Genomic DNA, 227,424 nt, shown 5'->3' on the forward strand with positions numbered 1-227,424 from the left:
GCGAAATTCCTTGTCGGGTAAGTTCCGACCTGCACGAATGGTGTAACCATGGCCATGCTGTCTCCACCCGAGACTCAGTGAAATCGAATTCGCCGTGAAGATGCGGTGTACCCGCGGCTAGACGGAAAGACCCCGTGAACCTTTACTACAGCTTGGCACTGAACATTGAACCTACATGTGTAGGATAGGTGGGAGGCTTTGAAGGCGTGACGCCAGTTGCGCTGGAGCCGTCCTTGAAATACCACCCTTGTATGTTTGATGTTCTAACGCAGGGCCCTGAATCGGGCTCGCGGACAGTGCCTGGTGGGTAGTTTGACTGGGGCGGTCTCCTCCCAAAGAGTAACGGAGGAGCACGAAGGTTGGCTAATCCTGGTCGGACATCAGGAGGTTAGTGCAATGGCATAAGCCAGCTTAACTGCGAGACGGACAGGTCGAGCAGGTACGAAAGTAGGTCATAGTGATCCGGTGGTTCTGAATGGAAGGGCCATCGCTCAACGGATAAAAGGTACTCCGGGGATAACAGGCTGATACCGCCCAAGAGTTCATATCGACGGCGGTGTTTGGCACCTCGATGTCGGCTCATCACATCCTGGGGCTGAAGTCGGTCCCAAGGGTATGGCTGTTCGCCATTTAAAGTGGTACGCGAGCTGGGTTCAGAACGTCGTGAGACAGTTCGGTCCCTATCTGCCGTGGGCGTTGGATGATTGAAGGGAGTTGCTCCTAGTACGAGAGGACCGGAGTGAACGAACCTCTGGTGTTCGGGTTGTCACGCCAGTGGCACTGCCCGGTAGCTAAGTTCGGAATCGATAACCGCTGAAAGCATCTAAGCGGGAAGCGAGCCCTGAGATGAGTCATCCCTGACCCCTTGAGGGTCCTAAAGGGCCGTTGGAGACCACAACGTTGATAGGTGGGGTGTGTAAGCGCAGTGATGTGTTGAGCTAACCCATACTAATTACCCGTGAGGCTTAACCATACAACACCCAAGAAGTGTTCTAAGGCTTGTAGCAAATAGAACGAACTACTCAAATTCAGTGATAGTGACAAGCCAAGCGCAACATCACTACTCACGTCAGCTTTCTAGATTAAGAATTTGCCTGGCGGCCATAGCGCCGTGGAACCACCTGATCCCATGCCGAACTCAGAAGTGAAACGCGGTAGCGCCGATGGTAGTGTGGCATTCGCCATGCGAGAGTAGGACACTGCCAGGCACCCAATTAAACGGTGATGTGAAATCACATGACCGGCTGCGAGGATGACACCTCAGAAGAAGCAGCAAAGATTTAGCGAAAGCTAACCGAATGCGGAGCGGTAGTTCAGTCGGTTAGAATACCGGCCTGTCACGCCGGGGGTCGCGGGTTCGAGTCCCGTCCGCTCCGCCACTAATTTGAAGGCCTTCCCTGATGGGAAGGCCTTTTTGCTATGGGCTGTTTTTGCCAATTGACCCCGATGGTTGCACACCGGAACCAACACAAAGCCCGGCTTCATGACCGGGTTTTGGTATTTTTAGCCTGCTGGTGAGCTGCCGACATCCCACCACGATGCCAATACCTTCCCCTATTGGCGTTCTTGCTACTGTTTCCACCTCTGTATCGCAGCACATCCCATCTTGGCGATATTGTTCCGCTGCGAGCTGATAGAGCTTGAGGATTAAATCAGGTCATCTTGCAACGGTACGTCATCGCTTCCGCTTGTTTGTTTAATTCCCGTGTTTGTTTATGGATTTATTCCATTAAAACAGTCTCTTATCAAGAACGAGCTGTTTTGTAGCAGGAATACCACACGGGATAAATGATAATCATTATTGTTTGAATGATCCGGTCGGGGTCGTTACAATGCGGGCTGATTAATAAAGTGCTTTTCAAATGAGCCTTTTCTAGCACTGCGTCTGGCCGGATGCCAGGGCGTTGTAATGAGTGAAGTAAGGGAATACGTCACCTTCCTACTAATAATGTTCAGGCTAAAACATGACAATTTTGAAACCGAACAAGCTTGCCTTGCTGATCTGCTCCCTTCTTACGACCCAGGCCTATGCTGCCGAACAAGAGGTGATGGTCGTCACCGCTTCCGGCTTCCAGCAGAAGATTGAAGACTCAGCTGCCTCCATCTCTGTGATTACCCGTGAGCAGCTGGAAAAGCGGGCCTATCGCGATGTGACCGATGCCCTGAAGGATGTGCCCGGTGTTGTGGTGACCGGCGGTGGCAGCAGCAGTGATATCAGCATTCGCGGTATGGGGTCGAAATACACTCTGATGCTTGTTGATGGCAAGAAGGTGGATAGCCGTGGCACTCGCCCGAACAGCGATGGTCCGGGTATCGAGCAGGGCTGGTTGCCGCCACTGCAGGCGATTGAGCGCATTGAGGTCGTCCGTGGCCCCATGTCATCCCGTTATGGTTCCGATGCCATGGGGGGCGTGATTAACGTGATTACCCGCAAGACCACCGGTCTGGCTTGGCAGGGCTCGGTTCATGCTGATTCTACCTTCCAGGAGAACAAGGATGCTGGCAACAGTTTCCAGACCGATGCCTATACCGCAGGTTCACTGATCGATGGCGTGTTGGGGCTGCGTTTCAATGGTCAGCTCGCACATCGTGGTGAAGACAAATTTATCCAGGGTTTTGCCGAGCAGGAGACTCGCAGTGGCACGGCCGTGCTCAGCTTCAAGCCTGATGATCATAACCGCTTCGATCTGGAAGCCAGTCGTAGTCTGCAGGATCGGGATCGCACGGTCGGCAATTCGCTGGCTGCTAAGGCGAAAGATAGCCTTAACCGATACGAGCGCACCAACTATGCGCTGACCCATGATGGCCAGTATGATTTCGGCTCTTCCAGCAGCTATCTGCAGCAGGAGACCAACACCAACCCCGGCCGCAAGATGGAGCTCACCAACACCATCGCCGACACCCATACCCAGTTTATTCTGGGTGATCACTACCTGAGTGTCGGTGGTCAGTATCGCTATGAGGATCTGCACGATCAGGGCAATACCCTGAAAGTGGCCAACCCTGCCGAGCAGCTGACCCGCTGGAGCTGGGCGATGTTTGTCGAGGATGAGTGGTCACTCACTGACAGCTTTGCCCTGACCGGTGGCGCACGCATGGATCGGGATCAGAACTACGGTTCTCACTGGAGCCCTCGCCTCTACGGAGTTTGGCATCTGGATGACAGTTGGACCTTGAAAGGAGGCGTCTCGACCGGTTACCGCTCTCCTGACTTGCGGATGTCAGCGGCCAACTGGGGTCAGGTCACCGGTGGTGGTAGCCTGGATGGCATGCTGGTCGGTAACCCTGATCTCAAACCCGAGACCAGCGTGAGTGAAGAGATCGGCCTGCTGTGGAATGGTCATCAGGGCTTCAACGCCGGAGTGACCCTGTTCAACACCGACTTCAAGAACAAGATCTCCGAAGTGCGTCGTTGCACCAGCAAGAGCGATCCCGCCTGTACCCTCAATGGTCACAGCTATGACTTCATCAGTGATCGGGTCAACGTCGACAAGGCGAACATGCGCGGTGTCGAGGGGATGATGGATTGGGCCATCAATGAGGATTGGTCGGTCAGCTCCAGCTACACCTTTACCCAGTCCGAGCAGAAGAGTGGTCCACTGGCGGGTCATGCCCTCAACCAGATGCCCCGTCACATGTTCAACGGCAGTGTTGACTGGCAAACCACCGAGGATCTCAGCCTCTGGTCACGGGTCAACTTCCGTGGCGAGACCTCCGAATACCTGAGCCGGGTCAAGATGGCGGAGGGGACTCCTTCCTACACCTTCTTTGACATGGGCCTGGTCTACAAAGCCAACAAGCATCTGGATCTGACCGCCGGGGTCTACAACCTGTTCGACAAGACGGTGGATTACAGCAGCTATGGCACTGTGCTGGATGGTCGCCGCTATAACCTGGGCGTGACTTACAACTTCTAATAGGGAACCTGTCATGCGGCCGCCATCTTCCGATGGCGGCCGTTTTTATTGCACGTCTGTCAGGGGGCTATGCCTGATAGGGGGCTGCTTGCCAGGTATTGCGCCCCAGTCCCTTGGCCTGATACATGAGGGCGTCAGCCTGCCGCAATAGATGGTCAGCATCTGCTTCTCTGTTTGCTGCTACCCAGACTGCACCTGTGCTGATGGATAGTGTCACTACACTATTGTTGGTGTACAGGGTTTGTTGATTGCACTCCTGACAGAGGCGTTTGGCCCACTGCTCTGTCTCGGCCAGTGTGGCCAGCGGCAGCAGCAGGCAAAACTCCTCGCCGCCGATGCGAGCCAGCAGAGCCTCTTCGGGCAACAGGTTGGTCACAGTCGTGGCCAGCTTTTCCAGCAACAGATCCCCGATGCCATGACCAAAGCGGTCATTGGTCTCCTTGAAGTGATCCACATCGAACAGCAACAGAGCACAGGGCTCCCCGCTTGCCAGTCGTTGCTCCATGGCGGGCATGAATGCCCGTCGGTTGAGCAGGCCGGTCAGGGGGTCGGTACTGGCCAGTTTCTCCAGTCTGGCGTTGGCGCGGCTCAGCTCGGCGGTGCGGCTGGCGACGGCGCGGCGCAGTTGCACTATGTAGGCCACCATGATCAACACCCCGGCAAGCAGTAGCCAGGGACCGAGATGGATGGGGTAGACGGTTTCGACATGCATCCATTTGCGGATGATCCGCTCCCGATCGCTCTCTTTGAGCTTGGCGAAGCCCTCTTCCAGCCGGTGTAACAGGGCAAGGTCGCCCTTTCTCACTGCAAAGCGGATCTGGTCGGTATAGAGGTGGCGAACCGGAATAAAGCGGGTGGGATCGTCGGAGGTATAGATGTAGAAGTTGGCGACCTGCAGATCGGCGATAAAGGCTTTTATGTCGCCCCGAAAGGCCGCCGCCAGCAGGGTGTCATTGTCATTGAAGGTCTGCAGTCTGGTGCCGGGGAAGTAGCGTCTGGCGTAATACTCCTCGTAGCCACCGGCAACCACTCCGACCGTTTCATGGAGCAGGTAGTAATGTACATCGGTGCCGCGCAATTCGCTCGAGAAGAAGAGCTGGGAGTCGAGCTGGGCGAGAGGCCGGCCATAGTCGAACAGCTTGTCCCGCTCCGGTGACCAGAGCAGTCCGGCGTGAACATCCGCTTTCCCCTCATGGAGCAGGTCGAGGGAGCCTTGCCAGTCGACCAGCCTGAACTCGATCTTCTGGCCGGTCACCCGGGCATATTCACGCCATAAATCGATCAGCAGGCCATCCGGCTGGCCCGACTCATTGATATAGGAGAAGGGCTGCCAGGCTTTGGAGTTGGTAATGATGATCGGCTCTTCCGGGGCTTTGGCCCATGCAGGCAGGGCAAGGGCGAGCAGCAGGAGCCCCCACCCGATACTGACTATGACTCCTGTCCTGGAAGAGGCCATCCTTGCTCCAATCCGTTGCCGTATACCGTCCCGTGGTCACCGATTATCACCGTCTTTCTGCTCGAAGAACAAGCGCTCAAATGATGAAGTTTGCATGATGCAAACGGCGACATGACAAGGCTGGCGGATAGAGTGACTACTTACAGCGGCAGGCTGATCCGCGCCTCCAGTCCCCCCTGTGGCCGATTGAGCAGGGTCAGCTCGCCGCCGTGCTGATGGACCAGGGTGCGGGCGATGGAGAGGCCCAGCCCGACACTGCCCGACTCGGTGTTGCGCGCTTCATCGAGCCGCACGAAGGGTTTGAACACATCCTCGAGCCGCGCCGGATCGATCCCCGGTCCGTTGTCGCAGACCCGGATCAACAGCTCCTCCTTGCGCCGCTCCAGCGACACTTCGGCGCTGCCGGCATATTTGATGGCGTTGCCGATCAGGTTCTGCAGCACCCGGCGCAGGGTGTTGGCCCGACAGGCGTAGACCTCTTTGCCCTCCGCCAGACAGGTGACCGGCTGGCCGGTATCGGCATAGTCATCGCACAGGCTGACCAGCAGGCTGACCAGATCCAGCTCGCGGGTAGCCTCCTGCTGCCCCTCCTCGCGAGCAAAGCTGAGGGTCGCGGCCAGCATCTGCTCCATCTGTTGCAGGGTCTGCTGGATCCGCTCCTTGTCCTCGCCATCGGCCAGAAACTCGGTGCGCAGCCGCAGGCTGGTGATGGGGGTACGCAGATCGTGGGAGATGGCCGCCAGCATCCGGGTTCTGTCCTGCACGAAGCGGTCGAGCCGGGTGTGCATCCGGTTGAAGGCCTGAATCGATTCGCGGATCTCGGTCGGCCCCTCCTCTTTCAAGGGCTCGATATCCTCGCCCCGTCCGAGCCGCTCCGCATTGCCTGCCAGCTGCTTGAGCGGGCGGGTGGCGCGGCGAAACAGCAGCACCATCAGCCCGATCACCAGACTGGCGACCAGCATCAGGTTGAGGGTGGTCTGCCACGACCAGCTGCCTGCCTCCTTGTCGACCAGCGAGCTGAACTGCAGCCAGCCCCCCTGCGGTAGTTCGATGGAGCCATAGAGCCGCATATCCCGCGGTGGGGGCGGTCCCTTGCGATCCCGCATCATGCGAGCATGATGTTCCCACGCCTTGCTGCGCTGAGTATCCTCTTTCAGCTCGGCACTGATCTCGACGGTGAGGCCGGGGGGGTAGTTGAGGCGCGAGCGCACCAGCTGCTCGAAGCGGGGGCTGCGGTTATCCGGTTGCAGCGGTTCGTCGGAGAGGCGCAGCAGCAGGGTCTCGCTGCGGCTCGCCTTGAGGATCTCGTCATAGAGGGACGGGGGGAGAGGGAAAGCAGCCTGACCACAGAGATGATCCGCTGCATGGCGTTGCGGCTGTTGACGAAGCCGAGCGCCTCCTCCCGATCCGTGCGGTAGATCTGGATACTGAGCAGCTGGATCAGGATCAACCCCGCCAGCGCCACCAGAATGATTTGGCCGGTCAGCCCCTTGGGCCACATCCGTGCCCACAGTCGTCGCAAGGTGCCCACTGCTTAAACCTGCGTCACGTCGGCGGAGAACATATAACCACCACCCCAGATGGTCTTGATCAGCTCCGGATTCTTGGGATCCCGCTCCAGCTTGCGGCGCAGGCGGCTCACCAGAGTATCGATGGCGCGATCGAAGGCTACCGCCTCGCGGCCACGGGCCAGATCCAGCAGTTGATCCCGGCTCAGCACTCGCTGCGGGCGTTCGAGAAACACCTTGAGCAGATCGAACTCGGCGGTGGAGAGGCTCAGGCCCACCCCATCCTCATCGACCAGCTCCCGGCGATTGACGTCGAGCAGCCAGCGATCGAAGCGCAGATCCCGGGTCAGGGTCTCGGCGGCGGGTTGGGTCTCGGCCTGGGTGCGGCGCATCACCGCCTTGATGCGCGCCAGCAGCTCGCGCGGATTGAAAGGCTTGGCCAGATAGTCGTCGGCCCCCATCTCCAATCCGATGATGCGGTCGGTCTCTTCCCCCATGGCAGTGAGCATGATGATGGGCAGGTTCGATTTGACCCGCAGCTCGCGGCAGAGGGTCAGACCATCTTCACCCGGCATCATCAGATCCAGCACCAGCAGGTCGAACTCCCGCTCTTCCAGCAGTCGCTTCATCTCCTTGCCATCCCGGGCGCAGCTGACCCGCAGGCCGTGCTGTTCCAGAAAGCGCTTCAACAGATCGCGGATCTCGCTGTGGTCGTCGACCACCAGAATGTGGGTGCTGCCCTGATTCATGAATACCTCCCCTGCTTGGCGTTGGCACGAGTATACGAAAATCCGCCCGGCGGTTTGTGTCAAAGTGTGCCAGATCCGCACGATGCCACACTCTGCTACAAAAAAGGGCGATGCTGGCAAAGTTCAGACACCGACAGGGTGTTTACTTGAGGGCAAGGCAAGAGCGCCGAACCAGAATCATCCCTACAGGAGATAGACCATGAAAAAGCTGACCAAAACCCTGCTGACCGCCACCCTGATCCTTGGCCTGCCGCTGGGCGCCTATGCAGCCAGTGAAGCAGCCCCCACTGGCCAGTCCGGTGCCATGGTGGATTGCCCGATGGACGGTGGTGGCATGATGGGTGGCAAACACCACGGTGGTCGCCACGACAAGATGGCCCGCATGCAGAACATGACCCCGGAGCAGATCCAGGCCAACCTGCAGCAACGTTATGACCGCATTGAAGATCCGGCAAAGAAGGCGGAGTTCATCAAGAAGCTCAACGAGCGTGCCGCCGGTATGACCAAGCACGCCGAAGCGATGAAGCAGTTCGCCGAAGCGAACCAGTAACAGCGACTGCTGTTATCAACCCAAGGGTGGCCGAGGCCACCCTTTTTGCGTTTACTACGTTGAGCAGCAGATTGGTTGAACGCTGGTGATTGCCAATAAAAGAGGGGAGCCTGATGCTCCCCCCTCTTGCTATCTGTGTCGGTGCGAGTGTGCAGCCCACTCCACCGGACGAGCGAACTTAGCCCTGAGCCTTGTCGGTCAGCTCTACTTTCTTGACGGTTTCGCCTTCGAACTTGATGACCACGTTTTTCTTGGCGGCGTCGGTATCTTTCAGCAGGGTTGTGGTTGTCTCTGCCAGCAGCGGAGAGGCCTTCTTCAGGGCATCCAGGTCATAGGTCCATACTTCCAGACCGGATTCAGTCTTGGTGGTGGCAGGAGCGCCCAGCTTCTCTTTAATAGCCTGCTTGTTGGAGCCGCCTTCCTTGATATCCAGTGCCTTCTTGATGGCTTCGTTGGATGCACTGTCCATGGCACCGGATACGGCAGTGCTGGCCGCATCCTTGACACTGCTGGTGACGCTGTCGGTCAGCGAATCCATCAGGCCGGCATTGGCAAACAGGGGCAGGGTGGTGAGGGCAACCAGCAAACTCTTTTTCATTTTCTACAGCTTCCATGGGTTCAATGAGGCGGCTATGAAATCAGCAAAGATATTGGGCGTCAAGTGAGGCATGCAATTAACATTTCTGTTAACTGGATCTCATTTCTCACCAGCCGCAAACAGTTTTGGTATTTCCCGCACCAGCCAGCTTTTGGCCTTGCCCATGGTGTCTCGCCGCCAGGCCAGCACGACCTGGATCTGATGGCGATATTCGGGGCTGATCACCTTGAGCCGACCTGCTTTGATGTCCTCCTCAATCCAGCTCTGTGGCATGGTGCCGACCCCGATCCCTGCCAACAGGGCATCCCGTTTCTCCGTCATGGTGCTGACAGTGAGGCGCGGCTGCTTGTCCAGCAGGCGGTAGGTGAGAACCGGTTTGCGCAGGGCTGTGTCGGCCACCGCGATGGCGCGGTAGCGGCGCAGGGTCTCGTCGGCCAAGGGTTCGGGCTCCTGATGCAGCGGATGATCGGGATGGGCGACGTAGAGCATCACCTCGTCCTTGATCACCTGATGCTTGATGCCGGTCATCATGATGTCCGGATTGATGGAGGAGATAAGCAGGTCGGCGCGGCCATCTTCCAGACACTCCCAGCTACCCGCCAGCACCTCGGCCCGCAGTCGCAGTCGGGTATCGGTCTGCTCGGCCAGCTTCTCCACCAAGGGGTAGAGGGCCTGCACCGGGACCAGCGCATCGACGGCGACTGTGATGTCGGTCTCCCAGCCACGGGCCAGCGCCCGGGTCTCGCCTACCAGATGCTCGGCTGCCTCCAGCAGCACCCGGCCGCGCTCCAGCAGCATGCGTCCGGCCGGGGTGAACTTGGTGCGGTGGCCGCTGCGGTCAAACAGCATGGCATCCAGTTCGTCTTCCAGCTTCTGCACCGTATAGCTCAATGCCGAGGGCACCTTGCCCAGCTCGTCGGCCGCCGCCGCAAAGCTGCCGCGGCGGTCGATGGCGTCCAGCACCCGGATTGCCTCCAGGGTCAGCGCCCGCTCCTTGTTCGATTCCTTGGCCATTCCTTACCTTCAATTTTTTTGAATATGTTTGCCAGTTTATCTCGCTAACAAGTTAGGTCATGTCACTTTAATATTCAATCAACGCTTAGGCAGGAACGTCGAGCGGCCAAATATGCGGGTAGTTCCGCACTGTGACACACCAAATCGGTCTGTCTGATGTCGGTGAAAGAACAACACACTATTTGAATAACCTCTTGCATGGATGCATTGATTCTGGCCGAAAAGGCCTTGGCAATGACATATAAAACAAGAGAGTGAATGAACATGAAAAACGTAATCAAGATGCTGGCCGTTGCAGGCCTGATGACCACAGGTTTCGCCCAAGCTTCCGTACCGGCTGACTTCAATGCCATGCCCGGTGTGCTGTTTGTGAACTGGAACGCCACTGCCGCAATGGATGGCAAAGCCAATCCGATGCTGGAAGTGCGTGACGAGTCTGGCGATCTGCTGGCATCAGTCCACGCCAATCTGACAGGCACCCAGCAGGTGCGGATCCCGAGCCGCACCCAGGGCAACCTGACCGTCAGCCTGGCTGACCAGAGCAGCGAATACCGTATTCCGTTCGGTATCGGTAGCGGCAAACAGCGTTAATCAACCGTCTCGGTAGGTGAGGAACAGACCATGATGCAATTGAGAGCCGCAGAAGCGCGGGGCAAGGCCAACTTTGGCTGGCTGGACGCGCGCCACAGTTTCTCCTTCGGTCACTACTATGACCCGGAGTGGATGGGGCACTCGGTGCTGCGGGTGATCAATCAGGATCTGGTTGCGCCGGGTGGCGGATTCGCCACCCATCCTCACGCCAATATGGAGATCCTCACCTGCGTGCTGCAAGGCACCATAGAGCACAAGGACAGCCTCGGCCATGCCGAGCAGATCCCGGCAGGGGATTTCCAGCTGATGAGCGCAGGCAGCGGGATCCGCCACAGCGAGTACAACCCCTCGCAGACGGATCCTCTCTCCCTGTTGCAGATCTGGATCGAGCCGAACGAGTTCGGCACGCCACCCGGATATCAGCAGAAGAAGATCGAGTCCAGACCGGGCATGACGCTGGTGGCGTCACCGGATGGTGAGGCAGGATCGCTGCGGATCCGCCAACAGGCCCGCGTATGGCGGCTGGAACTGGCCCCGGGCGAGACGCTCGAATGGGCACTGGCTGGCCGACACGGTTACCTGCAGATGATTTCAGGGGAGTTGACCGCAAACGGTCTGGCTGCCCGACCCGGCGACGGGGTACTCAGTCGTGATGAATACCGGTGGGAGCTGGTTGCGACCAGTGCCAGCCAAGCTCTGTTATTTGACCTACCCTGAAGCAGTCAGCGGTGATGTGACACAAACGAGGAATATGAAATGGACAAGATGAAAGATGTAGCGCTGCTGGCGGGTCGTGTACTGCTGGCGCTGATGTTCGTAATGGCGGGCTGGAGCAAGATCGGCGGTTACGCAGGTACTCAAGGCTATATGGAAGCGATGGGGGTGCCGGGCTTTATCCTGCCGCTGGTGATCCTGCTTGAGCTGGGTGGTGGCCTCGCCATCATGCTGGGCCTCTTTACCCGCAGCCTGTCGGTGCTGATGGCCGGTTTCACCCTGATGGCCGCCTTTATTTTCCACTACCAGCCTGCCGAACAGATGCAGATGCTGATGTTTATGAAGAACGTCTCCGTCGCCGGTGGTTTCCTGGCGCTGGCGGCAGCCGGAGCAGGGGCTTTCAGTGTGGATGCCCGTCTCGGCAAAAACTGGTAACAGCCAGTCAGTTTGAGTTTTCCAATGCCTTTTGGCCGGTGCCCTGCACCGGCTTTTTTCTGTCTGCGTTTTCCGGGTCGGTGAGGCAGCGGCACAAATCTGCGGCCCCCCTCATGGTTCAACGGTTTGCCCGCCTGCAGGCCACAAGTGCCTTTTGCATCTTATCCCCCGATCCCCGACAATTCCCTCTCTTGTGAAGTGACGGAAATGGCTCGCCTTTTCCCTCGCCCCCTCTCATCCACAGGCGGGAATTGCTCATGTTTACCCTCTACCACTCCAATCAGCTGGATCTGCTCAAAGAGCTGCTGGTGAGCCGCATCCGGCAGGCCCCTCTCTCTCACCCCTTCGATCGGGAGCAGATCCTTGTGCAGAGTCCGGGCATGGCCCAGTGGCTCAAGCTGGAGCTGGCCAAGGCTTTCGGCATCGCCGCCAATATCGACTTTCCGCTGCCCGCCAGCTTTATCTGGGAGATGTTCACCCGGGTGCTGGCAGATGTGCCGCGCCAGAGCCCCTACAACAAGGGCTCCATGAGCTGGCAGCTGATGACCATTCTGCCTGCCTTGCTGGATCGCTCCGTCTTTGCCCCGCTCGCCGCCTATCTGGGCGGTGGAGAGGACGAGGAGCCCGCCAGGGATCCCGAGCAGGTTCGGTTGTGGCAGCTCTGCCAGAAGGTTGCGGATCTCTTTGACCAGTATCTGGTCTACCGGCCGGACTGGATCGCCCGTTGGGAAGAGGGGGAAGGATTGAGTCAGGAGCTGGCCGGGGTGAGCGGCCAGGATTGGCAGCCCGAGCTGTGGCGCGAGCTGGTGGCCCGCACGCTGGCGCTCTCTCCGAGCGGCTACCACCGCGCCAACCTCTACGAGGAGTTTATCCACGAGCTGGAGCGCACCGCCGATCTGCCGGGCAAGCTGCCGCAGCGGGTCTTCGTGTTCGGCATCTCGGCGCTGCCGCCGCGCTATGTGGAGGCGCTGCTGGCCCTCGGCAGTCGGCCGGAGGTGGAGGTGCACCTGTTCGTCACCAACCCCTGCCGCTACTACTGGGGAGATCTGCTGGATCGCAAGACGCTGGCTCGGCTGGAGAACAAGCTCAAACCCGGCACCGATATCGAGACGTTGCAGGGCCCCGCCAACCCGCTGCTCGCCTCCATGGGCAAGCTGGGGCGCGACTACCTGCACCAGCTGATGGAGCTGGAGGTGCCGCAAATCGAGGCTTTCGTCGATATCGACGAGGTGGATGGCAAAGGCAATATCAAGCTGCTGCATGCCATCCAGAAGGATGTGCTGGAGCTGGCCGAGCGAGGCGCCGGTCAGTTCGATCTCGACAGCAGTCACCACAAGAGCCCGATCGATCCGGCGGATGGATCCTTGCAGATCCACGCCTGCCACGGCCCGATGCGCGAACTCGAGGTGCTGCACGATCGGCTGCTGGCGCTGTTCGAGCAGGACCCGACCCTCACCCCGAAAGATGTGGTGGTGATGATGCCGGATGTAAACAGCTACGGCCCCTACATTCAGGCGGTGTTTGGCGCGCGGGGCCAGATCCCGTTTGCGGTATCGGATCGGGCGGCGAGTCAGGAGAGCCCGCTGCTGCAAAGCTTCCTCGCCCTGCTCAGGCTGCCCAACGCCCGTTTCGGGGCAGGGGAGCTGCTCGCCATTCTCGAGGTGCCCGCCGTGCTGCGCCGCTTCGAGCTGGATGACGACGAGTTCAACCAGCTGCGGGTCTGGGTGCAGGAGACCGGCATCCGCTGGGGGCTGGATGACGGTTACCCCGTCCGTTTCGATCTTCCGCCCATGTCCGGCAACAGCTGGCTGTTCGGTCTGCGCCGCATGCTGCTCGGCTTTGCCATGGGGGATGGCGAGCCGGTGGCGGGCATTCTGCCCTATGCCGATATCGAGGGTCAGCAGGGGCTGGCACTCGGCAAGCTAGCCTGGTTCGTCGATTCGCTGGCCGAGTTTTTGCCCCGCCTGCAACAGGCGCAGCCGCTGGCCGAGTGGAACGCCTGCCTGCTGGCGCTGCTGGAGCGCTTCTATTTGGCCGACGAGGATGAAGAGCGTCAGCTTCAGCTTATTCGCTGCCTGCTGGCCGAGTGGCAGACCCGGCTCGGCGAAGCCCGTTTCGAGCAGCCCATTACCGCCGACCTGCTGCAGGATTACCTCGGCAGCGTGCTGAGGGAGTCCCGCTCCAGCCAGCGCTTCCTCGCCGGTCAGGTCAACTTCTGCACCCTGATGCCGATGCGCTCCATCCCCTTCAAGCAGGTCTGTCTGCTCGGCATGAACGACGGCGTCTACCCGCGCACCCTGGCCCCCATGGGGTTCGATCTGATGGCGGTAGCGTCGCGGCGTGGGGATCGCTCCCGTCGCGATGATGACCGCTACCTCTTCCTTGAGGCGCTGCTCAGCGCCCAGCAGGGGCTCTACATCAGCTATCAGGGCTTCAGCGCGCAGGACAACAGCGACAAGGTGCCGTCGGTGCTGCTGGCGGAGCTGATCGACTATGTGCGGCAGGGCTTTGTGCTGGCGGGGGATGAGGATCTTGACGACGAAACCTCCGGCAAGCGGCTGCTCAACCACCTGATGGTGGCGCACCCGCTCACCCCCTACAGTCGCGACTACTTCTACCCGGAGCCGGGTTCGCGCCTCTTTACCTATGCCGCCGACTGGCTGCCTGCGCTCAATCCGGTGCGCGGCGCGGCCAACTTCCAGAGCGGCGAGCTGCCTTTGCCTCCCGAATGGGGCAAGGAGCAGGGGCTGGAGCTGGCAGAGCTGCTGCGCTTCTATCGCCAGCCCACCAAATATTTCCTCAACCGTCGCCTCAAGGTGTGGTTTGAGCTGAACGAGGCCAACATCGAGGACAGCGAGCCGTTCGAGCTGGATGGCCTGCAACATTATCAGCTGAAAGATCTGCTGCTCGATGCCCATCTGGCGGAAGGTGAAAGTACCGAGCGTCGCGAGCGGTTGCAGCTCACCGGCCTGCTGCCGCAAGGGTGGTTCGGCAGCCTGCTGCTGGACGATCTGGACGCCGAGATGGGCAAGCTGGCGGATCGGCTGCGGCCATGGGTTGCTGCCAATGAGTCAGAAAAGCAGGCGGTGGAGATCGATATCTCCCTCACTCAGGGCCAACTGCAAGGGTGGATCGACACTCAGAAGGGGCGCTTGCTGGTGGTCAAGCCCGGCAGCTTCAACGGCAAGGATCTGCTGCTGGGCTGGATCCAGCACCTCTGCCTCTCATTGAGCGGCGCCCCCGGCGACACTCTGCTGTTCGATGCCAAACAGAGTCTGCGCCTGCCTGTACTCGCTGCCGACGAGGCGCGGCCCAAGCTGGCGGCGCTGGTGGCGTGCTGGGCACAGGGGATGAAGCGGCCGCTGCCGTTCTTCCCCAACACCGTCTGGGATTGGCTCAAGGCGATCGAGAAGGATCCCGACAAGCCGGAGGCGGCCGACAAGGCGGCCCTCACCCGTTTCAACGGCGGCTGGATGATCAATGGGGAGGGGCAAGACGTTTACGTCGCCCGCTGCTTCCCCGAACTCGATGACGAGGTGCTGGGTCAGTTGCAGGCGCTGGCCCGCGAACACCTGACCCCGCTGCTCAAGACCCTGGAGGAGCTGAAATAATGGCTAACCCGCTCAATACCCTGCGTTTTCCCCTCCATGGTGAACGACTGATCGAGGCCTCCGCCGGTACCGGCAAGACCTACACCATCGCTGGTCTCTACCTGCGCCTGCTGCTGGGCCACGGCCCGCTCATCGAAGAGGGGGCCGATTCTGGTCAGCCGAGCGCCCATGAACGGCCGCTCTCGGTGACCGAGATCCTGGTGGTGACCTTTACCGAAGCGGCCACCGCCGAGCTGCGCGGGCGGATCCGCGGTCGCATCCACGAGGCGCGGCTCGCTTTTATGCGCGGCCATAGCAGTGACACCCTGCTGGCCCAACTGCTGGCAGAGGTGGAGGATCACGAATTGGCAGCCCGCCGCCTGCTGGCTGCCGAGCGGCAGATGGACGAGGCGGCGGTCTTTACCATCCACGGCTTCTGCCAGCGGATGCTGAAACAGAACGCCTTCGAGTCGGGCGCCCTCTTTGAAACCGAATTTCTCACCGACGACAGCCAGCTCAGACTGCAGGCGGTGAGCGACTACTGGCGCGCCGAGTTCTATCCGGTGGATAAAGCCCTCGCCAGCGCGGTGCGCGCGCTCTGGCCGAGCCCCGCCGCCCTGCTGCGGGAGATGGGCAGCTGGCTCGACAACAGCGAGCTTGAGATCCACCCCGCGTTGGGGGATGAGACCCTCGCCGCTCGCCATCAGGCGGCCATGAGTCGCATCGCGGCAGTGAAAAGCGAATGGCTGGCGCAGACGGACGAGATCCGCCGCCAGACCGACGGCCAGATCAGCCGCTACACCGGCAAGAACTACGAAGGGTGGCTTGCCAAGATAGCTGACTGGGCACAGGACGAAGGCAGTGGCTACGCCATTCCCAAGGAGCTGGAGCGCTTCGGCCAGACGGTGCTGGAGGAGAACCTCAAGAAGGGGGGCGCCGTGCCGACCCTGCCGCTGTTCAGTCAGATAGACGAGCTTCTGGCCAGCCGCCCCGGTATTCGGGATCTGATCCTGCAACGGGCGGCCAAAGTAGTGCGCAGCCGGATGCAGGCCAGCAAGCGGCAGGCTCATCAGCTCTCGTTCGATGACATGCTCAAAGATCTCGACGGGGCGCTCGGTTCCGGCCTTGGCGAGCGGCTCTGCGAGCGCATTCGCGCCACCTACCGGGTGGCGATGATCGACGAATTTCAGGATACCGACCCCCAGCAGTACCGCATCTTCCATCGGCTTTACGGCGGTCACACAGATACGGCGCTATTGATGATCGGTGACCCCAAGCAGGCCATCTATGGCTTTCGCGGCGCCGACATCTTTACCTACATTCAGGCGCGGCGAAATGTGAGCGCCCACTACACCCTCGGGCGCAACTGGCGCTCCAGCAGTGCGCTGGTGGGGGCGGTCAACGGCCTGTTCGAGCGGGCCAAGGATCCCTTTATCTACGAGGCGGATATCCCCTTCCTGCCGGTGGAGGCGCAGGGCAAGAACAAGGCGCTGCTGCTCGATGGCGAAGCCGCTCCAGTGCTCCACTGCTGGCAGCTGACCGGCCAGCCCACCTTCAACAAGGGGGAGTACCAGAGCAAGATGGCGCGCGCCACCGCCGCCGAGATCCACCGCCTGCTGACCCTGGCCCGCGAGGGCAAGGCGCTGATCGGTGATCAGGCGGTGAAGGCCGGAGATATCGCCGTGCTGGTGCGCACTGGCGCCGAGGGCAAGCTGGTGCAGCAGGAGCTGGCGCGCCTCGCCATCGCCTCCGTCTATCTGTCGAACCGCGAGAGCGTGCTGGAGCAGACGGAGGCGCGGGAGATTTTGCTGATCCTGCACGCCTGCCAGAACCCGAGCGAAGAGCGCAGCCTGCGGGCCGCGCTGGCGACCGGGCTGTTTGATCTCGACGCCAAGGCGCTCGATGGGCTGGCCAGCGACGAGCGGGCGTGGGAGAGCGCGGTGCAGGAGTTTATGGAGTACCGCAAGATCTGGCATCGCCGCGGCGTGCTGGCGATGCTGCGGGCCCTGCTGCACCGGCGCAATCTCGCCTCTTCGCTTTTGGCGAGCCCCTATGGCGAGCGGCGGCTGACCAACTTCCTCCATCTTGGCGAGCTGCTGCAACAGGTGAGCAGCGAGCTGGACGGGGAGTATGCCCTGCTGCGCTGGCTGGGGGAGGCGGTGAGTCGCCCCAACGGGCAAGATGCTGAGCAGGTACTGCGCCTCGAATCCGAGCGCAAGCTGGTGCAGATCGTCACCATCCACAAATCCAAGGGGCTGGAGTACCCGCTGGTCTTCCTGCCGTTCATTTGCAGCCACCGCGCCGCCGACACCCCCCTGTTCCACGAAACGGGGGAGGCGGGCAATCGCACCGTGCTCGATCTCACCGGTGCCGAGGCGTCCCTGGCCGAGGCCGACAAGGAGCGCCTCGCCGAAGACTTGCGCCTGCTCTACGTGGCCCTGACCCGGGGGGTCTATGCCACCTGGCTCGGGCTGGCGCCGGTGCGCTCCGGGGCGGGCAAGTCGGAGAAGACCGACCTGCACCATACCGCCATCGGCTACCTGCTGCAAAAGGGCGAAGAGGGGGATGCGCAGACGCTGGCGACCGCCCTGACCGAGCTGGCGCAGGCGCTGCCCGGGGTGGCCGTCGGTGAGCCCTCGCTCACCCGTCCGGCCCCGCTGCCGCCAGAGGAGGAGCAGCTGGGCGAGCCGCAGGTGCGCCACTTTACCGGCTCCCTTGAGCGGGACTGGTGGATCAGCTCCTACTCCGGGCTGGCTGCGCAGGGGCACGGTCACAGCAAGGGGGTCTTGGCCAATCCTGGCTTCGATGACGAGGTGGTGACCGAGGCGGCCACTCTGGCGGCAGAACAACCGGAGGAGACTCCCCAGCCCTCCATCTTTACCTTCCCGAAAGGGGCGCGCCCCGGCACCCTGCTGCACAGCCTGTTCGAGACCATCGACTTTCAAAGCGCCGCGGGCGAGCCGTTGGCGGAGCACATTGCCGCGCTGTTGGCGCAGGATGGCTTCGACGAGAGCTGGGCCCCGGTGCTGCAACAGCAGGTGGAGGCGGTGCTGGATACCCCGCTCGATACCGGCTTTGGTGAGCTGGTGCGGCTGCGGGATCTGGCGCCCGAGCGCAAGCAGGTGGAGCTGGAGTTCTTCCTGCCCATGGGGCGGGTGACGGCACCGGCGCTGACCGCGCTCTGCCAGCAGCACGACCCGCTGTCGCGGGGCAACAAGCCGCTCAGCTTTGCCACCGTGCAGGGGATGCTCAAGGGCTTCATCGACCTGGTGTTCGAGTGGCAGGGGCGCTGGTATCTGCTCGACTACAAATCGAACCACCTTGGCATGAGCCCCGCCGATTACGGCCGCCCGGCCCTGGAGCGGGCCATGGTCGAGCATCGCTACGATCTGCAATACCAGCTCTATTCGCTGGCCCTGCATCGGCTGCTCGCCTTGCGGCTGCCGGGCTACGATTTCGACCGGCATTTTGGCGGGGTCTTCTATCTGTTCCTGCGCGGCATGCCGCAGGGGGGCATTTTCCATACCCGCCCGAGCCGTGAACTGGTGCTGGGGCTGGATGAGTTGTTTAGAAATGGTGATCGCTCCGGCGGGGTGTCATCAGCAGAATTAAACGAGGTAGAGGCATGAGCGGCACCATGATCAGCACCGCAGCCAGCGCAATGATGGTTGAACGGCTCAAAACACTGGCGCTGGCTGGCCGCATCCGCCAGCTGGATCTGCAATTTGCCCGGCTGGTGGCCGACCTTGGCGGCAGCCCCGAGCTGGTGCTGGGGGCGGCGCTCACCTGCTTCGAACTGGGGCGTGGCCATGTCTGTCTGCCGCTGGAGATGTTCGCTGCCGGATCCCTGCGCCCGTTCGGGCTGGATCCCCAGCAGAGCCGGGATCTGCTGCTGGATCTGGCGGATCCTGCCCGCTGGCCCGCCCTGTTTGCAGAGAGTCCCTTGGTTGGTACCGAACAGGATGAGGGGCTCGCCCCGCGCTGGCCGCTGCGGCTGTGGCACGGTCGGCTCTATCTCACCCGTTACCACGATTTTGAACTGGGGGTGGCCCGCCATCTGCGTACCCTGAGCGAGCGCGCCGAATGGCCGGAGATAGCCCCGGCCCTGTCGCGGCTGTTTGCTCGCGACTACGGGCTGGTGTTCGCGGCGCTGCTCAAAGCCCGCCTCGCCACCGACTTCTCGGCTCGCCACTTTATCGAAAAGTATCTGGATCTGGTGTTCCCCAATGAAGTGGATTGGCTCGCCATCGAGGGGCTGCTGGCCAGCGCCCAGGCTGCGAGCGATCTGGGCAAGCTGGATGCGCTGGTGCCCGAGGCGCTCTGCTGCAACGGCCAGAAGCTGGCGGCGGCCACCGCGGCGGCGCGCCCCTTTGCGGTGATCTCCGGCGGCCCCGGCACCGGCAAGACCACGACTGTGGCCAAACTGCTCGCCATTCTGGTGGAGACCGGTCTGCAGGCGGGCAAGGCGCCGGCGATCCGGCTGGTGGCCCCCACCGGCAAGGCGGCGGCGCGCCTGACCGAGAGTATCGGTTCTGCCCTGCAGGCTCTTGATCTGCCCCCCGAGTGGGTGGAAGCGATCCCCACCGAGGCGGGCACCCTGCACCGGCTGCTCGGGGTCATTCCGGGGCGCAGTCAGTTCCGCCACCATGCGGGCAACCCGCTGCACCTCGACCTGCTGGTGGTGGATGAGGCCTCCATGGTCGACCTGCCGATGATGGCGCGGCTGCTCGATGCGTTGCCAAGCCACGCCCGCCTGATCCTGCTTGGCGACAAGGATCAGCTCGCCTCGGTGGAGGCGGGGGCCGTGCTCGGCGATATCTGCAGCTTTATCGAACAGGGCATCAGTCCGGCGCAGGCGGATTGGCTCTCCCGCCAGACCGGCTACCGCTTGCAGGGTACGCCCGTGGGGGCGCCGGTGCGCGACAGCCTCTGTTTGCTGGCCAAAAGCTGGCGTTTTGATCAGCATTCGGGCATCGGCCAGCTGGCGCGCGCCTGCAACAGCGGCGATGCCGCGGCGGTGGAAGCTGTCTGGGGCATGGGCTTTGCCGATATCAGCCTGCACCCCTGGGCGGGGGAGGCCTACGACGCCCTGATTGCCCAGGGGGGGGCCGGTTACGGCAGCTATCTGAAGGCAGCCCGCGCGGGGGAATCGCCCGCCGCCGTGTTCAAGGCATTCAACAGCTTCCAGATCCTCTGCGCCCTGCGCGATGGCCCGTTCGGGGTACTGGGACTTAACGAGCGGCTGGAACTGGCCCTGTCACGGGCTGGCCTGATTGCCCGCGATGGCGACTGGTATGCCGGTCGCCCGGTGATGGTGGTGCGCAACGACCACGGGGTCGGCCTCTACAACGGTGATATGGGGCTCTGCCTGCCCGATGAAACCGGGCGGCTCAAGGTATGGTTCGAGCAGCCGGATGGCACATTGCGGGCGCTGTTGCCCAGTCGGCTGCCGCCCCACGAGACGGTCTACGCCATGACCATCCACAAATCCCAGGGGTCGGAGTTTGCCCATACCGTGCTGGTGCTGCCCGACAGCCCCAGCCCGCTGCTGACCCGCGAGCTGGTCTATACCGGCATCACCCGCGCCAAGGCGAAACTCGATCTCTACGGCGATCGCGCCCTGCTGGCACAAGCGGTGCGGAAAAAGACCGAGCGTTATTCCGGATTGGCGGAGAGGTTGGGGGAGTGAGCAATTGGACGGCGGTAAAGGGAGTTGCCGCCGTCAACGTATATTTTTAGGAGTGGAAAATTATTGCTCATTCATCTCTTTGAGCAGTCGCCCCCAAAGAGGTTTTAATTGCTTTTTAATCGCATTAGAACCCATTATATTTGCCGCTTTATGGCCATATGTGATGAAATTTCGCTTGCTTAAATGCGAGTAACGCTCATAAATTTTCTTCTTAAATAGTGGTGTTTTCGCTACACCATTTTCCTCTTCAATAAGGTTGGCTTTTTGATGCGTCTTTTTAGCTAACCTAACCCCAGCTTTCATTCTGCCCGAAAACCTAGCTAGTGCCGCCGATCTAAGTAACTTTCTTTCACCATCAAAAATAAAGCCTAAGTACTGTAGTGGCTTGTCACATTTTTGAACCCCACGGCATGTATGGAAAGTTCTAATCTCAGTTTTTTTATCATTTATTTCTATTTTTAGCTCGGAGATACTTTTTGTTACCAGAGAGATTAATTCACGGGTTTTATCACTGTCGATGATAAAAAGCATATCATCACAGTAACGATAGTATTCTCCTGAAATAGATGTCACTATGTCTTTTATTTTCTTGTCGAAATCTAGCATGTATATATTAGACAGAAGCGCACTTATAGATGTTCCTTGTGGTATGCCTCTTCCAGTCGAGTTGGTTTCTATTAACCCAAGACCTCGAACTTTCTCTCTGAATGTTTTTATATTGCAAAGCCTTAATCCTGCAGCTTTGGGGTTGTTTCTCGATATTTTAAGTGCTGTATACAATAGGTCTCTATTGACCACAGATGATTTAGTTAGAGACCTGTATATATTAAAATGATCATTTGGTAATGATTGTTCTTGGAGTAATTTGCACCACATTGATTTGAGTATTTCATGATCTAAATTATCAAAGAAACCAGAGATATCCATCGCGATTGCGGTGCAATCACCATGAGCCTTTATTTTTTCAAAGGCAATGTTAGCAAAATCAATATTACTTTTCCCAAGAGATCTGAAAGCAAGTACAGATTCTTCTAATTGCGATTCAGAGAGAGCTTTTTCATATAAATCAGAGAGTAACCATGCATAGTAAGAGTAAATGTGAGAGTCGATATGTGATGCGTATGAGATTGGTCTTGTTTTTATTTTCTTTTGAACATTACCATCTTTGTCTATTGATATTTTAAGGCTTTGTATATTGTACTTGATTAGAGGAAAAAAAGCATGTTGGGCAACATTAAGGGGAGATTTAACAATTTGACATGCTTTCCGTAATTTTACTGGAGAATCAAAATGTAAGTAGCCACGACTCCGAAACCATTGATTTTCTGAGTTCATCATATTGAGCCTTAAATTGCAAAACCCGGAAAGGTAAAGGACTGTGGCCATCCGATTCCCAATCCGGGCTTAACAAACGTACTTAAATACGCATTCACAACATCATATATGATTATATGATGTCGGCCACGAATGTCAGATATGATATATGATACCATCATCGCAGGAGTGTTCGACGTGAGTCTACTAGCCATCTGCGGCCATGCAAGTCGTCTGCTAGCCAGTGTACTGGTGAGCGTTCTACTTGACAGCTTGTGATACACCTTACTTCCTAAATAAGTAAGCGAAGACATAATAAATTATGGTGAGAAAAAACTCAATAATTTCTTGGTTGAATCTTCGCCTGCTAAGCCAAATGTTTACCATGAAATATTATTTTCCTTCCCCTCATCCCCAGCCCTTCTCCCGCAAGGGGAGAAGGGAGGTTTGGCCCCGTGGTTATAACGTGATTGCTAACACCATATCTCCGATGCTGCTTTATCCCCTCTCCCTCTGGGAGAGGGCTAGGGTGAGGGGCGCAGGTTGGCACAATGCCAACCTGCGCCCGCTTCGTGAAATCCGGTAGGGTGCAATAAACGAAGTGAATTGCACCGCTGCTATTTATCTGCCAAAAGGTGTAATCCGCTGCGCTTATTACACCCTACATCCAACCCACACACGACAGGATGTCATTGCTTGAAACTTGAATTTAACACCATCGATCTGGATCGGGATTACGAGCTCTGTGTGCAGGCGCGCAGGGATGCCTATTTTTGCAGCTTTCATACCCATGATGGTTTTGCCGACTTTATCGACGGCTATCGGGAGCGGATCCGCGAAAGGCTGGGGCAAGCGCAATGGCACTACCTTCATGTCTGGGCGGGTGAACAACGGGTGGGCCAGCTGGAGTTTCGCAGCTTTTCCGATGAGCCCGAGACAGGCTATGTGCAGCTGATTTATCTGTTCCCCGAATATCGTGGCACCGGTTTGGCTGCCGTGTTGCAGGCCTATATTCGTCAGCAGTTGCTGGGGGCGGGTTGTAAATGGGCGATGCTCTCCGTGAGTCGTACCAATGTGCGGGCCTTGAATCATTACCGGCGCTTCGGCTGGATATTTCTGCGCCCCAATCCGAAACATCAGGAGACGGATTTTTATCGGCTGACTCTGGCCGAGTGACCTCTGTGGGGCCTCTGGGTATCCCCTCATTTATTCCCATCCCCCAAATGACTGAATCGTGAGTTAAATCCGGTAAATGGGGCGCGCTTGAGCCACACTTATGGCCACCCTGATTCAGCCTGCGCCGTGAGTGGCCGATAACCGGGGAAACGGTGGTGCGGTGGAGTTCTGGCTGACAGATCTGTTGCAATATGCCAAGGTAGCGCCTCACGACAACAGCGCGATTCCCCGTGGTGGCGCGGGGCGGAAGAACAAGGATAACTGCTATGGTGCAGGACAGTGACACGATCAGGATCTCGGATGTCAGCGAGGCCGTGGTGCATGGCATTCTGGAGGTGACCAGCGATGGCATCTGGGATTGGCATGCCAATACCGGTTTTGTCTATCGCAACCCGGGCTGGTACCGGATGCTGGGTTACGAGCCTCACTCCCTCGGCAATACCGTCTTCACCTGGGAGAACGTGATCCACCCCGACGATCTGGCGGCGGTGATGGCGAAGTTCGATCTCTGTCTGAGCGGTAGCGCCCATGAGTATCGTGCCGAGTACCGTTGTCGCTGCCGGGATGGCCGTTACCTCTGGATTGAGGATTGCGGCCGCATCATTGAGCGCAATCCCAATGGCTCTGTGGCGCGGATGATTGGCGCCCATCGCGATATCCACGCCAGCAAGTTGTTGCTGGAGCAGCTGGAGCGGCGCAATCAGTCGTTGGAGCAGCAGGTTGCTGAGCGCACCGCCGAGCTGGTGCGACTCAACGAGGCGCTGCAACAGAAAGCCGAGGAGAACCGCCTGTTGGCAGAGACCGATGCCCTGACCGGCGCCGCCAGCCGCTATCGGCTGGAGTGGGCGTTGCAGCTGGAGTGCGAGCGGGCGCGCCGCTTCCATCAGCCGTTTACGGTGATCGCCATGGATGTGGACAACTTCAAGCAGATCAACGACAGCTATGGCCACAACGCCGGGGATCAGACCCTGATCAACATAGTGGCACTGGTGCGCCGCCATATCCGCGAGATCGATCTGCTGGCCCGCTGGGGCGGTGACGAGTTTATGGTGTTGCTGCCCAACACCGGCCGCGAGGATGCGCTGGTGGTGGCGAGCAAGTTTCAGGCATTGATGGCGAGCGAGCCCATCTGCCCACACGCCCCCGCTACCATGAGCTTCGGGTTGGCGGAGTATCAGCAGGATGAGCAGAAAGAGAGCCTGATGGTACGTGCCGATCGGGCGCTCTATCAGGCCAAGCAGCTGGGTAAAGACCAGATCTGCTAACGCGGGGTACGGAAAAAGAGCAGTAAAAAGGGCCGCAGGTTTGAAACCTGCGGCCCTTTTGCATTGTTACTGACGCGGCGCGACTTAGAAGTGGTAGCGCAGACCCAGCTTGAAGGTATCCAGAGAGTAGTGCTCGTCACCCAGGCTCAGGGCGTCGAACTGGCGCTCGTAACCGATACCGGCAGAGAAGTGGTCGTTGAAGGCGTAGTCCAGACCTACTTCCAGATTGGGGTGTACCTTGCTCTTGGTTGCGCTCTTGCTTACCTGACCGCTGAAACCGAGGATGGTGGCGTTGCCGACAACTTCCACTTCGGTGCGGGTGTAGGCGATGCCCGGTTTGGCATAGGCGCTGAAGCCCCAGGCCAGCGGCTGGCTCAGCTTGGCTGCCAGGCTGATGCTGCGGGTTTCGATGGTGGTGTCGGCAAAGCCGGTTGCAATCGGGGAGGTTACCCAGGTCAGCTGATCCATCTGCTGGGCGTGCAAGCCACCTTCAACCGCCAGCCAGGGTTTGAAGCTGTAACCCACGATCAGGCTGCCGCCGTCGAGCTGGTCGTCGATCACTTTGGCGTCATAGGCGTCTTTGGCCGCACCATCGAGATCCATCTTGGAGGTAGTCAGATCCAGACCTGCATACCAGCCTTCGGCATGGGCGCCGCCATTCATGGCCAGAGCAAGCAGGGAGAAAGCGGCAATTTTATTAAACTTGTTCATGGATAAATAACCTTGTGTTGCGTGAACTGCGTGTGATTTATATTGCTCAATCCATGAAGCTTTTTATATTTCCGTCATTGCTCTGCTTTCACAGAGGGGCCGCAGTATAGTCAGCACATTTCTGAATAACAAGAGAGTGATTTCCGCATTCTTCTAAATATGACTGGCGGCCATCAGGGTCATTTTGTTTAATAAATGGTGTTATTAGAGTTTTAGCTTTATTGAGGTTTAAATAATTAACTGGTGAGGCAAATGACAGGCTGTGAGTTCGGGTTTGATTCTATGTGATTGATTTGTATCGGCATTAAATTTTCATTCGAGCGTAGCCGTGATGAGTTGTCTAAAAATTGGCATCTCAGATGTCACTGATTGGCATCAGGTTCTTTTCGATGATTTTTTGAACGAATCACAAGGTGAAACCGTGAGAAAAAAATCTATCTTTTTGCCTGTTTTTTGCTCTTTTTGAGGTTTGGGATTGTTCCCATTGAGGGTTTTGGTGGTCTTTTGAGGCTGTTTTTACGTGGGCCATGTTGCCCATCAGATACGCGAATGGGCGCTTGTGGGTGGCTTTTCTCTTTACCCGGTAGCAGTTGTTGGGGTGGGCATGAGGCGCGATAAGCAGATATGGGGCGTGCGGCCTGATTAATTTTGTCTGCTTATATACACAAGCCATTTAAAAGATAGGTTTTTGGAGTTTTAAATAACTTTATTATATTCGTTTTTATATTTAATGAAGCTTTCCAACCAAGCCATTTAAATATATTGAATGGCAATAACACGGTATTGATGGCCGTTTAGGATACCTTGCCAGAACGGTCGTGGTGGCTGGCGCATCAGTGGGCGGCTGGTGGCCTGTGACACTTCCCCTTGCCGGGGCCCTTGACCTGACCTGCGAATTCAGGGAAAAGAAAAGGGCGGTGCTATCAGCGCCGCCCAATGCCAGGAAAGAGAAAAAACCTTACGGTTTAAAAGATAAAAATTTGGAAGCAAACAATCGATTTCTCAACCAGGAAGGGTCTTGAATTCGATACGTTTCGATTATGCGCGATGTTCTATGCAGCACTAGCAAAATGTTTGCGGGTTGAAAGATATGCACTGTCTGGTGTCAGATTTTGCGACCTCATCGTTCAACTGGTCTGTCCTGATGGGCGTTATAGGCGATTTTTTCTCTAGGCTGTTTTTTCGGTGTCAATATCTGAGCCTTGAAGGTAAAAACAGGTCAGAAGCTGACTCGGCATAACCATGCAATGAAAGTGCGATAACAAGGAAGAGTGGCATGACCTACAGCCAGACCCTGGCCAACAATATTCTCGACACCCTGAAGAAGACCCTGACCGACAAGGGGATCCGTTATCAGACCCTGGCAGAAGCCATGGGTGTCTCCATCGCGACCGTGAAACGGATGATGAACAAGCCCTCCCTGCCGTTCGATACTCTGCTGGAGATCTGCCATCTGGTGGGGCTCTCGTTCGAGGAGTTGCTGGATCGCACTCAGGACGCCCAGAGCCGCCGCGCCGTCTTCACTCAGGAGCAGGATGAGGCGTTTCACAACGAGCCGGGGCTCTACGCCTTTCTCGCCAATATCTTCTGGCGCGACAAGACGCTGATCGATCTCAAGCGGGAGTACGGCCTGACCGATGCCTCCTGCTACCTCTATCTGCGCAAGCTGGAGAAGCTCGGCATTTTGCAGCTTGGTATCGACAACAGTTACCACTTCCTGATCAGCGAGCGGATCAGCTTCGAGCAGCACAGCCGTTTCGCCCGCCAGCAGGCACGGCAGGCAATGTCGGTGCTGGGGGAGTATCTGGTGGAGAACATGCACAAGTCGAACAACTATATGGCGCTCTGCCAGCTGCACCTCAACGAGGGGGAGGCGATGGCGCTGATCGACCGGATGAAGGAGTACTGGCATCAGGAGATCAAGCTCAACCGCCCCGCCATCGGCCAGCAGGAGCACGCCAAGACCTACACCATGTCGCTGCAACTGGCCGACTGCGGCTATCAGAGCTTTGACGACATGATCCCCAATATCGACAACTGATCCCGGCGGATCCTGCGGGATCCGTGTCTGCTCGTGAGTCTGAGCGTGGTTACTCTGCCAGTTGCATGGGCTGCGCTGTGGCGATGATGGGTTGCAGCGCCCGGGTATCGAGACAGATACGAATGGCATCCGGCCGCCAGTGCTCGATATCGCAATCCACCAGACCGCCTCGCTCGTCGTAGTTGACCCGCACCAGCCGCAGCACCGCGCTCCCCTCCGCCAGATTGAGGGCGCGGGCGATGGCGCCGCGCGCCGCCGAGGGGGTGATCTCGAGACTCGCCCCACCCTGGCCTATGCCATAGCGCTGCTGATAGAGCTCGGTGAGGGAACTGGCCAGCGGCGCGCTGGCGATATCGGGAAAGCGGCTCGCCAGCAGGTGGTGGCTGACATGCAGCACAGGGCGGCCGTCGATTAGTCGCTGGCGGCGGATCTCATAAAGTGGAGTGAAGGGTTCCAGCCCCATCCAGCGACACAGTTCGCTGCTGGCAAGCTCGCTGCCGTGGGCCAGCACCCGGGTTTCGGCGGTGCGCTGCTGTTCGCCGATCCACTGGTGAAAGTGGGTGTGGATGGCGGGATCGTAGGTGAGGCGGGGTGGCGCCACAAACCAGCCGCGCCGCTCGGCACGGTAGATAAGGCCGTCCGCTTCGAGGCTGGAGAGCGCCTCCTTGATGGTGATGCGGGTGGTGGCGAAACGCTCGCTCAGTGCCCGTTCGGCGGGCAGCTGCTGCCCGGCCCCCAATTGGCCGCTGCCGATATAGCGGCGCAGAGTCTGGCAAATCTGTTCGCACTTGGAGGAGACGCGGCCATCGGCCATGCTCTGTTCGTTCACTCTCTGCTCGCTCACTCTCTGCTCGCTCAATTTCGGCTCGGTCACACTCTTGTCCCTGTTGCTTATTCAGAAGGCGGGTGGCTGGCCAATCCCTTACTGGAATAGTCCAGCCTCACTCGGGTTCAGAGTTGTAACCGCTGTGGATGACAGCGCCATGACAGGGTGATTGTCATCAAACTGCCATTAAAGCGCCCCGCCACCGTCACAATTCCCCTCTAGCATCCCTCTCGAACCTTAACTGACCTAGTCCAGAGGGATGGGATGATGAAAAGCGTGATCGCAAGTGCACTGGCCATGGTGGCCATCAGCCAACCGTTGTTTGCCACAAATAGCTATGCAGCCGAAAATATCGCGGATCTCGAAAAGGCCGCCCGTGGCGAAGGCCAGCTCCACAGCATCGGCATGCCCGACAGCTGGGCCAACTGGAAGGATACCTGGCAGCAGCTGGGCAGCATCTACGGCATCAAGCATCAGGATACCGACATGAGCTCGGCGCAGGAGATCGCCAAGTTCGCCGCCGAGAAGGCCAACGCCACCGCCGATATCGGCGACGTGGGTGGTGCCTTCGGTCCGGTTGCGGTCAAGCAGGGGGTCACCCAGCCCTACAAACCCTCCACCTGGGCCGATATTCCCAACTGGGCCAAGGATGCGGACGGTCACTGGATGCTGGCCTATACCGGCACCATCGCCTTCCTGATCAACAAGGATCTGGTCAAGGCCGCCCCCACCAGCTGGCAATCCCTGCTGGGTGGCGACTACAAGGTGACCCTGGGTGATGTGGGTGTCGCCTCCCAGGCCAACAACGGCGTGCTGGCGGCGGCCTATGCCACCGGCGGCAGCGAGAAGAACCTCAAGCCTGCGCTGGAGCTGTTCGGCCAGCTGGCCAAGCAGGGTCGTCTGTCGCTGAATGACCCGACCATCGCCAATATCGAGAAGGGCGAAGTGGAAGTGGGTGTGCTGTGGGACTTCAACGCCCTCAACTACCGCGACCAGATTGACCCCAAGAAGTTTGAGGTAGTGATCCCGAGCGACGGCTCCGTCATCGCCGGTTACACCACCATCATCAACAAGTGGGCCAAGAACCCCAACGCCGCCAAGCTGGCGCGCGAATACATCCTCTCCGATGCCGGTCAAATCAACCTGGCCCGTGGCTATGCCCGCCCCATCCGCAGCAACGTGACCCTGCCGGATGACGTGAAGGCCAAGCTGCTGCCCGCCGAGCAGTATGCCAATGCCAAGCCGGTCAGCGACCATGCCGCCTGGGAGCAGAGCTCCAAAGCCCTGCCGCGCCAGTGGCAAGAAACCGTCATGATCAACATGCAGTAAGGGAATCCAGTGCAACACAAGGTGATAGTGGTACTTGTGGATGGTCTGGCAGCCGAGGTAGTCCACACCATGGGCTACCTCGGTGGCATGGTGGAGGCGAAGCGCGGCTTGTATACGACCCTGAGCTGTGCCCTGCCCTCCCTCTCCCGACCGCTCTACGAGTGCATCCTGACCGGCGTTCCGCCGGTAGCGAGCGGCATCACCCACAACGGGGTGAGCCGTCTCAGTCTGCATGACTCCATTTTCCATCTGGCCCGCGCCGCGGGTAAACGCACCGCAGCGGCGGCCTACCATTGGGTGAGCGAGCTTTACAACAAGAGCCCCTGGCTGGCTGCCCGTGATCGCTTTACTCATGACGAGCAGTTGCCCATCCAGCACGGCTGCTTCTACTGGGATGACAACTATCCCGACAGCCATCTGCTGATGGATGGCGAGTGGCTGCGCAGCCAGTACGATCCCGATTTTCTGCTGATCCACCCGATGGGGGTGGACGATGCGGGCCACAAGTTTGGCTTCGACTCCCGCCAGTACCGCAATCAGGCGCGCCGGATGGACAGCCTGTTGGCCGACCTGCTGCCCCAGTGGCTGGCGGAGGGGTATCAGGTGGTAGTCACCTCGGATCACGGCATGAACAACGACCTGAGCCACGGCGGCACCCTGCCGGAAGAGCGCACCGTGCCGCTCTGGCTGTTTGGCGATGCCTTCGTCGAACGCTGGCCGGATGGGGTGGCGATTGCCCAGACCCAGCTCTGCGCCCTGATGGCGGATCTGCTTGGGGTTTCCCACGACAAGCCGACAGCGCCACCGCTGCTCAAGGCCGCCTTTATGCGCGAGGTGCACTGATGATGCCTGCAACCACCGAGATCCTGGTTGATCAACCCGTGGCAACCAAGCAGAAGGTGCGCCGCCACTGGCTGCCCGCGCTGGTGCTGCTGCCGTTTATCCTGCTGATGATCCTGTTCCAGCTCGCCCCCATGGTGTGGGTGCTGGTGGGCAGTTTCCAGACCCCGGATGGCTGGGGCCTCGACTACTATCGGGAGATTTTGAGCTCCCCCTTCTACCTGCAATCGTTCGGCAACTCGCTGCGCATCGCCGGTATCGCCAGTCTGGCGGGGCTGGCTATCGGTACCCTCGGGGCAGCCGCGCTGCGCCACAGCGGCGAGCGGGTCAAGCGGGTGCTGCTGGCCTTCGTCACCATGACCGGCAACTTCAGCGGTGTGCCGCTGGCATTCGCCTTCATCATCATTCTCGGCATCAACGGTGCGGTGACCCTGCTGCTGAAATCCTGGGGCCTTATCGACGGCTTCAACCTCTACTCGGGCAGCGGCCTTATCCTCATCTACACCTACTTCCAGATCCCGCTCGCCCTGCTGCTGCTCTATCCGGCCTTCGATGCGCTGCAGGATGAGTGGCCGCAAGCGGCCGCGCTGCTCGGCGCGAGCAAGGGGCAGTATGTGTGGCACGTGGCGCTGCCGGTACTGACGCCTGCGCTGCTCGGCACCCTGATCATCCTGTTTGCCAACGCGGTGGGGGCCTATGCCTCCGCCTACGCCCTCACCACCGGCAACTTCAATCTGGTGACCATCCGGGTGGCCAGTCTGGTCTCCGGCGATATCTTCCTCGAACCCAATATGGCGGCGGCGCTGGCGGTGATCCTGATGGTGCTGCTGGGGGTGGTGACGGCCGCCAACCAGTGGCTGCTGAAAAAGAGCTATGTAAACAAGGGGCAATCCCATGCATGATTTGACGCCGCGCTGGCCCAAGTGGGTGCTGGGTGGGCTGGTCGCCACCCTGCTGCTGCCGCTGCTGGCCACGTTTCTCTACTCCATCTCCACCCGCTGGGGGGCGACCCTGCTGCCGGACGGCTTCACTCTCGACTGGTATCTCAAGCTGTGGGGCGACCCGCGCTTTCTGGCGGCCTTTGGCCGCAGCCTGCTGGTCTGCTTCGCCACCCTGCTGCTGGGGACCCTGGTACTGGTACCGACCGTGCTGGTGGTGGCCTACTACTTCCCCAAGCTGGATCCCTGGATGAACCTGCTGATCCTGCTCCCCTTCGCGGTGCCACCTGTGGTCTCGTCAGTGGGGCTGCTGCAGATCTACGCCGATGGTGTCCTGCCGATTATCGGCACGCCGTGGATCCTGATCGGCACCTGGTTCACCGTGGTGCTCCCCTTTATGTACCGGGCGCTGGCCAACAGCCTGCAAGGGGTACCGCTCAGGGATTTGATGGATGCCGCCCATCTGCTGGGGGCCAGTAGTCGGCGCGCCTTCCTGCTGGTGGTGATCCCTTGTCTGCGCAAGGGATTGCTGGCGGCGCTGTTTCTCTCCCTCTCCTTCCTGCTCGGCGAGTTCGTGTTTGCCAACATGCTGGTGGGCACCCGTTACGAGACCCTGCAGGTCTACCTCTACAACATGCGCGCCACTTCGGGCCACTTCACCAGTGCGCTGGTGATGAGCTACTTCCTGCTGACCCTGCTGCTCACCTGGGCGGCCAACAGATTTCATCGGTGAATCAACATGTTCCATCTAGAAGTGAATCAACTGCACAAATCCTATGGCGACACCAAAGTGTTCGAGGGGATTGAATTCGGCATCCGCAAGGGGGAGCTGGTGACCCTGCTCGGTCCCTCTGGCTGCGGCAAATCGACCCTGCTGCGGGCGCTGGCCGGGCTCACCCCGGTAGATGGCGGTCAGGTGCGGGTGGCCGGTGAAGATATCACCTGGCAGGAGCCCCAGAAGCGCGGCATCGGCATGGTGTTCCAGAGCTATGCGCTCTTCCCCAACATGACGGTGTGGGACAACGTTGCCTTCGGCCTCAAGATGAAACCCCAGCCGGGGCGGGATCTCGCCGCCAGCGTGCAGGAGGCGCTTGAGCTGGTGGAGCTGACCGGCTTCGAGCGCCGCTATCCGGCCGAACTCTCCGGCGGCCAGCGCCAGCGGGTGGCACTGGCCCGGGCTCTGGTGGTGCAGCCGCGGATCCTGCTGCTGGATGAGCCGCTCTCGGCGCTGGATGCCCGCATCCGCCGCAGCCTGCGCCAGCAGATCCGCGAGATCCAGCAGCGCCTTGAGCTCACCACCATCTTCGTGACCCACGATCAGGAGGAGGCGCTGACCATGTCGGATCGGATCTTCCTGATGAACAAGGGCTCCATCGTCCAGAGCGGCACGCCGGAGGAGATCTATACCCGTCCCGCCAGCGAGTTTGTAGCGAGCTTTATCGGCAACTACAACCTGCTTGGGGCAGAGCAGGGCAAGTCGCTGTTTGGCCCCCGTTTTCAGGGCAAGCTGGCGCTGCGGCCGGAGTCCATCACCCTGCTGCCCGCCGGAGCGACCAGCAGCGAGCCCAGCCTGCCCGGCATCATTCGCCAGCAACAGCTGCTCGGCAACGTGATCCGCTATCAGGTGGAGTGCGAGGCGGGGCTGTTGACGGTGGATTGCCTCAACCGCTCGGCTGGCGATCTGCTGGCCACCGGCAGTGCCGTGACCCTGGCGGTGGCCCGGGATCAACTCTGTGAGGTAGCATGAGGCCGCATTTCATTTCTATTTTCACTGCGAGGAGCGCCCATGGCACTGGCACTGTTTGATCTGGACGAGACCCTGATTGCGGGGGATTCCGCCAGCCTCTGGCTGGAGTACATGGTGGCCGAGGAGCTGGCGCCCGCCAGCATGATCGCGGAGGAGCAGGCCATGATGTCCCTCTACCATCAGGGCAAGATGGACATGCATCAGTACATGGCCTTCACCCTGCAGCCGCTGGCGGGCAAGTCGCGCCAGTGGCTGGAGCAGCAGTGCCACCACTTCGCCGAGCAGGTGCTGCGCGAGCGCCTCTACCCGGAGGGGTTGGCGCGCATCGAGTGGCACCGCCAGCGTGGTGACGAGCTGGTACTGATCTCCGCCTCCGGCGAGCATCTGGTGGCCCCCATGGCGAAGATGCTGGGGATGGATCACTGCGTCGCCATCCTGCTCGATGAGGAGGAGGGGATGCTGACCGGCCAGACCCGCGGCACCCTCAGCTTTCGCGAAGGCAAGGTGGCCCGCATCAACCAGCTCTTTGCAGGCAGGGACCATCTCTGGCAGGGGAGCTTTGGCTACAGCGATTCCCACAACGATCTGCCCATGCTGCGGGCAGTGAGCCATCCTCATGCGGTCAATCCGGCCCCCGCGCTCCGTCAGTGCGCCTCGGAGCTGGGCTGGCCGGTGTGGGAGTGGCAGCGCTGAGTCGTGCGCCACACAGGCTTAACGTGCGGCAAGGAGCACGATAAACAAAGAGAGAGGCAGGAGCCTCTCTCTTTGTTTTTGCTGACAGCGTTGTGGTTGATGTTGGCGGTGGTGGCTACCCCTCGTTGGTTTGTTGCCGGGGCTCGCCAAAGGCGGGAATGTCCTCCTCGGCACTCTGGTGAGGGGTGTGGCGCAGCGGGAAGCAGATACGGTTTTTCCCCTCCCGCTTGGCCTGATAGACCCCCTTGTCGGCCAGCTCCACCAGCTCTTTGGCCGAGAGCCCGGAGCGGCTGAAGGCCACCCCGCCGCTGATAGTGATAGTGAGATCGGGTTCGCGCCACTCCAGCTGCTCCACCCCGAGCCGGAACGCTTCCAGCAGGGAGGGGAGCATCGGCTGCTCTTCGCCGTAACGGAAGATCAGCACCAGCTCCTCGCCGCCATAGCGGCAGAACCAGCCCCACTCGTGGAACAGATTCATGCCCAGCTTGCTCACCCGCTTGAGCACCACATCCCCCGCCTGATGGCCGTGGGTATCGTTGACTCGCTTGAAATCATCCAGATCGAACATCACCACCCCGAAGGGAGCGCCACTGTTGAGCTGCTTCTGCAGGCACTCGTCGAAGAAGCGACGATTGTAGAGCCCGGTGAGCTTGTCCTGATTGGCTTGCAGCCGGATCTGGGCAAAGTCCTGGCTGGCGGCATCCATCTCTTCATAGACCTTGGCCAGCTCCAGCATGCGGCGGCCGTTGTAGGCGATACCGCCGGAGCGGCTGGCGCGGATCAGCAGGGTGATCTCCCCCAGCATGCGGCGGAAGTAACGGGACCAGAGCAGGGCCAGCAGCAGATAGAGAATGCAGGCGACGGCAATCATCAGCTGCACGTTGATGGAGACGCTGTCGATCACCTGTTGCATGCTGGCAGTCGGCTCGACGCTGAGCAGGATCCAGCGCTGCTCGGGGATGCGGTAGTAGGAGACCATCAGGCCGCTGGCATCATCGAGGAAAAAGCCCTGCGGCTGTTGCATCCGGGCCAGCCAGTCGGGGTGGGCGAGGGGTTTGAATACCCGTTCGCGATCCGGATGGGCCAGCACCAGCCCGTCATGGTTGAGCAGGAGCTGATAGCCATTACCCAGATGGTGACTCTGAGCATGCCGACTGTTTAGCCAGCTGGCGAGGGGGGTGAGCTGGGTATCCAGCGAGAGTACGCCAACCCGCTTGCCGTCAGGATCTTTAATTACCCGAGCCAGCGCCATGGTGAGAGTGCCCAAGGTGTAGTCGTAATAAGGATCAGTCCAGACAATCTGTCCGGGATGGCTGGCGGCCAGCAGATACCAGGGGCGGGTTCTGGGATCGAACTTCTCGTCGGCCTGCCAGGATGGGTGGATCAGCATCTTGCGATGCTCGGTGCCCACGTAGACGTAATCGAGCTCCATCACCTTGTGATAGGCCTGCCACTGTTGCAGGTAGCGCTCGCCGTTGCGGATCTCCGGACCGCTGAAATCCCGATAATTTACCTGCTGATAAATGAGCGTAAACTGGCGTTTGAGGGTCGCCAGATAGGGTTCTATCAGGGTATGGAAATACTGGGTGTTGCGAGCAATCAGATATTGTTGCTGCTCGTGGCGCAGGGTGCGCTCCATATGCAGGTAGTAGATGCTGCCGAGCAGCAACACAGGGATAAAGAGCAAGAGGAAGCCCAGCCGCATGCGGGTGATCAAAGACCAAGTGTTCTTGGGCTTGGCGGGGGACATGAACAGATCCTTTTCGTCTCGGGTGACACCAGCATATATGATGCTGTGCGGCTCGTCTAAAGGCAGAAAATGAGATGTTTCCGATGCTGAACCACACTCTGCTCTCAATGATTCATTATGGCAGCATAGCGGTGCTGATCCTTGCCCTCTGTGTCGAGTATCTGATCTTTCGGCGCGGCCTGAACATGCTGCGAGTGCGCCGCCTGCTGCTGGCAGATGGGGTGGCGGCGCTGGCGCTCTTCTCCATCTTTGCGACCGGGTGTCTGCTGGCCCTCGAGCATGCCAGCTCGGTGGCAGAGATCTTTGCCCATCCTTCCCACGGCCTCAAGATGGGGCTGTTTCTGCTGATTGTCGGCTCCCTCGTTTATCCCAGCCGCCTCTTCTATCGCTGGCGTCGCGCCCTGCGTCTGGGCAAGGCGCCGATGATCTCCATCCAGCAGCACTTCCGGGTGGTGTGGATCCTGCGGGGCAATCTGCTACTGATTGCCCTGTTGGCCGTGTTCACCAAGTCCTCGCTGCTGTAACACTCGCGGTGCTCAAAAGCAGTGCAAGGCAGAGCGTTGAGAGCGAGAGCGAAGACAAAGAGTGGAGACAAGAGGATAGGGAGGCGGGTATCTTGGATCAGATAACCCGTCACGCGCCGATTTAAGGAAGAATCGCCATGCGCTCCAATCTGATGTTGCTGATGGCTGCCACCATCTGGGGTATGGGCTTTGTCGCCCAGCGCCTCGGGATGGAGCACATGGGGCCCTATACCTTCAATGGCCTGCGCTTTCTGCTCGGCGCCCTCTCCCTGCTGCCGCTGCTCTGGTGGCTCAAATCCCGACAACCTGTTGCCGTCGCGGGCGACCATCGCCAACTGCTGATCGGTGGTGTGCTGGCCGGGCTGGTGCTGTTCTGTGCCGCCTCCCTGCAGCAGGTGGGGCTGCTCTATACCACCGCCGCCAAGGCCGGTTTCATCACCGGGCTCTACATCATTCTGGTGCCGGTACTGGGGCTGCTGCTGCGTCACAAGAGCGGCCTCAATACCTGGATTGGTGCCCTGATTGCTCTGACGGGCCTCTATGTGTTGAGCGTCACCGACGAGTTCACCATCGGCTTTGGCGATCTGTTGCAGGTAGTTGGCGCCCTGTTCTGGGCCGTGCATCTGCTGCTGGTGGATCACTACTCCAACCGGGTTGCTCCCATCAAGCTCGCCGGAGTGCAGTTCGTAGTCTGCGGCCTGCTCAGCCTTGCCACTGCTTTTGTTATCGAAACCCCGACTGTTAGCGGCGCCGTGGCCGGTTGGCAGGCGCTGCTCTATGCCGGGCTGGTGTCGGTCGGGGTGGGTTATACCCTGCAGGTGGTAGGGCAGCGGGGTGCTCATCCGGCCCACGCCGCCATCATCCTCAGTCTGGAGACTGTCTTCGCCGCCGTGGGTGGCGTATTGCTGCTGGGGGAGACGCTGGACGAGCGCGCCATCGCCGGTTGCGCCCTGATGTTGGCGGGAATGCTCATCTCCCAGATCCGCTTGAGGTGGTGGTGGAAGTCGCGCCGCGACAAGGTGCCCGCGACCAAGTAAACCGCAGCCCGCTGCATAACAAAAACGCCCCGACTGTCGGGGCGTTTTGCATGATGGCGACTCGGATCAGGGGCGCTGATCCAGCTCGCGCTCCAGCTCTACCGCCTTCTGACGGGCCGGATGGGTATTGAGACGTTCCCGGTAGGCTTGCAGATGCGGGAAGTGGGCCAGCTGGCCGCTTTGCGCCAGCAGATCCACCAGGAAGGAGTTCATGATGTCGGCGCCGGAGAGGCGATCCCCCACCAGATAGTGGCGATTCGCCAGTACCTCATTGAGGTAGCCCAGCACCTTGGCACACTCCGCCTTGGCGTAGTCCGGCAGGAAGCGCATCGGGCTGCCATCCTTGCGCACGAACATGTCGAGCAGCAGCGGCAGAATGCCGGAGCTTTCGGCAAAGTGGAGCCACTGCAGATATTCGGGATAGTCGGGGCTATCTGATGCCGGAGCCAGCCGCTCGGCGGCGTAGCGGGCGATCAGGTACTCGGTGATGGCGCCCGATTCCGCCAGCACCCGGCCGTCGAACTCGATGACCGGCGACTTGCCGAGGGGGTGGATGGCTTTCAGCTCGGGCGGTGCCAGAAAGGTGGTGGCATCGCGCTGATACGCCTTGATCTCATAGGGCAGGCCCAGCTCTTCGAGCAGCCAGATAATGCGTTGGGAGCGGGATTTGTTCAGGTGGTGCAGGACTATCATAACGACCTCGATTCGGTGGCAGGATGGGGTATACGAGCGGGTGAGGAGGGCGGTTCACCGGCAGTACAAAAAGAGCGGGCTGATGCCCGCTCCCTCGCTGACTGACTCAGGCCTCCAGCGCCTGATCCAGATCTGCCAGAATGTCTTCGATCGCCTCGATCCCCACCGACAGCCGGATCATCTCCGGTTTCACCCCGGCCTTGGCCTGCTCCTCCTCGCTCAACTGGCGATGTGTGGTGGAGGCCGGGTGGCAGGCCAGCGACTTGGCGTCGCCGATATTGACCAGCCGCTTGAAGATCTTCAGCGCATCGTAGAAACGCACGCCCGCCTCGTAGCCATCCTTCAGACCGAACGAGAGGATGGCCGAGGGGCGACCGGCCATGTACTTCTCTGCCAGCAAATAGTGGGGGTGACCCGGCAGACCGGCATAGCTGACCCAGGCTACCTTGGGGTGATGCTTGAGGTGGTGGGCGACCCGCAGGGCGTTGTCGACGTGGCGCTCCATGCGCAGGCTCAGGGTCTCCAGCCCTTGCAGCAGCAGGAAGGCGTTCATCGGCGCCAGCGCCGCGCCGGTATTGCGCAGCGGCACGGTACGCACCCGCCCGATAAAGGCAGCCGGGCCAAAGGCCTCGGTGTAGACCACCCCGTGGTAGGAGGGTTCGGGTTTGGTCAGCTGGGGGAAGCGCTCGGCGTGATCCGCCCAGGGGAACTTGCCCGAGTCGACGATGACGCCCCCCAGCGAGTTGCCGTGGCCGCCGACATATTTGGTCAGGCTGTGTACGACGATGTCAGCGCCGTGTTCGATGGGCTTGCAGAGTACCGGGGTGGCGACCGTGTTGTCGACGATGAGCGGCACACCACGGGCGTGGGCCGCCTTGGCCAGCGCGGCCAGATCGACGATGTTGCCCGCCGGGTTGCCGATGCTCTCGCAGTAGACCGCCTTGGTCTTGTCATCGATAAGGGCGGCGATGGCTTCGGCACTGTCATCCTTGGCGAAGCGCACCTCGACCCCGAAATTCGGCAGCATGTGGGCGAACAAGGTGTAGGTGCCACCATAGAGCTGGGGTGTGGAGACAATGTTGTCACCGGCGGCGGTCAGCGCCTGAATGGCGTAGGTGATGGCGGCGGAACCTGCCGAGACCACCAGCGCGGCAATCCCCCCTTCCAGCGCGGCCATTCGCTGCTCCAGCACATCGTTGGTGGGGTTCATGATGCGGGTGTAGATGTTGCCCGGTACCGCCAGATTGAACAGATCCGCCCCGTGCTGGGCGCTCTCGAACTCGTAGGCCACCGTCTGGTAGATGGGCACGGCGACCGCCTTGGTGGTGGGGTCGTTGGAAAAGCCGTGGTGCAGGGCCAGGGTCGCATCTTTCATCACACACTCCTTGTTGGATGTTGCTTATGGCAGTTATAGATGGATAGACGTCCAATCTATCAGGCCCGTGGCCGATGTAAACAGCAAGATCCGGCAAAGCAATGTCGCCCGCAGGGGATGCGCGTCCCGAGTGGTTGGCATGGCCCGCATTCAGAGGCGACGGCGATACTCCTTGTCATCGATCTGGTTCATATCCCACTGCATCAGGCGGTTGAGCTGCTGCATGGGATCCTCGATGAGCGCCAATGGGCGCGGCAGGATCCGCTTGAAGTAACGGCGCAGGGTCTGCTGGATCCGGTTCGGTTTGAGGGGATTGGCGTGGCTCATGATGGTGCTCCTCTGCTGTGGTTCTCACGTTCATCAGCAGTATTGAGCTAAAATGCGGAAGTAAAAACTGATGACTTACAGCAACAGGATTTCCTCTTTTATGCCGACCGGTCGCCTCTACCAGCAATTTCAACGACTCGCCCAGCTGCTTGGCTGCGACGAACGGGAGATCAGCCTCGCCGAGGTGGCGGATCTGCTCTGCTGCACCCCACGCAACGCCCGTCTGCTGCTGCGGCGGATGCAGGATCAGGGCTGGCTCAGCTGGTCGGCGGAAGCGGGGCGGGGGCGGCGCTCCCGGCTCACCTTGCTCGACAGTCAGGAGAGCCTGACCCGGCGCCGCTTGCGGGATCTGCTCAGTCAGGGCCAGCTGGCGCAGGCGGTGCGGCTGGCCGAGGATCGCCTCGATCTGCTCACCCCGCTGTTGATCGAACAACTCGGTCAGGCCACCCGCGAGGGGCGCCAGATCCTGCGGGTGCCCTACTACCGGCCGTTGCCGCAGTTGCTGCCCACCGGCCCGATGCGCCGCTCCGAAATTCACCTGAGCCGCCAGATCTTCAACGGCCTCACCCGGCGAAATGAGGAAAATGGGGAAATCGAAGGGGATCTGGCCCACCACTGGGAGTGTCTGGGCCCCTGTCACTGGCGCTTCTATCTGCGCCCGGCGGTGCGTTTTCACCACGGTCGCGAGCTGGTGGTGGAAGATGTGATGGAGAGTCTGCTGGCCCTGCGGGATCGCCCGCTGTTCGCCCATCTGGATCGGCTGGAGAGCCCCTGGCCGCGCACCCTGGATCTCTATCTCGACAGTCCGGATCCCTGGCTGCCCCACCTGCTGGCGGAGCCGGTGGCGACCATTTTGCCGCGGGAGCTCAAGGGGGAGACGGGCTTTGCCCTGCAACCTGTGGGCACCGGCCCTTACCGGGTGGCCGCCAACGATCCCCTGCATCTTTGCCTTGCGGCGTTTGACGACTACTTCGGCCTGCGCGCCCTGCTCGACGAGATCGATATCTGGATGCTGCCTGAACTGGCGGAGCGGCTGGAGACCCACCTGCAGCTGGGGCGCGACAGCCCCGAGCTCGGCACCATGCGCGGCGAATCGGAGCTGGAGTCGGGCTGCTACTTCCTGCTGCAGGACGATCGTTCCGGATCCTTGCAGGATCCCGCGCTGCGCCAGTGGCTGGGCCAACTGCTCAATCCGGTGGCCCTGATGGGGCGGGTCGCCCCCGAGTTGCAACGGGGCTGGACCAGCGCCCTCGGCCTGCTTCCTCACTGGCGCGAAGCGTTGCCCACGCCCTGGCCCACACCGGCGCAGTTGCCGACGACCTTGGTGCTTGCCTGCTTCAACCAGCATCTGGAGTTCAACGAGTGCGCCAACGCCATGAGTAGCCTGCTGGCCGAACAGGGGATCAGGCTCGAGGTGCGCACCCTCGATTACGGTCGCTGGGTGAGCGGCGAGGATGAAGACGTGGATCTCTGGCTCGGCACCCTCAACCTCGAACATGCCGGCCCCTTTGCCCCCTACGCCTGGTTGCAGGGCACCCCGTTGCTGCGCAAGGTGTGGAGCTGTCAGCATGGGTTGTGGCAGGGGTTGATGCAGTGGCGGGCCAGCGGTGAGGAGCCTGGCCCTCGCGCCCTGCTGGCAAGGGTGCAGCAGCAGAGCTGGTTTGTGCCGCTGTTCCACCACTGGCTGGAGCTGGAGAGCCGGGTCGGCGTGCACGGGGTGCGGATGACAGCGCTCGGCTGGTTCGATTTTCGCAGTGCCTGGCTGCGGCCCGAGCCGCCCCATCAGCCCGCAGAGGCGCCATAGTTCGTCCAATTTCTGTCGCGGCTGACGGGCGCTCCGTGGCCGCTTGCGTGAAAGATCCGTAAATCGGCCGCTGCTGCACAGTTTGTGTCACGCCTCTGTGCCATGCTGTTTCAGGTTATGGACAGCAGAGCAAATGAGGAAAACGATGAGCAACAATTCAGACAGTTCCGCAGGAAAATGCCCGGTCATGCACGGGGGAACCACCTCCGTCGAGACGTCCAGAATGGAGTGGTGGCCGAAGAGCCTCAACCTCGACATTCTTCACCAACACGATACCAAGACCAATCCGCTGGGGGCCGGTTTCAACTATCGGGAAGCCTTGAAGGGGCTCGATATGGCGGCCCTCAAGCAGGATGTGACCGCCCTGATGACCGACAGTCAGGAGTGGTGGCCCGCCGACTGGGGCCACTACGGCGGCCTGATGATCCGCATGGCCTGGCACTCGGCCGGGACTTACCGCATCGCCGATGGTCGCGGCGGTGGCGGCAGTGGCAACCAGCGTTTTGCCCCCCTCAACTCCTGGCCGGATAACGCCAACCTCGACAAGGCCCGTCGCCTGCTGTGGCCCATCAAGAAGAAGTACGGCAACAAGATCAGCTGGGCCGATCTGATCATTCTGGCGGGCACCGTGGCCTATGAGTCCATGGGGCTCAAGACCTTCGGCTTCGCCTTTGGCCGCGAGGATATATGGCACCCGGAGAAGGATATCTACTGGGGATCGGAGAAGGAATGGCTGGCGCCCAGCGGCAAGCCGGGTGGTCGTTACTCCGGCGAGCGGGATCTGGAAAACCCGCTGGCGGCGGTGATGATGGGGCTTATCTACGTCAACCCGGAAGGGGTGGATGGCAAGCCAGATCCACTGAAAACCGCGCAAGATATGCGAGTTACCTTCGCCCGCATGGCGATGGATGATGAAGAGACGGTGGCGCTGACCGCCGGTGGCCACACCGTCGGCAAGGCTCACGGCAACGGCGATGCCAAACAGCTCGGGCCCGAGCCGGAAGGGGCCAACCTCGAGGAGCAGGGGCTCGGCTGGATCAATCACCACAGCCGCGGCATCGGCCGCAACACTGTGACCAGCGGCATCGAAGGGGCCTGGACCACCCACCCGACCCAATGGGACAACGGCTACTTCGATCTGCTGTTCAAGTACGACTGGTGGTTGCAAAAATCTCCGGCGGGGGCCCATCAGTGGGAACCGATCAATATCGCCGAAGAGGATATGCCAGTGGATGTGGAGGACCCGTCGATCCGCTGCAAACCCATGATGACGGATGCCGACATGGCGCTCAAATTCGACCCCGAGTATCGCAAGATTGCCGAGCGCTTCCGCGATGACCCGGCGGCCTTCTCCGACGCCTTTGCCCGCGCCTGGTTCAAGCTGACCCACAGGGATATGGGGCCGAAGAGCCGCTATGTCGGCCCCTATGTGCCGACAGAAGATCTGATCTGGCAGGATCCGGTGCCAGCCGGACGTGCCGATTATGACGTGGCGGCGGTGAAGGCCAGGATCGCCGCCAGCGGCCTCTCTATCAGCGAGCGGGTCACTACCGCCTGGGATAGCGCCCGTACCTTCCGTGGCTCCGACAAGCGGGGCGGTGCCAACGGTGCCCGCATCCGGCTGGCGCCGCAGAAGGATTGGCCGGGCAACGAACCGACGAAGTTGGCAAAGGTGCTGGCGGTCTATGACAAGCTGGCGACCGAGTGTGGCGTCAGCGTCGCGGATCTCATCGTGCTGGGGGGCAACCTCGCCATCGAGCAGGCTGCCCAGGCCGCCGGGGTGACGGTGAGCGTGCCGTTTGCGCCGGGCCGGGGGGATGCCACTCAGGCTCAGACCGATGTGGCCTCGTTCGAGGTGTTGGAACCGCTGGCCGACGGCTTCCGCAACTGGTTGAAGCAGGACTATGTGGTGACGGCGGAGGAGCTGCTGCTGGATCGCGCCCATCTGATGGGGCTCACCGCCTGCGAGATGACGGCGCTGGTCGGCGGGATGCGGGTGCTCGGTACCAACCACGGCGGTACCGGGCACGGGGTCTTTACCGATCGGGTCGGGGTACTCAGCAACGACTTCTTCGTCAACCTGACCGACATGGGCTACCAGTGGCTGCCGAAAGCGAGCAATCTCTACGAGATCCGCGATCGCCGCAGCGGCGTGCTGAAGTGGACGGCCACCCGGGTGGATCTGGTGTTCGGCTCCAACTCGGTGCTGCGCGCCTATGCCGAGGTCTATGCCCAGGATGACAACAAGGAGAAGTTTGTCTGTGACTTCATCACCGCCTGGAACAAGGTGATGAATGCGGATCGCTTCGATCTGTTGGGCTAGTCCCCGAGCCGTTTGGTTATCTGCACCAGCCCCGCACACCCAAGATGTGCGGGGCTTTTTACTGCTCGTTTTTTTGCAGAGCACCAAAACTCGCCGCACTGCGACACCCGCTGGCCGTTCGCGCAGGGTCGTGGGCATCCCTGTGCTTGGGCCAGCAGTATCATGTAACATGCTGATCCGCTGGTGATGCCCGGCGGCCACCCATTGGCCACTGATGTCCCATGAACGGACAAGGACAGAAACAAAGAGACAAGGAGTCAACCCATGCTGGAAATGCAGATCCAACCCCGCTTTCAGGAGACGGATGCCCTCGGCCATATCAACAATACGGTGCCGGCGGTCTGGTTCGAATCGGCGCGGGATCCCCTGTTCCGGATCTTCTCCCCCGATCTGGATGTGCATAACTGGCATCTGATCATCGCGGGCTATACGGTGCAGTTCAAACGGGAGCTGTTCTACGGCCAGCCGGTCACCATCAAGACTGGCGTGCGCCGCATCGGCACCAGCTCCTTTACGGTCTGGCAGGAGGCCTGGCAGGGCGGCGAACTGGCCGTCACCGCCGAAACGACCCTGATCCATTTTGACTACCGGGCCCGCCAATCCCTGCCCCTGAGCGATGCTCACCGGGAAGGGCTGCGGGCCTGGCTGACAGAGAGTTAACCACGGGCCGGATGGCCCATCACAGGAGTGCTATGTACAACTCAATGCGCAACACAGCGATCGCGCTGACCCTGGGATTCTGCTCCCTCCCTTCTCTGGCCGCTTCTCTCGCCGAGCAGTTTACCCTGATGGAGAAGGGGGCCGAGAGCGCCCTCGATACCCGTCAATTCAGCCATGACGGCGTCGATATCAAGGCCTGGATCGATGGCGCCCCCGTCATCATCGCCGTGCCCATCATGAACGAGCTGGGCAAGCTGGAAGGGGAGAGCCGCTACTACTTCAAGGGCGGCAAGCTGTTCGGGGTCAAAGAGCCCGCCGCCCAGTTCGCCTTTGACGACAGCGGCAAGCTGACCCAATGGCTGGACGAGAAGGGGCAGCCCGCCGAGTTCGTCAGCAAGATGAGCATGCAGCAGCGTCAGGAGTGGCTCACCAAGCGGGCCGCCGAGCTGAGCAAGCTGTTTGTGGTGAGCGCGGCCGAACAGAAGGCGGCCAAGGGGGGCGTCAAGCTGAAGGGGGCGGATCTCGCTCACTGGCTCTGCAACGGCAAACTGATGGATCTCGCCCACGGCGACAAGGTGATCTTCGAGCAGGATAAGCTGAAGATTGGCGAGCAGGGGATCGAAGGGGAAGTCTCCCTGCGTCAGGATAAGGGGTGGCAGGAGCTGAGCCTCAAGTGCGAGGTGCAGGGCACTCAGGTGACCCGCCTCACCTGGCAGCCGTTGCCGGGTGCCAACAAGCCGCAATAAGCGCAGTAGCAAGGGGGCCCATCGCGGGCCCCCTTCTCATTCGGCTTGTGGCTCCCCCAGCTTGAGCCGGGTGAGCGCCTCGACCCGGCGCCACTGTCCGGTCTCGAACCAGCGGGCCAGCAGTTCCTGCTGCTGTTCGGCCCTGGCCTCGTTCGGTAGTTGCCTGAGCTCGGCCAGAAAACCGCTGAGTTGCTCCTCGAACCCTTGCCGGTTCTGCTCCAGCTGGTGCATCCGATCCACCGCTTCCGGCCCCCCTGTCTCCAGCAGCAGAGCCTCCCGTTTGGCCGGGTCCATCTGCGCCAGCCCTTGCAACTCCTCAAGTAGACGGCTGTTGGCCTCCGCCTCGCGAAACCAGCCCGGTTGCTCCGCCAGCCAGAGATCCAGCTCGCTGGCCAACTGCGACTTGTCGCTGTCTCTTGCTTCCGCCAGCGCCCTGCGCCGCAGTGTCAGCTGCTCCATCAGCCGATCCTCGGCAAACAGCTGGGCCTGCTCCGCTGGGGTAAAGCTCTGCTGGCGCAACTGCTCCCGCTCGTCAAACAGGATCTGCAGGCTGGCGAGGGAGATCTCGGTGGGCACCGTCAGGCTGCTCTGGGCGGAGACAAAGGTGCGATAGCGCGCCTGCAGGGCATCGGCGGCCTCCTGCTCGGGATCGTGCGGGTGGCTCTGTGCATGCTGATTGGCTTGATCTGTTGATGAGTCTGCCGTCGGTGCAGTGGGCCAGAGCAACACCCCGCCAAGCAGCAGGGTGATGGCGCAGGGCACGACGAGCAGGGTGGCGATCTTCATAGTCCCAGCTCCTTGAGGCGGTTGGCATGCTGGCGATAGAGGGTGACCGGATCGGTCTCGAACAGATGGTGGATGCCGAAGGACTGGTTCACTTCGTCCAGATGGTTCATCCGGTAGCTGGTGCCGATCACCTTGCCGAGGTGGCTGCTGCAGACCCCGACCAGTCCGTCATTGGGCTCCTTGAAGAAGGCGCCGGTCAGCGCCAGCGCAGGATCCACCGGATCCAGCAGATTGGTCAGGTTGCCGCGCCCGCTCCAGGAGAAGTAGTAGACGCCGTTGCTGGCCTGCATCGGCCCCTCGCCGCAATAGCGGCTGGGCAGCCCCTCCGGGTAGCGCTGGTTGAACTGGCTGGCCCCCTTGCTGGTGAGGGCATCGAGGGCGGCGACTGGATCTTGCGGCAGCTGGCTCCCGCCCGAGAGCAGTGAAATCATGCCGGAGAGGGCGTGGGCCGCGGCGGCAGCCAGCTTCTCGGCGGCGCTGCCGGGGGCGGCATTGGCCCGCACCAGATCGGCAATCTCTGAGCCGTAGTTGACCCCGCCGACGCTGGTGGCGGAGGCGACCAGCTCGGGGGCGACCGAAGCGACATAGCGGATGGTCGGGCCGCCATGGGAGTGGCCGATCAGGTTGACCTTCTCGGCGCCGGTGGCGGCCAGCAGCAGTTCAATCTGGGCGAGCAACTGCTCCCCCCGCTGCTCGGAGCTGGCGGTAGCAGATACCTGAGCCACGTAGACCTTGGCGCCATCCCGGCTCAGGGCTTGCGGAATGCCGTAGAAGTAATCGACCCCGAGCAGCTTGTCGAAGCCGAACAGGCCGTGCACCAGCACTATGGGGTAGCGGGTCTGGGTGTATCCGCTGGCGTGTGCCAGCATGGGCAGGGTGCAGAGCAGCACCAGAAGCCATCTCTTCATCATCAGCATCCTTGTTGATTCGTGAGGAACAGATTGTGTGGCGTACTCCATGTTCGCCGGTGCCAGTATGGTGGCTGCTGACGGGAGAGGCTGTGAGGGGGATCGCAACTCGGGATTCAAAAGGGATTCAGGGTGCGGGCGGGGAAGCTGAGCTCCCCGCCCTGCGGCTTATTGCCACTCCACCAGGTGATACTGCTTCTTGCCCCGGCGCAGCAGCAGGTAGCGACCAAACAGCCGATCATTGGCTCTCAGCTGATCATCTTGCTTGAGCACACCATTGAGGCTGATGGCGCCTGCCGCCAGCAGTTCGCGGGCGATGCGCCTGGAGTTAGCCAGACCGCAGCTGACCAGCAGGCTGACCAGATCGGTCTCGCCGCTGACGGTGCTGCTCGGCATGCCATCCTGCGCCAGCTGGGCCAGATCGCTCTCGCCGAGGCGGGCCACATCGCCGCTAAACAGCAGCTCGCTGATGCGCTGCACCGCCGCCAGCGCCGCCTTGCCGTGTACCAGCTCGGTCAGCTCGTTTGCCAACACCTGCTGGGCCTGCTTGCGCCCCTGCCGCTTTGCGTCTTCCGCCTCCAGTGCATCAATCTCGCTCAGCGGCACAAAGCTGTAGTAGCGCAGGAAGCGGTAGACATCCTCATCCGCGGTGCCGAGCCAGAACTGGTAGAAGGCGTAAGGGGAGGTGAGCGCCGGATCGAGCCAGACTGCACCACCCTCGGTCTTGCCAAACTTGGTGCCGTCTGCCTTGGTGATAAGGGGTAGAGTCATGCCGTGCACCTGCGCCTGATGGAGACGACGGGTGAGATCCATGCCGCTGGTGATATTGCCCCACTGGTCGTTGCCGCCAATCTGCAGGGTGCAACCGAGCCGCTGGTGCAGCACCGCAAAGTCGTAGGATTGCAGCAGAGCGTAGGAGAACTCGGTGAACGAGATGCCCTGATCCGGGCGAGCCAGCCGCTGGCGCACCGATTCCCGCGCCAGCATGGCGTTGACCGAGAAGTGCTTGCCGATATCCCGCAGAAAATCGAGGGCGGACATCTGCCCCATCCAGTCGCCATTGTTGACCAGTTGCGGGGCCGACAGGCCCTCATCGGCGGGCAGCAGCGCCCTGATTTGGGCCGACAGGCTGGCGACCCAACCCTGCACGGTATCAGCACTGTTGAGGCTGCGCTCGGTCGCCTTGAAGCTGGGATCGCCGATAAGGCCGGTTGCCCCGCCCACCAGTGCCACCGGGGTGTGGCCCGCCAGCTGGAAGCGGCGCAGCATCAAGAGCGGCACCAGATGACCGATATGCAGGCTGCCAGCGGTGGGATCGAACCCGCAATAGACGGTGCGCGGGGTGGCAAGATGATCGGCCAGGGCCGCCGGGTCGGAATTCTGGGCCACAAGGCCGCGCTCGGTCAGCTCATCGAGCAGGTGGGGGTTGATCATGGGTTCTCCAACAGCAGGGGGAAAAGCCGTCATCCTCGCCGTTCTGGCCGGTGGCGGATATGTCCCCTGAGGGACAGTTTTGCCACTCTCGTGCTAGCATGCAGCCATAGCGGGGAATCGCTCCCCGCCAACGGAAACGTGTCACCATGACCCAGCCATTCACCACAGATGCCTTGACCCGCAGCATGACCGAGGTGGTCGATGCCCTGCACAGCAGCGCCTTTGCGGTGGCGCTGGTGCGGCTGATCCAGCAGCAGGTGGCGTTTGATTGTGCCCTGCTGCTCGGGGTGGGGCAGCGGCCCGTCTACCTCTACGACAACCTCAATCATCAGCGGGCTCTGCTCTTTGATCGCTACCTCACCAGCCACTTCAGTCAGGATCCCTTTATGCAGGCGCTGGAACAGGGCTTGCCTGCCGGCGTCTGGACCCTGGCGCAGGTCTCCCAAGGGCGGCTCGATCCCGAATATCGCCACCACTTCTATCAGGCCACCGGCTGGCAGGAGGAGGTGGGGCTGATCATGCCAGTGCGGGATGGACTGACGCTGATGCTGTTTCTGGGGCGGCTCGACAAGCGCAGTACCCTCAGTCGTGACGAGCTGGCGAGGCTGGAGCAGCTGTTCCCGCTGGTGCATTCGCTCTGTCGTCAGCAGTGGCGGCAGAGCCAGCCGCTGCTGGCCCAGAGCACTGTGCTGCCAGATAGCGCCAGCCTCAAGAGCGCGGTGGAGCTGGCGATGGCGAGTGTTGGGGGGGATCTGCTCACCCGGCGTGAGCGGCAGGTGGCGGAGTTGCTGCTGCAGGGGCTGGATACCGAGGCGATTGCCGCAGCGCTCGGGATTGGCAGCGGCACGGTGAAGAATCACCGCAAGCATCTCTATGGCAAGTTGCGGCTCGGCTCGCGGGCCGAACTGTTCAATCTCTTTCTGAACCACCTCATTACGGCGCCGGTGGAGGCATCGCAGGCGTCATCGGCGGGAGATAGAGAGAGCCCGCCATAGGGTGGGCCGGGGTTACTCGAGGCGCGGGATGGTGGGAGTGGTTTCGGGCAGGATACTGAGCAACTGGTAGCGCTTCATCAGCTGCTTGTATTCATTCCCCTGTCTGACCTTGTCCAGCGCCTGTTGCAGGCGGGCAACCTGTTGCTTGTCTGCCCTCAGGTTGAAGGCGAAGCAGTTATCCTGCTCTTCAATAATCGCGACGGTGACAAAATCCTCGCTGGGGAAACCCAGCTCTTTGGCCTGATGGCGCAGCATCACCTCGTTGCCCGCCACCAGATCGGTGCGTGCCATGATGAGTTGGCGCACCACCTGATCCATGCGCTCCACCGACATCATATTGCCCGGGCTGATCCCGCGGTTGAGCAGCAACTGCTCCCCGACATCCGCCTGCATCACGCCGATCTGCAGCTTGGCGAGATCCGCTTTGCTGGCCACTTTGGGGGCATCCTGCTTGCGGCCGACCAGCGCGACCCTGGAGTGGCTGATGGGGCAGACCCAGAGGAAGTGGGGATCCCGCTCCTTGGTATGTGCCGTGGTAAAGAGCACGGCCTCTTGCTGCTGGGTCAGCAGATACCAGCCGCGGGCCCAGGGCAGAAAGTGGATGGGTTGCTCCGGCTCCCCCATTTCGCGCCACATCAGGCGCAGCAACTCGACCGCCAACCCCACAGGCTGACCATTTTTATCCTGGCCATTGAGCGGCATGTTCTGCTCCGAATAGTAGATAAGTGCCGGAGCCGGGAGCGCGATAAACAGGGCGAGAGAAGCGAGAGCAGGGAGCAGACGACGCATGATGCACTCCTTGTGCGGGTAGTTACCTAACAGTCTATGTGGCCTTTTCCATAACGTCATGATCCGGTAACGGGATAAAAAACAGGCCACCTTTCGGTGGCCTGTCGGTTTATTTGAGCAGGGCTTCCATCTCCGCCTCTGCCTTGGCGCGAGCCTTGGCTTCCGCCGCTCTGGCGGCATCGGCGACGCTCTCTCCGGCCGTATGGGATGCGGCACTGACGGCCTGCCGGGCTGGTTCTGCAACGGCCTTGGTTGCCTCTTGCGTCGCGGTTGCTGCGGCGCTGCTGACGGCTTGCTTGGCCGGAGCGGCAACAGCCTTGGTTGCCTCTTGCGTCGCGGTTGCTGCGGCGCTGCTGACGGCTTGCTTGGCCGGAGCGGCAACGGCCTTGGTGGCTTCTTGGGTCGCGGCCGCAGCGGCGCTACTGACGGCTTGCTTGGCAGGAGCGGCAACGGCTTTGGTGGCTTCTTGCGTCGCGGTCGCAGCGGCGCTGCTGACAGCCTGTTTGGCAGGAGTGGCAACAGCCTTGGTCGCTTCTTGCGTTGCAGTCGCAGCAGTGCTGCTCACCGCCTGCTTGGCTGGCGCAGTGACTGCGGTGGTCGCACTGCGAGTCAGGTCGGTCGCGCTCTGGGTCACCGCTTGGGCGGCCTGTCCGGTGGCTTGTCTGGCGGCCTGCCCTGTGGCGTTGGCGGCTGCGCCGCTGATAGCCTGACTTGCGCTGTTGGTCAGCGAGCCGGTGACGCCGCGGGTCACTGTGCCCAGCGCGCTGCCAAGGGAGAAGGGGGAGGTGCCACTCTGACTGGTTGCCGCACCGGTCAGGGCATTGGCCGCCGGGGTGAGCTGGCTGGTGGAAGTCTGCCAGCCCTGCATGGCGGTTGGCCAGGTCGGTGCCGTGCTCGCCAGATTTTCGCCGAAGGTCAGGGTGGTGCCATCCCCTTTTTGCAGCAATACCGACATCTGGTTGGTTTGCGAGTTCCACACCATCCCCGCCTGCTTGGCGATATCCGGCACCGGCGCATACTCGGAGACCACATAGAAAAGCGGCCCCTCCTGCTGTAACTTGTCGGCAGTCTTGAGCAACTGCATGGTGCTGTCGTAGTTGGGGCCAAGGATGGCGGTCATCCGATCCTTGATCAGGGGTTGTTCGAACAGATTGACCTCGTTCGGGTCAAAGCCGACCAGCGGCTTGAGCAGGGCCCACATCAGCTGGCTGGTGGGGCTCATCATCAGCAATGGGGCAACGCAGGCGGACAACATCAGGCTCAGGCAGGCCGCCTGAAGCAACGGCATGATACGCATTGGGATAATATCCAAATAACGATTTGATAAATAAGGTTATATTTTGTCAGGACGTGACAAATTCACCGGAAGTTTGCGCGTGGCAGCGAGAGACTGCCCGCAGGCGCTGGCAGGCTACCATATTGGTTCCACAATGCCAGCAGGCAGTATGATTGTCAGTCAAGTAAACCCAGGGGCTGGTCGACTCTTCGAGAATGCCTCCCATCGAAACAGGATCCCTCTCATGAAAAATGTACTGCTCTGCCTGCTGGTCTCCCTCTGGCTCGCCCCCGCTCTGGCCGCGTCCAAAACCACTGTGGTGGGCGAGTCTGTCAGCCCCGAGCTGGTGTTGCCGCTGGGCTCATTGCCCGAGCGGGTCTGCTGGTTTGCGGATCAGAAATATTCCGAAGGGGCCCGCATTCTGCAGGGAGATATCTGGCTGGAGTGCGGCCCGCAGAACGACCTCGAGAGCAATGGCGCGCTGGCCTGGCGCTCTCCTGCGGTGGTGTTGCCTGCCACCCGTGGTGCGAAAGCTCAGAAGACGATTTCCGTGGGTCAGTGAGGCTTTTCTTGATCCAGCTAAAGACATGGACGTGATCCCTGTCGCATAATGCAGCTCCTTTCTTCTCTTGGCTGGAACCTAAGAAATGGCTCGTCGCTCTTCCAATGCACAACGTCGTCGCAGTAGCTGGTGGTACAAACGCTTGCTGGCAAGGGAGCGGGAAGAGCGTGAAGCGCGTTCCGTCCGGGATTGATACAGCATTGAAAAACGGAGCCTCGGGCTCCGTTTTTGTTGCTGGTAATTTGCCGTCTGGTTATCTTGTCCACCCATCGCATACCTTGTTGCCCTATGCCATCGGCAACTATCCAGAGAGCTGAAACTGTGAGAGTCGACGTTGTCTCCTACAACCCCCAATGGCCAGCCAGCTTTGTAGCTGAAGAGGTTCAATTACGCAGTGTGCTGGATAACTGCTTGCTAGCTGTCCACCATATCGGCAGTACCTCTGTCGTCGGTTTGGCCGCCAAGCCCATCATCGACATCATGCTGGAGGTATCATCGCTGGAGCGGCTCGATGAGCAGAACGGTCAGCTGGAGGCGCTGGGCTATGAGGCGATGGGTGAGTGCGGGATTGCGCGCCGCCGCTATTTTCGCAAGGGGGGTGATGAGAGAACCCACCAGATCCACGCCTTCTTGCAAGGGGATGACCATGTGCATCGCCATCTGGCCTTTCGTGACTATCTAAGGGCCCATCCTGCGGTATGCCGGGAATACGCCGAGTTAAAGCAGGCGGTAGCCGCGAGCTGTCAGCACGATATCGAGCGCTACTGTGCGGGCAAGAATGCCTTTGTCAAAGAGCATGAGGCGAACGCGTTGCGGTGGCTGGCCGGGCAGGTGCCTGCTCTCTGAGCGAGCTTGCTCGCCATAGAAAACGGGGGCCATCAGGCCCCCGTTTTGTTTTTGCAGATCTTGCCTGCTTGCGGCTTAGCGCTGCAAGGCGGCCAGTGCCAGTTCGACTCGTTTGGCGTACTCGGGGTCGGCCTGCTCGAAGTGTTTGAGCTGGGCCGCGACGATGGCGTCATCCTCCACATTGATAAGGGAGCGGGCCAGGTTGGCGGCGAGCCGCGAACGCTGTCCCTCGTCCATGATGCGGAACAGGTTGCCCGGCTGGCTGTAGTAGTCGCTGTCGTAGTCACGGAAGTCATAGTGCAGGGCGGCCCCTTCCAGACTCAGCGCCGGTTCGTGCTGCTCGCTCGGCTGCTGGGTACCGAAACGGTTCGGCTGATAGTTGGGGCTGGCGCCGCCATTGCTGTCTGCCCGCATGGCACCGTCACGATGGGCACCGTGATGGAACGGGCAGCGCGGGGCGTTGACCGGCAGCAGACCGTGGTTGACGCCAAGGCGATAGCGCTGGGTGTCGCCGTAGGAGAAGAGCCGCCCTTGCAACATGCGATCCGGCGAGAAGCCGATACCGGGCACCACGTTGGCCGGGGTAAAGGCGGCCTGCTCCACATGGGCGAAGTAGTTGTCCGGGTTCTGGTTGAGCTCCAGCATGCCCACCGGGATCAGCGGGTAGTCGCTGTGCGGCCACACCTTGGTGAGGTCGAACGGGTGGATGTTGTAAGTCTGGGCGTCGGCCTCCGGCATCACCTGCACATAGACCTTCCAGCGCGGGAAGTCGCCCCGCTCGATGGCATTGAACAGATCCGCCTGACTGGTCTCCCGATCCTGACCGACGGCGGTGGCGGCCTCTTCATCGGTGTAGAAGCTGTGGCCCTGCTCGGTCTTGAAGTGGAACTTGACCCAGAAGCGCTCGTTGGCGTCGTTGATAAAGCTGAAGGTGTGGCTGCCGTAGCCGTTCATCTCCCGCAGGCTCTTGGGGATGCCGCGATCGCTGAACAGTATGGTGACCTGATGCAGGGATTCCGGATGGCGTGACCAGAAGTCCCAGGCGGCAGTGGCGCTGCGCAGGTTGGTGCGCGGATCCCGCTTCTGGGTGTGGATGAAGTCAGGGAATTTCAGCGGATCGCGGATGAAAAAGACCGGGGTGTTGTTGCCCACCAGATCCCAGTTGCCCTGCTCGGTATAGAACTTGAGGGCGAAGCCGCGCACATCGCGTTCGGCATCGGCGGCGCCCTTCTCACCGGCTACGGTGGAGAAACGCAGGAACACCGGTGTTTGCTTGCCGATGGCGCTGAACAGATCGGCCTTGCTGAACTGGCTGATGTCGTGGGTCACGGTAAAGGTGCCGTAGGCGCCCGAGCCCTTAGCGTGAACCACCCGCTCGGGAATGCGCTCGCGGTCGAAGTGGGCGAGTTTCTCCATCAACCAGATATCTTGCATCAGGATGGGGCCGCGCGGGCCGGCGGTGAGGCTGTTGTTGTTGTCGACGACGGGGGCGCCGTTGGCGCTGTGCAGGGTCTTGTCAGTCATGGCTTCTCTCCTTGTTGATATGGGGCCAGCCTACGGATCTGCGCAGTGATGGGCCAATGGGCCTTTCCTCGCCCTTTGATAGGCAAGACAAATGGGTGCAGGTGGGGGATGTGTAACCGCGCCGGATATTGCATGATGGTGGTTTCGAGAAGGAGCCTCATATGCAGATTACTATCCGTCATGCCGAACCCGCCGATGCCCCCGCCTTGCGGGATCTTTACGCCATGCCCAATGCCCAGGCGGGCACTTTGCACCTGCCCACACCTCCCCTTAGCCAGTGGCAGAAGCGGTTGGAGAGCGACAGCGTGGTGGCACTAGTGGCCGAGGTTGACGGCCTGCTGGTAGGCCAGCTCTCGCTGCTGGTTGAGTCCAATCCGAGACGCAAGCATGTGGCCTGTATCGGTATGGGGGTACGGGATGACTGGGCCGGCAAAGGGGTGGGCTCTGCCCTGATGGCCGCGGCGCTGGATCTGGCCGATAACTGGCTCAACCTGCACCGGATTGAGCTGACTGTCTATACCGACAATGAGGCCGCACAGGCGCTCTATCGCAAGTTCGGTTTCACGCAGGAGGGGTTGGCCCGTGACTATGCCTTCCGCCAGGGGCGCTATGTGGATGCACTCTATATGGCCAGAGTTGCGGGGAGCGCCAGTCGCTAACGGCATGGTCGATTATCAGGACAGATTGCGCCCGGTGATCCGGGCGCTGGAGCAGAATCCCGATCTCTCCATTGAAACGCTGGCAAGCAGTGCCTGCTTGTCTTTCTACCATTTTCACCGGGTGTTTACGGCTGTGGCGGGGGAGACGCCCGGGGAGATGTGTCGTCGTCTGCGCATCCAGCGGGCTGCTTGGCAGCTCTGCTATACCGATGCCAGTGTCACGGCCATTGCGTTGGGGGCGGGGCTCGCCAGCTCCCAGGCGTTTGCCAAGGTATTTCGCCGTTACTATGGTTGCACGCCGGGAGAGTTTCGCCGCGACAAGAGCAAGAATGGACACTTGATGAGCAAGGATGGACACGCACTTGTGCTGCCTAATCCTTATGCTGAGGGTCACTCATCAGCAAGGAGCAATACCATGAAAACCATCGAGATGGACGCCCGCACTCTGGCTTATATGCGTGTCACCGGCCCCTATGGCGAGGGGTATGGTCCCGTTTGTAGTCAGCTGCATCAGTGGGCCAGCGCCCGCGGTCTGGAAGGTGGGGAGTGGATCTTCATCTATCACGATAACCCCGAGGTGACTCCGCCAGCCCAGTGTCGCACTGACATCGGGGTGACGGTGCCTGCGGGGACGGTGGGGATGGGTGCGGTCGAGATCCAGATTATTCCCGCCGGTCGTTACGCCCAGTCCCGTTATCTTATTACCGACCGCAGTCAGTATGGCCCTCGTTGGCAGGAGCATATCGGCGACATCGTTGCTGCCGGGCTGGAGTTTGGCAATGGTCCCTGCTTCGAGCTTTATCACAGCATGAGCGATGATCCGGTGCAGGACGATGTCAGCTTTTGCTCCAGCCTCAAGGGGTAGGACGCAGCAAGACGGAAGGGATGGTACAGAACGTCGCGCAGAAACGAGAGAGCCGGACAGTGTCCGGCTCTTTTGCATCTGGCGGATAGGGCGGCGGTTAGCGCTGGAACCCCTTCTGGGCGAACTTGGGACGGGCGTTCATGATCTGCTCCACCTGCTCGTCGCTCATCTTGCCGCGCGACAGCCCCAGCACCTTGTAGGTGAGCAGCGGTCGGGCGGGCAGGGCGATCATCAGGGCGCGGATCTGGTTCTCGTCATCCTTCTCCCGGGTCGGCTTGCCGTAGGCGTAGGTGAGGACGCCGGCATCCATCAGGTTTTTGACGGCGGGTTCGGTGATCGGCAAGTTTATGACGCTTTTACGCTGCAGCACGAACTCGCGCAGCACCGCCTTCTCGTTGAAGTCGAGAAAGCCGATCATCTGGGCCAGCTGATCCTGCTGACGGCGCGCCTGCCACTCTTCGCATGCCCACTCCCAGGCGATCAGGAAGCCCTGACTGCAGAAGTAGGAGATGGCGATCAGCATGCCGACCCCCAGCCAGGCCGCATGATCCGCAGCCCACTGGCTGACGGCCCCTTTCATCAGCCCGGCTGGAAACAGCAGAATGATGCTGCAGCAGAGCAACAACCAGACCATCAGCCAGTTGAGGCGGTTCAGTTGATAGAAATGTTGGATCCACCGTTTCATTGTTCATCCTTCCCAAACTGTTGTGGATAGTGAACTACCTACAGCAATCGGTGTGCCAACAGCGCAATAGCAGTGGGGAGGAGGGGCTGGCGAGGTTACATTCCCTTACAACTTATTGAATGAGTTGTCATTAATTTGCCTTGTGAGGCGGCGGTCGAGTTGCTAAAACGTCCCCTCAGTCATTGGGGAGTAGCAACCCGCCCGCATTCCGGGCCGGGCCCATGTCAACACTCTTGGATCCTCGTATCCATGGCATGGGCGGCGATAGGCACTATCGCTCTGCAAGACCTTTGGCCTCGATATGCACGCCAGCCGGGCGAGCCATGTCGGGTCCATCGGTTATTCTGCTCGCCTGGCGGTATCTATTATGTTGATTACCCTGCTGTTATTTCTCGTCTCTGCGGTCACCATCTACCTTGCCTGCGAATACTTCGTCAACGGCATCGAGTGGATCGGTCACCACTTCAAACTCTCCCAAAACGCCACCGGCTCCCTGCTGGCGGCACTGGGTACGGCACTGCCCGAGTGCATCGTCACCCTGACCGCCCTGCTGATGGGCAACACAACCGCCCAGCAGGAGATCGGCATTGGCGCCGCCCTCGGCGGGCCGCTGGTGTTGGCCACCATCGGCTATGCAGCGGTCGGTGTTACCCTGCTGCTTTGCATGGGGCGTACCGAGCGCGCCATCGACGGCGGGGTGCAGCGCGAGATTGGTCGGGATCAGCGCTGGTTTATCGGCATCTTTCTGGTGGCGACCGCGCTGGGGCTGGTCGCCTTCACCGGCAAGAGCTCGCTGGCCCCGCTCTTCCTGCTGGTCTACCTCGTCTATGTAAGGCGCGAGCTGAAACAGAGTGACAGCCACGAAGTCGAATTGCCGGAGCCCCTCAAGCTGGCCCCAGATGCGGTGATCCCGCCCCTTGGCAAGGTACTGTTGCAGACGCTGGCTGCGCTGGTGGTGGTGGCGCTGGCGGCACAGCTGTTTGTCCATCAGCTGGAGAGCATGGGCGAACTGTTTGGCCTCTCGCCGGTGCTGGCGGCACTGCTGTTGAGTCCGGTGGCGACCGAGATGCCGGAGCTGATGAACGTGCTGATCTGGGTGCGGCAGGGCAAGAACCGGCTGGCGCTGGCCAATATCTCTGGAGCCATGATGATCCAGGGCACTATCCCCAAGGCCTTCTGTCTGCTGTTTACCCCCTGGTTGCTGGATGGCGCCATGATGGCCTCTTCGCTGGTGACGCTGCTGGCGGTGGGGGTGCTCTGGTGGGGGTTCAGAAAGGGAGTGATGACCGCCGGGCGGTTGGCGCTGGTGGGTCTGCTCTATCTCGGCTTCTGCGGCTGGCTGCTGGTGAGCTGAAACGGGCAGCGCGGATATGAAAAAGCCCCCTTGGCAGGGGGCTTTGTTGTATCGGTTGGGGCGGTGCTTACAGCGCGGCGATTTCGGCCTGCTGGGCTTCCAGCTTGGTCAGCTGAAGACGGTAATCTTCCAGCTTCTCGCGCTCTTTGGCGATGACCGCTTCCGGCGCCTTGGCGACGAAGGCTTCGTTGCCAAGCTTGCCTTCGATACGGCCGCACTCGCCCACCAGACGGGCAACCTCTTTGGCCAGACGGGCCAGCTCGGCATCCTTGTCGATGAGACCGGCCATCGGGATCATCAGCTCGGTAGCGCCGATCAGCTTCTTCACTGACAGCGGGGCGGTTTCACCGTCCGCCAGAACGCGGATGGACTCCAGACGGGCCAGCGACTTGAGGAAGGCCTCGTTGTCAGCGGCGCGCTGGGCATCCTTGGCATCGCACTGGAGCAGCACGTTGAGGGGCACGCTCGGCGCCACGTTCATCTCGGCACGGATGTTGCGGATACTGACGATGAACTCCTTCACCCACTCCTGATCCGCCATCGCGGCTTCGTCCACCTTGGCAGCGTCGAACTCCGGGAAGGCCTGAATCATGATGGTGTCGGCGTGTACACCGGCCAGCGGAGCGACCGATTTCCAGATGGTCTCGGTGATGAACGGGATGATCGGGTGTGCCAGACGCAGCAGGGTCTCGAGGACGCTGACGAGGGTGTGGCGGGCAGCGCGCTGCTCGGCCTCGGAACCCTTGGTCAGTACCGGCTTGGTCAGCTCCAGATACCAGTCACAGAACTGGTTCCAGATAAATTCGTACAGCACGCCAGCGGCGATGTCGAAGCGGTAGGTATCGAGGGCGGTACGGAAGTCACGGATGGCCACTTGCAGCTGGGACTGGATCCAGCGGTCCGCCAGACTGAACTGCATTTCGCCACCGGCAAAACCGCAATCCTGATCTTCGGTGTTCATCAGCACATAGCGGGAGGCGTTCCACAGCTTGTTGCAGAAGTTGTTGTAGCCATCCAGGCGCTTCATGTCCCAGTTGATGTCACGACCGGTAGAGGCCAGCGCTGCCAGAGTGAAGCGCAGGGCGTCGGTACCGTGGGCATCGATCCCTTCCGGGAACTGCTTGGCGGTACGCTTGGCGATCTTCTCGGCCATCTGCGGCTGCATCATGTTGCCGGTGCGCTTCTCCAGCAGATCTTCCAGCGAGATACCATCGATCATGTCGAGCGGGTCCAGCACGTTGCCCTTGGACTTGGACATCTTCTGGCCCTCTTCGTCACGGATAAGACCGGTGATGTAGACGGTCTTGAACGGGACTTGCGGCTGGCCGTTTTCGTCCTTGATGAAGTGCATGGTCATCATGATCATCCGGGCAATCCAGAAGAAGATGATGTCGAAGCCGCTCATCAGCACGTCGGTCGGGTGGAAGGTCTTGAGTGCCTCGGTGTTGTTCGGCCAGCCCAGAGTGGAGAAGGTCCACAGGGCGGAGCTGAACCAGGTGTCGAGCACGTCTTCGTCCTGACGCAGTACGGTTACGGCCGGGATGCTGTGCTTGGCGCGCACTTCGTCTTCGCTGCGGCCAACGTAGACGTTGCCGGCGTCGTCATACCATGCCGGGATGCGGTGACCCCACCACAGTTGACGGGAGACGCACCAGTCCTGAATGTCGCGCATCCAGGAGAAGTACATGTTTTCGTACTGCTTCGGCACGAACTGGATGCGGCCATCTTCTACCGCTTCGATGGCGGTCTTGGCCATCGGTGCCACGCGCACGTACCACTGGTCGGTCAGCATCGGCTCGATGGGCACGCCACCGCGATCGCCGTAAGGCTGTTGCAGCACGTGATCCTTGATCTCGTCCAGCAGACCCAGCTCTTCCAGCTTGGCCAGAATCGCTTTACGGGCAGCGAAGCGCTCCAGACCGGCGAACTCGGCCGGCAGGGCCGCGTCGTAGGCGGTGCTCGGGTTGCCGTTGGTGTCGACCACTTCGGCCTCGGCACGCACATGGGCGTCCAGGGTGAAGATGTTGATCATCGGCAGGCTGTGGCGCTTGCCCACTTCGTTATCGTTGAAGTCGTGTGCCGGGGTGATCTTCACGCAACCGGTGCCCTTCTCCATGTCGGCGTGTTCGTCGGCAACGATGGGGATCAGACGGTTCACCAGCGGCAGCAGGATGTGCTGGCCGATCAGCGCCTTGTAGCGCGGATCTTCCGGGTTTACTGCCACGGCGGTATCGCCCAGCATGGTCTCCGGGCGGGTGGTGGCGACGATCAGGTAATCTTTGCCTTCGGCAGTCTTGGCGCCGTTGGCCAGCGGATAGCGCAGGTGCCACATGTGACCCTTGATCTCGCGGTTCTCCACTTCCAGATCGGAGATGGCGGTGTTGAGTTTCGGATCCCAGTTCACCAGACGCTTGCCGCGGTACATCAGGCCATCTTCGTAAAGACGAACGAACACTTCCTGCACGGCGGCGGAGAGACCCTCATCCATGGTGAAGCGCTCGCGCTCCCAATCTACGGAGTCGCCCAGACGGCGCATCTGGCGGGTGATGGTGCCACCGGACTCTTCCTTCCACTGCCAAATCTTGTCGATGAAGGCATCACGGCCGTAATCGTGGCGAGTCTTGCCCTCTTCTGCGGCGATCTTGCGCTCAACCACCATCTGGGTGGCGATACCGGCGTGATCGGTACCTGCCTGCCACAGGGTGTTTTTGCCCTGCATGCGGTTGTAGCGGATCAGGGTATCCATCAGGGTTTGCTGGAAGGCGTGACCCATGTGCAGGCTGCCGGTGACGTTCGGCGGCGGGATCATGATGCAGAAGGAGTCTTTGCTGGTATCGCCGTGGGGCTTGAAGTAACCCTGGGCTTCCCAGTGCTGATAGAGCGCCTGTTCGATGGCGTTGTGATTAAAAGTCTTTTCCATGGTCTCGCCGTAATCTGGATGGATGGAGTCTGGTGTTGATTCTTTATGGATCAATTGGTTGCAGTCAGGGCTGCGCCGGATCCGGTGCGGCAAGGACGGGCTGATCCCTCATTTCGAGGGTATGGCCTGCCTGGCGATAGTGCTTGTAGCGCTCGCGGGCTTGCTGCTTTTGTGTTTCGTCAGTGGGGACAAAATCTACCACTTGAGCGAAGTGTCCTGCAAACAAAGGTGTCGCAGTGGCCAGATTGATGAGGCGGGCGTAGCGCCGTTTCGGTGGCTGATAGCCGATCTCCACCGGGGCCATGCCGCTTTCGCCTTGCAGCTGGTGCGGCACAAAGCGCTCCGGCGGCAGTTGCCACAACAGCTCGTCCAGACGCAGGGCCTGGGCCTCATCGTCGCAGAACAGGTAGATATGGCCCGCGCCCCACGACTCGGCCGCAAGAGTGCAGGCCAGTCGCTCGACCGCAGAGGCCTGCGCGTCATCCTGTTCGCTCATCAGGTAAAAGGTCACTTGGCTCATCAGGTTGATCCCGTTTTGCGGTGACGGACTGTTGACCGCCTCATGAGGCTGACGGGGCGTTTCCCGTCCGCAGCTCACTGATTCAAGAATGAAACAAGGAAGAGGCGGGCCTCTTCCTTGTGGTTCAGGGTAACGCCAACCCTTCCGATGCAGCCATCGGCAGGGGCCGGAGAGTTACTCTTTCTCTTCGATATCCACGCCAGCCCGGTTCAGCAGGAACTGGGTCAGCAGGGGCACCGGACGACCGGTGGAGCCTTTATCCTTGCCACTCTTCCAGGCGGTCCCTGCGATATCCAGGTGGGCCCAGTTGTACTTCTTGGTGAAGCGTGACAGGAAGGCGGCCGCGGTGATGGTACCGGCAGGACGACCGCCGATGTTGGCCATGTCGGCGAACGGGCTGTCGATCTGCTCCTGATACTCGTCGAACAGCGGCAGACGCCAGGCGCGATCACCCGCCTGCTCGGAGGCGTTGAGCAGCTCGTGGGCCAGCGGGTTGTGGTTGGCCAGCAGACCCGAGGTGTGGTGGCCCAGCGCGATGACGCAGGCACCGGTCAGGGTCGCCACGTCGATCACGGTTTCCGGATCGAAGCGGTCCACATAGGTCAGCGCATCACACAGTACCAGACGACCTTCCGCATCGGTGTTGAGCACTTCGATGGTTTGGCCGGACATGGAGGTGAGGATGTCACCCGGGCGATAGGCGTTGCCACCCGGCATGTTTTCGCAGCCTGCCAGCACGCCGATGACGTTGATCGGCAGTTGCAGCTGGGCCAGCGCATGCATGGTACCGAGCACGGAGGCGGCGCCACCCATGTCGTACTTCATCTCGTCCATGCCGTCGGCCGGCTTGATGGAGATGCCGCCGGAGTCAAAGGTCAGACCCTTGCCGACCAGCACGATGGGCTTGGCATCCGGATGACCCTTGTATTCGATGATGGCCATCATGGCTTCGTTATCGGAGCCGCGGGCCACCGCCAGGTAGGAGTTCATGCCGAGCTCGGCCATCTCCTGCTCGCCCACCACCTTGGTGGTGATGTTGTCGTAGGCATCGGCCAGACGACGGGCCTGGGAGGCCAGATAGGCCGGGTTGCAGACGTTGGGCGGCATGTTCGCCACGTCGCGGCAGACCCGCACACCCTTGGCCACGGCTAGACCGTGAGCGATGGCTTTTTCACCAATGGTCAGTTCCCGACGCGTCGGCACGTTGAATACCAGCTTGCGCAGCGGGCGACGTGGCTCGGCCTTGTTGGTCTTGAACTGATCAAAGCTGTAGAGGCCCGCCTTGGTGGTTTCCACCGCCTGGCGCACCTTCCAATAGGTATCCCGACCCTTGACGTGCAGCTCGGTGAGGAAGCAGACCGCTTCCATGGAGCCGGTTTCGTTCAGGGTGGTGATGGTCTTGTTGATGATCTGCTTGTACTGGCGTTCGTCGAGTTCCCGCTCCTTGCCGCATCCGACCAGCAGTACGCGCTCGCTGAGCACGCCCGGTACTTGATGCAGCAGCAGCATCTGGCCTGGTTTCCCTTCCAGGTCGCCACGGCGCAGCAGCGAACTGATATAGCCATCGCTGATCTTGTCCAGTTGTTCGGCAACCGGAGAGAGGCGACGAGGCTCAAATACGCCGACTACGACGCAGGCGCTCCGTTGCTTCTCTGGACTGCCACTCTTTACACTGAACTCCATGGAATCTCCTACATCCTAAAGACAAAAGGCACCTTTTATTGAATAATGCGGTGCTTGTTGGGGTATCAGAGGCGGAGCGAACAGCCACAGGCTCCGCAGTTCAAACTGGTAAAAATCCAATATACGGCCCTATTTTTCAGGCATTCGACTAAAAACACAAGTTTACTTGGGAATGACTGTGATCGTTTTCCATATTTGTTCAGGGAAACCCTGAAAACCCAGCTGGCAGTGTTATTCGTATTGCTGCTTATCTTTGTCAGCCAACAATTTATCAAGATCATCGGTGACGCCGCCGATGGCGAGGTGCCGACACGTCTGGTCTCCACCCTGCTGCTGCTCAACTTGCCCAATATGGCGCTGTTGATGCTGCCTATCAGTCTCTTTTTAGCCATTTTGTTTGCCCATGGTCGCCTCTACGCCGAAAGCGAGATGACGGTGATGCATGCGGTCGGCTTCAGCCACCGTTTCGTGATGCGCAGCGCCATGTTGCTGGCCTTGCTGACGGCGGTGGTCGCGGCGTTCAACACCGGCTGGATCGCCCCGCAGGCCAAGGAGCGCGAGTATCAGGTGATCGACGAGTTCAAGGCGGATCCGGGTATCTCCTTCCTGCAGGCGGGCCGCTTTATGGAGCTCGACAAGGGGCGTCTGGTTGCCTATATCCAGGATTTGAACGACAACGGCTCAAAACTGCAAAAGATCTTCGTGTTGCAGCGGGCGGAGGGGAACAATCCTCCCTCGGTGGTGGTGGCGACCGAAGGGGTGGTGACGGTCGATGAGAACGGTCTGCAGTGGCTGACCCTGATGGATGGCTCCCGCTACGAGGGGAACTTCTCCGGCAAGCAGTTCCAGATCTCCGATTTTCGCGAATATGGTCTGGTGATCCGCCAGCAAGAGATGGAGCGTTCCAACCGCAAGGCGGCGGCCAAGCCGACCATGGAACTGTTCGGTACCCAGGACAACGCCATGATGGCGGAATTGCAGTGGCGTATCTCGCTGCCCCTCTCCATTCCGGTGCTGACCCTGCTGGTGGTACCGCTGGCGCGGGTCAACCCCCGTCAGGGACGCTACGCCAAGCTGTTGCCGGCCATCATGCTCTATCTCTCCTACTTCCTGCTGCTCAGCGCCGCCCGTTCGGCCATTGACAGCGGTCGGCTGCCCTACTGGCCGGGGATGTTCCTGGTGCCGCTCGGTTACCTGCTGTTTATCGGCCTGCCCCTCAATCTGCAGGGCACCAGCTGGTGGAACGGGGTGAAAGGGCGCTATTTCAACAGAAAATCAGCATGATGCTGCAACATAGGAACTTCTACTGATGTTTGGCATTCTCGATAGGTATATCGGTCGGGTCATCTTTATGTCGATCCTGCTGTGTGAAATCACGCTGGTTGGTCTGGCGGCGCTCATCAAGTATGTAGAGCAGCTCAAGTCAGTCGGTGATGGCAACTACGACATGATCAACGCCCTCTACTATGTGCTGCTCTCCATGCCCAAGGAGGCGGTGCTCTTCTTCCCGCTGGCCGCGCTGCTGGGTGGCCTGATTGGTCTGGGTCAGCTGGCGACCAGCTCCGAGCTGGTGGTGATGCAGGCGGCGGGTCGTTCCAAGATCAGTATCGTGATGGCGGCGCTCAAGACGGCGATCCCGCTGATGATCATGGTGGGGCTGATGGGGGAATATGTGGCCCCCATCGCCAAGCGGATGGCCGATGACATCAAAGCGGGCGCGCTGTCCGAAGGTCGTCTGACGGTTTCCGCCTACGGGGTGTGGGCTCGCGATGGCAACAACTTCGTCAATATCAACGGGGTGCGTAACGATGGCGCCCTCACCGGCATCACCCTCTATCGCTTCACCCCCGAGCGCAAGCTGATCGACGTGGTGCAGGCGCAGGAGGGTGTGTTCGAGCGCCACCACTGGCTGCTCAAGCAGACCCAGGTTACCCGCTTCGACGACCCGGCGCAGATCCGCAGCGAACAGCATGACAAGATGGAGTGGAGTTCGGAGCTGACGCCCAAGCAGCTGGGGGTGGTGAGTATCGACCCCGAGAACCTCTCGGTCTCCGGTCTGCTCGACTACATCGGCTATCTCGATGCCAACAAGCAGGATGCCGGTCGATACAAGTTGGAGATGTGGCGCAAATTACTGTCACCGCTCTCGGTGGTGGCGATGATCCTGCTGGCCTCCTCCTTCATCTTCGGCCCGCTACGCTCGGTGAGCATGGGGGCGCGGATGCTGATGGGGATCATGACCGGCTTCGCCGTCTATGTGAGCGATCGGGTGTTTGGCCCCATCAGTCTGGTCTATGCGGTACCGCCCATTCTGGCGGCTATCGCGCCCAGCTTGCTGTTTGGCGGCATCTCCTTCTACATCCTCAGCCGCAAGCAGTAATCCGCACGGGATTATGAGGAAATGCAAAGAGGGCACCTGTTGGTGCCCTCTTTCGTTGCTGCATTGATCCGGGATTACTTGTTCAACAATTCCAGATTTGCCTCTTTGCTCAGCACGATCACTTCGCACTCGGCCCAGATATCCTGAAACGCCCGTGGGCGCTGGCGGTTGAACAGGCACATCAGGTTGCCCAGGCCAAAGGCGGCGGTAGCGAGACGGATCAGCGCCTGGGTGATGCGGATATGGCTGCCATCCTCGTTCTGAATGCGCAGCCGCCAGGCGCGCATGCCGACGGTCTGGCCAGCGCGGGTCCAGAACCAGGTGTAGAAACCACAGATGACGAAGGCGAGCCACAGGGTGTAGATCAGGCTCAGGTGGTGGCGGGTCAGCAACCAGACGGTATCTTCACCCGCCGGTACGCTGGCCATGCCGGTGACCAGCAACAGCTTGGCGACACCCATGCCGATAAAGCCAGCGATGATCAGCAGCGAAGTCACCACCAGCGCATCATAGATGAGGGCGCCGAGGCGACGCAGCAGACCCGCTGACGGGTATGGCTGAGTGGCGGGAGAGGGGGATTTTTGTTGGACTTTTTTAGGCTTGGCCATCGTTTTTATTCCATTAAGATGATGGCGGCATTCTATGTAACTGGCCCCGCATCGGCAAGGCGTTGAATAAATGAACAAACGGGAGTGTTCAATCGAAAAACACCTTGCATGGCATCGCGCCATTCGTATAATTCCTCGCAGTTGCCCGGGTGGCGAAATCGGTAGACGCAGCGGATTCAAAATCCGCCGGTGAATAACCGTGTCGGTTCGAGTCCGACCCCGGGCACCATCAAATTCATGACAAAAGGCCATCAGCAATGATGGCCTTTTGTTTTTTGGCGTTCCTGCGCTTTTGGGGCGTTACTGTTGAGCTGGCACTATTTCCCGTTACCTCTTGGTATCCCTTCTCATTTCTCGCTCTCCGTTATCTCCTTTTCTTGATGTGGCCGCTGACGGCATCACCGCCAGCGGCCTGTTTCTATTGTGGTTTTCTTCCAAACCTTGCTGCATCAGAACATGGTTGCAGCGTTACCCCAGCAGGGCAAACAGCAGGGTGCCGAGGCTGCCAGCGAGTGTCAGCGCGATGATGGCTCTGGGTGTGCCGTGCAGCTTGGTCCACATAAACAGGCTGGTGAGGGCCAGCAGTAGCAGGGCCAGGGCGGCGATATCGCCAAACAGCTGCCAGCCGAGGCCGGTGCCCATGCCGCGGTGTAGCCGGTTGAGGCTGGCGGCAAAGTTGGCTTGCTGCAGGTCGGTACGTACCAGCAGGGTACCCTCAACATAGCTGGCGGCCACGCTCTGGCTGAGGGTGACACCGCGCATCTCCCACTTGGCGGGCAGGGTGAGCGGGCCGTTCGGGGTGGGCAGGGTCTGGGCCGGGGTGATCATGGTTCGCCCATCGGCAAAGGTTTCGGGATAGCGCTGTTGCAACAGGCTTTTCAGCTGATCCGGGCTGGCGAGCGGTGCCTCCAGCACTATCTCTTCACTCGATTTATCGGTGTGGGGGCCGGGGATGGGCAACACGGCACGGTGTTGCAGCCAGAGACCGGTGATGCCGTACATCAGCATCAGGGCGAGGGTAAAAAAACCGGCCCAGGCATGGAGGCGGCGTACCCATTTGTTGTTGTGAAGGGGAACTCTTCTGCGTTTCATCGTGGTTGCTTCATAAAAAAACTGGCCAGCAGGGGCTGGCCAGTCGGGGTGGTTGTCACTGAGATCAGAAGCGGTAGGTACCGGTCAGACTCAGCTGACGGGGTGTACCCGGCATGATCTGGGTGGCACTGGTGGCGCTGACAAAGTACTCGTGATCGGTCAGGTTTTCGGCGCTCAGCTCGGCTTCCCACTGCTGCCAGCGATAACCGGCGCGCGCATCGAAGCGGGCGTAACCGGGCAGTGTGGTGGTGTTGGCGTTGTCGGCGAAGCGATCGCCCACCGCCGTTACGCCGGTTTCACCGAACCAGCCCTGCTCGCCACTCTTGTAGCCGAGGTAGATCTGGCCATTCTGGCGGGAGACGTTCATCGGGCGCTTGCCCTGCAGGTCCGCATCCGCCTTGACCTGCTCCGCATCCTGGATGGCGAAGCCGCCACGCAGGTAGAGCTCGTCGGTCAGCTCGGCGCGGGCGCTCAGCTCGATCCCCTCGGTACGCTGCAGGCCGGTGAGGATCACCTTGGTGGGATCCAGCGGATCCTTGGTGCGCTTGTTGTACATCTCCAGTCGATAGAGGGAGAGAGTGGTCGCCAGCTTGCCGTTCAGCCAGTCACTCTTCACGCCACCTTCGTAGAGGCGGGTGTGCTGGGGTTCCAGCCCGTTGTTCTTGTCACCCGGGGTGATGCCGATCAGCTCGCCGCCCACCGGAGTGAAGGTCTTGCTGTAGGAAGTGTAGAAGGCGTGATCCTCGAGGGGATTCCACACCAGACCAAGGCGCGGGCTCAGGCTGTTGACCGAGACGCTCTCCTCCTTGTTGAGGTCGTAGCGGCGACTGGTGACGGTGAAGTCGTCACGGCGCAGCCCGCCCACCAGATGCCAGTCACCCAGGCTGAGCTGATCCTGCAGATAGAGGCCATTGCCGCGCACCTTGTGTTTGGCGTCGCTGGAGAGCTTCATGGCGCCATTGTAGGTAGGCAGTGAGCCCGGGTCGTAGAGATTGCCAGACGGGATGGCGTTGGCGTTCTGGTAGAGCTTGGGTGTGCGCTCCTGCCAGTTCTGCTCGAAGCCAACCAGCAGGCGATGTTCCACCGGGCCGGTCTGGAACAGACCTTCGGCCTCGGTGTTGCTGATCAGGTTCTTCGCTTTCAGATCCTGCTGCCAGCGGGAGCGGGTCACCTGATCCCCTTTGACGCTGGTGACATAGGTGTTGTCAAACTGGCTGTCGAGGGTGGAGTAACCGAGCTGCTGGCGCAACTGCCACTGATCGTTGATATCCCAGGAGAGGCGTGAACGGGTGGATTGTGCCACGTCATCGATGAAGTCACGGCTGGTATCGCTGTAGACATACTCTCGCGGCACATCGGCCGGACGGCCATTGACCCCGGGAATGCCGCGATCCGGGGTGCGGTCATGTTCGTTGCGCTCGTACTGTACCAGCCAGTTTAGGTTGTCGCTGATCTCCCAGTTGGCGGAGGGGGCCAGCAGGGTGCGCTTGCTCTTCACGCCGTTGCGGAAGCTATCTTTGTCCTCTTGCGCCATGTTGAGGCGCAGTTGCACCTGCTCACTCGCCTCGCCATTGAGGTCGGCGGCCAGTCGCTGACTGTCAAAGCTGCCGACCCGGGCGGTGACGCTGGACTCCTGCCCTTTTTGCGGCTTTTTGCTGACCCGGTTGACGATGCCCCCCGTGCTACCGCGGCCGTAGAGCACGGCAGCCGGGCCCTTGAGCACTTCCACCCGCTCGATGTTGCCGAGATCCCGGGTGTACTGCATGTCGTCGCGGAATCCGTCGAGATAGAAGTCGTTGCTGGCGCTGAAGCCACGGATATTGACCCCGTCGAAGCGGGTATCACCGCTGGCGTTGACCCCGGGAATGCCGCTCAGGGCTTCACTCAGCGTCGGTTGGCCGAAGGCGGTCAGCTCGCTGACCTTGACGCTGTCGATGGTCTGGGGCACCAGCTTGGCTGGCGTATTGGTCCGAGTAGCGGTGGCAACTTCCTGATGCTGGGAGCGTTTGCCAACCACAGTCATGGTTTCATCGGTGGCCTGGGCAGTGAAGCCGGTGCCCAGCAGTGCCAGCGAGACCAGCGTTCTGCGAAAGTGAGGGTGCTGCATATTCAATATTGACTCTTTGGATGTCGACCTGACGGCTCGAACATATTGATTTAATTATAATTAGCCTGACCCACCAAAGCGGGATGCCAATGATATTGATTTTCATTTGTCTGGCAAGGTGAAAATGGAGGGGGGTATTGGAGGCGGGTTGTGCGGTCGGGGGAGCTCGGCTGAAAAGCAGAGCCATTGCAGCAAACCGCGCGAACGAAGCGAGGGAAAAAGGGCGTAGCGGAAGAGAAAGGGACAAAACGTGAAGAGGCATCCGGCCCGATAGGACGGGCCGGATATCGGACTCAGTGGGTGCGCAGCAGTCGGCGGGTGAGGGGCTGGGCCGCCAGCAGGCGATAGGCCAGCAGAGACGATCCCAGCAGCAGCGGCACCTTGGCGATCTCCCACAGGATGGATGCGCCCTGCGGGCCAAACACGAAGAGCCAGACTACCAGCATCATGTGCAGGCAGTAGATCCCGAGCACTTTGGGGGCCTGGCGCTCAAGCCAGCTGCCCTTGCCCCACTCGGGGTTGGCCAGCAGCAGGCCAAACAGGCCGATAGCCCAGGGAAGGGAGCCGAGCAGGAAGTCGTGGCGGGTGAGCGGCACTGCGGCAAAGTGCTGCAGCGCCCAGGCTTCACAGCCATAGAGCGTCACCCCAGCCAGCAGCAGTTGCCAGCCGGTGCGGGCATCGGGCTGCCACTGACGCTGGCGCAGCAGGGCCCCGAGCGCCACAAACAGCAGGGAGAAGAAGGGGCCGTTACGGGTGAGCAGTGGCCACTCGGCGCCCAGCAGCGGCTTGGCATAGGAGCCCCCCAGCAGCGCCAGCAGGTAGAGGCCAAGACCCAGCCAGAGGGCGAGCGCTGGTCTGCCAAGCCGGTAGCAGAGTGCCAGCAGGGTCACCGCAATGATCAGGGCTGGCAGGAACCAGAGGTGGATCATGCCGCCCACCAGCCAGCCATTGAGGGGGTCGCCGAGCTGGAATTGCCACTGCCCGCGCAGGGAGGCCAGATAGCCTTGCTGCACGGCATCCAGCGGATTGAACGGCACCAGCAGGTAGACCAGACTCCACACCAGCCAGAGTATCAGCAAGGGGTGGCAGTAGCGCCAGGCCACGGTCAGCGGCGCCTCGCGACTCAGTCTCGGTTGCAGAAAGTAACCGGCACAGAGGAAAAACAGCGGCACGGCAAAGCGGCATAACTGGTTGATGGTGCCGCTCAGCCAGAGCCAGGATCCTCTTCCCCACAGGGCGGGATTGAACGGATTGGCGAAGGGGGAGACGTGAATAGTCATCACGGCCAGAATGGCCAGTACCCGCCCGCACTCGATACTGGAAATACGCATGGTGGCTCGTCGTTACAGGGGTTGTGATGGCACGCTAAAATTCTCGCTGCTAGGTTACAACCAATTGATTCTATTAGTGTTAATCACGCTGTTGAGTAGTTACATTTTGTAACGGGATGGTGGAAGGTGTTACCTGTAACGGGAGCGGGCTCCCGTTTTTTGGGCGCGCTCATGCAGATAAAAAAAGCGAGGCGGGCGCCTCGCTTGGTTGGGGATCTCGAGCTTACTGGTGAGTCAGCATGTTGCTCTGGTTGGCGGCCAGGGTGGTTCTGCCCGAGCTCTCCAGCCAGGTTTTGATCCGCTTGGCGTCGGCGACCCGATCGTTGGTGGTCTCGGCATTGAGCAGCACCATGATCACCGGCTCGCGATTGACCTTGGTGCCCAGCACCAGACAGCGGCCCGCTTCGCGGATATAGCCGGTCTTGGAGAGGGTGAACTCCCATTGCCCTTCGCGGATCAGCCGGTTGGAGTTGAGGTAGTGCAGCTGACGCTTGTTGGTGCGCACATAACTCTGCTCGTCGGTGGAGTACTGGCGGATCAGCGGATAGGAGGCCGCTGCGGCGGCGAGTTTGGCGAGATCCTGCGCGGTGGAGACATTGCGCGGGTTGAGCCCTGTGCTGTCGGCGTAGCGGGTATTCCACATCCCCAGCATGCGGGCTTTGGCGTTCATCGCCTCGACGAAGGCACGCTGGCCGCCGGGATAGTGGCGGGCCAGCGCCGAGGCGGCGCGGTTTTCAGAGGACATCAGGGCGATATGGAGCATTTCGGCGCGGCTGAGCCTGGAACCGATGGCCAGGCGCGAGCCGGTTCCCTTGATGCGGTCGATGTCGGCATTGGTCACCGTGAGCATTTCATTCAGGCGCAGGTTGGCATCCAGCACTACCAGCGCCGTCATCAGCTTGGTGAGTGAGGCGATGGGCATTACCCGATTGCCGTTGCGCTCGGAGATCACCTCGCCGGTTCTGTGGTTGGCCACCACGAAAGCGGCCGAGCTGAGGTTGGGCACATCCCGTCGCTCGAGAAAGCCGCTGCTGCTCTTGCTGCTGGCGGAAAAGGGGTTGGCATGGGCACTGTCCATAGTGGCCGGCAGCATTACTGCGCCAAGCAACAGGGGAAGGAGGGAACGCATCATCATGATCAGCTCTACCGGACGAAATACAGGGATATCTCGCTAAGTTATATGTCGTGAACTGGCGCTTCACAATCATTCTCACCTTGATATTGATAATTTACGGCGTTGAGCGCGCTCTGACGGCGAGGAGAGCATAAAAGAGGTCTCTATAGAGTCTTTTTTTTACATTGAAACTATGGACTGGCCGTGATGGCGAGCGGAAGCCGGCGCTAAAAAAATCGGGACCAGAACGGTCCCGATAGGCATGGAGCATTGCTTGCCGTTTAGTGGATATCTTCCTGCTTGATCTTGAAGCGCATGGCGATCACCACGAACAGCAGCGGGCCAATGATGGTCCAGACGCCGGTGGAGATATCGCCGGAGATAAAGGGGGCGACCACGGTAAAGACGTTGCCGAAGGCGACCAGGATCAGGCTGATGATGGTGGCCAGCAGTACCGAGCCGGTGCTCTTGAAGAAGATCAGGTCCTTGCCCAGCGCCGGGTTGTTGCGATAGCGATACCAGGCGTAGATGAGGAACATGTAGGGCAGGGTCATGCCGACGTTGGTCATGGTGATGATCAGCTCATAGAGGGCGGCGGCCCCTTCCGGGTTGATCAGGGTAAAGATGGACTTGGCGGCAATGAACAGACAGACCACCCAGGCTTGCACCTTGAGGGCTTCAATCCGCACGCCATTCTCGTTCTCGCGCTGGAAACGCTCCGGCCAGAAGTAACTCGGGGTGCCGGTGATGAACTGGCGCAGCGGCGCGTAGGAGAGGGCGATAAAGGCACCCAGATAGCTCAGGAACATGCCAAGGCCAGCAAAGCGCATGAATACCTGTCCCAGCCACTCGCCACCAAGATGGCGCCCCAGCTCCAGCATGATGATGAAGAGGGCGGAGAGAGAGGTGATCCCCTCGGCCGGGAAGTCGCTCCAGCGCATGATGGCGCCGACCGCCAGAAAGCCGATGATGTAGCAGAGCACGATGAAGGCGCCGGAGAGGAAGATGCCGCGCTTGAGGTCACGCTCGGGATCTTCCAGCTCGTCAGCCACCCCGGCCATCGCCTCGACCCCGCCGTAGGCGAAGATGGCGAATACCATGAAGCCGAGGAAGGGGATGATGTCGTTGAATGCGGCATTGGGAGACTCCGTCAGCGATGCCTGGGTGAAGGGCTCCTGCAGAGTCATGCCGCTCACCGCGAAGGTGAAGACGCCACCGACCAGCAGCAACACGTTGAGTGCCACCACGGAGAGACCGCCGATGGCCGCCACTTTGGCGAAGCGGGCGCTCCCCAGGGTGATGAGCTTGGTGACGGTGGCAACCAGCGCGATGGCGACCACTCCCAGAATAAAGGGGCCGAAGTCGACCCCAGTGCCCAGGGTGACCGGGATGACGGTGATGTCGCGGCCAAACAGCATGAAGGAGAGGGGCACCCACATAGAGAGCGCCTTGCCAAACATCCAGATGACGTAGGAGGCGAACCACATGGTCAGACCGATAAAGGCGAATCGGGTCGAGACCGAGTGGCGCATCCAGGTAAAGATACCGCCCGCCTCTTTGCGAAAACCGGTGCCGAATTCGATCATCATCAAAATGAACGGGATGAAGAAAAACAGACCGCCGATCACGAACATCGGAATGGCGGCATATCCCATTCGGTAAAAACCGATCCCGATATTAGTGACGCCAAATACCGATGTTAATATCATCAATATAAAAGCGCCCAACTTCAGCTTTTTTGCCGACATATTAAAAACTCCCTGATGGTGCTGGATTTAAAATAATCAAAAATTAAACAGACGAAACCGGACCCATTAATAACGCGGTAGCGCCATGCCATCCTGCTGTGGCGGGCGCGATCGGGTCATCTCTGACCGGGCTGGCTTACCCGTCAGGCGGTCAATGAATGTATGGGCGGAGCGGCATGGTCTGTGCCATGCGCGATATTGGTCAGCGTTGCCGAAAATTAACTGTGAACGATTTTATCATTAATGCTGCTGGGCAGGTAAGTTTCCCGAATGAAGCTGTGGTTGAAATAAACAGACCTGCCAGTTAATTGATACGTTGCGGATGTAAACATTTACGCCCGGGCCGACACTTATTTCCATTATTCGTATTCGGCATATTTGGCGGGGTGAATTACGCCATCCTGCCTGATAAATACGCACCAATGACGACAGCGCTTATCCTCCCAGCCGGGTCAGCAGCACGCCGCCAGTGATAATGGCCGCCGCCGTCAGCCGCATGCGCCCGAGCGGCTCTTTCAGCAGCCAGACCGAGAGCAGCATGGCAAACAGCACACTGCTTTCGCGCAGAGCCGCGACCACGCCAATGGGGGCTTGGGTCATGGCCCAGATAACAATTCCGTAGGCGAGCAGTGACATGGCACCTCCTGCTATTCCCGCCATCGCATGGCGACGGATCTGGCGCCATGCGTTGCGTTTCTGGTGGACGATCAGCACCAGCAGCATCGCCAGCCCGGTACAGGCAAAGAGCCAGAGGGTGTAGCGTACCGGTTCACCCCCTGCGCGGGCGCCGGCCCCATCCGAGAGGGTATAGGTCGCCGTGAACATTGCCGTGATCAGTGCCGCCCGAACCGCTTTGCTGGCAAGGCGCTGCTGCCCGCCTCGCCAGGCCATCAGTAAGACCCCCATGATCAGCACGCAGGCGCCGACGATGCCGCCGTAACCGGGGTAGTCCCCCAGCAATATGGCACTTAACGCCATGGCGAGCAGCGGGGCACTGCCACGGGCCAGCGGATAGATCTGGCCAAAATCGCCCTGATTGTAGGCATGGCTGAGAAACAGGCAGTAACCGATATGGAGCAGGACTGAGAGGCCGAGCCAGGGCAGCTCGGCAGCAGAGGGAAGCCCCATGGGCAGCAGCGCCACGGCGGCGATAAGCCCTGAGAAGATCGCCACCAGTGATACCCCCACCAGCCGCTCTTCGCCAATTTTGACCAGCGCATTCCAGCTGGCGTGAAGCAGGGCTGCCAGCAGAACGGCAAAAAAGACGGTGGTGCTCATGGGAAAGGGCTCTCGGGAGATGGGGGTCAACAGCATACCCGCCCGGAGCCTGATTGGCCGAGATCTTTATCAAGGCTGCGGCTTTTCGGGGCTCGCCTCCTGCGTGGTGGCGTTACCCAGTTGCCCCAACACCAGTTTGGGATGGGGGTCGGTCTGCAGCGGAATATCCTGCAATTCTGTTCCCTGCTGATGGCGATGGATGATCCCGGCGGCCATCTTGCCCAGCGCCTCGTAGCTGCTGATGGTGCCAACGCTGCAGCCGTGTTCGACGAACAGCTCGGCACTGCAGATGGTAGGGATGGTGGCTGCGTTGAGCGCATTCAGCAAACGGGGGGCGATGGAGAGCAGATAGCTGTCTGCGGCCAGAAAGACGATGTCGTTTTTGGCATCCTGTTGCAGCCGCTTCAGTTCGTTGTCCAGCCGCCGTGGGTCAGGGGCCATTCGCCAGGTGACCATCTGCCACTGATAGCGTTTCGCTTCATTGAGCAGCATATCGGCCACCAGCAGGGTGTTCTGCTCACGGGGGTTGAAGGGCAGCAGCAGCCGCTTGCCGGTGGCCAGATGCTCGCTGGCGTTGGCCAGTTGCAGCGCCATCGGCACCATGTTGCTTACCCCGGCCACCATGCTGTTCTGGGCTTTGTCTTCCGAGAGAATGTCAGCCCCGACCGGATCGGAGACCACATTGAAAATCAGAGGCTTGCGGTTGGCCACCAGGCTCTTGGTCATGGTGGTGGCGGTGGTGCCAAAGGTGTAGATGTAGTCGTATTCGGCCAGTTTCGGCAGCATCTGCTGGCGCAGCATGGTTGCCAGCGCCGTACGATCCTGATCGGCGTTATAGGTGGTGATGGTGGCCTGATAGCCAAGGCGGGTCAGCTCTGCCCGAAAGCCCGCCTCGGCGGCGGTTTCACCGCGCCACAGCACCATGGCGATAGAGAGGGCGTGAGCGGGAAGAGCCAGCAGCAACAGCAGGACGAAAGGCAGCCTGACCATGATCATCTCTCCGGCGATACATCTACTGTTGAGCCTAGGCTACTTTATCCGGTCGTGAACGACGCCCAGCAAAAAGCGCGATGGCAAGCCATCGCGCTTTGGGGATCCGCAAAACCTCGATTAGAAGTCGTAGCGGGCAGCCAGCTGGAAGTCATCTTTCACATCAAAGCGACCGCTTTCTTTGCTGTCCAGATTGTTGATACGGTACTCGCCAATCACCCGCAGGTTCTTGTTGAATTTGTACTGGGCACCCAGGGTGTAGTAATCAACAGCATCAGTTTTCTGGCCACCGGTTACTTCCTGCTCCTGCTTGTTCCACAGGGCCATCAGGCCGAAGCCATTCTCGAAGTTGTAGCCCAGCGCGGCTTCCCAACCGGTGTGATCGGTGCCGGTTTTGACAAAGTCTGCACCATCAGCGTAGGTCAGTGCTGCATACAGAGCCTTGTTATCGTATTTGGCGGAGATCAACCACAGTTTGGCATCCTTGGCGTCTTTATCCTGACGCTGGCCGACGTTGTAGGCGGTACCAAGTGCCAGGTTGAAAGGGAAGGTGTAGGAAAGCGCAGCGCCATAGGCTGGGTCGCTGTTCTTGTTACCCTTGTCTTCCACTTTGCCACCATCGAACTTGTAGCTGGTGTCGAACTGGAAGCCATTGAACAGGCCTGAATACTTCAGTACGGAGCCTGCTCGGTTGGTAGCAAACGTGTCAGTACCTGCCCCGGTGGCATCAGCGCCATAACCATCGGATAGTGCCACATCAGTCCAGTCAACCAGAGTTCCCATTGCCCCTTTTTGGCGTCCGAAAGTGATATTGCCCCAATCGGCACCGACACCGGCAAAGGCCAGGCGGGTACGCAAGTTGTCTGCGTTTCCATCTTTACCCAGGGTCTTTTCGCTGTCATTGATATACATCTGCACTTCGTACTGGGCCAGTGCCTTCAGACCGCTCTGGATCTGGGTCTCGGCCTTGGCGCCGAAACGGACAAACTGGTTGGCGCCCTGTTTGTTGCTGTACTCCTTGGTAGCATTGGTGTCGTCTTTCTTGTCACCGAAGAAGTGACCCGCATAGACGCGGCCATAGAGATCCAGCATGGAGGTGTCATTTTTGTACACTTCAACGGCTTGAGCCTGGAAGGCTGCGGTGAGAGCCAGTGCCACTACAGTCAGCTTTTTCATCTTAATCCCTTGTGGTGTTGCAAGCTTTTGTTTTGAAAACGGGGTCATGCTAGGCAGCGGGGATGACAGCGGGGTGACAGTTGGATGAAGAGTCGATGGCAATTGGGTTGCAATTGGATGAATTGGCTACATTCTTGCTCGCAGCGGCTACTTTTGTGCGCAAAGGTTTGCCCTTGTGGTAGAATGCCGCCCGTTTTCGAGCTCCATAGGTTGGATATGCGATGAGACGTGAACTGGCAATCGAGTTTTCCCGAGTGACGGAAGCGGCTGCACTGGCTGGCTACAAGTGGCTCGGACGTGGTGACAAGAATATCGCTGATGGGGCGGCCGTAGCGGCCATGCGCCACATTCTCAACCAGATCGAGATCGATGGTGAGATTGTGATCGGCGAAGGTGAAATTGATGAAGCGCCGATGCTCTATATCGGCGAGAAGGTCGGTACCGGACACGGCGACGCGGTGGATATCGCGGTCGATCCCATCGAGGGTACCCGCATGACCGCCATGGGTCAGGCCAACGCGCTGGCCGTGCTGGCGGTGGGCGACAAGGGTTCTTTCCTGAAAGCGCCTGACATGTACATGGAAAAGCTGATCGTCGGGCCCAAGGCCAAAGGCGCCATCGATCTGGATCAGGCTCTCGAGCTGAACCTGAAGTCCGTGGCCAAGGCGCTGGGCAAGCCGCTCTCCCGTCTGACCGTCATTACCCTGGCCAAGCCGCGTCATGACAAGGCAATCAAGGAGATGCAGGGTCTGGGCGTGCGGGTGTTCGCCATTCCTGATGGTGACGTTGCCGCCTCCATCCTCACCTGTCTGCCCGACAGCGAAGTCGACATGCTGTATGGCATCGGCGGCGCACCGGAAGGGGTGATCTCCGCGGCGGTGATCCGCGCGCTGGATGGTGACATGCAGGCCCGTTTGGTGCCGCGTCACCGCGTCAAGGGCGACAGCCCGGAAGTGCGTGCGCTGGGCGAGCAGGAAATTGCCCGCTGCGAAGCGCTGGGCATCGATGTCAACAAGGTGCTCAAGCTGGAAGACATGGCGAAGAATGACAACGTCATCTTCTCCGCCACCGGCATCACCAAGGGGGATCTGCTGGATGGCATCACCAGCGATGGCGTGATGGCGACCACCGAGACTCTGTTGATCCGTGGTAAATCCCGCACCATTCGTCGTATCAAGTCGATCCATTATCTTGAGCGCAAAGACAGCGTGGTACGCGATATCATCCTGTGATGATGGCTCGCTGAACCGGCTGTGTTGTCTGAAGCCCGATCGCCCGTGCGGTCGGGCTTTTTGTTGTGCGCCAGCTACGTTTGTGCCGCTGCTTCGGCTATGGTGGCTCAGACCGTCCCAAAGGAGTGGAGTCTATGGAGTGTCGTAGCGGCTGCGCTGCCTGTTGCATCGCCCCCAGTATCAGCAGTGCCATTCCCGGTATGCCAGATGGCAAACCGGCTGGCGTCCCCTGTATCCAGCTCGATAGCGCCCTTGGCTGCAAGATCTTCGGTCAACCGGAGCGGCCGGCAGTGTGCGGCGGTTTTCGCCCCATGATGGATGTGTGCGGCAGCCACCGTGCCGAGGCCATCTGGCTGATCGGTGAGCTGGAGCGGCTCACCACCTGACGAGGGCAGGGCGAAGCGATAAAAAAGAGGCCGCATCATGCGGCCTCTCGCGTTTCTGTTTGCCGGGGATCAGACTCCCGCCAGTTCCAGTGCCTGACGATAGTACTCGTTGGCCTTGTTGGTAAGGCGGCGCTTGTCCATCAGCTGGCCGAGGGCGTGGTAGGCGGCGGCGCTCGGCGCCCGCTCCACCTCCTGCTCCAGCAGCTTCTGGGCATCATCCAGTTGGCCTGCCAGCAGATAGAGCTGGGCCAGTGCGGTGTCCACCTCCGGTTGCCCCTGCTGTTTTTGCAGCAGCGCCAGCAGCGGCTGGTAGCTGTCGAGTTTCAGCTTGGGCAGGCGAGTCAGCAATTGGGGTAGCGGCTGTTTGCGCAGCGCCTCCTGCCACAGGGTGGCGGCCTCGCCATCGGCACCCAGCTGGCGCAGCAGATCGCCGTAGCAGGCTAGCAGTTCCGGCTCGAGGCGTAGCTTGCGCGGCAGATCCTGCCACACCGCCTTGAGGGTTTCGAGGCTGCCGGCAGCCTGTTGCAGGCGACCACACCAAGCCTGTTGCAGCAGATCTTCTTCCTGTTTCGGGGTCAGCTTGCCCACCTTGTGCAGCGCCGGGATCAGGTCGCACAGGGCCGCCCAGTCGTGGCGGGCCAGATGCACCTGACGCAACTGGTCCAGCACCATGGGGTGGCGCGGGTTGAGGGCGTAGACCGACTCCAGCATCGCCAGCGCGGTATCGTACTGGCCCTGCTCGATCTGCAGCTGGGTCTGGGTCAGGGTGAGCGCCAGCTCGGCTTTGGGATTCTCCTCCTGCGCTTTTTGCAGGTATTGATCCCGGCGGGCGTCGTCACCACGGGCCTGCGCTGCCTTGGCGGCGCTCAGGTAGTTGAGCAGCGGAGTGTCGCTGTTGCTGGCCCCCTTGATCAGCAGCTTTTCGGCCTGACTGTAGTGCCCTTCGGCCATTGCCAGGGTGGCGGCGACGGTCTGTTGATTGGCCTTGCGGCGGCGGCGCGAGCCGTACCAGCCGAGGGTCTTGCGGCGCAGGCCGAATACCCGACCCAGCAGCCACTCGACGATCAGCAGGGCGCCGTAGAACAGCACGGCCAGGATCACCGCGCTGGTGACGGAGGATTCGATGGTGTAATTGCCAAGGGCAATCAGCACATAGCCCTTGTTACCGGAGGCTTGCGGGCCAAAGATCAGCCCTGCGACCATCACGGCAACCAGAATGATTATACGGATCATGGTGCCCTCCTCAGCTGCTGGCCAGAATGCGTTGCAGGCGTTCGGTCAGCACCTGCTCCAGCATGGCCTGGGTCTTGAACTGGGCCGGATAGTCGATCTGGATCTGCTCACCCTTGAGTTTGTCGATCTCGCCCTGCATGTAGCGGGTGGCGCTGTTGTCGGTATCGAAATACTGGGTCAGCCAGCGTTGGGCCTTGTCCAGGCTGTCTTCGTAGAGCGCCTGCTGCTCGCGATAGACGGAGAGCTGGGCCTGCAACAGCTTGGTCTTGAGGTTTTCACGCAGGAAGATCTCCTGCTGCGGCGAGAGCAGCGCCTCCACGGCGCCATCGCGGCGACGGATGGTGACGAAGTTCTCGGTGAACTTGACCCAGTTTTTCTTCAGGTTGCTCTCCCACTCGTCGGGATTGGTGCTGACCGCCTGATCCGGCTCGGTTTTGGCTTCCGGCATGCTGACGGTGGAGAGGGGCAGCAGCTCGATCTGGTCGGACAGGGCAGCCAGCTTGAGGGTCAGCCCCTCGCGGTCGATGCGCGGCATGCCCTTGAGCTTGGCGATATCCTCGGCCAGCGCCTTGCGGATCGGCATCAGGCTGGGGTCGTTGAGGGCGGCGATGCGCTCGTCAGCATTGCCGAGCAGGGTGATGGCGGAGACGAGGTCATGCTCCAGCCACAGTTTGCGGCCCGCCATCCGAACCAGATACTCGGATTCGGCCAGCATCCAGTCGTTGGGGCGCTTGTCATTCAGATCCAGTACCCGGTTCTGCAGACCCTGCATCTCCCCCTGCAGTCGCTGCTGGGTTTGATCCAGTGCGGCCAGCTGCTCGGCATCCTTGCTGCTGGTCTGGTCGATCTTGCTCAGGGCGCTCGCCAGCTGCTGCTTGAGCTGGGCCAGTTCGGCCTGCTGGGCCACGGCGTTCTTGTGACCGTGCAGATAGAGGCCGCCGGTCAGGCCAAGGGCCAGCAGGATGGCGACCCCTCCCAGTACGGCACCGGAGCGGCTCTTGCTGCCATCGACCACAGCGGTCGGCTGGGGTTTGACCTGGGATTCTTGTTGTTCTGTCATTCCATCTTCCTCAGTTCCAGTGCGGCCGTCAGGGCCTGGTTGGATGCACCTTGGGCAATCGTGATATGGATAAAGCCCGCGGAGTGGGCCATCTCGGCCACGCGCGGGCTGGGGACCACCAGCAGGCGGTCAAAAAGCCAGGGCCGCTGGCTGGTGGGAACCAGCTCCAGCAGCCGTTGCAGCAGTTCACCACTGGTAATGAGCAGGCTGTCCAGCCCCGCTGCCTGCCAGTGGTGGGTCAATCTGTCCCCGTCTAGCTCGGGGTAGTGGCGCTCATAGGCCGCACAATAGTGCACCAGAGCACCGCGTGAGGCCAGCGTGCTGGCGATGAGATCCCGCCCGCCATTGCCGCGCAGGATCACTACCCGTTTGCCTGCTACCTGCTGCAGGGCGGGCAGGGCCAGCAGTCCTTCGCTACGCGGGTCATCCGGGCAACTTGCCGTGATGTCGATGGCGGCAAACGCATCTGCGCTGGCCTGACCCACCGCAAAGTACTCAATATGTGGCCAGGTCTGACCAGTTTGCAACAGAAAATCGTGTGCAAAATGAACGGCATGGATGCTGACGGCGATAACCGCGTCAGCACTGCGCAGCAGGTCGGGCAGGAGAGGGAGTTCGCTGCCCGCCACGGTTTCCAGCAGCGGGCAGCAGAGCGGTGCATGACCGTGCTGGCGCAGCAACTGCACCAGCTCGGCGGCCTGGGCGGCCGGACGCACCACCAGCGGGGTCATGCGCGGTAGACCTCGGCCAGGATCTCGTCGGCACCGGCGGCCAGCAGGCGCTGGGCCAGTTGCTCGCCGAGGGCCTCACCATCGGCCAGCGGACCGCGGATCTCGTCACGAATCACCTGGCTGCCATCCGGGCTACCCACCAGACCGCGCAGCCAGATCTGCTCACCTTCGACCAGTGCGTAGGCACCGATAGGCACCTGACATCCCCCTTGCAGGGCGCGATTCATGGCGCGCTCGGTCAGCACCCGGGCGCGGGTCTCGGCGTGCTCCAGCGGCGCCAGCAGGGCGTGCAGTTCTACATCGTCGAGGCGGCATTCGATGCCGACAGCCCCCTGACCGTTGGCGGGCAGGCTCTGCTCCGGCTCGATAAAGGCGGTGATGCGCTGCGCCATCTCCAGTCGTTTCAGACCGGCGGCGGCGAGGATGATGGCGTCGTACTCACCGGCATCCAGTTTGGCGAGGCGAGTGTTGACGTTGCCACGCAGGTCGCGGATCACCAGATCCGGGCGGGCGGCGCGCAACTGGCACTGGCGGCGCAGGCTGGAGGTGCCGACCACGGCCCCTTGCGGCAGCTCGGCAATGGCCTTGAAACGGTTGGAAACGAAGGCATCGCGGGGATCTTCCCGCTCGCAGATGGTGTGCAGACCGAGCCCCTCGGGGAACTCCACCGGCACATCTTTCATGGAGTGAACGGCGATGTCGGCCCGTCCTTCCAGCATGGCGGTCTCCAGCTCCTTGACGAACAACCCCTTGCCACCGACCTTGGCCAGCGGGGTATCGAGGATCTTGTCACCCTGAGTGCTCATGGGCACCAGTTCGACCTGCAACTGCGGGTGCAGGGCTTCGAGCCGGTCTTTGACAAAGTTGGCCTGCCACAGGGCCAGCGGGCTCTTGCGAGTGGCAATTTTCAGGGTTCGGGCTGCCATATCAATCAGTTGTTTCATTTTTAGAAGGAAATCGATATTACCACCCTTTGCCCGGGCTTTCATGGCGGAGCCGGCAAAAGCGGGGCCAAGCTCAAAAATGCATGCTGAAAATGATTTTCATTAAGCAAGATGTGTTGATTAATTCATTGAATGTATTGGAATTTAATGATTTCCCCTGATACTTGATGTGGTCATACCAGAAATAATCTGGCGTTTAGCTGAAGGCTTGTTTACCACCGCTGTTTGCATTGTTAACATGATCACACTTTTTTGACGTATCCCCCTTTTGGTGCGTCATTTTCACTTAGGTGATAGGCAGGGCATTGCAGGAACACATCGATACGCTGGTTGCGCGTTATGACGATATTACCCGTCTCAAGACGCAACGGGCGTTAGGCCTCATGAGTCGCTATGGGCAGCAGGTATTCCAACTGCTGCCTGTCATGCTGCACTTCAATCATCCCCTGCTGCCCGGTTATGTCTCCGGTGATGTCCCTCATGGTATCTGGAGCTTCAGCGCCACTGCCGAACAGCAAGCCTTTATCGATGACCTCTGCCGCAACGCCAACTGCCAGAGCGGTCTGGCAACCCATGATCGAGCCATTCAGGGGCTCTACTCCATGGGCAGCACCTCCTCCATCGGTCAATGCTGTCACTCCGATCTCGATATCTGGGTCTGCCACGTGGCCGGTTTGTCGCAGGAGCGGCTCGATCTGCTGGAGCTGAAGTGCCAGCAACTCTCCAAGTGGGCCGAACAGCGCGGGGTCGATCTCAACTTCTTCCTGATCCCGGAAGACAAGTTCCGCCAGACCAACGATGCCCAGATGCAGGGGGAGAGCTGCGGTAGTGCCCAGCACCTGCTGCTACTCGACGAGTTCTACCGCAGTGCCATGCATATCGCGGGTAAACGCTTGGTCTGGTATCTGGTGCCCACCGAATGTGATGATCACTACGATGAGTATGTGAACGAGCTGTTCGAGAGCGGCACGCTCAAGCAGGATGACTGGCTCGATCTGGGCAGTTTCGACCGTATTCCGGCCGAAGAGTATTTCGGTTCAGCTCTGTGGCAGCTCTACAAGGGGATCGACTCCCCCTACAAGGCGGTGCTCAAGTCGGTGCTGATGGAAGCCTACTCCCACGAGTATCCCAATACCCGCCTGCTGTCGATGATTGGTCGCGACTGGTTCCAGCACAACGAGGGGATGCACTACCGGCTCGACAACTACTGTCTGATGCTGGACAAGGTGACCAACTACCTCAAGTCCATCGGCGATATGGCGCGGCTCGATCTGGTGCGCCGCTGCTTCTACCTCAAGGTGTGTGACGGTCTCAGCAATCCCAAGGATGATCACTCCCCCGAGTGGCGCCGCGAGCAGATGAGCCAGCTGGTCTCCTACTGGGGCTGGAGTCAGGACAAACTCTATCAACTCGATCATCGCCATGAGTGGAAGATCGAAGAGGTGAAGATCGCTCACGCCGAGCTGCTGGAAGCCCTGATGCAGAGCTACCGCAATCTGATCCAGTTCGCCCGCCGCAACAACATCAGCGAGTCGATCAACCCGGAAGATATCGGCATTCTGTCGCGCAAGCTCTATGCCGCTTTCGAGAGCCTGCCGGGCAAGGTGCAGCGGGTTAACCTCAAGATAGCGCCGGATCTGAGCGAGCCGGATCTCAGCTTCGTGCAGGTGCCACACGGTCGCCTCAACCGCGCCGGCTGGTATCTCTACAAACATTCGCTGGAGCCGGTGGACATCATTGGCCGTGCACCGCTCGAGTTCAACGGTTACATCAGCAAGCTGGTCTCCTGGGCCTATTTCAACGATCTGCTGACGCCCCAGTCGCGGGTGCATCTGTTCAATCAGGGGTCGGATCTGCACATCGACAATCTGCACCAGTTCTGTCGCGATCTCTCCGGTTGCTTCCCCGAGAAGTACCCGCTGGCCACCAACCTGGCCCTCAGTCGGCCGTGCGAAATTCGCCAGCTCTCCATCTTCCTCAATCTGGAGATGGACCCGACCAGCCATTGGGTCGGTCAGGTGATCGAATTTGACGCCAATACCGTGGATGTTTTTTCGTTCGGCCGCAATCAGGAGTGTCTGGTGGGCTCGGTGGATCTGGTCTACCGCAACTCCTGGAGCGAGATCCGCACCCTGCACTTCCAGGGGGATGAAGCCGTGGTCGATGCCCTCACCACCATCCTCGGCAAGATGCATCAGGATGCCGCCGCCCCCGAGATGATCGAGGTGTTCTGCTACAGCCAGCACTTCCGCTCTCTGGTGCGCTCCCGTTTCCAGACCCTGGTGGCGGAGTGTATCGACCTGCGCCTCGCCCGCGACAAACAGCAGCTGGTCAAGACCATGGCCCTTGGCCGGGAGAAGTACGGCATCTTCTTCGAGCGGCGCGGGGTCTCGGTGAAGAAGCTGGAAAACGCCATCGATTTTTACCGTCACATCTCCCACAACAAGCTGGATCACCTGCCGCTGCGGCTCGACAAGACCCACAGCCAGCATCTGCCGAGCATCGTCGATGCCTACGCCAGCGAAGGCTTGGTGCAGTTCTTCTTCGATACCCGGGATGCGGGCACCAACATCTATATCCTCGATGAGGCGAACCGGGTGGAGATCTACCAGCACTTTGCCGGCAACAAGGATGAGCTGGTGGCGGGGGTCAACCGCTTCTACACCTCCAATCATGAGCGGTTCAGCGATGATGGGCAGTTCATCAACTTCAACCTGCCGCAGTACTACGAGATAGTACAAGTGAATGGCGAGCTGGATGTGATCCCCTATCGCAGTCAGGGCACTCTGCGCGAACAGGTGCCGCCCACTCGGGAAGTGGGCTGACCCGCCAGTTGGAATCGCCATAAAAAACGGCCTGCAGATGCAGGCCGTTTGCTTTATCGGGGTAGCTCAGGCGCCGAGGCGGGCCAGCAGCCAACTGCGAATGTCGCCCAGCTGCGGACGGCAGATCTCGTGACGCATCGGGTACTCGTGCCACTCGGGGGCGAGCCCGGCAGCTTCAAGCCGGTTCTTGGCATCCCAACCGAGCGACAGGCTCACCACATCGTCGTAGATGCCGTGCATGTAGCAGATGGGCAGGGCGCGAGCAGCCTCGCTCATCTCGCCGAGCAGCTTGTCGGGGGCGGCCAGATAGGTGGACATGCAGAGCAGGCCCGCCAGCGTTGTTTGATAGCGCAGCGCGGTGAAGGAGGCAATCACCCCGCCCTGAGAGAAGCCCGCAAGCACGATGCGTTCGGGGGCAAACCCGTCGGCCACCAGCTCATCGAGCAATGCGGTAATCTGGTCGGCTGATTCACGGACATGGGACTCCACTGCCCGCTCGGCGGGATCCTCGAAGCTCCTGATGTCGTACCAGCCGCGCATCTTGTAGCCCATGTTGATGGTGATGGGGCGCTCGGGGGCATCCGGCAGCAGGTGACGCACCGGTAGCTCGGCGGGCAGATCCAGCGCATCCACCAGCGGGGCGAGACCGGCGCCGGAATCACCCAGCCCGTGTAGCCAGATCACCGCATGACGGGCGCCCTGCGGGTGCAGGTCGATCATGGGAACACCACCTCTTCGTCCGCCTGGGCGGTGCAGGATTGGCTCAGCAGCGCCTTGAGCTCGTGGCCGAAGCGGTTGTCGATCCAGGTGTCACCCTGCAGTTCGAAGTGGAAGCCGTTCTCGCGGGTGGCGACCCAAATCTGGTGCAGTGGCTCCTGCTTGTTGATGATGACCTTGGTCTTGTTCTCGAAAGAGAGGGTCAATACGCCGCCGTTGCGTTCGCAGTCGATATCCGGATACCCCTCGTCGAGCGTGTCTTCCACATATTGGAAAAAGGCGTCGGTCAGGGCGTGATACTCGTGATCCTTCATCGGTTTATCCTGTTGCTTTTAACAATGTGAGTGCGATTATAGAGGGCCAAAAATTTTTTCGCAGCGAACCATTATGATCACTCAGTTCACCAAGTGTCTGCTTGCCACTCTTCTGTCCCTCGGGTTGGCCGCGTGCGGTCTGAAGGGGCCGCTCTATATGCCGCCCCCCGAGCAGCCACAGAGCCAGAGTACACCGCAAGCAGTACCGCCTGCGACCACTGAGGCTGCCACCGAGGCCGCGCCGCACTAATGCCGCACCCATTCTAGGAAGGAACCGCCCCCTTGGATCACTTTAACTACGACGCCGCCGGCCAGCTTCAGGCCGAGCAAACCTCGCTGCAACAGCTTGCCGAGCAGTACGGTACCCCGCTTTACGTCTACTCCCGTGCGACCCTCGAGCGTCACTGGCACGCCTTCGACAAGGCTGCTGGCGATATTCCCCATCTGATCTGCTATGCGGTGAAGGCCAACTCCAATCTGGCGCTGCTCAACCTGCTGGCCCGTCTGGGCTCGGGGTTTGACATCGTCTCCGGTGGCGAGCTGTCGCGGGTGCTGGCGGCGGGTGGTGATCCGGGCAAGGTGGTCTTCTCCGGGGTAGCCAAGAGCGAAGCGGAGATGCGCCTTGCGCTGGATAAAGAGATCCTCTGCTTCAATCTGGAGTCGGAAGCCGAGCTGGAGCGCCTCAATCGGGTGGCGGGCAGCATGGGCAAGAAGGCTCGCATCTCGGTGCGGGTCAATCCGGATATCGATGCCGGTACTCACCCCTATATCTCCACTGGTCTCAAGCAGAACAAGTTCGGCATTCCCATCGAGCTGGCGCCCGCCATCTATCGCAAGGCGGCCGCGATGGAACATATCGAGATTGTCGGGGTGGATTGCCATATCGGCTCGCAACTCACTGAATTGAATCCCTTTATGGAAGCGGCTGACAAGCTGCTGCGGCTTATCGACGGTCTGGCGGCGGAAGGCATTCATATCCACCATCTGGACGTGGGCGGTGGCCTTGGGGTCAACTACGGTTCCGAGCAGCCACCGCACCCGACCGAGTATGCCGAAGCGCTGAAGCAGAAGCTGGCGGGGCGGGATCTGACCCTGCTGTTCGAACCGGGCCGCGCCATCGTCGCCAATGCCGGCGTATTGTTGACCCGGGTTGAGTATCTGAAGCCGGGCGAGACCCGCAACTTCGCGCTGATCGATGCCGGCATGAACGACATGCTGCGCCCCTCTCTCTATGGCGCCTGGATGAACATCATCGAGGTGGATAGCCGTGCCGGTCATGCTCCCGCGCTCTATGACGTGGTGGGCCCGGTGTGCGAGACCGGCGACTTCCTCGGCAAGGAGCGCACCCTGGCCATCGCCGAGGGCTCCCTGCTGGCAGTGCGTTCGGCCGGAGCCTACGGCTTTACCATGTCATCCAACTACAACACCCGTCCGCGCGCAGCCGAAGTGCTGGTGGATGGTGCCGAAGCACACCTGATCCGCGAGCGTGAGCAGTTGGCCGATCTCTGGCGCGGTGAGCACCTGCTGCCCTGATGGCGCAGGCTGGGACAATGATTTCATAAAGGTTGACGGTGAGTTTTTACAGCCCTGACAGCACAGGAATGCACGATGTGGACAGATTGTTCCAGGATGCATGGGGCTGTGGCCAATGACTTCATAGTGGTTGATGGTGAGTATTTACAGCCCTAACAGCACAGGAATGCACGATGTTGATAGATTTTTCCAAGATGCATGGCTTGGGCAACGACTTCATGGTGGTGGATGGCGTCACCCAGAAGGTATTTTTCAGCAATGACGTCATCAAGAAGCTGGCAGATCGCCACTTCGGGATCGGCTTTGACCAGCTGCTGCTGGTCGAACCGCCCTATGACCCTGAACTCGACTTTCACTATCGCATTTTCAATGCCGATGGCAGCGAGGTGGAGCAGTGCGGCAACGGTGCCCGCTGTTTTGCCCGTTTCGTGCGTCTCAAGGGGCTGATAAACCGGGATCGCATCGCGGTCAGTACCGCCCGGGGTCGCATCGTGTTGCAGCTGGAGGGGGAGAATCAGGTCACGGTCAACATGGGGGTTCCCCAGTTTGAGCCGGGCAAGATCCCGTTCCGGGCCCAGAAGGCAGAGAAAACCTATCTGCTGCGGGCCCAGGAGCATACCGTGATGTGTGGCGTGGTCTCCATGGGCAATCCCCACTGCGTCATTGAGGTGCCTTCGGTCGCCGATGCGCCGGTCGAGACGCTGGGTGCCATCATGGAGCGCCACGAGCGTTTTCCCGAGCGGGTCAACGTCGGTTTCATGGAGATGGTTAATGCCACCGAGATCAAGCTGCGTGTATTCGAGCGGGGCTGTGGCGAGACCCTGGCCTGCGGCACCGGTGCCTGTGCGGCGGCAGTAATTGGCATCAGTCAGGGCAAGCTCAAGGAGCGGGTCACCGTCAGTCTGCCGGGCGGCAAGCTGACCATCGCCTGGAAGGGGCCGGGCCAGCCGGTCTATATGACAGGCCCCGCCGAGCATGTGTTTGACGGCCAGATAGAGGTTTAGCCGATAAAGGTTCAGGTACGGGGGGCGTTGGCCCCCTTTGCCCATGATGTCGGGGCAGCGAGCCCCATTTCTCTGATGGATCAACCAATTTATGAGCGAACTCAAACGGCAGGAGCAATCGGTGGATGAAGCCACTGTGCTGGAGTACCTGGCCCGTTATCCCGAGTTTTTCCAACGCCATGCCGCCGTGCTGGACCGGATCCGCATTCCCCATGAACGCAAAGGGTCGGTCTCGCTGGTCGAGCGCCAGCTGGAGCGTCAGCGCGAGCGGATCGAACAGCTGGAGCAGGAGATCACCGAATTGATGGGGATCGCCAGCGAGAACGAGCGGATCTTCCGGGTCTATGCCGATCTCTACGGCGAGCTGTACGGCTGCCAGACCCTGTTCGAGGTGAGTGCCGTGATGGGCAAGGCCTTTGTCCAGCGGCTGCGCCTGACCGGGCTGCGACTCTGGCTCAACCCCAAGAAGTTTGCTCTGAGCGGGCCCGAGCAGCGTTTTTTGGCACAGGGCAAGCAGCTGGAATCCCTGCTGGGTCAGCGTCTGCCGGGGCAGGATTACTACTTTGGCCGCCTGAGCCAGAGCGAGAAGCAGGCGCTGTTTGGCCACGATGTGCTGGTCAACTCGGTGGCCCTGATGCGGCTCGGCGATCTCGGTGTGCTGGCCTTCGCCAGCTCGGATCCCGGCCACTTTACTCCCCACAACGACACCCTGCTGCTGGGCCAACTGGGGCGCCTGCTGCAACTGCGTCTGCCCGAGTTGATTCATGGCTAGAACACCGGCCAAGGCACCCGTCGTCGCACCGCCACTGCCCGCGGCACTGGCGGACGAGCTGGCGGCCTTTATCGAATACCTGAGGGTCGAGCGTCAGCTCAGCCCTCATACCCGCAATAACTATCAAGCCCATCTGGAGGCGATGACTGCCGAGTTGGTGGCCCTCGGGCTCACTGATTGGGGTCGGCTCGAGGCGAGTCAGGTGCGCACTCTGGTGACCCGGATGCACAAGGGGGGCCTTGCTCCTCGTTCCCTTTCCACCAAGGTCTCTGCCCTGCGCAGCTTTTGCGACTGGCAGGTGCGGCAGGGGCGGCTGACCGCCAATCCGGCCCGTGGCATCGTCACCCCCAAACAGGGGCGGCCGCTGCCGAAAAACCTCGATGTGGACGAGATGCACCAGCTGCTCAACATCACCGACGAGCAGGATCCGCTGGCGGTGCGGGATCGCGCCATCATGGAGCTGATGTACTCTTCAGGGCTGCGTCTGGCCGAGCTGGTGGGGATCAATCTGGTGGATCTGAAGCTCGACGACCGCCAGCTCAAGGTGACCGGCAAGGGCTCGCGGGAGCGGGTGCTGCCCATCGGCCGGATGGCGGTCGAGTGGCTGCAGAAGTGGCTCAAGGTGCGCCCGCTGCTGGCCGGGGATGAGAGCGAGGCGCTGTTTGTCTCCAGCCGCAAGCAGCGGCTGTCGGCCCGCTCGGTGCAGGCCCGCCTCGATGGCTGGGGCAACAAGCAGGCGCTCAACGCCCACGTCCATCCCCACAAGCTGCGCCACAGCTTCGCCACCCATATGCTGGAGTCTTCCGGCGATCTCCGGGCGGTTCAGGAGCTGCTGGGACATGCCGACCTCTCCACCACCCAGATCTATACCCACCTCGACTTCCAGCATCTGGCCAAGGTCTACGACAGCGCTCACCCAAGGGCCAAGCGTGACCCGGATGCACAGGACGATGAATAACGGGCCCTGAGCCCCGTTGCAGAGGAGAGTCCATGCACTTCTATCGCCGCTGGCAGCCGGTTGCTGCCATCTCGTTTGACCTCGATGACACCCTCTATGACAACGGCCCCGCCATCGTGCGCGCCGAGCAGTGGATGCTGAGCCATCTGCGCAGCGAATATCTGGCCACCGCCATGCTCGACAAGCCGCGCTGGCTGGAGTTAAAACGCACCGTGTTGCTGGCCAGGCCCGAGCTGCGCCACGATGTCAGTCTGGCGCGCCAGCAGACCATCCGCGCCGCTATGGTGGCGGGGGGCATGGCTGACCAGCAGGCCAGTCGTGAGGCGGAGCAGGTGTTTGCTGCGTTTCTGGCAGAGCGCTCGAAGATCGAGGTGAGCGAGTCAACCCATCATCTGCTGGCCAGATTGGCCGAACGCTATCCGCTGGTGGTCATCACCAACGGCAATCTGGATCTGGTTCAGGCAGGGCTGGATCGCTACTTCACGCTGGTCTGCAAGGCGGGGGCGGGCGCCAGAATGAAACCGGCACCGGATATGTTTGAGCAGACCCGCAGCACCCTCAAGCTGCCAGCAGAGCGGATCCTCCATGTGGGGGATCATCCCGAGACCGATGTACTGGGTGCCCGCTTGCACGGCTTTCGCGCTGCCTGGCTCAACGAGCGGCAACAACCGTGGCAACAGCTGCAACTGTTGCCGGACGTTGAGCTGACGGCACTGGAGGAGTTGGCCGAGCTGCTGCTCTGATGGCGCTGGCGGGTGGCCCGGCTTAGGCGGTAATGGCTGTCAGCGAATAGCGATATATGGCAAGGGATTACGCCCGCTATTTGCGACAAACCAGCCCGAGCAGGGTGTAGCGATCGCGCTGGTTGACGCGGCAGTAGCTGATGCCGACGGGCAGCGCCTGCTGCAGGGTGATGGCGCTGTTCTGATAGCGGCAGACCAGATAGAGGGGGCGCAGGCTGCTATCGAGCTGGCTCCAGTAGTGGATCTCGTCGCTGTCGCCATTATCCGGTTTGAGTTGTGCCAGTTCGGCAGGATCTCCGTCGAACAGGGCCAGATTATCGAGCCGGTGACTGAGGGTTTCGTCCGGTTTGCCATCGTCATGGCGGGTGAACGCCTGCCAGCCCTGCTGCGGGGTCAGCAGCTGTTGGCGAGTCTCTATGGTGGCGGGACAATCAAATTGCAGGCTGGCGGCAAGGGCCAGGGTAGTCAGTAACATGGCTGCGGTTCTCTCTTCACGTCCTCAATACGATGCCATGCTACGTCATCTTCCGCCGAACAGCTTCATCAGTTTATCAAGCAGATCAAGCTGCTGTGGTGGTTGCTTCATGGCTTCCGCCTCCCGCTCCAGCAGGGCCCGCTGCTCCTGCTGGCGGTCGCTCAGCACCCGGTAGAGGGGCTCGACCAGCGCCTCGCGCTGCATCACCAACTCCTGAAACATTGCCTGATTGATGCGATAGGTTTCGACGGTGGCCACCGCCCGCACCGTGAAGGAGCTGGGCTCGCCGGTGAGCAGGCTCAGTTCGCCAAAGAAGTCTCCTGCGTTGAGCGTACCAAGCTTCAGCTCTCGTCCCTCGACATTGACCACCATCTCGGCCTCCCCTTTGACCAGCACGAACAGCCAGCTGGAGACATCCCCTTGCTCCAGCATGATGTCGCCGCTGACGAAGGGGGCGAACTTCACCTGATCGGCCAGCTGGAGCAGCTCGTTCTCCTGCAACATGGCAAACAGCGGCAGCTTGCGCAGGGTATCGGTTCGTTCGGCGGTGTGGCGCTTGTGGCGGGCATCCAGATGCTGCTTCTCCTTGGCCATAAAGACGTTGAAGATCGGCGGGGTGAGGCGGCGATCGTTGCGGCGCAGGGCGGCATCGATCAGGCTGCGCACCATGGAGTCGGTCGGATCGTCGCGAGCCAGGTCAGTGAGCCAGTAGCGCACTGCATAGCGGGCAATCCCTCCTTCGACGTTCATCAGCAGGCAGTCCGGTTGCGGATGCTTGGCGACACAGGGGAGCTTGGTCTCCCGCAGGGATTTCTCGATCAGCGCGATGATCTGGGTCGGCAGGGTATCCAGGGTCAGATCGAACCAGACCCAGCGCCGCCACTGCAAGGGTTCGCCACGGCGGCGCCCGAGCACGGTGAAGCGCTGTTTGAGCAGGTGGCTGTTGGGGATGACGACAGTCTCCCAGTTGCGGGTCTCGATGGTGGTGGCACGCCAGTTGATCTCCACCACCCGGCCCTGGGTGGTGTCGACTTGCAGCCAGTCACCGATGGCGATGGAGTTGTCGAGCTGAATGGAGACCCCGGCCAGCAGGTTGCCAAGGGTGTCCTGCATGGCGAAGGCGATGACCGCGGTGATGACCGCCGAGGTGGTGACTATCTCCCCGAGCGCCATGCCGGAGGCGTAGAGGCGAAACAGACCCCAGCCGATATAGCCGATGGTGATGACGATATCGGCGATGATCCGCGGGATCCGCACATGGCAGAGGGGGAGCAGAAACTCGAACAGCAGGATCCCCCATATCTTGACCAGTATCAGGCCAGCCAGCAGGGTGGAGATCTCGATCAGCAATTGATGGGGCAGCGGCAGTTTGAACCAGCCCCCTTCCAGCTGGATCAGCAGGATCACCACCGCGCTAATCATCACGAAACTGAGCTCGGAGAGCAGCTCCCGTCGCTGTCCCGGACGGCGCCAGAAGTGGACCAGCATCAGGGATAGGGTGAGCAAGGTCCAGAACGGGTGTTCGCCAATCCAGATCAGCGTCGGTAGCGCGGTGAGGTTTTCGCCAGCCATAGCAGCACCTTATTGTGGTTTTATTTCCAGCATAGCTGCTGCGACGCGGGGAAATGGTGCGTTGGGGCGGCAATTTATTTATCCTGTGCAGAACCGGGCAAAGGAGTGCGATTGAGTGAAATTTTCAAAGAAAATCATCTGTTTGATGGCCCTGTTGCCATTGGCTGGCTGCGACCTGCTGGCCGAGAAGTATCGGGTCGAATTCCGGGATGGCTCCTGGCGTGAAATAGCCATTACCCCCTTCTCCAGCGAGGCACGCTGGCGCGAGGGGTGTGCCACCGGCGAGGTGCTGAGTGATATGAAGGTGCCCATCAAGCGGGGTGACACGGTCAATGGCCGCGAGCAGTTGCTGATCGGTGGCGAGAAGTTCGAGCTGGATGACAACAACCTCTACCGCAGCAACGGTATGGTGTTTGGCCATTCGCCTGACCATATCCAGCGCGGGCTCAAGGGGATGGATATCTGCCGCACCTTGCGCCCCGAGCGGGGTGGGCTGCCCAAGCTCAAGGCGCGCGGGTTTGGCGACTGAATCGATGAGGGGTTAACTCGCTGCCATCAATGCACTGCGTTGGCGGCAGGCATCGCCAAAGGCTTGAAAGATCTTGATGGAGTGGGGGTTTTCATTGGCTTTCCACTCCGGATGCCACTGCACTGCCAGCAAAAAGGGTGACAGTGCGGGAGCATGAAGTGCCTCGATCAGTCCATCTTCGGCGTGGGCCAACGGCTCCAGACCCTTCCCCAACCGGTTGATGCCCTGCCCATGCAGGGAGTTGACCGGAATCTGTTCTTCCCCCATCAGTTCGGCAAACCAGCTGCCCGGCAGCAGTTTGATCTGATGGCTCGGCCCATACTGCTCGTCGACCGGATCGTCGGCATCCTCCCGGTGATCGTCATAACCCGGCTCGTTATAGACCTTCTGATGGATGTCTCCCCCCAGCGCCACGTTGATCTCCTGCATGCCGCGGCAGATCCCGAGGATCGGCAAACCACGGGCGAGCGCCCCCTTGATGAGGGGCAGGTCGAACAAATCGCGATCCCTGTCTTGCTGTTTTTCCGGCGTGAGGTTCTCCTGGCCGTAGAGGGCCGGATCGATGTTGGAACCTGCACCACTCAGATAGACCCCATCGGCGAGATCCAGATACTGCTCCAGATCGGTGGTGCCGCAGCAGGTGGGCACCAGCAGCGGGACGCAGCCGCTTATCTCCACCAGCGGCATGATGTATTTGTGGGTCATCACCTGATAGGCGTGGCCGTTGCGGGGCTGGGCGCCCATGGTCATCAGCACGACAGGTTTACGGGTGGCGGGAGGCTGGGGATTTGGCATAGGGCACCTTGATTATCCTTGGCGTTGAAGTCTCATCCTGCGCCTTGGGCAGGCCCTTGCAAACCGTCAGGGCAAGGGCATGCCTCAAGGCATGGTCATGGGATCCCGCGTCGGGCCGGGTGACAGAATCGTTGGTCAGCCTGGGCAGCGACGGCATGGATCCTCTCTTCAGTCTGCCAAGGCCGTTCAATATGTCAAACAAAATGATGCCAAGTTGTTAACGGATTTGTCTTGAACTGCTCTGACGCTGCGATTTAACGGGGCTGTTGAGATGAGCCGTTATGGCTGGGGTAGCAAGATGGTGGATATATTAAACGCGCAGGGATGGCGGGGTATGTGGAGAGAAAAAGGCATCAATAGAAACACGCCTCCCCGAGGGGAGGCGTGTTTCGGGGATCACAGCAGGTCTTCGATCTCGCCGCGCAGATACTGGTACATCTCGCGGTAGGCGACCGGCGGCTTGTTCAGCTCCCGCTCCTTGTTGGCGGAGCGGATCAGCTGGCGCAGTTTCTGGCGATCCAGCTCGTGGAACTGGGACATCAGCTCGTTGAGGGCGCTGTCACCTTCGGTGATCAGGCGCTCGCGCCACTGCTCCAGGCGATGCAGGCGTGCATTCACGGTGGAGTGACGGTTCTTGATGATGGAGAGCGCTTCGGCAATCGGCTCGATATCGCGGCTGCGCATCAGGCGGCCGATGAACTGCAGATGGCGACGGAAGGACTCATCCTTCTTCGGCTTGAGTTTGCGACCCAGCTCGACAGCTTCTGCAAGCTCTTCATCCAACGGGATTTTTTCCAGCTCGCTGTGGCTGAGGGAGACGATCTCTTCCCCCATTTTCTGCAATGCTTCGGCATCGCGCTTGAGCTGGCTCTTGCTGGGGCCCCAGTCTTCGAACTCGTTGTCGTCTTGATATTGACTCATCGGTCTCTTGATTCCTGTCATTCACGTTTGGCGGATATGTTACCAGCTTCTCCCGCTGGGCGCAGGGGTCTGATATGCTTACCCCCCTTTCCTTCTTTCATACAGATGTGAGTTATGGATCAGCAAGACCAAATCCGCCAGGATCAAGCCCATCTCGAGGCCGTGGTTGCCGAAGCCCTGGAGATAGCCAAAGGACTGGGCGCCTCGCTGGCCGAAGTCTCCATCAGCAAGCAGACCGGGTTGTCGGTGAACACCCGGGGTTGTGAACTGGAAAGCATTGAATTCAATAAAGATGGCGCCCTCGGCATCGCCGTCTATCGCGATGGTTGCAAGGGATCTTCCTCGACCACCGATCTGAGCAAACCCGCCATTCGTGCCGCCGTTGAAGCGGCCATCGAGATTGCTCGCCACACCTCGGCCGATGATTGCGCCGGTCTGGCGGACGCCGAGCTGCTGGCCTGGGATGCCCCCGATCTGCAACTGTGCCACCAAATCGAACTGGATCCCCAGCGCGGCATCGAACTGGCCATCGAGTGCGAGCGGCTGGCGCTTGGTCGCGATGCCCGTATCAAGCACTCCGACGGTGCCGGTTTCTCCAGCCATCTTGGCATCAAGGTCTATGGCAACAGTCACGGCTTCGTCAAAGGCTACGCGGCGTCGCGCAACTCACTGAGCTGCGTGCTGATCGGCGAGCAGGATGGCGATATGCAGCGTGATTACGGCTACTCCTCCAGCCGTACCCTCGACGGGCTCTGGAGTCCGCAGCGCATTGCCGACGAAGCCGTTGAGCGTACCGTCTCCCGCCTCGGCGCCCGCAAGATCTCTACCCGTCATGCGCCTGTGCTGTTCCACCCCGATACCGCCTCCGGCCTGTGGGGCCATCTGGTGATGGCCATCAGCGGTGGCAACCTCTATCGCAAGTCGAGCTTCCTGCTCGACAAATTGGGCAAGCAGATACTGCCCGAGTGGCTCACCATTCAGGAGTTCCCCCACCTGCTGGGCGGGCTTGCCAGTACCCCGTTCGATGGGGAAGGGGTGCGGACCCGCGACATGGATATCATCCGTAACGGCGAGCTGATGAGCTGGCTGCTTACCTCCTACTCTGCCCGCAAGCTCGGGCTGACTACTACGGGTCACGCCGGTGGCATCCACAACTGGCAGGTCTCCAATACCGGCCAGGATTTTCAAGGCATGCTGAAAGAGATGGGCACCGGTCTGCTGGTGACCGAGCTGATGGGGCAGGGGGTCAATATCGTCAATGGTGACTACTCCCGCGGCGCCGCCGGCTTCTGGGTCGAGAATGGCGAGATAGCCTATCCGGTCGAGGAGATCACCATCGCCGGCAATCTGGCCGAGATGTTCAGCCATATCGTGGCGGTAGGTCGTGACGAAGATGAGCGCTCCAGTCTCAAGACCGGCTCGGTGCTGGTAGAGAATATGAAGCTGGCGGGCCACTGATCCCGGTTTCAACAGAACCGAAACCATGAAAAAGGCCCCCTCGCCAACGCGAGGGGGCCTTTTTACCGGCTAGCGATCAGTGGGCTATCAGCCCTTGATGCGCTCGATGCGGCCACCCAGACCCTGCAGCTTCTGCTCGATGTCTTCGTAGCCACGGTCGATGTGATAGATACGGTCGACGATGGTGGAGCCCTCGGCCACGAAGCCGGCCAGTACCAGACTGGCGGAGGCGCGCAGATCGGTCGCCATCACCTGGGCACCCTTGAGTTGCTCGGTGTCACGGCAGATGGCCACATTGCCCTGCAGTTCGATGTCTGCACCCATCCGTACCAGTTCGGGAACGTGCATGAAGCGGTTCTCGAAGATGGTCTCGGTGACCATGCCGGTGCCTTTGGCAACGGCGTTCAGCACGGTGAACTGTGCCTGCATGTCGGTCGGGAAGGCCGGGTAGGGGGCAGTCTTGATGGTGACCGGCTTGAGGGTGCGGCCGGTCATGTCGAGGGTGATCCAGTCTTCACCCTTCTCAATCAGGGCGCCAGCCTCTTCCAGCTTGACCAGTACCGCTTCCAGCAGGGTCGGGTCGGTCTTGCGGCAGGTGATCTTGCCGCCGGTGACCGCTGCGCCCACCAGGAAGGTACCGGTTTCGATGCGGTCAGGCTGCACGCTGTAGTTGCCGCCGTGCAGACGCTCGACACCGTCGATGGTCAGGGTATCGGTGCCCGCCCCCTGGATCTTGGCGCCCAGAGTATTGAGGAAGTTGGCCAGATCGACCACTTCCGGCTCGCGCGCGGCGTTTTCAATCACGGTGCGGCCATCAGCCAGGGTGGCGGCCATCATCAGGTTTTCGGTACCGGTCACGGAGACCATGTCCATAAGGATGTGGGCGCCTTTCAGGCGGCCATCGACACGGGCCTTGATGTAACCATCTTCGATGGTGATCTTGGCACCCATCAGCTCCAGGCCGTGGACGTGCAGGTTGACCGGACGGGCTCCGATGGCGCAGCCGCCGGGCAGGGAGACGTCGGCAGCACCGAAACGGGCAGCCAGCGGGCCCAGCGCCAGAATGGAGGCGCGCATGGTCTTCACCAGCTCGTAGGGGGCGACGTGGTTGTTCACCGCACCGGTCAGCACGGTGACGTTGCCGTTGACCTTGGTGGTCGCGCCCAGCATCTCCAGCAGCTTGATGGTGGTGCCCACATCTTTCAGACGCGGCACGTTGGAGAGGTGTACCTCTTCATCACAGAGCAGGGTCGCGAACAGGATCGGCAGCGCGGCGTTTTTGGCGCCGGAGATGGTCACTTCGCCGTTGAGAGTACAACGACCATCGATTTTGAATTTGTCCATTTTTACTTCGTTACCAAATCAGGAGGGCAATAGGAATTTACGTTCGCGTTTCCACTCAGCGTCGGTGAACGCCTTGATGGAGAGGGCGTGAATGGCGTTGCTGGCGATCTTGTCCATCAGCGGGGCATAGATGGCCTGCTGCTTCTTGACCCGGCTCATGCCGTCAAACATGTCACCGACGGCGATCACTTGGTAGTGACTACCGTCCCCTTTGACATGGACTTCGGACAATGGCAGAGCCTCAAGGAGTATCGCTTCAATTTCAGAGACTTGCATTATGCGTCCTCAGTTGTGAGCGGGGTTGACTGAAACAGCCCGGCCACCCCGTAGAGGTTGGCCAGGGTATAGAAATCACTGGAGGCGCCCACCAGTTGCGGTGTGGCGCCTCGCGCTAATACGGCTTTGGCCCATTTGACCAGCAGGGCCAGTCCGGCAGAGTCGAGGGTGGTGACGCCGCCGAGCTCGAGCTGGTCGTCCTGCCACCATTCGGCGCGGCGTTGCCACAGGTCATTGACCTGTGGCGCCTGCAGCTCACCGCTGAGAGTCATGGTTTGAGTACCAGCGGCTTGGCGTTGTGCTCGCGCAACTGGGCGATCACCGCATCAATGCCGTTCTGGCGAATGAGGCCGCCCAGCTCGCTCTGCTTGGCGGAGAGCAGGCTGATCCCCTCTGCCACCATGTCGAAGGCTTTCCACTCGCCGGTCTTGTTGTTCTTGCGCAGCTTGAACTCAAGGAAGATGTCCGGCTTGCCGGTCTCTTTCACGCTGACGTTGACGGCGGTGATATTGCCGCTGGGAGCTTTGCCCGGCTCGACCTTGACGGTCTGCTTGTCAAAATGGGCCAGCGCATCTGCGTAGGAGCTCACCATGTACTCGGTGAACACCTCGACGAAGGCATTGCGCTGCGCTTCGGTGGTCTCTTTAATCTGGTTGCCAAGCACCTTGTAGGCGGCGAAGCGGTTGTCCACATAGGGCAGCAGCTCTTCGCGGATGATCACCCGCAGGTGATCCGGATTGCTTTTCACCTGGGCCTGATCGGCTTTCAGGCGGGCAAAGGTCTGCTTGGCAGCCTGATCCACCAGCGCGTTGGGGTCGGTGGCATCGACTGCGGCCTGGGCAGACAGGGAAAAGAGCATGCTGGTCATCAGACCCAGCAGCAGGGCGATCTTCTTGAACATGGTTACTCCTTCTTGCTGTCTGATTTGCTGTCGGAGGATTGGCTGTAGAGGAACTTGCCAATCAGATCTTCCAGCACGATGGCGGATTTGGTGTCTTCAATCAGGTCGCCATCCTTGAGCATCTCGGTGCCCATCTCCTCATCGCTGAAGCCGGGGGCCAGACCGATGTACTGCTCGCCGAGCAGACCGGAGGTGAGGATGGAGAGGGAGCTGGTATCGGCAAACTCGCCAGCGCTCTTTTGCATCATCAGGGTTACTTCGGGCACCTGGGTTTTCGGGTCCAGTACGATGTCGCTGACCCGACCGACCACCACGCCGCCGACCTTGACCGGCGAACGGACTTTCAGGCCGCCGATATTATCGAAATGCGCGCGCAGGGTATAGGTTTCTCCTTCCGGTTTGAAGCTCAAACCGGCCACTTGCAGGGCCAGTGCCAGAATGGCACCGATGCCAGCCAGCATGAAGGTGCCGACCAGGAATTCTACTTTGCTGAACTTCATCTTTACCTTATCCAAACATGACTGCAGTGAGTATAAAATCCAGGCCGAGCACGGCGAGGGATGAGTGGACCACAGTTCGGGTCGTGGCCTGACTGATCCCGGCCGAGGTCGGCTTGGCATCATAGCCGTTAAAGAGCGCAATCCAGGTGACCACCAGGGCGAAAATCAGGCTCTTGATGGCGCCCTGCATGATGTCTTCATGCCAGTCGACGGAGGCCTGCATGGCAGACCAGAAGCCCCCTTCGTCCACGCCGAGCCAGTCCACACCTACCAGCTTGCCGCCGAAGATGCCGATCAGGCTGAACATAAAGGCCAGCAGCGGCATACTGATGACGCCAGCCCAGAAGCGGGGGGCAACCACCCGGCGCAGCGGGTCGACCGCCATCATCTCGAGGCTTGAAAGTTGCTCGGTGGCCTTCATCAGGCCGATTTCAGCGGTCAGGGCCGAACCGGCACGGCCGGCAAACAGCAGCGCCGTGACCACAGGGCCCAGCTCCCGCAGCAGGGAGAGGGAGACCAGCGGCCCCAGACTCTGCTCGGCGCCGAAATCCTTCAATACGTTGTAACCCTGCAGCGAGAGCACCATGCCGATGAACAGGCCGGAGACCAGAATGATGGCCACCGACTGTACGCCCACCACATACAACTGCTGGACAAGCAGCGGGAAGTGCTTGCGCGGCTCGGGTTTGCCCGCCAGCGCATGGAACAACATGATGGTGGCGCGACCGACGGAGCTGATAAACCGCACTCCGACCCGCCCCAGCTTGCTTATTTGACTTATCAACATCAGAGATCCTGTAGCAGATCGCCTGCCGGAAAATGAAACGGAACAGGACCATCGGGCAATCCTTTGAGGAACTGCTCGACTTCGGGATTGTGCTCCTCGCGCAGCTGGTCCGGCGTGCCGTGCGCCACCACCTTGCGATTGGCAATGATGTAGGCGTAATCGGCGATGCTCAGCACCTCTTTCACATCGTGGGTGACGATGACTGAGGTGATACCGAGGGCATCATTCAGCTCCTTGATCAGCTTGACCAGCACCGCCATGGTGATGGGATCCTGCCCGACAAACGGCTCGTCATACATGATGAGGTCGGGGTCAAGGGCGATGGCCCGTGCCAGCGCCGCCCGGCGCGCCATGCCGCCGGAGAGCTCGGAGGGCATCAGTTTCGCCGCGCCGCGCAAGCCCACCGCCTGCAGCTTCATCATGACGATGGTGTGGATCAGCTCCTCCGGCAGGCCGGAGTGCTCCCGTAGCGGGAAGGCCACGTTGTCGTAGACCGTCATGCCGGTAAACAGGGCGCCGCTCTGGAACAGCATGCTCATCCGTTTGCGCACTTCATAGAGGCGCGAACGGGAGAGGGTGGGGATATCTTCCCCGTCAAACAGAATGTGACCGGACTCCGGCTTGAGCTGGCCACCGATCAGCCGCAGCAGGGTGGTTTTACCGATGCCGCTCGGGCCCATGACGGCGGTCACCTTGCCACGAGGAATGGTCAGGTTGATCCCGTCATACAACAGCCGATCTCCGTGACTGAAGGTCAGATCGGAGATGGTGATCAGGTCATTGTTCAAACAATTGTCCATCCGGTGTAAATGAGGTGCGAATTTTATGGGGTAGTCTAGGTCTAAGCAACAGCAAGGAACAACTATTGAACAGGCTGCAAGCCCATTTGCACGACAGTTTTCTGTAACAAAGTGCGTCATCGAGAGCGGGACTTGCCATCCGATTCGCTTATCCGGGCAGACTTTTTTATAATCCCGCAGCTAATTTCGGCCCGGAGCTGTGTCTTTATGTCTGTAAAGCCTGAGAAAGTGTCTGAACTGTTCGATTTTCGTCGCAGTGCCCGCGCGGTGCTGGACACAGAAAAGCAAGCCATTGATGGACTCTATCAGTATCTGAACGACGCCTTCGACAAGGCGTGCGAAATGGTGCTGCGCTGCGGTGGCAAGATAGTGGTCACCGGCATGGGCAAATCGGGCCATATCGGCAGCAAGATCGCCGCCACCCTCGCCAGCACCGGCACCCCGGCCTTCTTCCTTCACCCGGGGGAAGCGAGTCACGGCGATCTGGGGATGATCTCCAGTGGCGACCTTATCATCGCCATCTCCAACTCCGGTGAGAGCGACGAAATCCTGGCTCTGCTGCCGGTACTAAAGCGCCGCGGCATTCCGCTCATCTGCATGACCGGCAATCCGGCCTCCACCATGGCCAAAGAGGCCAACGTGCATCTGTGCATCAAGGTCGAGAAAGAGGCCTGCCCGCTGGGTCTGGCACCCACTTCCAGCACCACGGCAACCTTGGTTATGGGCGATGCCCTGGCGGTCGCCCTGCTGGAAGCGCGCGGTTTTACCGCCGATGACTTCGCCCTCTCTCACCCGGGCGGGTCGCTCGGCAAGCGTCTGTTGCTGCGGGTTGGCGACCTGATGCACAGCGGTGAGCTGTTGCCCCAGGTGGGGATCGATGCCACCATCAGCCAGGCGCTGCTGGAAGTGAGCCGCAAGGGGCTCGGTATGACGGCAGTGGTCGATGGCAATGGCCTGCTGGCCGGACTCTTTACCGATGGCGACCTGCGCCGCATTCTTGACCAGCAGATCGATATCCATCACACCCCCATCAGCCGTGTGATGACGGCCAACTGTGTTACCGTAGGCCCAGAGATGATGGCTGCGGAAGCCGTCAAGCTGATGGAAACGAGAAAAATCAACGGATTACTGGTCGTGGATGAAGAGAAACGCCCGCTCGGCGCCTTCAACATGCACGACCTGCTGAAAGCCGGAGTAATTTGATGCAAAACGTACCGACCCTCTATGGTCCGGTGACGCGCAGCCAGTTCGACAAGGCGGCGCAAATCCGCCTGCTGGTGTGCGATGTGGACGGGGTGCTCTCCAACGGCCTCATCTACATGGGAAACAACGGCGAAGAGCTGAAAACCTTCTGCACCCGCGATGGTGCCGGCATGCGAGCGCTGCTCAATGCCGGGATCGAGATCGCCATCATCACCGGGCGCAACTCCCGTATCGTCAGCGATCGGATGAAAAGCCTGGGGGTGGCTCATGTGGTGCAGGGGGCTGATAAAAAGCTGCCTCACTTCGAAGCGTTGCTGGCCAAGCTGGGGCTGACCCCGGAACAGGCTGCCTATATGGGCGATGACACCATCGATCTGCCGGTGATGCAGGTCTGTGGGCTCGGCATTGCCGTGGCCGATGCCCATCCGCTGGTGCTGAGTCGTGCCGATATGGTGACCCGGTTTGGCGGTGGCATGGGCGCGGTGCGTGAGGTGTGTGACCTCATTTTGCAGGCGCAGGGCCACGACGATTATCAGCCTGAGGCCTCGGTATGAGCAGACAAACCCTGTTGTTTGCCCTGCTGTTTCTGGTCGCGCTGGTTGCTTGGCAGTTGGGCAAGGTTGAGCTGGTGCCGGAGAGCGCCGTCAAAATCGAAAACTATCAGCCGGATTTTGTCGCCAAAGATCTGGTGACCACCCGTTTTGATATCAACGGCAAGCGCACCGAGCGGCTGGAGTCGACCTACGCCGAGTATTATCAAATCCTCGAGCAGGCCACCTTCGACAAGCCGGTGGTCTACATGTATGACGATCAGGGTGCCGCCGAGTGGAAGGTGACCGCCGAAACCGGCGTGCTCAACACTGGCGACAACATCATCCTGCGGGACAAGGTGCATCTGGATGGTCTGTTGCCCACCTCTTTCATCTCCACACTGGATACCCCCTATCTGGAGCTGGATCTGGTGACACAGGATGTGCGCAGCAACCGGGAAGTGAACATTCTGGGTCGGGATTTCCAGACCCAAGGGGTTGGCCTCAAGGGCCATCTGGACCGCAAATATTTTGAGTTACTGGATCAAGGCCATGCCATCTATTTCAATGAAAAACGCTAATCTGGCCCTCGCAGCCCTGTTGTTGTGTGGTGCGGTGACCGCCAAAGAGTCCGACTTTGCCGAGAAGGTCTACGTCGATGCCGTCAAACAGGTGGCCGAGATGCAGGACAACCGCATCACCTTCGAAGAGGATGTCACCATCAATCAGGGCACCATCCGGATCAAGGCTGACAAGGTGGTAGTGACCCGTTCCGGCGAGAAAGGGGCCGAGGTGATGACTGCCTACGGCAAGCCCGCCACCTTCTTCCAGATCCTGGATAACGGCAAGCCGGTCAATGCCCACGGCAACACTATCCGCTACGAGCTGAAGAACCGGCTGGTGACCATCACCGGCAACGGTCAGCTCAAGCAGGAAGATAGCCAGGTCAATGGCGATCTGATCCGCTACGACATCGTCAAACAGAAGATGATCGCCGAGAGCAAGAGCCCGAGCCAGCGGGTCAAAACCGTATTCCTGCCTGATCAGGTAGAGAATTTCGACAAGCCCGCCGACCAGAAGAAGCAGGGAAAATAAGCCATGGCAGTGTTAAAAGCAGTGGGCCTGCAGAAGAGCTACAAGCGCCGCATGGTGGTGAGTGACGTCAGCCTTGAAGTGGGCACCGGCCAGATTGTCGGCCTGCTCGGCCCCAACGGGGCGGGCAAGACCACCTCCTTCTACATGATCGTGGGGCTGGTGCAGCGCGATGCCGGTCTCATCACTATCGACGATCAGGACATCAGCCTGCAGCCCATGCATGTGCGGGCGCGTAACGGCATCGGTTACCTGCCGCAGGAGGCCTCCATCTTCCGTCGCCTGTCGGTGTTCGACAACCTGATGGGAGTGATGCAGACCCGCAAGGGGTTGAGTCGCGAGGAGCGTGAGGACAAGGTTCAGCAACTGCTGGAAGAGTTCAACATCACCCACATTCGCGACAACCTGGGTCAGAGCCTCTCCGGCGGTGAGCGCCGTCGGGTCGAGATCGCCCGTGCGCTGGCGGCCGAGCCGCGTTTTATTCTGCTGGATGAACCCTTTGCAGGGGTTGACCCGATTTCTGTGATAGACATCAAGAAGATCATTCAGCATCTGAAAGATAGAGGCCTTGGCGTCTTGATTACCGACCACAACGTCAGAGAGACTCTGGACGTATGTGAGAAGGCTTATATCGTCAGCCATGGCAAGATGATTGCCGAGGGTGCACCGGCTGACATCCTTGCCGATGAGCAGGTCAAGCGCGTCTATTTGGGCGATCAATTCAGTCTATAGTAAGGGGGCATGCCTTCATTTCCTTTGACGAGTGCCTCGCTGAACATAAGGATATCCCGACGTAGATGAAGCCGACATTACAGTTGCGTCTCGGTCAGTCCCTGACCATGACGCCGCAATTACAACAAGCGATTCGTCTGCTCCAGCTCTCCACTCTGGAACTTCAGCAGGAAATTCAGCAAGCGCTCGAAAACAACCCTCTGCTGGAGCAGGAAGAGAGCGAGGCGCAAGAGACCAGTCCGGAAGCGCCGGTCGATGCCAGCCAGCTGGATTCCAGCGATGCCATGGCTCAGGAGCAGATGCCGGACGAGTTGCCGGTGGATACCACTTGGGACGAGGTTTACTCTGCCGGCACCGCCCAGAGCGCGGGCCCCATCCACGATGGGGAAGATAGCGTCTATCAGGGTGAAACCACCGAAAACCTGCAGGATTATCTGCTGTGGCAGATGCGGCTCACACCGTTCAGCGATGTGGATGCCGCCATCGCGCTCGCCATCATCGATGCCATCGACGAATCCGGTTATCTGACCGTTGCGCTGGAGGATATCCAGGCTGCCGTCACCAGTGATGACGTAGAGGTGGAACTCGATGAGGTCGAGGCGGTACTCAAGCGGGTTCAGCACTTCGATCCGGTCGGCATTGCTGCCCGTTCTGTGCAGGAGTGTTTGCTGATCCAGCTGGATCAGTATGACCCGCAGACCCCCTGGCTCAACGAGGCCAAGGAGGTGATCCTCGAGCACATGGAGCTGCTCGGTAACCGGGATTACCGCACCCTCGCCCGCAAGACAAAACTCAAAGAGAGCGACCTCAAGGAGGTGCTGGATCTGATCCAGCTGCTGGAGCCGCGCCCCGGCAATGGCATCATCCAGAGCGACTCCCAGTACGTGATCCCCGACGTCTCCGTGGTCAAGAAGGGCAGCAAGTGGGTGGTCGAGCTCAATCCCGACTCCGCCCCCCGCATCCGGGTCAACGAGACCTATGCCGCCATGGCCCGCAACGCTCGCAGCAGCACCGACACCCAGTTTATTCGCTCCCATTTGCAGGAAGCCAAGTGGTTCATCAAGAGCCTGGAAAGTCGCAATGACACCCTGCTGAAAGTGGCCAGTTGCATTGTCGAGCAGCAACAGGGCTTTTTCGAGTATGGTGAAGAGGCGATGAAGCCCATGGTGCTCAATGACATCGCCGAAGCGGTAGAGATGCATGAGTCGACCATCTCCCGGGTAACGACCCAGAAGTACATGCATACCCCCCGTGGTATCTTCGAATTGAAGTTTTTTTTCTCCAGCCATGTGAACACCGAAGGAGGAGGAGAGTGCTCATCGACCGCAATTCGCGCGCTCATCAAGAAGCTGGTCACGGCAGAGAATCCTGCCAAGCCGTTAAGTGATAGCAAGATCGCGGATTTGCTGGCCGAACAGGGTATTATGGTGGCGAGACGCACGATCGCTAAGTATCGCGAATCCTTGTTTATCCCACCTTCCAATCAGCGCAAACGCCTGGTTTAGGCAAACAAAAGGATGATGTTATGCAAATTAACCTGACCGGACACCATGTCGAGATCACCGAAGCTCTGCGTGATTATGTGAATAACAAATTTGCCAAACTCGAGCGTCACTTCGACCACATCAACAATGTTCATGTGGTGCTTAGCGTGGAAAAACTGAACCAGATAGCGGAAGCCAAATTGCATGTCAGCGGTGGCGAAGTGTTTGCCAACTCTGAACATGCCGATATGTATGCTGCGATAGACACCTTGCTCGACAAGCTGGACAGGCAGATCATCAAGCACAAAGATAAGTTAAATAAAAAATAACCATGCAACTTGAACACATACTGAGTCGGGACTGCACCAAGAGTGCAGTCCCTTGTACCAGCAAGAAACGCGCCCTCGAAATCATCAGCGAGCTGGCCGCCGAACGCCTTGGCACCTCCCGTCAGGCGCTGTTTGAATGCTTGCTGGCCCGCGAAAAAATGGGTAGTACCGGGATCGGTGCCGGTATTGCGATCCCCCACGGTCGCATTGACGATGAGTTCCCGCCAACCGCGATCCTGATGACCTTTGCCGACCCTATTCCTTTCGATTCCATCGACAATCAACCGGTTGACCTGCTGTTTGCCTTGCTGGTGCCGGAAAGCGAGTGCAAGCAGCATCTCAAGACCCTTTCTCTGATGGCTTCCAAGCTGGGTGACAAGGCGGTTTGCCGCCAGTTGCGTCAGGCAACCAGCGACGAAGAGCTCTATCAGATCATGACCTCGGCCTGACAGCAGGCCAAGGATGAGACACCCGTTTTGGCGTGAGGGAACAAGATGCAGTTAATCGTGGTAAGTGGACGTTCGGGCTCCGGTAAAACGGTAGCCCTGCGAGTGCTGGAAGATCTGGGTTACTACTGTGTGGACAACCTGCCGGTCAATCTGCTGCCCCAGCTGATTGTTTCGGTCGAGAGCCAGTATGACAAGCTGGCGGTCAGTATCGATGTACGCAACCTGCCGAGCGATCCGGAGAAACTGGAAAATCTGCTGGCACAGGTGCGCAATGAGGGGCGGGTAGAGTTCTCCAGCTTCTTCTTCGACGCCGACAACGGCACCCTGCTCAAGCGCTATGGCGAGAGCCGCCGTTTGCACCCCCTCTCACGCAACAAGCTGTCGCTGGATGAGGCGATTCGGGAGGAGACCCACCTGCTGGCGCCCATCTCCTCGACCGCTGACCTGCGCATCGACACCACCTCCCTCAGCATTCACGACCTGAGCGAGCTCATCAAAACCCGGGTACTCGGCAAGAAAGAGAACGAGCTGGTGCTGGTGTTCGAGTCGTTCGGCTTCAAGTACGGCATTCCCAAGGATGCCGACTTCGTGTTCGATGCCCGCTTCCTGCCTAACCCGCACTGGATCCCCGAGCTCAAGCCGTTCACCGGCAAGGATGAGCTGGTCGCCAACTACCTCTCGGCGCAGGCTGACGTGATGCTGTTTACCCAGCAGATCGAAAATATGCTGGCGACCTGGTTGCCCCATCTGGAGCGCAACAATCGCAGCTACCTCACGGTCGGCATCGGTTGCACCGGCGGTCAGCACCGCTCGGTCTTTATTGCAGAGCGGCTGGCCAGTGCATTCCGTTTGCTTGGCAAGAACGTGCAGATCCGCCACCGCACTCTCGACAAGAGTGCCTCCCAATCCTGACGGACCAATAGGACGACCCGATGACTGTTTCCGCCTCGGTTGAAGTGAAAAACAAGCTGGGTATTCATGCCAGACCAGCCATGATGCTGTTCGAGCTGGTGCAGGGTTTCGATGCCCACGTGCTGCTGCGCAATGAAGATGGTGTGGAGGCCGATGCTGACAGCATCATCGGCCTGCTGATGCTGGATTCGGCGCAAGGGCGGCAGGTGGAAGTACAGGTTGAGGGGCCTGAAGAGGTCGAGGCCTTGGCCGCCGTGGTGGAGCTGTTCACCTCCGGCTTCAACGAGGAGTAGTCACTCCTCGTTTTATGTTATGAACCGGTACGCGCCAGCGCTTTGAAGCTGGCAAAATCGCGACAAGCCAGCAGATTCCTGCTGGCTTTTTCGTTCATCAGTGCCAGAAACAGATCGTAGAGACCCATCGCCTCTTCGTAATCGGCCTTGCTGATGGCCAGCACGAAGATGAGCGTCGCGATTTCCCCGTTGCTCCAGTCGATCCCCTGTGGTGCCAGCACGGTGTAAACCAGAGTGCGGCGCGCCAGCAGACCGAGGGAGTGGGGCAGGGCGATCCCTTCTCCCAACATGGTGGATACGATCCGCTCCCGCTCCTGCAGTGAGGCTCTGAAGCCGCTCTCCACCAGATCTTCCGCCTCCAGCTGATCACAGATGCGGGCAAACAGTTCGGCCTGGGTAAGGGGTTCTGTGACCACCATGAAGTGGTCGGCATCGAAATATTTGTCGAGCATGTAGGGGCGGGTGCGGTCGATCAGCACCAGCTTGCCAAGCTGCTCCAGCTGGTATTGGGTCGGGAAGGGGGCAACGAGTACCACGGGAGCGTTTTTTTCGTTCACCTTGACGGTACTGATGACAAAGTCCTGTGCGATCTGCGCCAGACCTTCGTAATCCCGCACTGACTCCAGCGTGGTCAGCTGTAACTGGGGATACTCCCGCTTGATGCGTGCTTCCAGCACCCGGAAGGTGGCGTTGCCCGCATCGCAAAGCAATAGCGCCTGCGGGCGGCGGGTATAGCCGATGTCGTAATGGCGCTCCAGCCCGACCCCGATATGGATCACCAGATAGCCGATCTCGTGGTGGGTCAGTCGGTAGGGGGTCTGCTTGATCCACTCCGAAATGGCCGCCAGCGTGATGTCGTAGGCGAGGGGATAGTACTGCTTGATGTGATCGGCCAGCGGGTTGTGGTTGCCTATCTGGTATTTGACCCGCAGCAGCATGGCGCTGATATGGGTTTGCAGGTCGGCTCGCAGCTGTTGGTCGCCTCGCAGGTCGTAAGGGTATTGTTGATGAATGTAGGCCAGCAGATGTTCCACCAGCTGTTCGCTCTCGGCGGCCATTGCCGGGCTGAGCTGGGGAGTATCGGCAATCAGGCGCGCCTGGATCTGGATGGCGAGACCGGCGATCTCATCCTCTACGGGGGGCGTCAGGGTTGGCAATACCGCATAAATATCGCGAGATACTGCCAGCAGCGGCAGAGTCAGATCTTCGCTGGCGAAGTGGCGCAACTCGTGACCGGATGCCTGACGCAGCAGTGCAACGGCGCAGTAGATGGCGAGCTGCTGCAAGCTCTCGTCAGCGAGACGCAGCTGATGTCGGGCAAGCTGGGCATGGATGTGATTGCCCACTACCTCCATCGTCTTGCTGGGGCAAAGGTTGGGCAACAGGGTTTGCAACTGGTTGTTGTGCAGCAACTCCTGATAGAGCAGTTGGGTTAAACAGGCCCGGATCGCCGTCTCCTCCCCCTGAATGCGCATCCCCAGGCGGGGTTTGCTCTCGACGCTGAGCCTGAAGTGGCTGAGTTGCTCACGGACTTCCGCCATATCCCCTTGCAGTGCCGCCCGGCTCAGATACCAGGTATCAGCCAGCTCATCGAGCTTGATCCCCTGCTCTGCCGTCAATAGCAGGATCTGCAGGTGCAGCACCCGCTCCCGGCTGGTGCGTGGCAGGCCGCTATCCTGACCCTGGGCCGCCAGCAGAGCCTCGAACAGTCCCTGATTGTAGATTTTCAGCTGGTAGCCGCTGCCACGCTGGTGGATCAGGTGAGCGCCGTGCGTGGCAATCAGTTCGTTAAGGGTTGCCACATCGGTGCGCACCGTGCGGGTGGAGACATTGAGGCGGCGAGCCAGCTCCTCCTGTGGCAGTGGTTCGGCATGGAGCTGGATCAGCAGTTGATGGAGCCTGGGGTGGGGCAGCTTGATCATTGGGGGTATGCAAGACTCCTGTTGCGAGATAAAGGGTCGATGTTAACAAGTGGGTCATCAACAAGCCAGGCACCGGTCAGTGATTGAACCGGCGCCGTGACTGCCATCAGGCCAACAGTCGTTTCACTATGGCCAGCAGAGTGCGCACATCCTCGGGGCGAGTGTGCCCGCTCGCGCTGTCGATGATGGAGCTGTAGACGTGAGGGATCACCTTCTCGACTCCGGCGTCCAGCGCAATCCGCACTATCTCCTCGAAGTTCTCCAGATCGATGCCGCCGGTGGGCTCCAGCCAGAAGCCGTGGCGGGCACAAGCCTCGGCCACTGCCTGATATTCGTCGCGGCAGGCTAGCCCGCCCATGGGGAAGAATTTGACCGAGCTGCCACCCATATCCTTGAGCAGGGCGATGGCGGTATCGATGGGCACTATGCCATCGGGCTGCCCGGCGCTGAGTGGACCGGTGGAGATCTTCACCATGCCCGGCATGCCGGTAGGGGAGATCAGGCCGTTGACCAGCGTTTGTGATTGGCCGAGCAGCGCCCGGCTGGCGCCGACACCGGTGAACACCTGATTGACGTGCTGGGGCTGCAGCTGGCAGGCCAGCTCGGCCACCATGGCGGATTGGCGCGGATCGCCGGCGCCCAGTCCGATGGAGAGGGCGTTGTCGATAAGCTTGGCGTACTCCTTCATATCGGCAACTGCGGAGGGAATATCCGGGTAGTTTTTGGAGAGCACGCCTACCAGCACGTGGCCTTCGGCTGCGTCGTATACCTCGACGGCATTCTCTTTGGAACCTGCCAGCACGTTGAGACAGACCCGATCACGGTAGTAGTTGGGGGTAAGGGACATCAGCGATTCTCCTGAACGAGGTTGGCAATGGCGGAGTGGATTTGGTCGAGCTGGGGCACGGTGACGCTGCGCACATCGATCTCGATGTGCCCCTCGTTGGCCTTGTAGCCACGGCAGTAGATGGCAGGTGTGCCCTGTTGCAGACGGCTGACGACCTGCACAGTGGTCATGTCGATCTGCTGGTGGTCGAAGGCGATATCGGTGCGGGCGATGTCGCGCCCGGCGCTGTCCCACACCACTTTGGCGGTGACGCCGGGCAGCTGGTTGAGACGCTCGATGAAGGGGCTCATCTTGGCGACCATGGCGGCGCCGCTCTCTTTCTCTTTGGCCAGATAGCGCTCGATAGCGTGGGTCAGGCCGAGGATCCCCTCCTTGCCCACCTTCATGGCGCGACCGATGCCATTGGCCTGCTGTTTGACCCACTCCACGTACTGACGCTTGCCGAGCACCAGCCCGCTGGTGGGCCCTTCAATGGCTTTGGCACCGCTGTAGATGACCAGATCCGCTCCCTGGTTGTAGTAGAGGCGCAGATCCTCTTCGGCAGCCGCATCGACGATGAGCGGGAGCCCGTGGGTCTTGGCGACCTCGGCGGCCTCTGCCACCGACAGAATGCTCTTCTGCACGCAATGGTGGGACTTGATATAGAGGATCGCAGCGGTGTTGGCATTGATGGCGGCTGCCAGCTGGGAAGGGGAGCACTCGTTGGCGTAACCGGCTTCCACTACTTTGCCGCCACCCAGATTGACCATGGTACCGACCGGGGCGCCGAAGTTGACGTTGTGTCCCTTGGGCAGCACGATTTCGCTTGGCACGTCATGGGGGTGGGCATGCAGGTGCTCGAGGCGGTAGGGGTCGCCGCGTACGATCACGGCTGCCACTGACTGGGCGATGCCGGCGCTGGCACACGAAATGACCACTGCATCTTCCACTCCCAGCAGGCCAGCCAGGTAGGCGCCGGTCTTGTTGACCAGATCCTTGACCTCGAAGTAGTGGCCGAGGCCGAAGTTGACCGCATCGACCACCTCCTGCTCGGGGGTGGAGACGCCGAGAATGGTCATGCGCCCGGAGGCGTTGATCACCGGTTTGAGCTGATATTTCTCATAAACAGAAGGCATGGTGTGATTTCCCATAGTGAGTCAGAACCAGTTCGCCGCCGACCAGGACGGCGATAGGCTGCAGTTGTTGGTCACCGCGGCGAGACTGGGCTTCGGTATCCATAAACAGGGTCGGGCCGCTGGCGACCTCGAACAGGGTCAGATCGGCATCGGCGTCTACCTCGAGCCGCCCCTTGCCGGACAGGCGCAGGGCATCGGCCGCTTGATGGGTGACACAGGCGAGCACCTGCTCCAGCGTCATGCCGATGGCGAGAAACTTCGACATCACGTGAGCCAGACTGTAGACCGGCCCCTTGATGCGGTTCTTGCAGTAGATGTCGGAGCTGATGGTGCGGGGCAGGATCCCCTGCCGGATAGCCAGCTCCGCCACCTCGAAGCTGAAGCTGGCGCCGCCGTGGCCAATGTCGAGCAACAGGCCCCGTTTCATCGCCTCGCGCACCGCGACCCGCAGCTCGCCAGCCGGAGTCAGGATGCGGTTCGGTTTGCCGTTGAAGCAGTGGGTCAGCAGATCGCCATCCCCCAGCAGGGCGACGATCTCGTCCAGATCCGGCGGTGTGTTACCCACGTGCACCATCAGCGGCAGCTGGCCGTGGGCCTGTTGCAGGGCCTTGGCCATGCGCAGCGGTTGCAGGCCGTTCTCACCTACCACGCTACCGCTCATCCGCGCCTTGATGCCAACGATAAAGTCGGGGTGGCGGCGAATGGCTGCCGAGGCGAGATCCATATCGAGATCCCGGCTATCAGCCAGTTCGTTCTGGCGTAGCAGACCGATACGGGAGATGTTGAGCAGGGTATGCACCCGGGTCTTGCAGCCAGCAGCGATCTGCTGGAAGTCGTCCACATCGTCGGCTCCGGTGCTGCCCGCGTCGATGACGGTGGTGACGCCGGACTCTACGCCTACCTTGTCCGGCTCATCGTGATAGATGGGGGAGGCGGGGTAGCAGTGGGTGTGGCCGTCGATCCAGCCTGCGCTCACATGCACCCGGCCGCCGAGATCCAGGGTCTGCCGCGCCGCTGCCGTCTCCGGCAGGGAGCCGATGGCGGCGATTTTGCCCTCCCTGATGGCGATATCGACGAGCTGGCCATCTCCCTGGCGCCCCGCTTTGATGATGATGTCGTACATGCTGAGAACCTCTGGCGAGCCGCCCCGCAGGGCGGCTGGTACTTACACAAGGGCGACCGGGAAGAAGGTACCCAGCAGCATGGCTCCCAGGATGGCACCGCCGGTGATGGGTTTGCCCCACACGTAGAACAGCAGGGCACCCAGCAGGGAACCGATACCGATGGGGATGGAAGCGCCCATGGCAGAGAGGATGATGAGGGGGCCGAGGAAGCGGCCAGAGCTGTTGCCAGCACCCATCATCACGTCAGCACCGTAAGTGGAGTTGCTCTGGTTGATGGTGAACTTGCGCGCCAGAATGATGACGTAGCCGATGGCCAGACCAATCCCCATGCCGGTTGCCAGCGAGGCGCCGAAGTTCTCCACCGGATAGACGATGCCGGCTCCCAGCAGCAGGGCGGGAACGCCCAGTCCGACCCCGGTCTGGATGGCACCGCCGATATCCAGGATCCCCACCAGGGAGCCCTCGATGATGCGGGCGAACAGGAAGCTGGCACCGAACGCGGCTACCGCGCCGTAGGCACCCGTGTCCATGCCGGCTTTCAGCATGGCGACGAAGGCTACCTCGTTGAAGGCACCGACCCCGTACAGATAGAACATGTGGGTACCGGCAAAGACCCCGGCCGAGAGCAGGCCGACGAAGATGGGGAATGACCAGTCGGCGTACCAGAAGTTGTTTTTCAGTTTCTCATCCATGGTGTGACCCCTTATTTGCCGCTCAGCAGGTTATGGACACTTTCCAGCCACAGGGGGACACCCATATGGAAGGATTCAATCAGTTTCATGTCGAAGCCGCGGAAGAAGCCGCTCAGCACGAACAGCAGGACGATGGCCGCCATCATCACCTTGGTGACATGGTTCCAGCCGCTCTCTTCCACGCCCTTGCCGATCAGGATGCCGAGCACCAGGCCCGGTACCGCGTTGCCCATGATGAGCTGTGCCAGACCGCCGAAGATGGTGGCCCAGAAACCGGATTTCTTGCCCGCCTCGATGGCAGCGAGCCAGAAGATCACCGGCATGACGGTGTTGACCAGCAGGTTGGCGGCCGGTACCAGCACCTTGACCGCAGTGACCTGCAGGGCGGCCGGGACGGCTGCGGCCGTGCTGTTGAGGAAGGCAACCACGATGGCACCTATGATGCCGCCGGCGATGGCCATCTTTTTCGGGTCGTGCAGTGTGGTGGTGAGATCCCGATTTTTGAACAGCAGTGCCGCCGTGGCCCAGTGCGGGATGATGCGGTGATCCACATCCTGGGTGAAGGCGCCGGCCGCCACGGTCGAGGCCCAGGCGTTGAAGAAGAAGCCCAGACCAAACGAGAAGTGGGAAGCGGGATCCCCCTCGCAGGAGTTAAGTTCGCCCAGGGTGCGGAAGGCACCCATGCCCTGTACGGTCGGGGCGTGGAACATCCGCGCCGCGCCGGCCCCCACCCCGACGCCAACCAGGCCGCCAATGATGAGTGACTTGATAAAAATGATTAGAAACATCCAACGTATCCTTCTTGTGGGGTTGTGCCTGCGCAGGCATCACACCTGGGTGAATGTCACTTTGGCGACATCCAGACTGGTGACCTGAACCTTGATCTCCAGCTGGACGCGGTATTCGCAGCGCTGGCGCGGCAGGAAGAAGAACAGGAACTTCTCCACCCGGACCGACTCCTCGGCTTTGAGCACCTGTACATCGACCGGCTCAATACGCAGCAGTACCTGCTGGTTGTCCTTGAGCAGTGTGGGTTGCACCTGGCTGAGGGCGGAGGCAAACGCCTGCTGGCGGGTCGTCCCCTTGCCGTTGACGATGACCTGGGTGGTGAAGTTCTCTTTCATCAGGCGCGTCCGTGCTTCTTGGCGAAGGCTTCGACCAGCTTCTGGCCCAGCTCTTCCTTGTCCATGAAACCGAAGCCCAGCACCACGCACCCTTCGTTGATGGCGGTGACGCCCTCTTCAACAGAGCGCATGCCGTAGCGGCACTTGTAGCCGTATTTGGTCTGGGCGGTGATCGCCCCTGCGCCGCCGCTGCCGCAGAAGGAGATGCCGAGATCCGCCTGCTCCTTGTTCATCACGTCGCCGAGCTTCATGTCAGCGGCCATGCCTGGGATGATGGTCACGTTGGCTCCGGCGGCTTCCGCGCCTGCGCCCACTTTCTGACCCTTGCCGAGACGGTCTCCAATCACGAGTTTGATGGCTGTCATATCGATTTCTCCTTGAGTTACGGGTTCTGCACCGAGCTGAGTTCGTTTTCTTTGGCGACTTCAAAATGGACGGACAAGAGGTGTGCCTCCTCATAAGCAAGCTGATCCAGCCAGCTGACGACCTGTTCGGCGAGACGAAGTGAGAGGGGGGAGATCTCTTCAAACAGGCTGAGGTCAACCTCCGGCAGGGGCTCGCCGCTGTGGGAGCGCCACACCATGGCTTTGACATGGGAGGCCAGCATCTGCCGTTGCACCTCGTTGGGGATGATGCCCTGTTCGGCCAGCAGGGGATAAATGCGCGCGAGGATATGATCGGTCTGGCGCAGCAACTCCGGGCTGTTCGGGGTCAGGGTCTGGTCGTGAGTCTCTGTTTGCAATGTCTGCTCTCCAAGGCTGGCAGAAGGTATGGCGTTACCCTAAGCCTGCGCGTCGATGTGGAGGAGGCAGCGTTTTTCCGATTCGAAGCGGAAATTCCTGAGGAAATGGCCCCAAAGTGATCGTTTGGATACTGAAAAGGTAAAAAGAGTGCTTATTGAAGCTGGTTTTGTGTGATCGGTAGCGCACAAATCGGGGGGCGGGGGCAGGGCAAGCGTTGCGGGAAACTGTGAGTCATCTCACAGTAGAAACGTTGCCGAGAGGGCAGATATGGAAAAGGGCGGTTTCCCGCCCTTCTCATTAAAAGGAGTGACGCTAGCTGGCCGATGCGGCGCTCGAGCTGGCCGTTCTCTGCTGATAGCGCAGGTCTTCCTCTATAGTGACCACCACTTCCAGCGGCTTGCCGGAGCGGAACACCGAGATGGTCAGCTTGGTGCCGGGGCGGCTCTCGACAATCTTGTCCATGGCGCTGCGTACGCCACTGATGGCTTCTCCGTTGATCTTGAGCAGCACATCCCCTCGCTGCAGGCCGCCTTTGGCCGCCGGGCCGTTGGGATCCAGACTCTCCACCACCAGACCACGCAGGTCGCCGAGGTTCATCATCCGCGCGACTATGGGGTTGATCTCGACGCTGGAGATCCCGAGGTAGCCGCGGATCACCCGGCCGTTGGCGATCAGCTCATCCATGATCCGTTTGGCCAGCCGGTAGGGGATGGCGAAGCTGATGCCGTAGCTCTCCTGATTGCCGTTGAGGTGATAGGTGGCGGTGTTGATACCCACCAGATCGCCACGGCCGTTGACCAGCGCGCCACCCGAGTTGCCCTCGTTGATGGCAGCATCGGTCTGCAGCAGATCCTGACGGCCATTGCTGTCGGGCCCCATGCTGGAGAGGCCGGTACGGCCGGTCGCACTGATGATGCCCTGAGTGATAGTCTGGCCGACGTTGTAGGGGTTGCCGATGGCGAGCACCACATCTCCCACTTCTGGCAGTCGCTCGGGATCCTGCGGGATCACCGGCAGGTTGTCTGACTCGATATAGAGCACGGCGAGGTCGGTGAGCTGATCGGTACCGACCAGCTCGGCGCTGAAGACCCGGCCATCCTGCAACGCGACGATGATCTGGTCGGCATCGGCGATGACGTGGTAGTTGGTCAGCACATAGCCGCGCTGATTCATTATGACGCCGGAACCCAGCCCTTGCGGGCGCAGTTCCCCCTGATTGCCCTGATTGGGGGCAAAGCTGCGGGTGTAGATGTTGACGACGGCAGGGCCTGCCCGATGGGCGGCATAGGAGAAACTCAGTTCACGGGCATTGGTGATGATGCCGGGCAGTTGGGCACCACCGCGAAAATGGGGAAACAGCAGCAACAGCAGCGCCGCGACGGTCAATCCAAAACCGACAGACTTGCCCAAGTAACTGACTAAAGGGGGGATTTTCATGTCATTCTCATCCGTACAGGCTGCGCGCAGAGAATAACACTATCGATGGATAAAAATCACCCGCGGTGAAGGCCGCGGGTGATGGAGGGGCTGGCGAACAACTTGAGCGTTAGCGGATCACCAGATAGAGCGAGGAGTCGCCGCGCTGGATGTTGAGCGCCAGCACGTCAGGCTTGTTCTTGAGCGCCTTGGTCAGCTCGCTCAGGGTGTTGATGCGCAGGCGGTTGACCCCGATGATGATGTCACCCTTCTGCAGGCCGGAAGCGGCTGCCGGAGAGCGAGGATCAATATCGGCCACCGCGACACCGGAGACCGGGTCGGTGGTGGTGCTCAGCTTGGCCCCTTCCAGTGCCGGATGCAGCGCGCTGGCGCGTACTTCACTGTCATCGGCCTGCTTCAGGGTCACTTTGGCAGTTTGTGACTTGCCATCGCGGATCAGCCCCAGTTCGACCTGCTTGCCAGCGCCCATGGTGGCAATCTTGGCGCGCAGCTCGCCGAAGGAGCGAACCGGTTTGCCATCGATGCTGACAATGATATCGCCTGCCTTGATGCCCGCCTTGTCGGCCGCCGAATCAGGCATGACCTGATTGACGAAGGCACCATCCTTCTTGTTGTAGCCGAAGGTTTTGGCGATGTCGGAGGTAAGCTCGGTGCCGGTAATACCCAGCTGGCCGCGACGCACTTCACCGTACTTGACGATCTGCTCGGTCAGGTCCCGCACCATGTTGGAAGGGATGGCAAAGCCGATGCCGATGTTGCCGCCATTCGGGCCCAGAATCGCGGTGTTGATACCGATCAGCTCGCCACGCAGGTTGAGCAGGGCTCCTCCGGAGTTACCGGAGTTGATGGCCGCATCGGTCTGGATGAAGTTCTCCAGATTCTCGATGTTGAGGCCGCTGCGACCCAGCGCACTGACGATACCGGAGGTGACGGTCTGGCCCAGACCAAACGGGTTGCCGATGGCCAGCGCATAGTCACCTACCCGCAGCTCGTCGGAGTCGGCGAACTTGATCTGCACCAGATCCTCGGCCTTGATTTGCAGCAGGGCGATGTCGGACTGCTTGTCTTCACCGATCTTCTTGGCCGCGTACTCACGACCATCCTTCAGATTGACCTTGATCTCGTCCGCCTCGTGCACCACGTGGGCGTTGGTGATCACGTAACCCTTCTTGGCATCGACGATGACACCGGAGCCGAGCGCCTGGAATGGCTGCTCGCTCACCTGTTCATCGGGCATGTTGGGGCCGAAGAAGAACTTGAACTGTTCCGGCAGACGCTGACGGGTAATTTTTTTGCCAGAAACCGAGATATTGACCACCGCCGGGGTGACCTGTTCGAGAACAGGCGCCAGGCTTGGCATCTCCTGATTTGAACCTAACAGGGAAGGCAGTGCAGCCTGAGCAGGGGCCGCAGACATGGCGATACCGACACTGAGGGCTAGCACACTGAGTATGGAAAGAGGTTTACGCATATGAAAAACAGCTCCCAGAAAAAGTTGCATTGCAATCGTCAAGGTCAGACCACGGGACTGGCCAATTAGTTCCGCGAGGAACTAGTTTGGTTGCTTGAGCAGTCCGGAAGAGGCGCCAGCATAGTCGCGAGGCGGAACGCCCGGCTCTTCTGCCACATTGGCAGGGGCTTCTTCTACCAATGACTCGCGGAACAGCGGTTCCTGCGCCTTGGCCAGGAATTTGCTCTGCTCGGCCATGTGGCGATAGAGGGTCTGATACTGCTCGGCCAGTTGCTCCATCAGGGCGGCGCTGTCGGCGAAGTGGGTGTTGATCTGGCCCTGATAACTCTCGAGCTCCTTGTGGGCCTTCTTCAGTTCCTGTTCCAGACGGCCAGCATCGCGGCTACGCACCGAAAAACGGCCGAGAACGATACCGATAATCAAGGCCGCGACAGCCAGCAGGATCCCAGTTAACAGACTCATAGATGCTCCTTGTTACAGCTAAAACAGAGTGGGTTTATGCGGTCGTCATAACCGCCATGCCTTGATGGCACTATACCGTGCGTCCTGAGGCCGTGATACCATTTTGTCCTCGATTCAGGGACTTGGAGAGGCGCTCAAGGATGACACCGCAGCAAAAATACCAGCAGGATCTGCTGCGCCCCGGCTTTGTGGCCGACCCCGCGCAGGGGATGGCCATTAGCAGGCTGGAGCGACTGTATCAGGATTTGCTACGGCGCCCGACTCCGACCAGATCTCGAGGGCTGCTGGGTTGGCTGCAAAAGCCCAAGCCGCCGGAGCCCGTCCTCGGTATCTATATGTGGGGCGGAGTGGGCCGAGGCAAGACCTGGCTGATGGATACTTTTTTCGACAGCTTGCCGGGGACGCGCAAGATGCGCAGCCATTTCCACCGCTTCATGCACCGCATTCACGATGAGCTGCAGGGGCTGAGCGGGCAGTCCGATCCCCTCAAGCTGGTGGCCAGCAAGCTTGCCAGTGAAACAGATATCATCTGTTTCGATGAATTTTTCGTCTCCGACATCACCGATGCCATGTTGCTGGGCACGCTGTTTCAGGAGCTGTTTGGTCACGGTGTCGTGCTGGTCGCCACTTCAAATATTCCGCCGCAGGATCTTTATCGCAACGGGCTGCAGCGAGCCCGTTTTCTGCCTGCTATCGAGCTTATCGAGCGCCATTGCGAGGTACTTAACGTGGATGGCGGTATCGACTATCGCCTGCGTACGCTGGAACAAGCCGAGATTTATCACTGCCCGCTGGACTTGCAGGCAAAAGCCAATCTTGACCACTATTTTCAGCAATTAACCGGTGGGCACACGGCTTGCGAGGGGACGTTCGAGGTCAATCATCGTCAGCTGGCGTCGCTCGGGATGGGGGAAGGGGTGCTCTACATGGAGTTTGAGCAACTTTGCTGTACTCCCCGCTCCCAGAACGACTATATCGAGCTGGCCAGGCTGTTCCATACCGTTCTGCTGGCCAATGTGCAACCAATGGGCACAGGCACGGATGACGCGGCTCGCCGCTTCATTGCCATGGTCGATGAGTTCTACGAACGGCACGTCAAGCTCATCATGTCAGCGGCGGTTCCCATGACAGAACTCTACGGCGAAGGGCTGCTGAATTTCGAATTCAAACGCTGTCTTTCGCGGCTTCAGGAAATGCAATCGCACGAATACCTTGCCAGAGTGCACCTTCCTTAGTCACAATACCGCGCCTGCCAGTCGGATGGGCATCTGCGGCAGGTAGGGCCGGGCGACATTTGCTGGTTTCATGGCAGTGAAATTAGCAGGTGATATTTAAGGCAACTTCACTTATAATCGCCCGGCCCACGTTACAGCTGTCGATAAGACAGCAACACTTTAAGCTTTACTTGTATTCGAAGGGGTACAGGTAGGCCATCGTTTGTTGTTTGTGGGAGAGCCCCCATAAGCAATTGGGTCTGTAACAGGTAATTGGGTTTAACTTAATGAAAACTTTCGTTGCCAAGCCAGAAACCGTAAAACGTGACTGGTACATTGTGGACGCAGAAGGTAAAACTCTGGGTCGTATCGCAACCGAGATCGCTGCTCGTCTGCGTGGTAAGCACAAAGCTGAGTACACTCCGCACGTTGACACCGGTGATTACATCATCGTTGTAAACGCTGAGAAGGTACACGTAACCGGTAAGAAATTTACCGACAAAATGTACCACGCTCACTCCGGTTTCCCGGGTGGTATCAAGTCAATCAGCTTCGACAAGCTGATTCAGCGTAAACCGGAAATGGTAATCGAAGCAGCCGTCAAAGGCATGCTGCCGAAAGGTCCTCTGGGCCGTGCCATGTTCCGTAAACTGAAAGTTTACGCAGGCGCCGAGCATGCTCATGCTGCTCAGCAACCTCAAGTACTGGATATCTAATCGGGAACTGGCAACATGGCAGAAAATCAATACTACGGTACCGGCCGTCGCAAAAGCTCCACTGCTCGCGTATTTATCAAAGCGGGTAGCGGCAAGATCGTAATCAACCAGCGCTCCCTGGAGCAGTACTTCGGCCGTCCGACTGCCCGCATGGTAGTTCGTCAGCCGCTGGAACTGGTTGAGATGACCGAGAAACTGGATCTGTACATCACCGTTAACGGTGGTGGCATCTCCGGTCAAGCTGGTGCGATCCGCCACGGTATCACTCGTGCTCTGATGCAGTACGACGAAACCCTGCGTTCCGAACTGCGTAAAGCTGGCTTTGTTACTCGTGATGCCCGTAAGGTTGAGCGTAAGAAAGTTGGTCTGCACAAAGCTCGTAAGCGTCCGCAGTACTCCAAGCGTTAATTCGCTTTTGGTACTCACTCTTTCGAGTGTCAAAAAAGCCTGGCGGTTGCCAGGCTTTTTTTATTGGTAATATTACCGACATCAATGCTAACCACGCGTCACAAAAGACAAAAAATTGTTTCTTTATTGTTTTCATTGCTCACCGCTCTTTCTTGTCAAGTTGTTATCTTTTCTTTAAAATTTCCCCTGTTTTCTGTGGCAATTGTAAATCCAGCTTCCGCCGCTGTTGTCACGGGAAAAATGGGGAACAGGGACACTAAAGAATGTGCGGAGTCCACATGGGAGAGTTTTTGGATGAGCAATGCGCCAGTTGATACCGGTCGCCGCAGATTTCTTACCTGGTCAACGGTTGCCGTTGGTGGGGTAGGAGCTGCGTTTACCGCAGTGCCGTTTATAAAGTCATGGAATCCGAGCGCCAAGGCCAAAGCAGCCGGTGCGCCGGTTGAAGTCGATATCAGCAAGTTGGAACCGGGTCAGCTCATCCGTGTCGAGTGGCGAGGCAAGCCTGTCTGGGTGGTTAAACGCACCAAACAGACGCTGGATGCCTTGGCCGCGCATGATGACAAGCTGCGGGATCCCTCATCTGAAGAGCCGCAGCAGCCTGACTATGCCCATAATGGGTACAGATCGATCAAGCCCGAAATTTTTGTCGCGGTCGGTATTTGCACCCACTTGGGGTGTTCACCTTCCTATCTGCCTGACAGCTTTGGCGAGCAGGTGCAGGGCGTTACGTCCGGCTTCTTCTGCCCGTGTCATGGCTCCAAGTTCGACATGGCCGGCCGTGTGTTCCAGGGGGTGCCTGCACCGCTGAACCTGGTCATTCCGCCCTATCAATTCATTAATGACACCACCATCCAGGTCGGTGCCGATGGCAAGGAGGCCTGACCATGTTGAGTAAACTGATGGGCTGGATCGATTATCGATTCCCGCTCACGGCCATGTACAACGACCACATGGCCAAGTATCCGGCACCGAAGAACCTGAACTTCTGGTACTTCTTCGGCTCGCTGGCCATGCTGGTGCTGGTTAACCAGATCATCACCGGTATCTGGCTGACCATGAACTACAACCCCTCCGCGGAAGGTGCGTTTGCCTCCGTGGAGTACATCATGCGCGATGTGGAGTACGGCTGGCTGCTGCGTTACATGCACTCAACCGGTGCGTCTGCATTCTTCATCGTGGTCTACATGCACATGTTCCGCGGCATGATCTATGGCTCTTATCAGAAGCCTCGTGAACTGCTGTGGATCTTCGGCATGCTGATCTTCCTAGTGCTGATGGCGGAAGCCTTCATGGGCTACTTGCTGCCTTGGGGTCAGATGTCATTCTGGGGCGCTCAGGTCATCATCTCGCTGTTTGGCGCCATTCCGGTCATCGGTGACGATCTGACCCTGTGGATTCGCGGTGACTACGTGATCTCCGGTGCGACCCTGAACCGCTTCTTCGCGCTGCATGTCATCGCGTTGCCGCTGGTGCTGGTGATGCTGGTTGCCATGCACATTCTGGCGCTGCACGAAGTGGGGTCCAACAACCCGGACGGTATCGACATCAAGAAGCACAAGGACGAGAACGGCTGGCCGCTGGATGCGGTGGCGTTCCATCCTTACTTCACCGTCAAGGATATGATCGGTGTCGCTGGCTTCCTGTTCTTCTTCTGCGCCATCATCTTCTTCAAGCCGGATATGTGGGGTTACTTCCTCGAGAAACCGAACTTTGAAGTGGCCAACGGTCTGAAAACTCCGGAGCACATTGCGCCTGTGTGGTACTTCACGCCGTTTTACGCCATTTTGCGGGCGGTGCCGGACAAGCTGCTTGGCGTCATCATGATGGGTCTCTCCATCGTGGTACTGTTCCTGCTGCCGTGGCTGGATCGCTGCAAGGTGCGCTCGGTGCGTTATCGCAGCATGCTGCACAAGCTGAACATTGCCCAGTTTGTGGTCTGCTTCATCATTCTGGGGGTGTTGGGGGTGCTGCCATCGACGCCGACGTTGACGCTGGTTGCCCAGATCTGTTCACTGGGATATTTCGGGTTCTTCGTCCTGCTGTTCTTCTATAGCAAGAATGAAAGCACCAAGCCGCTGCCGGAGAGGGTGACATTTAAATGAAAAGAATAATATTTGCAGTGCTGACCCTGCTGCCATCCCTGGTATTTGCAAGTGGCGGAGCTGTTCATCTGGACAAAGCCAATTACGATCTGAGTGACAAGGCATCGCTGCAACGCGGCGCGGCCACCTTTATGAACTATTGCGCCGGATGCCACTCCACCCAGTATCAGCGCTATAACCGGGTCGCAGAAGATCTCGGGATCCCCGAAGATTTGATGAAAGAGAACCTGATTTTCACCGGCGCAAAGGTCGGTGACCTGATGAAGAGCGCCATGTCAGAGAAGGATGCCGCCAAGTGGTTTGGTGCGCCGCCCCCCGATCTGACTCTGGTTGCCCGGGTGCGCGGTGCAGACTGGATCTACACCTATCTGCGCTCCTTCTACGTGGATGAGACCCGTCCGTTCGGGGTGAATAACGCCGTGTTCCCGTCCGTGGGCATGCCCCATGTGCTGGAGCCGTTGCAGGGAACCCCCCGTGCAGAGTTCGCTACTCACACGGTCGACGGAGTGGAAACCCAGCAGGTTGTCAGCATCAAATCTGACGGTAATGGTGAAATGGATGACGAAGAGTATGATCAGACGGTACTGGATCTGGTAAACTTCTTGGTCTACTCGGCTGAACCGGTACAACAGGAGCGTGAACGCATGGGCTTCTGGGTGCTTGGATTCATCGTGATCTTCTTCATCTTCACTGTGCTGTTGAAGAAGGAATTCTGGCGCGACGTTCACTAAGCGACCAGATACGGGTAATATAATGCACGGCAATGAAGACCAAGATGCTTCATTGCCGTTTCTGCTTTTTAATGACGGGAGGGTTCAATGGCTGTAGCTGCCAATAAGCGTTCGGTAATGACGCTGTTTTCCGGTGCCAACGATATGTTCAGCCATCAGGTGCGTATTGTCCTGGCGGAGAAGGGTGTTAGCGTGGATATCTGCCAGGTTGATCCAGCCAATCTGCCGGATGAGCTGGCCGAGCTGAACCCGTACAACTCTGTACCGACCCTGGTTGATCGTGAGCTGGCACTCTACACCTCGCGCATCATCATGGAGTATCTGGACGAGCGCTTCCCGCATCCGCCCCTGATGCCTGTTTACCCGGTTGCCCGTGGTAACAGCCGTCTGATGATGCACCGCATCGAGCTGGACTGGTACTCATTGGCCGACAAGATCATGGCCGGTACCGATGCTGAAGCGGCACGCAACGAACTGCGTGACAACCTGCTGGCCATCGCGCCGATCTTCGGTGAAATGCCCTATTTCATGAGCGAAGAGTTCGGTCTGGTGGATTGCTACATGGCACCGCTGCTGTGGCGTCTGCCGAGCCTTGGCATCGACCTGACCGGTCGTGGCGCCAAAGAGCTGAAGGCCTACATGGTTCGTCTGTTCGAGCGTGAGTCCTTCCAGGCTTCCCTGACCGAAGCCGAACGCGAGATCCGTGCTGGCGTATGAGCATGGAACCGACAATGACACCGAGCCGCCCGTACTTGTTACGGGCGTTCTTTGACTGGTTGCTGGACAACGATCTGACCCCTCATTTGGTGGTCAACGTCAACATTCCCCATGTGATGGTGCCGATGCAGTTTGCTCAGGACGGGCAAATTGTACTGAATATCGCGCCCCGAGCCGTGATGCAATTTCACATGGATAACGAGGCTATCAGCTTCAGTGCCCGCTTTGGCGGGGTCTCCCAGCAGGTTTACATCCCGATGGCAGCCGTACTGGCTATTCATGCCCGGGAGAACGGCGTGGGCACCATGTTCCCGCCTGAGCCGGGTTACGACATATGGCTAGAACAGGCTGAAGCGCCGGTGGAGCCTGAGCCGGAACCGCCGCGTCCAAGCGGTCGTCCGACCCTGAAGGTGATCAAATAAAAAACGCAGCCGATTGGCTGCGTTTTTTTATGTGCGGTCGAGCTTAGTTCTGGGCGAACTCGAAGGCCTTGATCACGCGCTTCACGCCGGTGACATGGCGGGCGATGTTGACTGCCTGCTCTCCCTCCTGGCGAGTCACCAGACCAATCAGGAACACCTCGCCGTTCTCGGTGACCACCTTGACCTTGGTACTGTCGAAGTTCTTGGTGCCGAACATGTCGGCTTTCACCTTGGAGGTGATCCAGGAGTCATTGCTGCGAGTGGTGAAACTGGCAGGTTGGCCGATGCGCAATTCGTTGTAGACGTGGCGCACCCCTTCGATGCGACTGACAATTTTGCCCGCCTCAATCTTGTAAACGTCAGAAGGTGTCTGGCCGACCAGCAGGACACGGCCATTGTTGCTGTAGACGCTGATCTTGCTGGCTGCGCTGAGCGGTTTGTTGTCGGCCAGCAGATTGGCCGCTTTCAGCTCTATGGTCTGGTCATCCCACTGCGCGCCCAGCGTTCGGCGATCGCCAGAGGCCTTGGCAGTCCCTGCGGCGCCGCCAACAACCAGGGCTGCGCAGCCTTGCAGCAGCAGGGTGCTAACCAGCAGGCCGAGCAGGATAGTGTGCTTTTTCATGGTTTCAATCTTCCTGTTGCGGGAAAAGTGTCTGGTCGATGAGATCACACAGGCAGTGCAGGGTCAACAGGTTCACTTCCAGAATGCGAGGGCGACGGGCGGAGGGAACACGGATCTCCACATCGTTCGGGCCGAGCAGGCCTGCCATTTCGCCACCGTCACCCCCGCTCAGCACCACTATGGTCATGTCGCGGGAGAGGGCGGCTTCGGCGGCCTTGATCAGGCTGCGGCTGTGGCCGGAGGTGGTGATGACCACCAGAATGTCGCCAGGCTGGCCCAGCGCGCGGATCTGCTTGGCGTAGACCTCTTCAAAACCGTGGTCGGTGGCGATGGCGCTGATGGTCGCCATGTCCGGGGTCAGGGCCATGCCGGGCAGGGAGGGGCGCTGGGTCTCGTAGCAGTTGACCAGTTCGGAGATGAACAGTTGCGCCAGTGCGGCAGAAGGACCGTTACCGCATGCCAGCACCTTGTGGCCATTGAGCAGGCAGATGGTGATCATCTGGGCTGCAGTATGGATTGCATCCGGCAGCGCCTCGGCGGCGGCTATCTTGGTCTGGATGCTTTCGGTGTAGTTCTCTTTGATGCGGTCAGTCATAGGGTCCTCTTAAAATGCGTTCTGGATCCAGGCTGGCTGGTCGCCCTCGAACGCAATCACATCGAATCGGCAGGCCTGATTGGCCTCGTTGATGGCATGTTGCTTCAAATAGTGGCGCGCTGCCAGCATGATCTTGTGCTGTTTGCTGCGGGTGACCGAGCTGGCGGCACCACCATGGCTGCCGGTGGCCCGGTAGCGCACTTCAACAAACACCAGGGTCTGGCCCTGGTGCATGATGAGATCAATTTCACCGCCACGACAGCGGTAGTTGCGAGCTACCGGTTGCAGGCCCCGAGCCTGCAACCAGCGTTCAGCGACTTGTTCAAAGTGCTGTCCCTTGCTCGTTGGTGAGGGGAACAGGCTCGGCAACTGCTGGCGCATCCGTTTCCATAGTTCCTTCATTGGAGGGCTCCTCCAGTTGCTGAACGGCGTTCTCGTCGACCAGTTTGCCGTTCTGGTAAGTACCCCAGCTCAGCATACGTACGATATTGCCCTGGGCATCCACGCTCAGCTGACCGCTCATGCCGGCCTGCTGCATGCCGCCCACCTTGCGCATCTGCTGCAGGTTCTCAGCCAGACTGACGGCATCGTAGCCCATGGCAAACAGACGCAGCAGGTCACCCTGAGTCTGCGGCCAGAGCAGGGCGATCTGCTCGCGCTGTTTCTCGTAGCCGCCCAGCAGCAGCGGCATATCGGCGATATGCATGCCGTTGAGCTCGGAGGCGACCTCGGTTGCGGCGCTGTCGTAGCCACGGGAGCTGGTGTAGATGGGCAGGCTGCCCATCGGATTGACCGAGACATCCACGTAGGGCTTGATCATCCGGGTTTCCAGGCTGTTGGCCACCACGTAAACGGCATCGATGCTGCGCGGTGCGGCATCAGAGAGTTGCACCACTTCACCAGCACGGGCGGTAGAGCGGCCGCTCAGAGCATTCTTGACCATCCCCTGCACTTCGTTGCGGGCACCGAAGGTGGCGACGACCGGCTTGTCCTGGCTCAGGGTGGCCCAGCTCTGCTCGAACGCCTTGATACTGCTGTAACCGATCCGTCCCTGGGCGGCGATCAGCAGCGGTTTGCGGTAGCCTTGGGTGTAAAGGTACTGGGCTGCCTGGGCGGCATCTGCGGCGGCAGATAGGGAGAAGTAGTAGGTGGTGTCGTTGACGACCGGCTTGTCCAGCTCGTTGAGCGCCAGTACCGGCACGGTCGGATTGGCCTTGAGCAGCTCCTCGACCCGGTCTTTCAGCAGCGGGCCGATGATCATGTCCGCCCCTTCCTGAATCGCCTGCTTGTAAAGCTCGCCGGTCGACTTGCTCTGGGTGTCGTAGAAGTTCAGAGTGAATTGCCCCTGATTTTCCTTATAAGACATCAGCATACCGTTACGGATGGCGGCACCCTGCGGCTCCAGATTGCCGGAGAGGGGCAGCAGCACGGCGATCTGTTGCACCGAGGTGCTGGCAGTGGCCGCCAGATCGCCCAATCCTGCCGGCATATCCTTCTGGGCTGGATGGTTGGGGAAGTCGCGCTTCCAGCCTGCCAGTTGGCGGGCCAGCAAGTTCGGCTGGGCGCAAACTCGTTGACCAGTGCCGCCAGTCGTAGCCAGCCGGTGGTCACATCAGGGGCCGGAGCCTCTTCCAGCGCTTGCAGGGTGGAGGGGGTCATGCTTTTCAGCAACGACCAGATCTGCTGATGGTTGGTCGCCTGCTCGCTCTGATTGAGGTAGGGCTCCAGTGCAATCAACGACTTGGCCGCGCCAAATTTGTTGTTGATGTCGAGCTGCAGCACCACGCGCTGGCGATACCAATCCTTCTGGGTATCGGCATCCAGCACCACCTCGGGTTTGCCTTCCAGCAGGATCAGCGCCTGATTGGCATGGCCTTGCGCCAGCAACAGATGGGCTTGCAGCAGTTGCAACTGCGCCTTCTGAACGGGATCCTTGGCCTGCTTCTGCAATTGCTGGAACAGTGCCGAGGCCGGTTTGGCCTGGCCCAGCGCCAGATAGCTGCGTGCCGCCAGCATCTGCCAGGTAAAGGCCTCGGCCGGCTTGGCGGGGTCCACCTGCTCAAGATACCACTGGGCATTCTTGGTCAGATTGGAGAATGCTGAGGGCATGCCTGACTGCCCTGACGGTTGATTGGGCTCCGACGCACAGGCGGCGAGCAGTACTGCCGCGAGTATGATGCCGAAGAGTCGTGATACACTTAGCTGCTTTGTAACCCGGTTCAAGTTCATTCCCCGACCAGTGTTGAAGTTCCCCATAGTGTAAACGGGCCAATATGGCGACACAATTGTCGGGGCACTCGGAGATCCCATGAGTGACATCCCAACCCTGTATATAGTCCCCACTCCGATCGGCAATCTGGCGGACATCACCCAGCGTGCATTGGACATTTTACGCAGTGTCGATCTGGTGGCCGCCGAAGATACCCGTCATACCGGTATCCTGCTCAACCACTACCAAATCTCGGTGCCGACCTTCGCCCTGCACGATCACAACGAGCAGCAGAAAGCCGATGTGCTGATCGGCCGGATCAAAGAGGGCAAGAGTGTTGCGCTGGTCTCCGATGCCGGCACTCCGCTCATCAGCGACCCCGGTTATCACTTGGTCACCCGCTGTCGTGAAGCTGGGGTCAAGGTGGTGCCGCTGCCCGGTCCCTGTGCTGCCATTACCGCCCTGAGTGCGGCCGGTCTGCCCACTGATCGCTTTGCTTTTGAAGGCTTCCTGCCCGCCAAGAGCAAGGGACGTGACGATCGCCTGCAAGCCGTTATCGAAGATACCCGTTCGCTGGTGTTTTACGAATCTCCGCGCCGTGTGCAGGATACAGTGGAAGCGATTGCTCGCATTCTCGGTGAGCGTCAGGTGGTGGTGTGTCGCGAGCTGACCAAGACCTTTGAGTCGATCCACGGTCTGCCAGCCTCCGAAATGCTGGTCTGGCTTGGTGAAGATGACAACCGCTGCCGCGGCGAGATCGTGCTGGTCGTGGCTGGCGCCTCCAAAGAGGAAGAGGAGCTGCCGGCCGAGGCGATCCGCACTTTGGGACTGCTGGTGGCAGAACTGCCACTGAAAAAAGCGGCCGCCCTGACCGCCGAGATCCACGGCGTGAAGAAGAATGCCCTCTACAAATACGGCCTCGAGCACTATTGAGCCGGTTAATAGGCCGTAAGGCTGTTTTCTGACCTATGCAATCCCCCGAACCGGCGAGCATTCAGCATGTAAACGGGGGCCAAAGCGCGATAAATGGCTGTAAACGGGAATTGCCGGTTTACCCCGTGCGTATCGCAAGGCTATAATCCGCGCCTCGGAGTTGGCTGGGCAATCGCTGCTTCGTCGTTGTGTCCCTCGGGACAGACGGGCGGAGGGGAGGAAAGTCCGGGCTTCACAGGGCAGGGTGCCAGGTAACGCCTGGGGGGCGCGAGCCTACGACCAGTGCAACAGAGAGCAGACCGCCGATGGCCCGCAAGGGATCAGGTAAGGGTGAAAGGGTGCGGTAAGAGCGCACCGCGCGACTGGCAACAGTTCGTGGCACGGTAAACTCCACCCGAAGCAAGACCAAATAGGCCCCTATTGGCGCGGCCCGCGTTGGGGGCGGGTAGGTTGCTTGAGCCAGCGAGCGATTGCTGGCCTAGAGGAATGATTGCTACCCGGGGCAACCCGGTACAGAACCCGGCTTACAGGCCGACTCCGACCTCATTCCGAAGAGCCCCGCGATTTATCGCGGGGCTCTTTTTTATGCATGAGAAAATATGGCTTCGTTGGCAGGATATTTTCGACCTTGTCATTTTGAATGAAATTATATGTTTTAAATCAATCGAATAGTTTTGTATTTGGCACGATGGCAGCGATAGATGGTGATAGAACCGAGGATGGTTGTTCGCACCCACATATTGTGTATGTTCTCAGTTCATTCACTTATTTCAATTAATCACCAGAGTTTAACGCCAAATAACTTGTGGAAAATCAACCCACTCAATCCGCGGTATGCAATTGCTGCGTCAATATGTTCCCTCTGTCCCATCTCCTTGCTTGAAAAGCCCCCTGCACGTCCTTAAACTTCAAGGTGGGGAAAAGTGGATCAAAGTGGTTTTTAGAGGGGCAATCTGCCTGCTCACTCACCTTCAAGGACTGCAATTTGTTGCGTGGCGCTCATGCCATCAGCCTGGACAGTAAAGGGCGGCTGGCAATTCCGACCAAATTTCGTGATTGGCTGCGCGATGAAAGCGACGGCCAGCTGGTCTGCACCATCGATATTGCCCATCCCTGTCTGCTGCTTTATCCCCTGAATGAATGGGAAGAGGTCGAGCGCAAGCTCAAGACTCTCTCCAGCATGAATCCGCAAGAGCGCCGTTTGCAGCGCCTGCTGCTGGGACATGCAACCGAATGCGAGCTGGATGGCAATGGCCGTCTGCTGCTCAGTCAGCCACTGCGCAACCATGCGGGGCTGGACAAGAAAATCATGCTGGTGGGCCAGCTCAACAAGTTTGAGCTGTGGGATGAAGCCCGCTGGCAACAACAGGTCAATGACGACATCTTGGGTCTGCCCGGGGACGATTGGGCAAGCTCACCACGACTACAGGATTTCTCTTTATAAATGACCCAAGCCGCTGAACACATCACAGTGCTGCTGCACGAAGCCGTTGAAGGTCTGGCCATCAAGCCGGACGGTGTCTACGTCGACGGTACTTTTGGCCGTGGTGGTCATTCTCGTCTGATCCTGCAGCACCTTGGCCCCAATGGCCGCCTGATCGCCATCGACCGCGATCCCCAGGCGATCGCCGAAGCGGCCAAGATCCAGGATCCCCGTTTCGAAATCGTGCACGGCCCCTTCTCTGGCATCGCCTCCTATCTGGATGAGCGCGGTTTGCTGGGCAAGGTGGATGGCTTCCTGCTGGATCTGGGGGTCTCTTCACCCCAGCTGGATGATGCCGAGCGCGGGTTCAGCTTTATGAAAGATGGTCCGCTCGATATGCGGATGGATCCCACCTCCGGTCAGAGCGCCGCCGAGTGGCTGGCCAAGGCCGATGTGGATGACATCGCCTGGGTGCTGAAGACCTTCGGTGAGGAGCGTTTTGCCAAGAAGATAGCCCGCGCCATCGTGCATGACCGTGTGACCGAGCCTTATGTGCGCACCCGTCAACTGGCGGAGATGATTGCCCGGGTCAATCCGAGCAAGGAGAAGGGCAAGCATGCGGCAACCCGCAGTTTCCAGGCCATTCGCATCTATATCAACAGCGAGCTGGACGAGATCGAAACCGCACTCAACGGTGCGCTGGAGGTGCTGGCACCAAATGGCCGTTTGTCGGTTATCAGCTTCCATTCGTTGGAAGACCGATTGGTAAAGCATTTCATCCGCAAGCACGAGAAGGGGCCGGAAGTGCCTTACGGCATTCCGTTGACCGAGGCCCAGCTGGCTGGCGGTCGCAAATTGAAGTCGGTCGGCAAGGCACTCAAGCCTTCTGATCATGAAGTATCTGAAAACAGCCGGTCACGCAGCTCGGTGCTGCGGGTTGCCGAACGGCTGGCGGAGTAAGCGATGAGCGAAGTGCGTGTTCATCTGGCCAAGGAGATCGTTGCCGATCTCTGGCGGCACAAGCTGCAGATTTTTCTGTCGGTCGCCGTGCTGGTGACCGCGTTTGCCGTGATCCTGGTGACCAACATGACCCGTGGTCTGACGGCCAAGCAGAACGATCTGATGGCGGAAGAGGATCGCCTCAATATCGAATGGCGCCACCTGTTGCTGGAACAGGGCACCCTGGCTGAACACTCCCGGGTGGCGAGTCTGGCGATGGACAAGTTGCAGATGGGTCGTCCGCTGGTGACCACCGAGAAGGTAATTACCCAACCATGAAACGCAAGGCTACAGCCAAAGCTGCCAAAGCGAATGTCAAAGCGCCATCGATCTATCCGTGGCGCTTTCGCACGCTTGCGGTGTTTATCGGCATCGCGTTTGTGGGTCTGATCCTGCGTCTGGCCTGGATCCAGGTGATCAATCCGGATCGCCTGCGTCAGGAAGGGGACATGCGTTCCCTGCGTACCACCTCTACCCAAGCGGTGCGCGGCATGATCACCGATCGCAACGGCGAGCAGCTGGCGGTTTCTGTGCCGGTCGAGGCGGTCTGGGCCGATCCCAAGACGGTGCATGAATCCGGTGCCATCAATAATGAGCGAGCCTGGCTGGCGCTCTCCGCCGTGCTCAAGCTCGACATCAATACCCTCAAACACCGCATCGCCAACCCCAGCAAGCGCTTCGTCTATCTGCAGCGTCAGGTTACTCCTGCGGTGGCGGAATATATCAAGGGGCTCAAGCTGGGTGGCGTCTACCTGCGCCCCGAAGCGCGCCGCTTCTATCCGACCGGCGAGATCAGCGCTCATCTGGTGGGGGTGACCAACATCGATGGCAGCGGTATTGAAGGGATTGAGCGCAGCTACAACGAGTGGCTGACGGCGACACCCGGCGAAATGCGGGTGCGCAAGGATCGGCAGGGCCGCGTCATCGAGCGGCTTGGCATCGTTAAAGAGGGCAAGAACGCCAACGATCTGCAGCTCAGTATCGATCAGCGGGTGCAGGCTCTGGCCTACCGAGCCCTCAAGCGGGCAACCGACGAGAACAAGGCGACCTCCGGCTCCATGGTGATGCTGGATATCAAGACCGGTGAAGTACTCGCCATGGTCAACACCCCCTCCTATAACCCGAACAACCGCGGCCAGTATCAGAGCTTCCGGGTACGCAACCGGGTGGTGACCGATACCTACGAGCCGGGTTCGACCGTCAAGCCATTGATTTTGCTCAGCGCCTTGCAGGCAGGTGTCACCAGCTGGAAGGATTTCATTCCCGGTGGTCCGCTCTTTATCGGTGCCAAGCAGATCAAGGACGTCAGTATCCACAAGGCGACCAACCTCTACGATATCCTGCGTTACTCCTCCAACATCGGTATGTCGCGCATTGCGCTGCGGATGCCGGCGCAAGAGATGATCAATACCCTCAGCATGTTCGGTTTCGGCATGGATACCGGCAGCGGGCTGATGGGCGAGAGCAGCGGCATGCTGCCCCAGCGTCGTCGCTGGTCCGATATCGAGCGGGCGACCCTCTCGTTCGGTTATGGCCTGCGGGTTACCCCGCTACAGCTGGCTTCCGCCTACGCCACCCTGGCCAACAAGGGCAAACGGGTGCCGCTCTCCATCGTCAAGGTGACTACGCCGCCCAAGGGTGAGCAGGTTATTGATCACAACAACGCCGCTGCCATGTTGCAGGCGCTGGAGTATGTGGTCGACAACGCCATTCCAAAAGCCAAGATCCCGGGCTATCGGGTCGGTGGCAAGAGTGGTACCGCCAAGGTCGCCGTCGCCGGTGGCTATGGCAAGGATTACATGGCCTGGTTTGCCGGTTTCGCACCCGCCAGTGATCCCCGTTTCGTCATGGTGGTGGTGATCAACGAGCCAAAAGGCAGCGCCTATTATGGCGGCGCCGTGGCGACCCCACCGTTTGCAGAGGCCATGGGCGGGGTGCTGCAGCTCTTCAATATTCGTCCCGATGCGGTGCCGCCAGCGGTGCCCACCAAACTTGCCCGTACGGAGGCTTCTCTTGTCCCGCGCACTTGATGCATTACTGCGCCCCTTCGGTATCCTGGCGCCGGCGCTCACCCTGACTGATATCCAGCTGGATAGTCGGCGGGCTGGCCCCGGCTCGCTCTTCGTGGCCATTCGTGGTCATCAGGTGGATGGCAGACGGTTTATCGAACAGGCGGTGGCTCAGGGAGCGACCGCTGTTGTGTTTGAGGAGGATGGTGAATTTATCCCACCATCGACTCCGGTTCCCTGTATCGGGATGCGGGATCTGCCCGCTCACCTCTCTGCTCTTGCGGGCTATTTCTACGATCAGCCAGCCCAAAAATTGGATCTGGTCGGGATCACCGGCACCAACGGCAAGAGCACTACGGCACTGCTGGTCGCCAACTGGCGCACCCTGCTGGGGGGCAAGGCGGGTGTGATGGGCACCATCGGCAACGGCCTGTTCGGCAACCTGATTGAAGCGGAAAATACCACCGGCAGCGCCGTGCAGGTGCAAGCCAATCTGGCTGCGCTGCAAGCGCAGGGGGCGGACCTGGTGGCGATGGAGGTCTCCAGCCATGGTCTGGTGCAGCATCGTGTTGCCGCACTGCCCTTTGCCGCCGCGGTTTTCACCAACCTGAGCCGGGATCACCTCGATTATCACGGCACCATGGAAGCCTATGGCGCAGCCAAAGAGCAGTTGCTGCAACTGGTCGATGAGTCGAATGCTGTGATCAACCTCGATGACGAGTTGGGTGCCAAGTGGCTCGAAAAATATCCAGCAGCGGTGGCGTTCAGTGTGGATGGCCCGATTGAACACCATTCTGGCCGTCAATTAACGGCGCAGCAGCTCGATTTTCACCAGCAAGGTTTTCGTGCGCAGATTAACTCCAGCTGGGGGAATGGTGTATTATCCGCCCCCTTGCTCGGGCGCTTCAACGTCAGCAATGTGCTGGCCGCGATGGGCGTGATGCTGGCGCTCGGTTACGACTTCAACGAACTGCTTGCTACAGCCCCTCAATTGCAGCCGGTGACCGGCCGCATGGAGTGCTTTGGCGGTGGTGATACGCCGCTGGCGGTGGTCGATTACGCCCACACCCCGGATGCGCTGGAGAAGGCATTGCAGGCCCTGCGGGTGCACTGCACAGGGCAGCTCTGGTGTCTGGTCGGTTGTGGTGGCGACCGCGATCGTGGCAAGCGCCCCATGATGGCCGCCATGGCCGAGCAGTATGCGGATCGCGTGATCCTGACCGACGACAATCCCCGTACCGAGGAGCCGGCCCGGATCATGGCCGACATGGTGGCGGGTCTTCGCGATCCTGCTGCTGTGCAGGTCGAGCACGATCGGGTCAAGGCGATCAACCTGGCTATCCGTCAGGCGAGCAAACATGACATCATTCTGGTGGCCGGCAAAGGCCACGAGGATTATCAGATCATTGGAACCGACAAGCGGCACTACAGCGACCGGGAAACCGTCGCGGCCGCCTTGCACACATTATTGGAGTCATTCAAATGATGACCCTCAGGCTTGCCGAGCTGGCTCAGGTACTCGATGCCCGTCTGATTGGTGACGACGGCGAGATCACCGTCGTCAGTACAGACACTCGCACTCTGGGCGCGGGTGCCCTATTCGTTGCTCTGCGCGGCGAGCGCTTCGATGCCCACGATTTTTGCGAACAGGCCGTTCAGGCAGGGGCCTCTGCCCTGCTGGTCGAGCGTGAGCTGCCGCTGGCCATCCCCCAGCTGGTGGTGACCGACAGTCTGAAGGGGCTGGGCCGTCTCGGCAAACTGGTGCGCGAGCGCATCAACCCGAAAGTGCTGGCCATTACCGGCAGCTGCGGCAAGACCACGGTGAAGGAGATGGCAACCGCCATCCTGCGCAACGAAGGGGAAGTGCTGGCCACCGCTGGCAACTTCAACAACGAGGTGGGCGTGCCGCTCACCCTGCTGCGCCTCGAACCGCAGCACAAGTTTGCGGTGATGGAGCTGGGTGCCAACCATCCGGGCGAGATCGCCTGGACTACCTCGCTGGCCAAACCCGATGCCGCCATCATCAACAACGTGGCGGCGGCCCATCTGGAGGGCTTCGGCTCGCTGGAAGGGGTGTTCCACGCCAAGAGTGAAATCTTTGAGGGCTTGAGCGAGGGTGGCACCGCCATCGTCAATGCCGACAACGAATTCTGGCCGAAGTGGCGGGAACGCGGCATTCAGTGCGCCTTCTCCATCGACGATCAGAGCCAGCCGTTCCATGCTCGCGATGTAGTTCTCAACACTCAGGGTTGTGCCGAGTTCGTGATGGTGACCCCGCAAGGGGAGCTGAGCCTGACTCTGGCGATCCCGGGTCGCCACAACGTGGCCAATGCGTTGGCCGCCGCCGCGGGCTGTCTGGCACTCGGCGCATCTCTCGCCTGTGTCAAGGCGGGGCTGGAGCAGATGGCACCGGTCAAGGGGCGCTTCTGCGTGCAGCGCTGGGGCGGTCTGACCCTGGTGGATGATACCTACAATGCCAGCGTGGAATCCGTGCTGGCGGGCATCGATGCCCTGACCGCCATGGGCGGCTTCAAGGTGCTGGTGTTTGGTGATATGCGGGAACTGGGTGAGGAGTCTGCCGAGCAACACGCCCGGGTTGGCCGTCATGCCCGCGAGCGTGGTCTGGATGCCGTGCTGACAGTGGGGGAAGAGAGTCGCCACACCGCAGATGCCGCGGCGGGCCGACATTTCGATAACAAGGCGTCGTTGTTTGAAGTGCTTGCGCAAATGATAAATACACATCAGGAAATTTCGATTCTGGTCAAGGGGGCCCGTGGCTCCCGCATGGAAGATATCGTCAAGATGGTCGTCGACCATCAGGAGTCAGCTGCATGTTAGTCTGGCTGGCTGAACTGCTCACCCCGCACTTCACCTTCTTCAACGTCTTCTCCTACCTGACGTTTCGCGCCATCCTGTCGATCATTACCGGTCTGGGTGTCGCGCTCTGGATGGGGCCACGCCTGATCCGTCGCCTGCAGATCCTGAAGTTCGGTCAGGTGATCCGCAACGATGGGCCCGAGTCTCACCTCAGCAAGCGGGGTACCCCGACCATGGGGGGGCTGATGATCATTGCCGCCATCTTCACTTCCGTGTTGCTCTGGTGTCGCCTCGACAACCCCTATGTCTGGCTGGTGCTGTTTGTGCTGGGGGCCTATGGTGCCATCGGCTTTGCCGACGACTACCTCAAGGTGGTGCGCAAGAATACCGACGGCCTGATCGCACGCTGGAAGTATTTCTGGCAATCCGCGGTAGCGCTGGCGGTGGCTGTGTTCCTCTATGCGACTGCAACCCATGATGGGCAGACCCAGCTGGTGGTGCCTTTCCTCAAGGATGTGATGCCGCAGCTTGGCCTGATGTTTATCGTGCTGACCTACTTTGTCATCGTCGGCACTTCCAATGCGGTCAACCTGACCGACGGTCTCGACGGCCTGGCCATCATGCCGACCGTGATGGTGGCGGGGGGCTTTGCCCTGATCGCCTGGGCTACCGGTAACGTCAACTTTGCCAACTACCTGCACATTCCCTACGTGCCCTATACCTCCGAGCTGGTGATTGTCTGTACCGCTATCGTCGGGGCGGGTCTGGGTTTCCTCTGGTTCAACACCTATCCGGCGCAGGTCTTCATGGGGGATGTTGGTTCCCTGGCACTGGGCGGCGCGCTCGGCACCATCGCCGTGCTGGTCCGTCAGGAGTTCCTGCTGGTGATCATGGGCGGAGTCTTCGTGATGGAGACCGTCTCGGTGATCCTGCAGGTGGGTTCATACAAACTGCGCGGCGTGCGGATCTTCCGCATGGCGCCGATCCATCACCACTACGAGAAGAAGGGCTGGCCGGAGCCGCGCGTCATCGTGCGCTTCTGGATCATCACCCTCGTGCTGGTACTGCTGGGTCTTGCCACCCTGAAGGTGAGGTAAGGCCATGGTCATCATCATCGGATTGGGCAAAACCGGACTCTCCTGTGTCGATTACTTCCTCGGCCGTGGCGTGACGCCACTGGTGATGGATACCCGCTCCAACCCGCCCGGCAAGGATCAACTGCCGCCGGAGGTGGAGCTGATCCACGGGCTCGACGAGGCGCTGCTCAAGCAGGCGCACATGATTGTCGCGAGCCCGGGTATCGCGCTGGCGACCCCCGAACTGAAAGCGGCTGCCGAGTGTGGCGTGCAGATCGTCGGTGATATCGAGCTGTTTGTGCGCGAGACCCAGACCCCGGTCATCGCCATCACCGGCTCGAACGGCAAGAGCACCGTCACTACCCTGGTGGGCGAGATGATTGCCGAAGCCGGCCTCAATGTCGGTGTGGGCGGCAATATCGGCACGCCTGCGCTGGAGCTGCTCAAGCAGCCGATGGATCTCTGTGTGCTGGAGCTCTCCAGCTTCCAGCTGGAAACAACTCACAGTTTGCGTGCTGCCGCCTCCGTGGTGCTGAACCTCTCCGAAGATCACATGGATCGCTATCAGGGCATGGCCGACTATCGCGCCGCCAAGATGGAGATCCATCAGCACTCCAAACACATTCTGGTCAATCGTGATGATGCCCAGACCCTGCCCGATGTGGGCCAGGTGTGGCAGAGCTTTGGTCTCGACTGCAATGGCTATGGCCGTTGCCTGCTGGATGACCGCTACTGGTTGACGTTGCACGGTGAACCGCTGCTGGCGGTAGACGAGATGAAGATCGTTGGCGCCCACAATCAGGCCAATGCCCTGGCGGCCATGGCGCTGTGTGATGCGGTCGGTATTCCCCGTGCTGCTCAGCTTACCGTGCTGCGTCGTTTCGAGGGCTTGCCCCATCGTGCCCGCTTCGTGCGCGAGGTGAACGGGGTGCGCTGGATCAACGACTCCAAGGCCACCAATGTGGGAGCCACGCTGGCTGCCGTTGCCGGTGTGCGCGAGTCGGTCAAGGGGCGCCTGCTGCTGCTGGCCGGTGGTCAGGGCAAGGGGCAGGATTTTGGCCCTATCCAGGCGCTGCTGGGCAACCAGATCGATCACATGTACTGCTTCGGTCAGGATGCCGAGGTGCTGCTGGCTCTGGGCGAGCAGACCGAACGGGTGGCTGACCTGGCCGCTGCGGTTGCCAAAGCGGCGGCCGATGCCAAGCCCGGTGACTGGGTGCTGCTGGCGCCAGCCTGTGCCAGCCTCGATCAGTTCAAGTCGTTCGAGGTGCGCGGCGATCGTTTCACCGAGATGGTGCTGGCACTATGAACGCCCTTCGCGCAGCAGCAGGTCTGTTCCAGCGCTGGTTGTTACCGGCGCGTCCTGCCGGTCTCTACGATCGGCAGCTGGTACTGCTGGCGCTCTCCCTGATGGCGGTCGGGGTGGTCATCGTGGCCTCGGCGTCGATCCCCGAAGGGATTGCGCTGGGGGATGACCCCTTCATGTTTGTGAAACGTCACGCCCTGTTTCTGGTGATGGCGCTCGGTATCTCCTGGTTTGTGTTGCAGGTGCCGATGGCGCGCTGGCAACAGCACAACGGCCCCATGTTACTGCTGGCGATCTTGATGCTGGTACTGGTGCTGCTGGTGGGTCGCAACGTCAACGGTGCGGTGCGCTGGTTGCCGCTTGGCCCCTTCAACCTGCAGCCTGCCGAGTTTGGCAAGCTGGCGCTGTTTGTCTATCTGGCCGGTTATCTGGTGCGGCGCCAGAGCGAAGTGCGTGAAGCCTGGATCGGCTTCCTGAAACCGCTGGCGGTGTTCGGGGTACTGGCGGTCTTGCTGCTGTTGCAGCCTGACCTGGGTTCCACCGTGGTGATGTTCGTTACCTCGTTCGGCATGCTGTTTCTGGCCGGTGCCCGACTGGGACAGTTTTTGACCCTGATCGGCGCGGGCCTCGGCTCGGTGGTGATGCTGATCATCGTCGAGCCCTACCGGATGCGGCGGGTGACCTCCTTTATGGACCCCTGGGCCGATCCGTTCGGCAGCGGCTACCAGTTGACCCAGTCGCTGATGGCATTTGGTCGTGGCAGCTGGTTTGGCGAAGGGCTTGGCAACTCCATCCAGAAGATGGAGTACCTGCCGGAAGCGCACACCGACTTCGTGTTTGCGATCCTCGGTGAAGAGCTGGGTTACGTCGGGGTGCTGGGCGCCCTGTTCCTGATTTTTGCGCTGGCGGTCAAGGCGCTCAAGCTGGGGCATCGCGCGCTGGTGGCAGAGCGGCTCTATGACGGTTATCTGGCCATCGGCATCGGCATCTGGTTCAGCTTCCAGACCTTCGTCAACGTCGGCGCGGCCAGCGGCATGATGCCAACCAAGGGCTTGACCCTGCCGCTGGTCAGTTACGGTGGTTCCAGTCTCATCATCATGTCGGTGGCGGTGAGCATGTTGATTCGAATCGATTTTGAGTTGCGTCAGGCGACAGCCCAGGCGCGCGTGCGGGAGGTTTAGTGAGCAAGACTCTGTTGGTGATGGCAGGTGGTACCGGTGGGCATGTGTTCCCCGGTCTGGCCGTGGCCGATCGCCTGAAGGCCCAGGGCTGGACTGTCCACTGGCTCGGCACTGCCGACCGGATGGAGGCGGAGCTGGTGCCCGCCCACGGTTATCCCATCTCCTTCATCGATATTCAGGGGGTGCGTGGCAACGGCATCAAGCGACTGCTGGTTGCGCCCTATCGCATCGTCAAATCGATCCTGCAGGCGCGTCAGGTACTCAAGACCGTTCGTCCTGATGTGGTGCTCGGCATGGGCGGTTTTGCTTCCGGCCCGGGTGGCGTGGCGGCCTGGTTCTCCGGCATCCCGCTGCTGCTCCATGAGCAGAATGCCGCTGCCGGCATGACCAACAAGCTGCTGGCCCGTATCGCCAGGCGGGTGTTGATGGCATTTCCGGGCGCCTTCGCGCCGAGCCGCCGTACCGCCGTGGTGGGCAATCCGGTGCGTCCCGAAGTGGTCGCCCTGCCGGATCCGCAACTGCGCAGCGGGGATGAGCCACTGCATCTGCTGATCGTGGGTGGCAGTCTGGGGGCGCGGGTGCTCAACGAGCAGGTACCTGCTGCGGTGGCGGCGTCCGGTGTGCCCATTGAAGTGCGTCACCAGTGTGGCAAGGGCAATGCTGAGGCCGTCTCTGCTGCCTATGCCCAGCACGGCATCAATGCCGAGGTGAGCGAATTTATCAAGGATATGGCCAGCGCCTATGCCTGGGCCGACCTGGTGGTCTGCCGTGCCGGTGCCCTGACCGTTTCCGAAGTGGCTGCCGCCGGTGTGGCCGCCATTTTTGTGCCGCTGCCCCATGCGGTGGATGATCACCAGACCCGTAACGCCCTGACCCTGGTCGACGGCGGTGCGGCCGAGTTTCTGCCCCAGTCCGAGCTGAATACCGCGTCACTGGCGGCGCGCCTGACCTGGCTGGCTGGTCGCCGGGAGACCCTGTTTAACATGGCGAAAGCGGCTCGCCGCGTCGCCATCACCGATGCGGCCGAGCGGGTTGCAGATGAGTGCAAACAGCTCGCAACCGGGCTGCGTGGTAAAGATTGATGAGCAAGGTTGCAGCGGTGACACCGGGCAGCCTTGTACCTGTATGTATTGATGCCGCCGTGCAGCCGCGCTTTGACGGTACATGGCCTGCGGCAGACTAAAGAGACGATTATGACCAAGGTTGAACTGGCAAAACTGCGTACTGTGATCCCCGAAATGCGCCGCGTGCGTCGCATCCACTTTATCGGCATCGGTGGTGCCGGTATGGGCGGGATCGCCGAAGTGCTTGCCAACGAAGGGTATCAGGTAACGGGTTCTGATCTGGCTCGCAACGCCGTGACCGAGCGGTTGGCTGGACTGGGCGCGCACATCTTCGTCGGCCACAGTGCCGAACACGTTGAGGGTGCCAGCGTGGTGGTGGTCTCTACTGCCATCAAGCAGGACAACCCGGAGCTGCTGGCTGCCCGCGAACTGCGGATCCCGGTGGTGCGCCGCGCCGAGATGCTGGCCGAGCTGATGCGTTTCCGTCACGGTATCGCCATTGCCGGTACCCACGGCAAGACCACCACCACCAGTCTGGTGGCGAGTATCTATGCCGAAGCCGACCGCGATCCGACCTTCGTCATCGGTGGTCTGCTCAACAGTGCCGGCACCAATGCCCGCCTGGGCAGCAGCCGCTACCTGATTGCCGAAGCGGACGAGAGCGATGCCTCTTTCCTGCATCTGCAGCCGATGGTCTCTATCGTGACCAACATCGAAGCGGATCACATGGATACCTACGGCGGTGATTTCTCCAAGCTGAAGGCCACCTTCATCGAGTTTCTGCACAACCTGCCCTTCTACGGACTGGCGGTGGTCTGCATCGATGATCCGGTGATCCGTGGCATGTTGCCCGAGATTGCCCGTCCGACCCTGACCTACGGTCTCTCTGACGATGCGGATGTGCAGGTGCTGGATTTTGTCCAGACCACCAACCACAGCTGCTTCCGTGTTCGCCGCAAAGAGGCGGGTGAGCTGCAGGTGACCCTCAATTTGCCGGGTATTCACAACGCATTGAACGCCGCAGCGGCGATAGCTGTCGCGACAGAGGACGGTGTTAGCGATGAGGCCATCATCTCTGCTCTGGCCAAATTTGAAGGGGTTGGTCGTCGCTTCCAGCAGTATGGCGAGTTTGAAACCGGTCGCGGCAAGGCGATGCTGGTGGACGATTACGGTCACCACCCGAGCGAAGTGAAGGTCACCATCAACGCCGCCCGTGCCGGTTGGCCCGAGAAGCGTCTGGTGATGGTGTTCCAGCCGCACCGTTATACCCGCACCCGCGACCTCTACGAGGACTTCGCCGATGTGCTCTCCAAGGTAGACGTGCTGGTGATGCTGGAGGTTTATGCTGCCGGTGAGGAGCCGATCCCGGGAGCTGATGGACGGGCACTGTGCCGCTCCATTCGCTCGCGCGGCAACCTGGAACCCATCTTCGTCGCTACACCAGATGACGTGCCAGCCGTGCTGGCCGACCTGATCGGCGAGGGGGATTTGGTGCTGACTCAAGGCGCCGGGAACGTCGGGGCACTGGCCCGTCGTCTCGGAGAGATGAAATTGAGCATAGATAGCATGAAATCTGGCGCCTGAGGGCCCAATGAGTATTTTGACCGCCAAGCCGGGGCCTATATAATGGCGAACCGGTCTGTCAAAGGCCGGTTTAGCGCGTTACACGGGGATCGATCGGGTGGAGGCAAGGGCACAGGGGCGCACCAAGGGTGGCTTCATCGCAGGGGTAGCGTTTTTCCTGCTGGTGATATGGGGCTGCTACCGGACGGCGCTGGATGTTAAAGGTTGGCTGACAGATGCCAACCGGTTGCCCATGAGCGAGCTGTTGCTGCAGGGGCAACACCAGTATTTGCAAACCGAAGAGCTGCGGATGGCTGTGCTGGATGGCGCCGAGCTGCGCAACTTCTTCGAATTGGACGTCAACGAATTGCAGGCACGGCTCAATGCCCTGCCATGGGTGGCCTCGGTCTCGGTACGAAAGAAGTGGCCGAACAAGATCAAGATCTACCTCACGGAACAAGATGTGGCGGCGCGCTGGAATGGCAACCGCTTCGTCAACACCAAGGGCAAGGTATTCAGTGCCCCGGATCGGGTCAAGACGCCGCTGTTGCAGCTGTCAGGGCCGGATGATCAGGCCGCCCGGGTGTTGAAAGAGAGTCGGCAGTACGAGTCGCAACTGGCTGCCAAGGGATACAAGTTGCTGGGGGTGAATCTGACCCCCCGCCATGCCTGGGAACTGACCCTGGATGGCAATATCAAGCTGTTCCTGGGACGCAATGACATTGCGCTCCGGTTGCAGCGGTTTATCGATGCCTTCCCGGTTATCGAACCCCGTGCGCAAGTCGCCTACGTGGATCTTCGATACGACACCGGAATGGCAGTTGGCTGGAAGAAGAGCGAAGAGAAAGTGCATGACCAACACCGCAGATAGGAATTTGATTGTCGGACTGGATATCGGCACAACCAAGGTGGCGGTTCTGGTCGGGGAAGTATTGCCGGACGGTGAACTGAACGTCATCGGTATGGGCAGTCACGCTTCTCGCGGAATGGAGAAGGGCGGGGTCAATGACCTCGACTCCGTGGTCAAGTCACTGCGCCGCGCGGTGGAAGAGGCCGAGATGATGGCAGATTGCCAGATCAGCTCGGTCTATCTGGGGTTGTCCGGCAAGCATATTGATTGCCGCAACGAGACCGGTATGGTGCCCATCTCCGATGAAGAGGTGACCCAGGAGGATGTGGACAACGTGATCCACACTGCCAAGTCGGTTCGCCTCTCCGACGAGCTGCGCGTGCTGCATGTGCTGCCTCAGGAGTTTGCCATCGACTATCAGGAAGGGATCAAGAATCCGGTCGGCCTCTCCGGTGTGCGGATGGCGGCCAAGGTTCACCTGATCACCTGCCACAACGACATGGCTCGCAACATCGAGAAATGTGTGGAGAAGGTCGGCTTGCGGGTGGATCAACTGATCTTCTCCGCGCTGGCCTCCAGCTATGCCGTGTTGACCGAAGACGAGAAAGAGCTGGGTGTCTGCGTGGTGGACATCGGTGGCGGCACCATGGATATGTCGCTGTTTACTGGCGGTGCCCTGCGCCACACCAAGGTGATCCCGTATGCTGGCAGCACGGTGACCAGCGACATCGCCTACGCCTTTGGCACGCCGCCGCTCGACGCGGAAGCGATCAAGGTGCGCTACGGTTGCGCCCTCGGCCGTCTGGTCAGCAAGGAAGACAATATTGAAGTACCCAGTGTCGGCGGTCGCCCGGCGCGCAGCCTGCAACGGCAGACACTGGCTGAAGTGATTGAGCCCCGTTACACCGAGTTGCTCTCCATGGTGAATGATGAGCTGGTGCGGGTACAAAGCGAGTTGAAAGCGCAGGGGGTCAAGCATCAGCTGGCAGCCGGTGTGGTCTTGACCGGCGGCGCTGCCCAGATTGAAGGCATTGTGGAGTGTGCAGAGCAGATCTTCCAGAGCCAGGTCCGGGTGGGAGAGCCCATGAACATACGTGGTTTGAGTGATTACGTGCAGGCACCGGTGTACTCGACTGCGGTCGGGTTGCTGCAATATGGCCGCACCCATCAAGCCACAGGTAGCAACAAAGAATATGCCGCCAAGGCAAGCGTCGGTGGCCTGGTCAAACGGGTTAGCAACTGGCTGCGTGGCGAGTTCTAAGAATTTTGCTGAGTCAGGCAAATAAAGCGGAGAGACAACATGTTTGAATTTATGGATAGCCACACTGACGAAGCCGTCATTAAAGTGATCGGTGTAGGTGGCGGCGGCGGTAACGCTGTCGAGCACATGGTTCGTCAAAATATTGAGGGTGTTGAGTTTATTACCGTCAACACCGACGCCCAGGCACTGCGTAATTCCAGCGCCAACACTACCCTGCAGATCGGCGGTGGCATCACCAAGGGTCTGGGGGCCGGCGCCAATCCGGAAGTGGGTCGTGATGCGGCCATGGAAGATCGCGAAGCACTGCGTGAGCTGCTGACCGGTTCCGACATGGTGTTCATCGCCGCCGGTATGGGTGGTGGTACCGGTACCGGTGCTGCGCCGATCGTGGCCGAAGTGGCACGCGAGATGGGCATCCTGACCGTTGCTGTGGTGACCAAGCCGTTCTCCTTTGAAGGGAAGAAGCGGATGGGCTTCGCCGCCCACGGTATCGAAGAGCTCTCCAAAAACGTCGACTCCCTGATCACCATCCCCAACGACAAGTTGTTGAAGGTGCTGGGTCGCGGTATCTCCCTGCTGGATGCCTTCAAGGCGGCCAACGATGTACTGCTTGGCGCGGTACAGGGCATTGCCGAGCTGATCACCCGTCCGGGCTTGATCAACGTCGACTTCGCGGACGTGCGTACCGTAATGCGTGAAATGGGTACCGCCATGATGGGTACCGGTTCCGCCTCTGGTGATGACCGTGCCGAAGAAGCGGCCGAGAAAGCCATCTCCAGCCCGCTGCTGGAAGATGTGGATCTGGCTGGTGCCCGTGGCATCCTGGTCAACATCACCGCCGGTATGGACATGACCATCGAAGAGTTCGAAACCGTGGGTAACGCGGTCAAGGCCTTCGCTTCCGAGAACGCCACTGTAGTAGTGGGTACCGTAATCGATCCGGAAATGCACGATGAACTGCGTGTGACTGTGGTTGCGACCGGTATCGGTGCCGAGCGCAAGCCTGACATCACTTTGGTCAAGAGCAGCCAGGTGCAAGAGCGCCCGGTGCGTCAGCCGCTGGTCAGCGACATGATGCAAGGCCGAGTGATGGACGAAGCCCCGGCCAAGGTGGTCAACGCCGAGCCGCAAGCTCGTCGTGAACCGGATTACCTGGATATTCCGGCGTTCCTGCGCAAGCAAGCTGACTAAGCCTCTTATGGATCTTGTTTGTTTGTTGTTCAAGGAATGTGCTAAGATGGCCTGCCAACGACCATCTGGTCCGGATTTTAAGCTGTTTAGGGTACACCCATGATTAGACAAAGAACCTTGAAAACGAGTGTACAGGCGACTGGTGTCGGCCTGCATTCGGGCCGGAAAGTCACCATGACGTTCCGTCCGGCGCCTGTGAACACAGGGATCGTTTACTTGCGTACCGACCTGAATCCTGTGGTGGAGCTGCCAGCCAATGCCGATCAGGTGCGCGATACCGTGCTCTGTACCGCTCTGGTCAACGAAGCCGGTGTCCGTGTCTCTACCATCGAGCACCTCTCTGCCGCGCTGGCCGGGATGGGGATCGACAACCTCTACGTTGAGGTTGACGCACCCGAGATCCCGGTAATGGACGGTAGTGCGCATCCCTTTATCTACCTGCTGCAGGAAGTCGGGATCCGTGAGCAGAATGCTGCCAAGCAGTTTGTGCGGATCAAGAAGAGCATCCGGGTTGAAGACGGCGACAAGTGGGCGGAATTCCACCCCTATCGCAACGGCTTCAAGATGGATCTTGAGATCGATTTCCAGCATCCGGTCTTTGAAGGGCGCAATCAGCGTTGCGTACTGGATTTCTCCGGTGCCTCCTTCGTGAAAGAGATCAGCCGTGCCCGTACCTTCGGGTTCATGCGCGATATCGAGTACCTGCGTTCCCAGAACCTGGCGCTGGGCGGAAGCCTGGAAAACGCCGTGGTACTGGACGACTATCGGGTGCTGAACGAAGACGGTTTACGTTATGAGGACGAGTTCGTCAAGCACAAGATGCTGGACGCGATCGGTGACCTCTACATGTGTAACCGCAGCATCATCGGTGAGTTCCGTGCCTACAAGACCGGACATGCCCTGAACAACAAGCTGCTGCGTGCCTTGCTGGCCGAGCAGGAGGCTTGGGAACTGGTGACCTTCGAGGGTGATGGCGACAAAGCGCCTATCGCTTACTACGATAACGGTCTGGTTCTGGCCTGATAGCTGTGCAACGGAACGTCGGTCCTCTCTCCGCACCGACGTTCCGTGATTTGTTTACTCCATCCTTTAATACCGATTATCTCCCGGTTTTATTTCCCGTGCAGGCTCTTGGCCGCACCTGACCGAGCAGACTGATTTCTATGAGCATTACCCTGATCCTCCACGGCAAGCAGCGACGCAAGTTGCACCTGCCCAAACAACGTCTGGCCTGGGTCGGCGGTATTCTCTTCTCCCTGTTGGCCCTTGGTGGTGGTTGGCTCTGGCAGAGCTGGCACCAGAAAATGGAGGCGCTGGAAGTGGCGCTTGCCGTTGCCGAGCAACAGTCCGTCGACCAGAGTGGCGACGAAGCCCGTGAACAGTTGGCAATGCTGGCTGCTCAGGTGGGCACCATGCAAGGCCAGCTTGGCCGTCTCAATGCCCTCGGTGAACGATTGACCGAGCAGGCCGATCTCGATCCCGACGAGTTCAATTTCAAAGAGCTGCCCCCCATGGGCGGCCCTTCTTATGATGAAGAGCTGGAAGTGAGCCTCAACGAGCTGCAAGCCTCGATGAAACACCTCAGCCAGCAGCTCAGCAACCGTGAAGAGCAGCTGTCGGTACTTGAATCTTTCATCATGAATCACCATATCACCGATGCCGGTTTTATTTCCGGCACGCCAGTCAAGCAGGAGCGAGTTTGGGTCTCGTCCGGGTTTGGTGGGCGGGTCGATCCGTTCAACGGGCGTGCCAAGATGCACAAAGGGGTCGATTTCCGTGGCAAACCCGGAACCCCGATTCTGGCCACTGGGCCCGGCATTGTCAGCTGGGCGGGCCGTCATCCGGAATTTGGCAATATGGTGGAGATTAATCACGGCAATGGCCTGGTCACCCGCTATGCCCACAACTCCAAGTTGCTGGTCGAGGTGGGCACCCTGGTTGATCAGGGTCAGAAGATTGCCTTGATGGGACGCACCGGTCGCGCGACCGGGGTCCATCTGCATTACGAAGTGTTGAAAGATGGTCGTCAGGTCAACCCCGCACGCTTTCTCAGTGCCAGACGGGGTTAGGTTTTTTTCTTCAGGTTCCAGTGACGGAACGCTTTTATAACCAGAAATAGTTGGTACCCATGATTAGCACACTGCTTACCAAGATTATCGGCAGCCGGAACGACAGAACGCTCAAGGCTTTGCGCAAAATTGTAAAACAGATCAATGCCATGGAGCCGCAGTTCGAGGCTCTGTCCGATGCCGAGTTGCAGGCCAAAACGGCCGAGTATCGTCAGCGTATCGAGCAGGGTGAGACCCTGGAGCAGTTGCTGCCGGAAGCGTTCGCGACCGTGCGTGAAGCCTCCAAGCGGGTGTTTGGCATGCGTCACTTCGACGTGCAGCTGATCGGCGGCATGGTGCTGAACTCCAACCGCATCGCGGAAATGAAAACCGGTGAAGGTAAGACTCTTACTGCGACTCTGCCAGCTTACCTGAATGCCCTGAGTGGCCGCGGCGTCCACGTGGTGACGGTGAACGACTACCTGGCCAAGCGTGATGCGGAAGCGAACCGTCCGCTGTTCGCCTTCCTCGGCATGACCGTCGACTGCAACGTGCCCGGTATGGACGCATCCCAGAAGCGTGACGCCTACGCCGCCGACATCACCTACGGTACCAACAACGAATTCGGTTTTGACTACCTGCGCGACAACATGGCGTTCTCGCCAGAGCAGCGCGTACAGCGTCCGCTCAACTACGCGCTGGTGGATGAAGTTGACTCGGTGCTTATCGATGAAGCCCGTACTCCGCTCATCATCTCCGGCCCGGCCGAAGACAGCTCAGAGCTCTATATCCGCGTCAACAAGTTGATCCCGCTGCTGGTCAAGCAGGACAAGGAAGACACCGAAGAGTACACCGGCGACGGTCACTACACGGTGGACGAGAAGAACCGTCAGGCCCTGCTGACCGAAAACGGTCAGATCTTCGTGGAAGAGCTGCTCAAGAAAGAGGGGCTGCTGGACGAGAACGACTCCCTGTTCTCCGCCTCCAACATCAGCCTGCTGCACCACGTCAATGCCGGTCTGCGTGCTCACACCCTGTTCGAGCGCAACGTGGACTACATCGTCCAGAAAGACGAGATCGTCATCGTTGACGAGCACACCGGCCGTACCATGCCGGGTCGTCGCTGGTCTGATGGTCTGCATCAGGCCGTTGAAGCGAAGGAAGGGGTGAAGATCCAGAACGAGAACCAGACGCTGGCATCCATCACCTTCCAGAACTACTTCCGTCTCTATAACAAGCTGGCGGGGATGACAGGTACTGCAGATACCGAAGCCTTTGAATTCCAGCAGATTTATGGCCTGGATACCGTGGTTATCCCGACCAATAAGCCGATGGTGCGCAAGGACATGGGCGATCTGGTCTACCTGACCGCCAACGAGAAGTATGCCGCCATCATCGAAGATATCCGTCAGTGTGTGGCCAAGGGCCAGCCTGTACTGGTCGGTACCGTCTCTATCGAGAACTCCGAGCTGCTCTCCGGCATCCTGACCAAAGAGAAGATCCCGCACAAGGTGCTGAACGCCAAGTTCCACGCCATGGAAGCGGAGATCGTTGCCCAGGCCGGTCAGACAGGCGCGGTCACCATCGCCACCAACATGGCCGGTCGTGGTACCGACATCGTGTTGGGCGGTAACTGGCAGGCAGAGATTGCCAAGCTGGAGAACCCGACCAGCGAGCAGATTGCCGAGCTGAAAGCCGCCTGGCAGGTGCGTCACGATGCGGTGCTGGCCGCCGGTGGTCTGCACATTATCGGTACCGAGCGTCACGAGTCCCGCCGTATCGATAACCAGCTGCGCGGCCGTTCCGGTCGTCAGGGTGACCCGGGCTCATCCCGTTTCTACCTCTCCATGGAAGATACCCTGATGCGGATCTTCGCCTCCGATCGCGTGACCGGCATGATGAAGAAACTGGGCATGGAAGAGGGCGAAGCCATCGAGCACCCGTGGGTCACCAAGGCGATCGAAAACGCCCAGCGCAAGGTGGAAGGTCGCAACTTCGACATCCGCAAGAGCTTGCTGGAGTTTGATGACGTTGCCAACGATCAGCGCAAGGTGGTCTACGAGCAGCGTAACGAGCTGCTGGATACCAACGACATCTCCGAGACCATCCACGTGATCCGTGACGACGTCTACGGCGCGGTGATCGACGAGTACATCCCGCCACAGTCTCTGGAAGAGATGTGGGATGTGCCGGGTCTGGAAGCGCGCCTGAAGGCAGACTTCGCGCTGGATCTGCCGCTGCAACAGTGGCTGGCGGAAGATGACAAGCTGTATGAAGAGAAGCTGCGCGAGCGCATTCTGGACGAAGCCACCAAGCTCTATGCTCACAAGGAAGAGCTGGTCGGCAAAGAGGTGCTGCGCAACTTCGAGAAGGCAGTGATGCTGCAAACTCTGGATGGCCTCTGGAAAGAACATCTGGCGGCCATGGATCACCTGCGTCAGGGCATCCATCTGCGCGGTTACGCCCAGAAGAACCCCAAGCAGGAGTACAAGCGCGAATCCTTCGATCTGTTCACCCAGATGCTGGAAACCCTCAAGCGCGACGTGGTCAGCATCCTGAGCCGTGTTCAGGTGCAGGAGCGCGATGTGGAAGCGATGGAAGAGCAGCAGCGTCAGCAGGCGGAAGCCGCTCCCCGCACCTATACCCACGCCGCTGCCGAAAGCCAGCTGGCCGATGAACAGGCCGCAGGCGAAGAGGGCCACACCACCTTCGTGCGCGACGAGCAGAAGGTTGGTCGCAACGATCCCTGCCCGTGCGGCTCCGGCAAGAAGTACAAGCACTGTCACGGTCAGTTGACCTGATCGACGCTATTCCATAACAGGCGGGCCAAGTGCCCGCCTTGTTATTGGTGGCAACAAGCGAACAGAGGTAATTGATGGAACAGAAAAAACGGATCTGGGTGGCGGTTGGCGTCATCGAGAATGAACGGGGCGATATCTTCATCGCCAGACGCTCCTCCGATCGCTATCAGGGGGATCGCTGGGAGTTTCCCGGTGGCAAGGTGGAGTCCGGTGAGGATCTGCTGACTGCGCTGGATCGGGAGCTGTGGGAAGAGATCGGCATCCGGGTATTGGATTGTGCCCCCTTCATGGAACTGCAGTACGACTACCCCGAGAAGCAGGTATTGCTGGATATCTGGAAGGTGACCCGTTTCAGTGGTGAGCCGTTCGGCAAAGAGGGGCAGGAGTGTCTGTGGGTGCCGGTGGCCGAGTTGCACAACTACCACTTCCCCGATGCCAATGGCCCGATTGTAGCGCGGCTACAGGGTCTGCTGGCGTGAGCCGATAGCAATCAACAAGCATCAAAAAAGGGCCAATCGGCCCTTTTTTCATATTGCAGAGGTGAGTGTTCAGGGACTTATAGCCACTGATCGCCCTCTTCCGGTTCCGGCAGCAGGTCCGGGTTGATCTCCCCCGGGATCCGCTTCTCTTCATCGGCCCATTCGCCGAGATCGATCAGCTGGCAGCGCTTGCTGCAGAAGGGGCGGAACGGACTCTGTGGGCCCCACTCCACTTCGCTCTGACAGGTCGGACACTTTACCTTGGTGACCATAAGCCCTCCTTAGCAGCAGGCGAGCTGGAATGGCACGTCGCCAATCGGCTGTTCTGCGGTGGGCAGAAAGCGCAGGGCGAAGCGGTTCTTGTGGCCGCTCAGGGTTGGGTAGCAGCACAGATTGCCCGGCAGCTTGATGCGGATCAGCTCGGCGCTCTCGGCGGTGTCCTGGAAGAAACCGTTGCTGGCAACCTGCTCACTGAAGCTGCCTGATTCACGCCACAGGCGCAGCAGCAGAGTGATGGCATTCATCAGCAGGTTAATATCGCTCAGCCAGCCCTGCATCTGCTGGTGACGGGTGATGGCCGGGGTACCGAGCCAGTGGTGCAGCTGCGGCACATCGAAGGCACACAGACCACCAGGGATGGAGAAGCGCTGGCGGATGGAGCCGAGCAGACGATCCTCTTTCAGGCGGGCACCCGGGCGTGGCGAATTGAGCAGGTTGCGGGAGAGCTGGCTGCTCTCTTGCTGCATCAGTTTGATCTGCTCCAGATCGACGTCGGGCAGGCTGGCCCAGTGGCTCAGACGCTGGCCGAGACGCTCCAGATCCTTGATGAGGTCGGCGCGCAGGTCACCACGCTCAAGCAACTCCTGCAGATCGAACAGCCCTTTGAAGAAGGCGATATGTGCCCAGGATTGTTCACTCTCCAGATTGTCGCGGATCTGGGAAAACAGGGACTCCAGACGAAGATAGGTCCGGCTTTTTTCATTGAGGGGGAAATCGTAAATCATGCCTAATCCTGGCCAGCCATAAACCGGCCTAGTGTACTCACACTTGGCGGCCTTGTTGAGAGGCAATTGCCAGATATGTCTCGTGCAGCGCCAAAATCCGCGTTTTAATCGCCATTTCGCTGCCATTGTGGTTTTCGATGACATCATCCGCCGCGGCGAGACGTTCCGACCGGCTCGCCTGAGCGGCGATGATGGCCTTGGCCTGCTCGGCCGATACCCCATCCCGACGGCAGGTGCGCTCAATCTGGGTGGCTTCGTCCACATCGATCACCAGTACCCGATTGGCTAGGCCGGTGAGTTTGTTCTCCACCAGCAGCGGTACCACCAGCAGGCAGTAAGGTGAACTGGCCGCGGCGCACTGGCGCAGCATTTCGCTGCGAATCAGCGGGTGGAGCAAAGCATTGAGCCACTCCTTGGCCTGTGGGTTACTGAAGACCCGCTCGCGCAGGGCGCGACGGTCGAGTTGACCGCTAGGATCAATCACATCAGGGCCAAAATGGTCGGTGATGGCGGCAAGGGCCGGGGTGCCCGGCTCGACCACTTCGCGGGCGATCACATCGGCATCCACCACCTCGATACCCAGCGCGGCAAACTGATTGGCGATAGTGGTCTTGCCGCTGCCGATACCACCTGTGATAGCAACTACATACATGGGGGCCTCTTGCTCAAAGCAGGGTAGAGAGATACCAGCGGGTGATGGTATCGCCCCATAGCAGCGCAATCCAGCCCGCGATGGCGAGGTAGGGGCCGAAGGGGATGGGCTTGCCCTGATGATGTTTTTGCAAGGCGATCAGGCTGATGCCGATCACGGCGCCGACCAGAGATGAGAGCAGCAGAATTATGGGCAGCGCCTGCCAACCGAGCCAGGCGCCCAGCGCCGCTAGCAGCTTGAAGTCGCCATAGCCCATCCCCTCCTTGCCAGTGAGCAGCTTGAAAGCCCAGTAGAGGCTCCAGAGCACCAGATAGCCCGCCATGGCGCCGATCACGGCATCCGCCAGCGGTACGAAGCCACTTGCCAGGTTGAACAGCAGCCCGCCCCACAGCAGTGGCAGGGTGAGCTGGTCGGGCAGCCACATCTTGTCGAGATCGATAAAGGTGAGGGCGACCAGCACCCAGGTCAGCAACAGGGCGGCCAGTGTGCCCCAGCCCGGTGTTATGACCATGGCTACGGCTACCGATAGCAGGGCGGTCAGCAGCTCTACCAGCGGATAGCGGGCCGAGATGGGGGCCTGACAGTCGCGGCAACGCCCTTTGAGCCAGAGCCAGCTCAACAGCGGGATGTTCTCCAGCGCAGTGATGGCGTGACCACAGTGAGGGCATGCGGAGCGCGGCACCATCAGGTTGTAGCGCTCTGGCGCAACGGCCTCTTCGTCGGGGGCGAAGTAGCTGCGATACTCGGCCTGCCACTCCCGCTCCAGCATGATGGGCAGGCGGTGGATGACCACATTAAGGAAACTGCCGATCATCAGGGAGAAGAGAAAAACCAGCGAGAAGTAGAGCCAGGGCAAGCTGTGAGCCAGCTCGAGAAGAAGTGTCATAACCAACCGTCAGTTATTGAATGAGGGGAGGGCATGGTTTTGGTGCCATGCCCTGATAAATCAGCCTACCACGTCGCCAAGCTTGAAGATGGGCAGGTACATGGCGATAACCATGCCGCCGACCAGCACCCCGAGCACCACCATGATGAGGGGTTCCAGCAGGCTGGTGAGGCCATCGACCAAGTCATCCACCTCCTGTTCGAAGATGGTGGCGACCTTGGAGAGCATATCATCGATGGCGCCGGACTCCTCACCGATCATCACCATCTGGATCACCATGTCGGGGAAGAGATCGACGGTGCGCATCGCCACGTTGATCTGCATGCCTGCCACCACCTCGTTGCGGATCGCCATGACGGCGGTGCGATAGACATAGTTGCCGGAGGCACCTGCTGCCGAAATCAGCGCATCCACCAGCGGGATACCGGCGGAGAAGGTGGTCGACAGGGTGCGTGCAAAGCGGGCCATCGCCGCCTTGTGCAGGATCATCCCGACCACCGGAATGGTGAGGACGAACTTGTCGGTATTGTCTTTCACCTTCTGGGAGGCCCGCCAGGCCCGCACGTAAAGGAATATGCCAAGGGCGGTGCCACCAAAGAAGACATACCACCAGTTCTGCATAAAGCGGGAGATGCCGATAACAAACTGGGTGAACACCGGCAGCTCGGCACCAAAGCTCTTGAAGATATCCTCGAACTGCGGAATGACGAACAGCAGCAGGATGGAGGTGACCACGATGGCGACCAGAATGACCATGGTGGGGTAGAACATCGCCTTCTTGATCTTCGACTTGAGCGCTTCCGACTTTTCCCGGTAAGTGGCAATACGGTCGTAGATGGTCTCCAGTGCACCGGATTGCTCACCGGCTTCCACCAGATCGCAATAGAGATCATCGAAATAGAGAGGATGGCGGCGCAGCGCCTCCGACATGGGGGTACCGGTCTCCACATCTGCGGCAATCTCCCCCATCAGTTCGCGCATCGAGGCTTTCTCGTGGCTGCGGGCGATGATCTGCAGACTCTGTACCAGTGGTACGCCGGCGGAGAGCATGGTGGTGATCTGGCGTGAGACGATGGCGATATCCATCGGCTTGATCTTGGCGCCGCCCTTGGAGAAGAGCCCCTGGGATTTCTTGGCTACCTTGGTGACGTTGACCCCCTGCTTGCGCAGTTCGGTCTTGACGGTGTTGATGCTGTCGGCCTGCAGCTCGCCGGAGACCTTCTGCCCCTTGCGGTTTACCCCGTGCCAGCGGAAGGCGAAGACTTTCTTGGGGGCATTGTTCTTTTTCGTTAGGGTTGCCATCTTTGCATCCTGCAATGGGGTTGGTTGTCAGAGTCGGACTCTGCGCGTCACCAACCTGGTCAAGGTGCCCACTGGCTTGATGCCTGCGGGGTACTGATAGGGTGGGCGGTGCCTTCTTGGCGCCATACCGGTTATTTGAATATCTGATTACTCTGTTGTTCGGGCTGTCATCAATTCCGTGTTCGTGAACGACGAATTCGCTCTGCCAACCAAACCTGCGGGTCGTTCCGCACGTGGATCAGTTGGTGGTGACCCGGTTGACCTCGGCCAGACTGGTGACTCCGAGCCGGGCCTTCTCCAGCCCCGAGGTGCGCAGGGTACGCATCCCCTCTTTTTGGGCGATAGCGGCGATTTGCAGGGAGTTGGCCCCTTGCATGATCAATTTGGCGATGTTCTCCGACATCAGCATGATTTCGTAGATGCCGACCCGTCCCTTGTAGCCGCCGGAACACTCCTTGCAGCCGACCGGTTTGAACAGTCGCAGCCCCGCCGCCAACTGCTGCGGCGTAAAGCCCAGCTCCAGCAGTTCTGCTTCCGGCACCACTTCCGGCGCCTTGCAGTGATCGCACAGTTTACGGGCCAGCCGCTGGGCCATGATCAGGGTTACCGAGGAGGCGATGTTGAAAGCAGGCACCCCCATGTTCATCATCCGGGTCAGGGTCTCGGCGGCGGAGTTGGTGTGCAGGGTGGAGAGCACCAGATGGCCGGTCTGCGCCGCCTTGATGGCGATCTCGGCGGTTTCTAGATCCCGTATTTCACCCACCATCACCACATCCGGGTCTTGCCGCAAGAAGGAGCGCAGGGCGCTGGCGAAGGTTAGCCCCGCCTTGGGATTGACCTGCACCTGATTGACGCCGGGCAGGTTGATCTCTACCGGATCTTCGGCGGTTGAGATGTTCACCTCGGTGGTATTGAGAATATTGAGGCCGGTATAGAGCGAGACGGTTTTACCCGAGCCGGTGGGGCCGGTCACCAAGATCATCCCCTGCGGCTTGGAGAGGGCGCGCAGGTATTGTGCCTTCTGCCGGTCGTCAAAGCCGAGTTGTTCGATATTGAGGCGTGCGGCCGAGGAGTCGAGCAGACGGATCACGATCTTCTCCCCCCACATGGTGGGCAGGGTGTTGACCCGCATATCCATCGACTTGTTGCGCGACAACTTCAACTTGATGCGGCCATCCTGCGGCAACCGCCGCTCGGCAATATCGAGTCGCGCCATCACCTTGAGGCGAGCGGAGAAGCGGTTGGAGAGGTTGACCGGCGGTGTGGCAATTTCATGCAGAATGCCATCGATGCGAAAGCGAACCCGATACTTGAACTCATAGGGCTCGAAGTGCAGGTCGGAGGCACCGCGCTTGATGGCATCCATCAGGATCTTGTTGATGTACTTGACGATGGGAGCATCGTCATCGGCGGTATTGACGCTTTCGTCCAGCCGGCTGTTCTCGTCGGAGACCTCGAGATCCGAAATCTCGGACTCGTCTATATCCTCCATGCCGAGGGCGTCATTTTCGCTCTCCAGCAGCTTGCCGATGGCGGCGGTGAGCTTGTTCTCCTCCACCAGCAGGGCTTCAGTATGAAGACCGAAGCTGAAGCCAAAGTCCTCCAACGCCGAGACATTGGTCGGATCCGACATGGCGATATAGAGGGTGTGGCCCTGGGTGTAGATGGGCAGGACGTGGTGTTTCTCAATCAGCTTCTGATTGAGGTATTTCTGCGGGATCTCGGCCAAATCAAAGGCGGCAAGATCCAGCAGAGGTACCCCATACTCCAGCTCGCAAAAATCGGCGAGCGCCTTGCTGTCGAGGATGTCGTTCTCTATCAGAAATGTCACAAAGGGTTTGCGCTGGGCCTTGGCCTGGCTCAGATAGCGCTGGGAGTCCTCTTCACTGATCAGTGAAGAGGCGGCCAGGCTTAACGCCAGGCCGCTATTAGGGCTAGAGGTCATTAGTTATTAGCAGATGCCAGCAGCTACACATGTACCAACAGAGCCACTAGGGTTGGCTGCCCAGTTTACTTTACCGGACGTTACTGTCGGAACCAAAATGTAAGTCTCGCCCTTCAGCCCATTAACAGGTGTTGTGGCGTTACCTACAGCGGTTGCGGTTATTGCATTAGTCGTATCATTAACGCTAATGCTTGCAACATTTCCGTTGGCTGTTGTTACGTTAGCAGGAACCCCATTTGTTCCCGCATCACAGCTACTCAATGCTCCATTTGCTGCACCGGTTGTTTGGGCACAGATCTCAATTGCTGTTTTGTAAGCTCCGGTAGCAGATACCACTTCGGTAAAACGAGCTTTGGTTGTGTAGGTCTGATACGCCGGCAGCGCTACCGCTGCCAGAATGGCCACGATCGCGACCACGATCATCAGTTCAATAAGGGTAAAACCCGATTGTTTCTTCATTTCGCTCTTCATGGAAAATGTCCTTTTATCCTTGGTTCCTGGGAAGTGTCGGTAGAAAACCATCCGAACGTCAGTGTCTTATCCGAGCTGTCAGGGGTGGCAACAGAGATTGCTTCCTTTGTTAACCACTTTCATGTCATTTACCAAAAACTTGATGCGAGTCATAAAATAAGTGGCTTCTTATGACTCTTTGTTACGGGTGAAAGCGGGTCCGTCATTACACTCCTTTGCTGAGGGATCCTGCATAAAGAAAAGGCGCCCATGGCGCCTTTTGCAAGTTGTTTATCCGGTTAGGTCGAGTATTTGCTCAGGCCTGCGGGGTGAATCTCACTGCTGGATAAAGCGCATGGAGAGATCGAGCGCCCGTACATGCTTGGTCAGCGCCCCGACAGAGATAAAATCGACACCGGTGGCGGCAAACTCGGCCAAGGTGTCCAGCGTCACATTACCGGAGACTTCGAGCTTGGCGCGGCCCTGATTGATGGCGACGGCTTCGCGCATCATGGTCACGTCGAAGTTGTCGAGCATCACGATATCCGCCTTTGCCGCCAGCGCCTGCTCCAGTTCTGCCAGTGATTCCACTTCTACCTCTACCGGTTTGCCCGGATTGAGATGACGAGCCTCATTAATCGCCTCGGCAATACCGCCACAGGCGAGGATGTGGTTCTCCTTGATGAGATAGGCGTCGTAGAGGCCGATGCGGTGATTCTTGCCGCCGCCACAGGTGACCGCGTACTTCTGGGCGGTGCGAAGCCCCGGTATGGTCTTGCGGGTGTCGAGCAGGCGGCAGTCAGTGCCCTCCAGCTCTGCCACATAGCGGGCGGTGAGGGTAGCAACGCCGGAGAGGGTCTGGACAAAATTGAGGGCATTGCGCTCGCCGGTCAGCAGCAGGCGGGCGGGGCCATGGAGGCGGAACAGCTCCTGATTGGGGGAGAGCACTTCCCCATCCTGCACCAGCCACTCCACCTTCACTTCGCCACCGAGCTGGGCCTTCAGTTGCAGGAAGACTTCATCCACCCAGGGTTGGCCGCAGAACACACCGGCCTCACGGGTGATGACCCGGGCGCTGGCCATCCGATCCGCCGGGATCAGCTGGGCGGTGATATCGGCGCTGGCGTCCGGTTGGTCCAGCGTGGTGAGGGCATCGCCCAGATCTTCGAGTAGTGCGGCGCGCACGGCGCGGCTGACATCCTGTTGAAACATGCCTTATTCCTGCAAGGGTCTGAGCAGCAGTTGCCGCTCCTTTTGAACCAGCTCCAGCCGACCGAGGGCGTTCATGCCAACCAGCACTTCGTCACCGTCTGCCGCCGGATTGATAAAGATGGCCAGATCGTACAAGGTCAATGGCCCCATCGCCAGCGTTTCGATGGTGCCGTTGCCGACCCGGATCTGCCCCGCGGCGGTATTGACCTGGCTGCTGCCATGAGCGGTCAGGCCGAGCCGCTCGGCAACCTGCTGCGGGATGGTGATACGGGTGGCGCCGGTATCGAGCAGCAGTTGCACCGGCTGGCCGTTGATGGCACCCTCCAGACGATAGTGGCCGCTCTGGTCGGCTCGCAGCAACAGCTCGCCGCTGGCGGTGACGCTCGGTTGGTTGCGGGAGTGAAAATAGAGGGTCAGCATGCCCATCAAAGAGAGCCAGGTCAGTAACCACATCCAGCGTGCCGTGTGCTGCATACCCTATCCATGTCGAGCGGAAGATGACTCAGCCTAACATACCATTTCCCGTTGATTCAGTGAGTTGGTGCCGGGTTGCCTATCAGGTATCTTCGTTTTTTTGCCATTTATCAGCCAATTCGAGTAGCCGATGACTCAACTCCCTTCGCAACCTTGTTTCTCTATCGATGCCGCTGGCTGGTGCCAGCAGGCGCGCCGGGTGCCTTCTCCCCATCACAACGAACGGGCCGCGCCGGATGATATCTCCCTGCTGGTGGTGCATGGCATCAGCCTGCCGCCGGGGGAGTTTGGCGGTCCCTTTATCGACGATCTCTTTATGGGACGACTCGACCCCGAGGCTCACCCCTATTTTGCCGGTATCCATCAGTTGCGGGTCTCGGCCCACTGCCTGATCCGCCGTGATGGCGAGCTGGTGCAGTATGTGCCGTTTGGCGCGCGCGCCTGGCATGCGGGAGTATCGAGCTGGCAGGGGAAGGAGGCATGCAATGACTTCTCCATCGGCATCGAGCTGGAAGGGACTGACGAAATCCCCTACACCGAGGCTCAATACCGGGCATTGGCAGGGCTCACTCGAGCTATCTCGGAGCGCTATCCGGCCATCACCCACGAAAAAATTGTCGGCCATTGCGATATCGCGCCAGGGCGCAAGACGGATCCCGGAGCCAGTTTCCAGTGGGATTACTACCGGCAACTACTAAACAGCTAAAGTAAATATTCAAATTTAGTTTGGATTTTAAAATCAATGGCTTGCCTATCTGGCAGGCCATTTTTGTCTCTGGTTGCGCAAATGTTATTTGTGAGCGAAGTCAAGAATATTGGTCAGACCATTTTCTATGAGCTAAATCATGTTTCCCCTGCTTTACCTCTTAAGTGGTGGGGCTGATTCTTGACTCAGATCATCTTTTGAGTGGACTTTTCAAAAGGCCTCTGCTAATTTTCGCCCCATCCATAAAATTGGTAATACCAATTTAACAAAGTAGCCTCATGCCCTATCGCAAGATTACGCAACCCAAGTTGGCCGACTCCATTGTCGCCGAGCTGGAACAGATGATTCTGGAAGGCAGCCTGCAGCCGGGACAGAAATTGCCTCCCGAGCGGGAACTCGCCATCCAGTTTCAGGTATCGCGCCCCTCCTTGCGCGAAGCCATCCAGCGACTGGAAGCGCGTGGATTGCTTTATCGCCGTCAGGGCGGCGGCACTTATGTGCAGAATGCCCTGAGCAAGGGGATCGCCGATCCTCTGTTCGAACTGCTCAGTACCCACCCGGAAGCCCAGTATGACCTGCTGGAGTTTCGCCACGCGCTGGAAGGCATCTGTGCCTACTACGCGGCCTTGCGGGGAACCGGGTCTGATTTCGAGCGCATTCGTCAGGTGCAAACCACCATCGAAGAGGCGGGCCAACTCGGTTCGCTGGTGGCCGAGTCGGCAGCCGTCACCCAGTTCTATCTGGCGGTGGCCGAGGCGTCCCACAACGTGGTGCTGCTGCACCTGCTGCGGGCCATGAGCCCGATGCTCGAACAGAACATTCTGCAGAATAACGAGATTTTGAATCGCCGCCCGGGAGTGGTAGCCAAGATACGTCGCCATCGCGCGAATCTGATCGAGGCTATTCTTTCGGGGGCTCCGGAGCGGGCCAGAACAGCTTGTCATGAGCATCTGGCCTTTATCGAGGACACCTTGTTGGATATGCAGAGGGAAGACAGCCGGATCCAGCGATCCATGCGTCGGATCCGTCAGCAGGAAAACTAATCCCACAAGGCTTTATTGTCGAATGCTTGCGCCCTTCGCCGTGCAATGCCGTGCAATCACAACAACATAGGAACCAGCCATGTCTGATATCCTGAAGAACGATGTGGACCCGATAGAAACGCTGGAGTGGCTTGCCTCTCTGGAATCCCTGCTGCGTGAAGAGGGTCCGCAACGCGCTCAGTTCATCCTTGAACAGTTGGCCGAGAAAGCCCGCGTAAGCGGTGTGGACGTGGCTGCCAAGGCAAATCGCGATTACATCAACACCATCCCGTCCAGCGACGAGCCGGACTACCCGGGTGACCTGGAGATGGAACGCCGCATTCGCGCCATCATCCGCTGGAACGCCATGATGATCGTGCTGCGCGCGTCCAAGAAAGACCTGGACCTGGGTGGTCACATGTCTTCCTTCGCTTCTTCTGCGACCATCTATGATGTCTGCTTCAACCACTTCTTCCGTGCTCGCAACGAGAAGGATGGTGGCGATCTGGTTTACTTCCAGGGTCACATCTCCCCGGGCATCTATGCTCGCGCCTTTGCTGAGGGTCGTCTGACCGAAGAGCAGCTGGACAACTTCCGTCAGGAAGTGGACGGCAAGGGTCTGCCTTCCTATCCGCACCCGAAACTGATGCCGGACTTCTGGCAGTTCCCGACCGTCTCCATGGGTCTGGGCCCCATCGCCGCCATCTATCAGGCTCGCTTCCTGAAGTACCTGACCGACCGTGGCATCAAGGATTGCTCCGAGCAGACCGTTTACGCCTTCCTGGGTGACGGCGAGATGGATGAGCCGGAAGCCAAGGGTGCCCTGACCGTTGCCGTGCGTGAAAAGCTCGACAACCTGGTGTTCGTGGTCAACTGCAACCTGCAGCGTCTGGATGGCCCGGTTGTCGGTAACGGCAAGGTCATCAATGAGCTGGAAGGCCTGTTCGCTGGCGCCGGTTGGGATGTCACCAAGGTTATCTGGGGTCGCAAGTGGGATGAGCTGCTGAAGAAAGACACTTCCGGCAAGCTGATCCAGCTGATGAACGAGACTGTGGACGGTGACTACCAGACCATGAAGTCCCGCGACGGTGGCTACATCCGCGAGCACTTCTTCAACCGTTATCCGGAAACTGCCGCGCTGGTCAAAGATATGACCGACGAGGAGATCTTCGCCCTGAACCGCGGTGGTCACGATCCTCGCAAACTGTTCGCTGCATTCAACAAGGCGACCCAGACCAAGGGCAAGCCGACCGTTATTCTGGCCAAGACCATCAAGGGTTACGGCATGGGTGAAGCGGCTGAAGGCAAGAACATCGCTCACCAGGTCAAGAAGATGGAGCTGGACTCTGTGCGTCACCTGCGTGACCGCTTCAACCTGCCGGTGGCCGACGAGCAGCTGGCCGATCTGCCTTACCTGAAGATCGAAGCCGGTTCTGCCGAGCACAAATACCTGCACGACCGTCGCACTGCCCTGAAAGGCTATGTGCCGACCCGTCTGCGCGAAAGCACCACCAAGCTGGAAATCCCGGCACTGGATGCCTTCGGCCCGCTGCTGGGTGAGCAGGCGCGCGAAATTTCCACCACCATGGCGTTCGTGCGTTCCCTGAACGTGATGCTGAAAGACAAGTCCATCGGCAAGCGCATCGTGCCGATCCTGGCTGACGAAGCCCGTACCTTCGGTATGGAAGGTCTGTTCCGCCAGATCGGTATCTACAGCCCGCACGGTCAGCAGTACACCCCGCAAGACCGCGACATCGTCTCCTACTACAAGGAAGACAAGCAGGGTCAGGTTCTGCAAGACGGTATCAACGAGCTGGGCGCCATGTCCTCCTGGCTGGCTGCTGCGACCTCTTACAGCACCAACGACTGCCCGATGATCCCGTTCTACATCTACTACTCCATGTTCGGCTTCCAGCGGATCGGCGACATGGCGTGGGCAGCCGGTGACCAGCAAGCCCGTGGCTTCCTGCTGGGTGCGACCTCCGGTCGTACTACCCTGAACGGCGAAGGTCTGCAGCACGAAGATGGTCACAGCCACATCCTGGCGAACACCATCCCGAACTGCATCTCCTACGACCCGTCCTACGCCTATGAAGTGGCGGTGATCGTACAGGACGGCCTGCGCCGCATGTACGGTGAGAACCCGGAGAACGTGTTCTACTACATCACCACCCTGAACGAGAACTACGCCATGCCGGCCATGCCGGAAGGTGCTGAGGAAGGCATCCGCAAGGGTATCTACAAGCTGGAATCCGTCGCCGGCGCCAAGGCGAAAGTTCAGCTGCTGGGTTGTGGTTCCATCCTGGGTCACGTGCGCAAGGCTGCCCAGATCCTGGCCAGCGAGTACGGCATCGGTTCCGATGTATTCAGCGTCACCTCCTTCAACGAGCTGGCTCGTGACGGTCAGGACGCGGATCGCTGGAATATGCTGCACCCGACTAGCGATGCTCGCGTACCGTACATCGCTCAGGTACTGGGTTCCGAAGCCACCATCGCTGCGACTGACTACATGAAGTCCTTCGCCGATCAGGTTCGCGCCTTCGTTCCGACCGAGAACTACCGCGTGCTGGGTACCGACGGTTACGGCCGTTCCGACAGCCGTGCCAACCTGCGTCGTCACTTCGAAGTGAACGAGTTCTACGTGGTGGTTGCTGCTCTGACCGAACTGGCCAAGCGCGGCGAGGTAGACAAGCAGGTTGTGGCCGACGCCATCGCCAAGTACGGCATCGATGCCGACAAGGTCAACCCGCTGTACGCGTAAGTGGATCAAGGGTCGCGCCGTCATACGGCGCGACCCTGCCAGGATTTAAAACGGTTAACGCGAGATGTGCGTGGCGGCATCAGCCAGCCACGCGGATCGACGCAAGAGGATAAAGCACAATGTCCAAACAGATTATGGTGCCGGATATCGGCGCCGATGAAGTTGAAGTCACCGAGATCATGGTGGCCGTGGGTGACAAGGTCGAGCTGGACCAGTCCATCATCGCGGTAGAAGGCGACAAGGCCTCCATGGAAGTACCGGCCCCGTCCGCCGGTATCGTTAAAGAGATCCTGATCAAGGTAGGCGACAAGGTTGCCACCGGTTCCCAGATCATGATCTTCGAAGCCGAAGGCGCTGCCGCCCCTGCTGAAGTGGCTGCACCGGTTGCTGCTGCTCCGGCCGCCGCACCTGCCGCTGCCGTGCGCAAAGATGTGCACGTACCGGACATCGGTGACGACGAAGTGGACGTGACTGAAATCATGGTTGCCGTGGGCGACATGGTTGAAGCTGACCAGTCCATCATTGCCGTGGAAGGTGACAAGGCCTCCATGGAAGTACCTGCACCGTTCGCAGGCCGCGTGGTCGAGATCAAGGTTGCCGCTGGCGCCAAGGTTTCTACCGGTTCTCTGGTGATGGTATTTGAAGTGGCTGGCGCTGCGCCTGCTGCCGTTGCTGCACCGGCTCAAGCTGCCGCGCCCGTGGCTGCAACCCCGGTTGCCGCTGCGGCCAAAGAGGTCAACGTACCGGATATCGGTGGCGACGAAGTGGAAGTCACCGAGATCATGGTTGCTGTGGGTGACAAGGTTGAAGCCGACCAGTCCCTGATCGCCGTGGAAGGTGACAAGGCCTCCATGGAAGTGCCTGCGCCGTTCGCCGGTGTGGTCAAAGAGATCAAGGTGAAGGCAGGTGACAAGGTCTCCACCGGTTCCCTGATCATGGTATTCGAAGTGGCTGGCGCTGCCCCTGCTGCCGCGCCGGTTGCTGAAGCTACCGCTCCGGTCGCTGCAGCCCCTGTTGCCGCTGCTCCGGCTCCGGTTGCCCAGGCTGCTGCCGCTGCGACCGATTTCGTTGCCAACGACGCTTACGTGCACGCCTCTCCGGCGGTACGCCGTCTGGCGCGCGAGTTTGGCGTCAACCTGGCCAAGGTGAAAGCCTCCGGTCGCAAGGGCCGCATCGTCAAAGAAGACGTGCAAGCCTACGTGAAGGATGCCATCAAGCGTGCCGAGTCCGCTCCTGCCTCTGCCGGCGTAGCCGGTGGCAACGGTCTGGGCGTCCTGCCGTGGCCGAAAGTAGACTTCAGCAAGTTTGGTGATGTGGAAGAGGTCGAGCTGACCCGCATCCAGAAGATCTCCGGTCCGAACCTGCACCGCAACTGGGTCATGATCCCTCATGTTACCCAGTTCGACGAAGCCGATACCACCGAGCTGGAAGCGTTCCGCAAAGAGCAGAACGCGATGCTCGAGAAGCAGAAGGCAGACGTTAAGATCACCCCTCTGGTGTTCATCCTGAAAGCCGCCGCCAAGGCGCTGGAAGCTCACCCACGCTTCTGCAGCTCCCTGTCCGAAGATGGCAGCAAGCTGATCATGAAGAAGTACATCCACATCGGTGTGGCGGTAGATACCCCCAACGGTCTGGTTGTGCCCGTGGTGCGCGATGTTAACAAGAAGGGCATCATGGAGCTGTCTCGCGATCTGGCCGAGATCTCCAAGAAGGCCCGTGCCGGCAAGCTGACCGCTGCCGACATGCAGGGTGGTTGCTTCACTATCTCCAGCCTGGGTGGCATCGGCGGTACCAGCTTTACCCCGATCGTCAACGCGCCGGAAGTGGCCATCCTCGGTGTCTCCAAGTCCGAGATGAAGCCGAAGTGGAACGGTAAAGAGTTCGCGCCGCGCCTGATGCTGCCGCTGGCTCTGAGCTACGACCACCGCGTGATCGATGGTGCCGATGGGGCTCGCTTCATCACCACCATGAACGGCGTGCTGTCCGACATTCGTCGACTGGTCCTGTAAGTGAGAGGGCGGGCCCAGAGCCTGCCCTTTTTACTTCTCATTTCATTAACATGATCGTAAACTTGCCCCGTTTTTTTCACGGCTGCAGCCACCCGTTTCGGTATAAGACTGCGCTGTCCGGGGATATAAGAACGACAAAGAGGTCATGATGAGTAAAGAAATCAAAACCCAGGTCGTAGTACTGGGTGCTGGCCCTGCCGGTTATTCCGCTGCTTTCCGTGCAGCCGATCTGGGTCTGGATACTATTATCGTCGAGCGTTACTCCACCCTGGGTGGCGTCTGCCTGAACGTGGGCTGCATCCCCTCCAAGGCGCTGCTGCACGTTGCCAAAGTGATTGAAGAAGCCAAGGCGCTGGCCGAGCACGGCATCGTCTTCGGTGCCCCGCAGACCGACATCGACAAGATCCGTCTGTGGAAAGAGAAGGTTATCAACCAGTTGACCGGCGGTCTGGCTGGCATGGCCAAGATGCGTAAAGTTCAGGTTGTTAACGGCTTGGGTAAATTTACCGGCCCGAACACCCTTGAAGTGGAAGGTGCAGACGGCAAGACTACCGTGACCTTCGACAACGCCATCATCGCGGCCGGTTCCCGTCCGGTGAAACTGCCGTTCATCCCCCACGATGACCCGCGCGTATGGGACTCTACCGATGCGCTGGAGCTGAAAACCGTTCCCGGCAAACTGCTGGTTATCGGTGGCGGCATCATCGGTCTGGAGATGGGTACCGTTTACTCCTCTCTGGGTTCCGAGATCGACGTGGTGGAATTTGCCGACCAGCTGGTTCCGGCTGCCGACAAAGACATCGTCAAGATCTACACCAAGCGCGTCGCCAAGAAATTCAATATCATGCTGGAGACCAAGGTCACCGCAGTTGAAGCTCGCGAAGACGGTCTGTACGTCTCCTATGAAGGCAAGCACGCCCCGGCCGAGCCGGTTCGTTACGACAACGTGCTGGTTGCAGTAGGTCGTGTGCCGAACGGCAAGATGCTGGATGCCGAGAAGGCAGGCGTTGCCGTGACCGAGCGCGGTTTCATCGAGGTGGACAAGCAGCTGCGTACCAACGTGGCGCACATCCACGCCATCGGCGACATCGTGGGTCAGCCGATGCTGGCGCACAAAGGTGTTCACGAAGGTCACGTTGCCGCCGAAGTGATCGCCGGCAAGAAGCACTACTTCGACCCGAAAGTGATCCCGTCCATCGCCTATACCGAGCCAGAGATGGCATGGGTTGGTCTGACCGAGAAGGAAGCCAAGCAACAGGGCCTGAACTTCGAAGTCGCCACCTTCCCGTGGGCTGCTTCCGGTCGCGCCATTGCCTCCGACTGCTCCGACGGTATGACCAAGCTGATCTTCGACAAGGAGAGCGGCCGCGTCATCGGTGGTGCCATCGTGGGTACCAACGGTGGTGAACTGTTGGGTGAAATCGGTCTGGCCATCGAAATGGGTGCGGACGCCGAAGATATCGCGCTGACCATCCACGCTCACCCGACTCTGCACGAGTCCGTGGGTCTGGCTGCCGAAGTGTTCGAAGGCTCCATCACCGACCTGCCGAACGCCAAGGCCAAGAAGAAAAAGTAATCTTCTGCCATCTTCATGAAAAAGCCGCTCATTTGAGCGGCTTTTTGTTTTCTCCTTGCTGCCCCGACTTCGACAAAGCCCAATATGCTAAAGATAGGTTTTGGCACTGATGAGAGAGGCACGATGCTAGAAGCACCCATTCCACCCGATGAGGCATTGCGGTTGGAGACCCTGCGGCGGCTATCTTTGCTGGATTCCGAGGCCGAGGAGCGGTTTGACCGGCTGACCCGCATGGCCCGACGGGTATTCAATGTCCCCATCGCGCTGGTGAGTCTGGTGGATGAAGATCGCCAGTGGTTCAAATCCTGTATCGGACTGGAGGTCCGTGAGACTGCCCGGGACATTTCGTTCTGTGGCCACGCCATCATGGGTAATGAGACCTTCATCGTGCCGGATGCTTCGCAGGATCCCCGCTTTGCCGACAATTCGCTGGTGGTGGGTGGGCCTGGCATCCGCTTCTATGCCGGACAGCCACTGCGGATCGCCAACGGCTGCAAACTGGGGACGCTCTGCATCATCGATACGGTGCCGCGGGAATTGAGCGATGAGGATGTGGGGCTGCTCAAGGATCTGGCGGCGATGGTGGTGCGGGAGCTCGAAGCAGTGCAGCTGGCCACCATTGATGAGTTGACCCTGATCTCCAATCGGCGCGGGTTCGTGATGCTGGCGGAGAAGAGCCTCTCGCTGGCCAGTCGCTTGCAGATGCCGCTGGCGCTGCTCTATCTGGATCTCAATGGCTTCAAGGGGATCAATGATCGGTGGGGGCATGCAGAAGGGGATCGGGCCCTGATCGCCTTTGCCACTCTGCTAAAGCAGGCTTTTCGTGGCGCCGACGTGTTTGCCCGCATGGGCGGCGATGAGTTTGCCGTCCTGTTGCCCAATGTGATGGAGGCGCAGGCGCAACTGGCCTATGAGCGTTTCAATGCCATGTTGGCCGAGCACAATCAGCACAGTGGTTGCGGTTATGCGCTGACCTGTAGCACCGGGATTGTCTGTTATGACGGGCGCGGTTGTGCCTCTCTGGCCGAGCTGCTCACCCGCGCGGATGAGCTGATGTATCAGCGCAAACGTGATGGCAAGGGCTGACTGCTATGCCGGATTAGCCGCCACCAAAACAACAGAGAGCGCCACGGCGCTCTCTGTTGTTGATGACTCAGGTCAAGGTCGGGGTCAGAGTCGGAAGTTGCCAACCAGCTTGTCGAGCTGACCGGAGAGCTGCTGCAGGCTGCGGCTGGACTCGGTCAGCTGGTGGGCGATATCGGCGGTCTCCATGGTGAGCTGGTTGATATCTTCCACGTTGCGGTTGATCTCGCCGACCACGCTGGACTGCTCCTCGGTGGCGGTGGCGACCTGGATATTCATGTCGTTGATCTGGGTGATGTGGGCGGTGATCTGGCCGAGGGCTGCGTTGGCCTCATCGGCCTGGCTCACCACCTCCAGACTCTGGTTGCGCCCCTGCGCCATGGCGCTGACGGCGCGGGCACTCTGCTCCTGCAAGCGGTTGATCATCCCCTGGATCTCTGCGGTCGAGGCGGCGGAGCGGTTGGCCAGATTGCGCACTTCATCTGCCACCACGGCGAAACCGCGACCCTGTTCACCGGCGCGAGCGGCCTCGATGGCGGCGTTCAATGCCAGCAGGTTGGTCTGCTCCGAGATACTGCGGATGGTTTCGAGGATGCTGCCGATGGAGTCGGTCTGGCTGGCCAGCGACTCGATGACCCCAGCCACCTGCTCAATCTCGCCGGAGAGGTCGACGATGCCGTGGCGCGCCTGCGCTACCACTACTGCCCCTGCATCGGCCTGATCGTTGGCCTGTCTGGCTACTTCGGCTGCCAGCGAAGCGTTACCGGCGATCTCGCTCACCGTGGCCCCCATTTCGTGGATGGCGGTGGCCACCTGCACAGTACGGTCACGCTGGGCAGTACAGTTGTGCTGGGTCAGCTGCGCCTTGTTGGCCACCTCGTTGGCGGTGGCCGCGAGCTGGCGGGAGTTCTCCGCCACCTGCTCGATGGAGCCGTGGATCTTGGCGACGAAGTTGTTGAAGCCGGTGGCGACCTGACTCAGTTCGTCACGTCCTTCCACCTTGAGGCGCTGGGTGAGATCCCCATCGCCGCTGCCCAGCTCCTTGAACAGGCGGGCCAGCTCGTTGAGCGGGCGGCTGACCGAGCCTGCCAGCAGCATCCCCATCAGCCCCATGGCCAGCGCAATCACCAGCGAGATCATCAGGATCTCGTTGCGGGTCTGATCCAGCTCGGCATAGATCTCGGCTTCTGGCACCTGGGCCACCAGATACCAGTCGAGCAGCGGGATATAGCTGCTGGCCAGTACCATGGGCTCGCCATTGACTTCGGCGTTGATGACGGCAAAGGGGCGTTTGGCCAGCAGGCTGCCGGTATCACCGCTGGCAATGTTGCCAAGTGTGTCACGTTCGATGCGGTTGGCCTCGGGGTGCAGCTTCACCTTGCCGCTGCCATCGACCATAAAGACGATGCCGCTCTCTTCCAGCCGGAAGTTGGAGACCATGGTCACCATGGTGTCGAGGGATTTGGCAAAGCCGGCCAGCCCGCGCCCGTTGAGCTGTTGGAAGTTGACGAACAGCTTCACCTCGCCGTTGCTCTCGCGGAAGATGCTGAGGGTCATCTCCTTCTGGCTCTTGGTGTAGTCATAGAACCAGGCGTCCTGTGTCGGGGTCAGGTTGCGCAGAAAGCCATTCTGGTTGTAGTAGGCGGCGGTCTGGCGATCGGCGAAGGAGGCGGTCACCAGACCATACTGGTTGGCCACATCCTTGAGCTGGTTGATGAGGATTGGCTCCTGCTCTTTGGGCATGCCCCGATCCACCCAGTCGAGGATGAAGCGGTCGGTGGCCAGTTGGCGGGCGGCCTGGGCGATGCCGTGGAGATCCTGTTCAATCTCCTTGCTGATCCGCTGGGTCAGGTTGGGGAGCTCCTGCTCGAACATCCGGTTTTCGATCAGTTGCTGGGCCGAGCGTTGGCTGAAGTAGCCTACCAGCAGGCAGGAGACGACCACGGCCAGGGTGACCGTGGCCAGTATTTTCTGTTTAAGAGTGAGGGTTGCCAGCATAAAGGTGCTCAAAAGGTTGAGATTGACGACGCTCATATTAGCGGCAGCGCGGCGCTACCCATGAGGCTTGTAGCCCTTTATTTGCGGATTACGTTTGCGCTCACAGGGGCTGCGGCGTGCCCCTTCGCCATGCAGCAAAGGCGGGATGCGGATTGACGGTTGCGCTAACTGCCGGGCCCCTTATAGTAGAGGCCATCCTTGGTGACTGACCCTCTGAATAATATGGAAAATATGATGCGCAGCTTAGGTGCGGGATGGACCCGTCTGCTTTTGGTGATGCTGGCGGCCTGCCCGCTGCTGGCTGTGGCGGCACAGGGGGATCGCCCGAAAATTGCGGTGGTGCTCAGCGGCGGCGGCGCCAAGGGATCGGCCCATATCGGCATCCTCAAGGTACTGGAGCAGAAACGGATTCCGGTCGACATCATAGTCGGCACCAGCATGGGCTCTTATGTGGCGGGGATGTACGCCATGGGGCTCAGTGCCGAGGAGGTGGAGCGCACCACTTTGGCCATCGACTGGAACAAGGGCTATCAGGACAAGGTGGGCCGCGACGAGCTGTCGCTGCGCAAAAAGCAGCAGAACGAGCAGTATCAGCTGCGCACCGACATCGGGGTGAATGGTGACACCACCCAGCTGCCGGACGGTTTCTTCCAGGGCCAATCCATGGCCAGCCTGCTGCGGGGGGCCACCTCCAACCTGCCGGTGCAGGCGAGTTTCGATGATCTCCCCATTCCCTACCGCGCCATGGCGACCGACATGGAGACGGTCACCCCCTTCGTGCTCGATCACGGCAGCCTGGCCAAGGCGATGCAGGCCTCCATGTCCATTCCCGGTGCCCTCAAGCCGGTGGAGTGGGAGGGGCACATCCTGGCGGACGGCGGCAGCGTCAACAACATGCCGGTGGATGTCGCCAAGGCGATGGGGGCCGATGTGGTGATCGCGGTGGATATCGGTGCCAAGCTGCGTACCCGGGAGTCCCTCAAGTCAGGCTTGGCCATGATTGACCAGCTCACCACCTACATGACCCAGGTGGGCACCGACAAGCAGAAGGCGCTGATGGGACCGAAGGATATTCTGATCGCCCCCGAGTTTGGCGATATGGGGATCGCTGACTTTGCCCGCATGCCGGAGGGGATCAAGATCGGTGAGGCGGCGGCTGACAAGGTGTCGCTGCAACTCGATAAGCTGTCGCTCACCAAGGCGCAGTACAACGTCTATCGCAACCAGAAGCTGAGCCGCCGTGCCGAGCGTAGCGGTCAGCCTGCCTACTTCATCGACAAGGTGGAGATCATCAACAAGTCGCGCCTCTCCGACGACACGGTGCGCGCCATGCTGAAAGTGCGGCCTGACAAGGTGCAGACTAACGAGAGTCTGGAAGCGGGCATTCGCCGCCTCTATGCCCTTGAGTCCTTTGACCGTATAACCTACGAGGTGGAGGAACGTGACGGGGAAAACGTGCTGCTGGTGGATGCCAGCGAGAAGAACTGGGGGCCGGGCTACCTCAACTTCCAGTTCGGTTTCACCGATGACTTCGAAAACACCTCCAACTACAACGTCGGCATGTCCTATACCCTCACCAACGTCAACGAGTGGGGGGCGGAGTGGCTGACCGAGGCATCGTTGGGCACGGCCAAACATATCAAGACCGACTTCTATACCCCGCTCGAACCCTCCCAGACCTTCTATGGCGAGGCGAGTCTGGCCTATGACCAGACCCTGCGCCGCCTGTTTTTCCCCAATCCGGATCCCGAGATGGTTTCGATAAGCTATCTCGACTCCGAATACTCCTTCTTCAGCGGTGATCTGGCGGTGGGCTGGAACCGCCAGCCCTGGAGCCGGTTGTCGATGGGGCTGGAGGGACAACTGGGCACGATTGATGTGAAGAACTTCAAGGGGCTGGAGATGGATGCCACGGCGTGGGGCCCCTATGTCCGCTTTGAACACGACAATCTGGATAGCCTCTATTTCCCCTATCAGGGGATGAAATGGGACATGAAACTGGGCCATTCCCACGTCAGTGTGGATGGACTCGAGTCGGCAGATGGCCGCAGTGAAGGCTGGAATTATCAACTCTCCATGATCAAGCCCTGGTCATGGGACAGGCACAGCCTCAACCTGATCCTCGAAGGGGGGGGCTCGGGCAGTGAAGAAGTGGTGCCGCTGCATATTCAGGATCTGGGCGGGCTGTTCCGCCTCTCCGGTTTCCAGCGCTACCAGCTGAGCGGTCGCTACAGCCTGTTTGGTGGCCTGCGCTACATCTATCGGGTGGCAGACAACGACTTCGGTGCCCTCAAGATGCCGCTCTATCTGGGGGGATCTCTGGAGCAGGGCGGGGTCTGGAACAAGGGGGAGGATATCAGTCTGGAGAGCTCCTTCACCGCCGGTTCGCTTTATGTCGGGGTGGAGAGCTTCCTCGGCCCTGTGTTCCTCGGCTACGGCATGGCGGAGGGGGGCAATGACGTCTTCTATCTGCAATTGGGCAGTACGTTCGAATAATGCCGAAATGATGCCAATTTGTTAACTCTGGTTGAGGGTGTTCAATTAATTTTCAAAAAATACCAGTCTGTTTAATTGGTTACGATTTTGTGGTGAATAAGCAAACAGGGTTTGGATTTTAATTAGTCGTTAAAACTTATATAGTGGGGAGCACCCTACGGGGTGTCCCGCAAGGACGATCGCCGCGAGCGTGGGCGAACCCCAAAAAAAGACCAAAGAGGAATTAGTCGTGCTTGAAACATACCGTAAACACGTCGCAGAACGTGCCGCCGAGGGCGTGGTTGCCAAACCTCTGGATGCAGAGCAGGTCGCCGCCCTGGTTGAGCTGCTCAAGAACCCGCCCGCTGGCGAAGAAGACTTTCTGAAAGAGCTGTTGTCCTCCCGTATTCCCCCCGGTGTTGATGAAGCGGCCTATGTCAAAGCCGGTTTCCTCACCGCCGTCGCCAAGGGCGAAGCCCACTCTCCCATCCTGACTGCCGCCGAAGCTGTCGAGCTGCTGGGCACCATGCAGGGTGGTTACAACATTCAACCGCTGATCGATCTGCTGGATCACGCCACCCTGGCGCCGCTTGCCGCCAAGGGGCTCTCCCATACCCTGCTGATGTTTGACTCCTTCCATGACGTGGAAGAGAAGGCCAAGGCGGGCAATGTCCACGCCAAACAGGTGATGCAATCCTGGGCTGATGCCGAGTGGTTCCTCTCCCGCCCGGAGCTGGCCGAGAAGATCACTGTCACCGTGTTCAAGGTGACCGGCGAAACCAACACCGACGACCTCTCGCCGGCACCGGACGCCTGGTCCCGCCCGGACATTCCGCTGCACGCGCTGGCGATGCTGAAAAACGTCCGTCCCGGCATTACTCCGGACAAGGATGGCGCCGTCGGCCCCATCAAGACCATCGATGCCCTGAAAGAGAAAGGCTTCCCGCTGGCCTATGTGGGTGACGTGGTCGGTACCGGCTCTTCCCGTAAATCCGCTACCAACTCGGTGCTCTGGTTTATGGGCGACGACATTCCGTTCGTGCCAAACAAGCGCGCTGGCGGTGTCTGTCTGGGTGGCAAGATTGCCCCGATCTTCTTCAACACCATGGAAGATGCTGGCGCTCTGCCTATCGAAGTGGACGTCTCCAAGCTGGAAATGGGCGATGTGATCGACATCTACCCCTATGCCGGCAAGATCTGCAAACACGGCACCGAACAGGTGCTGGCGCAGTTTGAACTGAAAACCGACGTGCTGATCGATGAAGTGCGCGCCGGTGGCCGTATTCCGCTGATCATCGGTCGCGGCCTCACTGACAAGGCCCGCGAAGCGCTGGGTCTGCCGTTCTCCACCGTATTCCGTCGCCCGCAGCCGGTGGCCGATACCGGTAAAGGCTTCACCCTGGCCCAGAAGATGGTGGGCAAGGCGTGCGGCGTGAAGGGCATTCGCCCGGGCACTTACTGCGAGCCCAAGATGACCACGGTCGGCTCTCAGGACACCACGGGCCCGATGACCCGCGACGAGCTCAAAGATCTGGCCTGCCTCGGCTTCTCCGCCGATCTGACCATGCAGTCCTTCTGCCACACTGCCGCCTATCCCAAGCCCATCGACGTACAGACCCACCACACCCTGCCGGACTTCATCATGAACCGCGGTGGTGTGAGCTTGCGTCCGGGTGACGGCGTCATCCACTCCTGGCTGAACCGCATGCTGCTGCCGGATACCGTGGGTACCGGTGGTGACTCCCACACCCGTTTCCCCATCGGTATCTCCTTCCCGGCGGGCTCCGGTCTGGTGGCTTTCGCCGCCGCTACCGGCGTGATGCCACTGGACATGCCGGAATCTGTGCTGGTGCGCTTCAAGGGCGAGCTGCAACCGGGCATCACCCTGCGTGATCTGGTCCATGCCATCCCCTATGCCGCCATCCAGAAGGGGCTGCTGACCGTCGAGAAAGCGGGCAAGAAGAACATCTTCTCCGGCCGCATCCTCGAGATCGAAGGTCTGCCGACCCTGAAGGTGGAGCAGGCGTTCGAACTGGCTGATGCCAGCGCCGAGCGTTCCGCTGCCGGTTGCACCATCAAGCTGGATAAAGAGCCGATCATCGAGTACCTGAAGTCCAACATCGTGATGCTGAAATGGATGCTCTCCGAAGGCTACGGTGACGTGCGCACCATCACCCGTCGCATCAAGGGGATGGAAGAGTGGCTGGCCAACCCGACCCTAATGGAAGCGGACAAGGATGCCGAGTATGCCGAGATCATCGAGATCGATCTGGCCACCATCAAGGAGCCGATCCTGTGTGCGCCGAACGATCCGGACGATGCCCGTCTGCTGAGCGACGTGGCTGGCGACAAGATCGACGAGGTGTTCATCGGTTCCTGCATGACCAACATCGGTCACTTCCGCGCCGCCGGCAAACTGCTCGAGAAGTATCAGGGCGAGCTGCCGACCCGCATGTGGATCGCACCGCCCACCAAGATGGACAAGGATCAGCTGACCGAAGAGGGCTACTACGGCATCTTTGGTCGCGTCGGTGCCCGCATCGAGATCCCTGGCTGCTCCCTCTGCATGGGCAACCAGGCGCGGGTAGCGGAAGGGGCCTCGGTGGTCTCCACTTCCACCCGTAACTTCCCGAACCGTTTGGGTAAAGGTGCCAACGTCTATCTGGCCTCTGCGGAGCTGGCCGCCGTTGCCGCCATCCTCGGCAAGATCCCGACTGTGGCGGAGTACCTGCAGTACGCCAAGGCGCTCGATGCCACTGCGGCAGATACTTACCGCTACCTCAACTTCAACGAGATCGCCTCCTACACCAAGAAGGCCGATGCGGTGATCCTGCAGCAAGCCGTTTAACGGAGTTCTTGCGCGATTTGCGCGATAAGAAGCCAATAATGCCGCGTATTTACGCGGCATTATTTATTTGTGTGTTATTCACCGTCTTTTTTGAAGATTGTTTGCACGATCCTTGCTAGAGAGATCCAACCACCTGTTTGGTGGTTCGTTTTATAAACGCTTTGGGTTATGTTGTTCGGTTATGTGCGGTAATGATGAGGCATCGTTATCGAGGGAAAGTGGATATCTGTTCACTGGGTGCTTGCGTTGGCAGGCCTGACGAATTGCGGCGTGGTTCTTTATGTTTCTGTTCAGGATTGATCTCTCCCGAACCGGGTTACGCTTCGGCGGTGCCTTGCTGGTCTTTACCTTGCCGCTGCTGGTGGGAGCTTGGCTCATCCACAGCAATTATGTGCAGGAGCTGAAAGCGGAATCCAGCGCCTCGGCCCACAAGGCCAGAACCCTGATGGAGTCGATGCTGGATCATGCGGAGCAGGCCAATCGCTCCGTGCTGCCTCTGGTGAATGCTCCCTGTCGCGACAATCTGCTGGTGCTGCGCAAGAAGGTCGCCATCGAGCCCTTCCTGCGTTCGGTCAATCTGGTGCGAAACGGCATCATCAATTGCACCTCGCTGTTTGGTGAGGCCAATGATGCCGATGACGGCTCCATCTACACCGGCCGCAAGCTGCTGCTGATGAGTGGCAACCGGGTGCGGCAAAATCACCCGCTGCTGGTGGTGCGCACCGAGCAGGGCAAGGATGCCGCCTTGAGCGCCATCGACAGTACCCAGCTCAGCTTCATGCTCTCCATGAGCGGAAAATCCAGTGCGCTCTATCTTCAGGTGGGGTCGGCCTGGCTCAATGAGTCTGGCCGCTATCTAAGCGAGGCGCCCACCCTCCATCGCGGGATCAGCCAGGCCCTTACCTCATCCCATTATCCTTTCACCATCCATGCCGGTTATGCCATGCCGGTCTACTGGAAGTCGCTGTGGGCCGCGCGGCATGTGGCGCTGTCGTGGCTGGCGGTTTCCTCGCTTTTGCTGGCCTGGCTGGTGTGGTGGGTGCTGGGGCGGCCCGGCTCGCCAACAGATGAGTTGCGACGAGCCCTGCGGGCCAGGGAGTTTGTTCCCTATCTGCAGCCGCTGATTGCCAGCCACGACGGCAAGATGATGGGCGCCGAGGTGCTGATGCGCTGGGAGCATGTCAATGAAGGGGTGATCCGGCCCGATCTCTTTATTCCGCAAGCGGAGGAGTCGGGACTGATCGTCCCCATGACCACCCATATCATGAAGCAGGTGGCGACACGGTTGAACCGCTCTCAGGAGCAGTTGCCCGATGGGTTTCATATCAGCTTCAACATCAGCGCCGCCCATTGCCACGATTTTGCCCTGCTGGCCGAGTGCCGCGCCTTCCTCGGCCACTTCCTCCCCGGCAAGGTGGTTCTGGTGCTGGAGCTGACCGAGCGGGAGCTGCTGATGTCAGATCCCCAGACCCTCTCCCTGTTCCGCCAGCTGGACGAGATGGGGGTCAAACTCGCCATCGACGACTTTGGTACCGGCCACTCCAGCCTGGCTTACCTGCAGCAGTTTCATGTGGATTACCTCAAGATCGACAAATCCTTTATCGCCCGCATCGGTACCGAGTCGCTCTCGGAGCATATCGTGGACAATGTGATCGATCTGGCGACCCGGCTGGGTCTGGCGCTGGTGGCGGAAGGGGTGGAGAGCGAGCGTCAGGCTGATTATCTCAGGGCCAAAGGGGTCGACTATCTGCAGGGGTATCTGTTTGCCCGCCCCATGCCGCTGCGCCAGTTCTGCGAGGAGCTGCTGCCGGAAGAGGCACAAACCCGCCAGCCAGATGGGGTACGAGGCATCCCGAACGCCACCTGATCTATCGGTGACAGACGGGCGGACACGCTCCCCTCTGGCAGGGTAGGGAAGTGCTCTCTCCCTATCCCCCCTCGAGTGCAGGGGCTTGTTTTCCATGCCTTGTGGCTCGCTTTTCGGTAGAATCGGCGCTCATTTTGACGTCAGTAAAAGATGAGGCGCGGTATGACGGTTCAGTTCCAGGCATTTCACAGCATCAAGGCGATCGGTAATCGGGAGGTGCTGTTCAACTGGTCGAGAACCAATCCCCTCGGGGCGCTGGATCAGGTGTGGCGCCCGAAAAGCCGCGACGAGTTGCAAATGCTGCTGCGGGAACACCCCGAGCGCAAGCTGCGCCTTATCGGCTCCGGCCTCTCCTTCGAACCCATCCACAGCGTCTATGCCGAGGGCAGTCAGGCACTGCTGGTGGACTTGCACCACCTGCGCGGCCAGCTGGCCAAAACGGCCGATACCGTGACCTATCAGACGGGTACGCCGCTCGATACCGTCTATGCCGAGCTGATCGCCATGGAGCGGATGCTGCCGGCTTCCCCTGGGGTTATCGGCATTCAGACCCTGGGCGGCGCCCTCAGCACCGGCACCCACGGCCAGGGGCTGCACCAGTCCGCCCTGTGCGATGCGGTGGAGGCCCTGACGGTGATGCTGGCCAATGGCGACATCATCCGGGTGGATCGCACCGATCCGCGCTTCGGTGCCTTCGTGATGGGGATGGGGATGCTCGGCATCCTGCTCGACGTCACCCTGCGTACCGTGCCCAACCGCATCATGCGCTGCACCAAGTTCACCACCGACTATCCCTTCCTGCTGGAACACAACGAACGGCTCAACCGCGAGCATGGCTTTGTGAAGAGCTGGTGGTTTGCCTGGACCGGCGAGAGCCATATCTGGCTGGTAGATCCCGCCTCCGATGAGGAGGTGGCCCGCTATCGCGCTGGCGGCAGCGAGCCGCTACTGTTGGATGGCGATATCGACGCCCGCATGAACGCCACCATTGATGCAACTTTGCAGAAAATGGCGAAAGATACCAAGGATGAGGCGCTGGCCGGCGAGCACTTCGAGACGGTGCGCCGCTTCAAGGATGCCTCCGATCTGGTGGGCAACGTCTACCAGATCCTCTGCAAGGGGATCCCGGCGCCCCAAATCAACTGCGAGGTGGCGGTGCCGCTCCATCGCATGAACGAGGCGCTGGAGACTCTGCAAGCGTGGCAGCAGGCCAATCCGGGCGTGTTGCACTACCCCTTTATCCTGCGCTGCACCGGCCCCTCCGAGGCCTGGCTAAGTGCCGCTTACGGCCAGCCGGTCTGCTGGATCGGTTTTCTGGTCTATCTGGCGGCGGACGGCACCTTCGTCAACGGCTCCATGGAGCAGATGCGCGAGCTGCAACAACTGCTGGCGCCGCTCGGCGGCATTCCCCATTTCGGCAAGCATCTGGCGATGGATCTGTATGACTTCCCGGCCCTGCTGCCGCGCTGGAACGACTTCGTGGCGTTGAAAGCCGAGCTCGACCCCCATGGCCGCTTTGAAAACCGCTGGCTCAGCGACCTGTTTGCCAACCGGTAAGGATCTGACATGACCGATATGCAAGATACCCGTATCCCAGTGACCCTGCTGACCGGCTTTCTCGGTAGCGGCAAGACCACCTTGCTCAACCACTGGGTCAAGCAGCCCGAGCTTGGCGAGTGCGCGGTGCTGATCAACGAGTTCGGCTCGGTGGGGCTGGATCACCATCTGGTGCAACAGGTGGATGAGCAGGTGATGCTGCTCGACTCCGGCTGCATCTGTTGCTCGGTGCAGGGCTCTCTGGTGGAGGCGTTGCAGGGGCTGTTTATGAAGGCCATCCAGCGCAAGATCAAACCGTTCAAGCGGCTGATTATCGAGACCACTGGCCTCGCCGATCCGGCCCCCGTGCTCTTTACCCTGCGCGAAGAGGGCTTTATCGCCCAGCGCTACCGCTTCGATGGCACCGTCACCGTGGTAGACGCCGGCCATATCGAGCAGCAGTTGGCGGCTCAATATGAAGCGGTGAAACAGGTGGCGCTGGCGGATCTGCTGGTGGTGAGCAAGGGGGATCTGGTGGATGGCGAACAGCTGGCACGGGTCGAAGCCCAGCTGGCGGCCCTCAATCCGGCGGCCCCGCTCCAGCGGGTGACCAATGGTGAACTGTCGCCAGCGGTGCTGGAGAAGCTCGGCGCCTACAACGAAGCGGCGGGGCGCGATGTGCGCCAGCTGCTGGCCTGGCTGCGCACCGAATCCCCCAAGCAGGGGCTGGCGTCACCGATGCAGCCGAAGATGCAACCGTTCGCCGCCAAGGTGGGCACAGCAGCGCCCACCCACTTCGAGCACGGCAGCATCGAGAGTTTCTCCCTGCGTATCGGTGAGCCGCTAAAACCCTCCCGGCTGCTGGCCGCCATTGATGCGGTGCAGGCCCAATACGGCGATGCCCTGCTGCGCCTCAAGGGGATCTTGCAGCTGGAAGGGGAGAGCCAGCCGGTGGTGATCCACGGCGTCCACGGCCAGCTCTATCCGCTGCAGGCGCTGGGCGACTGGCCGGAGGGCAAGGCCCAGTCCCGACTGGTGTTTATCGTCAAGAGTCAGGACAAGGCCGGTATCGAGCAGCTCTTTATGGCGACCCTCAAGGCCCCCGAGCCCACTCTGGAAGAGCGGCTCAAAGCCATGCTGGGTCAGCCCGACAACTGATCTTGCGCGTTGCAGCTCTCCTGTACCGGGTCAGGATGGCGGCGGTTGAACAACACAAACGCCACCGGCACAAAGTAGAACGAGAGCAGGGTCGCCAGCGCTGTGCCACCGGCGATGGCGATGGCAAAGGGGGGCCAGAAGCCGCCGCCCCCCAGCAATAGCGGGATGAAGCCGCCCACCGTGGTGATGGTGGTCGAGACTATGTGGCGGCTGCAACCGGCCACCAGATCGCGGATCTGCGGCAAATTGCCCTGCTGTGCCAGCGGGTCTGCCTTCAGCTCGGCCAGAATGACGATGGCGGCGTTGATGGCCAGCCCCATCAGCCCCAGCAGGGCGATGATCACCGTAAACCCGAAGGGGTACCCTAGCAGCCAGACCCACAGCAGCCCGAGCCCCGCCGACTGGATCGCCACCAGGGTGACGATGCCTGCCAGCCGGAACGAGTTGAAGCTGAGCACCAGCACGGCCACCAGCAGCACGGCGACCAGGCTGACATGGGCCATCAGATTACCCACCGATTCATCCCGCTTGGCGGCTTCCCCGCCAAACTCCAGTCGATAGCCCGGCGGCAACGCCAGCGCCTTGGCGGCCAGCCTCTCTTTGACCTGCTCCAGCACGGTTTGCGGCAGTACGCCGACCGCCAGATAGGCCTCCAGCACATTGACCCGCTCCCCATCCCGACGGCTGATCTCCCCCCAGCTTGGCAGCAGTTCGGGAGTGGCCAGTGCCCGCAAGGTGAGATTGGCAGCCCCTTGCTGGCCGGTGCCGGTGAGCGACAGCGGCACATTGAGCAGCGCATCCGGATCCTGACGCAAGGGCTCTGCCAGCCGCACCCGAACCGGGATTGACTCGGTGCCTTCCAGCACAGTGCCGCCCAACCTGCCATCCAGTGCGCCAGCCAGCCGGGAGGCCACATCGGTCAGGCTCATGCCTGCCAGTCGGGCGGCCTCCTCATCGACCTGCAACCAGAGTTTGGGTGCCCCTGCCTGCAAGGTGGCGCGGGTCTGCACCACGGCCGGGGTATTGGCGAGCAGACTGCGCAGCTCCTCTCCCAGACGGTGTAGTTGTTCAAGGTCGGGGCCAAACAGCCGCAGCTCGACCGGGGCATTGAAAGGCGGCCCCTGTTCCAGCTTGCGCACTAGGATCTGCGCTTCGGGAAATGTTGCATCGAGCCGCTGCTGCAGTTGTGGAATGAGCCGTTCGGCGGCATCGGCATCCTGCAGGGTGATCATCCCCTGGGCGTAATCGGCCCGCCCCTGTTTTCTGGGCACCAGGTTGTAGTAGAAGCTGGGGGCGTTGTCGCCCACCACCCAATCCTGGCGAACCAGCTCGGGGAGGCTAGCCAGCTCGGCAGAGATACCCAGTGCCAGCTCGCGGGTGCGCGCCAGGCTCGCCTGTGGGGAGAGGCTGGCCTCGATGTGGAGCATGTCCCGGTCGGCAGGGGGAAAGAACTGTTCGGTGAGGCGGCCCGCCACCCAGAAACCGAGCAGGGGCAGCAGACTGACCAGTAGCAGGGTACGCCAGGGGTGAGCCAGCGCCATGGCGATGCTCTGCTGGAAACGGGCGCTCACCCGGGGCAGGTGCAAGCCATCCTGATACCAGCGCCCCCCCTGATCACTGCCAATCCAGCGGGCTGCGAGGCCAGCCACCAGGGTGTGGGCGATGAGGTAGGATCCCAGCAGCGAACAGATCACCGCCCAGGCGATGCCGCCGACAAACTCGCCCGCCGGGCCCGGCATCAGAATGATCGGCATAAAGGCGAGCATGGTGGTGAGGGTGGAGCCCAGCAGTGGCAGCCAGAGGTGGCCGATGGCTTCCAGTGCGGCGGCACTCATGGCCATGCCGTGGCGGCGCTGATACTGCACCCGATCCGCCATGACGATGGCGTTGTCCACCATGATCCCGAGCGCCACCACCAGACCGGTGACCGACATCTGGTGAATGGGCAGATTGCTCAGGTTCATGCAGGCGAATGAGAACGCTACGGTAAGCGGCAGCGACAGGGCCACGATAATGGCGGCCTTGACTCCCAAGGTCACCAGCAGCACAGCCACTATGATGAGGAAGCCCTGCACAATGTTGATGAGCAGGGTGTCGAGCCGCTGATCGGTATAACGCTGCTGATCGAAGCTGGTGACGAGGCCGATATTATCCGGCAAGTCCTGTTGCAGCTGGGCCAGCATGGTATCGACCCGTGCCGACCAGAGGTCGATGCGGTGATCCTGTGCCATGCGCAGGCCAACCACCACGGCCCGCTCACCATTGGCAAAGGCCAGCTGGCTCTCCGGCTGGTGCAGGGTACGTCTTACCTCGGCCAGATCGCCAAGGCGCAGGGTCTGGCCCTGCTCGCCGGTGCGCAGCGGGATCTGGCGGATCCGCTCCAGGGTATCGAGGGCGCCGCGGATCTCCACCTGAAAGCGATTGTGGCTGCCCTGCAACTCCCCGGCGGCTACTTTGGCATCGGCACCGCTCAGCGCCTGGGCAAGCTGTTCGCCACTCATGCCGCTGGCACTGAGGGCGAGGGGATCGAACCGCACCTCGATCTCCTCCTGCGGTGCCCCGATCCGCTCGACGTATTCGGTGCCCGGCAGCTGGCGAGCCCGGCGTTCCAGCTCGGCGCTGTAGCGGGCGAGGCGATCCAGCTGCGGCTGGCCCGGCCCGCGCCAGACCACATTGACCAGCCGGGTGAAGGGGTAGCCCTTCTCGTCATCCAGCTTGGGGGCACTGGCGCCGGCTGGCAGCACGGCGGCCAGATCTGCCAGCCGATCACGGACTCTGGACCAGACGGGTTCGACATCGCTGACCTCATCCTTGAGCTCCAGATTGATGATGGAGAGACCGGGGCGAGAGCTCGACTCGATCAGCTTGATCTCGCTCTGGGCCCGCAGCCGGTTCTCGATGGGCTCGCTCACCAGCGCCTCCACCCGCTCGGCGCTGGCCCCGGGGAAGTGGGTAACCACGCTGGCAAAACGGCTGGTGAGCTGGGGATCTTCGGTTCTGGGCAGGGTCTGCAATGCCGCAAGGGCGGCCGTCAGCAGCAGCGCGACCGTCAACAGCAGCAGGCGGCCATTCTCGATAAACGGGCGGATCATGACTGTGGCTCCGGATGGCCTGCCTGATGATCCACGCTGGTTGTCAGGGTGACCTGCTGGCCCGGCACCAGTTTATGCAGGCCATCGGTCACCAGCTGTTCCTGTCCGTTCAGGGCTCCACTGATCCAGGCTCGTTCGCCATCTTGCTGCAGCAGGGTGACGTCCCGACTGACCACCCGGGGTGGTGTTTCATCGTTGAGCAGATAGAGGGTCCAACTGCCGCGCAATCCCTGGGTCAGTGCGGTGAGCGGCACCTCATAAGCGTGGGTGGGCTCGCGGGTCTGATGCAGCAGGGTGATTAGTTGCCCCTCTGCCAGTTGTTCGCCGCCCCGGGTCAGCTGGAAGCGGGCGGTGCGGGTGTGGGTCTGCCCGTCCACTTGTACCCCCAGATTAAGCAGGCGCCCCTCCAGTGATTGCTCCCCGCTTTGCAGGGGGTAGCGTTGGCCGACGATCAGGGACTCGGCCTGTTTCACCGGCACGCCGATATCGGCCTCCCACTGGCCGCTGCGGGTCAGGGAGAAGAGAGGCTGGCCTGCGGCCACCACAGCCCCCAATGCCTGCTCGCGGCTGACCACAATCCCGTTGAAGGGGGCGCGCAGCTGTGATTTCTCCTGTTTGACCCGGTTGGCTTCGAGGGCGGCGGCCAGCTGGTTGGCGCTTGCCTCCAGCATGCGGACTTTGCCTTGCTGTTCATCCAGCGCCTGACGGGAGCTGAACTGCTGCTGGCGCAGGGCGGTGAGTCGATCGAGCGTCTGCCGGGCAAGGGTCAGCTCGGCCTCGTTCTGGGCGGCCCGGGCGGCCAGCTCTTTGGCTTCCACTGCCAGCAGCCGGGTATCCAGTGTGGCGAGCAGCTCGCCGGCCGCGACCGGCTCTCCGCGTCCCTTGTGCAGGGTGGCGATCCGCCCTGCCAGCTCGAAACCTATCTGGCTGTGCTCGGGAGCGATCACCCGGCCATTGAAGCGGTGCAGTACCGGGTAGTGATCGCTGGCTTGCAGCGGCTGGGCGATCACCCGGGTCAGGGCGGGTGTTTCTTCTGACTCTGTGACCGGGCTGCAGCCACTCAGTAACAGCGCCAGCAGGATTAAGCAAAGTGTCATGACATCATCCTCTGGTTGACATAACATCAAATCACACCGGTGAGTCTAGTTTTTCGAAACTAGACTGTCCAGTTTGATTGTGGAGGAAAAATGAACATTTCACCCCGTAGTCAGCAGAAGCGGGCTGCGATCCTCGATGCTGCCGGGCGGCTCTTCTGTCAGCACGGTCTGCATCTGGTCAGCATGGACATGGTGGCCAGTGAAGCGGGCGTCTCCAAGCAGACGGTCTACAGCCATTTTGCCAACAAGGAGTCGCTGTTTGCCGAAGCGGTGGGCAGCAAGTGCGTCAGCAGTGAGTTGATGCCGGAGGTATTGTTGCGTGGCAACAATGTGCGGGAGAGTCTGATTGCCTTTGGTCGCAGCTTTCGAAAGTTGATCCTGAGCGATGATGCCATCAATATCTTTCGCACCTGCATCAGCTGCAACGATACCCAGCTGGCCACCCTTTTTTTCGAGGCGGGCCCGCTCTATGTGACCGAGATGCTGTCCAACTGGCTGGAGCAGCAGAAGCAGCAAGGCCTGCTGTGCCATCAAGACAGCGAACAGGCCGCTTTGCAGCTGTTGCTGATGTGGCAGGGCAAGGAGCGAATGCTCCGTGAGCTGGGTCTGCCATTGACCCAGAGCGCTGCCGAGCAGGATGCCTGGACCCTGAGTTGTGTCGATCTCTTCCTGACCGCCGCTGCTCCCCCGCAAAAATAATGGAGGTGGCTATGAGCCACACAGTGACAGATGCCCAGCGCAAGTGGCTGCCCCTGCTGGCGGCGGTCGGTTTCTTTATGCAGGCGCTGGATGGCACCATTCTCAACACCGCTCTGCCCAGCATGGCCGAGACCTTGGGGGAGAGCCCGCTGCAGATGCAGTCGGTGATCATCGCCTACATGCTGACGGTGGCGCTGCTGATCCCGGCCTCCGGCTGGCTGGCAGACAGATTCGGTACCCGCCGCATCTATCTGGCCGCCATCTCGCTGTTCACGTTGGGCTCGCTCGCCTGTGCCGCCTCCAATTCGCTCTCCATGCTGGTGGCCGCCCGGGTGCTTCAGGGGATTGGCGGTGCGCTGCTGATGCCGGTGGGACGGTTGGCGGTGCTGCGGGTCTATGACAAGCACGAGCTGCTGCGGGTGATGTCGTTTGTCACCATTCCGGGGCTGCTTGGCCCGCTGATGGGGCCAGCGCTCGGTGGCTGGCTGGTGGAAGTGGCGAGCTGGCACTGGGTATTTCTCATCAACCTGCCGGTGGGGTTGCTCGGCTTTATCGCCAGCTGGCACTTTATGCCGGAGCTGCGGCAGCAGACCGCCCGGTTCGACTGGCAGGGATTTGTGATGTTCAGCGTCGGCATGGTGCTGGTGTCGGTCGGCTTGCAGGGTCTGGGGGAGCACAGCATCTCCACCGGTTGGGCGCTGTTTGCACTGATCTTCGGCTTGGCGGCGATGGCGAGCTACTGGCTCTATGCCGCCAATGCACCGCAGCCGCTCTTTAGCCTGAACCTGTTCAAGACCGCCACCTTTGCCATCGGCATCTGGGGCAACCTGTTTGCCCGCCTCGGCAGCGGCGCCATGCCGTTCCTCACCCCGCTGTTTTTGCAGCTGGGGCTCGGTTTCTCGCCGAGCAAGGCGGGGATGACCATGATCCCCACCGTGATTGGCGCCATGCTGACCAAGACGCTGGTGAACAAGCTTATTCCGAAGGTGGGCTATCGCCGCATTTTGATCGGCAACACCCTGTTGCTGGGGGCGATGATCGCCAGCTTCTACTTTATCGACAACCAGCTCCCCTACGGGGTCTTGCTGGGCTGGCTGGCGATCTTCGGCGCCATCAACTCGCTGCAGTTCTCCGCCATGAACACTCTCACGCTGCAAGATCTCAGCCCGACCCTGGCCAGTAGCGGCAATGGCCTGCTCTCGGTGGTGATGCAGCTCTCCATGAGCTTGGGGGTGGCGATTGCCGCCAGCCTGCTCGGGCTCTTCTCGGCGGGTACCTCAGCGGGCACCTTAGCGGCCGAGGGCCAGTGGCTGGCCGGGTTCCACCTTACCTACCTCTGTGTCGGGCTGCTCTCCATGCTGGCGGCGCTGATCTTCGCCCAACTGGCGCGCGATGGGGCTACGCCGTCGGCGCGGGCAGATAGCTGACTTGGCAGGGGAGCTGCGCCAGCACTTCGGCCAGATGCTCGGTCGCCAGCAGAAAGGTTTGCTCCGGGTGGCCCGGAGTCCAGGTGAAGGCGGTGTGGTTGAGCAGTTGCGGATCCACCAGTAGCGGAATATCGGCGCGGGGCAGGAAGGGGCAGACCGCCCCCGGCAGGCAGCCAATCTCCGCCTGCATCTCTTCGGCGGTGCAGATGGAGGGCTTGGCACCGAGTGCGGCCTTGACCGCCTTGTTGTCGAGCCGCCCGTCCCTGTGGGTCAGCAGCAGGGCGAAGCGGCCATCCTTGAACTTGAGAAACAGGGTCTTGCTGAACTCCGCCTGCCAGCCGAGGCGGGCCTTGACCTTTTCATCGGTGGCGTAGTCGAGAATGGGTTCATGCTCATAGCGCTGGTGGGGCAGTTCGGCCAGCAGCTGGCAGTTGAAGTGGTGAATGGTATCGAGTGGCATGGGGTTCTCCTGTAGTGGGCGCTATCCTGCCAGCCTCGCAGGGTCAGGCCCAATGACACTTTCTTATCCGTGATAAGCAACCCTGTCCGTGCAAACAACAAGGGCGCCGTGAGGCGCCCTTGTGGATCAGTGATGCTGCAATTCGCACGCTTCCCAGTGAAAGGGAATGGGGCACAGTTGCTGGGAGGCCTTGTCATAGGCTTGCCACAGCTCGCCCATGGAGCGGCCATCGACGGGGTGGCGCAGTTTGGGGGCCAGTTCGGCCAGCGGCCACAGCACGAAGGCGTTGGTGAGCACTTCACCGCGCGGCAGCACCAGCGGGGTGTCACAGACCAGATCGCCATAGAGCAGCAGGTCGAGATCCAGGGTGCGCGGGGCGAACTTCTTGGCATCCGGCTCGCGGCCGTGGGCGAACTCCATGGCCCGCAGTCGCTGGCAAACGGTGGCCAGCGGCAGATCGGTCTCGGCAGCCGCCACCAGGTTGTAGAAGGGGCGGCCGTTGAAGCCGACCGCTTCGCTCTCGAATACCCGGGAGACCCGCAACTCGCCAAATTCGGCGTGCAGGGCATCGAGCCCGGCGCGGATATGGCGATCCCGCTCGATGTTGGAGCCCAGGCTGATATAGATAGTGGTCATCAGTTGCTGCTCGCGGCCGGCGTGCGATGGCGCAGGATCTCGACGCCGACCCCGGCGGCATTGGGCACGGCGCCCGGCTTGGTGAGGGTCACCTTGACCCACTGTACCCGCTCGTCGGTAAGAACCAGCATGGCGACCTGCTCGGCCATGGTCTCGACCAGCTCGACCACCTTGCCGCTGACATGCTCGCAAATCTTGTTGGAGAGGTCGGCATAATCCAGTGCCAGATTGATGTCGTCGGTTGCTGCTGCGGGGCGGTTGTCGAACCCCATCTCGAGGTCAAAACGGAGCTTTTGGCGAATGCCCTTCTCCCACTCATATACACCTATGGTGGTCAAAACTTCGAGTCCGCGAATAAACACCTTGTCCATGACTGTACTTCTTCTTTACTCTTGATGGGCTGTGATGACAGCGCAGGGATGCTGGCCGGGCAACAGGCTTGCCGAGGCGCTCTGGGTGGGCATGGGCCCATGCCAGCGTATGTGGCCCGCATCATACCCCATTCATATCGTGGTAAAAACGACCAAGATGACGGCCCTGACGATTTTGATGATTATTCTGGCCTACCTGGGTGGTTCACTATCCAGTGCTGTGCTGGTCTCCCGCAGCACCGGTCTGCCCGACCCGCGGGATCATGGCTCCCACAATCCGGGGGCAACCAATGTGCTGCGCCTCGGTGGCCGGATGGCGGCGCTGGTGGTGCTGCTGCTCGATGTGCTCAAGGGCACTGTGCCTGTCTATCTCGCCTGGTATCTGCAGATCAAACCCGTCTACCTCGGCTTTATCGGGGTCGCCGCCTGTCTCGGCCATATGTACCCCATCTTCTTTCATTTTCGTGGTGGCAAAGGGGTGGCGACGGCGCTGGGGACCATGATGCCCATCGGCTTTACCATGGGGGGCGCCGTGATTGGCACCTGGCTGCTGGTGCTGCTGGTGAGCGGCTACTCCTCGCTGGCCTCCATCATTACCGTGCTGCTGACGCCGCTCTTTACCTACCTGCTCAAACCCGAATATACCCTGCCAGTCTCCCTGCTCTCCTGCCTCATTCTGATCCGCCATCACGAGAACATCTCCCGCCTGCTCAAGGGGGAGGAACCCAGAGTCTGGGGGCGAAAAGGCGCGGCCTGTGCCGAAGAAGTGGCAGAAATGGACGATGTTGCGCAAAAAAGAGACGAACGAGACAAAAAGTGAAATTTCCCGTTGACCATCCGCCTTAAAATCCGTTTAATAGCGCCCACGCCCAGATAGCTCAGTCGGTAGAGCAGGGGATTGAAAATCCCCGTGTCGGCGGTTCGATTCCGTCTCTGGGCACCAATTTTGGTGCCATGAAATAAAAAATTTGTTCATGCACAATGGTTTAAAGTGTGCCGGCTTAGCTCAGTAGGTAGAGCAACTGACTTGTAATCAGTAGGTCACCAGTTCGATTCCGGTAGCCGGCACCATTTGCCCAGATAGCTCAGTCGGTAGAGCAGGGGATTGAAAATCCCCGTGTCGGCGGTTCGATTCCGTCTCTGGGCACCAATTACAATTCCTCCTTAGTTCAGTCGGTAGAACGGCGGACTGTTAATCCGTATGTCACTGGTTCAAGTCCAGTAGGAGGAGCCAATTCAAAAAGCCCTTGTCGCAAGACAAGGGCTTTTTTCTATTTGGCGCAGCCATTTTTTAACCATAAAAACAACCACACACGCACAGATGAACCGCAGGATAGATATGGAAAATCATGTAGTTATAGAGTCAAAGGGGCGACTTGCCGCCATTCGGAACTGGATGGAACCCGTGCTGGTGCTGCTTATTCTCGGCAGCCTGTTCGGTTACCTCGGCAGCCAGATGGGCCTCTCTGCCATGGTCAACACCCTGTTCAATACCGCCCACCAGCTGCTGCTCAATACTGTGCTCTTTATCATGGGGATCACGGTGCTCTCCGGTGCCCTGAGCCAGCTCTTGAGCGAGTTCGGGGTGATCCGCCTGCTGGAGGTGCTGCTGGCCCCGCTGATGAAGCCGGTGTTTCGCCTGCCCGGTCGCACCGCCCTGGCGGCCCTGATGACCTTCTTCTCCGACAACCCGGCGGTGATCAGCCTCGCCAAGGACAGCCGCTTTCGCAAAGGCTTCACTCCGTGGCAACTGGTGTCGCTCACCAACTTCGGCACCGCCTTCGGCATGGGGCTGATCGTGGTGACCTTTATGGCCACCCTGCAACTGCCGAGCGGTGAATCCACCGCCAGCGCGGCGCTGATCGGGCTGCTCGGTGCTCTGGTGGGCTCGGTGGTCTCTACCCGACTGATGCAGCGGATGATCCGCCCACTGGTGGGGGAAGTGCTGAACGATGACGCGGTATCGTCCGACGGCCGAAAGGTAGGGGTGACCAAAGAGGCTGCTCCCGGCTGGCTGCGGATCCTCAACTCTCTGCTCGATGGCGGCAAATCCGGTGTGGAGCTGGGGATGGCGGTGATCCCCGGGGTGCTGATCATCAGTACCTTCGTGATGCTGCTCACCTTCGGCCCCGGCGACAAGGGGTACACTGGCGAAGCGTTTCAGGGGGTTGCCCTGCTGCCGGTGCTGGCCGCCAAGGTGAGCTGGCTGTTTGACCTGCTGTTTGGCTTCCAGCAGCCGGAGCTGGTTGCCTTCCCGGCTACCTCCCTCGGGGCGGTCGGTGCCGCCATGTCGCTGGTGCCCCCCTTTATCGCCAAAGGGTGGATCACCGGCAACGAGGTCGCGGTGTTTACCGCCATGGGGATGTGCTGGAGTGGCTTCCTGAGCACCCACACTGCCATGCTCGATGCCCTCGGTTATCGCCATCTCACCTCCCGCGCCATCGTCGCCCACACCATCGGCGGCCTGTGCGCTGGTGTGGCAGCGCACCAGCTCTATCTGCTACTGGGCTGAGTCGGGTTCAGACACGGAAACAAAAAGAGGCTCTTTGGAGCCTCTTTTCATTTCTATTGGTCACGCCTTGTGGGCGGATCACCGCTCGATTAGTAAGCCCGCAGGTCGTTATTCGGTGCCTGATCGCTGCGGTGCTTTTGTCAGGTTTTACTCTGTTGGTGCCATCAGCTGCGCAAGTGGCTAAAAGAGTTGGCGATTAGGGTGTGAAAGGAAGGGGTCGCGGCTCGGGTGGGAGGCAAAACGCTTTGCCACCATATTGCCACTACCGCCTGTGGCGGCAGCTACTGGCCGCCTGGCACCCCTTTGCGCTCGGCCATCTGCTGCGTGCTGGTTGAATAAATAGATCAGCCATTCAAGGGATTAGCCGGTGCAGTGCGTTTTATCGCCGTGCTGGTCCCGCTTATGCACTCCTCCTGGCAACACCATCAAGGGTCGTTGTCGCGGAGAGTTATCATGATCAGCAGCCTGCTTCCCCTTGCCTCGATCGCCCTCAAGCTGGGCAGTCAGCTGCTTGGCAGCAGTAGCAAACCTGAGCCTGTGCAGCAAACCGTGCAGGAAGAGCGCCTCGCCCCGACCGTCCAGAGTCTGTTCCAGCGGCTCGGTATCAAGGATGCCGATAGCGAACAGAACCGCTCGGCCATCAACCACTTTATGGGGAAGCTGATGCAGACTCTGGGGCAGGAGAATGGTGGTCAATCCCTCCCAGCCGCCATCGATAGCGCCCGTAACCAGCTGGCGAGCGGCATCCAGAGTACCCGCCTCGATGCCCTGCAAAGCGAGCTCGATACCCTCAAGGATTCCCTCGGTGCCAGCCATCTCAACCTCGACCAGCTGCTCGGTGCCTTTAAACAGACCCTGCCTAATGGCAAGGGGGAAGGGGTTGGCAAACTGCTCAATGCTAGCGCCTGAACCGCGGTGAGCAATAAAAAACGGCAACCGAGGTTGCCGTTTTTCTTTCTATTTCGGATGACTATTACCGTGGCTTAACCCACCCGCTTGGCCAGCCACTGCTCTGCGGCGGTAAGGGCTGCCTCAACCTGCTCGCGGGCGACGCCGCCTTTGGCGACCCGCTTGGCCAGGGTCGCTTCCAGCTCCAGGTTGGGGTAGACGTCGAACTCGATCACCGGGCTGAAGCGCTGGAACTCGCCGATGGAGAGCTCTTCCAGCGGTTTGCCCATGCTGATGGCAAAGACCACGGTTTCGCCGACGATATGGTGCGCTTCACGGAACGGAATCCCCTTGGCCACCAGATAGTCCGCCAGCTCGGTGGCGTTGGCGTAACCCCCCTGCGCCGCCGCCATGGTGCGCTCGCCATTCACTTTCAAATCGATCAGCACCAGCGCGGCCATATCGAGGCAGTCGTGCCAGGTGTCGAGGGCATCGAACAGCCCCTCTTTGTCTTCCTGCATGTCCTTGTTGTAGGCCAGTGGCAGCGCCTTGAGGCTCATCAGCATGCCCATCTGGGCGCCGACCACCCGGCCGGTCTTACCGCGGATCAGCTCCAGCGCATCGGGGTTTTTCTTCTGCGGCATCAGCGACGAGCCGGAAGTGACCGCATCGGAGAGCTCTACAAAGCCCGCCTCGCCGGTGTTGTAGAAGATGAGATCTTCGGCAAAGCGCGACAGGTGGGTCATGGAGAGGGACGCCACGTGCATCAGCTCCACCACGTGATCCCGATCGGAGACCGAATCCAGACTGTTGCGGGTGGCGCCACTAAAGCCCATATCGAGCGCCAGCGCTTCACGGTCGATGGCGTAGGCGGTACCTGCCAGCGCGCCGCAGCCGAGCGGGCTGGTGTCGAGGCGTTTGAGGGCATCCTGCAGGCGGGAGTAGTCCCGCTCCAGCATCTCCACATAGGCCAGCGCCCAGTGGGCGTAGGTGACCGGCTGGGCCCGCTGCAGGTGGGTGTAACCCGGCAGCACAGCGGCCTGATTGGCGCGGGCAGAGGCGACCAGCCCCTGCTGCAGGGCGGTGATGGAGCCGAGCAGCAGCTCGCCCTGCGCCTTGCACCAGAGTTTCAGGTCGGTGGCGACCTGATCGTTGCGCGAGCGGCCGGTGTGCAGCTTCTTGCCGAGATCGCCGACGGCGGCAATCAGCTGGCTCTCGACCCAGGAGTGGATATCTTCGGCATCCGAATGGAGGATTTGCTGGGGATCCTGCTGCACCGAGGCGAGCAGCACCTCCATCGCCTGTTGCAACTTGCCCTGCTCATCGGTGGTCAATACGCCCACTTTCACCAGCGCTTTGGACCAGGCCATGGAGCCCTGAATATCCTGCTCCGCCAAGCGGTAATCGAACCGCAGCGAATCGTTGAACTGCTTGAACCGGCTATCGGCTCCCTGACTGAAGCGTCCACCCCAAAGTGCCATACTGCTCTCCTTGAATGCGTTGTCGGCGGCGCCCTGGCCACCGAGCTTGAAATCGTGCCCTGTTTTTCTGCGAGCCTGTTATCTCACAGAAGCGGCCGGGGCGCTGCCGCTCTTGTCACACCCGCTGATGATGGCTCAGGGGCCATGCCCTCTGCCTGTAGAAGAGGGGGCTATGCCCCCTCAACGGAATCAACGGGTTATCACGCTTGCTTAACCGTGGGTGTGGTCGCCACCGATTGCCTGATGCTGCTCCTTCATGGCACGGATCCGGCTGGCCAGGGTGTAGAGACGGATAAAGCCTTCGGCATGGCTCTGGTCATACACTTCGTCGGCACCGAAGGTGGCGAAGTCTTCGGAGTAGAGGCTGTTCGGCGACTTCTTCTGCACCGCGGTGACCTGACCCTTGTACATCTTCAGCACAACTTCACCGTCCAGATCGTCGGCGATGGCGTTGGCAGAGGCGAGGATCGCCTTGCACAGCGGGGTGAACCAGCGGCCGTCATAAACCAGATGGGAGAACTCGGCACCCAGCTTCTCCCGCCAGGCGCGGGTCGGACGATCCAGTACCAGCTCTTCCACGGCGCGCAGCGCGGCAACCATAACGGTACCGCCCGGGGTCTCGTAGCAGCCGCGGGACTTCATCCCAACCATCCGGTTTTCGGTGATGTCGATGCGGCCCACGCCGTGCTTGCCGGCACGCTCGTTCAGGGTCATCAGGATCTGGTGCGGGCTGAGCGGTTGGTCATCCACGGCCACCACTTCACCCTGCGCCACGGTCAGCTTGACGTACTCCGGCTGATCCGGTGCCTGCTCGGCCGGTACGGTCCACTGCCAGACCGCTTCGGAGGGCTCGTTCCAGGTGCTCTCCAGCTCGCCACCTTCGGTGGAGATGTGCCAGGCGTTGGCGTCGCGGCTGTAGATCTTCTTCAGGGTCGCCTTGCAGGGGATGTTGCGGGTCTCCAGATAGGAGAGCAGATCTTCCCGGGAGCGCATGTCCCAGATCCGCCACGGGGCGATCACTTTCAGCTGGGGCGCCAGCGCGGCGACCGCACCTTCGAAACGCACCTGATCGTTACCCTTGCCGGTGCAACCGTGGGAGATGGCATCGGCCCCTTCCGCCAGTGCGGCCTCGACCATCGCTTTGGCGATCACCGGACGGGCCATGGAGGTGCCCAGCAGATAGGTGCCCTCATAGACGGCGCCGGTCTTCAGGGTCGGGTAGACGTACTCTTTGACGAACTCTTCGCGCAGATCCTTGACGATGCACTTGGTGGCGCCGGAGGCGATGGCCTTCTGCTCGATCCCTTCCAGATCGTCACGCTCCTGACCGACGTCGGCCACGAAGGCAATGATTTCGGCGTCATAGTGCTCTTTGAGCCAGGGAATGATGGCCGAGGTATCCAGTCCACCCGAGTAAGCCAGTACGATCTTGTTGATTCCGCTCATGTTACTTCTCTCCGTGATGATTCGATGATGATTCAATAAAAGTGTCGTGATTCAGGTTGAGTGCCGCGTTACTTGCCGCCGAGAAGGGTCAGCAACACGGCGTTCTGGATATGCATCCGGTTTTCGGCCTCGTCCATGATGAGGGAGGCGGGGCCATCCATCACCTGCGAGGTGATCTCCAGCTCCCGATGGGCCGGCTGGCAGTGCAGCACATGTGCAATGCCGGTGCGGTCGAGCAGGGCCTGGTTGATCTGGTAAGGCATAAAGAGGTCTTTGACCTGCTCCATCGGCGTGTTGTCACCCATGGAGACCCAGGTATCCGTGTAGGCCACGTCGAACCCTTCGATATCCGCCACGTCATCGCTGATGTGGATGGTCGCTCCCGACTTGGCCGCCAGTGCCTGCGCCTGCAGGAAGATCTGGGTATCCGGGCCGTGGCCTTTCGGGCAGATCAGGGTGACGTCGGTGCCCAAGGTCGCCCCCAGCAGCAGCAGAGAGTGGCTGACGTTGTTGCCATCACCGAGGTAGGCAAGCTTCACCTTCGACAGGTCGTCGTAGTGCTCGGCAATGGTCATAAAGTCGGCCAGCCCCTGACAGGGGTGGTAGAGGTTGCACAGGCTGTTCACCACCGGCACTGTGCCGTGCTCCGCCAGCTCGACCAGGGTCTGGTGATCGAACACCCGGGCGACGATGGCATCACACCAGCGGGACAGGTTGGCGGCGAAATCTTTCACCGACTCCCGCTTGCCCAGCGCGCCGTTCTGCTGATCCAGATAGACGCTGTGGCCGCCCAGTTTGGCGATGCCGATGTCGAAGGTGACCCGGGTGCGCAGGGAGGGCTTCTCGAACAGGGTGACCACGCTCTTGCCGGCCAGCGCCTGGCTGTACTTCTTCGGGTCGGCCTTGACCGCTTTGCCCAGCGCAATCAGCGCCTCGATCTGGGCTTTGTTCAGATCACTGTCTTTCAGAAGATGTTGCATCGGATGTTCCTTGTTCCGGTGGAGATCAAATAGCGACTTGGGTGCCGACTGCGCCGCCCGCCAGCAGCTTGAGCAGCTGATCCGGGTAGCGCCAGCTGGCGACACAGACCGGCTTGCCGAGGGTCTCGGCAGCGTGCAGGGCCGCTTCTACCTTGACCGCCATACCATCGCGGATCACCCCTTTCTCCATCAGATCCAGCGCGGTCAGCTTGTCGAGCTGGGGCACCAGCTTGCCCTTGCCATCGAGGATGCCGCTCACATCGGAGAGCATCACCAGATCGGCACCGAGCGCCTCGGCAATGGCGGTGGCCGCCTGATCCGCGTTGACGTTCATCAGCTGCCCCTCGGCGGTGATGCCGATAGAGCTCACCACCGGCAGGAAGCCCTGACCGAGGATGCCTGCTACCAGCGCCGGGTTGCCCGGCTTGCACTCGCCGACCGCGCCGAGATCCGGGTCGAGCTGGGTCACCTGACAGAGGCCGCCATCCGCCAGACAGAGCCCCACGGCCGGAATGCCGGTGGCGATCGCCTTGGCCATCATCTGCTTGTTGGCTGTGCCCGCCAGCGCCCCGGCAATAAAGGGGATCTGCTCGAACGGGGTCACCCGCAGGCCGTTCTTCTTGGTGGAGGTGAGACCCAGCCCCTTGAGCAGGTCATCCACCAGACAGCCACCGCCGTGTACCAGCACCAGCGGACGGTGCTGATCGTCGAGAAAGGTTTTGAGGGTGGCGAACAGGGCGGTCAGCGCCTCGTCGTTCTCGATAAGGGCGCCGCCCAGCTTGATTACCAACGTCTGTTTGTCCATGTTCGAGATCCTTCCTAAGTCCTTAAATCAGGCCGGTGGCCGGTTCAAAACCAAATTTGATATTTATGCACTGCATGGCTTGCGAGGCTGCGCCCTTGAGCAGGTTGTCGATGGCAGAGACCACCACCAGCATGTTGCCCTGCTGTTGCCAGGCAATGTCGCAGTAAGGGGTGCCCGCGACGCCACGGATGGAGGGCATCTGGCCGGTGAGGCGCACCAGCGGCTTGCCTTCGTAAGCCTTGAGGAAGGCCTGATCCACTTGAGTGGGGGTGACGCCGTCCGCCAGCTGCACATAGATGGTGGCCAAGATGCCGCGCACATAGTTGCCAAGGTGGGGCTGGAACAGCACCTCCTTGCCGAGGTGATGGCTGATCTCCGGCTGGTGTCTGTGATTGAAGGTGCCGTAGGGATTGAGGCTCACTTCGCAGAAGCTGGTATTGATGGCCGCCTTGCGACCGGCGCCGGAAACCCCGGAGACGGCGTTGATGATGGGCTGCCACCCCTTGGCAATCAGGCCATCCTGCTGCAGCGGCTTGAGGGCGCACAGCGATGCTGTCGGGTAGCAACCCGGCACCGCAATCAGCTGGGCGGTGGCGATGGCATCGGCATTCCACTCCGCCAGGCCATAGACGGCCTGATCCAGCCACTGTTCGCTGTCGTGGGTGAAGCCGTAGAAGCTGTCGTAAAAGCCCTGATCCTTGACCCGGAAGGCGCCGGAGAGATCGAACACCGGCAACCCCTTGGCGAGAAACTTGGGCGCCAGCTCGGCGCTCACCTCATGGGCGGTGGCCAACAGTACCAGATCGGCCTGGGTCAGGATCCGGGTCATGCCGTCGTCGTCCAGCGGCAGCAGCGGCTGATCGAGGGCGCCGACCCACTGGGGATGCAGGGAAGAGAAGCGCTTGTGGGCATCCTGACTGCCGGCGGAGACATAGAGGCCGAACAGCTTGAGTTGTGGATGGTTCTGTACCAGTGCGGCCAGTTCGGCTCCCGCGTACCCACTGGCACCGACGATAACGGTGTTAAGCATGTTGAATATTCCAAGTCAGAGTTCGAGATTCACAGCATGGTGCTGCAGTGCACAAGGGAGTTCGAGCGCCCCTTTGCACAAGTGCGGAGGGGCAATTCAGGCGGGTGTGTGTCGTCGGTTATAGATCAGGTGACAGAACATTAACTTTCCCTTACAACTAGAAGCCTTTGTTGATGAGCCAGATATTCAGGTAAAATTACAGAATATTCATGCACTCGCTTTGCATTTGTATTTTCTAACAGAAACATTCCGGGGACGCAAGGAGGAGCTGATGGCCAATCTGGATTTTTTTTCACTTTATAAGAATATTATTGCGATTCCCTCTATCAGCAGCACGGATCCCAAGTGGGATCAGAGCAACGAGGCGGTGATCCGGCTGCTGGCCGACTGGTTCGGTCAGCTCGGTTTTCAGTGCGAGGTGACGGCGCTCCCCGATCTGCCGGGCAAGTTCAATCTGGTGGCGACGCTCGGTCAGGGGGAGGGCGGTCTGCTGCTGGCGGGTCACACCGATACGGTACCGTTCGATGAGGGGGGCTGGAGCAAGGATCCCTTCAAGGTGACCGAAGAGGGCAATCGCCTCTATGGCCTCGGCACCATCGATATGAAGGGCTTCTTCGCCTTCATAGTGGAAGCGCTCAAAGAGATCGAGCTCACCAAGCTGACCAAGCCCCTTCGCATTCTCGCCACTGCCGATGAAGAGACCACCATGGCGGGGGCCCGCGCCATCGCCGCGGCGGCCGAGCTGAAACCCGACTACGCTGTGATTGGCGAGCCGACCGGACTGGTGCCGGTGGTGGCCCACAAGGGGCATATGTCGGAGGCGATCCGTATTACCGGCAAGAGCGGTCACAGCTCGGATCCCGCCAACGGCGTCAACGCCATGGAGATCATGCACAAGGCGATGGGGCAGGTGCTGCGCTTGCAGCAGGATCTGAAAGATCGCTACGCCGACCACCGCTTTGCCGTGCCGCAGCCGACCCTTAACCTGGGTTACATTCAGGGCGGCGACAGCCCGAACCGCATCTGCGGCTGCTGCGAGCTGCATATCGACCTGCGACCCACCCCGCAGGTGGGGCCGGATGAGCTGATGGGGATGCTCAAAGAGGCGCTGTCGCCCATCGAGATCCACCAGCCGGGCTGCCTGCATCTGCAACATCTGCATGAACCCATTCCCGCCTACGCTTGCGCCGACGACTCTGTGCTGGTGCGCGAAGCTGAGAAGGCGAGCGGCCGCGCCGCCGAGTCGGTCAACTACTGCACCGAAGCGCCGTTTATCCAGCAGCTTGGCTGCGAGACCATAGTGATGGGTCCCGGTCATATCACCCAGGCGCACCAGCCGGATGAGTATCTCGACCTCTCCTTCGTCAAGCCGACCACCTCGGTGTTGCAGCACCTGATCAGACGTTTTTGCCTGTAGCGGCGGTGGTGAAAGGGGCGTAAGAACTGTAAGTAAGTTACATAACAAGCCGGTTGTGGAGTGGTGATGGAAATACATGTTCTGAATCGGCCTGTTATTTGACCTTGCGCAGACAATCTGGGTAGATTGTCACCCTAAGATGACGGAGCATATGTTGTAATCGCACAACAATAAGTGAGGTCGTCTAGCACCCCGGATGGGTGTCAGGCACCAACAAGATAAGGATGTGGAATGAACGAAAAGTACGCCGCACTACGCGCCAACGTAGGTATGCTGGGTCAGCTGCTGGGTAAATCCATCAAGGATCATCAGGGTCAGGCCTTTCTCGACAAGATCGAAACCATTCGCCAATTGGCCAAGTCCTCCCGCAAGGGCAATGAATCAGACCGGGAACGTCTGCTCGATACCCTGCGCACCCTGAGCGATGACGAACTGCTGCCGGTGGCCCGCGCCTTCAGCCAGTTCCTCAATCTGGCCAACGTGGCGGAACAGTTCCACACCATCTCCCGTCGCTGCGAAGAGCAGGTCTGCACCCCGGACCCGCTGGAGCAGATGTTCGACAAGCTGAAAGCGTCCAACCTGTCGCAAGAGGCCATCATTGCGGCCGTGCGCGAGCTGGATATCGATCTGGTGCTGACCGCTCACCCCACCGAGGTGACCCGCCGCACCCTGATCCACAAGCACGTGCAGCTCAACGACTGCCTCGAGGCGCTGGAGCTCTCCGACCTGCTGCCCCGCGAGCGGGACAAGATCCTCAATCGCATCGAGCAGCTGATCAATCAGGCGTGGCACACCAACGAGATCCGCGAACAGCGCCCGACTCCGGTCGACGAGGCCAAGTGGGGCTTCGCCGTGGTGGAGAACAGCCTGTGGCCTGCCATCCCAGAATTCATGCGCAATCTGGACGAGCGTCTGCAACACCATCTGGGTGTGCGGCTGCCGCTGGATGCCGCGCCGGTCAAGTTCACCTCCTGGATGGGCGGTGACCGTGACGGCAACCCCTTCGTTACCGCCAAGGTGACTGCCGAAGTGCTGGAGCTGGGCCGCTGGATGGCGGTGAGCCTGTTCTACAAAGACATCAAGGAGCTCACCTCCGAGCTCTCCATGTCTGACTGTACCGATGCCGTGCGCGCTCGCGTTGGCGATCACCCCGAGCCTTACCGTGCGCTGGTGCGCGAGCTGCGTGAAGCGCTGCGCGAAACCAAGGAGCACCTCACCGCCAAGGTGCAGGGCCAGGCGAGTGAGAGCCAGGATCTGGTCAAGACCACCGCCCAGCTGCGCGAGCCGCTGGAGCTCTGCTACCACTCATTGCACGCCTGCGGCATGGGCAACATCGCCGATGGCATGCTGCTGGATGTGCTGCGCAAGGTCGCCTGTTTCGGCATCCATCTGGTCAAGCTGGATATCCGTCAGGATGGCGAGCGTCACGGGCTGGTCTTCTCCGAGCTGACCCGCTATCTGGGTCTGGGTGACTACGCCGAGTGGAGCGAAGATGACAAGCAGGCCTTCCTGCTCAATGAGCTCAACTCCCGTCGCCCGCTCATTCCCCACGACTGGGAGCCGAGCGCCGAGGTGCGCGAGACGCTGGATACCTGTCAGGTCATCGCCGAGCACGACCCCGATGCGTTCGGTATCTACATCATCTCCATGGCCGGTGCGCCGTCCGACGTGCTGTCGGTGCAACTGCTGCTCAAAGAGGCGGGCTGCAAGTTCCGCATGCCGGTCGCCCCGCTGTTTGAAACCCAGGATGACCTGATGGCAGGTACCGCCGTGATGGAGCGCCTGCTCTCGGTGGACTGGTATCGCGGCTACATTCAGGGCCGTCAGTACGTGATGATCGGTTACTCCGACTCTGCCAAGGATGCGGGCATGATGGCCGCTGGCTGGGCCCAGTACGCCGCCATGGAATCCCTGGTGGGGCTTGCCGAAGCCAACAACATCCGCCTCACCCTGTTCCATGGCCGTGGCGGTACCGTCGGTCGTGGTGGGGCGCCAGCCCATCAGGCGATCCTCTCCCAGCCGCCGGGATCCCTGCGCGGCGGTCTGCGTACCACCGAACAGGGAGAGATGATCCGCTTCAAGTTCGGCCTACCGAAAGTGGCGATCAAGAGTCTGGAGCTCTACACCAGCGCCGTGCTGGAAGGGAACCTGCTGCCGCCGCCCAAGCCGAAAGAGTGCTGGCGCGAGGTGATGGAACAGCTGGCCGCCGACTCCTGCGAGCACTACCGCAGCATTGTGCGCGGTCATCCGGACTTCGTCCCTTACTTCCGTGCCGCCACCCCGGAGATGGAGCTCGGCAAGCTGCCGCTCGGCTCCCGTCCTTCCAAGCGCAAGCCCAACGGCGGCGTCGAGAGCCTGCGCGCCATTCCGTGGATCTTCGCCTGGACCCAGAACCGTCTGATGCTGCCGGCCTGGCTCGGTGCTCACAAGGCGCTGCAACAGTCTATCGACGGCGGCAAGCTGGCGGTGCTGGAAGAGATGAGCGCCCAATGGCCCTTCTTCCGCACCCGCCTCGAGATGCTGGAGATGGTTTTCCTCAAAGCGGACGTCTGGCTCGCCGAGTACTACGACACCCGTCTGGTGCCGCAGGAGCTGTGGGGCCTTGGCAAACAGCTGCGTCAGGAGCTCGCCGAATCCATCGAGGTGGTGCTGAAACTGAGCCCGCGCGGGGATCTGCTGGAGGATCAGCCCTGGATCAAGGAGTCCATCAAGCTGCGCAATCCCTACACAGACCCGCTCAACGTGCTGCAGGCCGAGCTGCTCAACCGCTCCCGCAACCACCCGGAGACCCTGCACCCCGAGCTGGACAAGGCGCTGATGGTCACCATCGCCGGTATCGCCGCAGGTATGCGTAATACGGGTTGATAAATATTACCAAACAGGTCTTAAATAAAAAGAGCGCATAATATGCGCTCTTTTTATGGTTAGTTTATTTTGTCAGCTTCATTTAAATAGAGAGTTTTAAATCATCCTGAAAACTAATGGCTGGATGTAGAAAATTATATAGCAACCTAGTATTGCATCATCACAACGCACCAGAGTAGAACGATAGTTAGCCTTTAAAATAACTGTAAATACAATAAAGGTTAAACATATCCAGGCTGAGAAAGTACCCGAGAGATAATTAAATAGTATTGAACCGCTTGAAATTAGTAGCAGTGCAATTCGATGGGCAAGGTTGTTGCTTAAAAGAAAGGGTGCTACAACGGCCGCTATCAATGTGACGATCATCATCACTAGTGACATGAGGCACAGCCACCGCTTGCTGCCAGGCCAGCACTGCCTGAAGCCATCATGCCTGCGACACCACTTCCCATGATGGGGCTTAACCTACCGGTAACGGCACCACCAAATGCACCTGCAGCAATCTCTCTCATGCTGGCATCAGGATTGTTGGCAATGACGCCCATCGCCCCCATAACGGCCCCGCCGCCAGCCCATACCAATGCGGGTGCCGCTCTCTTGTTACGCTTGCTTTCATTTATATCTCTTATAACGATAAAGCTATCGTGCTCTATGCTGATAACTACCTTGGTTGAATTTGCGATTGTTGATATGGTATCGACATCAACAAATTCACCAGGGTATATAACAGTTGGATTTGAATTTTTTTCTTCTATTTCAATGTATCGACTCGAAAGGTTTACCACCGTGATGTTTTCTTTGTTGAAATTGATGCAATACTTTCCATCGGCATTAATAGAGTAATGTTCACCAGCGTGTAGTGTGTTGCAGTTACTCAATGGGCAAGTATTGGCATTGGCACTTGAAATACTGCACAGCAATAATGCTGTGGTTAAACAGAGCTTCATCCACTATCTCCAGAGTGGTTCATTTGGAAATTAATCATTAATTAAATGAGAATTATTGTCAATTGTTTTTGGATGCATGCTATTGATTTAATTGTCAAATTTTCTGACAGTACCCTTGGCATTGCGGGTTGTGGGGCAGCACTTGCCTATGATGAGCTCGTTGTCGATGAAAGGGATATTGTGGGAGCTGGGCTGCACCCCATGCTCCCTGAGTTGACCTTGGGCTAGAGCGCCGGGAAGTAGCAGGCGCTCATGTCGATGGGGTGATCGGGGCAATTGGGCAGATAGAACTGCCAGCCCGCATCGGAGAAAGCGCGCAGCTCGGTTTCGACAAACTTGATGGCGAGGCTCAGTGCCTGCAGGCTGTCGATGCCGTAGATAAAGGTCTTGTCGCTCAGCCCCGCAAGCTTCACCTTGCAGCGCCAGTCACCGCTGGCGGACTTGGGATCCGGCTCGGGGGCCTTGATGGCGATCTTGAGGGTGAGCTGTTCCCCTTCGGTGCTGATGGCGTCGAAGCGGGCGGTAACGATGGCGTTTTTCATCTGGCTATTCCTTTTCCGTGGTACAGCCCCTGCGGTTGCGGGTGGCTGGCGTTCCTGATGGCTGGTGAGGTGAAAACTGGACTCAGGACGGCCAGCGTAAATGAACTTGTGAGTTGAAACAACGGGATATGCGCGACCGGGGGAGGGGGCTTTCGCCGCCGTGAGCGAGCGCAGTGGCGGGAGTAGCAACGCGCTGGCCACCCGTGGTGGCCGAGAGGCTGGCAGGCTGCTAGATGTAAAGGATTGTTGGCTGTGGCCGCAGATTTTTCTGTTCTGCCGATGAGGGCGAGCGAGTCCTCTTGAGGCAGAATATCTCCCCCTGTTTGACGTTGAAGTACAGGAGTCTCCGTGGCGCTTTCGGTAACCCAGCTTTATGAAGTGATGGCCCAGCTGCCAGATCCCGTCTTGATTCTCAGTGAAGATGGCTATTACGTGGAATATATCAGCGGCATGGAGCAGCAATCCTATCACGACGGCAATCCGCTGGCGGGCAAGCAGCTGGCCGATGTGCTGCCACCCGAGATGGCCATGTGGGTCAAGGCGCAGGTAGCCGAGTCGCTGGCGAGCGGTCAGGTGCGAGTGGTGGAGTATGAGCTCTCCGCCGCCGAGGTGGGGGGATCAATGCCGCCGCCGGGCCGCAAGGGATACAGCGTTTTGAGGGCAAGATTGCGCCGCTGCCCTCCCTCTATGACGGCAAGCGGGCGGTGGCCTGGGTGACCCGCAATATCACCCGCCAGTACGAGTTGCAGCAGCGACTGCTGCGCCAGAGTGAAACCGACCAGCTGACTGGCCTCTACAACCGCCGTTTCTTCTTCGAGCACTGCCAGCCGTTGCGGGCAGGGGAAGCGCCCTGCGGTCTTATCATGCTCGACATCGATCACTTCAAGCAGATCAACGATCGTTACGGCCACCAGCAGGGAGATCGGGCCTTGCAGCGCTTCAGTAGTTGTATCGATGCCCTGTTGCGGGCGGACGATCTCTTTGTGCGCAGCGGTGGCGAGGAGTTTCTGATCCTGCTGCCGCGGATCGATGAAGCCGGTTTGCTGCAGATGGCGGAGCAGATCCGTGCCGCGGTCGAAGTGCTGCCTGCCGATCCGGTCGCTATCACGGTCAGCTTGGGCACAACCCTGGTGCAGCCGGAGGAGGAGATCAATCAGGCGCTGGCCCGGGCCGACGAGTGGCTCTATCGGGCCAAGCGGGCAGGGCGCAACCGGGTGGCGCACTGCCCGGCAGGTTGAAAGTGCCGCTCCAGTCGCTGTGGGAAATAGCCTGCGCTTTTACCCTGAATAAATTGGCTGACATCACTGTCAATTAGTAGAAAAGTTGGCCGTATTATTTAACTCATATTCCACAGCTTAAGGTGTTAATATTATCGGCCTGTTCGCTGGTCTTATTTATGTTGTTGGACAACAGCATGAGGTATTATCGGTATGTTATCAAACAGGCGTGAATCGGGTTTTGGGTGACGAATGTGATACATCCTGTTGTCTTTTGAAACATTCCGATTCAAACAGTCATGAATTATTAACCTTGACCCGGATAGCGATTTCAACGATGGTAGCGTGGCAGCTCCGTTTCTCTCCGGTGGCCCAGTTGGTCGCTGGCGGCGTTGTTTTTTTCATGTGCAGGGCGATATGCAACGACATATCTCCAGCCTGTTATTCGGGCCAATAAAAATAATGATGACAGATTAATAAGGTATATATTGCAATGAGTGTTTCTATTGCTGAAAAGAGTAACCCTGTTTCAAAATTGAAATGGGAGAAAAGCGATTCGGTATGGACCATGGGCCTATATGCCACTGCTGTCGGTGCCGGTACGTTATTTCTCCCTATTACTGTTGGCAGTAATTCCCCGGTTATTTTGCTGTTTATTTTATTGCTGGCTTTTCCGCTCTCTTATTATTCCCACCGGGCATTGAGCCGCTTTGTGCTCTCCAGCTCCCATCGGGAAGGGGATATCACCCATGTGGTGGAGGAGCACTTCGGTGCCAAGGCGGGCAAGCTGCTGATGCTGGTCTATCTGATGGCCTTCTACCCCATCATTCTGGTCTACAGCATCTCCATCACCAATGCGATCCAGAGCTTCGTGGTCCACCAGCTGGGGGATGCCGAGCTTCCGCGCGGCTTGCTGGTGCTGGGGGTGATGCTGGGCCTGCATCTGGTGCTGCTGGCTGGCAAACAGATCGTGGTGTCGGCCATCAGCGTGCTGGCACTGCCGATGGTTGCCTTTCTGATTGGCCTCTCCATCTATCTGCTGCCCCAGTGGAGCCTCTCCTATTTCAGCGAGAGTCAGGCGGTGGATTGGCGTGACCCGGCGTTCTGGAAATCCCTCTGGCTGATCGTGCCGGTGATGGTCTTCTCCTTCAGCCATGCACCTATTATTTCCTCCTTCAGCGCGGCGCAGAAGAAGCGTTGCCAAGAGAGTGCCGATCTGCGCGCCAAGCGGATCATCAAGTACAGCAGTATGCTGATTTGCGGCAGCGTGCTCTTTTTCGTGGTGAGCTGCGTGATGAGTCTGAGTCAGGCCGAGATGGCGCTGGCCCGCACCGACAATATCTCGGTGCTGTCGGCGTTGGCGAACAAGTTTTCCAATCCGCTGATCGCCTATGTGGGGCCACTCATCGCCATTCTGGCCATGTCCAAATCTTTCCTAGGCACCTCCATGGGGGTGAGCGAGGGGACGGTGAGCATGGTGAGCGGTGCCTGTCAGGGGCTGGGGCTCTCCCTCAAGGAGTCGACCATCGCCCGCGTGTCATCGGTGATCCTGTTTATGGTGACCGCCGTCATCACCTATCTGAACCCCAACGTGCTCGACATCATCGAGCGCGTCAGTGGCCCGCTGATCGCGGTGATCCTGTTTCTGCTGCCAGCCTGCTCCATCTATCGCTTGCCCGCACTCAAGCGTTATCGCGGGCCGAGTACCCTTTTTGTGTTGGTGATGGGGCTGCTTGCCATCTCGGCCCTTATCTACGATCTGCTTTGACCGGGCGGTATCCCGCACAAATCAAAAAGGGCGACCATCTGGTCGCCCTTTTTCTGTGCATCGGGGTTAGCCGAGCAGGCCGCTGGCGCTCTGGCCCGCCATCAGCAAGCCGATGGCCAGCACGCTGAACCAGACCAGGGTTGCGCTTACCAGCAGATAGCCGCTGGCGATGAACAGACCGTCCCGCTGCAACATGCCGGTGGCAAGCAGCAGGATGGCCCAGGCAGGCATGGCGTTGGTGAACGGGATGGCGCCCAGGGGCAGCATCAGCAGCAGGGCAGCCAGCATGATCAGCAGGCCGTTGCAGCGGTTGACCGTGTTGCTGCCGGTCAGCACCAGCAGGCGCGGGCGGATAACGCGATCGACCCGGGCCAGCAGATCCGCCCCCTTGTGAAGGGTCGGCTTGAGCTGGTCGGCAGCGAAGCGGCGCTCCATCAGCATGGCGGGCAGCCAGGGCACCCGATTGAGGGTGATGCCGATACCGATAAAGAGGATCAGCAGGCCAAACGGGGTGCTGACCCCGGGAATGGAGACCGGCAGCAGGAAGGGGACGGTGAGCAGGACGCAAAACAGCAGCATCCCCTGTTCACCCACCAGCGTGAGCATCTGGCGCAGGCTGATGTGGCTCTCGTCGATGGCATGCGCGGTGGCCCGCAGGGTATCCGCGAGGGTAGTTTTGGGGTCGTTGAGTTGCGCGGCAACCATTCCCTGATGTCCTTTTGAGTAGTGATAACGGGCCCCGATGACCCGATTTGGCGCCAGCATACGTGGCAGAGGTTAACCGTCGATGAATGGTGGCAGGGGCGCATAGCGGCGCCAGTGGGGCGGCTCGGCAGGGGTTCCGGCGAGAGGGAAATCCCGCGATGAAAGTGATCCGGTACAGCCGCCGTTTAGGATGGGCCTAGGACGCCTCTGGTATGCTTTCTGCACAATCACACAGGGAGCAGGGGATGATGAAGAGAGTCGGGATAGCGATGATGGGGTTGTTGCTGCCACTGGGGCCGGTCTGGAGTGCCGAGGGCGCGACCACATCCGGTTGGCAGGTGACGCCGTTTTTCGGTTACAGCTCGTCCATCGACTTCGAGAAGAGTGACGAGGTGGTGCAGCCGGTGCCGGTTTCTGCATCGTTTGATTCACTGCAGGGGCAGGGCTCCGGCAGCTGGGGCTTCTTTATCAGCAAGGAGGTGGATGATCCCGGCATGATTGAACTGCTCTACAGCCATCAGTCCACCACTCTCTCTCCCGACCTGCCGGATCGCCTGACGGTCGATACCCTGCACTTTTCCGGTGCCTTGACCCTCTCTGACAACCTGATGGCGCCCTATATCGGCGCCGGGATCGGGGTGACCCGTTTTGCCGCCTACGACAGTGAGGTGGCACCTTCCATGTCGCTGGCGCTCGGGGTGCAACCGCGCCTCGCCGAGCATCTGGCGCTGCGGGCCGAGGTACGCGGTTATGGCTCGCTGGTCAACGACAACAACCAGTTTCTCTGCAACCCGGAGCAGTGCGTGTTCAAGGTGCGCGGGGAGCTGGTAACCCAGTGGCAGGCCAATATCGGTCTTACCTTCCGCTTTTAGGCGAGGGGATTTTCCCCATAAAACAGGGGCCATTGGGCCCCTGTCTCAGCAGCAATCTTCCGCCGTGATCGGCAATCAATCGGTAGCTCTTCACGCCTCCTTGTTAGTCGGCGTCGCCCATACAGCGCAGTTTCTGCCCGCCTCCTTGGCGCCATAAAGCGCCTGATCCACCCGTTTGAACAGCGAGACGGCCGGTTCCTTGGGCTCGCGGACCCCCACTCCCAGACTGACCGTCATGGTATGGGTCGGGTCGGGGGCTATGGTGCGGGTCGCAGTGAGCAGGGTGTTGGCCAGTTGCTGCAGCTCGGCTTCGTGGGCGATGGGCAGCAGCAGGGCAAACTCTTCACCCCCGACACGGGCCGCCAGCGCACCGGGCGGGCAGTGCTGTTGCAACAGCTCGCCAAACTGCTGCAACACCCGATCCCCGATATCGTGGCCGTAGTTGTCATTGATCACCTTGAAGTGATCGAGATCCAGCAGGATGAGAGCGTGGCAAATCCCCTGTTCCAGAAACAGCTGCTGATGAAAGTAGCGTCGGTTTGGCAGCCTAGTCAGATCGTCAAACAGCGCCTGCTGTCTGAGCTGGGTATTGATGTGAAAGAGATGGTGCATGGTGCTCAGGATGCCGATGCTGCTGAGCAGGATGCCACTGGAGCGCAGCAGATCCTCGGCATAGATGGCGAGCCAGAGTGGCTGTGCCACCAGTTCATCCATGATGTCGGCGGTGGCCCCCATGATCCACAACATCAGACCGCAGGAGAGCATGCGGTAGGTGTGGGTGGGCAGGTGGGCGCACTGCACCACCCAGAACAGGAACAGCATGGTGAGCCAGTTGATCACCTCGAAGCCAAAACTGACGGCGTAAAAGCGCTCGTAGGGGAAGTGGGGCAGCAGCAACAGATGAAGGGCCATGATGGCCAGCATCACTATCCCCAGCAGCGCGATGTGGGCGCGATGCTCCCGGTCGAGATGACGGTAGTGGGAGAGGCTGATGTCGAGACGATCTAACTGCATGGTGTTCCTCGGATTGGGCCTGCCATCAGGTTGCAAACAAGGGGCTGTGTAATGGCATGCCGTGGTCGGATAACAGGAAACGGCTGGTCTGTCAGTGTAAACGAGCGGACCCGCAGCGCGCGATATCGATGACGTCAGCTTGTGGGCTGGCTCAGGGTTTGCGCACTTCTGGTGCGTGAAGTATCGCCTGCCCTGTGACAGGGCGACCCTGGGCAGGTTAGCGCAGCTCATGCGCCAAATTGGTGCGTTGATGATGCACGATCTTATTAATGCCATGATTTAAAAGGATTTAAATTTATGGCCCGCTTTATGCTTTTTACATGTCAGACGGTCTCTTGCGGTCATCGGCGGCAGACGCAGTGATGAGGAAGTGGCAAGAGGCATCCCCGTGCAGGGCGCGGGTGTGATTCTGGCGGGTTGCAGCAACACCTTGCGATTCGCCACAGATTCAATCAGGGAAACGGAGCCGGTCTTGTACCGGTACGACAGGGAAGGAGAGTGCTCTATGGTCAAAAAATGGATGATGGCAGGTCTGACGATGTTGCCTGCCTTGCTGGTTACCCCAAGTTGGGCCGAAGAGGTCGCTCAGGTACAGGCTGCGGTGGCGCCGGTTGCCGCCGTGACAATCAACAAGGGTGACAACACCTGGATGCTGCTTTCGGCGGCGCTGGTGATCCTGATGTCGATCCCCGGTCTCGCCCTCTTCTACGGTGGTCTGGTGCGGGCCAAAAACATGCTGAGCGTGCTGATGCAGGTCTTTACCCTGTTCTGCCTTATCTGCGTGCTCTGGGTGATCTACGGCTATTCGCTGGCCTTTACCGAGGGGGGCAATTTCTACGGCTCCTTCAGCAAGGTGCTGCTCAAGGGGGTGACCCCTGACTCCATCGCCGCCACCTTCAGCAAGGGGGTCGGGATCAGCGAGCTGATCTATGTGGTGTTCCAGGGGGCCTTTGCCGCCATCACCTGCGGCCTTATCGTGGGGGCGTTCGCCGAGCGCATCAAGTTTGCTGCCGTGCTGCTCTTCTCGGTGATCTGGTTCACCTTCGCCTATATCCCGCTGGCTCATATGGTGTGGTATTGGGCGGGTCCGGATGCCTATACCAGCGCCGAAGCCGCAGCAACCGCGACCGCCACTGCCGGTTATCTGTTCCAGCATGGTGCGCTGGACTTTGCGGGCGGCACAGTGGTGCACATCAACGCCGCCGTGGCGGGTCTGGTGGGTGCCTATCTGGTGGGCAAGCGTCTGGGCTACGGTCGTGATCCCATGACCCCCCACAGCCTGACCATGACCATGATCGGTGCCTCCCTGCTCTGGTTCGGCTGGTTCGGTTTCAACGCGGGCTCCGCGCTGGAAGCCAATGGTATCGCCGCACTCGCCTTTATCAACACCTGGGTGGCGCCGGCTGCAGCAGCTCTCTCATGGACGCTGGCCGAGTGGGTGATGAAGGGACGTCCCTCCCTGCTGGGTGCGGCATCCGGTGCGGTGTCCGGTCTGGTGGTGATCACCCCGGCAGCCGGTTTCGTCGGTGTGGGCGGTGGTCTGGTGATGGGCCTTATCAGTGGCGTGGCGGGTCTGTGGGGGGTCCACGGTCTCAAGCGCATGTTGGGGGCCGATGACAGTCTGGACGTGTTTGGTGTGCACGGGGTATGCGGCATTCTCGGCGCCCTGCTGACCGGCGTCTTTGCCAGCCCGGATCTGGGCGGCACCGGGGTGTGGGACTATGTCACCAATCAGGTTGCCGAGGGCTACTCCATCCTGACTCAGGTGAAGATCCAGGCCATCGGGGTCGGTGTCACCCTGCTCTGGTCCGGTGCAGTGGCGGCGATTGCCTTCAAGGCGGTCGATATGCTGGTGGGTCTGCGGGTGAACGGCGATGCCGAGCGGGAAGGGCTAGATGTCACCTCCCACGGCGAGAAGGCTTACAGCATGTAATCCCGAATGCCAGACAACAAAAAACCGCCAGGATCGGCGGTTTTTTTTATGACTCTAAAGCTGCAAAGCCTGAGTTCACACGCTTAGTTCACGACGGCCACGTTGATGCTGCCATTGCCCTGGGTCATGCGCACACGGGCGCCCGGGGTGAAGGTGGGGCTGGCTTTCTGCACGACCACGATGGCTTCGCCGTTCTCTTTCTTGATCTCCAGCTCGACGCCGTCGACCTGATTCATCTTGTTGCCGATGGCGTTACCTGCCGCTGCACCGGCGATGGCGCCGCCTGCGGCTGCGATGTCACGTCCGGTGCCGCCACCGACTGTGCTGCCCAGCAGGCCACCGACCACGGCGCCGCCAATGGTGCCAATCAGGGAGTTCTCATCGGCCTGGATCTTCACCGGGCGGGTGGAGATGATGGTGCCGTAGCTGACGGTCTGCACCTGTTTGGCGCGGTCTTTGGTGTAAACATCGCCAGAGTAAACGTCACTGTTGGCGCATCCGGTGATGGTGGTTGCTGCCAGCAGGGCAATAAGGGTCATACGCTTCAACATGGTGGGCCTCCTGGGCTGCACGTAATTTGAACAATCCGGTTGATGAGTGAACTTTACTCCAACCCCGTCACACATGAAATCGGCAAAATGTAACCAATTATGCGTTCTGTAACCGGTTTTGTCCTTGAATCGCAGCTGTACCGGAGAGGGTTTTAACCAGCAGCAGACGGTCTTCTCCGGGGCCGAAATAGTCGGCTACTTCCGCCTGCAATGTGTAACCGAGCCGGTAGTAGAGGCGCTGGGCCGGATTGGCCGGATCGACCGTGAGCCGCAGTTCGCTGATTTGCAGCGCCTGCTGGTTGGCCTCCATCTGGCGCATCATTCGCTCGGCCAGACCGAAACCGCGCGCCTCGGGCAGCACCGCCAGCGAGAGCACCCAGCCTTGCGACCGCTCCTGACCGAATCCCCCCAGCACATAACCCACCAGCTGCCCCTCGTATTCGGCCACCAGCAACAACTCGGGCCACAAATCCATCGCCTGACGGAAGAAGAAGGCGGGATAGACATCTTCGCCAAACACCTTGGCATCGATCTGCCAGATGGCGTGCATGTCATGGTGGGTAGCGGTGCGTAGCAGGGGCGGGTTGTGGTGCATCAGGACTCCATTGGCAGCAAACGGATCGGCAACGCCGCTGACCTTGGGGTCAACGGCAGAAAAGGAGTCATAGGGTAGTGGTCATCCCCTGCCGGATGCAAGGGATTGGCGGTTATGGCGGCAGGGGGCGGCTCTGGGGCAGTTTGGGAGCCTTGCGCAAGCCGTCGAGCAGATGGCGGAGGGTGAGCCAGGGGTGGCGCAGCAACATGCGCGGGCCGCTCCACTTCATCACCTGCTGGATCTGTTTGCGCATCGCCGGTGCGTAGCAGTGGATATTGCAGTTGGCGCAGGTGGGTTTGTGGCCGTGGCCATAACGGCAGCGACGAAGGCGCTGATGGGCGAAATCCCGCAACTGGCGACAGTGGCGGCAATGGGGATCCTGATGATGGTGCTGGCAGTAGAGGCGGATCATGGCGCTGACCGTCTGCTGCTCGCGCATGAGTCTGGGATGGTCACTCGCCTTTTTGCTGGCTGCGGCGTGTGAGCCCCGGGCTGGGCTGGCATGATGACTTTTCATGGCCGCCATTCTCCTGACCTGCTCGCTTTGGGTGTTGATACAGGTCAAAAGGGGGGATAAAAAACAGGGCCCGCAGGCCCTGTGTCATCAGATGAGGCTGGTTGCCTGCTCCAGCCAGGCGAGATCTTCGCCCTCGAGCAGCGGGCTCAGGCGGCGGAACACCTCGACATGGTATTCGTTGATCCAGCGGAATTCGGCCGGGCTCAGCAGGCTGCGGTCGATCAGGCGGGTATCGAACGGCACGTAGGTCAGACGCTCGAAGCCCAGCATCGGCAGCTCGCCAACCTGTTCCAGATCGGTCACGACTACCAGGTTTTCGCAACGGATGCCAAAGCCATCTTCACGGTAGTAGCCCGGCTCGTTGGAGAGCACCATGCCCGGTTGCAGGGCGACCATGCTCCCTTTCGGCGCGATGCGCTGGGGCCCTTCGTGGACGCTCAGGAAGTGGCCGACGCCGTGGCCGGTGCCGTGGTCATAGTTGTAACCGGCTTGCCACAGCGGCATGCGGGCCAGCACGTCGAGCTGGATACCGGCGGTGCCACGGGGGAAGCGGGCCTGATCCAGCGCGATATGGCCCTGCAGTACCCGGGTAAACATCGCTTTCTGCTCGTCGCTCACCTCACCCACCTTGATGGTGCGGGTGATGTCGGTGGTGCCATCCATATACTGGGCGCCGGAGTCCAGCAGATAAAGGCTGTCCTGACCAAACGCACGCGGGGTGCCGTTGGTGTGGTGGTAGTGGCACATGGCGGCGTTGGGGCCGAGCGCGGAGATGGTATCGAAGCTCGGCTCGACGTAGTGCTCCTGCTCGCGGCGGAACGCTTCCACCTGATCGGCCAGGGTGCCTTCATCCACCCCTTCGAACTCGCCGGAGGCGACCAGCCGATCCAGCCAGGCGAGGAAGCGGGTCATGGCCACGCCATCGCGCAGGTGAGCGGCACGCATACCGGTCAGCTCGATCTCGTTTTTGCACGCTTTCGGCAGCATGGTGGGGTCTTGGCCAGCCACCAGAATGGCACCCGCCTCTTCCATGACGAGCTGGGTCCAGGCGTTGGCGCTGTCCGGATCGGCCAGCACCTTCTGCTGATCTTCACCGATGCGCTGCAACACGTCGCCCAGCTTGTCGATGGGGTAGACGGAGACATCCTGCCCCACGTGTTGGGTGAAGGCGAAGCAGTCAATTTTGTCGGTATCGACGAAGAAATCCATGCTGGTGTTGGCGTAGAGCACCGCAAAGCCCAGCACCACCGGCAGCCGGTCGATATCGCGGCCGCGCAGGTTGAGCAGCCAGTTGATGGGCTCGGCCTGGGTCAGCAGCACCGCATCCAGCCCGCGCTTGCGCAGGTCGGCCGCCAGCTGTTCACGTTTGGACTGGCTGGACTGGCCTGCCAGCTCCTCGCTGTAGAGGATGACCGGGCTCTTGGTCGGCTCCGGGCGATCGCTCCAGTTCAGGTCGATGGGGTTCTGCTCGACGCGGATCAGCTCGATACCGCGGTCGGCCAGCACGGCTTTGGCATTCTTGTACCAGGTCAGGCTGTGCAGGCGGGCATCGAAGCCAACCCGGGAGCCTGACGGCAGCTGCTCGGCCAGCCATTGCACATGAGGATTTTCAATGAGGTGGAGGAATTCGAACAGTTCGGCGGGGGTTTGCATCCGCGCCTGCACCGTATAGCGACCATCGACAAAGAGGGCTGCCCGCTGGGCCATGATGATGGCGACGCCGGCAGAGCCGTTGAAACCGGTGATCCAGTCAAGCCGCTCGGCATAGGCGGGGATGTACTCGCCGAGGTGCTCATCATCGTGGGGGACGATAAAGGCGTCCAACTCCTGCATGGCCAGCTCGGCCCTGACTTGGGCGACGCGGGTTTCAATTATCTCGAAATTATTCATGTCGTTAGTGCCAGATGGTTGCTATATGAGTGTTCAGTTTTTATGGCCGCTGGCCAGGATCCGCTTGATCGACTGACCTGCCGCTTCGATATGCTGCCTGAGCAGCACCACCGCCTCGTGCTTGCGCCGGGCGCGGCACAATTCCAGCAATTGGGCGTGTTCACGCTCCGCCTTGTCCACCCCGTCGCTGGCAAACAGCAGCTCGAAGCGGACATAGCGGTCACAGCTCAGATTGATCTGGGCGATCAGTTCAAGTGCCTGGGGGCGACCGGCTGCCTGATAGAGGGTGGCGTGAAAGCTGTGGTTCAACTCGGCCCAATGTTCGATCTGGGTGCCTGACTCCAGGGCGTGATCAAACTGGGCGAGGATCGCCTCCGCTTGCGCGAAGGTGGCTTCCGTCATCTTGTCGACGGCGTGAAACAGGGTATCGGCTTCCAGCAGCGCTCGCAAATAAAAGAGCTCTTCAATGGCCGAGGCGTCCAGCATGGTGACCACGGCGCCGCGATGGGCTTCGAACTTCACCAGCCCCTGCGCTTCCAGCTGCATCAGGGCTTCGCGCACCGGGATGCGGCTCACGGCCAGCTCTTTGGCAATGGCATCCTGACGCAAGGGGGCGCCAGCGGGGAACTCCCCACGGAGGATCCGGCCACGGAGGTTTTCCATCACCATCTGGGTTCGGGTCTTGTAGGGTGGGGTCATGGTCGGGTCACGATTGGGCGTTACAGAATTGTATATTGTATAAAGTTTGGCTGAATCTAACCTGTCACAACAGGCAAAGGCAAGGTTTTGGCCCCTTTAACGGGAGCGATGGCGGCGTTCGGGGCTCCACAAAAACAAAAACGCCGGTCAGCGTGGCTGACCGGCATGATGTCACTGATACGAAGCGAGCCTGTTACAGCTGCGGGCCTGCCGCAACCAGACGTTTGCCTTCATCGTTATCGGTGAAGCGCTCGAAGTTCTTGATGAAACGGCCTGCCAGATCGACGGCCTTGGCATCCCACTCGGCCTTGTCGGCGTAAGTGTCGCGCGGGTCGAGGATCGCCGGGTTCACATCGTGCAGCGCGGTCGGGATCTCCAGATTGAAGATCGGCAGCACCTTGGTCTCGGCCTTCTCGATGGAGCCATCCAGGATGGCGTCGATGATGGCGCGGGTATCCTTGATGGAGATGCGCTTGCCGGTGCCGTTCCAGCCGGTGTTGACCAGATAGGCCTCTGCACCTGCCGCTTCCATCCGTTTCACCAGCTCCTGACCGTACTTGGTCGGGTGCAGGGAGAGGAAGGCTGCGCCGAAGCAGGAAGAGAAGGTCGGAGTCGGCTCTGTGATGCCGCGCTCGGTACCGGCCAGTTTGGCGGTGAAGCCAGACAGGAAGTGGTACTTGGTCTGTTCCTTGGTCAGTTTGGAGACCGGAGGCAGCACGCCGAAGGCGTCGGCAGTCAGGAAGATCACCTTGGTGGCGTGACCTGCCTTGGAGACCGGCTTGACGATGTTGTCGATGTGATAGATGGGGTAGGAGACGCGGGTGTTCTCGGTCTTGGAGCCATCATCGAAGTCGATGGTGCCATCGGCAGCAACGGTGACGTTCTCCAGCAGCGCATCGCGACGGATGGCGTGGTAGATGTCCGGCTCAGCCTCTTCGGAGAGCTTGATGGTCTTGGCGTAGCAGCCCCCTTCAAAGTTGAACACGCCGTGGTCATCCCAGCCGTGCTCGTCATCGCCGATCAGCTGACGCTTGGGATCGGTGGAGAGGGTGGTCTTGCCGGTGCCGGAGAGGCCGAAGAAGATGGCGACGTCGCCGTCCTGACCCACGTTGGCTGAGCAGTGCATGGAGGCAATGCCGCGCAGGGGCAGGAAGTAGTTCATCATGGAGAACATGCCCTTCTTCATCTCGCCACCGTACCAGGTGCCACCGATGAGCTGCATTTTCTCGGTCATGTTGAAGGCAACGAAGTTCTCGGAGTTGAGACCCTGCTCCTTCCAGTTCGGGTTGGTGCACTTGGCACCGTTCATCACCACGAAGTCAGGCTTGAAGGTTTTCAGCTCTTCATCGCTCGGACGGATGAACATGTTTTTCACGAAGTGTGCCTGCCAGGCCACCTCGGTGATGATGCGCACGGCCAGGCGGGTATCCGGGTTGGCACCGCAGAAACCGTCGACCACAAACAGGCGCTTGCCGGAGAGCTGTTTGGTGACCAGCCCTTTCAGATGTGACCACACTTCAGGGGTAATGGCTTTGTTATCGTTTTTACCCTGGTCAGACCACCACACAGTATCCTGGGTAGTGGCATCTTTGACGATATATTTATCTTTCGGGGAGCGACCGGTGAAGATACCGGTGTTTACGTTGACGGCGCCCAGCTCGGTCACCACACCGCGCTCGAACCCTTCCAGGTCAGGGCGTGTCTCTTCCGCGAAAAGCTGCTCGTAAGAGGGGTTGCGAACGATTTCTTGGCTGTTTTTGATGCCGTACTGGTCCAGTCCTAATTGTTGGGCCAGGGTGGGTTCTGCCACGATTGTCATTGTATTCTCCTGGGTTCAGAGGTTGGTAGGGTTCTATCTGACGGTCATCCTATCACTTAGGTGGTAGAGTTTAGCGATCGCCATCAAACTTTATAAAATAGGGTATTTTTTTGTTATTAAAGTTAAAGGCGGGTTTTGCCCGCCTTTAATTAGTGTAACTGGTTTGCATCATTGCCGGGAGCCCTGCTGAACAGGGTTTCGACATCGATCCCATTAAATTGGTACTGGGCGCCGCAATAATCACAGTGCATGTCGATCTTGCCGAGCTCCTGCACCATCTCCATGACCTCTTCCTTTTCTATCTGCAACAGGGCCCCTTCGCAGCGCTCGCGGGAGCAGGTGCAGCGGAACTCGACCGCCTGCGGATCGAATACCCGCACCTTGTCCTGATGGTAGAGACGGTAGAGGATCTCTTCTGCCTGCAGGCCGAACAGCTCTTCATCCTTGATGGTGCTGGTGAGCTGGGTCAGGTGATCGAAATCGTTGCTGTGATCCTCGCTCTGGGCGGGCAGCTCTTGCAGCATGATGCCGGCAGCGCGCGGCGCACCTTCGTGATAGCCGGTGCGGATCCACAGCTTGGTGGCCAGCTGTTCGGAGCGGGCGAAGTAGTGCTCCAGGCAGCCCGCCAGAGTATCGGCGTCCAGCGCGATGATGCCCTGATAGCGCTCGCCCTGCTCCGGGGTGATGGTGATGATCAGCTGGCCATTGCCGATCAGGCTCTGCAGCTTGCCATCGCTCGGCAGCTCCCCTTCATAGCGGGCCACGCCGCGCAGCTGCTGGTTGTTGTCACCGTTGATCACCGCCAGACGCACCGGGCCATCGCCCTGCAACTGCACAGTGATGGAGCCTTCAAACTTGAGGGTGGCGGTCAGCAGGCTGGTGGCGACCAGCAGCTCGCCCAGCAGTTTTTGCACCTGCACCGGGTAGTTCTGGGCTTCCACCACGTGGCGGTAGGTGTGATCCAGCTGGACCAGCTCGCCACGCACTTCGTACTCTTCAAACAGATAGCGATACAGCAGATCTTGGTTGCTCATCATGTATTCCTGGCTTTTCGGTGAGGTAAATCGGGCGGGCTGGGGTTGAGGCCAGCCCGGTATCAAATCGGGGTCGGTCAGTACTGTTTGACCTTGAGCAACTGGCGTCGCTCCTGCTTGTCGGGGCGGCGCTCGGGGCTGGGGGCAAACTGGCTGTTGAAGCGGCGTGCCTCGCTGTTCTCGGCCCGTTTTTTCAGACTCTCGGCAGTCTCTTCATAGAGCTGCTGGGCCAGCGGGGCCGATTTGCGCTGCTCGCTCAAGGCCAGCACCCGCACTTCGCGTTCATCCTGCCCCTGCCAGAAGCGGATCAGTGCCCCCACTTCCACCTGTTTGCCCGGTTTGCTGCGCTGACCATTGTAGTGCACCTTGCCCCCGTCGATCTGATCCCGCGCAATGGAGCGGGTCTTGTAGAAACGGGCCGCCCACAGCCACTTGTCGAGACGAACCTCGAGGGCACTTTCTGCATGATTGGGCATGAACAGGCTCCATAACGGGGAAAAGAGGTGGTCGATTATACCAGAGCACGGGGTCGGGATAGAAACCGGGCAGCCGCCGCGCGGGGCGCAAACCATGTCAAGGTGATGCAACATATGGGCAGTTTGCTGATTCACAAGGGAAAGCCGGTGCTTTATCGGGTATTCATGGGGGCTGGGAAGGGCCTCCATACCGCACATATAAAGCTGCCGCCCCGGTTGGGGGCGGCAGCGTTCACATCCGTTGACCACTGCTTAGTCAGAAGTGATCGTGCTGATCCGGCTTCTTCTGGTCGTGGGGGCCTTCGCTGTGGGCGATGGCGGTGCGGATGAGGTCAACCCCGGCACGGATAATCAGCACCCCCATGTTGACCAGCTTGACGCAGACCCACATGAAGGTGATGAGCAGGATCAGCTTGAGCACGGTCTGGAACGCTTCCAGGAAGTTCTGCTCCAGCTGGGCGGTGAGGCCGTTGGCGCTGGTCATCAGCCAGGTGTAGACCTCGCGCACGAACGGGATGCGGCTTGGCATCTCCAGCACGTCCAGTGCCGCAGGCAGGGCCTGAAAGATAACGATGCTGCCGAACAGGATCAGGATGACACCGATGGCGATGCCGAGGAAAAAGCCGAACTGTCTCATGGAGGGCTCCAGCGGTTGCTGCATGACATTGAAGATAGCCGCCAATAGTAGGGAGTGCCCTCGCTCATCGCAATCTTCCCGGTGCGGCCATCATGGCCGGATCAGCGCTGAACAGGCCGCCAGCATTGCCCAACTATCTGATTTCTGGGAGGCTTGTCGCCATTGTGCATAGGGAAAGCAAATTGATGTCGAGAACCCTCTTTTTACTGTTGCTGGCGCTGTTTGCCGCTTTGCCAGCCCTGAGCGCCGAACCGACGGCACCGACGGCGGCAGTCTGCGCCATCCGCCATCAGGATCAACTGCTGCTGGTGCAGGATCGCATCTCCTCCCGCTACAGCCTGAGCGGCGGCTACATAGATGGCGACGAGCGCCCCGAACAGGCGGCGCTGCGCGAGCTGTATGAAGAGACCGGTCTGCGCGGGGAAATCGTCGCGGATCTTGGCCGCTGGCAGAAAGCACAGGTCTTTGCCTGCCGCACTCTGGAACCCATCGTCGCCCAGCAAGATTCCGATTTTGTCTCGCTGCTGCAGGCTCCCAATCTGGGCGGGGAGATCCTTAACGCTCGGCTGATCGCCATCGACCAGCTGCCCCGCGAGCAGCGCCGCTTCCCGGAGCAGCTCGACTGGCTGCAAACCCGGCTTGGCAAGCTGCCCGAGAGCGAGGTGCGCTGGCAGGCCGCTTTCGTGGCGCAGGGCAATGCGCTGCATCAGGCCGAGATCCCGCTGATGATGCGTCTGCAACAGTGGCTGGGGCCCGATGTCTGGTGGCTGTCGGTCAGCAATCTGTTTGGTTCAGGCGGCTTTCAGCTTGCCCTGATACCTTTGCTGCTCCCGCTGCTGGGGTGGCCACGGCTGCGCCAGCTGCTCTTCGCCATGCTTTGGCTCGGGCTGCTGGTGCAGGCGAGCAAGGAGGGGATCGGCTGGCCGCGCCCCTTCCATCTGCAACCTGAACTGGCAACTCACAGTGCCCAGGGCTTTGGCATGCCGAGCGGTCACACCGCCTCGGCCCTGCTGTTCTGGGGCGCGCTGCTTGGCTGGCTCTGGCCTGCCCGGCGCGGGCTGGCCTATTCGCTGGCCTTGCTGCTGGCGCTGACCACAGGTCTGGCGCGGGTCTGGCTCGGGGTGCACTTTATCTCCGATGTGGCGGTTGGCCTGCTGATCGGTGCCTTGCTGCTGGCGGTTCGCCCCTGCTGGCGGCTGGATCAGCGTTCATCCGCCTGGGGATTGCTGATCGCCGCCGCACTGGTTTGCGCTGGCCTGAGCCAGTCGGCTCATCTGGCCGGGATCGGGCTGGCGGCACTGGGCCTCTGGCTCGGGGGAAGGGTTACGCTGGTGCGTGACGGTTATTGCCCGTGGCTGACCGGCGCCGTGGTGCTGGCGGGCATGCTGCTGATGGTAGCGGGCGCGTGGGCATTGCCGCTGTTGACCAGTAGTTCGCTCACTATCCTGCTTGGTCAGTTTGCGCTCTTTTTCGGGCTGGGGCTCTGGTTGAGCGCTGGCCTCTGGTGGATACTATCTCTCTTGAAACAAGACTCTCGACCCAGGGGCGGATGCCCTGACAGGGAAACCCTATGAACATGAAAAAAGTGGATTTGGCCAAGATAACCCTGGGGGTGCTGTTTCTCAGCATCCTGATTATCTCCTGTTTCCTGGTGCTGCAGCCCTTCCTGCCCGCGCTGGTGTGGGCCACCATGATCACCATCGCCACCTGGCCGCTGATGCTGATGGTGCAGCGGGTGTTGTGGGGCAAGCGCACCTTGGCGGCCCTCTTTATGACGCTGGTGCTGCTGCTGATGTTCGTTATCCCGCTCTTTATGACGCTGGCCAATGTGGCGGAGAAGGCGCCCATGCTGATCGAGCTGGGTACCCATATCAGCCAGTCACCGCCGCCGGAGTTGCTCTGGCTGCAACAGATCCCGCTGGTGGGCGACAAGCTCTATGACTTCTGGCAGCAAATTCTGGCGAGCGGTGGTCAGGTGCTGTTTGCCAAGCTGGCCCCCTACTTTGGTCAGACCGCCCGCTGGCTCGCCTCTCAGGCCGGTAATCTTGGCTTGCTGTTCGTCCACTTCCTGCTGACGGTCGGTATCTGCGGGGTGCTCTATCACTCGGGTGAAGTGGTGGCGACCGGCATTCGCCGCTTTGCTCACCGGCTGGCGGGTCAGCGTGGTGACAATGCCACCGTACTCGCTTCACAGGCGATCCGTGCCGTGGCGATGGGGGTGGTGGTGACCGCGCTGGTGCAATCCTCGGTGGCCGGTGTCGGCCTGCTGATTGCCGGTATCCCTTACGCCATGGTGCTGGTGGTGGTGATGTTCCTGCTGATCGTCGCCCAGATCGGCCCCTTCCCGGTGCTGCTGGCCTGTATTGGCTACCTCTACTGGAGCGGCGACACCACCTGGGGTACCTTCCTGCTGGTGTGGTCACTGATTGCGGGCACCATGGACAACTTCCTGCGCCCCTTCCTGATCAAGCGGGGCGCCGACCTGCCGCTGATCCTGATTCTGGTGGGGGTAATCGGTGGCTTGCTGACCATGGGGATCATCGGTCTCTTTATCGGCCCCGTGGTGTTGGCGGTGGGCTACACCCTGCTGGATGCCTGGATCAAGGAAGATGAGCAACCGGCGACCGCCGCGGTTGAAGCGCCCAAGGCCCAATAACGATTCAGTAAAAAGACGATTCAGCCATCCATCGCTGATACAAAGAGCCGCCCATAAGGGCGGCTCTTTGCTTTATTACCGTCCCATGTAGGTTCGATTAGCGAAGCGTAATCGGACGATCGAGATGCCGCTGTTCCGGTTGTATCCATGAGTCAGCGGCATCTGGTAGATGGGAAATAGGATTGGGCGTTATAGCGGGGGAATTGCTTTACGCGAACGTCCGATTACGCCTTGCGGCTAATCGAACCTACGGGCTTGTCGCCACTAGGGAATGCCCCATAACTAGCGCCTGCGCCAAGTATTACGACGTGGGGCTTTCCCACAATGATCTGGTTAATATCTTCTTCAGCCGATACTGCCATGCTCCACCCTTAGCACATAACACCCGCTTAAGGGGCAGCCAACGCTATTAACAAGCTTCCGCATAACACCGTAATCACAAAAACCAACGCATAATAAAAATGCCACGCGTTGGCTGTCCCTCTTGAAGCGTTTGTTAAATACGCACCATCCGAGCGTACGAAGCCATAGAGCCTACGTTTATGAAGAAAGGTTCCAGTTGCATTTGAGGTTCTTCTGGCAACCATATAGTCCTAACTTCATTTTGATAGCTATATTTAAAATGCTTAGCTAAAAATACATTTACATCATCAGAACTTACATTTAATGGATCAAGGTATTTTACTGGTGCTGCAAAGCCTTTAAAATGAGGCTTAACCTTTTTCACAGCTTTCATCATCTTTTGAAATAGTTCCCGTGGCTTATCGATGATAATACAGCAATCAGCATCAAAATCATCATACTCCCTATACGTATATTTAGAAGCAAAGCAATGAACGTAATAGTTTGTGTTGCTTTCTAATTTAAATTTAACTTGACCAAAGGCAGGTATTTTAATGCCTTGTACGTCCTCAAAAACTAGCCCATCAGCTCTTGTTTGAACTTCAAAGGATAGTTCATCATCGCGGATTGCATTATTTAATGATGGGTCTTTATAATATGAAGCTGGGGCAATGCGAATATGTCCCTTATTGAACATCCCATCTAAATGTTCAAACTTACCAAACTTACAAATAGCCCCTTCACTAAACCCTCCAGCTTGTTCTAAAGCTGTTGCTGCTTTTGGAGGTTCGGGAAAAGATGCTTTGACGATTTCTGCATTTGACATTGACCCATCTGCAAAACCATTTGGATAAGGTCCGTACCTAATAAAAAACTCTTCCAAAGCATGAGTCCACACTTGAAGCCAGTATATGCCATGTTCGTTAGTACCATGTAAGCCAATCTTTCCTTCAGCGGAAAGAATTGTCATATTGGAAATAATTTGCTTTGTCCGGTCTTCCAGCTCACTTTTCGATAAAAACTCCATATATCTGTGAGATCTATATTCATTTCTCCACATTTCATGACGAACCAACTTTTTACCTCCTAGCACTTAACGCCTCATTAAGGTGTGAGCAACGCTACCACGATACTTAACCATACCACCGTAAACATGAAACCCAACGACGGAATGAAAAATGCCAAGTGTTGGGAATCACTCTTAAATGCCTTGTTATATGCACACTATAGCAATGGGTAAAGCTCTTTTAATTTATCTGATGAGAATGAACTCAACTTATCAGCTGGGACTCCAAGAGCTAGAAGTCTATCGTGTGTTTCCGATACTTCATCAATGCCATCGTCTAGATTTTCATAGTTATAATTTTGCCAATTAGCTGTAGGGTAAGCGTCCAAGATACATTGAAAGTATGGCGCGTCAATAGCATTAACTGAATGTCCGATCACTACAACATTCTCAATATCACCATAATTATTAAGAGTTTGACGGTGACGATCTAAAATTTCATCGACCGGCTTATGAAAAACACCGTGCACTTGTGCTACAGCTTTCGCTGATTCGTGAAACCACGGCTCATCACGTTCCTCGTTAATAGCCGGTGGTATAAGATTGCGACCATGACCAAATATTATTTCTCTGCCTACCTTTCCGTGTATGTGAAGTACATTGTGCTCAGGAATGCTATAAACATCTTGCAAAGTAGTTGTATAGTTAAAGTTTACAAAATATGCAGGTAGGTTGAAGTGTATTAGCTTTTGCGCTTCATTTACGTTTACCGAACGAATCCAAGCATTGAAAGCACTTGTTATGTCATCAACAAGCTCTTCTTTCTTTATCACGATTTCATCCTCAAAGCCATATAGTAACTTAGGATCGTCACCCAACTCTTCTAAAGATGGCTGCATTGCAGCATTATCGTGAAATTTATCTTGATTAAATGAACCCAGTGACTCTTCAAAATTAGCCCACTCAGAGTCAACGTCACAGAAATCATCGAAGTAATGAATATGTTCATCTAGACGATCTTTGTATTTCTGATGAAAGTACCAATAACTGGTCGGCAACCGATTCCAGATATCAAACCCGTTTCCTATTATAAATAAAGTAGACACTTACACCTCCATCTACTATTGGTAATATCTTGACGTGCATATAACAGTGATTAGATGGAAGGCGGTACTAATCCGTTAATAGAGCCTTCCATATAATTCCGGTTTGCCATGATCGATTCCACGAAAAAATCATTTTAAATCAGAGCTTTACTGGCCAGCCTATAGTGCTGAACGTACTCGATAAACATCCTCTTTTGGCTCTACTTTTTGCCACCAAGCAAAAATACACTTTCGGAGCGGCAATGGAAAGCGCCATCCGGTCTCCTCTTCATAAACAAGTCAGTAGTGTGATCGGAGGTTATATATCAAAAAATCGAAGGAGTGCCGCGCCTTCTGCCACTGGCTCGCCCAGCAATTGCCGATGGTGAAACTGACCGTGAGGAGGACGGGCTTGCCACCCTCTGAGGCAGGTCACTGAATCGGGGGCGTTGGCGTGGTTAAATGGTCGGCTCACATCTTGCCGGATATTGCTGTGACCATGCCATCTGACCTTCAGCCGCTGCTCGCTTGGCCCGACTATCTGCAGGCATCCTGGCTGCGCTGCGCCCACCAGACCAGTGCCACCCTCTGGCATCCTCCCCACAGCGCCAAGGGGCAGACCTTGCAGAGCCTGCGCCAGCGCAAGCGCGACCTGCTCACCACCGGCGAGATGGCCCTCGAAGATCTCTACGAATTTATGGAGGGGCGCCCCTGCGCCCTGCTGCTCACCGACGAGAGCGGCTGCCTGCTGGCCCAGACCGGCCACCCCGACACCCTGCGCGAGCTGGCGGCGCTGGGGTTTGGCCCCGGCGCCTTTTTCAGCGAGGGGCGCATCGGCACCAATGCCATCAATCTGGCGGCGCTGGAGGGGGTGCCGCTCTGCGTCAGCGGTGCCCAGCACTTCAACCAGACCCTCCACCCATGGCACAGCTGCGCCAGCCCGGTCTACAACAGCAATGGCCGTCAGGTCGCCATCATCGCTCTGATCTGCAAGGTGGAGGAGGCGAGCGCGGGCGATCTGGCGCTCACCGTCAGCGCAGGACGCGAGCTGGCCCATCTGCTGCAGATGGAGACCCTGATGCAGGAGTCCCAGCACCACCTGAGCGAGCTCTACGCCCTGCTCGATGGCATGGATGACGGCGTGCTGGCCTGGGATCCGCAGGGGCGGCTGCGCTACCTCAACGCGCTGGCGGCCCACCGGCTGCGGCTCGATCCAGCGCTCTGTCTCGGCCAGCCGCTTGAACAGCACCTGTTGTTGCCGCAGCGGTTGCAGCTGGCCATCAGGGGGCAGACGCCGCTCAGCCATGTGGAGGTGACGCTGGAGCGGCTCGGCGCGCAGGAGGGGGAGTTTATCAATGCGCTGGTGAGCCTCAAGCCGCTGCCAGGGCCGGAGGGGGTCAGCTTTATCGCCCTGCTGCACCCGGTCGATCGGCTGCGGGCGATTCATCAGCTGCGCCAGACGGTGCCCGAGTTGTCGGCACTGGTGGGGGAATCGAGCGCCATGCGCAAGCTGCTGCGCTATGCCCGGCAGGCGGCCCAAAGTCAGGGGCCGATCCTGCTGCGTGGCGAGGAGGAGGTGGGCAAGGCTCAACTGGCGGAGGCGATCCACTTTGGCAGCGAGCGGGCCGCGGGGCCGCTCATTACCCTCAACTGCAAGGCGCTGCCGAGCGAGCGGATGGCACTGGAGCTGATGGGTTCCGACGAGGCGGGGCAGGAGCGGGCTGGCAAGTTCGAGCTGGCCCACGGCGGCACGTTAGTGCTGGAGCAGGTGGAGTGCCTCTCCGCCCCCATGCAGGCAGCGCTGCTGCAACTGCTCAAGACTGGCCGCATCCAGCGCTTCGATTCGGCCCGCATCCTGCCGCTCAAGGTGCGGATCATCGCCACCAGCAGCGCTCCGCTGGAGCAGTTGGTGCAGGAGGGGCTGTTTGGCCGCCAGTTGCTCTATGCCTTGCAGGCGTGCGAGCTGTGGCTGCCGGGATTGCGGGAGCGCGCGGCGGACCTGCCGGGCCTTATCAGCCAGCAGCTGGCGGCGCAGGGGCGCGAGCCGGTGCGCCAGTTCAGCCCGGCGGCCCTCGACTGTCTGCTGGCCTATCCCTGGCCCGGCAATCTGGGGGAGCTGCGCAGCGCCGTCGAGCATGCCCTGCTTCACGTCGGTCAGGGGCCGATCCCGCCCGAGGCACTGCCCGCTGCCATTCGGCACGGCTATCAGCAGGTGGCGGACGAGGTAGTGGGGCAACCGCTGCTCACCCTGGCGGAGCTGGAGCGGCAAGCCATCTTGCGCTGCGCTCACGCCTGCAAGGGGCAGGTGAGCCAGATGGCCCAGCATCTTGGCATCAGTCGCACCACCCTCTGGCGGCGGCTCAAACTGCTCGAGATCGATCCCGCTGACTATCACGGCTGACGGTTATTAAGGCCGTTGCGAACCGGCCCGTAGAAAACGAAAAGGCCCCGCAGATGCGGGGCCGTTTTTATATGGCAGGTCAGTGGTGGCGTGGTTACAGCCCCAGCTGGTGGGCGGTGACGATGGCCGCCAGCACATCCTCGGCGGTGACCTTGAACGGCATATTGTGGATGGTCTCGCCCTCGGCGGTAGAGGCTTTGGCCACCTCCATCAGGCGCGCCATATCCAGCTCCTTGACCCCCATCATATGCAGGTTGGTCGGCAGGCCCACCGAGCGGCAGAAGCCCAGCACGGTTTCAATCTCCGCCATCGGTGCGTTCTCCAGCACCAGCTGCACCAGGGTACCGAACGCCACTTTCTCACCGTGGTAGAGGTGGTGACACTCGGCGAGCTGGGTCAGGCCGTTGTGGATGGCGTGGGCGGCGGCCAGCCCGCTGCTCTCGAAGCCGATACCGCTCAGATAGGTGTTGGCCTCGA

General features: G+C 59.9%; 200 protein-coding genes, 6 tRNA genes, 2 rRNA genes, 1 other RNA gene, 4 pseudogenes and 1 riboswitch (2 of these 214 running past the window's edge). Of the genes and pseudogenes, 113 read left to right on the plus strand and 100 right to left on the minus strand.

All coding sequences use genetic code 11. The annotated features are described in order from the left end of the window. The 4 genes from ACTG20_RS03050 to ACTG20_RS03065 form a co-directional block, all read left to right on the plus strand. Positions 1–973: ribosomal RNA gene (locus tag ACTG20_RS03050) — 23S ribosomal RNA — on the plus strand (it extends 1,917 nt beyond the left edge of the window). Positions 974–1,093: 120 nt separating this feature from the next. Further along, positions 1,094–1,208, plus strand: a 5S ribosomal RNA gene (gene rrf, locus ACTG20_RS03055). A 94-nt stretch (positions 1,209–1,302) separates the two neighbouring features. Continuing rightward, positions 1,303–1,379: transfer RNA gene (locus tag ACTG20_RS03060), tRNA-Asp, on the plus strand. 585 nt (positions 1,380–1,964) lie between these two features. Then, complete coding sequence (locus ACTG20_RS03065) at positions 1,965–3,917, plus strand: ligand-gated channel protein (RefSeq protein WP_194495696.1); 1,953 nt, start codon at positions 1,965–1,967, stop codon at positions 3,915–3,917. 67 nt (positions 3,918–3,984) lie between these two features. Here the strand turns inward: ACTG20_RS03065 and ACTG20_RS03070 are convergent, their stop codons facing one another. The 3 genes and pseudogenes from ACTG20_RS03070 to ACTG20_RS03080 all read right to left on the minus strand — a co-directional run bounded on the left by ACTG20_RS03070 (position 3,985) and on the right by ACTG20_RS03080 (position 7,630). Beyond that, positions 3,985–5,373, minus strand: a complete 1,389-nt coding sequence (locus tag ACTG20_RS03070; protein ID WP_194495695.1) for a transporter substrate-binding domain-containing diguanylate cyclase — start codon at positions 5,371–5,373, stop codon at positions 3,985–3,987. A 140-nt stretch (positions 5,374–5,513) separates the two neighbouring features. Further along, positions 5,514–6,874: pseudogene (locus ACTG20_RS03075) on the minus strand (ATP-binding protein). A gap of 33 nt (positions 6,875–6,907) precedes the next feature. Beyond that, entirely contained in the window at positions 6,908–7,630 is a 723-nt protein-coding gene (locus tag ACTG20_RS03080) for a response regulator (protein WP_088868240.1), read from the minus strand. Between the two features lie 199 nt (positions 7,631–7,829). Here ACTG20_RS03080 and ACTG20_RS03085 point away from each other — a divergent pair, with 199 nt between their 5' ends. After that, entirely contained in the window at positions 7,830–8,180 is a 351-nt protein-coding gene (locus tag ACTG20_RS03085; RefSeq protein WP_005336531.1) for a hypothetical protein, read from the plus strand. 178 nt (positions 8,181–8,358) lie between these two features. Here ACTG20_RS03085 and ACTG20_RS03090 read toward each other — a convergent pair whose 3' ends face one another. Together ACTG20_RS03090 and ACTG20_RS03095 are read right to left on the minus strand one after the other, a co-directional pair. After that, entirely contained in the window at positions 8,359–8,778 is a 420-nt protein-coding gene (locus ACTG20_RS03090) for a hypothetical protein (protein WP_194495694.1), read from the minus strand. A gap of 99 nt (positions 8,779–8,877) precedes the next feature. Next, complete coding sequence (locus tag ACTG20_RS03095) at positions 8,878–9,792, minus strand: LysR family transcriptional regulator (protein ID WP_194495693.1); 915 nt, start codon at positions 9,790–9,792, stop codon at positions 8,878–8,880. 258 nt (positions 9,793–10,050) lie between these two features. On the opposite strand from ACTG20_RS03095, the gene ACTG20_RS03100 reads away from it, so the two are divergent. From ACTG20_RS03100 to recD, 6 genes are all read left to right on the plus strand, one after another. Further along, positions 10,051–10,383 (plus strand): hypothetical protein, encoded by a 333-nt coding sequence (locus ACTG20_RS03100; RefSeq protein ID WP_013723379.1) that lies wholly within the window; start codon positions 10,051–10,053, stop codon positions 10,381–10,383. Between the two features lie 30 nt (positions 10,384–10,413). After that, positions 10,414–11,100, plus strand: coding sequence for a pirin family protein (locus ACTG20_RS03105; RefSeq protein WP_005336514.1), 687 nt, complete (start codon positions 10,414–10,416; stop codon positions 11,098–11,100). A gap of 39 nt (positions 11,101–11,139) precedes the next feature. Beyond that, positions 11,140–11,532, plus strand: a complete 393-nt coding sequence (locus ACTG20_RS03110) for a DoxX family protein (protein ID WP_128834449.1) — start codon at positions 11,140–11,142, stop codon at positions 11,530–11,532. 257 nt (positions 11,533–11,789) lie between these two features. Then, entirely contained in the window at positions 11,790–15,143 is a 3,354-nt protein-coding gene (recC, locus tag ACTG20_RS03115; protein WP_194495692.1) for an exodeoxyribonuclease V subunit gamma, read from the plus strand. Beyond that, entirely contained in the window at positions 15,143–18,751 is a 3,609-nt protein-coding gene (recB, locus tag ACTG20_RS03120; protein ID WP_194495691.1) for an exodeoxyribonuclease V subunit beta, read from the plus strand. The genes recC and recB overlap by 1 nt, the downstream gene beginning before the upstream one ends. Continuing rightward, a complete protein-coding gene (recD, locus tag ACTG20_RS03125) occupies positions 18,748–20,811 on the plus strand; it encodes an exodeoxyribonuclease V subunit alpha (RefSeq protein ID WP_194495690.1) in 2,064 nt (687 codons plus the stop codon). Before recB ends, recD begins: the two co-directional genes overlap by 4 nt. 60 nt (positions 20,812–20,871) lie before the next feature. Here the strand turns inward: recD and drt2 are convergent, their stop codons facing one another. Next, positions 20,872–22,149 (minus strand): antiviral reverse transcriptase Drt2, encoded by a 1,278-nt coding sequence (drt2, locus tag ACTG20_RS03130; RefSeq protein ID WP_194495689.1) that lies wholly within the window; start codon positions 22,147–22,149, stop codon positions 20,872–20,874. A gap of 672 nt (positions 22,150–22,821) precedes the next feature. Between drt2 and ACTG20_RS03135 the strand changes: the two genes are divergently transcribed. Next, positions 22,822–23,301 (plus strand): GNAT family N-acetyltransferase, encoded by a 480-nt coding sequence (locus ACTG20_RS03135; RefSeq protein WP_439987446.1) that lies wholly within the window; start codon positions 22,822–22,824, stop codon positions 23,299–23,301. Positions 23,302–23,567: 266 nt separating this feature from the next. After that, the gene (locus ACTG20_RS03140; protein ID WP_439987447.1) at positions 23,568–24,566 is read left to right on the plus strand and encodes a sensor domain-containing diguanylate cyclase; all 999 of its coding nucleotides are present in this window, start codon (positions 23,568–23,570) and stop codon (positions 24,564–24,566) included. A gap of 84 nt (positions 24,567–24,650) precedes the next feature. Here the strand turns inward: ACTG20_RS03140 and ACTG20_RS03145 are convergent, their stop codons facing one another. Then, the gene (locus tag ACTG20_RS03145; RefSeq protein ID WP_439987448.1) at positions 24,651–25,277 is read right to left on the minus strand and encodes a porin family protein; all 627 of its coding nucleotides are present in this window, start codon (positions 25,275–25,277) and stop codon (positions 24,651–24,653) included. 1,276 nt (positions 25,278–26,553) lie between these two features. Here ACTG20_RS03145 and ACTG20_RS03150 point away from each other — a divergent pair. Beyond that, complete coding sequence (locus ACTG20_RS03150; protein WP_005336490.1) at positions 26,554–27,318, plus strand: helix-turn-helix domain-containing protein; 765 nt, start codon at positions 26,554–26,556, stop codon at positions 27,316–27,318. A gap of 49 nt (positions 27,319–27,367) precedes the next feature. Here ACTG20_RS03150 and ACTG20_RS03155 read toward each other — a convergent pair whose 3' ends face one another. Further along, a complete protein-coding gene (locus ACTG20_RS03155; protein ID WP_194495705.1) occupies positions 27,368–28,177 on the minus strand; it encodes a UTRA domain-containing protein in 810 nt (269 codons plus the stop codon). A gap of 234 nt (positions 28,178–28,411) precedes the next feature. On the opposite strand from ACTG20_RS03155, the gene ACTG20_RS03160 reads away from it, so the two are divergent. The 6 genes from ACTG20_RS03160 to ACTG20_RS03185 are packed head-to-tail and all read left to right on the plus strand — an operon-like array spanning position 28,412 to position 33,691. Further along, positions 28,412–29,473, plus strand: coding sequence for an ABC transporter substrate-binding protein (locus tag ACTG20_RS03160; protein WP_194495704.1), 1,062 nt, complete (start codon positions 28,412–28,414; stop codon positions 29,471–29,473). A gap of 9 nt (positions 29,474–29,482) precedes the next feature. Next, the gene (locus ACTG20_RS03165; RefSeq protein ID WP_439987449.1) at positions 29,483–30,316 is read left to right on the plus strand and encodes an alkaline phosphatase family protein; all 834 of its coding nucleotides are present in this window, start codon (positions 29,483–29,485) and stop codon (positions 30,314–30,316) included. Continuing rightward, positions 30,316–31,215: an ABC transporter permease gene (locus ACTG20_RS03170; protein ID WP_113740218.1), complete on the plus strand. Its 900-nt coding sequence runs from the start codon at positions 30,316–30,318 to the stop codon at positions 31,213–31,215. The genes ACTG20_RS03165 and ACTG20_RS03170 overlap by 1 nt, the downstream gene beginning before the upstream one ends. Then, a complete protein-coding gene (locus ACTG20_RS03175; protein ID WP_005355251.1) occupies positions 31,208–31,984 on the plus strand; it encodes an ABC transporter permease in 777 nt (258 codons plus the stop codon). The genes ACTG20_RS03170 and ACTG20_RS03175 overlap by 8 nt, the downstream gene beginning before the upstream one ends. Before the next feature lie 6 nt (positions 31,985–31,990). Further along, a complete protein-coding gene (locus ACTG20_RS03180; protein WP_236322495.1) occupies positions 31,991–32,998 on the plus strand; it encodes an ABC transporter ATP-binding protein in 1,008 nt (335 codons plus the stop codon). A 39-nt stretch (positions 32,999–33,037) separates the two neighbouring features. After that, a complete protein-coding gene (locus tag ACTG20_RS03185) occupies positions 33,038–33,691 on the plus strand; it encodes an HAD family hydrolase (protein ID WP_194495683.1) in 654 nt (217 codons plus the stop codon). A 115-nt stretch (positions 33,692–33,806) separates the two neighbouring features. Here the strand turns inward: ACTG20_RS03185 and ACTG20_RS03190 are convergent, their stop codons facing one another. Continuing rightward, positions 33,807–35,441, minus strand: coding sequence for a sensor domain-containing diguanylate cyclase (locus tag ACTG20_RS03190; RefSeq protein ID WP_139442752.1), 1,635 nt, complete (start codon positions 35,439–35,441; stop codon positions 33,807–33,809). An 83-nt stretch (positions 35,442–35,524) separates the two neighbouring features. On the opposite strand from ACTG20_RS03190, the gene ACTG20_RS03195 reads away from it, so the two are divergent. Then, positions 35,525–35,965 carry a DUF2214 family protein gene (locus tag ACTG20_RS03195; RefSeq protein WP_047438803.1) on the plus strand — a complete coding sequence of 147 codons (441 nt, stop codon included), beginning with the start codon at positions 35,525–35,527 and terminating at the stop codon, positions 35,963–35,965. A gap of 137 nt (positions 35,966–36,102) precedes the next feature. Beyond that, positions 36,103–37,002, plus strand: coding sequence for a DMT family transporter (locus ACTG20_RS03200; RefSeq protein ID WP_139442753.1), 900 nt, complete (start codon positions 36,103–36,105; stop codon positions 37,000–37,002). Positions 37,003–37,068: 66 nt separating this feature from the next. On the opposite strand, the gene ACTG20_RS03205 is transcribed toward ACTG20_RS03200, so the two are convergent. From ACTG20_RS03205 to ACTG20_RS03215, 3 genes are all read right to left on the minus strand, one after another. Then, a complete protein-coding gene (locus tag ACTG20_RS03205) occupies positions 37,069–37,695 on the minus strand; it encodes a glutathione S-transferase family protein (protein ID WP_162515124.1) in 627 nt (208 codons plus the stop codon). A 106-nt stretch (positions 37,696–37,801) separates the two neighbouring features. Next, positions 37,802–39,070, minus strand: coding sequence for an O-acetylhomoserine aminocarboxypropyltransferase/cysteine synthase family protein (locus tag ACTG20_RS03210; RefSeq protein ID WP_194495682.1), 1,269 nt, complete (start codon positions 39,068–39,070; stop codon positions 37,802–37,804). 150 nt (positions 39,071–39,220) lie between these two features. Next, a complete protein-coding gene (locus ACTG20_RS03215; protein ID WP_101323416.1) occupies positions 39,221–39,397 on the minus strand; it encodes a hypothetical protein in 177 nt (58 codons plus the stop codon). Between the two features lie 100 nt (positions 39,398–39,497). Between ACTG20_RS03215 and sgrR the strand changes: the two genes are divergently transcribed. From sgrR to ACTG20_RS03235, 4 genes are all read left to right on the plus strand, one after another. Beyond that, complete coding sequence (gene sgrR / locus ACTG20_RS03220) at positions 39,498–41,201, plus strand: HTH-type transcriptional regulator SgrR (RefSeq protein ID WP_194495681.1); 1,704 nt, start codon at positions 39,498–39,500, stop codon at positions 41,199–41,201. 145 nt (positions 41,202–41,346) lie between these two features. Next, positions 41,347–43,524: a catalase/peroxidase HPI gene (katG, locus tag ACTG20_RS03225; RefSeq protein WP_194495680.1), complete on the plus strand. Its 2,178-nt coding sequence runs from the start codon at positions 41,347–41,349 to the stop codon at positions 43,522–43,524. Positions 43,525–43,788: 264 nt separating this feature from the next. Then, positions 43,789–44,184 carry an acyl-CoA thioesterase gene (locus tag ACTG20_RS03230; RefSeq protein WP_005336457.1) on the plus strand — a complete coding sequence of 132 codons (396 nt, stop codon included), beginning with the start codon at positions 43,789–43,791 and terminating at the stop codon, positions 44,182–44,184. A gap of 44 nt (positions 44,185–44,228) precedes the next feature. Further along, the gene (locus ACTG20_RS03235) at positions 44,229–44,930 is read left to right on the plus strand and encodes a hypothetical protein (protein WP_042655738.1); all 702 of its coding nucleotides are present in this window, start codon (positions 44,229–44,231) and stop codon (positions 44,928–44,930) included. Between the two features lie 36 nt (positions 44,931–44,966). Here ACTG20_RS03235 and ACTG20_RS03240 read toward each other — a convergent pair whose 3' ends face one another. The 3 genes from ACTG20_RS03240 to tyrS all read right to left on the minus strand — a co-directional run bounded on the left by ACTG20_RS03240 (position 44,967) and on the right by tyrS (position 48,058). Then, positions 44,967–45,716, minus strand: coding sequence for a lipase secretion chaperone (locus ACTG20_RS03240; RefSeq protein ID WP_194495679.1), 750 nt, complete (start codon positions 45,714–45,716; stop codon positions 44,967–44,969). Continuing rightward, entirely contained in the window at positions 45,713–46,624 is a 912-nt protein-coding gene (locus ACTG20_RS03245) for a lipase family alpha/beta hydrolase (protein WP_194495703.1), read from the minus strand. The genes ACTG20_RS03240 and ACTG20_RS03245 overlap by 4 nt, the downstream gene beginning before the upstream one ends. Positions 46,625–46,792: 168 nt before the next feature. Then, the gene (gene tyrS, locus ACTG20_RS03250) at positions 46,793–48,058 is read right to left on the minus strand and encodes a tyrosine--tRNA ligase (protein WP_194495678.1); all 1,266 of its coding nucleotides are present in this window, start codon (positions 48,056–48,058) and stop codon (positions 46,793–46,795) included. Between the two features lie 146 nt (positions 48,059–48,204). On the opposite strand from tyrS, the gene ACTG20_RS03255 reads away from it, so the two are divergent. Beyond that, on the plus strand, positions 48,205–49,053 hold the full coding sequence (locus ACTG20_RS03255; protein WP_194495677.1) for a helix-turn-helix domain-containing protein: 849 nt from the start codon (positions 48,205–48,207) through the stop codon (positions 49,051–49,053). A 12-nt stretch (positions 49,054–49,065) separates the two neighbouring features. Here ACTG20_RS03255 and ACTG20_RS03260 read toward each other — a convergent pair whose 3' ends face one another. Both ACTG20_RS03260 and ACTG20_RS03265 read right to left on the minus strand, forming a co-directional pair. Continuing rightward, a complete protein-coding gene (locus ACTG20_RS03260; protein ID WP_194495676.1) occupies positions 49,066–49,842 on the minus strand; it encodes a substrate-binding periplasmic protein in 777 nt (258 codons plus the stop codon). A gap of 109 nt (positions 49,843–49,951) precedes the next feature. Next, a complete protein-coding gene (locus ACTG20_RS03265) occupies positions 49,952–51,139 on the minus strand; it encodes a hypothetical protein (protein WP_194495675.1) in 1,188 nt (395 codons plus the stop codon). A 223-nt stretch (positions 51,140–51,362) separates the two neighbouring features. On the opposite strand from ACTG20_RS03265, the gene ACTG20_RS03270 reads away from it, so the two are divergent. Beyond that, positions 51,363–51,680: a DUF1496 domain-containing protein gene (locus tag ACTG20_RS03270; protein WP_194495674.1), complete on the plus strand. Its 318-nt coding sequence runs from the start codon at positions 51,363–51,365 to the stop codon at positions 51,678–51,680. 321 nt (positions 51,681–52,001) lie between these two features. Next, positions 52,002–52,526: a GrpB family protein gene (locus tag ACTG20_RS03275; protein WP_194495673.1), complete on the plus strand. Its 525-nt coding sequence runs from the start codon at positions 52,002–52,004 to the stop codon at positions 52,524–52,526. A gap of 75 nt (positions 52,527–52,601) precedes the next feature. Here the strand turns inward: ACTG20_RS03275 and ACTG20_RS03280 are convergent, their stop codons facing one another. After that, positions 52,602–54,050, minus strand: a complete 1,449-nt coding sequence (locus ACTG20_RS03280; protein ID WP_194495672.1) for a catalase — start codon at positions 54,048–54,050, stop codon at positions 52,602–52,604. Between the two features lie 161 nt (positions 54,051–54,211). On the opposite strand from ACTG20_RS03280, the gene ACTG20_RS03285 reads away from it, so the two are divergent. After that, positions 54,212–54,709, plus strand: coding sequence for a GNAT family N-acetyltransferase (locus tag ACTG20_RS03285; RefSeq protein WP_194495671.1), 498 nt, complete (start codon positions 54,212–54,214; stop codon positions 54,707–54,709). 4 nt (positions 54,710–54,713) lie between these two features. After that, positions 54,714–55,574, plus strand: coding sequence for an AraC family transcriptional regulator (locus ACTG20_RS03290; protein ID WP_194495702.1), 861 nt, complete (start codon positions 54,714–54,716; stop codon positions 55,572–55,574). 97 nt (positions 55,575–55,671) lie between these two features. On the opposite strand, the gene ACTG20_RS03295 is transcribed toward ACTG20_RS03290, so the two are convergent. After that, positions 55,672–56,259: a superinfection exclusion B family protein gene (locus ACTG20_RS03295; protein WP_005336432.1), complete on the minus strand. Its 588-nt coding sequence runs from the start codon at positions 56,257–56,259 to the stop codon at positions 55,672–55,674. Positions 56,260–56,431: 172 nt separating this feature from the next. After that, a riboswitch (yybP-ykoY riboswitch) is annotated at positions 56,432–56,539 on the plus strand. A gap of 87 nt (positions 56,540–56,626) precedes the next feature. Here ACTG20_RS03295 and ACTG20_RS03300 point away from each other — a divergent pair. Continuing rightward, positions 56,627–57,613 carry a sodium:calcium antiporter gene (locus ACTG20_RS03300; RefSeq protein ID WP_194495670.1) on the plus strand — a complete coding sequence of 329 codons (987 nt, stop codon included), beginning with the start codon at positions 56,627–56,629 and terminating at the stop codon, positions 57,611–57,613. Positions 57,614–57,680: 67 nt separating this feature from the next. Here ACTG20_RS03300 and ACTG20_RS03305 read toward each other — a convergent pair whose 3' ends face one another. The 3 genes from ACTG20_RS03305 to pepA form a co-directional block, all read right to left on the minus strand. Next, positions 57,681–60,533 carry a valine--tRNA ligase gene (locus ACTG20_RS03305; RefSeq protein WP_194495669.1) on the minus strand — a complete coding sequence of 951 codons (2,853 nt, stop codon included), beginning with the start codon at positions 60,531–60,533 and terminating at the stop codon, positions 57,681–57,683. 64 nt (positions 60,534–60,597) lie between these two features. Next, a complete protein-coding gene (locus ACTG20_RS03310) occupies positions 60,598–61,053 on the minus strand; it encodes a DNA polymerase III subunit chi (RefSeq protein ID WP_005336425.1) in 456 nt (151 codons plus the stop codon). Between the two features lie 174 nt (positions 61,054–61,227). Continuing rightward, positions 61,228–62,736 (minus strand): leucyl aminopeptidase, encoded by a 1,509-nt coding sequence (gene pepA, locus ACTG20_RS03315; RefSeq protein ID WP_005336423.1) that lies wholly within the window; start codon positions 62,734–62,736, stop codon positions 61,228–61,230. Positions 62,737–62,908: 172 nt separating this feature from the next. On the opposite strand from pepA, the pseudogene lptF reads away from it, so the two are divergent. Continuing rightward, positions 62,909–64,020, plus strand: a pseudogene (gene lptF / locus ACTG20_RS03320) (LPS export ABC transporter permease LptF). 25 nt (positions 64,021–64,045) lie between these two features. Continuing rightward, complete coding sequence (gene lptG / locus ACTG20_RS03325; RefSeq protein WP_021231808.1) at positions 64,046–65,116, plus strand: LPS export ABC transporter permease LptG; 1,071 nt, start codon at positions 64,046–64,048, stop codon at positions 65,114–65,116. Positions 65,117–65,190: 74 nt separating this feature from the next. Here lptG and ACTG20_RS03330 read toward each other — a convergent pair whose 3' ends face one another. Further along, a complete protein-coding gene (locus ACTG20_RS03330) occupies positions 65,191–65,724 on the minus strand; it encodes an RDD family protein (RefSeq protein ID WP_162516237.1) in 534 nt (177 codons plus the stop codon). A 143-nt stretch (positions 65,725–65,867) separates the two neighbouring features. Here ACTG20_RS03330 and ACTG20_RS03335 point away from each other — a divergent pair. After that, positions 65,868–65,953 (plus strand) — tRNA-Leu (locus ACTG20_RS03335). 239 nt (positions 65,954–66,192) lie between these two features. On the opposite strand, the gene ACTG20_RS03340 is transcribed toward ACTG20_RS03335, so the two are convergent. The 8 genes from ACTG20_RS03340 to ACTG20_RS03375 form a co-directional block, all read right to left on the minus strand. Beyond that, positions 66,193–66,816 carry a PepSY-associated TM helix domain-containing protein gene (locus tag ACTG20_RS03340; protein WP_194495623.1) on the minus strand — a complete coding sequence of 208 codons (624 nt, stop codon included), beginning with the start codon at positions 66,814–66,816 and terminating at the stop codon, positions 66,193–66,195. Between the two features lie 64 nt (positions 66,817–66,880). Further along, the gene (locus tag ACTG20_RS03345) at positions 66,881–68,923 is read right to left on the minus strand and encodes a TonB-dependent receptor (RefSeq protein WP_194495622.1); all 2,043 of its coding nucleotides are present in this window, start codon (positions 68,921–68,923) and stop codon (positions 66,881–66,883) included. A gap of 293 nt (positions 68,924–69,216) precedes the next feature. Continuing rightward, a complete protein-coding gene (locus tag ACTG20_RS03350) occupies positions 69,217–70,254 on the minus strand; it encodes an acyltransferase (RefSeq protein ID WP_194495621.1) in 1,038 nt (345 codons plus the stop codon). A 223-nt stretch (positions 70,255–70,477) separates the two neighbouring features. Beyond that, positions 70,478–71,389, minus strand: a complete 912-nt coding sequence (pbpG, locus tag ACTG20_RS03355) for a D-alanyl-D-alanine endopeptidase (RefSeq protein ID WP_194495620.1) — start codon at positions 71,387–71,389, stop codon at positions 70,478–70,480. A 260-nt stretch (positions 71,390–71,649) separates the two neighbouring features. Then, the gene (gene yjeM, locus ACTG20_RS03360; protein WP_194495619.1) at positions 71,650–73,116 is read right to left on the minus strand and encodes a glutamate/gamma-aminobutyrate family transporter YjeM; all 1,467 of its coding nucleotides are present in this window, start codon (positions 73,114–73,116) and stop codon (positions 71,650–71,652) included. A gap of 435 nt (positions 73,117–73,551) precedes the next feature. Continuing rightward, positions 73,552–74,430 carry an EamA family transporter gene (locus tag ACTG20_RS03365; protein WP_196783485.1) on the minus strand — a complete coding sequence of 293 codons (879 nt, stop codon included), beginning with the start codon at positions 74,428–74,430 and terminating at the stop codon, positions 73,552–73,554. Positions 74,431–74,463: 33 nt separating this feature from the next. Further along, positions 74,464–75,384, minus strand: coding sequence for an ABC transporter substrate-binding protein (locus ACTG20_RS03370; RefSeq protein ID WP_194495617.1), 921 nt, complete (start codon positions 75,382–75,384; stop codon positions 74,464–74,466). A 120-nt stretch (positions 75,385–75,504) separates the two neighbouring features. Next, positions 75,505–76,560, minus strand: coding sequence for a porin (locus ACTG20_RS03375; protein WP_040068785.1), 1,056 nt, complete (start codon positions 76,558–76,560; stop codon positions 75,505–75,507). Positions 76,561–76,781: 221 nt separating this feature from the next. Between ACTG20_RS03375 and glpX the strand changes: the two genes are divergently transcribed. Both glpX and ACTG20_RS03385 read left to right on the plus strand, forming a co-directional pair. Further along, positions 76,782–77,792: a class II fructose-bisphosphatase gene (gene glpX / locus ACTG20_RS03380; RefSeq protein WP_005336386.1), complete on the plus strand. Its 1,011-nt coding sequence runs from the start codon at positions 76,782–76,784 to the stop codon at positions 77,790–77,792. A gap of 134 nt (positions 77,793–77,926) precedes the next feature. Beyond that, on the plus strand, positions 77,927–78,178 hold the full coding sequence (locus tag ACTG20_RS03385) for a YkgJ family cysteine cluster protein (protein WP_005336384.1): 252 nt from the start codon (positions 77,927–77,929) through the stop codon (positions 78,176–78,178). Between the two features lie 69 nt (positions 78,179–78,247). On the opposite strand, the gene ACTG20_RS03390 is transcribed toward ACTG20_RS03385, so the two are convergent. The 4 genes from ACTG20_RS03390 to hemC are packed head-to-tail and all read right to left on the minus strand — an operon-like array spanning position 78,248 to position 82,128. Beyond that, positions 78,248–79,411: a heme biosynthesis HemY N-terminal domain-containing protein gene (locus tag ACTG20_RS03390; RefSeq protein ID WP_194495615.1), complete on the minus strand. Its 1,164-nt coding sequence runs from the start codon at positions 79,409–79,411 to the stop codon at positions 78,248–78,250. Positions 79,412–79,421: 10 nt separating this feature from the next. After that, positions 79,422–80,471 (minus strand): uroporphyrinogen-III C-methyltransferase, encoded by a 1,050-nt coding sequence (locus tag ACTG20_RS03395; protein ID WP_194495614.1) that lies wholly within the window; start codon positions 80,469–80,471, stop codon positions 79,422–79,424. After that, a complete protein-coding gene (locus tag ACTG20_RS03400; protein WP_194495613.1) occupies positions 80,468–81,202 on the minus strand; it encodes a uroporphyrinogen-III synthase in 735 nt (244 codons plus the stop codon). The genes ACTG20_RS03395 and ACTG20_RS03400 overlap by 4 nt, the downstream gene beginning before the upstream one ends. After that, on the minus strand, positions 81,199–82,128 hold the full coding sequence (gene hemC, locus ACTG20_RS03405) for a hydroxymethylbilane synthase (RefSeq protein ID WP_156129256.1): 930 nt from the start codon (positions 82,126–82,128) through the stop codon (positions 81,199–81,201). Before hemC ends, ACTG20_RS03400 begins: the two co-directional genes overlap by 4 nt. Positions 82,129–82,451: 323 nt before the next feature. On the opposite strand from hemC, the gene ACTG20_RS03410 reads away from it, so the two are divergent. Beyond that, positions 82,452–84,971, plus strand: a complete 2,520-nt coding sequence (locus tag ACTG20_RS03410; protein ID WP_439987454.1) for a class I adenylate cyclase — start codon at positions 82,452–82,454, stop codon at positions 84,969–84,971. Between the two features lie 66 nt (positions 84,972–85,037). Here the strand turns inward: ACTG20_RS03410 and ACTG20_RS03415 are convergent, their stop codons facing one another. After that, positions 85,038–85,691, minus strand: a complete 654-nt coding sequence (locus tag ACTG20_RS03415; protein WP_439987455.1) for an alpha/beta hydrolase — start codon at positions 85,689–85,691, stop codon at positions 85,038–85,040. Next, positions 85,688–86,002 (minus strand): iron donor protein CyaY, encoded by a 315-nt coding sequence (cyaY, locus tag ACTG20_RS03420; protein ID WP_421297364.1) that lies wholly within the window; start codon positions 86,000–86,002, stop codon positions 85,688–85,690. Before cyaY ends, ACTG20_RS03415 begins: the two co-directional genes overlap by 4 nt. 73 nt (positions 86,003–86,075) lie before the next feature. Here cyaY and lptM point away from each other — a divergent pair, with 73 nt between their 5' ends. The 6 genes from lptM to ACTG20_RS03450 all read left to right on the plus strand — a co-directional run bounded on the left by lptM (position 86,076) and on the right by ACTG20_RS03450 (position 91,012). Further along, positions 86,076–86,252: an LPS translocon maturation chaperone LptM gene (gene lptM, locus ACTG20_RS03425; protein ID WP_074042653.1), complete on the plus strand. Its 177-nt coding sequence runs from the start codon at positions 86,076–86,078 to the stop codon at positions 86,250–86,252. A gap of 32 nt (positions 86,253–86,284) precedes the next feature. Then, positions 86,285–87,535 carry a diaminopimelate decarboxylase gene (gene lysA / locus ACTG20_RS03430; RefSeq protein ID WP_439987456.1) on the plus strand — a complete coding sequence of 417 codons (1,251 nt, stop codon included), beginning with the start codon at positions 86,285–86,287 and terminating at the stop codon, positions 87,533–87,535. A 173-nt stretch (positions 87,536–87,708) separates the two neighbouring features. Next, positions 87,709–88,539 carry a diaminopimelate epimerase gene (dapF, locus tag ACTG20_RS03435; RefSeq protein WP_005336371.1) on the plus strand — a complete coding sequence of 277 codons (831 nt, stop codon included), beginning with the start codon at positions 87,709–87,711 and terminating at the stop codon, positions 88,537–88,539. A 91-nt stretch (positions 88,540–88,630) separates the two neighbouring features. After that, positions 88,631–89,311 carry a DUF484 family protein gene (locus ACTG20_RS03440; RefSeq protein WP_216947481.1) on the plus strand — a complete coding sequence of 227 codons (681 nt, stop codon included), beginning with the start codon at positions 88,631–88,633 and terminating at the stop codon, positions 89,309–89,311. Then, entirely contained in the window at positions 89,304–90,269 is a 966-nt protein-coding gene (gene xerC, locus ACTG20_RS03445) for a tyrosine recombinase XerC (RefSeq protein WP_194495610.1), read from the plus strand. The genes ACTG20_RS03440 and xerC overlap by 8 nt, the downstream gene beginning before the upstream one ends. Positions 90,270–90,301: 32 nt before the next feature. Beyond that, positions 90,302–91,012, plus strand: coding sequence for an HAD-IA family hydrolase (locus tag ACTG20_RS03450; RefSeq protein WP_139747778.1), 711 nt, complete (start codon positions 90,302–90,304; stop codon positions 91,010–91,012). Between the two features lie 76 nt (positions 91,013–91,088). On the opposite strand, the gene ACTG20_RS03455 is transcribed toward ACTG20_RS03450, so the two are convergent. Together ACTG20_RS03455 and ACTG20_RS03460 are read right to left on the minus strand one after the other, a co-directional pair. After that, positions 91,089–91,487, minus strand: coding sequence for an STY0301 family protein (locus ACTG20_RS03455; protein ID WP_194495609.1), 399 nt, complete (start codon positions 91,485–91,487; stop codon positions 91,089–91,091). Between the two features lie 45 nt (positions 91,488–91,532). Then, the gene (locus tag ACTG20_RS03460; protein ID WP_194495608.1) at positions 91,533–93,059 is read right to left on the minus strand and encodes a mechanosensitive ion channel family protein; all 1,527 of its coding nucleotides are present in this window, start codon (positions 93,057–93,059) and stop codon (positions 91,533–91,535) included. Positions 93,060–93,204: 145 nt separating this feature from the next. On the opposite strand from ACTG20_RS03460, the gene ACTG20_RS03465 reads away from it, so the two are divergent. Then, complete coding sequence (locus ACTG20_RS03465) at positions 93,205–93,588, plus strand: hypothetical protein (RefSeq protein ID WP_040069030.1); 384 nt, start codon at positions 93,205–93,207, stop codon at positions 93,586–93,588. Positions 93,589–93,600: 12 nt separating this feature from the next. Here ACTG20_RS03465 and ACTG20_RS03470 read toward each other — a convergent pair whose 3' ends face one another. Together ACTG20_RS03470 and yjgA are read right to left on the minus strand one after the other, a co-directional pair. After that, on the minus strand, positions 93,601–94,383 hold the full coding sequence (locus ACTG20_RS03470; RefSeq protein ID WP_439987457.1) for a gamma-glutamyl-gamma-aminobutyrate hydrolase family protein: 783 nt from the start codon (positions 94,381–94,383) through the stop codon (positions 93,601–93,603). Between the two features lie 396 nt (positions 94,384–94,779). Next, positions 94,780–95,304 (minus strand): ribosome biogenesis factor YjgA, encoded by a 525-nt coding sequence (yjgA, locus tag ACTG20_RS03475; protein ID WP_005336359.1) that lies wholly within the window; start codon positions 95,302–95,304, stop codon positions 94,780–94,782. Positions 95,305–95,418: 114 nt separating this feature from the next. Here yjgA and pmbA point away from each other — a divergent pair, with 114 nt between their 5' ends. Beyond that, entirely contained in the window at positions 95,419–96,762 is a 1,344-nt protein-coding gene (gene pmbA, locus ACTG20_RS03480; protein WP_040068810.1) for a metalloprotease PmbA, read from the plus strand. Between the two features lie 87 nt (positions 96,763–96,849). Here pmbA and murA read toward each other — a convergent pair whose 3' ends face one another. Genes murA through mlaF form a run of 7 tightly spaced genes read right to left on the minus strand, consistent with a single transcriptional unit; the run spans position 96,850 to position 101,370 of the window. After that, entirely contained in the window at positions 96,850–98,106 is a 1,257-nt protein-coding gene (gene murA, locus ACTG20_RS03485; protein ID WP_005336355.1) for a UDP-N-acetylglucosamine 1-carboxyvinyltransferase, read from the minus strand. 18 nt (positions 98,107–98,124) lie between these two features. Beyond that, a complete protein-coding gene (ibaG, locus tag ACTG20_RS03490; RefSeq protein ID WP_005306001.1) occupies positions 98,125–98,382 on the minus strand; it encodes a BolA family iron metabolism protein IbaG in 258 nt (85 codons plus the stop codon). Further along, positions 98,382–98,654 carry an STAS domain-containing protein gene (locus tag ACTG20_RS03495; protein ID WP_005336352.1) on the minus strand — a complete coding sequence of 91 codons (273 nt, stop codon included), beginning with the start codon at positions 98,652–98,654 and terminating at the stop codon, positions 98,382–98,384. The genes ibaG and ACTG20_RS03495 overlap by 1 nt, the downstream gene beginning before the upstream one ends. Next, complete coding sequence (locus ACTG20_RS03500) at positions 98,651–99,283, minus strand: ABC transporter substrate-binding protein (protein ID WP_439987458.1); 633 nt, start codon at positions 99,281–99,283, stop codon at positions 98,651–98,653. Before ACTG20_RS03500 ends, ACTG20_RS03495 begins: the two co-directional genes overlap by 4 nt. Before the next feature lie 2 nt (positions 99,284–99,285). After that, a complete protein-coding gene (gene mlaD, locus ACTG20_RS03505; RefSeq protein WP_005336348.1) occupies positions 99,286–99,783 on the minus strand; it encodes an outer membrane lipid asymmetry maintenance protein MlaD in 498 nt (165 codons plus the stop codon). A gap of 7 nt (positions 99,784–99,790) precedes the next feature. After that, on the minus strand, positions 99,791–100,570 hold the full coding sequence (gene mlaE, locus ACTG20_RS03510) for a lipid asymmetry maintenance ABC transporter permease subunit MlaE (RefSeq protein WP_005336345.1): 780 nt from the start codon (positions 100,568–100,570) through the stop codon (positions 99,791–99,793). Next, on the minus strand, positions 100,570–101,370 hold the full coding sequence (gene mlaF, locus ACTG20_RS03515) for a phospholipid ABC transporter ATP-binding protein MlaF (protein ID WP_005336343.1): 801 nt from the start codon (positions 101,368–101,370) through the stop codon (positions 100,570–100,572). Before mlaF ends, mlaE begins: the two co-directional genes overlap by 1 nt. Before the next feature lie 207 nt (positions 101,371–101,577). On the opposite strand from mlaF, the gene ACTG20_RS03520 reads away from it, so the two are divergent. From ACTG20_RS03520 to npr, 10 genes are all read left to right on the plus strand, one after another. Then, positions 101,578–102,573 carry a KpsF/GutQ family sugar-phosphate isomerase gene (locus ACTG20_RS03520; RefSeq protein WP_100652505.1) on the plus strand — a complete coding sequence of 332 codons (996 nt, stop codon included), beginning with the start codon at positions 101,578–101,580 and terminating at the stop codon, positions 102,571–102,573. Further along, positions 102,573–103,127, plus strand: coding sequence for a 3-deoxy-manno-octulosonate-8-phosphatase KdsC (kdsC, locus tag ACTG20_RS03525; RefSeq protein ID WP_439987459.1), 555 nt, complete (start codon positions 102,573–102,575; stop codon positions 103,125–103,127). The genes ACTG20_RS03520 and kdsC overlap by 1 nt, the downstream gene beginning before the upstream one ends. Then, positions 103,124–103,684: an LPS export ABC transporter periplasmic protein LptC gene (gene lptC, locus ACTG20_RS03530; protein WP_374995651.1), complete on the plus strand. Its 561-nt coding sequence runs from the start codon at positions 103,124–103,126 to the stop codon at positions 103,682–103,684. The genes kdsC and lptC overlap by 4 nt, the downstream gene beginning before the upstream one ends. Continuing rightward, positions 103,671–104,198, plus strand: a complete 528-nt coding sequence (lptA, locus tag ACTG20_RS03535; RefSeq protein ID WP_040068817.1) for a lipopolysaccharide transport periplasmic protein LptA — start codon at positions 103,671–103,673, stop codon at positions 104,196–104,198. The genes lptC and lptA overlap by 14 nt, the downstream gene beginning before the upstream one ends. A gap of 3 nt (positions 104,199–104,201) precedes the next feature. Next, positions 104,202–104,927: an LPS export ABC transporter ATP-binding protein gene (gene lptB / locus ACTG20_RS03540; protein ID WP_005336333.1), complete on the plus strand. Its 726-nt coding sequence runs from the start codon at positions 104,202–104,204 to the stop codon at positions 104,925–104,927. Positions 104,928–104,992: 65 nt separating this feature from the next. Then, positions 104,993–106,432, plus strand: a complete 1,440-nt coding sequence (locus tag ACTG20_RS03545; protein WP_005336331.1) for an RNA polymerase factor sigma-54 — start codon at positions 104,993–104,995, stop codon at positions 106,430–106,432. A gap of 20 nt (positions 106,433–106,452) precedes the next feature. Then, positions 106,453–106,740, plus strand: a complete 288-nt coding sequence (gene hpf / locus ACTG20_RS03550) for a ribosome hibernation promoting factor (protein ID WP_005336323.1) — start codon at positions 106,453–106,455, stop codon at positions 106,738–106,740. 2 nt (positions 106,741–106,742) lie between these two features. Beyond that, entirely contained in the window at positions 106,743–107,189 is a 447-nt protein-coding gene (ptsN, locus tag ACTG20_RS03555) for a PTS IIA-like nitrogen regulatory protein PtsN (protein WP_005336322.1), read from the plus strand. Between the two features lie 45 nt (positions 107,190–107,234). Continuing rightward, complete coding sequence (gene rapZ, locus ACTG20_RS03560) at positions 107,235–108,101, plus strand: RNase adapter RapZ (protein WP_194495605.1); 867 nt, start codon at positions 107,235–107,237, stop codon at positions 108,099–108,101. Between the two features lie 20 nt (positions 108,102–108,121). Then, a complete protein-coding gene (gene npr, locus ACTG20_RS03565; protein ID WP_005336318.1) occupies positions 108,122–108,394 on the plus strand; it encodes a PTS phosphocarrier protein NPr in 273 nt (90 codons plus the stop codon). Between the two features lie 17 nt (positions 108,395–108,411). On the opposite strand, the gene ACTG20_RS03570 is transcribed toward npr, so the two are convergent. The 12 genes from ACTG20_RS03570 to ACTG20_RS03625 all read right to left on the minus strand — a co-directional run bounded on the left by ACTG20_RS03570 (position 108,412) and on the right by ACTG20_RS03625 (position 119,331). Then, complete coding sequence (locus tag ACTG20_RS03570; RefSeq protein ID WP_194495604.1) at positions 108,412–110,316, minus strand: BglG family transcription antiterminator; 1,905 nt, start codon at positions 110,314–110,316, stop codon at positions 108,412–108,414. Positions 110,317–110,422: 106 nt separating this feature from the next. Continuing rightward, positions 110,423–111,163, minus strand: a complete 741-nt coding sequence (gene dagF, locus ACTG20_RS03575) for a 2-dehydro-3-deoxy-phosphogluconate aldolase (protein ID WP_181269563.1) — start codon at positions 111,161–111,163, stop codon at positions 110,423–110,425. Further along, positions 111,163–112,278 carry a DgaE family pyridoxal phosphate-dependent ammonia lyase gene (locus tag ACTG20_RS03580; RefSeq protein WP_194495603.1) on the minus strand — a complete coding sequence of 372 codons (1,116 nt, stop codon included), beginning with the start codon at positions 112,276–112,278 and terminating at the stop codon, positions 111,163–111,165. The genes dagF and ACTG20_RS03580 overlap by 1 nt, the downstream gene beginning before the upstream one ends. Next, positions 112,262–113,401, minus strand: coding sequence for an amidohydrolase/deacetylase family metallohydrolase (locus tag ACTG20_RS03585; protein ID WP_194495602.1), 1,140 nt, complete (start codon positions 113,399–113,401; stop codon positions 112,262–112,264). The genes ACTG20_RS03580 and ACTG20_RS03585 overlap by 17 nt, the downstream gene beginning before the upstream one ends. Positions 113,402–113,443: 42 nt before the next feature. Next, complete coding sequence (locus tag ACTG20_RS03590; RefSeq protein WP_005355144.1) at positions 113,444–114,094, minus strand: DUF4310 family protein; 651 nt, start codon at positions 114,092–114,094, stop codon at positions 113,444–113,446. Between the two features lie 11 nt (positions 114,095–114,105). Continuing rightward, positions 114,106–114,882: a DUF4311 domain-containing protein gene (locus ACTG20_RS03595; protein WP_194495601.1), complete on the minus strand. Its 777-nt coding sequence runs from the start codon at positions 114,880–114,882 to the stop codon at positions 114,106–114,108. Between the two features lie 39 nt (positions 114,883–114,921). Then, positions 114,922–115,218 carry a DUF4312 family protein gene (locus ACTG20_RS03600; protein ID WP_100652517.1) on the minus strand — a complete coding sequence of 99 codons (297 nt, stop codon included), beginning with the start codon at positions 115,216–115,218 and terminating at the stop codon, positions 114,922–114,924. Then, positions 115,218–115,583 carry an SFCGS family glycine-rich protein gene (locus ACTG20_RS03605; protein ID WP_005355141.1) on the minus strand — a complete coding sequence of 122 codons (366 nt, stop codon included), beginning with the start codon at positions 115,581–115,583 and terminating at the stop codon, positions 115,218–115,220. The genes ACTG20_RS03600 and ACTG20_RS03605 overlap by 1 nt, the downstream gene beginning before the upstream one ends. Before the next feature lie 17 nt (positions 115,584–115,600). Beyond that, positions 115,601–115,960: a transcriptional regulator gene (locus ACTG20_RS03610; RefSeq protein WP_005355140.1), complete on the minus strand. Its 360-nt coding sequence runs from the start codon at positions 115,958–115,960 to the stop codon at positions 115,601–115,603. A 313-nt stretch (positions 115,961–116,273) separates the two neighbouring features. Beyond that, positions 116,274–117,398, minus strand: a complete 1,125-nt coding sequence (gene degS / locus ACTG20_RS03615; RefSeq protein WP_005336297.1) for an outer membrane-stress sensor serine endopeptidase DegS — start codon at positions 117,396–117,398, stop codon at positions 116,274–116,276. A gap of 109 nt (positions 117,399–117,507) precedes the next feature. Continuing rightward, positions 117,508–118,869: a Do family serine endopeptidase gene (locus ACTG20_RS03620; protein ID WP_136501628.1), complete on the minus strand. Its 1,362-nt coding sequence runs from the start codon at positions 118,867–118,869 to the stop codon at positions 117,508–117,510. An 81-nt stretch (positions 118,870–118,950) separates the two neighbouring features. Further along, complete coding sequence (locus tag ACTG20_RS03625) at positions 118,951–119,331, minus strand: YhcB family protein (RefSeq protein WP_005356646.1); 381 nt, start codon at positions 119,329–119,331, stop codon at positions 118,951–118,953. A gap of 140 nt (positions 119,332–119,471) precedes the next feature. Between ACTG20_RS03625 and zapE the strand changes: the two genes are divergently transcribed. From zapE to ACTG20_RS03665, 8 genes are all read left to right on the plus strand, one after another. After that, a complete protein-coding gene (gene zapE / locus ACTG20_RS03630) occupies positions 119,472–120,566 on the plus strand; it encodes a cell division protein ZapE (RefSeq protein ID WP_120416073.1) in 1,095 nt (364 codons plus the stop codon). Positions 120,567–120,832: 266 nt separating this feature from the next. Beyond that, on the plus strand, positions 120,833–121,261 hold the full coding sequence (gene rplM / locus ACTG20_RS03635) for a 50S ribosomal protein L13 (RefSeq protein WP_005336289.1): 429 nt from the start codon (positions 120,833–120,835) through the stop codon (positions 121,259–121,261). Positions 121,262–121,276: 15 nt separating this feature from the next. Then, entirely contained in the window at positions 121,277–121,669 is a 393-nt protein-coding gene (rpsI, locus tag ACTG20_RS03640) for a 30S ribosomal protein S9 (protein ID WP_005336286.1), read from the plus strand. Between the two features lie 294 nt (positions 121,670–121,963). Then, the gene (gene petA / locus ACTG20_RS03645) at positions 121,964–122,554 is read left to right on the plus strand and encodes a ubiquinol-cytochrome c reductase iron-sulfur subunit (protein WP_005336284.1); all 591 of its coding nucleotides are present in this window, start codon (positions 121,964–121,966) and stop codon (positions 122,552–122,554) included. A gap of 2 nt (positions 122,555–122,556) precedes the next feature. Next, positions 122,557–123,774: a cytochrome b gene (locus ACTG20_RS03650; RefSeq protein ID WP_005336282.1), complete on the plus strand. Its 1,218-nt coding sequence runs from the start codon at positions 122,557–122,559 to the stop codon at positions 123,772–123,774. Further along, positions 123,771–124,505 (plus strand): cytochrome c1, encoded by a 735-nt coding sequence (locus tag ACTG20_RS03655; protein WP_005336280.1) that lies wholly within the window; start codon positions 123,771–123,773, stop codon positions 124,503–124,505. Before ACTG20_RS03650 ends, ACTG20_RS03655 begins: the two co-directional genes overlap by 4 nt. An 87-nt stretch (positions 124,506–124,592) precedes the next feature. Then, a complete protein-coding gene (gene sspA, locus ACTG20_RS03660) occupies positions 124,593–125,222 on the plus strand; it encodes a stringent starvation protein SspA (RefSeq protein WP_005336279.1) in 630 nt (209 codons plus the stop codon). Further along, positions 125,219–125,644 carry a ClpXP protease specificity-enhancing factor gene (locus ACTG20_RS03665; protein WP_005336278.1) on the plus strand — a complete coding sequence of 142 codons (426 nt, stop codon included), beginning with the start codon at positions 125,219–125,221 and terminating at the stop codon, positions 125,642–125,644. Before sspA ends, ACTG20_RS03665 begins: the two co-directional genes overlap by 4 nt. 43 nt (positions 125,645–125,687) lie before the next feature. Here the strand turns inward: ACTG20_RS03665 and dolP are convergent, their stop codons facing one another. The 4 genes and pseudogenes from dolP to ACTG20_RS03685 form a co-directional block, all read right to left on the minus strand. Further along, positions 125,688–126,266 (minus strand): division/outer membrane stress-associated lipid-binding lipoprotein, encoded by a 579-nt coding sequence (dolP, locus tag ACTG20_RS03670; protein ID WP_005336277.1) that lies wholly within the window; start codon positions 126,264–126,266, stop codon positions 125,688–125,690. A 4-nt stretch (positions 126,267–126,270) separates the two neighbouring features. Continuing rightward, positions 126,271–126,861, minus strand: coding sequence for a D-sedoheptulose-7-phosphate isomerase (locus ACTG20_RS03675; protein ID WP_005336275.1), 591 nt, complete (start codon positions 126,859–126,861; stop codon positions 126,271–126,273). Positions 126,862–126,870: 9 nt separating this feature from the next. Continuing rightward, the gene (locus tag ACTG20_RS03680) at positions 126,871–127,242 is read right to left on the minus strand and encodes a YraN family protein (RefSeq protein WP_005355127.1); all 372 of its coding nucleotides are present in this window, start codon (positions 127,240–127,242) and stop codon (positions 126,871–126,873) included. Next, positions 127,184–129,249: pseudogene (locus ACTG20_RS03685) on the minus strand (penicillin-binding protein activator). Before ACTG20_RS03685 ends, ACTG20_RS03680 begins: the two are co-directional and overlap by 59 nt. Here ACTG20_RS03685 and rsmI point away from each other — a divergent pair. The 20 genes from rsmI (at position 129,170) to mutT (ending at position 152,071) form a co-directional block, all read left to right on the plus strand. Then, entirely contained in the window at positions 129,170–130,003 is an 834-nt protein-coding gene (gene rsmI, locus ACTG20_RS03690; RefSeq protein ID WP_194495599.1) for a 16S rRNA (cytidine(1402)-2'-O)-methyltransferase, read from the plus strand. The pseudogene ACTG20_RS03685 and the gene rsmI overlap by 80 nt on opposite strands. Positions 130,004–130,159: 156 nt before the next feature. After that, positions 130,160–130,546: RNase P RNA component class A (rnpB, locus tag ACTG20_RS03695), an RNA gene on the plus strand. Between the two features lie 442 nt (positions 130,547–130,988). Continuing rightward, a complete protein-coding gene (gene mraZ / locus ACTG20_RS03700) occupies positions 130,989–131,447 on the plus strand; it encodes a division/cell wall cluster transcriptional repressor MraZ (protein WP_013723406.1) in 459 nt (152 codons plus the stop codon). Beyond that, complete coding sequence (rsmH, locus tag ACTG20_RS03705) at positions 131,448–132,386, plus strand: 16S rRNA (cytosine(1402)-N(4))-methyltransferase RsmH (RefSeq protein WP_194495598.1); 939 nt, start codon at positions 131,448–131,450, stop codon at positions 132,384–132,386. It begins immediately after the preceding gene. A gap of 3 nt (positions 132,387–132,389) precedes the next feature. Continuing rightward, positions 132,390–132,704 carry a cell division protein FtsL gene (ftsL, locus tag ACTG20_RS03710; protein WP_005336166.1) on the plus strand — a complete coding sequence of 105 codons (315 nt, stop codon included), beginning with the start codon at positions 132,390–132,392 and terminating at the stop codon, positions 132,702–132,704. Continuing rightward, on the plus strand, positions 132,701–134,455 hold the full coding sequence (locus ACTG20_RS03715) for a peptidoglycan glycosyltransferase FtsI (RefSeq protein ID WP_005336163.1): 1,755 nt from the start codon (positions 132,701–132,703) through the stop codon (positions 134,453–134,455). The genes ftsL and ACTG20_RS03715 overlap by 4 nt, the downstream gene beginning before the upstream one ends. After that, positions 134,388–135,920, plus strand: a complete 1,533-nt coding sequence (gene murE, locus ACTG20_RS03720; protein WP_194495597.1) for a UDP-N-acetylmuramoyl-L-alanyl-D-glutamate--2,6-diaminopimelate ligase — start codon at positions 134,388–134,390, stop codon at positions 135,918–135,920. The genes ACTG20_RS03715 and murE overlap by 68 nt, the downstream gene beginning before the upstream one ends. Beyond that, complete coding sequence (locus ACTG20_RS03725) at positions 135,917–137,272, plus strand: UDP-N-acetylmuramoyl-tripeptide--D-alanyl-D-alanine ligase (protein WP_194495596.1); 1,356 nt, start codon at positions 135,917–135,919, stop codon at positions 137,270–137,272. Before murE ends, ACTG20_RS03725 begins: the two co-directional genes overlap by 4 nt. Next, positions 137,266–138,348 carry a phospho-N-acetylmuramoyl-pentapeptide-transferase gene (gene mraY, locus ACTG20_RS03730; protein WP_019444789.1) on the plus strand — a complete coding sequence of 361 codons (1,083 nt, stop codon included), beginning with the start codon at positions 137,266–137,268 and terminating at the stop codon, positions 138,346–138,348. The genes ACTG20_RS03725 and mraY overlap by 7 nt, the downstream gene beginning before the upstream one ends. Before the next feature lie 4 nt (positions 138,349–138,352). Beyond that, positions 138,353–139,636 carry a UDP-N-acetylmuramoyl-L-alanine--D-glutamate ligase gene (gene murD / locus ACTG20_RS03735; RefSeq protein ID WP_164535946.1) on the plus strand — a complete coding sequence of 428 codons (1,284 nt, stop codon included), beginning with the start codon at positions 138,353–138,355 and terminating at the stop codon, positions 139,634–139,636. Beyond that, positions 139,633–140,814 carry a cell division protein FtsW gene (ftsW, locus tag ACTG20_RS03740; RefSeq protein ID WP_005336154.1) on the plus strand — a complete coding sequence of 394 codons (1,182 nt, stop codon included), beginning with the start codon at positions 139,633–139,635 and terminating at the stop codon, positions 140,812–140,814. Before murD ends, ftsW begins: the two co-directional genes overlap by 4 nt. After that, positions 140,814–141,896 carry an undecaprenyldiphospho-muramoylpentapeptide beta-N-acetylglucosaminyltransferase gene (gene murG / locus ACTG20_RS03745; protein ID WP_064339255.1) on the plus strand — a complete coding sequence of 361 codons (1,083 nt, stop codon included), beginning with the start codon at positions 140,814–140,816 and terminating at the stop codon, positions 141,894–141,896. The genes ftsW and murG overlap by 1 nt, the downstream gene beginning before the upstream one ends. 111 nt (positions 141,897–142,007) lie before the next feature. Next, positions 142,008–143,462 (plus strand): UDP-N-acetylmuramate--L-alanine ligase, encoded by a 1,455-nt coding sequence (murC, locus tag ACTG20_RS03750; RefSeq protein WP_005336150.1) that lies wholly within the window; start codon positions 142,008–142,010, stop codon positions 143,460–143,462. Positions 143,463–143,559: 97 nt separating this feature from the next. Further along, complete coding sequence (locus tag ACTG20_RS03755; RefSeq protein ID WP_005336149.1) at positions 143,560–144,312, plus strand: cell division protein FtsQ/DivIB; 753 nt, start codon at positions 143,560–143,562, stop codon at positions 144,310–144,312. Beyond that, positions 144,293–145,552: a cell division protein FtsA gene (gene ftsA / locus ACTG20_RS03760; RefSeq protein WP_005336148.1), complete on the plus strand. Its 1,260-nt coding sequence runs from the start codon at positions 144,293–144,295 to the stop codon at positions 145,550–145,552. The genes ACTG20_RS03755 and ftsA overlap by 20 nt, the downstream gene beginning before the upstream one ends. 39 nt (positions 145,553–145,591) lie before the next feature. Beyond that, a complete protein-coding gene (ftsZ, locus tag ACTG20_RS03765; protein WP_005336147.1) occupies positions 145,592–146,743 on the plus strand; it encodes a cell division protein FtsZ in 1,152 nt (383 codons plus the stop codon). Positions 146,744–146,842: 99 nt separating this feature from the next. Then, positions 146,843–147,766: a UDP-3-O-acyl-N-acetylglucosamine deacetylase gene (gene lpxC / locus ACTG20_RS03770; RefSeq protein WP_139734529.1), complete on the plus strand. Its 924-nt coding sequence runs from the start codon at positions 146,843–146,845 to the stop codon at positions 147,764–147,766. A gap of 140 nt (positions 147,767–147,906) precedes the next feature. Next, positions 147,907–148,812, plus strand: a complete 906-nt coding sequence (locus ACTG20_RS03775; protein ID WP_042079683.1) for a M23 family metallopeptidase — start codon at positions 147,907–147,909, stop codon at positions 148,810–148,812. Between the two features lie 59 nt (positions 148,813–148,871). Continuing rightward, positions 148,872–151,592, plus strand: coding sequence for a preprotein translocase subunit SecA (secA, locus tag ACTG20_RS03780; RefSeq protein ID WP_005336144.1), 2,721 nt, complete (start codon positions 148,872–148,874; stop codon positions 151,590–151,592). A 74-nt stretch (positions 151,593–151,666) separates the two neighbouring features. Continuing rightward, the gene (gene mutT / locus ACTG20_RS03785) at positions 151,667–152,071 is read left to right on the plus strand and encodes an 8-oxo-dGTP diphosphatase MutT (RefSeq protein ID WP_439987463.1); all 405 of its coding nucleotides are present in this window, start codon (positions 151,667–151,669) and stop codon (positions 152,069–152,071) included. Positions 152,072–152,148: 77 nt separating this feature from the next. Here mutT and yacG read toward each other — a convergent pair whose 3' ends face one another. From yacG to ACTG20_RS03830, 9 genes are all read right to left on the minus strand, one after another. Next, positions 152,149–152,343, minus strand: coding sequence for a DNA gyrase inhibitor YacG (yacG, locus tag ACTG20_RS03790; RefSeq protein WP_005336142.1), 195 nt, complete (start codon positions 152,341–152,343; stop codon positions 152,149–152,151). A 9-nt stretch (positions 152,344–152,352) separates the two neighbouring features. Next, positions 152,353–153,075 (minus strand): cell division protein ZapD, encoded by a 723-nt coding sequence (gene zapD / locus ACTG20_RS03795; RefSeq protein WP_236356082.1) that lies wholly within the window; start codon positions 153,073–153,075, stop codon positions 152,353–152,355. Positions 153,076–153,112: 37 nt separating this feature from the next. Beyond that, positions 153,113–153,727 carry a dephospho-CoA kinase gene (coaE, locus tag ACTG20_RS03800; RefSeq protein ID WP_103251668.1) on the minus strand — a complete coding sequence of 205 codons (615 nt, stop codon included), beginning with the start codon at positions 153,725–153,727 and terminating at the stop codon, positions 153,113–153,115. Positions 153,728–153,740: 13 nt separating this feature from the next. Next, positions 153,741–154,613: a prepilin peptidase gene (locus tag ACTG20_RS03805; protein ID WP_439987464.1), complete on the minus strand. Its 873-nt coding sequence runs from the start codon at positions 154,611–154,613 to the stop codon at positions 153,741–153,743. Positions 154,614–154,673: 60 nt separating this feature from the next. After that, positions 154,674–155,915, minus strand: a complete 1,242-nt coding sequence (locus tag ACTG20_RS03810; RefSeq protein ID WP_194495588.1) for a type II secretion system F family protein — start codon at positions 155,913–155,915, stop codon at positions 154,674–154,676. Between the two features lie 238 nt (positions 155,916–156,153). Further along, positions 156,154–157,860, minus strand: a complete 1,707-nt coding sequence (gene tapB, locus ACTG20_RS03815; RefSeq protein WP_013723413.1) for a PilB family type IVa pilus assembly ATPase TapB — start codon at positions 157,858–157,860, stop codon at positions 156,154–156,156. Positions 157,861–157,866: 6 nt separating this feature from the next. Continuing rightward, positions 157,867–158,319: a type IVa pilus major pilin TapA gene (gene tapA, locus ACTG20_RS03820; protein ID WP_194495698.1), complete on the minus strand. Its 453-nt coding sequence runs from the start codon at positions 158,317–158,319 to the stop codon at positions 157,867–157,869. A gap of 327 nt (positions 158,320–158,646) precedes the next feature. Next, positions 158,647–159,522, minus strand: a complete 876-nt coding sequence (nadC, locus tag ACTG20_RS03825) for a carboxylating nicotinate-nucleotide diphosphorylase (RefSeq protein WP_013723414.1) — start codon at positions 159,520–159,522, stop codon at positions 158,647–158,649. Between the two features lie 3 nt (positions 159,523–159,525). Further along, positions 159,526–159,996, minus strand: a complete 471-nt coding sequence (locus ACTG20_RS03830; RefSeq protein ID WP_439987465.1) for a retropepsin-like aspartic protease family protein — start codon at positions 159,994–159,996, stop codon at positions 159,526–159,528. A gap of 130 nt (positions 159,997–160,126) precedes the next feature. Between ACTG20_RS03830 and ampD the strand changes: the two genes are divergently transcribed. From ampD to ACTG20_RS03860, 6 genes are all read left to right on the plus strand, one after another. Continuing rightward, positions 160,127–160,702: a 1,6-anhydro-N-acetylmuramyl-L-alanine amidase AmpD gene (gene ampD, locus ACTG20_RS03835; protein WP_439987466.1), complete on the plus strand. Its 576-nt coding sequence runs from the start codon at positions 160,127–160,129 to the stop codon at positions 160,700–160,702. A 278-nt stretch (positions 160,703–160,980) separates the two neighbouring features. Then, a complete protein-coding gene (gene pdhR, locus ACTG20_RS03840) occupies positions 160,981–161,745 on the plus strand; it encodes a pyruvate dehydrogenase complex transcriptional repressor PdhR (RefSeq protein WP_005336127.1) in 765 nt (254 codons plus the stop codon). Between the two features lie 79 nt (positions 161,746–161,824). After that, the gene (gene aceE, locus ACTG20_RS03845) at positions 161,825–164,485 is read left to right on the plus strand and encodes a pyruvate dehydrogenase (acetyl-transferring), homodimeric type (protein ID WP_439987468.1); all 2,661 of its coding nucleotides are present in this window, start codon (positions 161,825–161,827) and stop codon (positions 164,483–164,485) included. A 119-nt stretch (positions 164,486–164,604) separates the two neighbouring features. Further along, positions 164,605–166,494: a pyruvate dehydrogenase complex dihydrolipoyllysine-residue acetyltransferase gene (gene aceF / locus ACTG20_RS03850; RefSeq protein ID WP_439987469.1), complete on the plus strand. Its 1,890-nt coding sequence runs from the start codon at positions 164,605–164,607 to the stop codon at positions 166,492–166,494. Between the two features lie 148 nt (positions 166,495–166,642). Continuing rightward, positions 166,643–168,070, plus strand: coding sequence for a dihydrolipoyl dehydrogenase (lpdA, locus tag ACTG20_RS03855; protein ID WP_005336123.1), 1,428 nt, complete (start codon positions 166,643–166,645; stop codon positions 168,068–168,070). 123 nt (positions 168,071–168,193) lie between these two features. Beyond that, on the plus strand, positions 168,194–169,156 hold the full coding sequence (locus tag ACTG20_RS03860; RefSeq protein WP_439987470.1) for a sensor domain-containing diguanylate cyclase: 963 nt from the start codon (positions 168,194–168,196) through the stop codon (positions 169,154–169,156). 84 nt (positions 169,157–169,240) lie between these two features. Here the strand turns inward: ACTG20_RS03860 and ACTG20_RS03865 are convergent, their stop codons facing one another. Continuing rightward, complete coding sequence (locus ACTG20_RS03865) at positions 169,241–171,151, minus strand: methyl-accepting chemotaxis protein (protein WP_374845779.1); 1,911 nt, start codon at positions 171,149–171,151, stop codon at positions 169,241–169,243. A gap of 234 nt (positions 171,152–171,385) precedes the next feature. On the opposite strand from ACTG20_RS03865, the gene ACTG20_RS03870 reads away from it, so the two are divergent. The 5 genes from ACTG20_RS03870 to ACTG20_RS03890 all read left to right on the plus strand — a co-directional run bounded on the left by ACTG20_RS03870 (position 171,386) and on the right by ACTG20_RS03890 (position 181,035). Further along, positions 171,386–173,647 carry a patatin-like phospholipase family protein gene (locus ACTG20_RS03870; protein WP_439987870.1) on the plus strand — a complete coding sequence of 754 codons (2,262 nt, stop codon included), beginning with the start codon at positions 171,386–171,388 and terminating at the stop codon, positions 173,645–173,647. Between the two features lie 229 nt (positions 173,648–173,876). Next, positions 173,877–176,474, plus strand: coding sequence for a bifunctional aconitate hydratase 2/2-methylisocitrate dehydratase (gene acnB, locus ACTG20_RS03875; RefSeq protein ID WP_421279657.1), 2,598 nt, complete (start codon positions 173,877–173,879; stop codon positions 176,472–176,474). Positions 176,475–176,754: 280 nt separating this feature from the next. Beyond that, positions 176,755–178,341: an EAL domain-containing protein gene (locus ACTG20_RS03880; RefSeq protein ID WP_005355079.1), complete on the plus strand. Its 1,587-nt coding sequence runs from the start codon at positions 176,755–176,757 to the stop codon at positions 178,339–178,341. Between the two features lie 162 nt (positions 178,342–178,503). Further along, the gene (locus ACTG20_RS03885; protein ID WP_439987472.1) at positions 178,504–179,898 is read left to right on the plus strand and encodes a D-arabinono-1,4-lactone oxidase; all 1,395 of its coding nucleotides are present in this window, start codon (positions 178,504–178,506) and stop codon (positions 179,896–179,898) included. A 9-nt stretch (positions 179,899–179,907) separates the two neighbouring features. Further along, positions 179,908–181,035, plus strand: coding sequence for a CobW family GTP-binding protein (locus tag ACTG20_RS03890; RefSeq protein ID WP_439987474.1), 1,128 nt, complete (start codon positions 179,908–179,910; stop codon positions 181,033–181,035). Here ACTG20_RS03890 and ACTG20_RS03895 read toward each other — a convergent pair. Further along, on the minus strand, positions 181,020–184,127 hold the full coding sequence (locus ACTG20_RS03895; protein ID WP_439987475.1) for an efflux RND transporter permease subunit: 3,108 nt from the start codon (positions 184,125–184,127) through the stop codon (positions 181,020–181,022). The two genes, ACTG20_RS03890 and ACTG20_RS03895, sit on opposite strands and share 16 nt — an antisense overlap. Continuing rightward, positions 184,124–185,224 carry an efflux RND transporter periplasmic adaptor subunit gene (locus ACTG20_RS03900; protein ID WP_439987476.1) on the minus strand — a complete coding sequence of 367 codons (1,101 nt, stop codon included), beginning with the start codon at positions 185,222–185,224 and terminating at the stop codon, positions 184,124–184,126. The genes ACTG20_RS03895 and ACTG20_RS03900 overlap by 4 nt, the downstream gene beginning before the upstream one ends. A 90-nt stretch (positions 185,225–185,314) precedes the next feature. Between ACTG20_RS03900 and ACTG20_RS03905 the strand changes: the two genes are divergently transcribed. Beyond that, positions 185,315–185,923 (plus strand): TetR/AcrR family transcriptional regulator, encoded by a 609-nt coding sequence (locus ACTG20_RS03905; protein WP_157161853.1) that lies wholly within the window; start codon positions 185,315–185,317, stop codon positions 185,921–185,923. Positions 185,924–185,934: 11 nt separating this feature from the next. Continuing rightward, positions 185,935–187,350, plus strand: coding sequence for a multidrug transporter subunit MdtD (mdtD, locus tag ACTG20_RS03910; RefSeq protein WP_194495577.1), 1,416 nt, complete (start codon positions 185,935–185,937; stop codon positions 187,348–187,350). Here mdtD and ACTG20_RS03915 read toward each other — a convergent pair. From ACTG20_RS03915 to folB, 3 genes are all read right to left on the minus strand, one after another. Beyond that, positions 187,322–187,810, minus strand: coding sequence for a YbaK/EbsC family protein (locus tag ACTG20_RS03915; RefSeq protein ID WP_021231262.1), 489 nt, complete (start codon positions 187,808–187,810; stop codon positions 187,322–187,324). The genes mdtD and ACTG20_RS03915 overlap by 29 nt on opposite strands. Positions 187,811–187,936: 126 nt before the next feature. Beyond that, complete coding sequence (gene folK / locus ACTG20_RS03920; RefSeq protein ID WP_194495576.1) at positions 187,937–188,446, minus strand: 2-amino-4-hydroxy-6-hydroxymethyldihydropteridine diphosphokinase; 510 nt, start codon at positions 188,444–188,446, stop codon at positions 187,937–187,939. Further along, positions 188,446–188,817 (minus strand): dihydroneopterin aldolase, encoded by a 372-nt coding sequence (gene folB, locus ACTG20_RS03925; protein ID WP_040068960.1) that lies wholly within the window; start codon positions 188,815–188,817, stop codon positions 188,446–188,448. Before folB ends, folK begins: the two co-directional genes overlap by 1 nt. 157 nt (positions 188,818–188,974) lie before the next feature. Between folB and plsY the strand changes: the two genes are divergently transcribed. The 7 genes from plsY (at position 188,975) to ACTG20_RS03960 (ending at position 192,238) form a co-directional block, all read left to right on the plus strand. Continuing rightward, entirely contained in the window at positions 188,975–189,637 is a 663-nt protein-coding gene (plsY, locus tag ACTG20_RS03930) for a glycerol-3-phosphate 1-O-acyltransferase PlsY (RefSeq protein ID WP_194495575.1), read from the plus strand. A gap of 47 nt (positions 189,638–189,684) precedes the next feature. After that, positions 189,685–189,760: transfer RNA gene (locus ACTG20_RS03935), tRNA-Phe, on the plus strand. A gap of 52 nt (positions 189,761–189,812) precedes the next feature. Continuing rightward, positions 189,813–189,888 (plus strand) — tRNA-Thr (locus ACTG20_RS03940). Positions 189,889–189,891: 3 nt separating this feature from the next. Then, a tRNA-Phe gene (locus ACTG20_RS03945) sits at positions 189,892–189,967 on the plus strand. Between the two features lie 8 nt (positions 189,968–189,975). After that, a tRNA-Asn gene (locus tag ACTG20_RS03950) sits at positions 189,976–190,051 on the plus strand. A gap of 105 nt (positions 190,052–190,156) precedes the next feature. Continuing rightward, the gene (locus ACTG20_RS03955; RefSeq protein ID WP_005355060.1) at positions 190,157–191,329 is read left to right on the plus strand and encodes a CD0519/CD1768 family membrane protein; all 1,173 of its coding nucleotides are present in this window, start codon (positions 190,157–190,159) and stop codon (positions 191,327–191,329) included. Positions 191,330–191,782: 453 nt separating this feature from the next. Further along, the gene (locus tag ACTG20_RS03960; RefSeq protein ID WP_194495574.1) at positions 191,783–192,238 is read left to right on the plus strand and encodes a hypothetical protein; all 456 of its coding nucleotides are present in this window, start codon (positions 191,783–191,785) and stop codon (positions 192,236–192,238) included. 74 nt (positions 192,239–192,312) lie between these two features. Here ACTG20_RS03960 and argH read toward each other — a convergent pair whose 3' ends face one another. From argH to argC, 5 genes are all read right to left on the minus strand, one after another. After that, entirely contained in the window at positions 192,313–193,698 is a 1,386-nt protein-coding gene (gene argH, locus ACTG20_RS03965; RefSeq protein ID WP_194495573.1) for an argininosuccinate lyase, read from the minus strand. A gap of 210 nt (positions 193,699–193,908) precedes the next feature. Next, positions 193,909–195,144, minus strand: a complete 1,236-nt coding sequence (locus tag ACTG20_RS03970) for an argininosuccinate synthase (protein ID WP_194495572.1) — start codon at positions 195,142–195,144, stop codon at positions 193,909–193,911. 68 nt (positions 195,145–195,212) lie between these two features. Continuing rightward, a complete protein-coding gene (locus tag ACTG20_RS03975; protein ID WP_104016515.1) occupies positions 195,213–196,124 on the minus strand; it encodes an ornithine carbamoyltransferase in 912 nt (303 codons plus the stop codon). 25 nt (positions 196,125–196,149) lie between these two features. Continuing rightward, positions 196,150–196,929: an acetylglutamate kinase gene (gene argB, locus ACTG20_RS03980; protein ID WP_005336097.1), complete on the minus strand. Its 780-nt coding sequence runs from the start codon at positions 196,927–196,929 to the stop codon at positions 196,150–196,152. A gap of 22 nt (positions 196,930–196,951) precedes the next feature. Beyond that, positions 196,952–197,959 (minus strand): N-acetyl-gamma-glutamyl-phosphate reductase, encoded by a 1,008-nt coding sequence (gene argC / locus ACTG20_RS03985; RefSeq protein ID WP_021231253.1) that lies wholly within the window; start codon positions 197,957–197,959, stop codon positions 196,952–196,954. A gap of 271 nt (positions 197,960–198,230) precedes the next feature. Here argC and argE point away from each other — a divergent pair, with 271 nt between their 5' ends. Both argE and ppc read left to right on the plus strand, forming a co-directional pair. Continuing rightward, the gene (argE, locus tag ACTG20_RS03990) at positions 198,231–199,376 is read left to right on the plus strand and encodes an acetylornithine deacetylase (protein WP_194495571.1); all 1,146 of its coding nucleotides are present in this window, start codon (positions 198,231–198,233) and stop codon (positions 199,374–199,376) included. Positions 199,377–199,607: 231 nt separating this feature from the next. Next, positions 199,608–202,241 (plus strand): phosphoenolpyruvate carboxylase, encoded by a 2,634-nt coding sequence (gene ppc / locus ACTG20_RS03995; protein ID WP_194495570.1) that lies wholly within the window; start codon positions 199,608–199,610, stop codon positions 202,239–202,241. Positions 202,242–202,612: 371 nt separating this feature from the next. Here ppc and ACTG20_RS04000 read toward each other — a convergent pair whose 3' ends face one another. Both ACTG20_RS04000 and ACTG20_RS04005 read right to left on the minus strand, forming a co-directional pair. Continuing rightward, complete coding sequence (locus tag ACTG20_RS04000) at positions 202,613–203,188, minus strand: hypothetical protein (protein ID WP_194495569.1); 576 nt, start codon at positions 203,186–203,188, stop codon at positions 202,613–202,615. 224 nt (positions 203,189–203,412) lie between these two features. Next, positions 203,413–203,730, minus strand: a complete 318-nt coding sequence (locus tag ACTG20_RS04005; RefSeq protein ID WP_005355042.1) for a DUF6968 family protein — start codon at positions 203,728–203,730, stop codon at positions 203,413–203,415. 348 nt (positions 203,731–204,078) lie between these two features. Between ACTG20_RS04005 and ACTG20_RS04010 the strand changes: the two are divergent. Together ACTG20_RS04010 and ACTG20_RS04015 are read left to right on the plus strand one after the other, a co-directional pair. After that, positions 204,079–204,968: pseudogene (locus ACTG20_RS04010) on the plus strand (diguanylate cyclase). A 472-nt stretch (positions 204,969–205,440) separates the two neighbouring features. After that, entirely contained in the window at positions 205,441–206,715 is a 1,275-nt protein-coding gene (locus ACTG20_RS04015; RefSeq protein ID WP_101530032.1) for an amino acid permease, read from the plus strand. A 66-nt stretch (positions 206,716–206,781) separates the two neighbouring features. On the opposite strand, the gene ACTG20_RS04020 is transcribed toward ACTG20_RS04015, so the two are convergent. Further along, positions 206,782–207,420, minus strand: a complete 639-nt coding sequence (locus ACTG20_RS04020) for an exopolysaccharide biosynthesis protein (RefSeq protein WP_182963153.1) — start codon at positions 207,418–207,420, stop codon at positions 206,782–206,784. A gap of 248 nt (positions 207,421–207,668) precedes the next feature. Between ACTG20_RS04020 and ACTG20_RS04025 the strand changes: the two genes are divergently transcribed. Then, a complete protein-coding gene (locus ACTG20_RS04025) occupies positions 207,669–208,292 on the plus strand; it encodes an outer membrane beta-barrel protein (protein WP_182963814.1) in 624 nt (207 codons plus the stop codon). 90 nt (positions 208,293–208,382) lie between these two features. On the opposite strand, the gene ACTG20_RS04030 is transcribed toward ACTG20_RS04025, so the two are convergent. After that, complete coding sequence (locus ACTG20_RS04030) at positions 208,383–209,306, minus strand: GGDEF domain-containing protein (protein ID WP_194495567.1); 924 nt, start codon at positions 209,304–209,306, stop codon at positions 208,383–208,385. A 505-nt stretch (positions 209,307–209,811) separates the two neighbouring features. On the opposite strand from ACTG20_RS04030, the gene amt reads away from it, so the two are divergent. Next, complete coding sequence (gene amt / locus ACTG20_RS04035; protein ID WP_108539536.1) at positions 209,812–211,239, plus strand: ammonium transporter; 1,428 nt, start codon at positions 209,812–209,814, stop codon at positions 211,237–211,239. Positions 211,240–211,322: 83 nt separating this feature from the next. On the opposite strand, the gene ACTG20_RS04040 is transcribed toward amt, so the two are convergent. From ACTG20_RS04040 to ACTG20_RS04080, 9 genes are all read right to left on the minus strand, one after another. Further along, positions 211,323–211,790 carry a glycine zipper 2TM domain-containing protein gene (locus ACTG20_RS04040; protein ID WP_005340126.1) on the minus strand — a complete coding sequence of 156 codons (468 nt, stop codon included), beginning with the start codon at positions 211,788–211,790 and terminating at the stop codon, positions 211,323–211,325. Between the two features lie 97 nt (positions 211,791–211,887). Next, on the minus strand, positions 211,888–212,385 hold the full coding sequence (locus tag ACTG20_RS04045; RefSeq protein WP_064339292.1) for a GNAT family N-acetyltransferase: 498 nt from the start codon (positions 212,383–212,385) through the stop codon (positions 211,888–211,890). A gap of 112 nt (positions 212,386–212,497) precedes the next feature. Beyond that, on the minus strand, positions 212,498–212,902 hold the full coding sequence (locus ACTG20_RS04050; RefSeq protein ID WP_005356534.1) for a nitrous oxide-stimulated promoter family protein: 405 nt from the start codon (positions 212,900–212,902) through the stop codon (positions 212,498–212,500). Between the two features lie 87 nt (positions 212,903–212,989). Beyond that, positions 212,990–214,792, minus strand: a complete 1,803-nt coding sequence (locus ACTG20_RS04055) for an aminopeptidase P family protein (protein ID WP_194495566.1) — start codon at positions 214,790–214,792, stop codon at positions 212,990–212,992. A 33-nt stretch (positions 214,793–214,825) separates the two neighbouring features. Continuing rightward, the gene (locus ACTG20_RS04060) at positions 214,826–215,491 is read right to left on the minus strand and encodes a GntR family transcriptional regulator (protein ID WP_005340138.1); all 666 of its coding nucleotides are present in this window, start codon (positions 215,489–215,491) and stop codon (positions 214,826–214,828) included. Positions 215,492–215,684: 193 nt separating this feature from the next. After that, entirely contained in the window at positions 215,685–217,310 is a 1,626-nt protein-coding gene (pckA, locus tag ACTG20_RS04065) for a phosphoenolpyruvate carboxykinase (ATP) (protein ID WP_005340139.1), read from the minus strand. A 149-nt stretch (positions 217,311–217,459) separates the two neighbouring features. Beyond that, positions 217,460–218,344, minus strand: a complete 885-nt coding sequence (gene hslO / locus ACTG20_RS04070; RefSeq protein ID WP_005340140.1) for an Hsp33 family molecular chaperone HslO — start codon at positions 218,342–218,344, stop codon at positions 217,460–217,462. Positions 218,345–218,421: 77 nt separating this feature from the next. Continuing rightward, positions 218,422–218,820, minus strand: a complete 399-nt coding sequence (hslR, locus tag ACTG20_RS04075; RefSeq protein ID WP_005340141.1) for a ribosome-associated heat shock protein Hsp15 — start codon at positions 218,818–218,820, stop codon at positions 218,422–218,424. Between the two features lie 256 nt (positions 218,821–219,076). After that, complete coding sequence (locus tag ACTG20_RS04080) at positions 219,077–219,457, minus strand: hypothetical protein (protein WP_005340143.1); 381 nt, start codon at positions 219,455–219,457, stop codon at positions 219,077–219,079. A 185-nt stretch (positions 219,458–219,642) separates the two neighbouring features. Between ACTG20_RS04080 and ACTG20_RS04085 the strand changes: the two genes are divergently transcribed. Together ACTG20_RS04085 and ydiK are read left to right on the plus strand one after the other, a co-directional pair. Next, positions 219,643–221,031 carry a phosphatase PAP2 family protein gene (locus ACTG20_RS04085; protein ID WP_194495565.1) on the plus strand — a complete coding sequence of 463 codons (1,389 nt, stop codon included), beginning with the start codon at positions 219,643–219,645 and terminating at the stop codon, positions 221,029–221,031. Then, positions 221,028–222,113 (plus strand): AI-2E family transporter YdiK, encoded by a 1,086-nt coding sequence (ydiK, locus tag ACTG20_RS04090; protein WP_194495564.1) that lies wholly within the window; start codon positions 221,028–221,030, stop codon positions 222,111–222,113. Before ACTG20_RS04085 ends, ydiK begins: the two co-directional genes overlap by 4 nt. Before the next feature lie 496 nt (positions 222,114–222,609). Here the strand turns inward: ydiK and ACTG20_RS04095 are convergent, their stop codons facing one another. Beyond that, a complete protein-coding gene (locus ACTG20_RS04095) occupies positions 222,610–223,548 on the minus strand; it encodes a hypothetical protein (RefSeq protein WP_194495562.1) in 939 nt (312 codons plus the stop codon). 131 nt (positions 223,549–223,679) lie between these two features. Further along, positions 223,680–224,567 carry a bacteriophage abortive infection AbiH family protein gene (locus tag ACTG20_RS04100; protein WP_194495561.1) on the minus strand — a complete coding sequence of 296 codons (888 nt, stop codon included), beginning with the start codon at positions 224,565–224,567 and terminating at the stop codon, positions 223,680–223,682. Positions 224,568–225,045: 478 nt separating this feature from the next. Between ACTG20_RS04100 and dhaR the strand changes: the two genes are divergently transcribed. After that, on the plus strand, positions 225,046–226,947 hold the full coding sequence (dhaR, locus tag ACTG20_RS04105; RefSeq protein ID WP_194495560.1) for a dihydroxyacetone kinase operon transcriptional regulator DhaR: 1,902 nt from the start codon (positions 225,046–225,048) through the stop codon (positions 226,945–226,947). Positions 226,948–227,041: 94 nt separating this feature from the next. Here the strand turns inward: dhaR and ACTG20_RS04110 are convergent, their stop codons facing one another. Beyond that, positions 227,042–227,424 carry the end of a glycerol dehydrogenase gene (locus ACTG20_RS04110; protein ID WP_194495559.1) on the minus strand. It continues 700 nt past the right edge of the window, so only the last 383 of its 1,083 coding nucleotides appear in the window; its start codon lies off the right edge, out of view; the stop codon is at positions 227,042–227,044.

Origin of the sequence: Aeromonas sp. 84A (assembly GCF_051919345.1) — a bacterium.
Taxonomy (GTDB): Bacteria; Pseudomonadota; Gammaproteobacteria; order Enterobacterales; family Aeromonadaceae; genus Aeromonas; species Aeromonas veronii.

What these genes read in the sequence shown, in the direction of transcription:
- ACTG20_RS03065 (WP_194495696.1), top strand. Translation starts at nt 1,965, where the DNA reads ATGACAATTTTGAAACCGAACAAGCTTGCCTTGCTGATCTGCTCCCTT.
- ACTG20_RS03070 (WP_194495695.1), bottom strand. Translation starts at nt 5,373, where the DNA reads ATGGCCTCTTCCAGGACAGGAGTCATAGTCAGTATCGGGTGGGGGCTC.
- ACTG20_RS03080 (WP_088868240.1), bottom strand. Translation starts at nt 7,630, where the DNA reads ATGAATCAGGGCAGCACCCACATTCTGGTGGTCGACGACCACAGCGAG.
- ACTG20_RS03085 (WP_005336531.1), top strand. Translation starts at nt 7,830, where the DNA reads ATGAAAAAGCTGACCAAAACCCTGCTGACCGCCACCCTGATCCTTGGC.
- ACTG20_RS03090 (WP_194495694.1), bottom strand. Translation starts at nt 8,778, where the DNA reads ATGAAAAAGAGTTTGCTGGTTGCCCTCACCACCCTGCCCCTGTTTGCC.
- ACTG20_RS03095 (WP_194495693.1), bottom strand. Translation starts at nt 9,792, where the DNA reads ATGGCCAAGGAATCGAACAAGGAGCGGGCGCTGACCCTGGAGGCAATC.
- ACTG20_RS03100 (WP_013723379.1), top strand. Translation starts at nt 10,051, where the DNA reads ATGAACATGAAAAACGTAATCAAGATGCTGGCCGTTGCAGGCCTGATG.
- ACTG20_RS03105 (WP_005336514.1), top strand. Translation starts at nt 10,414, where the DNA reads ATGATGCAATTGAGAGCCGCAGAAGCGCGGGGCAAGGCCAACTTTGGC.
- ACTG20_RS03110 (WP_128834449.1), top strand. Translation starts at nt 11,140, where the DNA reads ATGGACAAGATGAAAGATGTAGCGCTGCTGGCGGGTCGTGTACTGCTG.
- recC (WP_194495692.1), top strand. Translation starts at nt 11,790, where the DNA reads ATGTTTACCCTCTACCACTCCAATCAGCTGGATCTGCTCAAAGAGCTG.
- recB (WP_194495691.1), top strand. Translation starts at nt 15,143, where the DNA reads ATGGCTAACCCGCTCAATACCCTGCGTTTTCCCCTCCATGGTGAACGA.
- recD (WP_194495690.1), top strand. Translation starts at nt 18,748, where the DNA reads ATGAGCGGCACCATGATCAGCACCGCAGCCAGCGCAATGATGGTTGAA.
- drt2 (WP_194495689.1), bottom strand. Translation starts at nt 22,149, where the DNA reads ATGATGAACTCAGAAAATCAATGGTTTCGGAGTCGTGGCTACTTACAT.
- ACTG20_RS03140 (WP_439987447.1), top strand. Translation starts at nt 23,568, where the DNA reads ATGGTGCAGGACAGTGACACGATCAGGATCTCGGATGTCAGCGAGGCC.
- ACTG20_RS03145 (WP_439987448.1), bottom strand. Translation starts at nt 25,277, where the DNA reads ATGAACAAGTTTAATAAAATTGCCGCTTTCTCCCTGCTTGCTCTGGCC.
- ACTG20_RS03150 (WP_005336490.1), top strand. Translation starts at nt 26,554, where the DNA reads ATGACCTACAGCCAGACCCTGGCCAACAATATTCTCGACACCCTGAAG.
- ACTG20_RS03160 (WP_194495704.1), top strand. Translation starts at nt 28,412, where the DNA reads ATGAAAAGCGTGATCGCAAGTGCACTGGCCATGGTGGCCATCAGCCAA.
- ACTG20_RS03170 (WP_113740218.1), top strand. Translation starts at nt 30,316, where the DNA reads ATGATGCCTGCAACCACCGAGATCCTGGTTGATCAACCCGTGGCAACC.
- ACTG20_RS03175 (WP_005355251.1), top strand. Translation starts at nt 31,208, where the DNA reads ATGCATGATTTGACGCCGCGCTGGCCCAAGTGGGTGCTGGGTGGGCTG.
- ACTG20_RS03180 (WP_236322495.1), top strand. Translation starts at nt 31,991, where the DNA reads ATGTTCCATCTAGAAGTGAATCAACTGCACAAATCCTATGGCGACACC.
- ACTG20_RS03185 (WP_194495683.1), top strand. Translation starts at nt 33,038, where the DNA reads ATGGCACTGGCACTGTTTGATCTGGACGAGACCCTGATTGCGGGGGAT.
- ACTG20_RS03190 (WP_139442752.1), bottom strand. Translation starts at nt 35,441, where the DNA reads ATGTCCCCCGCCAAGCCCAAGAACACTTGGTCTTTGATCACCCGCATG.
- ACTG20_RS03195 (WP_047438803.1), top strand. Translation starts at nt 35,525, where the DNA reads ATGCTGAACCACACTCTGCTCTCAATGATTCATTATGGCAGCATAGCG.
- ACTG20_RS03200 (WP_139442753.1), top strand. Translation starts at nt 36,103, where the DNA reads ATGCGCTCCAATCTGATGTTGCTGATGGCTGCCACCATCTGGGGTATG.
- ACTG20_RS03205 (WP_162515124.1), bottom strand. Translation starts at nt 37,695, where the DNA reads ATGATAGTCCTGCACCACCTGAACAAATCCCGCTCCCAACGCATTATC.
- ACTG20_RS03210 (WP_194495682.1), bottom strand. Translation starts at nt 39,070, where the DNA reads ATGAAAGATGCGACCCTGGCCCTGCACCACGGCTTTTCCAACGACCCC.
- ACTG20_RS03215 (WP_101323416.1), bottom strand. Translation starts at nt 39,397, where the DNA reads ATGAGCCACGCCAATCCCCTCAAACCGAACCGGATCCAGCAGACCCTG.
- sgrR (WP_194495681.1), top strand. Translation starts at nt 39,498, where the DNA reads ATGCCGACCGGTCGCCTCTACCAGCAATTTCAACGACTCGCCCAGCTG.
- katG (WP_194495680.1), top strand. Translation starts at nt 41,347, where the DNA reads ATGAGCAACAATTCAGACAGTTCCGCAGGAAAATGCCCGGTCATGCAC.
- ACTG20_RS03230 (WP_005336457.1), top strand. Translation starts at nt 43,789, where the DNA reads ATGCTGGAAATGCAGATCCAACCCCGCTTTCAGGAGACGGATGCCCTC.
- ACTG20_RS03235 (WP_042655738.1), top strand. Translation starts at nt 44,229, where the DNA reads ATGCGCAACACAGCGATCGCGCTGACCCTGGGATTCTGCTCCCTCCCT.
- ACTG20_RS03240 (WP_194495679.1), bottom strand. Translation starts at nt 45,716, where the DNA reads ATGAAGATCGCCACCCTGCTCGTCGTGCCCTGCGCCATCACCCTGCTG.
- ACTG20_RS03245 (WP_194495703.1), bottom strand. Translation starts at nt 46,624, where the DNA reads ATGAAGAGATGGCTTCTGGTGCTGCTCTGCACCCTGCCCATGCTGGCA.
- tyrS (WP_194495678.1), bottom strand. Translation starts at nt 48,058, where the DNA reads ATGATCAACCCCCACCTGCTCGATGAGCTGACCGAGCGCGGCCTTGTG.
- ACTG20_RS03255 (WP_194495677.1), top strand. Translation starts at nt 48,205, where the DNA reads ATGACCCAGCCATTCACCACAGATGCCTTGACCCGCAGCATGACCGAG.
- ACTG20_RS03260 (WP_194495676.1), bottom strand. Translation starts at nt 49,842, where the DNA reads ATGCGTCGTCTGCTCCCTGCTCTCGCTTCTCTCGCCCTGTTTATCGCG.
- ACTG20_RS03265 (WP_194495675.1), bottom strand. Translation starts at nt 51,139, where the DNA reads ATGCGTATCATGCCGTTGCTTCAGGCGGCCTGCCTGAGCCTGATGTTG.
- ACTG20_RS03270 (WP_194495674.1), top strand. Translation starts at nt 51,363, where the DNA reads ATGAAAAATGTACTGCTCTGCCTGCTGGTCTCCCTCTGGCTCGCCCCC.
- ACTG20_RS03280 (WP_194495672.1), bottom strand. Translation starts at nt 54,050, where the DNA reads ATGACTGACAAGACCCTGCACAGCGCCAACGGCGCCCCCGTCGTCGAC.
- ACTG20_RS03285 (WP_194495671.1), top strand. Translation starts at nt 54,212, where the DNA reads ATGCAGATTACTATCCGTCATGCCGAACCCGCCGATGCCCCCGCCTTG.
- ACTG20_RS03290 (WP_194495702.1), top strand. Translation starts at nt 54,714, where the DNA reads ATGGTCGATTATCAGGACAGATTGCGCCCGGTGATCCGGGCGCTGGAG.
- ACTG20_RS03295 (WP_005336432.1), bottom strand. Translation starts at nt 56,259, where the DNA reads ATGAAACGGTGGATCCAACATTTCTATCAACTGAACCGCCTCAACTGG.
- ACTG20_RS03300 (WP_194495670.1), top strand. Translation starts at nt 56,627, where the DNA reads ATGTTGATTACCCTGCTGTTATTTCTCGTCTCTGCGGTCACCATCTAC.
- ACTG20_RS03305 (WP_194495669.1), bottom strand. Translation starts at nt 60,533, where the DNA reads ATGGAAAAGACTTTTAATCACAACGCCATCGAACAGGCGCTCTATCAG.
- ACTG20_RS03310 (WP_005336425.1), bottom strand. Translation starts at nt 61,053, where the DNA reads ATGAGCCAAGTGACCTTTTACCTGATGAGCGAACAGGATGACGCGCAG.
- pepA (WP_005336423.1), bottom strand. Translation starts at nt 62,736, where the DNA reads ATGGAGTTCAGTGTAAAGAGTGGCAGTCCAGAGAAGCAACGGAGCGCC.
- lptG (WP_021231808.1), top strand. Translation starts at nt 64,046, where the DNA reads ATGTTTGGCATTCTCGATAGGTATATCGGTCGGGTCATCTTTATGTCG.
- ACTG20_RS03330 (WP_162516237.1), bottom strand. Translation starts at nt 65,724, where the DNA reads ATGGCCAAGCCTAAAAAAGTCCAACAAAAATCCCCCTCTCCCGCCACT.
- ACTG20_RS03340 (WP_194495623.1), bottom strand. Translation starts at nt 66,816, where the DNA reads ATGAAACGCAGAAGAGTTCCCCTTCACAACAACAAATGGGTACGCCGC.
- ACTG20_RS03345 (WP_194495622.1), bottom strand. Translation starts at nt 68,923, where the DNA reads ATGCAGCACCCTCACTTTCGCAGAACGCTGGTCTCGCTGGCACTGCTG.
- ACTG20_RS03350 (WP_194495621.1), bottom strand. Translation starts at nt 70,254, where the DNA reads ATGCGTATTTCCAGTATCGAGTGCGGGCGGGTACTGGCCATTCTGGCC.
- pbpG (WP_194495620.1), bottom strand. Translation starts at nt 71,389, where the DNA reads ATGATGATGCGTTCCCTCCTTCCCCTGTTGCTTGGCGCAGTAATGCTG.
- yjeM (WP_194495619.1), bottom strand. Translation starts at nt 73,116, where the DNA reads ATGTCGGCAAAAAAGCTGAAGTTGGGCGCTTTTATATTGATGATATTA.
- ACTG20_RS03365 (WP_196783485.1), bottom strand. Translation starts at nt 74,430, where the DNA reads ATGCTGTTGACCCCCATCTCCCGAGAGCCCTTTCCCATGAGCACCACC.
- ACTG20_RS03370 (WP_194495617.1), bottom strand. Translation starts at nt 75,384, where the DNA reads ATGGTCAGGCTGCCTTTCGTCCTGCTGTTGCTGCTGGCTCTTCCCGCT.
- ACTG20_RS03375 (WP_040068785.1), bottom strand. Translation starts at nt 76,560, where the DNA reads ATGAAAAAGCTGACTGTAGTGGCACTGGCTCTCACCGCAGCCTTCCAG.
- glpX (WP_005336386.1), top strand. Translation starts at nt 76,782, where the DNA reads ATGAGACGTGAACTGGCAATCGAGTTTTCCCGAGTGACGGAAGCGGCT.
- ACTG20_RS03385 (WP_005336384.1), top strand. Translation starts at nt 77,927, where the DNA reads ATGGAGTGTCGTAGCGGCTGCGCTGCCTGTTGCATCGCCCCCAGTATC.
- ACTG20_RS03390 (WP_194495615.1), bottom strand. Translation starts at nt 79,411, where the DNA reads ATGATCCGTATAATCATTCTGGTTGCCGTGATGGTCGCAGGGCTGATC.
- ACTG20_RS03395 (WP_194495614.1), bottom strand. Translation starts at nt 80,471, where the DNA reads ATGACAGAACAACAAGAATCCCAGGTCAAACCCCAGCCGACCGCTGTG.
- ACTG20_RS03400 (WP_194495613.1), bottom strand. Translation starts at nt 81,202, where the DNA reads ATGACCCCGCTGGTGGTGCGTCCGGCCGCCCAGGCCGCCGAGCTGGTG.
- hemC (WP_156129256.1), bottom strand. Translation starts at nt 82,128, where the DNA reads ATGGCAGCCCGAACCCTGAAAATTGCCACTCGCAAGAGCCCGCTGGCC.
- ACTG20_RS03415 (WP_439987455.1), bottom strand. Translation starts at nt 85,691, where the DNA reads ATGATCGACCTGCACCCGCAGGGCGCCCGTCATGCGGTGATCTGGCTA.
- cyaY (WP_421297364.1), bottom strand. Translation starts at nt 86,002, where the DNA reads ATGAAGGATCACGAGTATCACGCCCTGACCGACGCCTTTTTCCAATAT.
- lptM (WP_074042653.1), top strand. Translation starts at nt 86,076, where the DNA reads ATGATCACTCAGTTCACCAAGTGTCTGCTTGCCACTCTTCTGTCCCTC.
- dapF (WP_005336371.1), top strand. Translation starts at nt 87,709, where the DNA reads ATGTTGATAGATTTTTCCAAGATGCATGGCTTGGGCAACGACTTCATG.
- ACTG20_RS03440 (WP_216947481.1), top strand. Translation starts at nt 88,631, where the DNA reads ATGAGCGAACTCAAACGGCAGGAGCAATCGGTGGATGAAGCCACTGTG.
- xerC (WP_194495610.1), top strand. Translation starts at nt 89,304, where the DNA reads ATGGCTAGAACACCGGCCAAGGCACCCGTCGTCGCACCGCCACTGCCC.
- ACTG20_RS03450 (WP_139747778.1), top strand. Translation starts at nt 90,302, where the DNA reads ATGCACTTCTATCGCCGCTGGCAGCCGGTTGCTGCCATCTCGTTTGAC.
- ACTG20_RS03455 (WP_194495609.1), bottom strand. Translation starts at nt 91,487, where the DNA reads ATGTTACTGACTACCCTGGCCCTTGCCGCCAGCCTGCAATTTGATTGT.
- ACTG20_RS03460 (WP_194495608.1), bottom strand. Translation starts at nt 93,059, where the DNA reads ATGGCTGGCGAAAACCTCACCGCGCTACCGACGCTGATCTGGATTGGC.
- ACTG20_RS03465 (WP_040069030.1), top strand. Translation starts at nt 93,205, where the DNA reads ATGGCCCTGTTGCCATTGGCTGGCTGCGACCTGCTGGCCGAGAAGTAT.
- ACTG20_RS03470 (WP_439987457.1), bottom strand. Translation starts at nt 94,383, where the DNA reads ATGCCAAATCCCCAGCCTCCCGCCACCCGTAAACCTGTCGTGCTGATG.
- yjgA (WP_005336359.1), bottom strand. Translation starts at nt 95,304, where the DNA reads ATGAGTCAATATCAAGACGACAACGAGTTCGAAGACTGGGGCCCCAGC.
- pmbA (WP_040068810.1), top strand. Translation starts at nt 95,419, where the DNA reads ATGGATCAGCAAGACCAAATCCGCCAGGATCAAGCCCATCTCGAGGCC.
- murA (WP_005336355.1), bottom strand. Translation starts at nt 98,106, where the DNA reads ATGGACAAATTCAAAATCGATGGTCGTTGTACTCTCAACGGCGAAGTG.
- ibaG (WP_005306001.1), bottom strand. Translation starts at nt 98,382, where the DNA reads ATGCAAGTCTCTGAAATTGAAGCGATACTCCTTGAGGCTCTGCCATTG.
- ACTG20_RS03495 (WP_005336352.1), bottom strand. Translation starts at nt 98,654, where the DNA reads ATGACTCTCAGCGGTGAGCTGCAGGCGCCACAGGTCAATGACCTGTGG.
- ACTG20_RS03500 (WP_439987458.1), bottom strand. Translation starts at nt 99,283, where the DNA reads ATGTTCAAGAAGATCGCCCTGCTGCTGGGTCTGATGACCAGCATGCTC.
- mlaD (WP_005336348.1), bottom strand. Translation starts at nt 99,783, where the DNA reads ATGAAGTTCAGCAAAGTAGAATTCCTGGTCGGCACCTTCATGCTGGCT.
- mlaE (WP_005336345.1), bottom strand. Translation starts at nt 100,570, where the DNA reads ATGTTGATAAGTCAAATAAGCAAGCTGGGGCGGGTCGGAGTGCGGTTT.
- mlaF (WP_005336343.1), bottom strand. Translation starts at nt 101,370, where the DNA reads ATGGACAATTGTTTGAACAATGACCTGATCACCATCTCCGATCTGACC.
- ACTG20_RS03520 (WP_100652505.1), top strand. Translation starts at nt 101,578, where the DNA reads ATGTCTGTAAAGCCTGAGAAAGTGTCTGAACTGTTCGATTTTCGTCGC.
- kdsC (WP_439987459.1), top strand. Translation starts at nt 102,573, where the DNA reads ATGCAAAACGTACCGACCCTCTATGGTCCGGTGACGCGCAGCCAGTTC.
- lptC (WP_374995651.1), top strand. Translation starts at nt 103,124, where the DNA reads ATGAGCAGACAAACCCTGTTGTTTGCCCTGCTGTTTCTGGTCGCGCTG.
- lptA (WP_040068817.1), top strand. Translation starts at nt 103,671, where the DNA reads ATGAAAAACGCTAATCTGGCCCTCGCAGCCCTGTTGTTGTGTGGTGCG.
- lptB (WP_005336333.1), top strand. Translation starts at nt 104,202, where the DNA reads ATGGCAGTGTTAAAAGCAGTGGGCCTGCAGAAGAGCTACAAGCGCCGC.
- ACTG20_RS03545 (WP_005336331.1), top strand. Translation starts at nt 104,993, where the DNA reads ATGAAGCCGACATTACAGTTGCGTCTCGGTCAGTCCCTGACCATGACG.
- hpf (WP_005336323.1), top strand. Translation starts at nt 106,453, where the DNA reads ATGCAAATTAACCTGACCGGACACCATGTCGAGATCACCGAAGCTCTG.
- ptsN (WP_005336322.1), top strand. Translation starts at nt 106,743, where the DNA reads ATGCAACTTGAACACATACTGAGTCGGGACTGCACCAAGAGTGCAGTC.
- rapZ (WP_194495605.1), top strand. Translation starts at nt 107,235, where the DNA reads ATGCAGTTAATCGTGGTAAGTGGACGTTCGGGCTCCGGTAAAACGGTA.
- npr (WP_005336318.1), top strand. Translation starts at nt 108,122, where the DNA reads ATGACTGTTTCCGCCTCGGTTGAAGTGAAAAACAAGCTGGGTATTCAT.
- ACTG20_RS03570 (WP_194495604.1), bottom strand. Translation starts at nt 110,316, where the DNA reads ATGATCAAGCTGCCCCACCCCAGGCTCCATCAACTGCTGATCCAGCTC.
- dagF (WP_181269563.1), bottom strand. Translation starts at nt 111,163, where the DNA reads ATGTCCCTTACCCCCAACTACTACCGTGATCGGGTCTGTCTCAACGTG.
- ACTG20_RS03580 (WP_194495603.1), bottom strand. Translation starts at nt 112,278, where the DNA reads ATGCCTTCTGTTTATGAGAAATATCAGCTCAAACCGGTGATCAACGCC.
- ACTG20_RS03585 (WP_194495602.1), bottom strand. Translation starts at nt 113,401, where the DNA reads ATGTACGACATCATCATCAAAGCGGGGCGCCAGGGAGATGGCCAGCTC.
- ACTG20_RS03590 (WP_005355144.1), bottom strand. Translation starts at nt 114,094, where the DNA reads ATGGATGAGAAACTGAAAAACAACTTCTGGTACGCCGACTGGTCATTC.
- ACTG20_RS03595 (WP_194495601.1), bottom strand. Translation starts at nt 114,882, where the DNA reads ATGTTTCTAATCATTTTTATCAAGTCACTCATCATTGGCGGCCTGGTT.
- ACTG20_RS03600 (WP_100652517.1), bottom strand. Translation starts at nt 115,218, where the DNA reads ATGAAAGAGAACTTCACCACCCAGGTCATCGTCAACGGCAAGGGGACG.
- ACTG20_RS03605 (WP_005355141.1), bottom strand. Translation starts at nt 115,583, where the DNA reads ATGACAGCCATCAAACTCGTGATTGGAGACCGTCTCGGCAAGGGTCAG.
- degS (WP_005336297.1), bottom strand. Translation starts at nt 117,398, where the DNA reads ATGAAAATCCCCCCTTTAGTCAGTTACTTGGGCAAGTCTGTCGGTTTT.
- ACTG20_RS03620 (WP_136501628.1), bottom strand. Translation starts at nt 118,869, where the DNA reads ATGCGTAAACCTCTTTCCATACTCAGTGTGCTAGCCCTCAGTGTCGGT.
- ACTG20_RS03625 (WP_005356646.1), bottom strand. Translation starts at nt 119,331, where the DNA reads ATGAGTCTGTTAACTGGGATCCTGCTGGCTGTCGCGGCCTTGATTATC.
- zapE (WP_120416073.1), top strand. Translation starts at nt 119,472, where the DNA reads ATGACACCGCAGCAAAAATACCAGCAGGATCTGCTGCGCCCCGGCTTT.
- rplM (WP_005336289.1), top strand. Translation starts at nt 120,833, where the DNA reads ATGAAAACTTTCGTTGCCAAGCCAGAAACCGTAAAACGTGACTGGTAC.
- rpsI (WP_005336286.1), top strand. Translation starts at nt 121,277, where the DNA reads ATGGCAGAAAATCAATACTACGGTACCGGCCGTCGCAAAAGCTCCACT.
- petA (WP_005336284.1), top strand. Translation starts at nt 121,964, where the DNA reads ATGAGCAATGCGCCAGTTGATACCGGTCGCCGCAGATTTCTTACCTGG.
- ACTG20_RS03650 (WP_005336282.1), top strand. Translation starts at nt 122,557, where the DNA reads ATGTTGAGTAAACTGATGGGCTGGATCGATTATCGATTCCCGCTCACG.
- ACTG20_RS03655 (WP_005336280.1), top strand. Translation starts at nt 123,771, where the DNA reads ATGAAAAGAATAATATTTGCAGTGCTGACCCTGCTGCCATCCCTGGTA.
- sspA (WP_005336279.1), top strand. Translation starts at nt 124,593, where the DNA reads ATGGCTGTAGCTGCCAATAAGCGTTCGGTAATGACGCTGTTTTCCGGT.
- ACTG20_RS03665 (WP_005336278.1), top strand. Translation starts at nt 125,219, where the DNA reads ATGAGCATGGAACCGACAATGACACCGAGCCGCCCGTACTTGTTACGG.
- dolP (WP_005336277.1), bottom strand. Translation starts at nt 126,266, where the DNA reads ATGAAAAAGCACACTATCCTGCTCGGCCTGCTGGTTAGCACCCTGCTG.
- ACTG20_RS03675 (WP_005336275.1), bottom strand. Translation starts at nt 126,861, where the DNA reads ATGACTGACCGCATCAAAGAGAACTACACCGAAAGCATCCAGACCAAG.
- ACTG20_RS03680 (WP_005355127.1), bottom strand. Translation starts at nt 127,242, where the DNA reads ATGCGCCAGCAGTTGCCGAGCCTGTTCCCCTCACCAACGAGCAAGGGA.
- rsmI (WP_194495599.1), top strand. Translation starts at nt 129,170, where the DNA reads ATGAGTGACATCCCAACCCTGTATATAGTCCCCACTCCGATCGGCAAT.
- rsmH (WP_194495598.1), top strand. Translation starts at nt 131,448, where the DNA reads ATGACCCAAGCCGCTGAACACATCACAGTGCTGCTGCACGAAGCCGTT.
- ftsL (WP_005336166.1), top strand. Translation starts at nt 132,390, where the DNA reads ATGAGCGAAGTGCGTGTTCATCTGGCCAAGGAGATCGTTGCCGATCTC.
- ACTG20_RS03715 (WP_005336163.1), top strand. Translation starts at nt 132,701, where the DNA reads ATGAAACGCAAGGCTACAGCCAAAGCTGCCAAAGCGAATGTCAAAGCG.
- murE (WP_194495597.1), top strand. Translation starts at nt 134,388, where the DNA reads ATGCGGTGCCGCCAGCGGTGCCCACCAAACTTGCCCGTACGGAGGCTT.
- ACTG20_RS03725 (WP_194495596.1), top strand. Translation starts at nt 135,917, where the DNA reads ATGATGACCCTCAGGCTTGCCGAGCTGGCTCAGGTACTCGATGCCCGT.
- mraY (WP_019444789.1), top strand. Translation starts at nt 137,266, where the DNA reads ATGTTAGTCTGGCTGGCTGAACTGCTCACCCCGCACTTCACCTTCTTC.
- murD (WP_164535946.1), top strand. Translation starts at nt 138,353, where the DNA reads ATGGTCATCATCATCGGATTGGGCAAAACCGGACTCTCCTGTGTCGAT.
- ftsW (WP_005336154.1), top strand. Translation starts at nt 139,633, where the DNA reads ATGAACGCCCTTCGCGCAGCAGCAGGTCTGTTCCAGCGCTGGTTGTTA.
- murC (WP_005336150.1), top strand. Translation starts at nt 142,008, where the DNA reads ATGACCAAGGTTGAACTGGCAAAACTGCGTACTGTGATCCCCGAAATG.
- ftsA (WP_005336148.1), top strand. Translation starts at nt 144,293, where the DNA reads ATGACCAACACCGCAGATAGGAATTTGATTGTCGGACTGGATATCGGC.
- ftsZ (WP_005336147.1), top strand. Translation starts at nt 145,592, where the DNA reads ATGTTTGAATTTATGGATAGCCACACTGACGAAGCCGTCATTAAAGTG.
- lpxC (WP_139734529.1), top strand. Translation starts at nt 146,843, where the DNA reads ATGATTAGACAAAGAACCTTGAAAACGAGTGTACAGGCGACTGGTGTC.
- ACTG20_RS03775 (WP_042079683.1), top strand. Translation starts at nt 147,907, where the DNA reads ATGAGCATTACCCTGATCCTCCACGGCAAGCAGCGACGCAAGTTGCAC.
- secA (WP_005336144.1), top strand. Translation starts at nt 148,872, where the DNA reads ATGATTAGCACACTGCTTACCAAGATTATCGGCAGCCGGAACGACAGA.
- mutT (WP_439987463.1), top strand. Translation starts at nt 151,667, where the DNA reads ATGGAACAGAAAAAACGGATCTGGGTGGCGGTTGGCGTCATCGAGAAT.
- yacG (WP_005336142.1), bottom strand. Translation starts at nt 152,343, where the DNA reads ATGGTCACCAAGGTAAAGTGTCCGACCTGTCAGAGCGAAGTGGAGTGG.
- zapD (WP_236356082.1), bottom strand. Translation starts at nt 153,075, where the DNA reads ATGATTTACGATTTCCCCCTCAATGAAAAAAGCCGGACCTATCTTCGT.
- coaE (WP_103251668.1), bottom strand. Translation starts at nt 153,727, where the DNA reads ATGTATGTAGTTGCTATCACAGGTGGTATCGGCAGCGGCAAGACCACT.
- ACTG20_RS03805 (WP_439987464.1), bottom strand. Translation starts at nt 154,613, where the DNA reads ATGACACTTCTTCTCGAGCTGGCTCACAGCTTGCCCTGGCTCTACTTC.
- ACTG20_RS03810 (WP_194495588.1), bottom strand. Translation starts at nt 155,915, where the DNA reads ATGGCAACCCTAACGAAAAAGAACAATGCCCCCAAGAAAGTCTTCGCC.
- tapB (WP_013723413.1), bottom strand. Translation starts at nt 157,860, where the DNA reads ATGACCTCTAGCCCTAATAGCGGCCTGGCGTTAAGCCTGGCCGCCTCT.
- tapA (WP_194495698.1), bottom strand. Translation starts at nt 158,319, where the DNA reads ATGAAGAAACAATCGGGTTTTACCCTTATTGAACTGATGATCGTGGTC.
- nadC (WP_013723414.1), bottom strand. Translation starts at nt 159,522, where the DNA reads ATGTTTCAACAGGATGTCAGCCGCGCCGTGCGCGCCGCACTACTCGAA.
- ACTG20_RS03830 (WP_439987465.1), bottom strand. Translation starts at nt 159,996, where the DNA reads ATGCAGCACACGGCACGCTGGATGTGGTTACTGACCTGGCTCTCTTTG.
- ampD (WP_439987466.1), top strand. Translation starts at nt 160,127, where the DNA reads ATGACTCAACTCCCTTCGCAACCTTGTTTCTCTATCGATGCCGCTGGC.
- pdhR (WP_005336127.1), top strand. Translation starts at nt 160,981, where the DNA reads ATGCCCTATCGCAAGATTACGCAACCCAAGTTGGCCGACTCCATTGTC.
- aceE (WP_439987468.1), top strand. Translation starts at nt 161,825, where the DNA reads ATGTCTGATATCCTGAAGAACGATGTGGACCCGATAGAAACGCTGGAG.
- aceF (WP_439987469.1), top strand. Translation starts at nt 164,605, where the DNA reads ATGTCCAAACAGATTATGGTGCCGGATATCGGCGCCGATGAAGTTGAA.
- lpdA (WP_005336123.1), top strand. Translation starts at nt 166,643, where the DNA reads ATGAGTAAAGAAATCAAAACCCAGGTCGTAGTACTGGGTGCTGGCCCT.
- ACTG20_RS03860 (WP_439987470.1), top strand. Translation starts at nt 168,194, where the DNA reads ATGCTAGAAGCACCCATTCCACCCGATGAGGCATTGCGGTTGGAGACC.
- ACTG20_RS03865 (WP_374845779.1), bottom strand. Translation starts at nt 171,151, where the DNA reads ATGCTGGCAACCCTCACTCTTAAACAGAAAATACTGGCCACGGTCACC.
- ACTG20_RS03870 (WP_439987870.1), top strand. Translation starts at nt 171,386, where the DNA reads ATGCGCAGCTTAGGTGCGGGATGGACCCGTCTGCTTTTGGTGATGCTG.
- ACTG20_RS03880 (WP_005355079.1), top strand. Translation starts at nt 176,755, where the DNA reads ATGTTTCTGTTCAGGATTGATCTCTCCCGAACCGGGTTACGCTTCGGC.
- ACTG20_RS03885 (WP_439987472.1), top strand. Translation starts at nt 178,504, where the DNA reads ATGACGGTTCAGTTCCAGGCATTTCACAGCATCAAGGCGATCGGTAAT.
- ACTG20_RS03890 (WP_439987474.1), top strand. Translation starts at nt 179,908, where the DNA reads ATGACCGATATGCAAGATACCCGTATCCCAGTGACCCTGCTGACCGGC.
- ACTG20_RS03895 (WP_439987475.1), bottom strand. Translation starts at nt 184,127, where the DNA reads ATGATCCGCCCGTTTATCGAGAATGGCCGCCTGCTGCTGTTGACGGTC.
- ACTG20_RS03900 (WP_439987476.1), bottom strand. Translation starts at nt 185,224, where the DNA reads ATGACACTTTGCTTAATCCTGCTGGCGCTGTTACTGAGTGGCTGCAGC.
- ACTG20_RS03905 (WP_157161853.1), top strand. Translation starts at nt 185,315, where the DNA reads ATGAACATTTCACCCCGTAGTCAGCAGAAGCGGGCTGCGATCCTCGAT.
- mdtD (WP_194495577.1), top strand. Translation starts at nt 185,935, where the DNA reads ATGAGCCACACAGTGACAGATGCCCAGCGCAAGTGGCTGCCCCTGCTG.
- ACTG20_RS03915 (WP_021231262.1), bottom strand. Translation starts at nt 187,810, where the DNA reads ATGCCACTCGATACCATTCACCACTTCAACTGCCAGCTGCTGGCCGAA.
- folK (WP_194495576.1), bottom strand. Translation starts at nt 188,446, where the DNA reads ATGACCACTATCTATATCAGCCTGGGCTCCAACATCGAGCGGGATCGC.
- folB (WP_040068960.1), bottom strand. Translation starts at nt 188,817, where the DNA reads ATGGACAAGGTGTTTATTCGCGGACTCGAAGTTTTGACCACCATAGGT.
- plsY (WP_194495575.1), top strand. Translation starts at nt 188,975, where the DNA reads ATGACGGCCCTGACGATTTTGATGATTATTCTGGCCTACCTGGGTGGT.
- ACTG20_RS03955 (WP_005355060.1), top strand. Translation starts at nt 190,157, where the DNA reads ATGGAAAATCATGTAGTTATAGAGTCAAAGGGGCGACTTGCCGCCATT.
- ACTG20_RS03960 (WP_194495574.1), top strand. Translation starts at nt 191,783, where the DNA reads ATGATCAGCAGCCTGCTTCCCCTTGCCTCGATCGCCCTCAAGCTGGGC.
- argH (WP_194495573.1), bottom strand. Translation starts at nt 193,698, where the DNA reads ATGGCACTTTGGGGTGGACGCTTCAGTCAGGGAGCCGATAGCCGGTTC.
- ACTG20_RS03970 (WP_194495572.1), bottom strand. Translation starts at nt 195,144, where the DNA reads ATGAGCGGAATCAACAAGATCGTACTGGCTTACTCGGGTGGACTGGAT.
- ACTG20_RS03975 (WP_104016515.1), bottom strand. Translation starts at nt 196,124, where the DNA reads ATGCAACATCTTCTGAAAGACAGTGATCTGAACAAAGCCCAGATCGAG.
- argB (WP_005336097.1), bottom strand. Translation starts at nt 196,929, where the DNA reads ATGGACAAACAGACGTTGGTAATCAAGCTGGGCGGCGCCCTTATCGAG.
- argC (WP_021231253.1), bottom strand. Translation starts at nt 197,959, where the DNA reads ATGCTTAACACCGTTATCGTCGGTGCCAGTGGGTACGCGGGAGCCGAA.
- argE (WP_194495571.1), top strand. Translation starts at nt 198,231, where the DNA reads ATGGCCAATCTGGATTTTTTTTCACTTTATAAGAATATTATTGCGATT.
- ppc (WP_194495570.1), top strand. Translation starts at nt 199,608, where the DNA reads ATGAACGAAAAGTACGCCGCACTACGCGCCAACGTAGGTATGCTGGGT.
- ACTG20_RS04000 (WP_194495569.1), bottom strand. Translation starts at nt 203,188, where the DNA reads ATGAAGCTCTGTTTAACCACAGCATTATTGCTGTGCAGTATTTCAAGT.
- ACTG20_RS04005 (WP_005355042.1), bottom strand. Translation starts at nt 203,730, where the DNA reads ATGAAAAACGCCATCGTTACCGCCCGCTTCGACGCCATCAGCACCGAA.
- ACTG20_RS04015 (WP_101530032.1), top strand. Translation starts at nt 205,441, where the DNA reads ATGAGTGTTTCTATTGCTGAAAAGAGTAACCCTGTTTCAAAATTGAAA.
- ACTG20_RS04020 (WP_182963153.1), bottom strand. Translation starts at nt 207,420, where the DNA reads ATGGTTGCCGCGCAACTCAACGACCCCAAAACTACCCTCGCGGATACC.
- ACTG20_RS04025 (WP_182963814.1), top strand. Translation starts at nt 207,669, where the DNA reads ATGAAGAGAGTCGGGATAGCGATGATGGGGTTGTTGCTGCCACTGGGG.
- ACTG20_RS04030 (WP_194495567.1), bottom strand. Translation starts at nt 209,306, where the DNA reads ATGCAGTTAGATCGTCTCGACATCAGCCTCTCCCACTACCGTCATCTC.
- amt (WP_108539536.1), top strand. Translation starts at nt 209,812, where the DNA reads ATGGTCAAAAAATGGATGATGGCAGGTCTGACGATGTTGCCTGCCTTG.
- ACTG20_RS04040 (WP_005340126.1), bottom strand. Translation starts at nt 211,790, where the DNA reads ATGTTGAAGCGTATGACCCTTATTGCCCTGCTGGCAGCAACCACCATC.
- ACTG20_RS04045 (WP_064339292.1), bottom strand. Translation starts at nt 212,385, where the DNA reads ATGCACCACAACCCGCCCCTGCTACGCACCGCTACCCACCATGACATG.
- ACTG20_RS04050 (WP_005356534.1), bottom strand. Translation starts at nt 212,902, where the DNA reads ATGAAAAGTCATCATGCCAGCCCAGCCCGGGGCTCACACGCCGCAGCC.
- ACTG20_RS04055 (WP_194495566.1), bottom strand. Translation starts at nt 214,792, where the DNA reads ATGAATAATTTCGAGATAATTGAAACCCGCGTCGCCCAAGTCAGGGCC.
- ACTG20_RS04060 (WP_005340138.1), bottom strand. Translation starts at nt 215,491, where the DNA reads ATGACCCCACCCTACAAGACCCGAACCCAGATGGTGATGGAAAACCTC.
- pckA (WP_005340139.1), bottom strand. Translation starts at nt 217,310, where the DNA reads ATGACAATCGTGGCAGAACCCACCCTGGCCCAACAATTAGGACTGGAC.
- hslO (WP_005340140.1), bottom strand. Translation starts at nt 218,344, where the DNA reads ATGAGCAACCAAGATCTGCTGTATCGCTATCTGTTTGAAGAGTACGAA.
- hslR (WP_005340141.1), bottom strand. Translation starts at nt 218,820, where the DNA reads ATGCCCAATCATGCAGAAAGTGCCCTCGAGGTTCGTCTCGACAAGTGG.
- ACTG20_RS04080 (WP_005340143.1), bottom strand. Translation starts at nt 219,457, where the DNA reads ATGAGACAGTTCGGCTTTTTCCTCGGCATCGCCATCGGTGTCATCCTG.
- ACTG20_RS04085 (WP_194495565.1), top strand. Translation starts at nt 219,643, where the DNA reads ATGTCGAGAACCCTCTTTTTACTGTTGCTGGCGCTGTTTGCCGCTTTG.
- ydiK (WP_194495564.1), top strand. Translation starts at nt 221,028, where the DNA reads ATGAACATGAAAAAAGTGGATTTGGCCAAGATAACCCTGGGGGTGCTG.
- dhaR (WP_194495560.1), top strand. Translation starts at nt 225,046, where the DNA reads ATGCCATCTGACCTTCAGCCGCTGCTCGCTTGGCCCGACTATCTGCAG.